Origin of the sequence: Brachymonas moutaii (nom. illeg.) (assembly GCF_049977365.1) — a bacterium.
Classification (GTDB): Bacteria; Pseudomonadota; Gammaproteobacteria; order Burkholderiales; family Burkholderiaceae_C; genus Brachymonas.
In genome coordinates this window covers 454,946-683,132 of sequence record NZ_JBNGEN010000001.1, presented here as the reverse complement: position 1 = coordinate 683,132, position 228,187 = coordinate 454,946, and the positions used below count along the sequence as shown (strand labels likewise).

200 protein-coding genes, 10 tRNA genes and 1 other RNA gene (2 of these 211 cut by a window edge) are annotated in these 228,187 nt (G+C 62.0%); 109 read left to right on the top strand and 102 right to left on the bottom strand.

Annotated features, from left to right (window positions below):
- From carB to ACP2WS_RS03085, 4 genes are all read left to right on the top strand, one after another.
- Positions 1-2,918 carry the 3' portion of a carbamoyl-phosphate synthase large subunit gene (gene carB, locus ACP2WS_RS03100; RefSeq protein ID WP_374491359.1) on the top strand. The gene continues 340 nt to the left of window position 1, outside the view, so the window shows 2,918 of its 3,258 coding nt (coding positions 341-3,258); its start codon lies beyond the left edge, outside the window; its stop codon occupies positions 2,916-2,918.
- A 163-nt stretch (positions 2,919-3,081) separates the two neighbouring features.
- On the top strand, positions 3,082-3,561 hold the full coding sequence (gene greA, locus ACP2WS_RS03095; protein ID WP_374491357.1) for a transcription elongation factor GreA: 480 nt from the start codon (positions 3,082-3,084) through the stop codon (positions 3,559-3,561).
- A 2-nt stretch (positions 3,562-3,563) separates the two neighbouring features.
- Positions 3,564-3,992: a DUF4149 domain-containing protein gene (locus tag ACP2WS_RS03090; protein WP_426459455.1), complete on the top strand. Its 429-nt coding sequence runs from the start codon at positions 3,564-3,566 to the stop codon at positions 3,990-3,992.
- Positions 3,993-3,997: 5 nt separating this feature from the next.
- Positions 3,998-4,903 (top strand): Kdo hydroxylase family protein, encoded by a 906-nt coding sequence (locus ACP2WS_RS03085; protein ID WP_426459453.1) that lies wholly within the window; start codon positions 3,998-4,000, stop codon positions 4,901-4,903.
- A gap of 90 nt (positions 4,904-4,993) precedes the next feature.
- Here the strand turns inward: ACP2WS_RS03085 and ACP2WS_RS03080 are convergent, their stop codons facing one another.
- Positions 4,994-5,749, bottom strand: a complete 756-nt coding sequence (locus tag ACP2WS_RS03080) for a glycosyltransferase (RefSeq protein ID WP_426459452.1) — start codon at positions 5,747-5,749, stop codon at positions 4,994-4,996.
- A 2-nt stretch (positions 5,750-5,751) separates the two neighbouring features.
- Positions 5,752-6,225 carry a YhbY family RNA-binding protein gene (locus tag ACP2WS_RS03075; RefSeq protein ID WP_374491350.1) on the bottom strand — a complete coding sequence of 158 codons (474 nt, stop codon included), beginning with the start codon at positions 6,223-6,225 and terminating at the stop codon, positions 5,752-5,754.
- Positions 6,226-6,276: 51 nt separating this feature from the next.
- Here ACP2WS_RS03075 and ACP2WS_RS03070 point away from each other — a divergent pair, with 51 nt between their 5' ends.
- The 4 genes from ACP2WS_RS03070 to glmM all read left to right on the top strand — a co-directional run bounded on the left by ACP2WS_RS03070 (position 6,277) and on the right by glmM (position 11,657).
- Entirely contained in the window at positions 6,277-6,933 is a 657-nt protein-coding gene (locus ACP2WS_RS03070; protein WP_426459451.1) for an RlmE family RNA methyltransferase, read from the top strand.
- A 181-nt stretch (positions 6,934-7,114) separates the two neighbouring features.
- Positions 7,115-9,076: an ATP-dependent zinc metalloprotease FtsH gene (gene ftsH / locus ACP2WS_RS03065; protein WP_374491346.1), complete on the top strand. Its 1,962-nt coding sequence runs from the start codon at positions 7,115-7,117 to the stop codon at positions 9,074-9,076.
- Positions 9,077-9,277: 201 nt separating this feature from the next.
- Positions 9,278-10,201, top strand: coding sequence for a dihydropteroate synthase (gene folP / locus ACP2WS_RS03060; RefSeq protein ID WP_426459449.1), 924 nt, complete (start codon positions 9,278-9,280; stop codon positions 10,199-10,201).
- Positions 10,202-10,298: 97 nt separating this feature from the next.
- On the top strand, positions 10,299-11,657 hold the full coding sequence (gene glmM, locus ACP2WS_RS03055) for a phosphoglucosamine mutase (protein WP_426459447.1): 1,359 nt from the start codon (positions 10,299-10,301) through the stop codon (positions 11,655-11,657).
- Positions 11,658-11,669: 12 nt separating this feature from the next.
- Here glmM and ACP2WS_RS03050 read toward each other — a convergent pair whose 3' ends face one another.
- Together ACP2WS_RS03050 and ACP2WS_RS03045 are read right to left on the bottom strand one after the other, a co-directional pair.
- Positions 11,670-12,251 (bottom strand): NUDIX hydrolase, encoded by a 582-nt coding sequence (locus tag ACP2WS_RS03050; RefSeq protein ID WP_426459445.1) that lies wholly within the window; start codon positions 12,249-12,251, stop codon positions 11,670-11,672.
- A gap of 2 nt (positions 12,252-12,253) precedes the next feature.
- Positions 12,254-12,961 carry a fumarylacetoacetate hydrolase family protein gene (locus ACP2WS_RS03045; protein ID WP_426459443.1) on the bottom strand — a complete coding sequence of 236 codons (708 nt, stop codon included), beginning with the start codon at positions 12,959-12,961 and terminating at the stop codon, positions 12,254-12,256.
- Between the two features lie 103 nt (positions 12,962-13,064).
- Here ACP2WS_RS03045 and pgeF point away from each other — a divergent pair, with 103 nt between their 5' ends.
- The 8 genes from pgeF (at position 13,065) to thiD (ending at position 19,900) form a co-directional block, all read left to right on the top strand.
- Positions 13,065-13,904, top strand: coding sequence for a peptidoglycan editing factor PgeF (gene pgeF, locus ACP2WS_RS03040; protein ID WP_426459442.1), 840 nt, complete (start codon positions 13,065-13,067; stop codon positions 13,902-13,904).
- A 391-nt stretch (positions 13,905-14,295) separates the two neighbouring features.
- Positions 14,296-16,008: a class I poly(R)-hydroxyalkanoic acid synthase gene (gene phaC / locus ACP2WS_RS03035; protein ID WP_426459583.1), complete on the top strand. Its 1,713-nt coding sequence runs from the start codon at positions 14,296-14,298 to the stop codon at positions 16,006-16,008.
- Between the two features lie 166 nt (positions 16,009-16,174).
- The gene (phbB, locus tag ACP2WS_RS03030; RefSeq protein WP_374491334.1) at positions 16,175-16,912 is read left to right on the top strand and encodes an acetoacetyl-CoA reductase; all 738 of its coding nucleotides are present in this window, start codon (positions 16,175-16,177) and stop codon (positions 16,910-16,912) included.
- A 137-nt stretch (positions 16,913-17,049) separates the two neighbouring features.
- On the top strand, positions 17,050-17,235 hold the full coding sequence (locus tag ACP2WS_RS03025; protein WP_374491332.1) for a hypothetical protein: 186 nt from the start codon (positions 17,050-17,052) through the stop codon (positions 17,233-17,235).
- Between the two features lie 16 nt (positions 17,236-17,251).
- A complete protein-coding gene (locus ACP2WS_RS03020) occupies positions 17,252-18,592 on the top strand; it encodes a dicarboxylate/amino acid:cation symporter (protein ID WP_374491329.1) in 1,341 nt (446 codons plus the stop codon).
- Between the two features lie 123 nt (positions 18,593-18,715).
- Positions 18,716-18,791 (top strand) — tRNA-Asn (locus ACP2WS_RS03015).
- A gap of 75 nt (positions 18,792-18,866) precedes the next feature.
- Positions 18,867-18,942, top strand: a tRNA-Asn gene (locus ACP2WS_RS03010).
- Positions 18,943-19,054: 112 nt separating this feature from the next.
- Complete coding sequence (gene thiD / locus ACP2WS_RS03005; protein ID WP_426459439.1) at positions 19,055-19,900, top strand: bifunctional hydroxymethylpyrimidine kinase/phosphomethylpyrimidine kinase; 846 nt, start codon at positions 19,055-19,057, stop codon at positions 19,898-19,900.
- An 89-nt stretch (positions 19,901-19,989) separates the two neighbouring features.
- Here thiD and ACP2WS_RS03000 read toward each other — a convergent pair whose 3' ends face one another.
- The 8 genes from ACP2WS_RS03000 to pilB form a co-directional block, all read right to left on the bottom strand.
- Positions 19,990-20,625 carry a LysE family translocator gene (locus ACP2WS_RS03000; protein ID WP_426459437.1) on the bottom strand — a complete coding sequence of 212 codons (636 nt, stop codon included), beginning with the start codon at positions 20,623-20,625 and terminating at the stop codon, positions 19,990-19,992.
- Between the two features lie 133 nt (positions 20,626-20,758).
- Positions 20,759-22,456, bottom strand: coding sequence for an L-aspartate oxidase (nadB, locus tag ACP2WS_RS02995; protein ID WP_426459435.1), 1,698 nt, complete (start codon positions 22,454-22,456; stop codon positions 20,759-20,761).
- 108 nt (positions 22,457-22,564) lie between these two features.
- Positions 22,565-22,792, bottom strand: a complete 228-nt coding sequence (locus ACP2WS_RS02990) for a DNA gyrase inhibitor YacG (RefSeq protein WP_374491322.1) — start codon at positions 22,790-22,792, stop codon at positions 22,565-22,567.
- Positions 22,793-22,819: 27 nt separating this feature from the next.
- Positions 22,820-23,575 carry a cell division protein ZapD gene (gene zapD / locus ACP2WS_RS02985; RefSeq protein WP_374491320.1) on the bottom strand — a complete coding sequence of 252 codons (756 nt, stop codon included), beginning with the start codon at positions 23,573-23,575 and terminating at the stop codon, positions 22,820-22,822.
- Positions 23,576-23,594: 19 nt separating this feature from the next.
- Positions 23,595-24,260: a dephospho-CoA kinase gene (gene coaE / locus ACP2WS_RS02980; RefSeq protein WP_426459433.1), complete on the bottom strand. Its 666-nt coding sequence runs from the start codon at positions 24,258-24,260 to the stop codon at positions 23,595-23,597.
- A gap of 34 nt (positions 24,261-24,294) precedes the next feature.
- Positions 24,295-25,164, bottom strand: coding sequence for a prepilin peptidase (locus ACP2WS_RS02975; RefSeq protein ID WP_426459432.1), 870 nt, complete (start codon positions 25,162-25,164; stop codon positions 24,295-24,297).
- A 2-nt stretch (positions 25,165-25,166) separates the two neighbouring features.
- Complete coding sequence (locus ACP2WS_RS02970) at positions 25,167-26,447, bottom strand: type II secretion system F family protein (protein WP_374491314.1); 1,281 nt, start codon at positions 26,445-26,447, stop codon at positions 25,167-25,169.
- 48 nt (positions 26,448-26,495) lie between these two features.
- A complete protein-coding gene (pilB, locus tag ACP2WS_RS02965) occupies positions 26,496-28,241 on the bottom strand; it encodes a type IV-A pilus assembly ATPase PilB (protein ID WP_374491312.1) in 1,746 nt (581 codons plus the stop codon).
- A 170-nt stretch (positions 28,242-28,411) separates the two neighbouring features.
- Here pilB and ACP2WS_RS02960 point away from each other — a divergent pair, with 170 nt between their 5' ends.
- On the top strand, positions 28,412-29,158 hold the full coding sequence (locus ACP2WS_RS02960; protein ID WP_426459430.1) for a histidine phosphatase family protein: 747 nt from the start codon (positions 28,412-28,414) through the stop codon (positions 29,156-29,158).
- A gap of 129 nt (positions 29,159-29,287) precedes the next feature.
- Entirely contained in the window at positions 29,288-29,557 is a 270-nt protein-coding gene (locus tag ACP2WS_RS02955) for a YfhL family 4Fe-4S dicluster ferredoxin (protein ID WP_374491655.1), read from the top strand.
- Positions 29,558-29,611: 54 nt separating this feature from the next.
- Here ACP2WS_RS02955 and pth read toward each other — a convergent pair whose 3' ends face one another.
- The 7 genes from pth to ACP2WS_RS02920 all read right to left on the bottom strand — a co-directional run bounded on the left by pth (position 29,612) and on the right by ACP2WS_RS02920 (position 35,590).
- On the bottom strand, positions 29,612-30,184 hold the full coding sequence (gene pth / locus ACP2WS_RS02950) for an aminoacyl-tRNA hydrolase (protein ID WP_426459428.1): 573 nt from the start codon (positions 30,182-30,184) through the stop codon (positions 29,612-29,614).
- A 123-nt stretch (positions 30,185-30,307) separates the two neighbouring features.
- Positions 30,308-30,940, bottom strand: coding sequence for a 50S ribosomal protein L25/general stress protein Ctc (locus ACP2WS_RS02945; RefSeq protein WP_374491306.1), 633 nt, complete (start codon positions 30,938-30,940; stop codon positions 30,308-30,310).
- An 88-nt stretch (positions 30,941-31,028) separates the two neighbouring features.
- On the bottom strand, positions 31,029-32,003 hold the full coding sequence (locus ACP2WS_RS02940; protein WP_374491304.1) for a ribose-phosphate pyrophosphokinase: 975 nt from the start codon (positions 32,001-32,003) through the stop codon (positions 31,029-31,031).
- A 93-nt stretch (positions 32,004-32,096) separates the two neighbouring features.
- Positions 32,097-32,173 (bottom strand) — tRNA-Gln (locus ACP2WS_RS02935).
- A gap of 43 nt (positions 32,174-32,216) precedes the next feature.
- Complete coding sequence (gene ispE / locus ACP2WS_RS02930) at positions 32,217-33,086, bottom strand: 4-(cytidine 5'-diphospho)-2-C-methyl-D-erythritol kinase (RefSeq protein WP_426459426.1); 870 nt, start codon at positions 33,084-33,086, stop codon at positions 32,217-32,219.
- On the bottom strand, positions 33,083-33,634 hold the full coding sequence (locus tag ACP2WS_RS02925) for a lipoprotein insertase outer membrane protein LolB (protein WP_426459425.1): 552 nt from the start codon (positions 33,632-33,634) through the stop codon (positions 33,083-33,085). Before ACP2WS_RS02925 ends, ispE begins: the two co-directional genes overlap by 4 nt.
- A 45-nt stretch (positions 33,635-33,679) precedes the next feature.
- The gene (locus ACP2WS_RS02920) at positions 33,680-35,590 is read right to left on the bottom strand and encodes a tetratricopeptide repeat protein (protein ID WP_426459424.1); all 1,911 of its coding nucleotides are present in this window, start codon (positions 35,588-35,590) and stop codon (positions 33,680-33,682) included.
- Positions 35,591-35,883: 293 nt separating this feature from the next.
- On the opposite strand from ACP2WS_RS02920, the gene mutM reads away from it, so the two are divergent.
- The 3 genes from mutM to mutY all read left to right on the top strand — a co-directional run bounded on the left by mutM (position 35,884) and on the right by mutY (position 39,840).
- Complete coding sequence (mutM, locus tag ACP2WS_RS02915) at positions 35,884-36,708, top strand: bifunctional DNA-formamidopyrimidine glycosylase/DNA-(apurinic or apyrimidinic site) lyase (RefSeq protein ID WP_426459422.1); 825 nt, start codon at positions 35,884-35,886, stop codon at positions 36,706-36,708.
- Positions 36,709-36,773: 65 nt separating this feature from the next.
- The gene (locus tag ACP2WS_RS02910) at positions 36,774-38,699 is read left to right on the top strand and encodes a dynamin family protein (protein WP_426459421.1); all 1,926 of its coding nucleotides are present in this window, start codon (positions 36,774-36,776) and stop codon (positions 38,697-38,699) included.
- Between the two features lie 13 nt (positions 38,700-38,712).
- Entirely contained in the window at positions 38,713-39,840 is a 1,128-nt protein-coding gene (mutY, locus tag ACP2WS_RS02905) for an A/G-specific adenine glycosylase (protein ID WP_426459419.1), read from the top strand.
- A 6-nt stretch (positions 39,841-39,846) separates the two neighbouring features.
- On the opposite strand, the gene rapZ is transcribed toward mutY, so the two are convergent.
- From rapZ to ACP2WS_RS02890, 3 genes are all read right to left on the bottom strand, one after another.
- Positions 39,847-40,701 (bottom strand): RNase adapter RapZ, encoded by an 855-nt coding sequence (rapZ, locus tag ACP2WS_RS02900; RefSeq protein WP_426459582.1) that lies wholly within the window; start codon positions 40,699-40,701, stop codon positions 39,847-39,849.
- A 76-nt stretch (positions 40,702-40,777) separates the two neighbouring features.
- Complete coding sequence (gene recN, locus ACP2WS_RS02895) at positions 40,778-42,514, bottom strand: DNA repair protein RecN (RefSeq protein WP_426459417.1); 1,737 nt, start codon at positions 42,512-42,514, stop codon at positions 40,778-40,780.
- Between the two features lie 2 nt (positions 42,515-42,516).
- Positions 42,517-43,428, bottom strand: coding sequence for an NAD kinase (locus tag ACP2WS_RS02890; RefSeq protein WP_426459415.1), 912 nt, complete (start codon positions 43,426-43,428; stop codon positions 42,517-42,519).
- 30 nt (positions 43,429-43,458) lie between these two features.
- On the opposite strand from ACP2WS_RS02890, the gene hrcA reads away from it, so the two are divergent.
- Positions 43,459-44,475 (top strand): heat-inducible transcriptional repressor HrcA, encoded by a 1,017-nt coding sequence (gene hrcA / locus ACP2WS_RS02885; protein ID WP_426459413.1) that lies wholly within the window; start codon positions 43,459-43,461, stop codon positions 44,473-44,475.
- A 112-nt stretch (positions 44,476-44,587) separates the two neighbouring features.
- Here the strand turns inward: hrcA and ACP2WS_RS02880 are convergent.
- Positions 44,588-44,665, bottom strand: a tRNA-Arg gene (locus ACP2WS_RS02880).
- 123 nt (positions 44,666-44,788) lie between these two features.
- A tRNA-Arg gene (locus ACP2WS_RS02875) sits at positions 44,789-44,866 on the bottom strand.
- A gap of 260 nt (positions 44,867-45,126) precedes the next feature.
- Here ACP2WS_RS02875 and ACP2WS_RS02870 point away from each other — a divergent pair.
- On the top strand, positions 45,127-45,867 hold the full coding sequence (locus ACP2WS_RS02870) for a sulfite exporter TauE/SafE family protein (RefSeq protein ID WP_426459581.1): 741 nt from the start codon (positions 45,127-45,129) through the stop codon (positions 45,865-45,867).
- Between the two features lie 72 nt (positions 45,868-45,939).
- On the opposite strand, the gene ACP2WS_RS02865 is transcribed toward ACP2WS_RS02870, so the two are convergent.
- The 3 genes from ACP2WS_RS02865 to ACP2WS_RS02855 all read right to left on the bottom strand — a co-directional run bounded on the left by ACP2WS_RS02865 (position 45,940) and on the right by ACP2WS_RS02855 (position 48,194).
- A complete protein-coding gene (locus ACP2WS_RS02865; RefSeq protein ID WP_426459411.1) occupies positions 45,940-46,977 on the bottom strand; it encodes a P1 family peptidase in 1,038 nt (345 codons plus the stop codon).
- Positions 46,958-47,599, bottom strand: coding sequence for an energy-coupling factor ABC transporter permease (locus ACP2WS_RS02860; protein ID WP_374491280.1), 642 nt, complete (start codon positions 47,597-47,599; stop codon positions 46,958-46,960). The genes ACP2WS_RS02865 and ACP2WS_RS02860 overlap by 20 nt, the downstream gene beginning before the upstream one ends.
- Before the next feature lie 82 nt (positions 47,600-47,681).
- Positions 47,682-48,194 carry a hemerythrin domain-containing protein gene (locus tag ACP2WS_RS02855; protein ID WP_374491278.1) on the bottom strand — a complete coding sequence of 171 codons (513 nt, stop codon included), beginning with the start codon at positions 48,192-48,194 and terminating at the stop codon, positions 47,682-47,684.
- A gap of 337 nt (positions 48,195-48,531) precedes the next feature.
- Between ACP2WS_RS02855 and ACP2WS_RS02850 the strand changes: the two genes are divergently transcribed.
- Together ACP2WS_RS02850 and ACP2WS_RS02845 are read left to right on the top strand one after the other, a co-directional pair.
- Positions 48,532-49,005: a universal stress protein gene (locus tag ACP2WS_RS02850; protein ID WP_374491276.1), complete on the top strand. Its 474-nt coding sequence runs from the start codon at positions 48,532-48,534 to the stop codon at positions 49,003-49,005.
- Positions 49,006-49,083: 78 nt separating this feature from the next.
- Positions 49,084-49,159 (top strand) — tRNA-Gly (locus ACP2WS_RS02845).
- A gap of 296 nt (positions 49,160-49,455) precedes the next feature.
- Here ACP2WS_RS02845 and ACP2WS_RS02840 read toward each other — a convergent pair.
- Positions 49,456-50,316 (bottom strand): TetR/AcrR family transcriptional regulator, encoded by an 861-nt coding sequence (locus ACP2WS_RS02840; protein ID WP_426459408.1) that lies wholly within the window; start codon positions 50,314-50,316, stop codon positions 49,456-49,458.
- Positions 50,317-50,322: 6 nt separating this feature from the next.
- Here ACP2WS_RS02840 and ACP2WS_RS02835 point away from each other — a divergent pair, with 6 nt between their 5' ends.
- A complete protein-coding gene (locus ACP2WS_RS02835; protein WP_426459406.1) occupies positions 50,323-50,493 on the top strand; it encodes a hypothetical protein in 171 nt (56 codons plus the stop codon).
- Positions 50,494-50,589: 96 nt separating this feature from the next.
- On the opposite strand, the gene queC is transcribed toward ACP2WS_RS02835, so the two are convergent.
- Positions 50,590-51,342 carry a 7-cyano-7-deazaguanine synthase QueC gene (gene queC / locus ACP2WS_RS02830; RefSeq protein WP_426459404.1) on the bottom strand — a complete coding sequence of 251 codons (753 nt, stop codon included), beginning with the start codon at positions 51,340-51,342 and terminating at the stop codon, positions 50,590-50,592.
- 9 nt (positions 51,343-51,351) lie between these two features.
- Positions 51,352-52,269 carry a 5'-nucleotidase gene (locus ACP2WS_RS02825; protein WP_374491270.1) on the bottom strand — a complete coding sequence of 306 codons (918 nt, stop codon included), beginning with the start codon at positions 52,267-52,269 and terminating at the stop codon, positions 51,352-51,354.
- Positions 52,270-52,626: 357 nt separating this feature from the next.
- Between ACP2WS_RS02825 and ACP2WS_RS02820 the strand changes: the two genes are divergently transcribed.
- Positions 52,627-53,190: a hypothetical protein gene (locus tag ACP2WS_RS02820; RefSeq protein ID WP_426459402.1), complete on the top strand. Its 564-nt coding sequence runs from the start codon at positions 52,627-52,629 to the stop codon at positions 53,188-53,190.
- Between the two features lie 42 nt (positions 53,191-53,232).
- On the opposite strand, the gene ACP2WS_RS02815 is transcribed toward ACP2WS_RS02820, so the two are convergent.
- The 8 genes from ACP2WS_RS02815 to ACP2WS_RS02780 all read right to left on the bottom strand — a co-directional run bounded on the left by ACP2WS_RS02815 (position 53,233) and on the right by ACP2WS_RS02780 (position 62,490).
- The gene (locus ACP2WS_RS02815) at positions 53,233-53,916 is read right to left on the bottom strand and encodes a histidine phosphatase family protein (protein ID WP_426459400.1); all 684 of its coding nucleotides are present in this window, start codon (positions 53,914-53,916) and stop codon (positions 53,233-53,235) included.
- Between the two features lie 16 nt (positions 53,917-53,932).
- The gene (locus tag ACP2WS_RS02810; RefSeq protein WP_426459399.1) at positions 53,933-54,784 is read right to left on the bottom strand and encodes an adenosylcobinamide-GDP ribazoletransferase; all 852 of its coding nucleotides are present in this window, start codon (positions 54,782-54,784) and stop codon (positions 53,933-53,935) included.
- A gap of 135 nt (positions 54,785-54,919) precedes the next feature.
- The gene (locus tag ACP2WS_RS02805) at positions 54,920-55,249 is read right to left on the bottom strand and encodes an NGK_0946 family protein (protein ID WP_374491262.1); all 330 of its coding nucleotides are present in this window, start codon (positions 55,247-55,249) and stop codon (positions 54,920-54,922) included.
- 20 nt (positions 55,250-55,269) lie between these two features.
- On the bottom strand, positions 55,270-55,539 hold the full coding sequence (locus tag ACP2WS_RS02800; protein ID WP_374491260.1) for a hypothetical protein: 270 nt from the start codon (positions 55,537-55,539) through the stop codon (positions 55,270-55,272).
- Positions 55,540-55,727: 188 nt separating this feature from the next.
- Positions 55,728-57,311: a threonine ammonia-lyase, biosynthetic gene (gene ilvA, locus ACP2WS_RS02795; protein ID WP_426459396.1), complete on the bottom strand. Its 1,584-nt coding sequence runs from the start codon at positions 57,309-57,311 to the stop codon at positions 55,728-55,730.
- 119 nt (positions 57,312-57,430) lie between these two features.
- On the bottom strand, positions 57,431-60,349 hold the full coding sequence (locus ACP2WS_RS02790; RefSeq protein ID WP_426459393.1) for a valine--tRNA ligase: 2,919 nt from the start codon (positions 60,347-60,349) through the stop codon (positions 57,431-57,433).
- Positions 60,350-60,746: 397 nt separating this feature from the next.
- Complete coding sequence (locus ACP2WS_RS02785) at positions 60,747-61,637, bottom strand: MBL fold metallo-hydrolase (RefSeq protein ID WP_426459391.1); 891 nt, start codon at positions 61,635-61,637, stop codon at positions 60,747-60,749.
- Between the two features lie 22 nt (positions 61,638-61,659).
- Positions 61,660-62,490: a sulfite exporter TauE/SafE family protein gene (locus ACP2WS_RS02780; protein ID WP_426459389.1), complete on the bottom strand. Its 831-nt coding sequence runs from the start codon at positions 62,488-62,490 to the stop codon at positions 61,660-61,662.
- A gap of 265 nt (positions 62,491-62,755) precedes the next feature.
- Between ACP2WS_RS02780 and ACP2WS_RS02775 the strand changes: the two genes are divergently transcribed.
- The 6 genes from ACP2WS_RS02775 to ACP2WS_RS02750 all read left to right on the top strand — a co-directional run bounded on the left by ACP2WS_RS02775 (position 62,756) and on the right by ACP2WS_RS02750 (position 68,569).
- On the top strand, positions 62,756-63,706 hold the full coding sequence (locus ACP2WS_RS02775) for a lactate/malate family dehydrogenase (protein WP_374491248.1): 951 nt from the start codon (positions 62,756-62,758) through the stop codon (positions 63,704-63,706).
- Between the two features lie 84 nt (positions 63,707-63,790).
- Positions 63,791-64,573 (top strand): peroxide stress protein YaaA, encoded by a 783-nt coding sequence (gene yaaA / locus ACP2WS_RS02770; RefSeq protein ID WP_426459386.1) that lies wholly within the window; start codon positions 63,791-63,793, stop codon positions 64,571-64,573.
- A gap of 3 nt (positions 64,574-64,576) precedes the next feature.
- Positions 64,577-65,434 carry an NADPH-dependent 7-cyano-7-deazaguanine reductase QueF gene (gene queF, locus ACP2WS_RS02765; RefSeq protein ID WP_426459384.1) on the top strand — a complete coding sequence of 286 codons (858 nt, stop codon included), beginning with the start codon at positions 64,577-64,579 and terminating at the stop codon, positions 65,432-65,434.
- Positions 65,435-65,661: 227 nt separating this feature from the next.
- The gene (locus ACP2WS_RS02760; protein WP_426459383.1) at positions 65,662-66,810 is read left to right on the top strand and encodes a Re/Si-specific NAD(P)(+) transhydrogenase subunit alpha; all 1,149 of its coding nucleotides are present in this window, start codon (positions 65,662-65,664) and stop codon (positions 66,808-66,810) included.
- A 2-nt stretch (positions 66,811-66,812) separates the two neighbouring features.
- Positions 66,813-67,151, top strand: coding sequence for an NAD(P) transhydrogenase subunit alpha part 2 (locus tag ACP2WS_RS02755; protein WP_374491240.1), 339 nt, complete (start codon positions 66,813-66,815; stop codon positions 67,149-67,151).
- Positions 67,148-68,569, top strand: a complete 1,422-nt coding sequence (locus ACP2WS_RS02750; RefSeq protein ID WP_426459382.1) for an NAD(P)(+) transhydrogenase (Re/Si-specific) subunit beta — start codon at positions 67,148-67,150, stop codon at positions 68,567-68,569. The genes ACP2WS_RS02755 and ACP2WS_RS02750 overlap by 4 nt, the downstream gene beginning before the upstream one ends.
- A gap of 60 nt (positions 68,570-68,629) precedes the next feature.
- On the opposite strand, the gene ACP2WS_RS02745 is transcribed toward ACP2WS_RS02750, so the two are convergent.
- From ACP2WS_RS02745 to ACP2WS_RS02735, 3 genes are all read right to left on the bottom strand, one after another.
- Positions 68,630-69,877, bottom strand: a complete 1,248-nt coding sequence (locus tag ACP2WS_RS02745) for a Y-family DNA polymerase (RefSeq protein WP_426459381.1) — start codon at positions 69,875-69,877, stop codon at positions 68,630-68,632.
- A 91-nt stretch (positions 69,878-69,968) separates the two neighbouring features.
- The gene (locus tag ACP2WS_RS02740) at positions 69,969-70,445 is read right to left on the bottom strand and encodes an SPOR domain-containing protein (RefSeq protein WP_374491235.1); all 477 of its coding nucleotides are present in this window, start codon (positions 70,443-70,445) and stop codon (positions 69,969-69,971) included.
- Positions 70,446-70,619: 174 nt separating this feature from the next.
- Entirely contained in the window at positions 70,620-71,780 is a 1,161-nt protein-coding gene (locus tag ACP2WS_RS02735; RefSeq protein WP_426459380.1) for an alpha-hydroxy acid oxidase, read from the bottom strand.
- A gap of 191 nt (positions 71,781-71,971) precedes the next feature.
- On the opposite strand from ACP2WS_RS02735, the gene dnaX reads away from it, so the two are divergent.
- From dnaX to ACP2WS_RS02660, 15 genes are all read left to right on the top strand, one after another.
- Positions 71,972-74,146 (top strand): DNA polymerase III subunit gamma/tau, encoded by a 2,175-nt coding sequence (gene dnaX, locus ACP2WS_RS02730; protein ID WP_426459379.1) that lies wholly within the window; start codon positions 71,972-71,974, stop codon positions 74,144-74,146.
- 78 nt (positions 74,147-74,224) lie between these two features.
- Positions 74,225-74,560, top strand: coding sequence for a YbaB/EbfC family nucleoid-associated protein (locus tag ACP2WS_RS02725; RefSeq protein ID WP_426459378.1), 336 nt, complete (start codon positions 74,225-74,227; stop codon positions 74,558-74,560).
- A gap of 22 nt (positions 74,561-74,582) precedes the next feature.
- The gene (gene recR, locus ACP2WS_RS02720; RefSeq protein ID WP_426459377.1) at positions 74,583-75,173 is read left to right on the top strand and encodes a recombination mediator RecR; all 591 of its coding nucleotides are present in this window, start codon (positions 74,583-74,585) and stop codon (positions 75,171-75,173) included.
- Positions 75,174-75,221: 48 nt separating this feature from the next.
- Complete coding sequence (locus ACP2WS_RS02715) at positions 75,222-75,668, top strand: gamma-butyrobetaine hydroxylase family protein (protein WP_374491226.1); 447 nt, start codon at positions 75,222-75,224, stop codon at positions 75,666-75,668.
- Between the two features lie 49 nt (positions 75,669-75,717).
- Positions 75,718-76,449: a bifunctional demethylmenaquinone methyltransferase/2-methoxy-6-polyprenyl-1,4-benzoquinol methylase UbiE gene (gene ubiE / locus ACP2WS_RS02710; protein ID WP_426459376.1), complete on the top strand. Its 732-nt coding sequence runs from the start codon at positions 75,718-75,720 to the stop codon at positions 76,447-76,449.
- A 385-nt stretch (positions 76,450-76,834) separates the two neighbouring features.
- The gene (locus ACP2WS_RS02705) at positions 76,835-77,824 is read left to right on the top strand and encodes a Tim44 domain-containing protein (RefSeq protein ID WP_426459374.1); all 990 of its coding nucleotides are present in this window, start codon (positions 76,835-76,837) and stop codon (positions 77,822-77,824) included.
- A 90-nt stretch (positions 77,825-77,914) separates the two neighbouring features.
- Positions 77,915-78,487 (top strand): hypothetical protein, encoded by a 573-nt coding sequence (locus ACP2WS_RS02700; protein WP_426459373.1) that lies wholly within the window; start codon positions 77,915-77,917, stop codon positions 78,485-78,487.
- Complete coding sequence (gene ubiB, locus ACP2WS_RS02695; RefSeq protein WP_426459372.1) at positions 78,484-80,052, top strand: ubiquinone biosynthesis regulatory protein kinase UbiB; 1,569 nt, start codon at positions 78,484-78,486, stop codon at positions 80,050-80,052. Before ACP2WS_RS02700 ends, ubiB begins: the two co-directional genes overlap by 4 nt.
- A gap of 245 nt (positions 80,053-80,297) precedes the next feature.
- On the top strand, positions 80,298-81,746 hold the full coding sequence (locus tag ACP2WS_RS02690; RefSeq protein ID WP_374491216.1) for a high affinity choline transporter 1: 1,449 nt from the start codon (positions 80,298-80,300) through the stop codon (positions 81,744-81,746).
- A gap of 347 nt (positions 81,747-82,093) precedes the next feature.
- On the top strand, positions 82,094-82,327 hold the full coding sequence (locus ACP2WS_RS02685) for an FmdB family zinc ribbon protein (RefSeq protein ID WP_374491214.1): 234 nt from the start codon (positions 82,094-82,096) through the stop codon (positions 82,325-82,327).
- 18 nt (positions 82,328-82,345) lie between these two features.
- Positions 82,346-83,041 carry a DUF502 domain-containing protein gene (locus tag ACP2WS_RS02680; RefSeq protein ID WP_426459371.1) on the top strand — a complete coding sequence of 232 codons (696 nt, stop codon included), beginning with the start codon at positions 82,346-82,348 and terminating at the stop codon, positions 83,039-83,041.
- Positions 83,042-83,084: 43 nt separating this feature from the next.
- Complete coding sequence (aspS, locus tag ACP2WS_RS02675; RefSeq protein WP_426459370.1) at positions 83,085-84,887, top strand: aspartate--tRNA ligase; 1,803 nt, start codon at positions 83,085-83,087, stop codon at positions 84,885-84,887.
- A gap of 40 nt (positions 84,888-84,927) precedes the next feature.
- Positions 84,928-85,728: an endonuclease/exonuclease/phosphatase family protein gene (locus tag ACP2WS_RS02670; RefSeq protein WP_426459369.1), complete on the top strand. Its 801-nt coding sequence runs from the start codon at positions 84,928-84,930 to the stop codon at positions 85,726-85,728.
- Positions 85,729-85,858: 130 nt separating this feature from the next.
- Entirely contained in the window at positions 85,859-86,563 is a 705-nt protein-coding gene (gene folE, locus ACP2WS_RS02665) for a GTP cyclohydrolase I (protein WP_426459368.1), read from the top strand.
- A gap of 81 nt (positions 86,564-86,644) precedes the next feature.
- Positions 86,645-87,070: a BLUF domain-containing protein gene (locus ACP2WS_RS02660; protein ID WP_374491204.1), complete on the top strand. Its 426-nt coding sequence runs from the start codon at positions 86,645-86,647 to the stop codon at positions 87,068-87,070.
- Positions 87,071-87,106: 36 nt separating this feature from the next.
- Here the strand turns inward: ACP2WS_RS02660 and ACP2WS_RS02655 are convergent, their stop codons facing one another.
- From ACP2WS_RS02655 to ACP2WS_RS02645, 3 genes are all read right to left on the bottom strand, one after another.
- Positions 87,107-87,847, bottom strand: coding sequence for a hypothetical protein (locus tag ACP2WS_RS02655; protein ID WP_426459367.1), 741 nt, complete (start codon positions 87,845-87,847; stop codon positions 87,107-87,109).
- Entirely contained in the window at positions 87,840-88,217 is a 378-nt protein-coding gene (locus ACP2WS_RS02650; RefSeq protein ID WP_426459366.1) for a hypothetical protein, read from the bottom strand. The genes ACP2WS_RS02655 and ACP2WS_RS02650 overlap by 8 nt, the downstream gene beginning before the upstream one ends.
- A gap of 178 nt (positions 88,218-88,395) precedes the next feature.
- Entirely contained in the window at positions 88,396-88,770 is a 375-nt protein-coding gene (locus tag ACP2WS_RS02645; RefSeq protein WP_374491198.1) for a glycine zipper domain-containing protein, read from the bottom strand.
- Between the two features lie 371 nt (positions 88,771-89,141).
- On the opposite strand from ACP2WS_RS02645, the gene ACP2WS_RS02640 reads away from it, so the two are divergent.
- Positions 89,142-89,795: a thermonuclease family protein gene (locus tag ACP2WS_RS02640; RefSeq protein WP_426459365.1), complete on the top strand. Its 654-nt coding sequence runs from the start codon at positions 89,142-89,144 to the stop codon at positions 89,793-89,795.
- Between the two features lie 60 nt (positions 89,796-89,855).
- Here the strand turns inward: ACP2WS_RS02640 and rho are convergent, their stop codons facing one another.
- Together rho and trxA are read right to left on the bottom strand one after the other, a co-directional pair.
- Positions 89,856-91,118, bottom strand: a complete 1,263-nt coding sequence (gene rho / locus ACP2WS_RS02635; RefSeq protein ID WP_374491195.1) for a transcription termination factor Rho — start codon at positions 91,116-91,118, stop codon at positions 89,856-89,858.
- Positions 91,119-91,481: 363 nt separating this feature from the next.
- Positions 91,482-91,817, bottom strand: coding sequence for a thioredoxin TrxA (gene trxA, locus ACP2WS_RS02630; RefSeq protein WP_374491193.1), 336 nt, complete (start codon positions 91,815-91,817; stop codon positions 91,482-91,484).
- Between the two features lie 132 nt (positions 91,818-91,949).
- On the opposite strand from trxA, the gene ACP2WS_RS02625 reads away from it, so the two are divergent.
- Both ACP2WS_RS02625 and ACP2WS_RS02620 read left to right on the top strand, forming a co-directional pair.
- Entirely contained in the window at positions 91,950-94,769 is a 2,820-nt protein-coding gene (locus tag ACP2WS_RS02625; protein WP_426459364.1) for a PD-(D/E)XK nuclease family protein, read from the top strand.
- Complete coding sequence (locus tag ACP2WS_RS02620) at positions 94,766-98,203, top strand: UvrD-helicase domain-containing protein (protein ID WP_426459363.1); 3,438 nt, start codon at positions 94,766-94,768, stop codon at positions 98,201-98,203. Before ACP2WS_RS02625 ends, ACP2WS_RS02620 begins: the two co-directional genes overlap by 4 nt.
- A 106-nt stretch (positions 98,204-98,309) precedes the next feature.
- On the opposite strand, the gene ffs is transcribed toward ACP2WS_RS02620, so the two are convergent.
- From ffs to lexA, 4 genes are all read right to left on the bottom strand, one after another.
- Positions 98,310-98,406: signal recognition particle sRNA small type (ffs, locus tag ACP2WS_RS02615), an RNA gene on the bottom strand.
- 28 nt (positions 98,407-98,434) lie between these two features.
- Entirely contained in the window at positions 98,435-99,451 is a 1,017-nt protein-coding gene (locus ACP2WS_RS02610; RefSeq protein ID WP_426459362.1) for a D-2-hydroxyacid dehydrogenase family protein, read from the bottom strand.
- Between the two features lie 210 nt (positions 99,452-99,661).
- Positions 99,662-100,141: a hypothetical protein gene (locus ACP2WS_RS02605; RefSeq protein WP_426459360.1), complete on the bottom strand. Its 480-nt coding sequence runs from the start codon at positions 100,139-100,141 to the stop codon at positions 99,662-99,664.
- A 259-nt stretch (positions 100,142-100,400) separates the two neighbouring features.
- On the bottom strand, positions 100,401-101,060 hold the full coding sequence (gene lexA / locus ACP2WS_RS02600; protein ID WP_426459359.1) for a transcriptional repressor LexA: 660 nt from the start codon (positions 101,058-101,060) through the stop codon (positions 100,401-100,403).
- A 115-nt stretch (positions 101,061-101,175) separates the two neighbouring features.
- Between lexA and ACP2WS_RS02595 the strand changes: the two genes are divergently transcribed.
- Positions 101,176-102,213, top strand: coding sequence for an asparaginase domain-containing protein (locus ACP2WS_RS02595; protein ID WP_374491181.1), 1,038 nt, complete (start codon positions 101,176-101,178; stop codon positions 102,211-102,213).
- Between the two features lie 41 nt (positions 102,214-102,254).
- Here the strand turns inward: ACP2WS_RS02595 and ACP2WS_RS02590 are convergent, their stop codons facing one another.
- The 7 genes from ACP2WS_RS02590 to ACP2WS_RS02560 form a co-directional block, all read right to left on the bottom strand.
- Positions 102,255-103,103 (bottom strand): undecaprenyl-diphosphate phosphatase, encoded by an 849-nt coding sequence (locus ACP2WS_RS02590; protein WP_426459358.1) that lies wholly within the window; start codon positions 103,101-103,103, stop codon positions 102,255-102,257.
- A gap of 142 nt (positions 103,104-103,245) precedes the next feature.
- Positions 103,246-103,902 (bottom strand): adenylate kinase, encoded by a 657-nt coding sequence (adk, locus tag ACP2WS_RS02585; RefSeq protein ID WP_374491177.1) that lies wholly within the window; start codon positions 103,900-103,902, stop codon positions 103,246-103,248.
- 512 nt (positions 103,903-104,414) lie between these two features.
- A complete protein-coding gene (locus ACP2WS_RS02580; RefSeq protein ID WP_374491175.1) occupies positions 104,415-104,873 on the bottom strand; it encodes a bacteriohemerythrin in 459 nt (152 codons plus the stop codon).
- Between the two features lie 542 nt (positions 104,874-105,415).
- A complete protein-coding gene (locus ACP2WS_RS02575) occupies positions 105,416-106,912 on the bottom strand; it encodes a malonyl-CoA decarboxylase (protein ID WP_374491173.1) in 1,497 nt (498 codons plus the stop codon).
- 214 nt (positions 106,913-107,126) lie between these two features.
- On the bottom strand, positions 107,127-107,891 hold the full coding sequence (gene trmB, locus ACP2WS_RS02570) for a tRNA (guanosine(46)-N7)-methyltransferase TrmB (protein ID WP_426459357.1): 765 nt from the start codon (positions 107,889-107,891) through the stop codon (positions 107,127-107,129).
- 57 nt (positions 107,892-107,948) lie between these two features.
- Entirely contained in the window at positions 107,949-108,875 is a 927-nt protein-coding gene (gene gluQRS, locus ACP2WS_RS02565; RefSeq protein WP_426459356.1) for a tRNA glutamyl-Q(34) synthetase GluQRS, read from the bottom strand.
- Between the two features lie 65 nt (positions 108,876-108,940).
- Positions 108,941-109,897: a LysR family transcriptional regulator gene (locus tag ACP2WS_RS02560; protein ID WP_426459355.1), complete on the bottom strand. Its 957-nt coding sequence runs from the start codon at positions 109,895-109,897 to the stop codon at positions 108,941-108,943.
- A gap of 163 nt (positions 109,898-110,060) precedes the next feature.
- On the opposite strand from ACP2WS_RS02560, the gene ACP2WS_RS02555 reads away from it, so the two are divergent.
- The 3 genes from ACP2WS_RS02555 to ACP2WS_RS02545 all read left to right on the top strand — a co-directional run bounded on the left by ACP2WS_RS02555 (position 110,061) and on the right by ACP2WS_RS02545 (position 111,942).
- Positions 110,061-110,771: a pirin family protein gene (locus tag ACP2WS_RS02555; protein ID WP_426459353.1), complete on the top strand. Its 711-nt coding sequence runs from the start codon at positions 110,061-110,063 to the stop codon at positions 110,769-110,771.
- Between the two features lie 73 nt (positions 110,772-110,844).
- Positions 110,845-111,294, top strand: a complete 450-nt coding sequence (locus ACP2WS_RS02550) for a DoxX family protein (protein WP_426459351.1) — start codon at positions 110,845-110,847, stop codon at positions 111,292-111,294.
- An 81-nt stretch (positions 111,295-111,375) separates the two neighbouring features.
- On the top strand, positions 111,376-111,942 hold the full coding sequence (locus ACP2WS_RS02545) for a flavodoxin family protein (protein ID WP_374491160.1): 567 nt from the start codon (positions 111,376-111,378) through the stop codon (positions 111,940-111,942).
- Positions 111,943-112,316: 374 nt separating this feature from the next.
- Here the strand turns inward: ACP2WS_RS02545 and ACP2WS_RS02540 are convergent, their stop codons facing one another.
- The 5 genes from ACP2WS_RS02540 to ACP2WS_RS02520 all read right to left on the bottom strand — a co-directional run bounded on the left by ACP2WS_RS02540 (position 112,317) and on the right by ACP2WS_RS02520 (position 115,411).
- The gene (locus ACP2WS_RS02540) at positions 112,317-112,676 is read right to left on the bottom strand and encodes a hypothetical protein (protein WP_426459350.1); all 360 of its coding nucleotides are present in this window, start codon (positions 112,674-112,676) and stop codon (positions 112,317-112,319) included.
- Between the two features lie 180 nt (positions 112,677-112,856).
- The gene (locus tag ACP2WS_RS02535) at positions 112,857-113,213 is read right to left on the bottom strand and encodes a hypothetical protein (protein WP_426459349.1); all 357 of its coding nucleotides are present in this window, start codon (positions 113,211-113,213) and stop codon (positions 112,857-112,859) included.
- A complete protein-coding gene (locus ACP2WS_RS02530) occupies positions 113,210-113,596 on the bottom strand; it encodes a roadblock/LC7 domain-containing protein (protein WP_374491154.1) in 387 nt (128 codons plus the stop codon). Before ACP2WS_RS02530 ends, ACP2WS_RS02535 begins: the two co-directional genes overlap by 4 nt.
- Complete coding sequence (locus ACP2WS_RS02525; RefSeq protein WP_426459348.1) at positions 113,593-114,150, bottom strand: GTP-binding protein; 558 nt, start codon at positions 114,148-114,150, stop codon at positions 113,593-113,595. Before ACP2WS_RS02525 ends, ACP2WS_RS02530 begins: the two co-directional genes overlap by 4 nt.
- A gap of 481 nt (positions 114,151-114,631) precedes the next feature.
- On the bottom strand, positions 114,632-115,411 hold the full coding sequence (locus tag ACP2WS_RS02520; protein WP_426459347.1) for a hypothetical protein: 780 nt from the start codon (positions 115,409-115,411) through the stop codon (positions 114,632-114,634).
- A 325-nt stretch (positions 115,412-115,736) separates the two neighbouring features.
- Between ACP2WS_RS02520 and dnaE the strand changes: the two genes are divergently transcribed.
- Positions 115,737-119,321, top strand: a complete 3,585-nt coding sequence (gene dnaE / locus ACP2WS_RS02515; RefSeq protein ID WP_426459346.1) for a DNA polymerase III subunit alpha — start codon at positions 115,737-115,739, stop codon at positions 119,319-119,321.
- Between the two features lie 150 nt (positions 119,322-119,471).
- Here dnaE and tolA read toward each other — a convergent pair whose 3' ends face one another.
- The 10 genes from tolA to ACP2WS_RS02465 form a co-directional block, all read right to left on the bottom strand.
- A complete protein-coding gene (gene tolA, locus ACP2WS_RS02510; protein WP_426459345.1) occupies positions 119,472-120,791 on the bottom strand; it encodes a cell envelope integrity protein TolA in 1,320 nt (439 codons plus the stop codon).
- A 23-nt stretch (positions 120,792-120,814) separates the two neighbouring features.
- The gene (locus ACP2WS_RS02505) at positions 120,815-121,252 is read right to left on the bottom strand and encodes a biopolymer transporter ExbD (protein ID WP_426459344.1); all 438 of its coding nucleotides are present in this window, start codon (positions 121,250-121,252) and stop codon (positions 120,815-120,817) included.
- Between the two features lie 25 nt (positions 121,253-121,277).
- Positions 121,278-122,015, bottom strand: coding sequence for a protein TolQ (gene tolQ, locus ACP2WS_RS02500; RefSeq protein WP_426459342.1), 738 nt, complete (start codon positions 122,013-122,015; stop codon positions 121,278-121,280).
- A 111-nt stretch (positions 122,016-122,126) separates the two neighbouring features.
- Positions 122,127-122,537, bottom strand: coding sequence for a YbgC/FadM family acyl-CoA thioesterase (locus tag ACP2WS_RS02495; protein WP_426459341.1), 411 nt, complete (start codon positions 122,535-122,537; stop codon positions 122,127-122,129).
- Between the two features lie 32 nt (positions 122,538-122,569).
- Positions 122,570-123,751 (bottom strand): pyridoxal phosphate-dependent aminotransferase, encoded by a 1,182-nt coding sequence (locus ACP2WS_RS02490; RefSeq protein ID WP_426459339.1) that lies wholly within the window; start codon positions 123,749-123,751, stop codon positions 122,570-122,572.
- Between the two features lie 6 nt (positions 123,752-123,757).
- Complete coding sequence (nusB, locus tag ACP2WS_RS02485) at positions 123,758-124,318, bottom strand: transcription antitermination factor NusB (RefSeq protein WP_374491138.1); 561 nt, start codon at positions 124,316-124,318, stop codon at positions 123,758-123,760.
- On the bottom strand, positions 124,315-124,800 hold the full coding sequence (gene ribH, locus ACP2WS_RS02480; protein ID WP_374491136.1) for a 6,7-dimethyl-8-ribityllumazine synthase: 486 nt from the start codon (positions 124,798-124,800) through the stop codon (positions 124,315-124,317). The genes nusB and ribH overlap by 4 nt, the downstream gene beginning before the upstream one ends.
- A gap of 14 nt (positions 124,801-124,814) precedes the next feature.
- Positions 124,815-125,945: a bifunctional 3,4-dihydroxy-2-butanone-4-phosphate synthase/GTP cyclohydrolase II gene (gene ribBA, locus ACP2WS_RS02475; RefSeq protein ID WP_426459337.1), complete on the bottom strand. Its 1,131-nt coding sequence runs from the start codon at positions 125,943-125,945 to the stop codon at positions 124,815-124,817.
- 124 nt (positions 125,946-126,069) lie between these two features.
- Positions 126,070-127,266: a multidrug effflux MFS transporter gene (locus ACP2WS_RS02470; RefSeq protein WP_426459335.1), complete on the bottom strand. Its 1,197-nt coding sequence runs from the start codon at positions 127,264-127,266 to the stop codon at positions 126,070-126,072.
- A gap of 188 nt (positions 127,267-127,454) precedes the next feature.
- Positions 127,455-128,237 (bottom strand): 3-hydroxybutyrate dehydrogenase, encoded by a 783-nt coding sequence (locus ACP2WS_RS02465; protein ID WP_426459334.1) that lies wholly within the window; start codon positions 128,235-128,237, stop codon positions 127,455-127,457.
- 115 nt (positions 128,238-128,352) lie between these two features.
- On the opposite strand from ACP2WS_RS02465, the gene ACP2WS_RS02460 reads away from it, so the two are divergent.
- The 8 genes from ACP2WS_RS02460 (at position 128,353) to rlmD (ending at position 137,858) form a co-directional block, all read left to right on the top strand.
- The gene (locus ACP2WS_RS02460; RefSeq protein ID WP_426459332.1) at positions 128,353-129,300 is read left to right on the top strand and encodes an alpha/beta fold hydrolase; all 948 of its coding nucleotides are present in this window, start codon (positions 128,353-128,355) and stop codon (positions 129,298-129,300) included.
- 54 nt (positions 129,301-129,354) lie between these two features.
- Positions 129,355-131,628: a RelA/SpoT family protein gene (locus ACP2WS_RS02455; protein WP_374491126.1), complete on the top strand. Its 2,274-nt coding sequence runs from the start codon at positions 129,355-129,357 to the stop codon at positions 131,626-131,628.
- Between the two features lie 123 nt (positions 131,629-131,751).
- A tRNA-Val gene (locus tag ACP2WS_RS02450) sits at positions 131,752-131,828 on the top strand.
- A 170-nt stretch (positions 131,829-131,998) separates the two neighbouring features.
- A complete protein-coding gene (locus tag ACP2WS_RS02445; protein WP_426459331.1) occupies positions 131,999-133,141 on the top strand; it encodes a bifunctional nicotinamide-nucleotide adenylyltransferase/Nudix hydroxylase in 1,143 nt (380 codons plus the stop codon).
- Between the two features lie 141 nt (positions 133,142-133,282).
- Entirely contained in the window at positions 133,283-134,068 is a 786-nt protein-coding gene (surE, locus tag ACP2WS_RS02440; protein WP_426459330.1) for a 5'/3'-nucleotidase SurE, read from the top strand.
- A gap of 2 nt (positions 134,069-134,070) precedes the next feature.
- Complete coding sequence (locus tag ACP2WS_RS02435; RefSeq protein ID WP_426459329.1) at positions 134,071-134,967, top strand: protein-L-isoaspartate(D-aspartate) O-methyltransferase; 897 nt, start codon at positions 134,071-134,073, stop codon at positions 134,965-134,967.
- A 220-nt stretch (positions 134,968-135,187) separates the two neighbouring features.
- On the top strand, positions 135,188-136,075 hold the full coding sequence (locus ACP2WS_RS02430) for a peptidoglycan DD-metalloendopeptidase family protein (RefSeq protein WP_426459328.1): 888 nt from the start codon (positions 135,188-135,190) through the stop codon (positions 136,073-136,075).
- 202 nt (positions 136,076-136,277) lie between these two features.
- Complete coding sequence (rlmD, locus tag ACP2WS_RS02425; protein ID WP_426459327.1) at positions 136,278-137,858, top strand: 23S rRNA (uracil(1939)-C(5))-methyltransferase RlmD; 1,581 nt, start codon at positions 136,278-136,280, stop codon at positions 137,856-137,858.
- A 7-nt stretch (positions 137,859-137,865) separates the two neighbouring features.
- On the opposite strand, the gene ACP2WS_RS02420 is transcribed toward rlmD, so the two are convergent.
- The 15 genes from ACP2WS_RS02420 to ACP2WS_RS02350 all read right to left on the bottom strand — a co-directional run bounded on the left by ACP2WS_RS02420 (position 137,866) and on the right by ACP2WS_RS02350 (position 152,476).
- Positions 137,866-138,141, bottom strand: a complete 276-nt coding sequence (locus ACP2WS_RS02420) for a hypothetical protein (protein WP_374491114.1) — start codon at positions 138,139-138,141, stop codon at positions 137,866-137,868.
- A 233-nt stretch (positions 138,142-138,374) separates the two neighbouring features.
- Positions 138,375-139,088, bottom strand: a complete 714-nt coding sequence (locus ACP2WS_RS02415) for a Bax inhibitor-1 family protein (RefSeq protein ID WP_374491112.1) — start codon at positions 139,086-139,088, stop codon at positions 138,375-138,377.
- 209 nt (positions 139,089-139,297) lie between these two features.
- Entirely contained in the window at positions 139,298-139,513 is a 216-nt protein-coding gene (gene hemP, locus ACP2WS_RS02410) for a hemin uptake protein HemP (protein ID WP_426459326.1), read from the bottom strand.
- A complete protein-coding gene (locus ACP2WS_RS02405; protein WP_426459325.1) occupies positions 139,510-139,923 on the bottom strand; it encodes an ExbD/TolR family protein in 414 nt (137 codons plus the stop codon). The genes hemP and ACP2WS_RS02405 overlap by 4 nt, the downstream gene beginning before the upstream one ends.
- Before the next feature lie 55 nt (positions 139,924-139,978).
- A complete protein-coding gene (locus ACP2WS_RS02400; RefSeq protein WP_374491104.1) occupies positions 139,979-140,692 on the bottom strand; it encodes a MotA/TolQ/ExbB proton channel family protein in 714 nt (237 codons plus the stop codon).
- A 56-nt stretch (positions 140,693-140,748) separates the two neighbouring features.
- Positions 140,749-141,504: an energy transducer TonB gene (locus ACP2WS_RS02395; protein WP_426459324.1), complete on the bottom strand. Its 756-nt coding sequence runs from the start codon at positions 141,502-141,504 to the stop codon at positions 140,749-140,751.
- A 111-nt stretch (positions 141,505-141,615) separates the two neighbouring features.
- On the bottom strand, positions 141,616-142,731 hold the full coding sequence (locus ACP2WS_RS02390) for an alpha-hydroxy acid oxidase (protein ID WP_426459322.1): 1,116 nt from the start codon (positions 142,729-142,731) through the stop codon (positions 141,616-141,618).
- A 65-nt stretch (positions 142,732-142,796) separates the two neighbouring features.
- On the bottom strand, positions 142,797-143,474 hold the full coding sequence (locus ACP2WS_RS02385; protein WP_426459321.1) for a Fe2+-dependent dioxygenase: 678 nt from the start codon (positions 143,472-143,474) through the stop codon (positions 142,797-142,799).
- An 83-nt stretch (positions 143,475-143,557) separates the two neighbouring features.
- The gene (locus tag ACP2WS_RS02380) at positions 143,558-145,885 is read right to left on the bottom strand and encodes a TonB-dependent receptor (RefSeq protein ID WP_426459319.1); all 2,328 of its coding nucleotides are present in this window, start codon (positions 145,883-145,885) and stop codon (positions 143,558-143,560) included.
- 291 nt (positions 145,886-146,176) lie between these two features.
- Entirely contained in the window at positions 146,177-147,604 is a 1,428-nt protein-coding gene (locus ACP2WS_RS02375) for a coniferyl aldehyde dehydrogenase (RefSeq protein ID WP_426459318.1), read from the bottom strand.
- A gap of 217 nt (positions 147,605-147,821) precedes the next feature.
- Positions 147,822-148,601 (bottom strand): MBL fold metallo-hydrolase, encoded by a 780-nt coding sequence (locus ACP2WS_RS02370; RefSeq protein WP_426459317.1) that lies wholly within the window; start codon positions 148,599-148,601, stop codon positions 147,822-147,824.
- 179 nt (positions 148,602-148,780) lie between these two features.
- The gene (gene bamC / locus ACP2WS_RS02365) at positions 148,781-149,905 is read right to left on the bottom strand and encodes an outer membrane protein assembly factor BamC (protein WP_426459315.1); all 1,125 of its coding nucleotides are present in this window, start codon (positions 149,903-149,905) and stop codon (positions 148,781-148,783) included.
- A 78-nt stretch (positions 149,906-149,983) separates the two neighbouring features.
- Positions 149,984-150,880 carry a 4-hydroxy-tetrahydrodipicolinate synthase gene (gene dapA, locus ACP2WS_RS02360; RefSeq protein ID WP_374491088.1) on the bottom strand — a complete coding sequence of 299 codons (897 nt, stop codon included), beginning with the start codon at positions 150,878-150,880 and terminating at the stop codon, positions 149,984-149,986.
- A gap of 187 nt (positions 150,881-151,067) precedes the next feature.
- Positions 151,068-151,211 carry a hypothetical protein gene (locus ACP2WS_RS02355; RefSeq protein ID WP_426459314.1) on the bottom strand — a complete coding sequence of 48 codons (144 nt, stop codon included), beginning with the start codon at positions 151,209-151,211 and terminating at the stop codon, positions 151,068-151,070.
- Between the two features lie 11 nt (positions 151,212-151,222).
- Entirely contained in the window at positions 151,223-152,476 is a 1,254-nt protein-coding gene (locus tag ACP2WS_RS02350) for an MFS transporter (protein WP_426459312.1), read from the bottom strand.
- 343 nt (positions 152,477-152,819) lie between these two features.
- Between ACP2WS_RS02350 and ACP2WS_RS02345 the strand changes: the two genes are divergently transcribed.
- The 5 genes from ACP2WS_RS02345 (at position 152,820) to ACP2WS_RS02325 (ending at position 160,184) form a co-directional block, all read left to right on the top strand.
- Positions 152,820-154,790 carry a DNA topoisomerase IV subunit B gene (locus ACP2WS_RS02345; protein ID WP_426459311.1) on the top strand — a complete coding sequence of 657 codons (1,971 nt, stop codon included), beginning with the start codon at positions 152,820-152,822 and terminating at the stop codon, positions 154,788-154,790.
- A 17-nt stretch (positions 154,791-154,807) separates the two neighbouring features.
- Positions 154,808-155,935: a lytic transglycosylase domain-containing protein gene (locus tag ACP2WS_RS02340; RefSeq protein WP_426459310.1), complete on the top strand. Its 1,128-nt coding sequence runs from the start codon at positions 154,808-154,810 to the stop codon at positions 155,933-155,935.
- A gap of 209 nt (positions 155,936-156,144) precedes the next feature.
- On the top strand, positions 156,145-158,493 hold the full coding sequence (gene parC / locus ACP2WS_RS02335; protein WP_426459308.1) for a DNA topoisomerase IV subunit A: 2,349 nt from the start codon (positions 156,145-156,147) through the stop codon (positions 158,491-158,493).
- The gene (locus tag ACP2WS_RS02330; protein ID WP_426459307.1) at positions 158,490-159,362 is read left to right on the top strand and encodes a hypothetical protein; all 873 of its coding nucleotides are present in this window, start codon (positions 158,490-158,492) and stop codon (positions 159,360-159,362) included. The genes parC and ACP2WS_RS02330 overlap by 4 nt, the downstream gene beginning before the upstream one ends.
- Before the next feature lie 63 nt (positions 159,363-159,425).
- The gene (locus tag ACP2WS_RS02325) at positions 159,426-160,184 is read left to right on the top strand and encodes a 16S rRNA pseudouridine(516) synthase (protein ID WP_426459580.1); all 759 of its coding nucleotides are present in this window, start codon (positions 159,426-159,428) and stop codon (positions 160,182-160,184) included.
- Positions 160,185-160,303: 119 nt separating this feature from the next.
- Here ACP2WS_RS02325 and ACP2WS_RS02320 read toward each other — a convergent pair whose 3' ends face one another.
- Positions 160,304-161,563: an MFS transporter gene (locus ACP2WS_RS02320; RefSeq protein WP_374491074.1), complete on the bottom strand. Its 1,260-nt coding sequence runs from the start codon at positions 161,561-161,563 to the stop codon at positions 160,304-160,306.
- A gap of 275 nt (positions 161,564-161,838) precedes the next feature.
- Between ACP2WS_RS02320 and ACP2WS_RS02315 the strand changes: the two genes are divergently transcribed.
- The 3 genes from ACP2WS_RS02315 to ACP2WS_RS02305 all read left to right on the top strand — a co-directional run bounded on the left by ACP2WS_RS02315 (position 161,839) and on the right by ACP2WS_RS02305 (position 165,843).
- Positions 161,839-164,526 carry a bifunctional acetate--CoA ligase family protein/GNAT family N-acetyltransferase gene (locus ACP2WS_RS02315; RefSeq protein WP_426459305.1) on the top strand — a complete coding sequence of 896 codons (2,688 nt, stop codon included), beginning with the start codon at positions 161,839-161,841 and terminating at the stop codon, positions 164,524-164,526.
- 30 nt (positions 164,527-164,556) lie between these two features.
- Positions 164,557-164,632, top strand: a tRNA-Ala gene (locus tag ACP2WS_RS02310).
- A 412-nt stretch (positions 164,633-165,044) separates the two neighbouring features.
- Positions 165,045-165,843 (top strand): IS5 family transposase gene (locus tag ACP2WS_RS02305; RefSeq protein WP_426459304.1). Its coding sequence is split into 2 segments (ribosomal slippage): positions 165,045-165,316 and positions 165,315-165,843, totalling 801 coding nucleotides; the frame shifts between segments, so codons are not numbered across the junction.
- Positions 165,844-165,863: 20 nt separating this feature from the next.
- On the opposite strand, the gene ACP2WS_RS02300 is transcribed toward ACP2WS_RS02305, so the two are convergent.
- Genes ACP2WS_RS02300 through ACP2WS_RS02265 form a run of 8 tightly spaced genes read right to left on the bottom strand, consistent with a single transcriptional unit; the run spans position 165,864 to position 180,231 of the window.
- Complete coding sequence (locus ACP2WS_RS02300) at positions 165,864-166,817, bottom strand: toll/interleukin-1 receptor domain-containing protein (protein ID WP_426459303.1); 954 nt, start codon at positions 166,815-166,817, stop codon at positions 165,864-165,866.
- Entirely contained in the window at positions 166,814-169,648 is a 2,835-nt protein-coding gene (locus ACP2WS_RS02295) for an ATP-binding protein (RefSeq protein WP_426459302.1), read from the bottom strand. Before ACP2WS_RS02295 ends, ACP2WS_RS02300 begins: the two co-directional genes overlap by 4 nt.
- A gap of 10 nt (positions 169,649-169,658) precedes the next feature.
- The gene (locus tag ACP2WS_RS02290; RefSeq protein ID WP_426459301.1) at positions 169,659-170,159 is read right to left on the bottom strand and encodes a hypothetical protein; all 501 of its coding nucleotides are present in this window, start codon (positions 170,157-170,159) and stop codon (positions 169,659-169,661) included.
- Positions 170,156-171,211 (bottom strand): AAA family ATPase, encoded by a 1,056-nt coding sequence (locus tag ACP2WS_RS02285; protein WP_426459300.1) that lies wholly within the window; start codon positions 171,209-171,211, stop codon positions 170,156-170,158. The genes ACP2WS_RS02290 and ACP2WS_RS02285 overlap by 4 nt, the downstream gene beginning before the upstream one ends.
- Positions 171,212-171,215: 4 nt before the next feature.
- Positions 171,216-174,104, bottom strand: coding sequence for a DUF1156 domain-containing protein (locus tag ACP2WS_RS02280; protein WP_426459579.1), 2,889 nt, complete (start codon positions 174,102-174,104; stop codon positions 171,216-171,218).
- 2 nt (positions 174,105-174,106) lie between these two features.
- Positions 174,107-175,780, bottom strand: coding sequence for an AAA family ATPase (locus ACP2WS_RS02275; protein WP_426459299.1), 1,674 nt, complete (start codon positions 175,778-175,780; stop codon positions 174,107-174,109).
- Positions 175,777-179,316 carry a helicase-related protein gene (locus ACP2WS_RS02270; protein WP_426459298.1) on the bottom strand — a complete coding sequence of 1,180 codons (3,540 nt, stop codon included), beginning with the start codon at positions 179,314-179,316 and terminating at the stop codon, positions 175,777-175,779. Before ACP2WS_RS02270 ends, ACP2WS_RS02275 begins: the two co-directional genes overlap by 4 nt.
- A 21-nt stretch (positions 179,317-179,337) precedes the next feature.
- The gene (locus tag ACP2WS_RS02265) at positions 179,338-180,231 is read right to left on the bottom strand and encodes a helix-turn-helix transcriptional regulator (protein WP_426459296.1); all 894 of its coding nucleotides are present in this window, start codon (positions 180,229-180,231) and stop codon (positions 179,338-179,340) included.
- 152 nt (positions 180,232-180,383) lie between these two features.
- Here ACP2WS_RS02265 and ACP2WS_RS02260 point away from each other — a divergent pair, with 152 nt between their 5' ends.
- From ACP2WS_RS02260 to ACP2WS_RS02230, 7 genes are all read left to right on the top strand, one after another.
- A complete protein-coding gene (locus tag ACP2WS_RS02260; RefSeq protein ID WP_426459295.1) occupies positions 180,384-181,844 on the top strand; it encodes a DUF3375 domain-containing protein in 1,461 nt (486 codons plus the stop codon).
- Entirely contained in the window at positions 181,831-182,538 is a 708-nt protein-coding gene (locus ACP2WS_RS02255) for a DUF4194 domain-containing protein (RefSeq protein ID WP_426459294.1), read from the top strand. Before ACP2WS_RS02260 ends, ACP2WS_RS02255 begins: the two co-directional genes overlap by 14 nt.
- Complete coding sequence (locus ACP2WS_RS02250) at positions 182,535-185,909, top strand: ATP-binding protein (RefSeq protein WP_426459293.1); 3,375 nt, start codon at positions 182,535-182,537, stop codon at positions 185,907-185,909. Before ACP2WS_RS02255 ends, ACP2WS_RS02250 begins: the two co-directional genes overlap by 4 nt.
- Complete coding sequence (locus tag ACP2WS_RS02245; RefSeq protein ID WP_426459292.1) at positions 185,893-187,059, top strand: DUF3322 domain-containing protein; 1,167 nt, start codon at positions 185,893-185,895, stop codon at positions 187,057-187,059. Before ACP2WS_RS02250 ends, ACP2WS_RS02245 begins: the two co-directional genes overlap by 17 nt.
- Positions 187,060-187,381: 322 nt before the next feature.
- Positions 187,382-187,909, top strand: coding sequence for a disulfide bond formation protein B (locus ACP2WS_RS02240; protein WP_426459578.1), 528 nt, complete (start codon positions 187,382-187,384; stop codon positions 187,907-187,909).
- 76 nt (positions 187,910-187,985) lie between these two features.
- On the top strand, positions 187,986-190,391 hold the full coding sequence (locus ACP2WS_RS02235; protein ID WP_426459291.1) for a UvrD-helicase domain-containing protein: 2,406 nt from the start codon (positions 187,986-187,988) through the stop codon (positions 190,389-190,391).
- A 51-nt stretch (positions 190,392-190,442) separates the two neighbouring features.
- Positions 190,443-191,273, top strand: coding sequence for a copper resistance protein NlpE (locus tag ACP2WS_RS02230; RefSeq protein ID WP_426459290.1), 831 nt, complete (start codon positions 190,443-190,445; stop codon positions 191,271-191,273).
- A 60-nt stretch (positions 191,274-191,333) separates the two neighbouring features.
- Here ACP2WS_RS02230 and ACP2WS_RS02225 read toward each other — a convergent pair whose 3' ends face one another.
- Positions 191,334-192,401 (bottom strand): quinone-dependent dihydroorotate dehydrogenase, encoded by a 1,068-nt coding sequence (locus ACP2WS_RS02225; protein WP_426459289.1) that lies wholly within the window; start codon positions 192,399-192,401, stop codon positions 191,334-191,336.
- A gap of 103 nt (positions 192,402-192,504) precedes the next feature.
- On the opposite strand from ACP2WS_RS02225, the gene rpiA reads away from it, so the two are divergent.
- Positions 192,505-193,176, top strand: coding sequence for a ribose-5-phosphate isomerase RpiA (gene rpiA / locus ACP2WS_RS02220; RefSeq protein WP_426459288.1), 672 nt, complete (start codon positions 192,505-192,507; stop codon positions 193,174-193,176).
- Positions 193,177-193,711: 535 nt separating this feature from the next.
- Complete coding sequence (gene aceA / locus ACP2WS_RS02215; protein WP_374491060.1) at positions 193,712-195,028, top strand: isocitrate lyase; 1,317 nt, start codon at positions 193,712-193,714, stop codon at positions 195,026-195,028.
- Positions 195,029-195,791: 763 nt separating this feature from the next.
- Here the strand turns inward: aceA and ACP2WS_RS02210 are convergent.
- Complete coding sequence (locus ACP2WS_RS02210) at positions 195,792-196,355, bottom strand: phasin family protein (RefSeq protein WP_426459577.1); 564 nt, start codon at positions 196,353-196,355, stop codon at positions 195,792-195,794.
- A 439-nt stretch (positions 196,356-196,794) separates the two neighbouring features.
- Between ACP2WS_RS02210 and ACP2WS_RS02205 the strand changes: the two genes are divergently transcribed.
- Positions 196,795-197,829: a 2-hydroxyacid dehydrogenase gene (locus ACP2WS_RS02205; RefSeq protein WP_426459287.1), complete on the top strand. Its 1,035-nt coding sequence runs from the start codon at positions 196,795-196,797 to the stop codon at positions 197,827-197,829.
- A complete protein-coding gene (locus ACP2WS_RS02200; protein WP_426459286.1) occupies positions 197,826-199,448 on the top strand; it encodes a DNA recombination protein RmuC in 1,623 nt (540 codons plus the stop codon). Before ACP2WS_RS02205 ends, ACP2WS_RS02200 begins: the two co-directional genes overlap by 4 nt.
- Before the next feature lie 101 nt (positions 199,449-199,549).
- Here the strand turns inward: ACP2WS_RS02200 and ACP2WS_RS02195 are convergent, their stop codons facing one another.
- From ACP2WS_RS02195 to earP, 4 genes are all read right to left on the bottom strand, one after another.
- Positions 199,550-199,762 (bottom strand): hypothetical protein, encoded by a 213-nt coding sequence (locus ACP2WS_RS02195; protein ID WP_426459285.1) that lies wholly within the window; start codon positions 199,760-199,762, stop codon positions 199,550-199,552.
- Between the two features lie 158 nt (positions 199,763-199,920).
- Entirely contained in the window at positions 199,921-200,844 is a 924-nt protein-coding gene (locus ACP2WS_RS02190; RefSeq protein ID WP_426459284.1) for an LOG family protein, read from the bottom strand.
- 220 nt (positions 200,845-201,064) lie between these two features.
- Entirely contained in the window at positions 201,065-201,619 is a 555-nt protein-coding gene (gene efp, locus ACP2WS_RS02185) for an elongation factor P (RefSeq protein ID WP_374491050.1), read from the bottom strand.
- Between the two features lie 156 nt (positions 201,620-201,775).
- Positions 201,776-202,999, bottom strand: a complete 1,224-nt coding sequence (gene earP, locus ACP2WS_RS02180; protein ID WP_426459283.1) for an elongation factor P maturation arginine rhamnosyltransferase EarP — start codon at positions 202,997-202,999, stop codon at positions 201,776-201,778.
- Between the two features lie 124 nt (positions 203,000-203,123).
- Here earP and uvrC point away from each other — a divergent pair, with 124 nt between their 5' ends.
- The 26 genes from uvrC to nuoN all read left to right on the top strand — a co-directional run.
- Positions 203,124-205,133 (top strand): excinuclease ABC subunit UvrC, encoded by a 2,010-nt coding sequence (gene uvrC, locus ACP2WS_RS02175; RefSeq protein WP_426459576.1) that lies wholly within the window; start codon positions 203,124-203,126, stop codon positions 205,131-205,133.
- A 96-nt stretch (positions 205,134-205,229) separates the two neighbouring features.
- Positions 205,230-205,799, top strand: a complete 570-nt coding sequence (gene pgsA, locus ACP2WS_RS02170; RefSeq protein ID WP_374491046.1) for a CDP-diacylglycerol--glycerol-3-phosphate 3-phosphatidyltransferase — start codon at positions 205,230-205,232, stop codon at positions 205,797-205,799.
- 42 nt (positions 205,800-205,841) lie between these two features.
- Positions 205,842-206,957: a tartrate dehydrogenase gene (locus ACP2WS_RS02165; RefSeq protein ID WP_426459282.1), complete on the top strand. Its 1,116-nt coding sequence runs from the start codon at positions 205,842-205,844 to the stop codon at positions 206,955-206,957.
- Between the two features lie 181 nt (positions 206,958-207,138).
- Positions 207,139-207,411 carry an HU family DNA-binding protein gene (locus ACP2WS_RS02160; protein WP_374491042.1) on the top strand — a complete coding sequence of 91 codons (273 nt, stop codon included), beginning with the start codon at positions 207,139-207,141 and terminating at the stop codon, positions 207,409-207,411.
- A gap of 17 nt (positions 207,412-207,428) precedes the next feature.
- A tRNA-Val gene (locus tag ACP2WS_RS02155) sits at positions 207,429-207,504 on the top strand.
- A 175-nt stretch (positions 207,505-207,679) separates the two neighbouring features.
- Positions 207,680-208,723: a tRNA (adenosine(37)-N6)-threonylcarbamoyltransferase complex transferase subunit TsaD gene (gene tsaD / locus ACP2WS_RS02150; protein WP_426459281.1), complete on the top strand. Its 1,044-nt coding sequence runs from the start codon at positions 207,680-207,682 to the stop codon at positions 208,721-208,723.
- A 172-nt stretch (positions 208,724-208,895) separates the two neighbouring features.
- Positions 208,896-209,153 carry a 30S ribosomal protein S15 gene (gene rpsO / locus ACP2WS_RS02145; protein WP_374491038.1) on the top strand — a complete coding sequence of 86 codons (258 nt, stop codon included), beginning with the start codon at positions 208,896-208,898 and terminating at the stop codon, positions 209,151-209,153.
- 173 nt (positions 209,154-209,326) lie between these two features.
- On the top strand, positions 209,327-211,534 hold the full coding sequence (gene pnp / locus ACP2WS_RS02140; protein WP_426459280.1) for a polyribonucleotide nucleotidyltransferase: 2,208 nt from the start codon (positions 209,327-209,329) through the stop codon (positions 211,532-211,534).
- Positions 211,535-211,556: 22 nt separating this feature from the next.
- On the top strand, positions 211,557-212,543 hold the full coding sequence (locus ACP2WS_RS02135; protein ID WP_426459574.1) for an NAD(P)H-quinone oxidoreductase: 987 nt from the start codon (positions 211,557-211,559) through the stop codon (positions 212,541-212,543).
- Between the two features lie 19 nt (positions 212,544-212,562).
- Positions 212,563-213,306: a triose-phosphate isomerase gene (gene tpiA, locus ACP2WS_RS02130; RefSeq protein WP_426459279.1), complete on the top strand. Its 744-nt coding sequence runs from the start codon at positions 212,563-212,565 to the stop codon at positions 213,304-213,306.
- Between the two features lie 63 nt (positions 213,307-213,369).
- Positions 213,370-213,813: a preprotein translocase subunit SecG gene (gene secG, locus ACP2WS_RS02125; protein ID WP_426459278.1), complete on the top strand. Its 444-nt coding sequence runs from the start codon at positions 213,370-213,372 to the stop codon at positions 213,811-213,813.
- 120 nt (positions 213,814-213,933) lie between these two features.
- Positions 213,934-214,018: transfer RNA gene (locus tag ACP2WS_RS02120), tRNA-Leu, on the top strand.
- Positions 214,019-214,057: 39 nt separating this feature from the next.
- The gene (locus ACP2WS_RS02115; RefSeq protein ID WP_374491030.1) at positions 214,058-214,417 is read left to right on the top strand and encodes an NADH-quinone oxidoreductase subunit A; all 360 of its coding nucleotides are present in this window, start codon (positions 214,058-214,060) and stop codon (positions 214,415-214,417) included.
- Between the two features lie 67 nt (positions 214,418-214,484).
- Complete coding sequence (locus tag ACP2WS_RS02110; protein WP_374491028.1) at positions 214,485-214,967, top strand: NuoB/complex I 20 kDa subunit family protein; 483 nt, start codon at positions 214,485-214,487, stop codon at positions 214,965-214,967.
- Positions 214,968-214,977: 10 nt separating this feature from the next.
- Positions 214,978-215,589, top strand: a complete 612-nt coding sequence (locus ACP2WS_RS02105) for an NADH-quinone oxidoreductase subunit C (RefSeq protein WP_426459277.1) — start codon at positions 214,978-214,980, stop codon at positions 215,587-215,589.
- Positions 215,590-215,607: 18 nt separating this feature from the next.
- Positions 215,608-216,861, top strand: coding sequence for an NADH-quinone oxidoreductase subunit D (locus ACP2WS_RS02100; RefSeq protein ID WP_374491024.1), 1,254 nt, complete (start codon positions 215,608-215,610; stop codon positions 216,859-216,861).
- Complete coding sequence (locus tag ACP2WS_RS02095) at positions 216,858-217,346, top strand: NADH-quinone oxidoreductase subunit NuoE family protein (protein ID WP_426459276.1); 489 nt, start codon at positions 216,858-216,860, stop codon at positions 217,344-217,346. The genes ACP2WS_RS02100 and ACP2WS_RS02095 overlap by 4 nt, the downstream gene beginning before the upstream one ends.
- Positions 217,346-218,698: an NADH-quinone oxidoreductase subunit NuoF gene (gene nuoF / locus ACP2WS_RS02090; RefSeq protein ID WP_374491020.1), complete on the top strand. Its 1,353-nt coding sequence runs from the start codon at positions 217,346-217,348 to the stop codon at positions 218,696-218,698. The genes ACP2WS_RS02095 and nuoF overlap by 1 nt, the downstream gene beginning before the upstream one ends.
- Before the next feature lie 13 nt (positions 218,699-218,711).
- The gene (nuoG, locus tag ACP2WS_RS02085) at positions 218,712-220,847 is read left to right on the top strand and encodes an NADH-quinone oxidoreductase subunit NuoG (RefSeq protein ID WP_426459275.1); all 2,136 of its coding nucleotides are present in this window, start codon (positions 218,712-218,714) and stop codon (positions 220,845-220,847) included.
- A complete protein-coding gene (gene nuoH, locus ACP2WS_RS02080) occupies positions 220,844-221,920 on the top strand; it encodes an NADH-quinone oxidoreductase subunit NuoH (protein ID WP_374491016.1) in 1,077 nt (358 codons plus the stop codon). Before nuoG ends, nuoH begins: the two co-directional genes overlap by 4 nt.
- Before the next feature lie 13 nt (positions 221,921-221,933).
- Complete coding sequence (gene nuoI, locus ACP2WS_RS02075; RefSeq protein ID WP_374491014.1) at positions 221,934-222,452, top strand: NADH-quinone oxidoreductase subunit NuoI; 519 nt, start codon at positions 221,934-221,936, stop codon at positions 222,450-222,452.
- 27 nt (positions 222,453-222,479) lie between these two features.
- Positions 222,480-223,145, top strand: a complete 666-nt coding sequence (locus ACP2WS_RS02070) for an NADH-quinone oxidoreductase subunit J (RefSeq protein ID WP_426459273.1) — start codon at positions 222,480-222,482, stop codon at positions 223,143-223,145.
- Positions 223,142-223,453 carry an NADH-quinone oxidoreductase subunit NuoK gene (gene nuoK, locus ACP2WS_RS02065; RefSeq protein WP_374491010.1) on the top strand — a complete coding sequence of 104 codons (312 nt, stop codon included), beginning with the start codon at positions 223,142-223,144 and terminating at the stop codon, positions 223,451-223,453. Before ACP2WS_RS02070 ends, nuoK begins: the two co-directional genes overlap by 4 nt.
- Before the next feature lie 5 nt (positions 223,454-223,458).
- Positions 223,459-225,474, top strand: coding sequence for an NADH-quinone oxidoreductase subunit L (gene nuoL / locus ACP2WS_RS02060; RefSeq protein WP_426459272.1), 2,016 nt, complete (start codon positions 223,459-223,461; stop codon positions 225,472-225,474).
- A 14-nt stretch (positions 225,475-225,488) separates the two neighbouring features.
- A complete protein-coding gene (locus ACP2WS_RS02055; protein WP_426459271.1) occupies positions 225,489-226,964 on the top strand; it encodes an NADH-quinone oxidoreductase subunit M in 1,476 nt (491 codons plus the stop codon).
- 11 nt (positions 226,965-226,975) lie between these two features.
- Positions 226,976-228,187, top strand: partial view of an NADH-quinone oxidoreductase subunit NuoN gene (gene nuoN, locus ACP2WS_RS02050; protein WP_374491004.1) — the 5' portion only. 285 nt of this gene lie beyond the right edge of the window; the window shows 1,212 of its 1,497 coding nt (coding positions 1-1,212); it begins with the start codon at positions 226,976-226,978; its stop codon lies off the right edge, out of view.

Sequence of the window (228,187 nt, the reverse complement as noted above, 5' to 3'; positions counted from 1 at the left end):
AGCTCATCGGCGCTACCCCCGAAGCCATCGACAAGGCCGAAGACCGTCTCAAGTTCAAGGAAGCCATGACCCGCATCGGGCTCGGCTCCGCGCGTTCCGGCATTGCCTACAACCTGCAGCAGGCCTGGGAGGTGCAGCAGAAGGTCGGTTTCCCGGTCGTGATCCGTCCCAGCTTCACCCTGGGCGGCACCGGTGGCGGCATCGCCTACAACGCCGAGGAGTTCGAGACCATCTGCAAGCGCGGTCTGGAAGCCTCTCCCACCAGCGAGCTGCTGATCGAGGAATCGCTCGTGGGCTGGAAAGAGTTCGAGATGGAAGTCGTCCGTGACAAGAAGGACAACTGCATCATCGTCTGCTCGATCGAGAACCTCGACCCCATGGGCGTGCACACCGGTGACAGCATCACCGTGGCACCCGCACAGACCCTCACCGACAAGGAATACCAGATCATGCGCGACGCATCGCTGGCCGTCCTGCGCGAGATCGGTGTGGACACGGGCGGTTCCAACGTGCAGTTCTCGATCAATCCCCAGGATGGGCGCATGATCGTGATCGAGATGAATCCGCGTGTATCGCGTTCGTCTGCACTCGCCTCCAAGGCCACCGGCTTCCCGATCGCCAAGATCGCTGCCAAGCTGGCCGTAGGCTACACGCTCGACGAGCTGCGCAACGAGATCACAGGCGGCGCCACCCCCGCGAGTTTCGAGCCCTCCATCGACTACGTCGTCACCAAGATTCCCCGGTTCGCCTTCGAGAAATTCCCTGCAGCCGACCGGCACCTCACCACCCAGATGAAGTCCGTGGGTGAGGTGATGGCCATCGGACGCACCTTCCAGGAATCCTTCCAGAAGGCTCTGCGCGGCCTGGAAGTCGGTGTCGATGGCATGAACGAAAAGACCAAGGACCGGGAAACGCTGGAGCGCGAGCTCGGCGAGCCCGGCCCCGAACGGATCTGGTACGTGGGCGATGCCTTTGCCGCCGGCTGGAGCCTCGATGAAGTGCACCAGTTCACCCGCATCGACAAGTGGTTCCTGGTGCAGATCGAGGAAATCGTCAAGATCGAGCTGGCCATCGACCGGCTGTGCGACGAAAAGGGGCGTGACGCCCTGGCGAGCGTTGATGCAGCCACCATGCGCATGCTCAAGCAGAAGGGCTTCTCCGATCGCCGTCTTGCCAAGCTCTTCCACACGACGGAGCAGGAGCTGCGCGGCTATCGCCAGGGGCTGGATGTGCATCCCGTGTACAAGCGCGTGGATACCTGTGCGGCCGAATTCGCCACCACCACCGCCTACATGTATTCCACCTATGACGAGGAATGCGAGGCAGCCCCCAGCGACAAGAAGAAAATCATGGTGCTCGGCGGTGGTCCCAACCGCATCGGGCAGGGCATCGAGTTCGACTACTGCTGCGTGCATGCCGCACTGGCCATGCGCGAAGATGGCTTCGAAACCATCATGGTCAACTGCAACCCCGAAACCGTCTCCACCGACTTCGACACCTCCGACCGTCTGTACTTCGAACCCCTCACGCTGGAGGATGTGCTGGAGATCGTGGCGGTCGAGAAGCCCACGGGCGTGATCGTGCAGTACGGCGGCCAGACACCGCTCAAGCTGGCGCTTGGGCTGGAAAAGGCTGGAGTGCCCATCATCGGTACCAGTCCCGACAGCATTGATGCCGCCGAGGATCGCGAGCGCTTCCAGCACCTGCTGCAGAAGCTCGACCTGCGCCAGCCGCCCAACGCCACGGCACGGACCGAGGCAGAAGCCCTCGACAAGGCCATTGAGCTGGGATATCCCCTCGTGGTGCGCCCCAGCTATGTGCTAGGTGGCCGTGCCATGGAGATCGTGCACGAGCAGCGCGACCTCGAACGCTACATGCGCGAGGCCGTCAAGGTCAGCAACGATTCGCCCGTGCTCCTCGACCGCTTCCTGTCCGACGCCATCGAGTGCGACGTGGACTGCATCCGCGACACCGTGGGGCGCACCTTCATCGGTGGCGTGATGGAGCACATCGAGCAGGCCGGGGTGCACAGCGGCGATTCCGCCTGCTCGCTGCCTCCCTACTACCTGAGCAAGGACACCGTGGCCGAGATCAAGCGCCAGACGCGCGAGATGGCCCATGCCCTCAACGTGGTCGGCCTCATGAACGTCCAGTTCGCCATTCAGGAAAAGGTGATCGACGGCGTCAAGAAGGACGTGATCTATGTGCTGGAAGTCAACCCTCGTGCCAGCCGTACCGTGCCCTTCGTCAGCAAGGCCACCGGCGTGCAGATGGCCAAGGTGGCAGCGCGCTGCATGGCTGGAGACACCCTGGATCAGCAGGGCATCGGTGCCGAGGTCGATCCGCCGTACTTCAGTGTCAAGGAAGCCGTCTTCCCCTTTGTCAAGTTCCCGGGCGTGGACACCATTCTCGGCCCCGAGATGAAGTCCACCGGCGAGGTCATGGGCGTCGGCAAGACCTTTGGCGAGGCCTATCTCAAGGCCCAGCTGGGCGCAGGCGAGCATCTGCCGACGTCCGGCAAGGTGTTCCTCACCGTGAAGAACAGCGACAAGCCCACGGCCATCGCCATCGCACGCAAGCTGGCAGCCATGGGCTTCGAGCTCATCGCCACCCGAGGGACGGCCCAGGCCATCCGCGATGCCGGCATCACCTGCGCCACCGTCAACAAGGTGACCGAAGGGCGTCCGCATATCGTCGACATGATCAAGAACAACGAGATCGCCATGGTCATCAATACCGTGGAGGAACGTCGCAATGCGATTGCCGACAGCCGTACCATCCGCACCAGCTCCCTGCAGGCACGGGTCACGACCTTCACGACCATCGCGGGTGCCGAGGCCGTGGTGGAAGGCATGCAGTACATCGACCACCTCGGTGTGATCTCGGTTCAGGAAATGCACCGCATGCTGCACGCTTGACGCAAGCGGCAGATGGTTCATAATTCCTGAACATGCCGCCGGGCTCAGTGCCCGGCGGTTTCGCTTTTTTGGACAGCTTCCCATCCGGTTGGAGACCACGGGATCAGGGAGGCTTTTTTCTCGCTTCATCTTTTCTTGGACGTCGCACGTCCCTCTTTTCCCCATGAGCACGACCATTCCCCTCACCATCAAGGGCGCTGAAAAACTCAAGGCCGAGCTGCATCGCCTCAAGACCAAGGACCGCCCGGATGTCATCGCCGCGATCGCCGAAGCACGTTCGCACGGAGACCTGAGCGAAAACGCCGAATACGATGCCGCCAAGGACCGTCAGGGTTTCATCGAGGGGCGCATCAAGGAAATCGAGGGCAAGCTTGCAGCCGCCAAGGTCATCGATCCCTCCACGCTCGATGCCGGTGGCAAGGTGGTGTTCGGCGCCACCATCGAACTGGAAGAAGAAGAGACGGGCGACAAGGTGCGCTATCAGATCGTGGGCGAGGACGAGGCTGACATCAAACAGGGCCTGCTCAACGTCGGCAGCCCCATCGCCCGTGCCCTGATCGGCAAGGAAGAGGGCGACAGTGTGGAAGTGCAGGCTCCCGGTGGCGTGCGCTATTACGAAATCGTCTCGGTCATGTACCTGTGAGCATGCGCGGCACGTCCCTGGTGGAGCGCTTCTCCTGGTTCGTTGCGGGCTTCTGGTGGAGCAGCCTGGCGGTAACGGGGTTCATCGTCGTGCCCCAGCTGTTCGCCCATCTGCCCACCTCTCTCATGGCAGGCAACATGGCGGCACGCCTGTTCGCCATCCAGACAGGGATTTCCGTACTCTGCGCGCTCTGGCTGCTGATGCTGACCAGGGCGCACACCCCCGGCCGGGCTGCTGCGGTGGCCTGTCAGTCGCTGGTGTGGATACTGGGTGGCATGCTGCTGTCTCTCGTGTCCCAGTTTGTGGTGTCGCCCCATATCGTCGCACGGGACCATCTGGCCCTGTGGCACAGTATCGGCAGCACCATGTATCTCGTGCAATGGCTGTGTGCCGGCATCGTCTGCTGGCGTCTCAGTGCACCTCAGGAGTGATCCACATGCCCGACAATTCCGCTTCTTCCATCGTTGAACTGCCGCTCGATGACTGGTCGGCTGCGCACAGCGATCCTCAATGGACTGCGGCACTCGAAGCCGGCAAGGTTCTGTTCTTTCCCCATCTGGCCTTCCATGTCGACGCATCCGAGCAGGCTCTGTTTCGGCCTGATATTCTCTCTCCCAAGTCGCGCAACATCAGCCTGGATGCCGAGGGGCACCTCAAGGGAGCACAGGGGCCCGAGGCCGACCAGCAGGCTCTGGCGGCCATGGTGGGGCGTTTTCGCCATCAGGCCAGGCAGCTGGTGGATACCCTGCTGCCCGAATATGCGCAGTTCCTCCGCATCGCTCCCACCAGTTTCCGGCCAAGGCAGGTCGAGACCCGTGCGCAGTCCTGGAGGGCCGACGACCAGCGCATGCATGTCGATGCCTTCCCCTCCCGCCCCAACTATGGCGAACGCATTCTGCGCATCTTTGCCAATGTCAATCCCGCCGGGGTGCCGCGCGTATGGCGCGTCGGAGAATCGTTCGAGACGGTGGCGCGCCAATTCTGGCCACGGCTCACTCCCTATCGCCTCTGGCAGGCACGCGTGCTCAATGCCCTGCACGTCACCAAGTCGCTGCGCAGCGAGTACGACCACCTGATGCTGCAGATGCACGATGCCATGAAGCGCGATCTGGACTACCAGAAATCCGGAACCCAGGTCACCATTCCTTTTCCTGCAGGCAGCGTATGGGTGTGCTTTTCAGACCAGGCCACGCATGCGGTGATGTCCGGGCAGTACATGATGGAACAGACCATGTATCTGCCGCCGGGCCGGGAATGTGATCCTGCCAGCAGTCCTCTGGCCATCCTCACTCGCATGATGGGGCGCCCTCTGCAGGGCGTGGGAGCTGGCGTGGCCCGCTGAGGCAGGGGCAGTAGCGAGCGCTGTGCACGCCGCTGTCTTTTGCTCCTCTTTCCGGCTCTTGTGGAGAGCCGGAACCACGAGGGGCCTGTGCTACTCGGTCCAGTTCTCCTGAATCCAGGGGGCGGGTTCAATGTGCCTGAAACGGCGGTTGCGCTTGCCCGCAGCAGCATCGGGAGGATTGCATTCGCCGTGGAAGATGATGATCCGTGCATGCGCAGGCACGATCGGGGCCTTCCAGTAGTTGGCAGGCCAGGCGGGAATGCAGCTGTACTTGAAGCTCGGACACCATTCCCTGGGCCAGTAGTGCAGCTTGCCCTGACGATGCAGAAACTTGGACAGGAAGCTTTGCTCGTTGCGGTAGTGCTTCTGCACCTCGTCCATGTGCGTGCGGAAATACTCCAGCACATCGGCATGTGCGCCGATCCGGAAGCGGTACACCGAGGAGTTACCGGTGATGCGATAGGACGGCAGGGCCTTGGGATAGTCCCGGATGATATAGAAATCGCCGGGCAACTCGAAAAAGGCATCTAGACTGCCGACGATCACCACATCCAGATCGAGGAACAGCCCCGTTCCCTGCAGACCATGCAGATCGGCGCTGAAGGTGGTGAGCTTTTTCCAGGCACCATCCCGCTGTCCAGGTTTGAGATGCAGGTTGAGGGGAGGAATCGGGAGGCAGCGCACCTCGGGGCGGATGCCTTTCCCGTTGTCCGTCAGGCACACGAACGAGAAGTCTCCGCTCAGGTGGCGCCGCACCATGGCATAGAGCCGATTGACATATTCGGGGCCATACTTGGTGCCCCATTTCATGCACAGGATGACGCGCTGATCCATTGCAGCAGCCATGGTCAGTCTGCCTGGCGCTTCTTGGGAGACACCTGGCGGGATTTTGCCCGCTTGATCTTGCCGCCGGATGTGAGGCGTTCGTTGCCCAGCACGCGCAGAGTACGTACCTCGGGACGCTGACCGCCACGCTTGCTGTACTTCAGCACCTTGACATTCTTGGGGCCGGGTTTGCGGTTGTCATCGTGCACATGCTCCTTGGCGGGCATGGGGCGCCACAGGACGAGCAGCTTGCCGATGTGCTGGATCGGCGCCGCATTCAGCGTGTCTGCCAGTTCCTGGAACATCTGCTCGCGCGCGGCACGGTCGTCGCCGAGCACGCGCACCTTGATCAGGCCATGGGCGTTGAGTGCGGCATCCGTTTCCTTGATGACGGCCTCGGTCAGGCCATCATTGCCGATCATGACAACGGGTGAAAGGTGGTGAGCTTCAGCGCGATGCGCCTTGCGCTCCAGGGGAGTCAATACAATCTGAGGCATGGCGGTATTATCCCCAAAAGCACACGATCGCGCGGAGCCGGTTCTCTATTTATGAAAGTCAAAACCAAAAGCAAGAAGGTCAACAAGGCATGGCTCAACGACCACGTCAATGATCCCTACGTCAAGCTCGCCCAGCGGGAAGGCTATCGCGCACGCGCAGCCTACAAGCTCAAGGAGATCGACGAGGCCCTGCATCTGATCCATCCGGGAGATCTCGTGGTGGATCTGGGCTCGGCTCCGGGTGCATGGAGCCAGTACGTGCGGCGCAGGCTTTCGCCCGAAGGAGCGGCTGTGGGGGCCCTGAACGGCCGCATCGTCGCGCTCGACATGCTTCCCATGCAGCCCATCGAGGGAGTCGAGTTCCTGCAGGGTGATTTCCGGGAAGAGGAAGTGCTCACTGCACTGGAGCGCACCCTGCAAGGGCGCAGGGCCGATGTGGTGGTGTCCGACATGGCGCCCAATCTCTCTGGAGTGGAGTCGGCCGATGCGGCACGGGTGGCCCATCTCATCGAACTGGCCATCGAGTTTTCCCAGGCCCATCTCAAGCCGGAAGGCGTCCTCGTGACCAAGGTGTTTCATGGCAGTGGATACAGCCAGCTGGTCAAGCTCTTCAAGCAGCATTTCGAGGTGGTCAAACCCATCAAGCCCAAGGCCTCGCGCGACCGGTCGAGCGAGACCTTTCTGGTGGGGCTGCGCCTCAAGTCCTAGCCACTGCAGGGGCAATGGGCATCCCTCCTGAGACAGGGTTGTCGGTTTTCTGTTCTTTTCCGTTCCGCTGCAGGGGAATACGGGATACGTCTGCGCCTTGAAAGTCCTAAAATGACGCGCATATGGCATGAATAATGCTCTGCGCTGATGGTGTGGACGGTTTTGCGAACTGGAGTGTGGTTTGAACAAACAATGGTTTTCCAAGATAGCTGTGTGGATGGTGGTGGCCCTCGTGCTCTTCACCGTCTTCAAGCAGTTCGACGTGCGCGGTCCCGCTGGGGCGAGCACGGTGGGCTACTCCGACTTCATCTCGGACGTCCACAATCGCAAGATCAAGAGCGCCACCATCCAGGAAGGATCGGGCGGCTCGACCGACATCGTGGCTGTCACCACCGATGACCGCCGGGTGCGCACCACGGCCACGTATCTCGATCGTGGGCTGGTGGGAGACTTGCTCAATTACGGCGTCAAGTTCGACGTGAAGCAGAAAGAGGAAGGCTCCCTCCTGGGCAGCCTGCTCATCAGCTGGGGCCCCATGCTGCTCCTCATCGGTGTCTGGATCTATTTCATGCGTCAGATGCAGGGTGGAGGCAAGGGAGGCGCGTTCAGCTTCGGCAAGTCCAAGGCACGCATGCTGGACGAGAACAACAACACCGTGACCTTTGCCGACGTGGCCGGGTGCGACGAGGCCAAGGAAGAAGTCAAGGAAGTCGTGGACTTCCTCAAGGATCCCCAGAAATTCCAGAAGCTTGGTGGACGCATTCCGCGCGGGCTGCTCCTGGTTGGACCTCCGGGAACAGGCAAGACGCTGCTGGCCAAGTCGATCGCGGGCGAGGCCAAGGTGCCCTTCTTCAGCATCTCCGGTTCGGACTTCGTGGAAATGTTCGTGGGCGTAGGTGCGGCCCGGGTGCGTGACATGTTCGAGAACGCCAAGAAAAACGCTCCCTGCATCATCTTCATCGATGAGATCGATGCTGTGGGCCGCCAGCGTGGTGCAGGTCTGGGCGGTGGCAACGATGAGCGCGAACAGACCCTCAACCAGATGCTGGTCGAGATGGATGGCTTCGAAACCAATCTCGGCGTCATTGTCGTGGCAGCCACCAACCGACCGGACATCCTGGATGCAGCCCTGCTGCGTCCCGGGCGCTTCGACCGGCAGGTCTATGTCACATTGCCTGATATCCGGGGCCGTGAGCAGATTCTGAGCGTGCACATGCGCAAGATCCCCGTGGGGCAGGATGTCGATCCCGCCATCATTGCACGAGGCACGCCGGGCATGAGTGGTGCCGATCTGGCCAATCTGTGCAACGAGGCTGCCCTGATGGCGGCACGTCGCAATGCGCGCGTGGTCGAGATGCAGGATTTCGAAAAGGCCAAGGACAAGATCATCATGGGCCCCGAGCGCAAGACCATGGTCATGCCCGAGGAAGAACGTCGCAACACGGCCTATCACGAATCTGGCCATGCGCTCATCGGGCGCCTGCTGCCCAAGTGTGATCCTGTGCACAAGGTCACCATCATTCCGCGGGGTCGTGCCCTCGGGGTGACCATGAGCCTGCCGGAGCAGGACCGCTACAGCTATGACCGCGAATACATGCTCAACCAGATCAGCATGCTGTTCGGTGGACGCATTGCCGAAGAGGTCTTCATGCACCAGATGACCACGGGAGCCAGCAATGATTTCGAGCGTGCCACCCAGCTGGCACGCGACATGGTCATGCGGTATGGCATGAGCGAGAAACTGGGCCCCATGGTGTATGCGGAAAACGAAGGCGAAGTTTTCCTGGGACGCAGCGTCACCAAGACCACGCACATGAGCGAAGAGACCATGCGGCTGGTGGACGAGGAGGTCCGGCGCATCATCGACGAGCAGTACGATCTCGCACGCAGGTTGATCGAGGAGCACAGCGACAAGATGCATGCCATGGCCAAGGCCTTGCTGGAATGGGAAACCATCGACAGCGAGCAGCTCGATGCCATCATGGAAGGACGTGAGCCGAAACCTGCCAAGGACTGGGCCCCTCGGGTGCCGCCACGTGATGGAGGCTCCAGCAGCAGCGGTGGTTCTGCTCCTGCATTGCCATCCACTCCTGCGGCCGAGGCCAAGCCCACGCCGACACCTCATCCCACCCTGCGGCAATGAGATCGGGGGCTCGTGCCCCCTGCGTGAAAAAGGAGCCTGTCATGGCTCCTTTTTCATATGTGTGCCCGACTGCCGCTGATGGTTGCCATCCGCGCCATGTGCGTGAATAGCCATGCGGTTCCCTGCGAGGCAGCCTATTTACAATAGGCAGATTGCGCTCGTGTCATCGGGTTTTCTTTTTTCTCTTTCCCTGGCTTCAACATGGCTTCCCTCAGCATCTGGCAGGCCGGTGCCTTCCGCCTGGATCTGCGCGTTCCGCGCATCATGGGCATCGTCAATGTCACGCCCGACTCCTTTTCGGATGGGGGGCATCATGCCGATACCGTCAGTGCGCTCCGCCACGCCGAAAGGCTGGTGCATGAGGGTGCTGCCATTCTCGATATCGGTGGGGAGTCCACGCGCCCCGGTGCAGAACCTGTGCCTCTGGAGCTGGAGCTGGAGCGGGTGCTGCCCGTGGTGCGTCATGCCGTGGAGCTCAAGGTCCCGATTTCGGTCGATACCTATAAGCCCGAAGTCATGCAGGCAGCGCTTGATCTCGGCGCCAGCATCATCAACGACATCTGGGCTCTGCGCTGGCGCATGGGGCCGGATGGGCTGGATGGAGAGCAGGTAGTGGCCCGACACGGGAGCTGTGGCGTATGCCTCATGCACATGCATCGCGATCCCCTGACGATGCAGATGGAACCCATGCAGGGCTCGGCTGCGGAGGTGGTGCACGAAGTGGGGCGCTTTTTGCAGCAGCGCACCCATGTGCTGCAGAGTCTCGGCGTTGCACGGGAGCGCATTGCGCTGGATCCTGGCATAGGATTCGGCAAGACGGTGCCACAGAATTTTTCCCTGCTGGCCTACCAGCCGCTGCTGGAGATCACCGGACAGCCGCTGCTGGCGGGGTGGTCGCGCAAATCCAGCCTGGGAGCTGTGCTGGAAGCACTTCCTCCGGGGATCACGGATGTGGACTATCGCAGCGACCTGCTGTCGCATGAACGCAGTCTGGCCAGCGTGACTGCCGCCGTGCTGGCAGTCGATCGGGGGGCGCGCGTGGTGCGTGTGCACGACGTGGCAGCAACCCGGCAGGCCCTGGCCGTATGGCAGGCGATGCACGCCGTGGCGGCACCGCTTTCCTGATTTCTGTGCTTTCTGGAGCTGCGGAAGGCAGAGGCGTATTCCGCGACTTCGGGCAGGACAGCATCGTTTTTTCATCACTGGCAATTACGGCATACACATGGCAGGCACACGCACATATTTCGGTACGGATGGCATTCGAGGCACGGTGGGACAGGCGCCGCTGACGCCTGATTTTGTGTTGCGTCTGGCCAATGCGGTAGGGCGCGTCTTGCGGCAGGAGGCCGGGACTTCTGCCACGCCTCCCAAGGTCCTGATAGGCAAGGACACGCGCATTTCCGGTTACATGCTCGAAAGTGCGCTGGAGTCCGGCTTCAATTCGGCGGGAGTGGATGTGATGCTGCTGGGACCTGTTCCCACGCCGGCCGTGGCCTATCTGACCCGCGCACAGCGTGCTTCACTTGGGGTGGTGATCAGCGCAAGCCACAATCCCTACGAAGACAATGGCATCAAGTTCTTCAGCAAGCAAGGAGCCAAGCTGCCCGATGCGTGGGAGGAAGCTGTCGAACGAGAGCTGGAGCAGCCTCTGGTCTGCGTGCCTTCGGGACGGCTGGGCAAGGCGATGCGCCTCGACGATGCAGCAGGGCGCTACATCGAATTCTGCAAGAGCACCTTTGCCCATGACCTCACCCTGTCCGGGCTGAAGATCGTGGTGGATGCCGCCAATGGGGCTGCGTATCAGATCGCACCCAAGGTCTTTCACGAGCTTGGGGCTGATGTGGTGCCCATCGGTTGTCATCCGGATGGGCTCAACATCAATGCGGGAGTCGGTGCCACCCATCCCGAGACCCTCATGGCCGCCGTGCGGGAGCATGGAGCCGATTACGGCATTGCCCTCGACGGGGATGCCGACCGGCTGCAGATGGTGGATGCCCAGGGCAGGCTCTTCAACGGAGATGAGCTGGTCTATCTGCTGGCCATCGACCGTCTGGCCCAATCGCATGCCGTACCCGGTGTGGTGGGGACGCTCATGACCAACATGGCCATCGAGAAAGCCCTGCAGCACAAGGGTATCGAACTGGTGCGGGCCAAGGTGGGAGACCGCTATGTGCTTGAGGAGCTGCTCCAGAAGGGCTGGCTGATCGGCGGAGAGAGTTCAGGACACATCCTCGTGCTGGACCGCCATTCCACGGGGGACGGCATCATCAGCGCCCTGCAGGTGCTGCAGGCAGTGGCACGCAGCGGCAGAACACTGGCCGATCTTCTGGAAGGGGTGACGCTCTATCCCCAGACCATGATCAATGTCCGCATGGCGCCTGGGACACCCTGGCAGGAAGACACTGGTCTGCAGAAGGCAATTGCCGATGCCCGCGAGGAGCTCGGTTCCGAAGGGCGTGTACTCATCCGAGCCAGCGGCACCGAACCCGTGCTGCGCGTCATGGTCGAAGCCAGAAGCGCCGAGCAGGCCCACGCCTGCGCCCAGGCCATTGCAGCACGTGTGCCGGTGCAGGCCACGTAAGCCGATTTCTGCTCAGGTGGGTGTGTCCTCGGTCATGAAATCGTGCACGTGGACACCGAAATGTCCCTTGGCGCGGTCGGCGAGGAAGGTCCTGAGCATGTGCTCGACCGTACGGAACGACAGTTCATCCCACGGAATCTCTTCTTCGGAAAACAGCCGTGCTTCCATGGTCTCGTGTCCGGGATCGAAGCGGTCATGGCGCAGGGTGCACAGGTAGAACATGTGCACTTGCCCCACTTCAGGGACATTCATGACGCCGAACAAAGGTCCCATATCGAATTCGGCCCCGGATTCCTCCATGGTTTCCCGGGCTGCGCCCTGCGAAGTGGTTTCATGGAGCTCCATGAATCCCGCAGGCAGCGTCCATTTGCCCCGGCGAGGCTCGATGTTGCGTTTGCACAGCAGGATGCGGTCCTGCCATACCGGCAGGGTTCCCACCACGACCAAGGGATTGATGTAATGAATGGTGCCGCAGGAGGGACATACTGCACGCTTGCGGTTGTCGCCCTCGGGCTCCCTCAGTTCGGTGGCGTGGCCGCAGTAGCGGCAGAAGTGCACGGCGGTGCGGGGTGGCTGGTGAATGGGGGTGAACACGATCAGAAAACCTCGACCTGCAGCGGTGGAAGTCCATCCACATGCCCTTCGAGCCTGTCGCCAGGCACTACTGCACCGACGCCCTTGGGAGTCCCGGTGAAGATCAGGTCGCCAGGCTGCAGGGTCCATGCCTTGCTCAGGTGCTCGATGGTTTCTGCGATGTTCCAGATGAGTTGACCGATATGGCCTTGCTGCCGCAGCTCGCCGTTGACCTTGAGCCAGATATCGGCGGATTCGATGGGGATGCTCATCTCTGCGGCGGGGACGATGGCAGACAGGGGGGCAGAGGCGTCGAACCCCTTGCCGATGGACCATGGACGGCCCTGTTTTTTCATATCGTTCTGCAGATCCCGACGTGTCATGTCGAGCCCTACGGCGTACCCGAAGATATGGCGATGCGCCTCGGCGGCCGGAATGTCTCGGCCTCCGCTCCCGATGGCCACCACCAGTTCGATTTCATGGTGAAAGTCATGGGTCAGGCTGGGATAGGGCAGACGGATGGATTGTTCTGGTGCAGCTGCCACCACCGCATCGGCAGGCTTCATGAAGAAAAAGGGAGCCTCGCGGCCGGTGAAGCCCATCTCCTTCGCGTGATCTTCGTAGTTCCGCCCTACGCAGTAGATGCGGTGCACGGGGTAGACCTGAGAGGAGCCCACTATGGGAATCACAGGCACAGGCAGCGTCGGAAACACGGTCGATACGGAAGACATGGCAAAACCTTCACACAAGGATGCAAACGATGGGAATTTAACACGTCGCACAGAGGAGAGTGGCTTGCCACGAGACAAGGGTTTCTGCATTACAGTGCCATGCATGAATTCCGATTCCTCTCCCTTTCTGTTGCCGGACTGGCCTGCTCCGCCCTGGGTACGGGCGCTGTGCACTACGCGTGCAGGAGGATGTTCGCACCCCCCCTATGAGGGCCTCAATCTGGGGCTGCACGTAGGGGATAAGCCAGCCGATGTGCGTGCCAATCGGCGGGCCTTGGCACGGGCCATGGGGGCGGAACCGGTTTTTGTCGAGCAGGTTCACGGCACTGGAGTTCAGGAACTGCATGCGGCCGATGCAGGAGCAGAGTGTGCCTATCGAGTCGATGCCACCTATACCTCTGCCATGGGAGTGGGATGCGCGATGATGGTTGCAGACTGTCTGCCCGTCCTGCTGGCACACCGCAGTCTGCCCCTCGTGGGGGCTGCGCATGCGGGGTGGCGAGGGCTGGCCGGAGGGGTGGTGGAGCACTTGCTCGATGCCATGCGCAGCCAGGCGCACACCCACTGGCCCGAATGCGCAACAGAGGCCTTGGATGCAGGCTGGATGGCCTGGCTGGGGCCCTGCATCGGTCCGGAATCGTTCGAGGTGGGCGATGAGGTGCGTCAGGCCTTCCTGAAAACCAGTCCCGGAGCGGTGGAGCATTTCCGTCCCGGTGCCGTGGAAGGGAAATGGTGGGGCGATCTGGCGGGGCTGGCGCGGCAGCGGCTGCGGCGGCAGGGGATCGATGCGGTGCATGGCAACGACAGCTCCGAATGCTGGTCCACGACCGCACACCCAGAGCGCTGGTATTCCTACCGCCGGCAGAATCCCACCGGACGATTCGCAGCCCTCGTCTGGCTTGATGCACAGGCCTGGGATGCAGCGCACCCGCAGGCGGTCTGAAATTCGCAAGATCCTTGTCGATCGTGCGTGGCGGAGGTGTGTACGCTCACTCACGAGCAGGCTGGACTCGGTACAAATGCGCATGTCTGGCCTGTCGTCAAAATGGCATCATGGTGTGGCATAGTGGAACAGATCCGGTTTCCAGAAAGTGTGCAGCAGCCATTCCTGTGAGATTTCTGCCTTGATCGCCTCCCGACGGTTCTCCCGAACCGTTGAGTGTTTTGCCGGTGAGTTGCACATTCTCCAGAGCGCGGTTGCACACAAGTCTTCTGTAAGCCTCCTGTGTTGTGATGACACAGACCCATGATTCGCCTGTCATAACGGAGAAACGAGGAGCATCGCAGTGACGACAACACCCAACGGCAACCCCTGGCAAGCCTTTGTCCAGCCCATGCAGGACATGTGGCAGCAGACCCTGAACCAGTTCACCCAGGCCATGCCTTCCCAGCAGGGTGCTCCCATGCTGGATCAGGCCATGCGGCAGTTTGCAGAATTCATCCCCTCAATGCCCGATGCCAAGCCCGTCACTTTCGATGCCGAGCGTCTGCAGGGGCTTCAGCAGCAATATCTGCAGGAGATCTATGCCCTGTGGCTGCAGGGCATGGTGCCTCCCGTGATCACGGGGGACCGCCGATTTTCCAGCGCCGAATGGCAGAAACAGCCTTCGGCAGGATTCGCTGCAGCCCTGCACCTGACCAACACCCGGCTGCTGATGGGGCTGGTCGATGCCATGCAGTGCGACGCCAAGACCAGAGGGCGTGTCGAGTTTGCTGTGGAGCAGTGGGCGGCAGCCACGGCACCCAGCAATTTCCTGGCCTTCAACCCCGATGCGCAGAAAAAAGCCATCGAGACAGGAGGCGAGAGCATTGCCAAGGGGATGCAGAACATTCTGCACGACCTGCGTCAGGGCTATGTGTCCATGACGGATGAGAGCAAGTTCCACGTGGGAGTCAATCTCTGCACCTCCGAGGGAGCCGTGGTGTTCGAAAACGAGTTTTTTCAGCTCATCGAATACAAGCCCTCCACAGAGAAAGTGCATGAACGCCCCTTCCTCTTCGTGCCGCCCTGCATCAACAAGTTCTACATCCTGGACCTGCAGCCGGACAATTCCATGGTGCGCTATGTAGTGGATCAGGGACACCACACCTTCATGGTGAGCTGGCGCAATCCCGACATGAGCATGGCTCAGGCCACCTGGGATGACTATGTGGAAAAGGGCGTGCTCAAGGCCATTGACACGGTGCTGGCTCTCACCGGAACCAGCAACCTGAACGTGCTTGGTTTCTGTGTCGGCGGAACCCTGCTCACCACGGCACTGGCTGTGCTTGCGGCACGGCAGCAGGGCAACCGGGTGCACAGTGTGACGTTGCTGACTACGTTGATCGACTTCACGCACACAGGGGTACTCGATATTTTCATCGACGAGGGATTCGTGCGCATGCGCGAACTCCAGTTCCAGAATGGGGGACTGATGCCCGCCAACGAGCTGGCCACTACGTTCAGTTTTCTCCGCCCCAACGATCTGGTCTGGAATTACGTAGTGGGCAATTACCTCAAGGGCGAAACACCTCCGCCCTTTGACCTGCTTTACTGGAATTGCGATTCCACCAGTCTGCCGGGACCCATGTACGCCTGGTACCTGCGCAACACCTACCTGGAAAACCGGCTCATCCAGCCCGGTGCCGCCACAGTGTGCGGGGAGAAGGTGGATCTGCGCAAGATCAAGCAGCCTGTCTACATCTATGGTTCGCGCGAAGACCACATCGTCCCCATTGAAGGAGCTTATGCATCGACGCAGGTGCTTCCCGGCAAGAAGCGCTTCGTCATGGGGGCCTCGGGCCATATCGCCGGGGTCATCAATCCACCCCACAAGAAGAAGCGCAGCTACTGGACCCTGGATTCCACCACCTTCCCTGCAGACAGTGCACAGTGGATCGCCGAAGCCGAAGAACATCCGGGAAGCTGGTGGCCGGACTGGTCCGAATGGCTGGCCGGTCATGGCGGACGCATGAAGGCAGCTCCCGAGAGCTATGGCTCCGAGACCTATCCCGTGATCGAACCTGCGCCGGGGAGTTATGTCAAGACCCGGGTCCCCATGATTTGATGCGGGGGCATTTTCATTCGATCCCTAAAAACAGGAGAACGCCAAGGAGTTGTTTTTCGACCGGGGCAGGGCGGGCAAAGCTCATAGATGGTGATCCGTCTGCCTGTCGCCTGCCCCACCACACCGGCGCTGCCGGTGCATGACTATATCCAATGAGGAGACAAACATGAGCAAGAAAGTGGCATACGTAACTGGAGGCATGGGGGGCATAGGCACCGCCATTTGCCAGCGCCTGAACCGGGACGGCTTCACCGTCGTTGTGGGATGCGGCCCTACCCGTGACTATCAATCCTGGCTGGATCAGCAGAAGGAGCAGGGATATACCTTCCATGCCTCGGTGGGCAATGTGGCTGACTGGGATTCCACCGTTCATGCCTTTGCCAAGGCCAAGGACGAGCATGGCCCGATCGATGTGCTGGTCAACAATGCGGGCATCACCCGTGACCGCATGTTCATGAAGATGTCTCCCGAAGACTGGCGTGCGGTGATCGAGACCAATCTCAACTCCATGTTCAATGTGACCAAGCAGGTCGTTGGCGACATGGCTGAAAGAGGCTGGGGACGCATCATCAACATTTCTTCCGTCAATGGAGCCAAGGGCCAGGCCGGGCAGACCAACTATTCTGCTGCCAAGGCTGGCATGCACGGCTTCAGCATGGCTCTGGCACAGGAACTGGCCGGCAAGGGCGTGACCGTCAATACCGTCAGTCCCGGTTACATTGCCACCGACATGGTCAAGGCCATCCGGGAAGAGGTGCTGGCCAAGATCGTGGCGACGATTCCCGTCAAGCGCCTCGGCGAACCCACCGAGATTGCTTCCATCGTGGCCTGGCTTGCGGGAGAGGAGTCTGGCTTCACCACAGGCGCTGAATTTTCCTGCAATGGGGGATTGCACATGAGCTGACACCCCGCAGGGGCAAGCTCCCGATCCTGCTTCGGCAGGATTTTTTGTTTCAGCGGTGCATTTACTGCGTTGCAACAACGGTCACAGCTTGTTGTCGACGTGCATAATGGCGCCGACAACCGTGCCTGTGCCGCACGATGAAGCAATCGGACCTCGACGACTCGTTCCTGAGCCTGTTGACGATGCCAGAAAAAGGCTGTCTGGGTGGAAACACATTCCGTTCCGACGCCTGTTCAGGGGATCGTGAGCAGGCTCTCGCGCATCTGTCGCACAGACAAGAGGTGCAGGTCGGCACAGCACTGCATGCATTGAAACTTCCATGAAAAAGGACAGAAAGTCATGTTGACCGCAGAAGAACTGGAGCAGAGGACGCATGCCGTCCGAAAGGTGAAGTGGTACAAGATCCTGTACGTGCAGGTGATCATCGCCATCCTGATCGGTATTGCGCTGGGGTATTTCTACCCGCAGGCGGGCGAGGCCATGAAGCCGTTCGGGGATGCCTTCATCAAGCTCGTCAAGATGATCATTGCACCCGTCATCTTCCTGACGGTCGTCACCGGCATCTCCGGCATGAGCAACATGCGCACCGTGGGGCGCGTGGCTGGCAAGGCCATGATCTATTTCCTGACCTTCTCCACACTGGCGCTGGTCATCGGTCTGGTGGTGGCCAATACCCTGCAGCCGGGAGCGGGGCTCAACATCGATCCCAAGACACTGGATGCATCCAAGGTCGCCACCTACGTGGCCAAGGCACATCAGTCCAGCATCGTGGGCTTCCTGATGAACATCATTCCCAACACCGTGGTCAGCCCGCTGGTGGAAGGGGATATCCTGCAGGTGCTGTTCATTGCCATCCTGTTCGGCATTTCGCTGGCACTGGTCGGAGAGCGTGGCAAACCGATCTACCACCTCTTCAATGACCTGTCGGTTCCGGTGTTCAAGCTGGTGGCCATTCTGATGAAGGCAGCTCCCGTGGGGGCCTTTGGCGCCATGGCCTTCACGATCGGCAAATATGGCATTGGTTCGGTCAAGAACCTGGCCTTTCTGGTCGTGACCTTCTATTTCACGTCCATTCTGTTCGTGGTGATTGTGCTTGGCCTGGTGGGCCGCTACAACGGGTTCTCGATCTTCAAGCTGGTGCGCTACATCAAGGATGAACTGCTGCTCGTGCTCGGAACCAGTTCCTCGGAAGCGGCGCTGCCGAACCTCATGCACAAGATGGAAAAGGCTGGCTGCTCCAAGCCCGTGGTCGGGCTGGTCGTGCCCACCGGATATTCCTTCAACCTGGATGGCACGAACATTTACATGACGTTGGCGGCCCTGTTCATCGCACAGGCCCTCAATATCCATCTCACGCTCGAACATCAGCTCCTGCTCCTCGTGGTGGCGATGATCAGCTCCAAGGGGGCGGCAGGGGTGACCGGGGCTGGCTTCATCACCCTGGCGGCCACGCTTGCCGTAGTGCCGGAACTGCCGGTAGCCGGCATGGTGCTCATTCTGGGGGTCGACCGCTTCATGTCGGAATGCCGGGCACTGACCAATTTCGTCGGCAATGCCTGCGCCACCATCGTGGTGGCGCGCTGGGAAAAACAGCTCGATGCCGATCAGCTGCATCGCATGCTCGACAATCCCCAGCTGGTCGAAGAACCGATGCTGACCGGACCGCGTGCAGACGACTGAGGGCGCTGCCTTGGCGGCTCCCTGCATCTCTACAGAGAAAATGCATGGGAGCTGCGGCGAGGTGAAAAAAACGGCTTTGCCTTGATAAGAGGGCAAGATTGCCGCTATAATTTCTAGCTCGATTCCTCAATAGCTCAGTTGGTAGAGCGCCGGACTGTTAATCCGTAGGTCCCTGGTTCGAGCCCAGGTTGAGGAGCCAAGGTTGCTTGGCTTCGTGATCATATGAAGCCATGATGCAGAATCAAGCCTGTCTCCAAGACAAGGCACATGTTATTCCTCAATAGCTCAGTTGGTAGAGCGCCGGACTGTTAATCCGTAGGTCCCTGGTTCGAGCCCAGGTTGAGGAGCCATTTCAAGCCCCCAGGTCCTTCCGGCCCGGGGGCTTTTGTTTTGTGCCGTGCCCACAAAAGTTTCGGGAATGTGGCGCATGGCTTCGGCTGTATCAGGTCAGGGGAGGTGGTTATGCAGGTGTCGGAACGTGCCTTTCGCTATGTCCGTGTGTTGAGTATTGCGGGGTCTGACAGCGGAGGGGGGGCAGGTATTCAGGCGGATCTCAAGACACTTTCTGCGCTGGGAGTGTTCGGCATGACGGCGATCACGGCGGTGACGGCTCAGAATACCCGCGGTGTGACGGCGATCGAAGGAATCTCTCCCGAGGTGGTTCGAGCGCAGGTGGAAGCTGTGGTGACGGACATCGGGGTGGATGCGGTCAAGATCGGGATGCTGCATGACCGTGCCATCATGCGCATTGTGGCGGAGGAGCTTCATCGGTTCAGGCTCGTGCCTGTGGTGCTCGATCCCGTCATGGTGGCCAGCAGTGGCGCTGCGCTGATGGCGCCCGAGGCGCGTTCGTATATGGTGCGTGAGCTTTTTCCGCTGGTCACACTGGTCACTCCCAATCTGGATGAAGCAGGATTGCTCGTGGGGCGCTCTCTGCAGTCGGTGGAGGATATGTGTATGGCCGCCCGCGAGCTGCAAGCCATGGGAGCCCGTGCCGTGCTGCTCAAGGGGGGGCATCTGCAGGGCGATCACGTGGTGGATGTGTGGTGCGATGAAAGCGGCCGCTGCATCCAGATGTCGGATCCCCGCATCGATACCGCCAATACCCATGGAACGGGATGTACGCTGTCTTCTGCCATTGCGGGCTATCTGGCGCTTGGGCTGGAGATGGGGGATGCCCTGCACGAAGCCAGACTCTATGTCCGGCGCGCACTGCAGGCCGGGGCTCTTGTGCAGACGGGGTCAGCAGACAATGGCCCACTCAATCATGGCTTTGCTCCGACGGCCACACGTCTGCAGCGGCGGTAGGCTGCAGACAGGGCTGTCATGCGAGAACGTGGGGCAGGATTTCTTGCCTTGCCACATTGATGCATGGATGCGTTGCGGCGCTGTTGATTTCAGCGAGTGGTCAGCGCGAGTTTGAGCGCCAGTCCAGCCAGAACGGCGCCGGCTCCACGCTGGAGCCAAGAATGCAGGCGGGGGGATGTCTGCAGTTTCCTTCCCAAGGAGCCGGCAAGCAGGGCCAGAGAGGAGAAGGTGATTCCAGCCGCCACGATGAACAGTCCGCCGAGGGCCAGGGTCTGCAGAGCCAGATGCCCTTGGGCTGGCGAGCAGAACTGGGGCAGAAAAGCCAGAAAGAACAGTACCACCTTGGGATTGGTGAGATTCATCACCAATCCACGTCGCCACGCCTGCAAGGGCGTGAGTCTTGGTGTGCTGTCGAGAGCGGTGCCATTTCCGGAAAGTGCAGGGGTATTCCAGGCGCCCCAGGCCAGGTAGAGCAGGTAGGCAGCACCCACGAACTTGAGGGCCGTGAACGCCAGAGGAGATGCCGCAAAGAGAGCTGCAACTCCCAGGGCCACGGCTGCGGTATGCACGACCAATCCAGAGCACAGCCCCAGTACCACCCAGAGTCCGGCACGGGGTCCTCGCAGTGCCGACAGTGTCAGTACAAAGAGGTTGTCGGGACCTGGAGCGAGCGCAAGCAGCACTGACAGCCCGAAAAAGCTGAAAACGACCTGTTGGCTGAGCATGAGGGGGCTGAGGTGGGACCGGTGAAGGAATATGGCGCAGAAAGGAGCGCAGGTGGCGGTTCCTGTTCGGCATCCGGCATGCAAACGGTGAGGTGCACCGCGGTGGCTCCTGATGCAGGCAAAGAGCTCAGCATCAGGCCTTTTTGTTCTTTCTGGCGCTCTTGCGGTGCAGATTCTTGAAGAGGATGGTCGGGAAACTGGCAGGCAGCAGTTCCGGATAGTCGCGGATGTAGTGCAGCCCTCGGCTTTCATGGCGGTTCAGTGCGCTCTTGACGATGAGATCGGCACAGTCGACCAGATTGCGCAGCTCCAGCAGGTCTCGGCTGACCTTGAAGTTGGCGTAGTAGTCGTCAATCTCATCCTTGAGCAGCTTGATGCGATGCTGTGCGCGTTCGAGCCGACGTGTGGTGCGGACAATGCCCACGTAGTTCCACATCATGAGGCGGAGCTCATCCCAGTTGTGGGCAATGACAACCTGTTCATCGGCATCCTCGACCTGGCTTTCATCCCACTGGGGCAGGGGCAGGGGGCTGGAGGCAGGCATCTGCATGATGGCCTCGGCGCAGCTCTTGCCCAGCACTACGCATTCGAGAAGCGAGTTGCTTGCCAGGCGATTGGCGCCATGCAGGCCTGTGTAGGTGGTTTCGCCGACAGCGTAGAGATGGTGCAGGTCCGTGTGCCCCTGCAGGTCGGTCACCACACCGCCGCAGGTGTAGTGGGCTGCCGGCACGACGGGGATCGGGTCCTTGGTGATGTCGATGCCGAGTTCCAGACAGCGATGGTAGATGGTGGGGAAGTGTTCCTTGAGAAACTCGGCTCCCAGGTGCGTGGCATCGAGCCAGACATAGTCAAGGCCATGCTTTTTCAGTTCGAAATCGATGGCACGTGCCACGATGTCACGAGGAGCCAGTTCCGCGCGCGGATCATGCTCGGGCATGAATCGTTGCGCATGGATGTTGCCGTCGGCATCCTTGAGGGGAAGCTTGAGCAGCCCCCCCTCGCCGCGCAGGGCCTCGGTGATCAGGAAGCTGCGTTCCTGTGGGTGGTACAGGCAGGTGGGGTGAAACTGGATGAACTCCATGTTGCCGATGCGACAGCCTGCCCGCCAGGCCATGGCGATGCCATCTCCGGTCGATGTTTCGGGATTGGTGGTGTAGCGGTAGACCTTGCCCACGCCGCCGCTCGCCAGCACGACTGCGCGTGCGGGCATGGTCAGTACCTTGCCTGCGTCGATGTCGAGAACATAGACACCATGGCAGCTCTTGATCGGCGATGCGCCCGCTTCACCGAGGTGCTTGTCGGTGATGAGATCGATGGCCATCCAGCGTTCGTGGAGCGTGATGTTGGGGTGCTGGCGTACCTTGGCCAGCAAGGCCTGGTGGATGGCGCGTCCCGTGGCATCGGCTGCATGGGCAATGCGGCGAACGGCATGGCCGCCTTCCCGGGTGAGATGGAGTCCCAGCGGCCCCTGCTCGTCGTGTGTGAAGGGCACCCCCTGCTCGACCAGCCAGGCGAGTGCATCAGCGCTGTTTTCGGCGATGAAGCGCGCGGTATCCTCATCCACGATCCCGGCACCCGCTTCCTGGGTGTCATGGATGTGACTCTCCACACTGTCATCAGGACCGACGACGCCCACGATACCTCCTTGCGCCCAGGCGGTGGCGGCTTCCTCGACCTTGCGTTTGGCCAGCATGACGACAGGAACAGAGCGCGCCAGATGCAGGGCAACGGCCAGGCCTCCCAGACCTGCGCCCACAATGACGACAGGAAGGCCTTGCGAGGAGGCAGAAGGCGAGATGGAGGCGGAAGAAGGGGAGGAAGTATCGGACATGATGGGCAACGATGGAGAGGAGGCGACAGGAGCCTCGTCAGAAAAGAAAAAGCTGCCGGATGAGGTGGTCAGGGGCAGTCAGACAGGAGAATCGGCGCAAAAGGCACATCAGGGTGCCATTCCGGGATCGTCCGTGGCTTCCGACGACGTGGGGTGGACACGGTAATCCTCATTGGCCCAGGCGCCCAGGTCGATCTGCTTGCAGCGCTTGCTGCAGAAGGGACGATAGGGATTGGAGGGCGCATAGAGGCTGGGGCCTCCGCACTGTGGGCAGGTGACGGTGCGTCCTGTGGGTGCATCATGCGCTGCAGCACAGGGAGATTCAGACGAAGACATGATCGGCTATGACTGGCGAGAAACTGCTCACGCGCACAACGTGAGCTGGAAATCGGTATCCTCCGGACTGGCCAGAGGTTCAGCCGTGCCATTGTGCGCCATGATGCGCACGGAAAGCACCAGCCGGTTGGCACTGATTTCGGGAAAGAGGTGCGCATCTGCGTGCAGGCGCACGCGCAGGAACTGGAAGGGTTTGCCTTGAGGCAGGTTCTGCTGGAATATGCCCTTGATCGCAGTGACTCTCTGGCTGTAGCCGGTTCCGCGCATCAGCGACAGCAGCAGCTTGACGCTTTCGGCAAGCGGCAGAAGCTGTGCAATCCATTCCTGCAGATTCTGCTGGCGTTCCAGCGGAGGAAAATGCTGCCAGGCAAAATAGTCGGGGAGATCGAATTCACAGGTACCTCCCGGTATGCTCAGACGGCTCCGGATGGCGGTGAGCCAATCGTTTTCGGACAGGGCCTGTCCCAGTTTGCCATTGAGACGCTGCAGGTCGGCATAGCAGTTCTCGACGCTCTGCACGGTCTGTTCGAGCATGCTCTCCGCCACTGCGGGGTTGCCCCTGTAGGCATTGAGCTGCTGCTTTTGACGATCGAGGTCACGCAGCGTATCGGACTTCAGGTCAGACCGTGTCGCCACGTCGAGCAGTTCGAAAAGGGTGGTCAATGCCAAGTGATGGTCGAGCGCCGATTCCCGTTCAGAGAGTTCCCTGAATCGATCGAACAGACGCTCCAATCGCAGGTAAGTGCGAATGCGCTCATGGAGGGGGTATTCGTACACAATCACGCGGCGATTCCTTTGCCGCTCATGATAAGGCCGAATGCAGTCCGAAATGGCGTGCGAGGAGATGGGCTTGTGCCTTGAGTTCCCTGAGACCGATGCCCTGCCCGTTGCGCACCAGGGTGTCGGCTACACGTCGTCGTTGTGTTCTGCTGGCCTGCTGACGGATGATCGCCTCGACGGTGTCGCGTGGAAGGCCATTACGGGCCATGACGCGCGCAATCTGGGTGGGTTCGTCACAGTCAACCACCACGACATGGTCGAAGCGTCTGCGCCAGTGTCCATGCTCGGCAAGCAGGGGAATGTCATAGAGGACCACACGGGCGCCGCCGCGCATGGCCGTCTGGGCCTGTCTGCCCATTTCCTGTTGCACCAGGGGGTGGATGATGGCTTCAAGACGCAGGCGGGCCTGAGGTTCTCGGAATACCAGATCGCGCATGGCATCCCGGTTCAAGGCCTGCTCGGGAGTCACAAATGAAGGTCCGAATTCTGCGCGGATGGCTGGGATGGCACTTCCACCGGGAGCAGTGGCTGCGCGTGAGATCCCATCGGCATCGATCACAACCGCTCCTGCTTCCTTCAGGAGCTGGCCGACCGTGCTCTTGCCACTGCCGATGCCTCCGGTAAGGCCCACATGCCACACAGGAGGTGCGGCATGGATAGGGGCGGCGTGGAGGTGGGGGTCGGACATGGCTGCCGGAGGTGAAGGATGAGCGAGCAGCTGCTCAGGGAGCGAGTCCAATCAGCAGCAGGATGCGTGGGGCTCCCCACAGCCACACGGCATAGCCTCCGAGAGCGAGAAAGGGGCCGAACGGCACATAGCCTCCTTCCCGCAGCCGACTGTTGATCTTGAGCGCAATGCCTATGACAGCCCCCACGACCGATGCCAGCAGAATGATGGGAATCAAGGCCTGTGCGCCCAGCCAGGCCCCCAGTGCCGCAAAGAGCTTGAAATCGCCGAACCCCATGCCTTCCTTGCCTGTGGCCAGCTTGAAGCCCCAATACACGAGCCACAGGGAGACATAGCCCAGTGCTGCACCCCATACGGCAGCCTGCAGGGAGATGCCAGTCCAGCCCATGGCACTTGCGAGCAATCCTCCCCACAGCAAAGGCAGGGTGATGTCGTCTGGCAGATAGGTGGTGTCCCAGTCGATCAAGGTCAGGCACAGCAGGGCCGCCGCAAAAGCGAACCACACCAGAGTCGATATCTGAAGGCCATAGCGCGCGAAACACAGCCATGCCAATACCGCTGTGGCAATCTCGACCAATGGATAGCGCACGCTGATGAGCGCGTGGCAGGACGAGCATTTGCCGCGCAGGACGATCCAGCTCAGCACCGGGATGTTCTCGTACCAGCGGATCACGTGCCCACAGCTCTGGCAGCGGGACGCTGGAACCATGAGGTTGAATCGTTCGGGGGCAGAAAGCTCCTCAGGGGAACGGCCCTCCTGCTGGGCTGCATATTCCGCATGCTCCTGTGCCCATCCCGCTTCCATCATCTTGGGAAGGCGATAGATCACCACGTTGAGGAAGCTGCCGATCAACAGTCCGAAGAGGGCGGCAAGGCTTCCATAAAGCCAGGATTCATCGGGCATCATCACACCACCTGTCCCAGCTTGAAGATCGGCAGATACATGGCCACGACGATCCCGCCGATCACGGTTCCCAGCACCACAATGATGATGGGCTCCATGAGGCTGGAGATGCCGGCCACCATGTCATCGACCTCGGCTTCGTAGAAGTCGGCAGCCTTGCCCAGCATCTGGTCGATGGAGCCGGACTCTTCGCCAATGGTGGTCATCTGCAACACCATCACGGGAAAGAGCTTCTGCGAAGTCATGGCAAAGGACAGGCTGGTGCCCTGTGCCACATCCTGCTGGATGCGCTTGGTGGCATCGGCGAATACGCTGTTGCCGGCTGAGCCAGCCACCGAATCGAGCGACTCGACCAGGGGAACGCCTGCAGCAAACATGGTGGACATGGTGCGGGTCCAGCGGGCAATGATGGATTTCTCGATCAGAGGCCCGAAGATGGGCATGCGCAGCAGCAGACGGTCCATGAACTTCTGCATTTTCTCGTTGCGTCTCCATGCCTGCATGAAGAAATAGATTCCTCCGCCCAGTACGCCGAAGATCAGCCACCAGAACTTGACGAAGAACTCGCTCATGGAGATCACCATGAGTGTCGGTGCCGGGAGATCCGCGCCAAAAGAGGTGAAGACCTGCTTGAATGACGGAATGACGAAGATCATGATGATGGTTACCACCACGAAGGCCACCACCAGCACCGCGATGGGATACATGAGAGCGGATTTGATCTTGGACTTGATCCCTTCCGTCTTCTCCATGTAGGTGGCCAGACGATCCAGCAGGCCTTCGAGAATACCCGCCTGTTCGCCAGCCTCGACCAGGTTGCAGTAAAGCGCGTCGAAATACATCGGGTATTTGCGGAAGGCCTGGTTCAGCGCTGTCCCGGTTTCGACATCTGCCCGGATGGCGTTGAGCAGCTTGGTCATGTTGGGGTTTTCGCTGCCCCGGCTCACAATGTCGAAGGACTGCAGCAGGGGAACGCCTGCCTTCATCATCGTGGCCAGCTGCCGCGTGAACAGGGCAATGTCCTTGGGCTTGATCTTCTTGCCGGAACGCGCCTTGCGCTTTTTCATCTTCAGGATGCGCATGCCCTGACGTTGCAGGGTACTGCGCACCACTGCCTCGCTGGCGGCACGCATTTCTCCGCGTACGGGTTTGCCCTGGCGGTCGAGTCCTTCCCAGTCGAAAACGAAAGTCTTTACTTCTGCCGGTTTCTTGCCGGGGCGTGCACCCGAGCTGCCTGCCCTGCGTGATGCTCGACCATCGGATTTGGGTGCTGCTGTTGCCATGGGGCTCCCTGAATGTCGTGTTGTTTATGTCTGGATCGGAAATGAAAATCAGTCGTTGGTGACGGCCATCACCTCGTCGAGCGACGTGATGCCCTGCATGACTTTTTGCAGGGCTGATTGTCGCAGGGAGCGCACGCCTTCCTTTTCGGCTTGCTTGGCAATTTCGAGGGCACTGCCGTCCGCGAGGATGATTTTCTCGATCTCTTCGCTGATCGGCATCACCTGATAGATGCCTACCCGTCCCTTGTAGCCGTTGTTGCAGGCATCACAGCCTACCGCCTGATAGGGCTTCCAGTCGCCTTCGAGCTGGTCCTCGGTGAAGCCAGCTTCCAGCAGGTTCTTGCGTGGAAGCTCGATCGGCTGCTTGCACTTCATGCACAGCCGCCGTGCCAGACGCTGTGCGGTGATCAGAATCACACTGGAGGCGATGTTGAATGGCGCAACACCCATGTTGCGCAGCCGGGTCAGGGTGGTGGGGGCGTCATTGGTGTGCAGGGTGGACAGAACCAAGTGGCCAGTCTGAGCCGCCTTGATGGCAATGTCGGCCGTTTCGAGGTCACGGATTTCACCCACCATGATGATGTCCGGATCCTGGCGCAGGAAGGATTTAAGGGCCACTGAAAAAGTCAGGCCAGCCTTTTCGTTGACGTTGACCTGATTGACCCCCGGCATGTTGATTTCGGAAGGGTCTTCCGCCGTAGCGATGTTCACACCTGGTTGATTGAGCAGGTTGAGGCAGGTATAGAGGGACACGGTCTTGCCTGAACCCGTGGGGCCTGTCACCAGAATCATGCCGTAGGGGCGCTTGATGGCATGCAGCAGACGCCCCTTTTCGGTGGCGTCGTATCCCAGTGCATCAATGCCCATCTTGGCACTGTTGGGGTCCAGAATACGGATCACTACCTTTTCGCCGAACAGGGTGGGCAGGGTGCTCACCCGGAAATCGATCACTTTCTGGGGGCCGAAGCGGATCTTCATCCGGCCGTCCTGGGGAATGCGCTTCTCGGAGATGTCGAGCTTGGCCATCACCTTGATCCGGGAAGACAGTCGATCCTTGATCGCCGGCGGCGGAGAAGACACTTCCTGCAGTTCCCCGTCGATGCGGAAACGCACACGGTAGGTGTGTTCGTAGGGCTCAAAGTGCAGGTCGGATGCACGCATGTTCACGGCATCGAGCAGCATCTTGTGGAAGAACTTGACCACCGGCGCGTCATCGACGTCCACCGTACTGATTTCGTCCTTGTTGCCATCGGCGGCTTCTTCTTCGCTGATGTCATCGAAGTTGAAGTCGGTGCCCTGTACCAGCTGATTGAGATTGTCCGATACCGACTGCATCATCTCCGTCAGCATGGCGACGAGGGCGGGGTATTCCACCACGATCCAGTCCACGGGGAATTCGCTGGCGAACTTGGTTTTCTTGATGGTGACCAGATCGGTGGGATCGGGTGTGGCGACCAGAATCCTGCCGTTTCTCTTGGCAAGAGGCAGAATCTTGCATTCCGCACACAGCTTGTTGTCGAGCAGATCCATGCGCAGCTTGGATTTGTCGACGGAACGAATGTCGAGCAGGGGAAGCGCAAAGGTCTGCGCCAGAATGTAGGCCGTATCTGCCGCCGAAATGTGGTTGGCGGCAATCAGCTCTGCCAGAAAGGGGGTCTTGTTCTGTCGTGCGCGCTCTGCCAGTTCCTCTGCCGTGGATTCCTCCAGTCTGCCCCGCTGGATCAGGACGCGGGCAATACCCGGCAGGGCACTGGCCGGCATCGACTCCTTGAGGGTGGATTCTGAAACGGACATAGGGTCTCGGAAGAGGGAACGAGGGGGAGTGGGTTGCAGTCATGCGAAGAAGGAGGCCGCCATGGCCCCCTGGTTCTTGCATGAAAGGATCGGTCCCTAGTCTAGCGGGTTCACAGGCGAGATGCCCTCATGATGTAGGATTTCTGTGTTAACAATCTGACAAATGTGCCATGACCACCGATTGCCATTCTTCCTTGCAGCTGGAAATTCTGTTGATCCGTCATGGAGAAACGGATGCCAATCGCGCATTGCGATTTCAGGGGCATTCCGACGTGCCGCTCAATGTGAACGGCAAGGAGCAGGCACGGCTGCTGGGGCGCGCGTTGGATGCACAGGGAGCCTGGGCGCGGACGGTAGCGGTCTACAGCAGTGACCTGCAGCGTGCCAGGGAGACAGCCAGACTGGCTGTACAAGGACATGGCTCGTGGCGTGTGCAGCCTTGTGCAGAGCTTCGGGAGCAATGCTTCGGAGTCTTCGAGGGATTGACTTTCGCAGAAGCAGTCGAGCAGCATGCAGCAGAGGCCAGGCAGTGGAGGAAATTCGATCCTGACTATGTGCCCCCCGGAGGGGAGAGTACACGGCAATTCCATGGACGGATCATGCAAGAGCTGATGCGCATTGTCCGCTTGCATGCCGGGATGCGACCCCAGTCCTTGTCATCGGGGAATGACATTCCCGTACAGGTGCCGGCCATCATGCTCATTGTCCATGGGGGCGTCGTCGACATCGTATGGCGAGAACTGCAGGGACTTGCGCTGTCAGGGCCCCGTGTATCGCTGATTCCCAATGTGGGCATCAATCATGTCGGCTGGGATGGCCGGAAATTGTGCGCCGGAGAATGGGCTGATGCACGCCATGTGGAGACACTTGCGACACAAGCCCTCTATGATCCGCAGAAATGGGCCCTGAACGAATAGGGGCAGCCATGACAGCAACTGCAGAGCTTGCGATAATTCAGTCCTGTTCTGAATACTGCAGTGCACATGAATAGGCAGGAGCATGATCCTGGCATGCGCCTTGCACACCACGTGGGGATGGATCTGTCGATGGCATTGATGATTACGGATGAATGCATCAATTGTGATGTCTGTGAGCCGGAGTGTCCGAATTCCGCAATTCATCTCGGTGAAGAAATCTATGAGATAGATCCGGATCGCTGTACCGAATGCGTGGGGCATTTCGATGAGCCCCAATGCGTGCAGGTCTGCCCTGTTGCCTGCATTCCCCTGAACCCTGCCCGCATGGAAACCCACGAACAGCTGCTCCTGAAATACCAGCGGCTGCAGGCCGAGGCAGAGGTTTCTCCCCATCCCTGAGCTGAGCGCAAGGCAATTCGGGGAAATGCCTGCAGGAGCTGCTCAGGACGGAACTCAGTCACGGGTGTAGATGATCTTTGTCGCCTTGTCGTTTTCGCCGGCAATCAGATCGGGAATGCCCTTGAAACTATGCGAAATGGCCTGATCCACCGCGATGCGGTCATCGAGAGGAGGTTTCCTGAGTACCCAGTGCACCACTTCCGACTTCACGCCGGGGTGTCCAATGCCTATGCGCAGGCGCCAGTAGTCAGGCGTACCCAGCTGTGCGTGGATGTCTCGAAGACCATTGTGTCCGGCATGTCCGCCGCCATGCTTGAGCTTGATCTGTCCTGGCGAGAGGTCCAGCTCGTCATGCACGACCAGAACGTGGTCAGCAGGAATCTTGTAGAAACGGCACAGTGCTCCCACGGCTTGGCCTGAGCGGTTCATGAAGGTCTGTGGCTTCATCAACCAGATCTGGTGCCCCTGCACAGTGCCACGTCCAACATGCGCGAAGAAGCTCTTCTCGGGTTGCAGGCGGATATTCCAGGCGTCGCACGCCTCGTCAATCCACCAGAAGCCGGCATTGTGACGGGTTTCTTCATATTCGGGGCCTGGGTTGCCGAGACCTACGATGAGCTGAATCATGTGACTATCCAGAAAAATGCGGAATGTCTGCGAAAGCACGGTGTGCCCGCAGGGCATGCAGATACATGGCCACGAAAAAGAGCCACCCGGAGGTGGCTCTCACATCTTGGCAGCGGCCGGGGATTATTCGGCAGCAGGAGCAGCAGGTGCTGCATCGGCGGCTGGAGCGGCTGCTTCTGCTTCGTCTTCTGCGTTGGCCTTGGGGGCGGTGGCAGTCACGAGCACCAGGTCTTCATCGCCATGGAGGACGGCGGTCACGCCGTTCGGCAGGGTGATGGAGCTGAGGTGGATGGATTCACCCACGGCCAGCTTGCTCAGATCCACGGCGATGAACTCGGGCAGGTCGGCGGGCAGGCAGCTGATTTCCAGCTCAGTGGTGACGTGGTTGATCAGGCACTGTGCTTCCTTGATGGCGGGCGATTCCTCGACACCGGTGAAGTGCAGCGGCACCTTGATGTGCAGCTTCTGCGTGGCGGACACGCGCTGGAAATCCACATGCAGCACGAGCTGCTTGTAGGGGTGATACTGCACATCGCGCAGCAGCACGCGGCTGGTCTGGTCTCCGACCTGAAGCTCCAGCAGGGAAGCGTGGAAGGCTTCCTTCTTGAGAGCGTGCCACAGGGCATTGTGATCCAGCTCGATCATCTGGGGGGCAGCTTCGCCACCATAGACGATACCGGGGGTTTTGCCAGCATTGCGCAGGCGGCGGCTCGCACCCGTACCTTGCTTGGCGCGCTCAAAAGCGACGACTTTCATGGATTTTCTCCGAGAGTGGGTATGGCCGCGACCAGCGCATACCCGGTTTTATGAAGGCCCTGCACCGTCAGAGGACAGGGCCGATGGTTCAGAAAGAGCGCAGCTCTTCCTGGAACATGCTCATGACCGATTCGCCGGTGGCGATGCGGTGAATGGCTTCCGCGATGAGGGGCGCCACGGAAAGCTGACGAATCTTGGTGCAGCTCTGTGCAATGGGCGACAGCGGAATGGTGTTGGTGACAACCACTTCATCGAGTGCAGCGCCCTTGGAGATGCGCTCGATGGCAGGACCGCTGAAGACCGGATGCGTACAGTACGCATAGACGTGGTTGGCACCGCGTTCCTTGAGGACTTCGGCTGCCTTGACCAGGGTGCCAGCGGTGTCGATCATGTCGTCCATGACGATGCAATTGCGGCCTTCGATGTCACCGATGATGTTCATGACTTCGCTGACATTGGCCTTGGGACGACGCTTGTCGATGATGGCAAGGTCGCATCCCAGCTGCTTGGCCAGGGCACGCGCCCGCACCACGCCGCCCACATCGGGCGAAACCACGATCAGGTTGTCGTAGTTCTTCTGTTTCAGATCGCCGAGCAGGACCGGCGAGGCATAGATGTTGTCCACCGGGATGTCGAAGAAGCCCTGGATCTGGTCTGCATGCAGATCCATGGTGAGCACCCGATGCACCCCTACGGTCTGCAGCAGGTTGGCAACCACCTTGGCAGAGATCGGCACGCGGGTCGATCGTGGACGACGATCCTGACGGGCATAGCCGAAATAGGGGATGACAGCCTGAATGCGCTCGGCCGAGGCACGCTTGAGTGCATCGACCATGATGAGCAGCTCCATCAGGTTTTCGTTGGTGGGCGCGCAGGTGGGCTGGACGAGATAGACGTCGCGGCCGCGGACGTTCTGCTTGACTTCGACGGTCACTTCGCCGTCGGAGAAACGTCCTACCTGAATGTCGCCGAGAGTAGAGCCCAGGGATTTGGCAATTTCTTCGGCAAGGCTGGGGTTGGCGTTGCCGGTGAAGACCAGAAAATCGGAATCAGAATTGTGCATGACAGTCCCGGCTGTGCATGAGATCACCGCGATCTGAGAATGAGATGGGTGACAGCAGGAATGCGAAAAGGAATGAATGACGAAACGGCAGGATGGCAGGGGAGGAAGGATTCGAACCCTCGCATGCCGGAATCAAAATCCGGTGCCTTAACCAACTTGGCTACTCCCCTACACGGACCAGCTGCTAGAAGCAACCAGCCGTATCGCGTTTCGTTAAGCCGTGCATTGTAGCAGAGGATGGACGGCTAGATTGCTGCAGATTCTGATTTTCCAGTTTTTTTGAGGAACCCGCTGTAGGGCGGCAGGCGCATCAAAACCTTGCGGCAACCATGCAAACACTGCGCTCCCTGAACCTGTCATGCGCGGCTGCAGACCGAGGTCTGCGAGACAATCCAGTGCAGCTTGAATCTCGGGACACAGTGCGCTGGCTACAGGTTGCAGGTCGTTGTGTCCGTAAGTATACGGAGAAGTGCTTGCAACGAAGTCCTGAAGTGTAGCAGGAATTGTGTTTCGAACAAGGTCAGGTGCAGAAAAAATTTTGCCCGTGGGGGCGCCGCTTTCTGGTTTGATGACCAGGAAGCGTGCAGGAGGGAGTGCAATGGGGGTGAGACGCTCCCCTATGCCTTCCACCCATGCGTCATGTCCCAGAATGAAAAAAGGGACATCCGCTCCCAGTTGCAGCGCAAGAGTGAGTAGCTGCTGTGTATCCAGTTTCAGGTTCCAGAGGGTGTTGAGTGCGATGAGGGTGGTGGCGGCGTCAGAGGAACCGCCTCCCATGCCTGCTTCCGATGGAATGGATTTATGCAGGACGATGTCGGCTCCCATGGAGCAGCCGGTGGCCTGCTGGAGCGTATGTGCAGCCCGCACGCAGAGGTCATCGGCCGGGAGTGGAGAGGTGGTGCCGGTATCACGGCGCGTGATGGTGGCATCCTTGCGCAGGGTGAAATCGAGGGTGTCCTGCCAGTCGATGCGCATGAAGACGGACTGCAGGGTGTGATAGCCGTCTGGTCTGCGCCCGGTGACATGCAGGAACAGGTTGAGCTTGGCAGGAGCGGAAAGGCCGACGAGGGAACGGGAGCTCATGGGGTGGGTTGTGCCTGGTCGAGGATGACATGCAGGTGGGTGGTGGGCAGGGGCTGCTGGCGAAGAGCGGACAGGCGCCCCTCTCGTGCACGGCTGAGATCGGGGATCCAGCCCTGCACGGGGGTGGATTGACCATGGAGCCAGTCGAACAGGGCAGCAATGGGGATGTTTGTTCCTGTCATGTCTGTCACGAGCGTGTCGAGGCTGGCATAGGAGCGGGTGTGACCGCCCTGTTCGAGCAGGGCCTGCTGGGCTGTCCAGCTGATGCGCCCGACGGTGTTGCCGAGCGGGGAGGTCAGGCTGAGGGAGCCCTGTTCGGGTGTGCCCTGGAGCTCGAAGCCTGCAATGAAGGATTGGGGGGGATCCTGGTCGACTTTCAGTGCGATGCGTCCATGCCAGTGATTGGCCGCGGACAGGACCTCAGAGGCGTTTCCGGCATGGGGCAAGGAGGGGCGTGAAACTGCACAGCCGCTCAGGGCGAGTGCAACCAGACTGACGGCGCAGAGCAGTCGTCCGGCTCGATGGTGAGGGGAAAGCATGGTGGACATGGCGAGAGAAATCGACTGTGCTGCCGGGAGCAGGAAACCCTGCATTCAGGGGATTCTGTGTCCGGTCAGGCGCTCGATGGTTTCAAGCAGGATGGCATTGTGCGCATCCATCTTGAGGCCTTCGCTCCAGATGGCGCGTGCAGCATCGGGTTTGCCAAGACGCCAGAGCACTTCTCCGAGGTGGGCCGCGATTTCAGGCTGGGGTTCGGCCAGAAAAGCCTTGTCGAGCCATTGACGTGCTTCTTCCAGATGGCCCAGTCGATACTGGGCCCAGCCCATGCTGTCGAGAATGGCGCCGTTTTCGGGATCGAGCCTGAGGGCCTTGGCGATGAGATCATGGCCTTCCTGCACGCGCAGATTGCGCTGTACCAGAGAGTAGCCGAGGGCGTTGTAGGCTGCAGCCGATTCGGGTTTGAGTGCGATGACGCGGCGCAGGTCTGCTTCTGCGGTCGGGAGCCGATTCTGAGCCTCGCGGATCATGCCACGGGCATAGAGCAGCTCGGGATTGTCGGGGTCACTCGACAAGGCTTGGTCGAGTGTCTGCTCGGCCTGGGCATACTGCTTGGTTTTTTCCTGGATCTGGGAGATGAACAGGGCACGCAGGGCGCTGTCTGCTGCCGTCTTGTGGGGCAGTTCCTGAGCAAGCTGCAGAGCGGGTCCGTATTTCTGCTGTCTCGACAGGGCTTCGGCGCGCTGGATCATGGCCGCTGTGCGTGCACGCGGAGAGGGAATGCGTGCGATCCATTGGGCTGCAGCGGTGGAGTCGTTGCGCATGTCGGCAATCTCGGCAAGCAGCAGGTAGGCCTGGATGTCGCTTTCGGCCAGGGTGAGGCTTTGGGACAGGCGTGTGGGAGCAGGGCCCTCGGATTCGATGAGCGCAGACTCCATTGGTTTGCGGACTTGCAGGTATTTCTGCAGCGCCGCATCTGCAGCATTCCAGTGCTGGAGCTGGAATTGCAGGGCTCCCTGCAGCAGCCATACGGTGGGGTCATCAGGGTGCAGGGAGATCAGACGGTCCAGTTGGGTGACGGCGTCGTTGTAGCGACGCTGTTCCACCAGGACCTTGGCGTAGCTGATGCGCAGATCGGGGCTGGCATCGGGGCGTGCCACTTCATGCCGGATCATGTTTTCCGCTGCAGTGGCCACCTTTGGCATGGAAATGCGGCTGTTGCGCATCAGATCCAGCGCGACGAGGGAGGGGAGTTCGCGGTTGGGAACGGCGGCTCCGAGAGAGCCGCCATATACCGGGGCGGTCACCGCCTGCTGCAGGGTGGACAGGCATTCTGGATACTGACGCGCGGCCAGCTGCATGCGTGCCAGTGCGAGATTGCTTACAAAGGCAGTCTGCGCAACGCGCTGGTGCGGCTGGAGAATGGGGGCTACGATGTCCAGCGCACGCGCGGGATTCCTGGCCTGGGAGTAGAGCAGGGGCAGGGCATGAATCAGCTCCTGTCGCTTGTCTTCGGAGGCAAGCGTGAGGGCAGTCTGGAGAGGGGCTGCCGTGTCTTCCAGTCGGCCCATGAGCAGATAGATCTGCATGCGGTAGCTTTCGGCCTCGAAGTCGCTGGGGGCGGCAGCCTTCCATTCGGCCACGGTCCGGAGTGCGATATCGGGCGCACGGGCCTGCAGGGCCATGTCGGTGGCACGCGCATACAGACGGGTGTCGCCGGTACGCCGGGCGGCATCCATCAGGTAGGCGTAGGCATGCGCCGGCTGACGGTGCTGCGCATTGAGTTCCCCCACCAGTACGTCATAGGCGGCCGTGGAATTGGCGATGATGGCCTGGGTGGTGGCATCCAGCACCAGGGGGGGGCGTTCTGCTGCGGGCTTGGCTGTGCGGGCGTGTCGGTGGGGGGCAGAAGGAGCGTGTACCGGTGTGGCGTGCAGGGAAGGCGGGGCGCACAGCAAGGCGGCTGTGAGGGACAGCCCAAGGGAGAGGGAGGAACGAAGAGACATGGGCAAAAAGACAAGAGTGCGCGGAGGTCAAAAGCGGCGCGCTGGCTGTGTCCCATAATAAGGGAAGTTGATTGCGCTGACGGGGCCTCGGGCATGTGGGGTGTAAGAAGCTGTTCCTTTCCTCTTGAGGGAGGGCTGCACGGCACCAGTTGGGAGGGCAACGCGGCAGAAAGCATCCAGGCATGTACTCGTCTGGGGACATGGGCCTGCAGCGGAAGTGCGGAAATGGCGACTGGGGGCTGCATTCCCGGTATCCCGTTTCCTGTCATGCACGTTCAGAAAGGGATCGCCGTATGCCGGAATTGCCGGAAGTCGAGGTGACGCGTCGCAGTTTGCTGGGGCATCTGCCGGGGAGCAGGATATTGGCTGTGCGCATGGGCAAGCCGCTGCGCTGGCCGCTGGGCGTGGCTCCCGAGGGGCTGGTGGAGCGCCAGGTGCAGGATGTGCGCCGGCGGGGAAAGTACCTGCTGCTCGATCTGGATCAGGGCGTGCTGGTGGTGCATCTGGGCATGTCGGGGCGACTGCGCATGGATGATCGCGCAGACATGCCTCCATGGGGACCTCATGATCATTTTGAACTCGATACTACGCAGGGAGTGCTGAGGCTCAATGATCCCCGCCGTTTTGGCGCCGTGGTATATGCCGAAAGCGCGCAAGCCCCTGTGGTGCAGAAGCTGCTGGGGCATCTGGGCATGGAGCCGCTGGGTGATGCGTGTACACCCGAAAGCCTGGGGAATGCCCTGGGACAGCGACGGGCCGCCATCAAGCAGGTGCTGCTCTCGGGAGATGTAGTGGTCGGGGTGGGCAACATCTATGCCTCGGAGGCTTTGTTCAGAGCCCGTATTCATCCAGAGCAGCATGCGGATCGGCTGACAAGGCCCCAGGTCCGACGTCTATGGGAAGCCATCCGTGACGTGCTGCAGCATGCCATTGAGGCAGGGGGGTCTACGCTGCGGGATTTTGCGAGTCCGGAGGGCAGGAATGGGCACTTCCAGCTGGAGGCCATGGTGTATGGACGGGAGGGTGAGCCCTGTCGTGTGTGCGGTACACCCATTCGCATGGTGAGGCAGGGGCAGCGCTCCACCTACTTCTGTGCGCTATGTCAGCGCCGAAGATGAAGAAAAATTATGTTACGTTTTCTGTATGATTCCACGAAATCCCCCTATTTCTATGGATTGACTTCATGCTAAGCGACAAGATCGAAGGACATACCGAGTGGCGCAAGGAAATCGATCGACGGCTTGATCAGCTGCTGCGCTGGCTGGAGGCACACGAACTGTCGACGGCTGAGGCCCAGGCCCAGCTCATGCGCCTGCAGCAGCAGAACCGCAGCGACAAGCTGATGGTGGCTTTCGTGGCGGAATTCTCGCGCGGCAAGTCGGAGTTGATCAACGCCATCTTTTTTGCCGGATACGGCAAGCGCATCATGCCGGCTCGTGCCGGGCGCACGACCATGTGCCCGACGGAGCTGGGATATGACGGAACGGGCAGGGCCTGCTTGCGGCTGCTTCCCATCCACACCCGGCTCGAAGCCAAGCCCCTCCTGGAGTGGCGGCTGACTCCCGAAGAGTGGACGCAGGTTGATCTGGATGTGCATGATCCAGACCAGCTCATCGAGTCTCTGCACAAGGTGGCAGACACCATTCAGGTGACTGTGGAGGAGGCGCGTGCGCTGGGTTTCTGGAGCGATGGGGCCAAGGACAATCCCATGCAGGCGGCAGATGGCAGCGTGGAGGTGCCCAAGTGGCGCCATGCACTCATCAATTTCGATCATCCGCTGCTTCGGCAGGGTCTGGTGATTCTGGATACGCCAGGGCTCAATGCAATCGGGGCGGAACCCGAACTCACGATGAGCCTGATTCCCCAGGCGCAGACAGTGGTGTTCATCCTGGGGGCGGACACGGGCGTCACGGCATCCGATCTGGATATCTGGCGCGAGTATCTGGCGGGAGAAGGGGGCGATGATGCCTCGCGCTTTGTGGTGCTCAACAAAATCGACACGCTGTGGGATGACACGCTCAGTTCGGATTCGCAGGTGGACGAGCAGATCGAGGCACAGCGCCGGCAGTCTGCGCAGATTCTCGGAGTCCGGGAAGACCGCGTGATGACCGTCTCCGCCAAGAAGGGGCTGCAGGCCAAGGTGTCGGGAGATGCAGACATGCTGGCCCGCAGCCGCCTGCCGGAGCTGGAACAGGTGCTCGGCGAGCGCATCGTGCATCAGCGCCAGGCCATTCTGCAGGCCCGCATGGCGGCGGGAATGAGGGCCATCGAGCGTCAGCAGGAGCAGGTCTTTGCCATGCAGCGTCAGGAGCTCGATGACCAGGTGGCAGAGCTCCATGGCCTGATGGGCAAGACCGAGGCTGCCATTGACCATCAGCGCAAGCGCATTGCGGGCGAGCAGGAAGGCTTTGACATGTCGGTGGGCAGGGCCCACGCGCTGCGCGCCGTGCACCGCAAGATTCTTCAGGAAATCTTCGATCTGCTGGGCAGCAACCAGCTGCTCAAGGACATGGGGGGACTGAGGAGCGCTCTGCAGGAGTCGGGGTTCATCAAGCTCGGGGTACGCAAGGCCTACGCCACGACTTTCGAGCAGCTGAAGGCACGGGTGATGGAGGCCGATGCCAAGGCCCATGACATGCACGGGCTGTTCCAGAACATGTTCAAGCAGCTGAATACAGAATTTGCCTTCACGCTGCAGGCCGATCCGCCGCCCCGCATGGACGATTATCTGCGCCAGCTCGCAGAGATCGAGACTGGGCATGCGCACTACCTGGGAATGGGCAATCTCCTGAAGCTGTCACAGCCCGAATTCGTGGATCGGCTGCTGAGGGCACTGGTGTCGCGTCTGCGGATCGTGTTCGAGAAGGCCATGAACGACATTGAGCAGTGGAGCCGATCGGTGGCCAGTCAGATCGATACGCAGCTGCGCGAGCGCCGCCGCAGCTTCAAGCGTCGCATGAAGACGCTGGAGCGGGCAGAGTCTGCGTCCAGCGATCTCGATGGACGGATTCAGGAAATTCAGGATGCGCTGGCGGCCAATCACGCCGCAGAAGCGGAACTGCGCCGGATGATCGAAGAGCTGGCGACATTCCCAGTCCCCGCAGCCTGACGACGCACTGCACATGGAGATATCCGACAGCCAGGGAGCGAACGAGCACGCGGAGGTGGAAGTTCTCTTTGCGCCCAGGCTCATCGAGTGGCAGCGGCGCTGCGGGCGACATGGGCTGCCCTGGCAGGGGGGGCATGATCCGTATCGGATATGGCTCTCCGAGATCATGCTGCAGCAGACGCAGGTCACGACGGTTCTGGGGTACTACGGGCGGTTTCTCCAGGCATTTCCGGATGTGCAGGCGTTGGCACGTGCCCATGAGGATGAGGTCATGGCGCTCTGGAGCGGGTTGGGCTACTACAGCCGCGCCCGCAATCTGCATCGCTGCGCCCAGGACATCGTGGCGCACCATGGCGGATGCTTTCCCCGTTCGGCGGCTGAGTTGCAGCAGCTGCCGGGCATAGGCCCCTCGACGGCAGCAGCCATTGCGGCTTTTGCGTTCGGGGAGCGGGTATCGATTCTGGATGCCAATGTCCAGCGGGTGCTCTGCAGGGTGCTGGGGATGGCAGATGATCTCTCGCAGGTGGCCGCGCTGCGTCGCCTGGCCGGGCGGGCAGCGGCACTGCTTCCGGCAGCTCCCGTCTGTCCAGCCGACATGCAGGCCTATACCCAGGGGCTGATGGATCTGGGGGCGATGATCTGCACTCCCAGGAATCCTGTCTGCACCCAGTGTCCCATGGAGTCTTGCTGTGTGGCCCATGCATTGCACTGCGAGACCGCATATCCGGTGCGTTCGCGTCGCCTGCGCCGTACAGCGGAGACGTGGTGGCTGCTGGTGGCAGAATCGGCAGCCGGCATATGGCTGGAAAAACGTCCGTCCACAGGCATCTGGGCGGGGCTGTACTGTGTGCCGGTATTTGCTGCGGAGCAGGACGCACGCGAGTACGCCAGGGCCCAATGGGGAGTGGCAGCCGAAGGAGCGCTGGAGGCATTTCCTTCTTTCAGGCATGTGCTGACCCACAAGGATTTGTATCTGCAGCCGTTGTGCCTGCAGGTGGATGCTTCTGCCGCGTCAGGGCCATCGGATGCGGAAAGACAGGCCGGCTGGCGCTCGGATTGGCAGTCCCTGGGGCTGCCAGCGCCGGTGCGCAAATGGCTGCAGGAAAGAGAACATCTGGTTCTCTGGACAGAGAGCCGGTAGGATTGATCAGAAATCCTGATCCCTGTGGCGGCGCAGGCAGGTCCACTCGCTGCAGAAATCCTGATAAAGCCGTTCGACGAGATAGACCGAACGGTGCTGTCCTCCGGTGCAGCCTATGGCCACGGTGACGTAGCTGCGGTGGTTTTCCGCCAGTGCAGGCAGCCAGCGCTGCATGAAGTCCCGGATGTTGGCGTGCATGATGCCGACTTCAGGCTGTGCTTCCAGGTAGTCGATGACTGGGGCATCACGGCCCGTCAGCGGGCGCAGCGCCGGCTCGTAATACGGGTTGGGCAGCATGCGCACATCGAACACGAAATCCGCGTCGGTCGGAGTGCCACGCTTGAATCCGAAGGATTCGAACACGAGCGTGATGTGGCTTTGCGGCAGCGCCATGAGGGCACGGATGTGGCTGCGCAGCTGGGCTGCGTGGGTCATTGTGGTGTCGATCACATGGGCGTGGCTGCGGAAATCTGCCAGCAGCTCGCGCTCCAGTGCAACGGCATCGCGCAGATCCTGATCCTGGTTCTTGCCTGCGATGCGTGTGAGGGGGTGCTTGCGACGCGTCTCCGAAAAACGGCGCATGAGCGTGGCGTCACTGGCGTCCAGAAAAAGCACCGATACCTCGACCCCACTGCGCTTCAGGGTGTTGATCTGCAGCGGAATGAGGGGGAGGGAATTGGCACTGCGGGCATCCACGGCAATGGCCACGAGGCGGCTCTGGTGCTGGCGCTCCACTTCAATGAACGGCAGCAGCAGCTCGGGCGGCAGGTTGTCGACGCAGTAAAAACCGGAATCCTCCATGGCATGCAGCGCCACCGACTTGCCGGAGCCCGACATGCCGCTGATGATCACCAGCCGCATGGGGAGGGCCTCTGGAGAGGGAGAGGGGCTGGCCGGAAGCGAGGAGGGGAGGGGAGAAAGGGGGGGCATGATCGGCTCAGGAAGGGCGTGTCCGGGAAGACGCGCTGCGGCCACGGGGGGTGAAAAGTTCGGTCTGTACCGATTCGTCCCCAGTGGCCTGTCCGGTTTTCAGCATTTCTCGGGCATGGGCCAATGGGGTGGCTGCACCGGGCTCGCCGCCCAGCATGCGGGCCAGTTCGGCAGCACGGCCGGCATCGTCGAGCGGTTCGGTATGACTGACTGTGGCGTGGTCCTGGGGATCGATGGCCTTGGATACACGCAGGTGGTGATGGGCAGAAGCTGCTACCTGTGGCAGGTGAGTGACGGCCAGTACCTGGCGATCCTGTCCCAGCTGGCGCATCATGCGGCCCACGGTGTGGGCCACGATGCCACCCACGCCCGCGTCGACCTCGTCAAAGATCAGGGTGGGTGCCTGTCCCAGCTTGCTGGTAGTGACGGCAATGGCCAACGAGATGCGGGAGAGTTCGCCGCCCGAGGCCACCTTGGCAATGGGGCGAGGACTGCTGCCGCTGTGTCCTGATACCAGAAAATCGATGGTGTCCGTGCCAGTGGCAGAGGGAGGAGCTGGGAGGAAAGAGACTTCGAATCTCCCCCCCTCCATGCCGAGTTCCTGCATGGCGGCCGTGATGGCGACAGCGAGCTGGGCGCCGGCCTTGCGGCGGAGCTGGCTGATGTGCTCGGCTTCCTGGAGATAGGCTTCCCGCGCCTGCGTCACCCGGGTTTCGAGGGCCGCCACATCGATGTCGTCTTCGAGAGCTTGCAGCGCCTGCTTCCAGTCGTGCCAGGTTGAAGGCAGCGATTCCGGTGCGAGACGCAGCCTGCGTGCCAAGCTCAGCCAGCTTCCGAGGCGCTGATCGAGCTGGGCCAGCTGCTCCGGATCCCATTCGACGCGATCGAGATAGCCGCCCAAGCCACGCAGCGTTTCCTGCAACTGGGTCTGGCTGGATTCGAGCAGCTCGATCCATTCCTGGAAACGGGGTTCGATCGAGGCATGGTCGGCCAGAGTCTGGGCCGCGCGGCGCAGGCCATGCTGTACGCCGACTTCCTCGGCGTCGAGGAGGTCGATGGCCTGCCGTGCACTTTCAAGGAGCTGCTGGGCATGCGACAGGCGCTGGTGTTCTGCATTGAGCGTGTCCCATTCGCCTGGCTGGGGGGCAAGCCTGTCGAGCTCGGCCACCTGCCACTGCAGTCGCTCGCGTTCTTCCTCGCGGCGTGCCAGACCGGATTGGGCTGCTTCGAGCTGTGCCTGGAGTGCATGCCATTGTGCCCAGGGAACCTGCAGGGCCTCAGCCGGAATGCGGCCATAGGCGTCGAGCAGCAGGCGGATCGAGGCCGGGTGCATCAGGGACTGCCAGGCATGCTGGCCATGGATATCGACCAGCAAACTGCCCAGCTCGCGCAGCTGGGTCGCCGTGGCAGGGATGCCGTTGATCCAGGCGCGGCTCTTGCCCTGGCTGTCGATGCTGCGCCTGAGCAGCAGGCCCGACTCGGAATCAGGCTCGATGCCATAGGCATCGAGGAGTGGGAGCACAGGTGCGATGGTGTCGAACTGGGCAGTGATGTCTGCGCGGGTACAGCCTTCGCGCACGGCATGTGCATCGGCGCGTGCTCCCATGACGAGCTGCAGAGCGTCGATCAGAATGGACTTGCCTGCCCCGGTCTCGCCTGTGAGCACGGTAAACCCGTCGGCAAGATCCAGGTCCAGCGTCTGCACAATCACAAAATCGCGAAGTGTGATGCGCCGCAGGGCCATGGTCAGTTGCCTCCTTTGTTCCAGTGCAGTTTTTCCCGCAGGGTGTCGAAATAATTCCAGCCGATGGGGTGCAGAAACCGGGCCTGCAGCTCTGAGCGCTGCACCACCACCCGATCTCCGGGCTGCAGGGCAGAAAGCGACTGGGTATCGAAGGTGGCACTGGCCTTGCGTCCTGCCACCAGTTCCAGCGTCACCTTGCAGGAATCCGAGAGCACGATGGGGCGGTTCGACAGGGTATGCGGGGCTATCGGCACGAGCACCCAGCCCGGAATGGAGGGATGCATCAGCGGCCCTCCGGCCGACAGTGCGTAGGCCGTGGAGCCAGTGGAGGTGGCGATGATGAGACCATCCGCACGCTGGTTGCAGACGAAATTGCCATCTACTTCGATGCGAAGTTCCACCATGCCCGAGGTACTCCCCCGGTTGATGACCACGTCGTTGAAGGCGAGGGCGTCATACACGCAGCTGTTGCCCCGCATCACGTGGCTGTGGATCATGGCGCGGGGATCCTCGGTATAGGCTCCCTGCAGCATGGGCGGCAGCGTGTCGCTCACCCGGTCGATCGGAATGTCGGTGATGAAGCCCAGACGCCCCTGGTTGATGCCGATGAGCGGTACCTGGGCAGGGGCCAGTTCACGGGCAGCACTCAGCATGGTGCCGTCTCCACCCACCACTACAGCCAGATCGCACTGCTGGCCGATCTCCACCATCTCCAGGGTGGGGAACAGCCGATCCAGTCCGGTGATCTCGGCGGAGCGCGATTCGATGGCCACCTGGCATCTCTGCTCCTTCAGGCAGGTAGCGACGCTCATCAGGATGTTGGCGGGTGTCCCCTCGGTCTGTGAAGCCTGCGGCGCCGGGTAGTTGCGCAGGTACTTTCCTATCAGCCCCACATGTTGAAATCTTGGTTTCATGTGCGCATTAGATCATTAAAATGTGACGCCATGCTTGATGACCGCGCCAAGTTGCTGCTCCGGACCCTGGTGGACCGTTACATTGCCGACGGGCAGCCCGTAGGGTCGCGTGCGCTTTCGCAGATGCCCGGACTGGAGCTGTCTTCGGCAACCATCCGCAACATCATGGCGGACCTGGAAGATCTGGGGCTTCTGGCGAGTCCTCATACCTCGGCAGGCCGCATTCCCACTGCGCGTGGCTACCGCATGGTGGTCGATGCCATGCTCACCGCCGAACCGGCTGGTCTGTCCAGGCAGATTCCCGCCAGCCTCACGCTCGAACCCGAGCAACCCAAGCAGGTTGTTGCCAAGGCAGCCCATATGCTCTCGGATCTGTCGCAGTTCGTGGGGGTCGTGGTCAGTCCCCGCCGTGGATCGGCCTTTCGGCACATTGATTTTTTGCGCCTGTCCGAGCGGCGTGTGCTGGTCATTCTGGTGTCGCCAGGCGGAGACGTGCAGAACCGTGTCCTTTTCACCGAGACCGATTTCGACCAGCCCCGACTGACTGAAGCCGCCAGCCATCTCAATAAGCACTACAGCGGCATGGACATGGAACAGGTGCGGGCCAGTCTGCGCGGAGAGGTCGAGCACCTTCAGGGTGAAATAGCTGCACTCATGGAGGCGGCCATTCAGGCCAGCGCCGAAGAGCTGCAGGATCACGGACAGGACGTGGTGATTGTGGGAGAGCGCAACCTGCTTTCCGTCACGGATTTTTCCTCCGACATGACCCAGCTGCGTCGTGCCTTCGAGCTGTTCGAGCAGAAGACACAGCTCATGCGGCTGCTCGACGAGTCGATCCAGGCGGCAGGGGTGCATATCTATATCGGGGGCGAAAGTGGCTCGCTGCCAGTGGAGGAGCTGTCCGTGGTCAGCGCGCCCTACCATGTGGGAGGGCAGGTGGTCGGCACTCTGGGGGTGATTGGCCCCGTGCGCATGCCCTATCGCCGCATGGTCGATATCGTCGACATCACTTCCAAGCTGGTGAGTGGTGCCCTCAGCCCGCGCTGATTTTTTCCGCTGAGGACGAAAACGGAGGCGAGGCTGCCTCCGTGCGGCGCAGAAACAGGGATAAAGAAGATAAAGAAAAAGGCCTGCACAGAAAGTGCAGGCCTTTTCAATATGGTGCGGCTGGCAGGATTCGAACCCACGACCCCTTGGTTCGTAGCCAAGTACTCTAATCCAACTGAGCTACAGCCGCTGAAGGCATTCATTGTAGCATGACTTTTTGATGGTTATAAGGAGTTTGCAGGAGAGATGTGTCGATGCAGACGATTCCACGCAAAGAAAAAGGCCTGCACAGAAAGTGCAGGCCTTTTCAAGGTGGTGCGGCTGGCAGGATTCGAACCCACGACCCCTTGGTTCGTAGCCAAGTACTCTAATCCAACTGAGCTACAGCCGCTGAAGCATTGAATTATAGCAGCATTTTGAGGCCTGTGGCCTGCCGATGATTCTGTGCTTCAAGAAAGTTGCGTCATGGGGGGCAACAGGACTCCTTTTATGCCGCCTTTCCGCACCTCTCATGAAAGAGGCGGTGAGAAGTCTGTGGAGGCCCTGCGTGTGCGCAGTCGTTCCGGTATCCCTAGAATGGCGTGCAATTCGCAGAGGGAGTGCGTCCTTGAGGGGCGTGATGGGCCTGGCGCGGGAGAGGAATGACGAATGATCTATGCATTGATTTTCATGGCCGGCATGTGGGCGGGCCTCCAGAACGCATTGGCTGGAGGGGGGTCGTTCATTACCCTGCCTACGCTGATCCTGTCTGGCATGTCGCCGCTCGCTGCCAACATCACCTCCACGGTAGCCCTGTTTCCCGGGCAGGTGACTTCAGGCTGGGCAGGGCGGCGCCACGTGACAGGGGCTGGGAAGCTGGGGTTCAGGGCGCTGTTCGTCATCAGTCTGCTGGGAGGGGCCTTCGGGGGGCTGCTGCTGCTCAAGACTCCTTCCTCGATCTTTGCACGTCTCGTGCCATGGCTGGTGCTGTTTGCCACCGTGATGTTTGCCTGGGGCAGCTTTCGTCGCAGGCCGATCGAGGCTTCTGCCGCTCTGGGGCCGGTGGCGGCAGGGATGGTGCAGTTTCTCATCGCCATCTATGGGGGATATTTTGGTGGTGGCATAGGCTTTCTCATGATGGCGGCGCTCACCATGGCCGGCTTGCCGACGCGCAATGCCGGGGCAACCAAGAATGCCCTTGCCGGAGTGATGAACGCATCGGCTGTGGCTCTGTTTGTCTTTTCCCCGGATCTGCACTGGCGTGAGGCCGTGTGCCTGGGAAGTGGAGCCATTCTCGGAGGCTTGCTTGGAGCCTGGGCATTGCACCGTGTCAACGAGCGTCTTCTGCGCATGGCCATTGTCACCATCGGGCTGGGTCTGACGGTGGGGCTCTTTCTGCGGCCCATCCATTGACCCTTGACGGAACCGATTTGGGAAAGGCTCCAGTGTGCTGTGCTTGGGATCCGATCCGATCAGGTCTGAGGGCTATTTCTGCGGGCGGGGGCGGGCAGCCAACGCTGCTTCGGCTGCGCTGGGCCAAAATGAATCGTCTGTCCGCAGGGACTGTGCGCTGCAGATGGCGGAATGTACGGCCATGGACACCACTGTGCTGGCCATGGCTGCCAGTGTCAGTGCATCCGGCGGTGGCGTGTCCACGACATCGGCCTGCCCTGTAGCCAGGGCGAAGAGGGTATCGCCATCCAGCAGGGTATGCACTGGTGTGATGCAGCGGGCCAGACCATCGTGCCCGGCCACGGTCAGGCGCTGGAGCAGTTCGCGGCTGAGCCGGGCATCGGTGGCGATGACGCCGATGGTGGTGTTGGTGCCAGGCAGCACCGTGGCCGGTGACTGGCCCTGCACCAGACTGGCCATCGAATCTCGCAGTTCAAGGCTGTCCGGCGTTTTGCGGCTGCCGGCCAGGAGGTGGCCATTTGCAGCATCACGCACATCGCCGACGGCGTTGCAGGCCACGAGTGCCCCGACCGTGATGCCGTGCAAGGTGAGGCTGGCGGAGCCTATGCCCCCTTTCATGGCACAGTCGTTTCCGAAAAGCTTGCCCACTGTGGCGCCGGTTCCCGCACCGACATTGCCCTGTGCAAGGGGCTTCTGGGATGCCGCAGTGCAGGCCGCATAGCCATCCTGCGCGGTGGGGCGGATACGGGCATTCCCTGTCGGAAGATCGAACAGCACGGCAGCCGACACCAGGGGCAGGTGGCCGAAGCCGGTTTCCATGCCCAGCCCGTGCTCTTCCATCCAGGCCACGACTCCCGTGGCGGTGTCCAGTCCCCATGCACTGCCACCGCTCAGCACTACGGCGTGGATGCGTTGTACGAGATTGCCGGATCTGAGCAGATCGGTTTCGCGCGTGCCTGGTGCAGCGCCGCGCACGTCCACTGCGGCCACCGCTCCTTGCGGCACCATCACGACGCTGCAGCCAGTGGGCCGATCGGAGCGGGTGTGATGTCCGGCGATCACGCCCCGCACATCCGTGATGCAGCCGGATTCAGGCGGAAGGGGGATCATGGGGATGATGAAAATACAGCCCATCCGACCAGGTGGCCAGCCATTCCGGGCGGAAGGCCACAAAAATGGCGGTCAGCATGCCTGTCATGAAACCATCCCCCCAGGCAATGAGCCAGTGGGCAATGGTGGTGAGACTTGGATCGACGTGGGGCAAGGACATGCCGGCCCATTCATGCAGCACACTGGAAGCGAACACGCAGGCTACTGTGCCAAAGAAGCCGCGACCGAGGATGTACACGAACAGGTGCGTGCCGATGAATCTGCGGATGAGGGCCCCCAGCAGCATGGCCAAGGTGGCAGGGAGGATGCCCAGCCAGAAAGCGTTTTCCATGATCAGCTGGGGTGGGGCATGACCTATCCATGCCGAAAGCACGGCGATCAGGCAGAAGGCAGGCACTGCCAAGGGCCAGCCAAGCATGAGAAGCACCATGCACGAGCCGGTCAGCTGCAGCTGAAGCGGCATGGTGTGCAGCCGGGGGAGTGCCCACAGCCATGGGGTAATGACCAGGCTCCCTAGAAAGGGGTTCAGCAGCTCTGTATCACGCAGCAGACGCCACGGCTGCATCGACAGTGCGATGCCAAGGGCGAGCAGAACCGGCAACCATTCCCAGGAAGTATCCATGGCGCGGATCATACCCTTCTCGTGCCAGAGGAATAGAGAAGAAACTCCGCGAAAGAATGTTTTCCTGGCTCCGGATGCGTGCTCAGGCAGTGACAGGGGGCTGGGTGGCCTGATCCTGGGAGTCTTCGGAGCAGGTGTCTCCGCCACAGCCGTGGATCACGTCGTGAGGAAGCATTTCGGGATGTGTCATGGCACCCGTGACAGGGTCGTAGCCCACCCGCCGCAGATGCAGGGCCAGGGCTGCATCCATGGTGTCTGCATGCTGGGGAAACCAGTTTGCCAGTTCGGTTGCCATCTGTCGTACCACCTTGAGATGGCCCTTGCGGCCATATTCGAGGCCTTCGCGCATCACGCCCAGCACCGCGCCATGGTGGGTGGTGTGGCAGTTGCTGGCAGCAAACCGGGTGGCCAGCATCCACCGGTTTTCGTTGTCGAAATGCACATCCGTGTGATCGATGAGGTGCTGCCATTCTTCCAGCAGGTGGGCATCGTCGGCAGCCTCGACGCGTGCGAGCAGGTCGACAAATTCGACATGGGTCTGATCCATGGCGTCCACGCCGAGCACGAAATCCTCATTCCACTCCAGTTTGCTCATGATTGCCTCTGCCTTGATGACTCGATGATCCCTGCGCGCGTGTCGGCGCACAGGCGCATGCAGTGTATAGCCACATGCGCTGCATACCTTGACCTGAATCAGGCACTGTCTGCGTGGCTTATCAATCCGCATGGCGCAGAGTACACTTTCCCTGCATTGCATTCGGTGTCCCTCGGAGTGGCGAGGCGTGGTCATCCAGACCCGCAGCAGCTTCGGGGCAGGGTTGGCATCCGGCCTTCATTGAGCTGATGAAGACGGAGCGTCGCAGAGAGGCGGACGGGTAGCAGCCTCCAGGGATGACCGGCACCATTCACCATTCTTTTGAGGAAGACGAATCATGTTCAAACATATCCTTCTGCCGGTTGACGGTTCCCGTACCTCCACGCTTGCCGTGGAAAAGACTTCCGATCTGGCCAAGGCGCTGGGCTCCAAGGTCACGGCAGTGTATGTGCTCGATCCCTATCCCTTTGCCAGCGCCGGCCCGGATTTCGCCTTTGGGCAGGCCCAGTACATGAGCGCCATCACCAAGGAAGCAACCGAAGTGCTCGATCAGGTGAAAGCCATGTTCGCCGCCAAGGGGCTGGCCGTAGATGTCATGACGGTAGATGCCTATGCGGTGTGGAAGGGCATCATCGACCAGGCCCAGAAGCTGGGTGCCGATCTGATCGTGATGGGGTCTCATGGCCGTCATGGCGTCGAGAAGCTCATGCTTGGCAGCGTGGCACAGCGTGTAGTGTCGCATGCGCCCATGTCGGTGCTGGTGGTGCACCAGGATGCAGCCCAGGCAGGCGCGACCCAGACAGCGGGCTAAACGGCGCTGTTCTGCAAAAAATGCAGATCTTTTGACGAGCGTGCCGAAACTGCGCTATACTTCATGCTTCAGCACAGCGCGGGAATAGCTCAGTTGGTAGAGCGCAACCTTGCCAAGGTTGAGGTCGCGAGTTCGAGTCTCGTTTCCCGCTCCATATGTGAATGTGCAGATTGCAGTACACAATCTGCACATTGTTGAAAAAAGGGCTTCGGCCCTTTTTTTCGTTTTAACGGTGGCTTTTCAAAGCACATGCATGTTGTGGCATGCAACATGTGATGCAGCATTCCCCATGGCCATCTTGGTGCCGAGGGGGATGGGCACTGAAGACGCGCCGTGAGCCTGTGGCGCATGGCATGCGCATCCGGCCGAATCCTGTACAGGAATCAAGCGGCCGAGCATGCTGGAACTTCTGCCTTTTCTTTGTGCCGGAGAAACGGCACCCGCCGCCCCTCAGGAATGCACGGAATTTACGGTGACGGACGAAGACTCGCATGGTGGACGGAACAGCATGCGCAGCTGCGATTCGCACAGCGTGCCGCCATCGATCGGATGCTCGGGGTCAAGGATGCCATTGTGGATCATGCCGATCCACAGCGGTCCAGCGAGCAGATGGGGATGCTGTGCCAAGGTGTCATCACCGATTTCGCCGCGTTGGAAGGCCCTTTGCGCATGGTGACGGATGTGCGCCAGGAAGGGGGCATGGACTTCCCTTCGATAGGCTTCGATCAGGAAGGGAAACTTGACCCCTTCCGCCAGAATCAGATGGGCCACCGAAGCGCGTCCAGTCATTTCCATGGTGCGCATGGCAGGCAGCAGGGTGCGCCGGAAATGGTCGACCACGAGTTCTTTCTCGCGAATCGGCTGCTTCTCGACTTCGCTGAGCGGGCCCTTGACCACCTGCTCGATCAAGCCGAGAAACAGCGCTTCCTTGTTTTCGAAACAGGTGTAGAGCGTCCCTTTGGCCAGGCCCGCGTGTTGGGCGATATGGCCCATGGTGGCCGCCGCATGACCCTGCTGCATGAACTCGGCCAATGCCGCCTCGATGATCTGTGCGCGGGTTTTGGCCGTCTTGGCGGGGCTGAGGCTCCGGATAGGTGGTTTCTGTGTGCGGGCATGCCACGGGGATCGATCTGGCAATCGGTGCCGTGGGATGGTCTGAGCCGTTGCTCGGGGCTGTTCGGGATGTTCGCAGGGACTCTGCTCATTGGTGCCTGTCTGGGAATCGGCCACATTGCGAGTCTGATGGTCATTGCGCGCGATTTTCGGCATTGCATGAGCGCGGTGACTGGCATATATACCGCTGCGCTCCATGTGGGCATGCTGCTCACCGGCGCGCTGGCGGCACCGCTTGCGCTGCTGGTAGGGTGGCGATTTGCCCTGGCCAGCAGGGCATGGCTGGCCTTGCTGCTGGCAGCGTTGTCGCTGGTGCTGGTCGTGACTGGGGGCGTGCTCTCACGCTCGCGGGCATCGGCTGTGAGCGTGCAATGAGTCAGGTTTTCACCGTCATGCGCGGGCCGTGTCTGGTGCTCCTGCGGGGCTCTCCAAGGGCGCTGCAGCATGGCGGCTTCAGGAGGAACTTGTGTGTCAGTGGGACTGCTGGGCTGCGAGATAGGTTTCGTAGCCCCGGGCGCGCAGCTGGCAGGCAGGACAGCTGCCGCAGCCGTATCCCCAGGCGTGACGATGGGAGCGGTCGCCCATGTAGCAGGTATGGGAGTGTTCGATGATGAGGTCGACCAGCCGGGAGCCCCCCTCGGGGATGCCACTGGCGTCGCCGAGGCGATGTGCGAGTTCCCAGGTTTCTGCCTTGTCGATCCACATCAGGGGGGTGTCGATGAGCAGGCGGCGATCCATGCCCAGTGACAGGGCGATCTGCATGGCCTTGATGGTGTCGTCCCGGCAGTCCGGGTATCCCGAAAAATCCGTTTCACACACGCCTGTGATCAGCACGTCGATGCCTCGACGGTAGGCCAGAGCGGCGGCCAGGGTGAGAAACACGAGATTGCGTCCAGGCACGAAAGTATTCGGCAGCCCGTTGGCTTCCATGGCAAATGCCATGTCGCGAGTGAGCGAAGTATCACTGATCTGGCCGAGGATGTTCACGTCGAGCATGTGATCCTCTCCCAGTCGGCCTGACCAGGAAGGAAACTGTGCGCGCAGGGCATCGAGGACGTGGAGCCGGGCATCGAGTTCGACACGGTGCCGCTGGCCGTAGTCGAAGCCTACGGTTTCCACGTGGGCATGGCGCTGCAGGGCCCAGGCCAGGCAGGTGGTGGAATCCTGCCCTCCGGAGAACAGCACCAGGGCGCGGCGGGATGTGAGATGGGAATGGAGGTTCATGCGGAGAGATCAGGAAAGATGTTCGTGGCTGACGCCGAACGTGACCAGGCCCGAAGGGACATGCTCGGACGCGTTGCGGACGTGGCCGGTCTGGTCGTCGAAGAAGAAATCCGGTTCGAATTCGCGCAGGAAGGGCCCCTTGGCCAGTCCGCCGAGGAACATGGCCTCGTCGATGGAGATGTGCCAGTTCATCAGGGTGCGGATGGCGCGTTCGTGTGCGGGAGCGCTGCGTGCCGTGACCAGGGCGGTGCGCAGACGCATCGGTGTGTCGCCCTGTTCGGAGGCAGTCTGCAGACTGTGCAGCGCTTCCAGAAACGGCTTGAAGGGGCCGGGCGGGAGGGGGCTGGATGCATGGGCGACCTCGTGGGCCTGGAAGGCGGGCAGCCCATTTTGCTGATAGATGCGTTCGGCCTCGTCGCCGAACAGCACGGCATCACCGTCGAAGGCGATCCGGACCGTATCGGGATGCTGGTCGCTGGCCTGTGGCGCCGAGGTGGCGACGCGGGCGGCGGGAAATCCCAGGGCCAGCGCTTCCCGCACGTCGGCATCATTGGCCGAGAGAAAGAGATGGGCGCCCAGCGGACGCAGATAACGGAAGGGATCGTCCCCCTGCGTGAATACGCCCCGCTGGATGGAGTGGAGTCCGTGCGCAGTGGCGGAGCGGAAGACTCTCATGCCGCTGACAGGATCGTTGCGCGAGAGCAGGACGACCTCGACTCGCTGGTGGTCGGAGGTGTTGAAACCGAGCAGCTTGCGCACCAGGGAGAATGCGACTCCGGGGGCTGCAGGATCATCGATGTGCGCGAGCTGGGCATGCATGTAGGCGCGGGTGTCACCGGCTTCGAACAGTCGGTTTTCGGCCTCGAAATCGAACAGGGCACGCGAGGAAATGGCGACGACAAGCTTGCCGTCCAGAGATGCGGGCATGCGGCAGGAATGGTGAGGTGAATCGGGACGATGATAGCCCAATCGTTCACGGGCTGATGCGACGGTGACAGGAAAGGACGCGGGGCAGAAAACCGGACGGATGGCGAGGCTGAGACTCACATGCGGGCCCTAAACGCCGCATAATCGCAGGCAGTGTCGCGCAGGAGGCGTGGGAATGCTGCCTTCTGGAGGCTCCCAGAAGGTTGATTTTCCAGCTGTGCCGCGACTGGAGGGGCAGCCCTGTTGCGCAGGGGAATCCGGAACAGGATTCCGCGCGAGATGCCGAGCCTTCGGGAAAATTCCCGGACCGGTGGGCGAAGTGGCGGCCCTGCATGCATTTTCTGGAATTCACCCTCTATGCCCAACAGCCTGAACGTGGAAAAACTGCTCAAGAAATGGACTGTCCCTCTGGTGGCAGGGCTGGCGGCCGTCGCTCTGATCGGCGGCATCTACTTCGGCTGGCGGATGAAGTCCACGCAGCCTGCGTCGGACATGGAAGCGGCGGGGGATGCCTCGGCCGCTTCGGTCAGCAATCTGGACATTCAGGAGCAGACACAGCTGCTCACCCGCAAACCTGCCCTCCAGGGCTCTCCTGTGCAGCCGACCCAGCTGGCCGGCAGCGGTGCCGTGGCCGGAGGTGGTGGCGGGCACAGTGGCCATCCGGGCGAGATCATGGCGCCGGGGGGAGTCCAGCTGGGCCATGATGTGGCACCCGTTGCTCCCCGAGCAGACAGCGGTACGGGACGTCAGCCGGACGCCACGCTTTCCAAGACAGCGCCAGCGGATGCGGTGCCCGTGGATTCGGCAGCAGATCTCACTGCGCCTGCCCAGGCAGCCAATCCGGCCAAGACGCGCAGAGCCGGGGCGGGTACTACCGGCAATGGAGCGCAGGCGGGAGGGGACGCCTTCAACGGGCAGTGACGGCACGCACACACTGGTCGCCGCTGACGAACAGGTTCCGCTCTACTCCCTGGCGTTCATGAGGGGATTCGACGGAACAATGGGAGCCATGAGCCGGTAGCCTCCAGGAGAGGCGGCCTCCAGGCCTGCCCATTGTGCTGCGGTGAGCGTGCCGCGGAGCGGATCGAATCCGGTCTGCCACAACAGGGCTGTGGCACGCATGACACCTGCATGGGTGATCCAGATGGTGGGTATCCGGCAGCGCTGGTGTGCCATGGCCAGCTCGGAAACGCGGGAGATCAGCTCGCGCACGGTTTCGCCCTTGCCTCCAAGGCGAAAATCCATGAAGGAGGCCATCCAGAGCGCCCATTCTTGCGGTGTGATGTCGGACCAGGGACGGTTTTCCCATGTGCCGAAATGGATTTCCGCGAGACGTGTATCGCAGGAGCAGGTCACAGGGATGCCCAGCGGCTGCAGTCGTGTCGCCAGTGCCTCCTGAAGCTGTAGACAGCGGCCGAGCGGAGATGCCACCAGCCGGAGCGGTGCGTGCCAGACATCCGGCTGGGCGCTGCGATGATCCAGCACGGCCTGCACCATGGCAAGGGCGGCTTCCTCGGTGTGGCCGGGATCGGCTTCGACATTGTGCTGGCCGTAGCAGATTCCCGGTGCAATGCAGGGGCGTGCATGGCGCAGCAGCCACAATGGGCTTGAAAGGGGCAAAGGCCCAGTCTGCTGGTGCATGGACATGTCGGTCTGGCAGGGCTCAGAGCTGGCCCATGGCCCGGAGCACGGCCGTGAGTGCGGCGGCCAGGAAAACCATGTCGCAGACCTGCTGGGTGGCCCCGAGACAATCCCCGGTGTAGCCGCCGAGCCGCTTGCGGAACCATCCGTACATGGCCCATGCAGCCACTGCGGACGCCAGCGTGGCCACGCCCAGGATGGCTACCAGCCAGGCGCCCTGGGGCAGCCAGTAGCACAGGGCCAGCGGCAGGCACCACAGCGCAGCCGACCACAGGGAGACCGCATGCATCTCGCCCATGGCCTGCACGGTCTTGGAGCTGTCATCCGTGCGGGCATAGGGCAGCAGGCGGATGAGCAGCAGGGGAAAGAAGCGCGAGATGACGTGGGAGCCGACGATCACGCAGACGGCAAGAAAGGGCTGCACGATGCCCATGCACGCCAGCAGGAGCACGCGCAGCGCCAGGCTGGCGATGAGAGCCAGCACACCGTAGCTCCCCACGCGCGAATCCTTCATGATGGCAAGCGCACGGGCGGGGCTGGCTGCACCGCCGAGCGCATCGGCCACATCGGCCAGCCCGTCCTCGTGCAGGGCACCTGTGACGAAGATGCTGCACAGAACGGCTGCCAGCGATGCCAGCAGCATGAGCAGCGAGGGAGCGGCCATGGTCAGGACCGGGGCACCCCACAGATGCAGGGTGAGCAGGAAACAGCCTGCGGAGAGTGCCCCCGTGATCCAGCCGATGGCCGGGAAATGGCACAGCGATGCCTGCATGAGCGCCGGGGTATACCCCGCCCATGTGACCAGTGCGCCTGGAAGTGGAATGCGGGTGAAAAACTGCAGGGCCAGCACCAGTTGGCGTGCCAGAAGGTTCATGGGAGGACATCCGTGATGAAGGGCGGGAGCTGCCTTTCCTTGGGGAGGAGGAAACCCCCTTACCTCCGGAATCCTAAAACAAAAAAAGGGCTGCCGATGAAGGCAGCCCCTGGGCTCTGCGGTGGAAAGTGCGGATCAGAAGCCCCAGCGCAGGTTGCGAACGGTACCGATCACGCCGTTGGTGGTCATCAGGCCGTTGTTGACCGTGGCCAGGGTGCCGTTGATCTCGTCACGCTTGGCCTGGCGCTTCTGGGCTTCGAGGGCCAGCTCCTCGGAAGTATTCTGGCGCTGGCGACGGTGCTGGCGGAGCTCGGCGACGGAGAGCTGCGCGGATTCCTTGTTGCGCCCCTGCTTGATGGCGGCGGAATCGTCGCCCATGGCGTAGTCGCCCACCGAACCGCCGGTGGCACAGCCCGTCAGCACCGTGGACAGCAGCACTGCGGAGATCGGGATGAGTTTTTTCATGAGAAGGAGTCTCCAGTCAATTAACGAATCAGGTACACAGGCGCCACATAGACGGGCGCCACATCTCCACGGGCGCGATGGATGGCGTCGGCCGCGTCCATCATCTCTTCGCGTCGCTCCTTGCGCAGTTCGGCACGCTCGGTGCGTTCGGACTGCTGGATGCGGGCACTGTCGGCATTCATGGCGGCCTGGTCCACCGGGGGAAGGTGACGGTCTCCGTAGGAAATGCCGGTGCATCCGCTGACCAATGCGGCGCATGCCGTCACGAGGAGGACTTTGTCGAGAACCATCTGTCGCTGCTCCAATGGGGGTATGTGAGAACATCGATGCATACGAGAGAACGAAAAAATACGTTTCACCGCTTACCGATGTATACATTCTAGCGACAGAAGGATGTTTTGAATACCTAGGATCGTATGTTTGTGCTGAAGACTCCTAAAGTTCTCATTGATGTGGCGGTGACGCCGCAGTGTAAGCCTTACAGGAACATGCGGTAGACCGGGCTGTCGGTTTCCTCGACGTAGGGATAGTCGAGCGTGTCGAGAAAAGCCTGGAAATCGGCGGCATCACGGGCGGGAACCTGGATCCCGACGAGGACCTGGCTGGAGTCGGCACCCTGATTGCGGTAATGGAAAAGACTGATGTTCCAGTCGGGATTCATCAGATGCAGGAACTTCATCAGGGCCCCGGGACGTTCCGGGAAGAAGAAGCGCAGCAGCCGCTCGTCGGTGGCCACGTCGCTGAGGCCGCCGATCATGTAGCGGATGTGGCTCTTGGCGAGCTCGTCGTGTGTGAGGTCGAGCGTGCTGAAGCCTTGCTTGATGAATTTCTGGGCAATCTTTTCGCTTTCACCATGACCGTGGGTGCTCAGACCGACGAAGACGTGGGCCTTTTCGCTGCTGCGCATGCGGTAGTTGAATTCGGTGACGTTGCGCGGGGCGCCGCCCATGTTGGCGATGAGCTCGCACAGCCGGCGGAAGCTGCCGCGCTCCTCGGGGATGGTGACGGCAAACAGGCCTTCGTGTTCCTCGCCCATTTCGGCGCGTTCGGCCACGAAGCGCAGGCGGTCGAAGTTCATGTTGGCGCCGCAGAGAACGGCGGCAAAGGTCTGGCCCTTGCACTTGTGGGTGGCCACATACTGCTTGATGGCGGCCACGCCCATGGCGCCGGCCGGTTCGACGATGCTGCGCGTGTCGACGAAGATGTCCTTGAGTGCGGCACAGACGGCATCGGTGTTGACGACGACGTAGTCGTCAAGAAGCTCGCGGCAGAGCCGGAAGGTTTCTTCGCCCACGAGCTTGACGGCGGTACCGTCCGAGAAGAGGCCGACATCATGCAGGGTGACGCGGTGGGCTGCCTGCACGGATTGGAGCATGGCGTCGGAGTCGTTCATCTGCACGCCGATGACCTTGATGCCGGGGCGCACGGCCTTGATGTAGCTGGCGATGCCGGCCGCCAGGCCGCCACCGCCGATGGCGACGAACACGGCGTCGAGGTTGCGGTGGGGCAGTCCCTGGAGCTGCTGGAGCATTTCCATGGCGATGGTGCCCTGCCCGGCGATGACGTCGGGGTCATCAAAGGGGTGGATGAAGGTGAGGCCTTCTTCCTGCTGCAGCTTGACGGACTGGTCATAGGCATCGCTGTAGCTTTCGCCGGCGAGCACGACTTCGCCGCCCAGCGCCTTGACGGCATCGATCTTGAGCTGCGGGGTGGTGGTCGGCATGACGATGACGGCGCGGGTGCCGAGCTTGCGCGCACCCAGTGCAACGCCCTGGGCATGGTTGCCGGCGGAGGCGCAGATGACCCCCTTCTTGAGCTGTTCGGGCGAGAGCTGAGCCATCTTGTTGTAGGCGCCGCGCAGCTTGAAGCTGAAGACAGGCTGCTGGTCCTCGCGCTTGAGCAGCACGGTGTTGCCCAGGCGGCGGCTCAGGTTCCGGGCGTGGTCGAGGGGGGTCTCGTGGGCCACGTCGTAGACGCGGGCGTTGAGGATCTTCCTGAGGTAGCCGTCTACGGTGAGGGGGGCGAGCGCGGAGGAGGTGGAGGGGGAGGCCATGGTGTCCATGTGATCGGTTCGGAAGATGCAAGAAATGAAAAAAAACGGCGCAACCGTCGAGAAAGGGTCCGTCTTCCCGTCAGGAAACGGACAGTATCTCTCAGGCTACGCCGTGCAGGGCGGTGGCGTCAACCCAGACGGGCCAATTGCTCGCGGATCTTGGTGAGGGTGGCGCCGAAGTCGGCGACGCGCTGACGTTCCTGTTCGATGACGGCGGCCGGGGCCTTGGCGACGAAGTTCTGGTTGGAGAGCTTGCCGTTGGCCTTGGCGATTTCGGTTTCGAGGCGGGTGGCTTCCTTGCCCAGGCGGGCGCGTTCGGCATCGCGGTCGATTTCCATGAAGAGGGCGAGGCGGACTTCGCCCACGACGGCCACGGGAGCGGCCTGGGCTGCGGTCTGCCAGGTGGCTTCATCGTCGAAGACGCGGACTTCGCCCAGCTTGGCCAGGGCCTTGAGCACCGGGGCCGTCTGCGCGAGGAAGGCTGCGCTGTCGGGGCCGGCAGCCAGGGCATAGAGCGGCAGACGCTGGGCGGGAGAGACGCCCATCTCGCCGCGCAGGTTGCGACAGGCGTCGACCATGTGCTTGAGCTGGGTGACGTGGGCCTCGGCGGATTCGTCGATTTTCTCGGGGTTGCTGACAGGGTAGGCCGCCACGCTCACGGAATCTCCCGTCCGGCCGGCGAGGGGGGCCACCTTCTGCCAGAGTTCCTCGGTGATGAAGGGAATGACGGGGTGGGCGAGGCGCAGCAGGGTTTCCAGCGTGCGGATCAGGGTATGGCGGGTGCCGCGCTGGCAGGCTTCGTCACCGGTCTGGATCTGGACCTTGGCGATTTCCAGGTACCAGTCGCAGAACTCGTTCCAGATGAAGTCATAGAGGGCGTTGGCCACGTTGTCGAGACGGTATTCGGCAAAGCCACGGGCGACTTCGGCTTCCACGCGCTGGAGGCGGCTGACGATCCAGCGGTCGGCAGGGGTGAAGGTCTTGAAGGTCCGGTCGCAGACTTTTTCGGCTCCGCTCGGGTGCACGAGGCCGCAGTCGTGGCCTTCGCAGTTCATGAGGACGAAGCGGGTGGCGTTCCAGAGCTTGTTGCAGAAGTTGCGGTAGCCCTCGCAGCGCTTGCTGTCGAAGTTGATGCTGCGTCCGAGGCTGGCCAGTGCGGCAAAGGTAAAGCGCAGGGCGTCGGCACCGTAGGCGGGAATGCCCTCGGGGAATTCCTTTTCGGTGGCCTTGCGGACCTGGGGAGCGGTTTCGGGCTTGCGCAGGCCGCGGGTGCGCTTGTCGAGCAGGGGGGCGAGTTCGATGCCGTCGATGAGGTCGACCGGGTCGAGCACGTTGCCTTCGGACTTGCTCATCTTCTTGCCCTGTGCGTCGCGCACGAGCCCATGGATGTAGACATGCCGGAAGGGGACGCGGCCGGTGAAGTGGGTGGTCATCATGATCATCCGGGCGACCCAGAAGAAGATGATGTCGTAGCCGGTGACGAGCACCGTGCTGGGCAGGTAGAGGTCATAGTCCTTGAGGGGGTCTTGCTGGGACAGTGCGTCGGGCCAGCCCAGGCTGCTGAAGGGCACCAGAGCGGAGGAGTACCAGGTGTCGAGCACGTCGGGGTCGCGCGTGAGGGTGCGGCCGGGAGCCTGTGCCTGCGCATCGGCCTCGGTGCGGGCGACGTAGACCTGGCCTTCCTCGTCGTACCAGGCGGGAATCTGGTGCCCCCACCAGAGCTGGCGGCTGATGCACCAGTCCTGGATGTTGTTCATCCACTGGTTGTAGGTGTTGATCCAGTTTTCGGGCACGAAGCGGACGGCGCCGCCCTGCACGGCATCGATGGCCTTCTGGGCGATGCTCTTGCCGGTGGCGTCTCCCTTGCCGACCGTGTTCATGGCCACGAACCACTGGTCGGTGAGCATGGGCTCGACCACGGCACCGGTGCGGGCGCAGCGCGGCACCATGAGCTTGTGCTTCTGGGTCTGCACGAGCACGCCCAGGGCTTCCAGATCGCGCAGCACCGCCTTGCGTGCCACGTAGCGGTCCATGCCGCGATAGGCTTCGGGGGCGTTGTCGTTGACGGTGGCATCGAGTGCGAGGATGCTGATCATGGGCAGCTGGTGGCGCTGGCCCACGGCATAGTCGTTGGTGTCATGGGCCGGGGTGACCTTGACCACGCCGGTGCCGAAGGTGCGGTCGACATAGGCGTCGGCGATGACGGGGATGTCGCGTCCCACGAGCGGCAGGCGCACGGTCTTGCCGATGAGGGCGCTGTAGCGTTCGTCCTCGGGGTGGACCATGACGGCCACGTCACCCAGCATGGTTTCGGGGCGCGTGGTGGCGACGGTGAGGCTGCCGCTGCCATCGGAAAGCGGGTAGGCGATGTGCCACAGGAACCCGTCTTCCTCCTCGCTTTCCACTTCCAGGTCGGACACGGCCGACTTGAGTACGGGGTCCCAGTTCACGAGGCGCTTGCCGCGGTAGATCAGGCCCTGTTCGTACAGACGCACGAAGGTGTCGACGACCACGCGGCTGAGTTTGTCGTCCATGGTGAAGTATTCGCGGCTCCAGTCCACGCTGTCGCCCATGCGGCGCATCTGGGTGGTGATGGTGCTGCCGCTTTCCTCTTTCCATTCCCAGACCTTGGAGATGAAGTTCTTGCGGGCTTCCGTGGGGGTGGGGCCCATGTCGTGGCGGCTCGTGCCCGCGCTCTGGAGCTGGCGTTCCACCACGATCTGGGTGGCGATGCCCGCGTGGTCGGTACCGGGAATCCAGACCGTGTTGAAGCCGCGCATGCGGTGGTAGCGCGTGAGGCTGTCCATGATGGTCTGGTTGAAGGCGTGCCCCATGTGCAGCGTGCCGGTGACATTGGGCGGCGGGAGCTGGATGGCGAAGTTCTCCTGGCGGGCGGCGGCATCGGCATCGGGGCGGCCGGTGCCGCGGAAACCTGCATGGCCATAGCCGCGACGCTCCCATTCGGGGCCCCATTGGGCCTCGATGGCGGCGGGTTCGAAGGATTTGGTCAGTGCGGCCAGCGCAGGTTGTTGCAGGGCTTCGGTCATGATGAATCGGATGGAATGGAGAGAGGCGTGCGACGAACCCGTCCTGCTGCCAAGGCAGGCCGACGGGCAATGAATTCCAGGGGACGGCAGTTCGGGATGGGGGCGGCGCAGGGTGTCATCTGCATATGCAGGACACCCCCTGTGCCGATGCGGCTGCAGGGGCATTGAACCCGCCATCACAGGCAATTGCCCGGGCGTGCCAGAGCGCCAGGGGGCATGTGCCAGGACTGGCTTCCGCACGGAAACTGTGTCGTGAAGGAACGATTTTAAGACGTGGGAGCAGCGGATGCATCTCCCGGCCGTCTTGTTCGGCCTCGCGAACCCCGTGCCTCAGGCCGTCTGCAGTGGGCGCCCGGGTGTGCAGGCGGGGTGAGGCGGACGGGAATCCCGCAGGGCGTCACAGCACGTTCAGAGGGATCTTGAGGTAGCGGGTGCCGTTGGATTCAGCGGCCGGAAGGTGGCCCGCGCGGATGTTGACCTGCACGGCCGGCAGGATGAGCTGGGGCATGTCCAGCGTGGCGTCGCGGGTCTGGCGCATGGACACGAAGGCCTCCAGGGCGATGCCGTCATGCACGTGGATGTTGTATCGGCGGTGTTCGCCCACCGTGTTCTCGCAGTAGGCGGCGGGGTTGGCTGCCACTCCCTCGGCATAGTTGTGACAGAGCATGATGCGCGTATCGGCAGGCAGGGACAGCAGGCGACGCACCGAGTGGTACATGTCCTGCGCGCTGCCGCCCGGGAAGTCGCAGCGTGCCGTGCCGGCATCGGGCGCGAAGAGCGTGTCGCCGACGAACACCAGATCGGCCTGTCCGGTCGGCGTGTGTACGCGATAGGCCATGTCGGCCGGGGTGTGTCCCGGGACATGCAGGGCCTCGATCTGGAGCGTTCCCAGGGCGATGCGGTCCCCATCGGACATCAGTTGCCCGAACTGGCTGCCGTCGCAGGCCAGCTCCGGCAGGTGAAAGATGCCGGCAAACGTGCGCTGGACGGTGGTGATCGGCTGGCCGATGACCACGGTACCCCCCACCTGCTCGTGCAGCCATGCCGCGCTGGTGAGGTGATCGGCATGGGCGTGTGTCTCGATGATCCACTGCACATCGAGCTCAAGGCCACGTACATGGTCGACGATGCGCTGGGCACTGTGGGTGCCGGTGCGCCCGGCCTTGGGATCATAGTCGAGCACCGGGTCGATGATGGCGCAGGCACTGCCCGGACCGGTATGCAGCACGTAGCTGAAGGTGCTTGAAAAGCTGTCGAAGAAGGGGGTAACGACGACTTGAGGGGCCATGCTTGTCTCCTTGTGGGGGCGATCAGGCCGCCATGGGCAGCCACTGGGGGGCAAAGGTGCGCATCAGCAGCAGCACGGTGGCCAGCAGCACCAGGGCGGCAAAGCCGCGCTTGAGCAGGGTGTGCGGGATGCGGTGGGCCACCATGCGGCTGGCGAGCATGCCCACGGCCGTGGCGGCGATGAAATACCATCCCTCGGGGGGAATGGAGGTCGAGCCATGCAGCGTGCCCTGCAGGACCGTGGTGCCGGACACCAGCGCAATGACCGCCAGCGACGTCAGCACGATGCCGTGGTGGGTGAGATTGGTATAGCGCTGCAGCATGGGCACGATGAAGAATCCGCCTCCCACGCCCAGCATGCCGGTGAACAGCCCCGTCACCGCGCCGATGCTTCCGAGCGTGAGAAAGCAGGCGGGCGTCCAGCAGAAGCGCCCGGTTTCAGGGTCGAGGCGGCAGGGGGCATCGACGGTGTGGGCCTGGGCAGCATGCCGCGCCAGCGTGCTGCGCCATGTTCGCCATGCCACGAACAGCATGATGGCGCTGAAGAGCAGGGCGAGCAGTTCGGGGGACACCTGGTGCGCCAGCCACAGCCCCACAGGCGCGGTCAAGGCACCCAGCAGCACCATGTAGAAGGCTGCCTTGTAGCGCACCAGCCCTCTGCGCAGCCCATCGGCTGCACTCAGGGCGCTGCCGAGAGAGACGGCCACCAGGGCGACCGGCTTGGCGCTGACCATGCCCAGTCCTGAGCCGAGCACCAGAGCCGGTATGGCCAGAATGCCGCCTCCGGCGCCGGTCAGTCCCATGACGGCCCCGATGCCGAGCCCGAGAAGGATGCTGGTGAGATGCAGCGTCATGTGCGTGCCCGCAGGAAAAGGAGAGAGGATTGGAAAGAGAAAAGCGAGGAAACGATGCGCATGGCAATCATTATATTAATAAATATATTGTATGGTGTATCGGAACCTTACGGTCTGTTTCCGGGGAGTGTCCTGCAGGCTTGCGGCGGCGGCCGCGGACTGGAATGCTTGTTGCTACCATCCCCGCGTGGGGCCGGAGCATGCACAGTACCCGTGCATGGTGCACGGACTGGCTGATCCGGCCCCGCAATGGAGTACATGACCAATGAAAATCTCTGTGATCGGAGCGGGGGCCGTCGGTGTGGCGGTCTGCAGCTACATCCTTACCATGGGTGAGTGCCGCGAGCTGGTGCTGGTGGACAAGAACCGTGACCGCAGCGAAGGCGAACAACTCGATTTCAGCCATACCAGTGCGCTGGCCTTCTCGAAGAACACGCACATCGTGGCAGGCGACTATGCCGATGCGGCTGGCAGTGATGTCGTGATCATCACGGCAGGCGCGCAGATCAAGGTGGGGCAGGACCGCCAGGAGCTCGCGCAGATCAACTCGGGCATCTGCGTGGAGATCGCGCGGGAGCTCGAACACTATGCGCCAGACGCCATCCTCATCATCGTGACCAACCCGTGCGACGTGCTGGCGCACTTCATCGTCAGCAACACCGGCTATCCGCCGGATCGCGTCATCAGTGCGGGCTGCGTGATCGACACGGCGCGGCTCATGAAGATCCTGGGCGACCGTGTGGGACTCGATCCCAAGAACGTCTTCGGCATGGTCATGGGCGAGCATGGCATGAGTGCCACGATTCCCTGGAGCATTGCCAACATCGCCGGCCTGTCGATCGACGACTACTGTGTGGCCCATGGCATGCCTCCGTTCGACAAGGCGGCCCTGCTGGAGGATGTCAAGCAGGCCGGCATCGAGATCTTCCGGCGCAAGTTCAACACCAACCACGGCATCGCCGCAAGCGTGTTCCGCATCATCCGGGCCATCACCATCAACGAGCATTCCGTGCTGCCGGTGGGCACCCAGCTCAATGGCGAGTACGGCCTGAACAACGTGGTGCTCAGTGTGCCCTGTGTCGTCAATGCACAGGGCATCGAGCGGGTGCTGCGCTACCCCCTGCTGCCCGACGAGCTGGCACAATTGGCCCATTCCGCAGACCTGCTGCGCAAGGTGATCGACCAGGTGAAGGTCGAGACGGGGCTCGACGGCTGATGGCCGGGGAGTCTTGATGCCCGGAACACCGGGCGCCGGGTGGGCAGGCCTCTTGCGGAGCGTCCTGCCCATTTGCCTTCTGCCATGCTTTTCGTTGTATCTCCTGCCAAGTCTCTGGATTACGAGACACCTCTTGCCACTTCCGCCCACAGCGCGCCCATGTTCATGGATCAGGCGGCAGAACTGGTGCAGGTGCTGCGCGACCAGTCCCCGCAACAGCTCGCCGAGCTCATGCACATCAGCGACAAGCTCGCCACCCTCAATGTGGCACGCTATGCCGTCTGGAGCGAACAGGCGACCCCCGACAATGCCCGCCCGGCCGTGCTGGCGTTCAATGGCGATGTGTACGAGGGCCTGGATGCCCGCAGCCTGGACGGCGCACAGCTCGACTGGCTGCAGCAGCACCTCTGCATCCTGAGCGGCCTCTACGGCGTGCTGCGCCCGCTCGATCTGCTCGAACCTTACCGCCTCGAAATGGGCACGCGCCTTGCCAATCCGCGTGGCCGCGATCTCTACCAGTTCTGGGGCGATCGCATCGCACGCTACCTGCGTGAGCGCCTGGCGCAGGAACCCGAAGCGGGGCGCGTGCTGGTCAATCTGGCCTCGCAGGAGTATTTCCGCTCGGTGGACCTGCAGGCCCTGAAGACGCGCGTGGTGGAGTGCGTGTTCGAGGACTTCAAGGGCGGACGCTACAAGATCATCAGCTTCCACGCCAAGCGGGCGCGCGGGCTCATGGTGCGCCATGCCGTGGAACACCGCGTCGCCTCGGTCGAAGGGCTCCGGAGCTTTGACCGCGAAGGCTATGCCTATGACGCGCCGGCGTCGGGGCCGGATCGCCTGGTGTTCCGTCGCCGGCTGGAGGATTGAGCCATGGAAATCCGTCATACCCCCGAACAGTCCGAACTCGGCAAGCGCTCGGCCTATGCCGACGCCTATGATCCCGGCCTGCTGTTTCCCCTGCCACGCGAGCCCAAGCGGATCGAGATCGGGCTCACGGGGCGCATGCCCTTCATCGGGGCCGATCTGTGGACCGGCTACGAGCTGAGCTGGCTCAATCTGCGCGGCAAGCCGCAGGTGGCCATTCTGCAGGTGCACATTCCCTGCGAGACCCCGCACATCATCGAGAGCAAGTCGTTCAAGCTCTACCTCAACAGTTTCAACAACAGCGTCTTTGTCGATGCCGAAGCAGTGCGCACGCGCATCTTCGCGGATGTGAACGAAGCCGTCTGGCGCGGCGCGCCTACCATGGACGCCAGCATCGGCGTACGCCTCGTCACTCCCGAGCAGTTCGATCAGCAGGAGCTGCATGAGCTCTCCGGCCTGAGTCTCGACCGCCTGGACTGCGAGTGCACCGACTACCTGCCTGCCCCGCACCTGCTCGTCACCCGGCCCGAAGAGGGCATGGTCACCGAGACTCTCACGAGTCATCTGCTCAAGAGCAACTGCCTGGTGACAGGCCAGCCGGACTGGGCCAGCGTGCAGATTGCCTACAGCGGCTCCCAGATCAGCCACGAGGGACTGCTGCGCTATCTGGTGAGCTTTCGCAACCACCACGAGTTCCATGAGCAGTGCGTGGAGCGCATCTTCACCGACATCTGGCGGCGCTGCGAGCCGGTTCGGCTGTCTGTCTATGCGCGCTATACCCGCCGTGGGGGGCTCGACATCAACCCCTGGCGCAGCAGCCATCCGCAGGCCATGCCCTCCCTTGCACGCACCGCGCGGCAGTGACCCAGCCGGCACGGTGCCGGTGAGGGCTGTGGGGCGTATCGGGATTTTCCCCGGGAGCTGCGGCCGCTGCACGATGGGACCGGGACAATCTCTGCTAGAGTTACAAATATGTACATCTCCCTCCCGGGGTGATGGCGGGTTGCTGTGCGCCGTGGGGCGGCAGTTGCCGTCACCATCGTCATGACGGGAGGGCTGGAGGCCAAGTCCTCCCAGACTGAGGAGCAAGCGTGCGCATTGGAATTCCTCTGGAAACCCTGGTCGGCGAGACCCGTGTGGCCGCCACCCCCGAGACGGTCAAGAAGTATGTGGCGGCCGGGCACGAGGTCTGCGTGCAGGCCGGTGCCGGCCTGGCTGCGGGCATCCCCGATGCCGCCTATCGCGAAGCGGGGGCTGCCCTGATGGACGCAGCCTCTGCCCTGTCGGCCGATCTGGTGCTCAAGGTGCGGCGCCCAGCAGCCGAGGAGCTGGCCGCCATGCGCAGGGGAGCTGCCCTGGTGGGCATGCTCGATCCCTTCGACCGCGCGGGGCTGGAACAGCTGGCAGGAGCGGGGCTGACAGCCTTTGCCCTGGAAGCCGCTCCGCGCACCACCCGTGCCCAGAACATGGACGTGCTCTCCAGCCAGGCCAACATCGCGGGCTACAAGTCCGTGCTGGTGGCGGCCGAGCACTATCCGCGCTTCTTCCCCATGCTCATGACGGCGGCCGGTACCGTCAAGGCGGCGCGTGTGGTCGTGCTCGGGGTGGGCGTGGCGGGGCTGCAGGCCATTGCCACAGCCAAGCGCCTGGGGGCCGTGATCGAGGCAAGCGACGTGCGCCCCAGCGTGCGGGAACAGGTCGAATCGCTGGGAGCGCGCTTCATCGATGTGCCCTACGAGACCGACGAGGAGCGCGAGGCTGCCGAAGGCGCAGGAGGCTACGCCCGTCCCATGCCCCAGAGCTGGCTCGATCGCCAGAAGGTCGAGGTGGCCCGGCGGGTGGCACAGGCCGATGTGGTGATCACCACGGCGCTCATTCCCGGCCGGGCAGCGCCCACGCTGGTGACCGAGGACATGGTGGCATCCATGAAGCTGGGGTCGGTCATCGTGGACATGGCCGCAGGCAAGGGGCCTGCTGGCATCGACGGCAACTGCGTGCTGACCGAGGCCGGTCGCGTGGTGCAGGCCCACGGGGTCACCCTCGTTGGCGAAACCAACCTGCCCGCCCGCGTGGCGGCGGATGCCAGTGCACTCTATGCGCGCAATGTCTTCAACTTCCTGCGGCTGGTGCTTCCGGCCAGCGGGGAAACACCTGCCCAGGCGGGCCTGAAGATCGATCTCGAAGACGACATCGTGGCAGCCTGCCTGATGACCCAGGACGGCCAGATCCGGAGGAAATGACCATGGACACCCTCTCTCCCACCATCACCAATCTGATCATCTTCGTGCTTGCCATCTACGTGGGCTACCACGTGGTATGGAACGTGACGCCAGCCCTGCACACCCCGCTCATGGCGGTCACCAATGCCATCTCGGCCATCGTGATCGTGGGTGCCATGATCGCGGCCGCCGTGCCCTCCGGCATCTTCCCCAAGTTCATGGGGGTGGTGGCAGTGGCGCTGGCTGCCGTGAACGTGTTCGGCGGTTTTCTGGTCACCCGGCGCATGCTGGAGATGTTCCGCAAGAAGGACCGTCCCGCAGCCGCCGCAAAGCCCGAAGCCACCGGGGAGGACCACGCATGAGCCTCAATCTTGCAACCCTCCTGTATCTTGTGGCGAGCGTCTGCTTCATCCAGGCGCTCAAGGGGCTGAGCCATCCGCGCACGGCCATCCGGGGCAATCTGTTCGGCATGGTGGGCATGGGCATCGCCATCGTGACCACCTGTGCCCTCATCGTGCGGCTGGCGCACAGTCCCTGGCAGCTGGGCTGGGTGGTGCTCGGCCTGCTGGTGGGCGGCTCGGTCGGCACGGTGATGGCACGGCGCGTCGAGATGACCAGGATGCCCGAGCTCGTGGCTTTCATGCACAGCATGATCGGCCTGGCGGCCGTGTGCATTGCCTCGGCCACGGTGGCCGAGCCGCATGCATTCGGGGTGGCGCAGGGGGTGGATCTCATTCCCATGGGTAACCGCATCGAGCTGGCTCTGGGCTCGCTCATCGGGGCCATCACGTTCTCCGGTTCGGTGATCGCCTTCGGCAAGCTCTCGGGCAAGTACAAGTACCGTGTGTTCCAGGGAGCCCCGGTCACATTTCCGAACCAGCAATGGGTGAATCTGGGGCTGGCTGTGGCCACCCTGTTCTTCCTGCTGCTGTTTGCCGTCACGCAGAGCGTGATTGCCTTCACGCTCGTCACCCTGTTCGGCTTTGCGCTGGGTGTGCTGCTCATCATTCCGATCGGGGGGGCAGACATGCCGGTGGTGGTGTCGATGCTCAACAGCTATTCGGGCTGGGCAGCGGCGGGCATCGGGTTCTCGCTCGACAATCCCATGCTCATCATTGCAGGGTCGCTGGTGGGCAGCTCGGGGGCGATCCTGAGCTACATCATGTGCAAGGCCATGAACCGTTCCTTCGTGTCGGTGATTCTCGGCGGGTTCGGCGGCACCGCCGAGTCGTCAGCAGCGGGCGATGCCCCGCAGCGCAGTGTCAAGTCGGGCAGCCCCGAAGATGCGGCCTACGTGCTGTCCACTGCGAGCAGTGTCATCATCGTGCCGGGCTATGGCCTTGCCGTGGCGCGCGCCCAGACCGCGGTGGCCGATCTGGCCAAGAAGCTCACCTCCATGGGCGTGAGCGTCAAGTTCGCCATTCACCCTGTGGCGGGGCGCATGCCGGGGCACATGAACGTGCTCCTCGCGGAGGCCGAGGTGCCTTACGACGAAGTGTTCGAGATGGATGACATCAACGGCGAGTTCGCGCAGACCGACGTGGCCCTCATCCTGGGCGCCAACGACGTGGTCAACCCTGCTGCCCTGCAAAAGGGAAGCTCCATCTATGGCATGCCCATTCTCGACGCCTACAAGGCCCGTACCGTGATCGTCAACAAGCGTTCCATGGCCACCGGCTACGCAGGGCTGGACAACGAGCTCTTCTACATGGACAAGACCATGATGGTCTTTGGCGATGCCAAGAAGGTGATCGACACCATGCTCAAGGCACTGGAGTAGTGGAGGGAGGAGCGGATTGAGCGCGGTCGCAGGTGGCTCCATCCGTCCGCCAGGGCGGGATCAGAGGGAGGATTCCTCGAAGAGATCGCGCGTGTGGCAGACGTTTTGCTCGGCGTTGGCTGCGTCGGCTTCCTGGGCAGGCAGCAGGTGTCCCACCCGCACCCCCAGCAGCCGGAAGGGGCGGCTCAGGTCCACGCGCTTGAGACAGCGCCCCGCCATGCGGCGGATTTCCTGGGCGCTGTCGGTGTAGTGCGTCAGGGTCTGGTCACGGGTGGCGATGCGGAAGTCGGGGTAGCGCAGCTTGATGCCGATGGTGCGGCCCTTGTAGCCCTTGCGGTTCAGGTCGGCGGCCACCCGTTCGCACAGTGAGGTGAAGATGCGGCCCAGTTCCGCCTTGTCGCGCACGGCATGCAGGTCGCGGGCAAAGGTGGTTTCCCGACTCACCGATACCGGCTCGCTGTGCATCACCAGCGGGCGGGAATCGCGTCCCCAGGCCGCTTCATGCAGCCATGCGCCGTAGCTGGTTCCGAAGTGTTCCACCAGCCACTGGCGTTGCCGGGCCGCGATGTCTCCCAGGGTGGCAATGCCCAGTGCCGCCAGCCGTGCATCGGACTTGGGCCCGATGCCATTGAGCTTGCGACAGGGCAGGGGCCAGACCCGCGTCGGCAGGTCATCGGGCTGCAGAATGGTGATGCCGTTGGGCTTGTCGAACTCGCTCGCCAGCTTGGCGAGCAGCTTGTTGGGGGCCACCCCGATGGAGCAGGTCAGCCCCGTGGCTTCCAGAATGCCGCGCTGGATGCGCTGGGCCAGTACGCGTCCGCCGTCCTCGGTTCCGCCTGGTGCAGCACCGAAGTCGATGTAGACCTCGTCGATGCCGCGGTCTTCCATGACAGGAGCCAGCGAGGTGATGACCGACTTGAATCGCCGGGAGTAGTCGCGGTACCGGTCGAAGCTCACCGGCAGCAGGATGGCATCGGGACACAGCCGGGCCGCCTTCATGAGACCCATGGCCGATCCCACGCCGAAGCTGCGGGCCGGATAGGTGGCTGTCGTGATCACGCCCCGGCCCACGTAATCCCGCAGCTGGGCAAAGGCCGTTGTAGGAATGGCTTCGGGCTGGTTCCGGTAGCGTGCCTGCAGAGCCAGATCGGCGTCGGTGCCGCGCCCGCCTATGACGACCGGCAGTCCCCGAAGCTGCGGATAGCGCAGCAGCTCCACCGAGGCAAAGAACGCATCCATGTCGAGATGGGCAATGCGTCGTTGCCCGGGGGCTGCGGGGAGCGGGGACGGCAGGGAGGAGTCGCTCATGGTGCCGGTCTGCCGCACGGATGCGCCGCTGCCGTGGGCGCCACGGGGAGGCACGAAGAATCGAGGATCCGACGGATCCGGCGGATCGGGCTCACGGAGCGGCGTTGATGGCCTCCATGGAGGCATGGCTGCGCAGGGTGGCGCGGGCATCGAGGCGCTCGCGTTCGCTGGCAAACGGTCCCACCAGCACGCGGAAATGTGCGCCATGCGGAGCCACGCTCACCTTGGCCGACAGGCTGGGCACCTTGTTGCGCAGGGCATCGGCGGCACGATCGGCATTGGCCTGGCTGGAAAAGGCGCCGGTCTGCAGGAACATGCCGTTCAGGGGAGCGGCGTTCCGTGCATCCAGGGCTTCGGGAGCCACCGGGCTCGTGGTGGCACCCGCTTCCCCATTGCCTTCGCTGCGGATGCTCGCATCGACCACGGGGGTGCCCGCCGATGCAGCGCCGTCGGCGGCCGGCAGGTTGATGGTGGTGCACCCCGAAGCCAGTGCAGCCAGAGCGGCCAGAGTCAGGCCAGCCGACAGAGAGAGTCGAAGACGGGAAACGGAGAAGGGAAACAACGCCATGATGGAGGACTTTCCTGAAGGAAGAGGGGAGGTTCGGAATGGAGAGCCGGGGCACGGGCACACACCCGCAGGCCGCGCGGCTGGGTGGCGCTATTGTGCCGCGCGGGCGTCCGGTGCGCCACACCTGGCGCACGTACACGGCGCCTTGGGCTGCAGACGCGGAGAGGAACGGCTTCAGGGCAGCGGGTAGCTGCCGGGCAGCAGAATGTCCCGGGTCACCTGTTCGAGCTGCGTGTGGCCGCAGAAGGCCATGCTGATGTCGAGCTCGTTGTGGATGATGTCGAGCGCCTTGGTCACCCCGGCTTCCCCCATGGCGCCGAGCCCATACAGGAAGGGGCGCCCGATGTAGACCCCCCGTGCTCCCAGGGCACGGGCCTTGAGCACATCCTGCCCGCTGCGGATGCCCCCGTCCATGTGCACCTCGATGCGGTCACCCACGGCGTCGACGATGGAGGGCAGGGCGCTGATGGAGCTGCGCGCGCCATCGAGCTGGCGTCCTCCGTGGTTGCTCACGATCAGGGCATCGGCTCCGCTGTCCGCTGCCAGCCGGGCGTCTTCCACATCCAGGATGCCCTTGAGAATCAGCTTGCCGCCCCAGTAGCTGCGGATTTCTTCCACGTCCTTCCAGTTGAGGGTGGGATCGAACTGCTCGGCTGTCCACGCGGACAGCGACGAGACATCCTTCACGTTGCTGGCATGGCCCACGATGTTGCGGAAGGTGCGGCGGTTCGTGCCGAGCATGCCCATGCACCAGCGTGGCTTGGTAGCCAGATTGAGAAGGTTGGCCAGAGTGGGTTTGGGCGGGGTGGACAGCCCGTTCTTGATGTCCTTGTGGCGCTGGCCCAGCACCTGCAGGTCGAGCGTCAGCACGAGCGCGGAACAGTTCGCGGCCCGTGCGCGGTCGATCAGGTCGCGCATGAATCCGCGATCCCGCATCACGTACAGCTGGAACCAGAACGGATGTCCGTTCGTGCCCTCTGCCACATCCTCGATCGAGCAGATGCTCATGGTCGAGAGGGTGTAGGGCACCCCGAACTTCATGGCGGCCCGTGCGGCCAGGATCTCGCCGTCCGCATGCTGCATGCCCGTGAGTCCGGTAGGGGCCAGGGCCACGGGCATGGCCACCTTCTGGCCCAGCATGGTGGTGGCCGTGGAGCGGTTCTCCATGTTGACGGCCACGCGCTGGCGGAACTGAATGGGCCGGAAGTCCGCCTCATTGGCGCGATAGGTGCCCTCGGTCCATGAGCCGGCATCCACGTAGTCATAGAACATGCGGGGAACGCGCCGGCGCGCGAGCACGCGCAGGTCTTCGATGCAGGTGATGATGTCGGACATGGAATATTCCTGAAGGAAGGGGATCGCGGGCCTGTGCTCCGATCCGGCATGAAAAGCTTCCGATCGTAACGCCGCAGACCCCGTGCGGCACATCCTTCTCTCTTCTGGATGGCGGCGCGAGCAGCCCGCTGCCGGTCATGTGTGCGCAGGTCGGGCACGGTCCATGCGGCCAGCCTAGTAGAATGGCGCGCATGTCCTATCTGGTGCTCGCCCGCAAATACCGTCCCAAGACATTCTCCGAAATGGTGGGGCAGGAGCACGTCGTGCAGGCGCTCACCAATGCCCTCACGACGCAGCGCCTGCACCATGCCTACATGTTCACCGGCACGCGCGGGGTGGGCAAGACCACGGTGTCCCGGATTCTGGCCAAGTCGCTCAACTGCACGGGGCCGGACGGGCAGGGCGGCATCACCGCCACTCCCTGTGGCGTGTGCCAGTCCTGCCGCGAGATCGATGCCGGCCGCTTCGTCGACTACATCGAGCTCGATGCCGCCAGCAACCGCGGCGTCGACGAGGTGCAGGGCCTCCTCGAACAGGCCATCTACAAGCCGGTGCAGGGGCGCTTCAAGGTCTTCATGATCGACGAAGTGCACATGCTCACCAACACCGCCTTCAACGCCATGCTCAAGACGCTGGAGGAACCGCCCGAATACCTCAAGTTCGTGCTGGCCACCACCGATCCGCAGAAGGTGCCCGTCACGGTGCTGAGCCGCTGTCTGCAGTTCAATCTGCGCCCCATGGCGCCAGAGACCGTGCTGGCCCACCTCCAGAAGGTGCTTGCCGCCGAGCAAGTGCCCGCAGATGCAGGCGCCCTGCATCTGCTCGCGCGGGCGGCGCGGGGTTCCATGCGGGATGCCCTGTCGCTCACCGACCAGGCCATCGCCTTCAGCGCCGGTCAGGGGCATGAAGGCCTGCAGCTCGATGCCGTTCGGCAGATGCTGGGCAGCGTGGATTCCAGCTATGTCTTCCAGCTTCTCGGTGCGCTGGCCGATGGCCAGGCTGCCCAGGTGCTCGGGGTGATCGATGCCCTGCGCATGCACGGCCTGTCGGCTGCCCATACCCTGGAAGACATGGCCCGCGTGCTGCAGCGCATGGCGGTCTGGCAGATGGCCCCCGGTGCACAGGCCGATCCCGACAATCCCGACGAGATCGAGATCCAGCGTCTGGCAGGCCACATGCCTGTCGATGAAACCCAGCTTCTCTACAGCATCTGCCTGCACGGTCGGCAGGAGCTAGGTCTGGCGCCCGACGAATATGCCGCCCTGGTCATGGTGTTGCTGCGCCTGCTCGCCTTCAAGCAGCCGGCCGATACGCCCCCTGCCGCCGTGCTTCCCACGGCGGCCCCGCAGGCTGAAAAAAAAACTCTGAACCGGCCTGAGTCCAGTCCTCCTGCATCTGTTCCTGCACCTTCGCTGGCACCAATCCCGCCGACAGCCGGTGCCGAGCCCATCGATCTGCCCGTGGAGACACCTGTGCTTTCGCCCAAGGCACCCGAGGCTCCCCGGGTTTCTGTGCAGCCGTCGGCAGTGTCGTCTGCATCTCTGGCCACGCCTGTCTCCCCGGTAGCCTCCACCGTGCGCAGACAGGCGGCCGCCGCAGTGCAAGCCCCTGTATCCGTTCCTCCCTGGGAGGATCTGCCCCCCGAGGCACAGGCCGATGAGGCAGTACCCACTGCTGCCGCAGTGCCTGCTGATCCCTCTGCGCAGCCTTCTGCCGCGCAGTTACCTTCCCTTAGCGTGTCTGCGCGTTCTTCTGCACCGGAGGTGTCGGATGCCGCAGAGCCCAGTCTGGCCTTGCCCGTGGTCGAAATGCCGCCTCCCCGCATGCAGCCCGCTGCAACACGCGAAGTCTGCAGCGCACCGCCGCCTTCCGCATCGAGCGCACCGGAAGCATCTGCCCCCGCTGCACGTCGGGTGTTGCCCACCGAACTGGGCGACGTCTGGCACAGCGTGGCAGGCCAGGTACTTGAGGAAGGACTGCTGACCGGCATTGCCCGCGAGCTGCTCCTCCAGTCCCAGCTCATGGCGCAGGCCACAGAGGACGGCGGGGCTGACGTATGGAGCATCCGCGTCGAAAGCGAGACCCTGCAGCATGAGGCCAGCCGCAAGCGTCTCGAGCAGGCCCTGTCCCAGCTGGGGCACATCGTGCAGGTGCGCATCGAGCTGGGACGCGTGGTCGACACTCCTGCGCTGCGCCTGGCCGAAGCCCGGCGGCGTGAACGGCAGGAAGCAGAAGCCATTTTCCGCGCCCATCCCTTCGTACAGGCTATGATGCGCGACTTCGGAGCCCAGCCCGACATGGCCAGCATCGGCTACGCGCCTGATGCTCCGCCAGCCGCCAAGGGTACGGCCCCCGACCGACATTGACCGCGAGGCACCCCACGCCTTGCGTGCTGCCCGCTCCATTTCCCATTTTCCGCATCCATTTCCACAAGGAAGCACACCATGTTCAACAAAGGACAACTCGCCGGCCTGATGAAGCAGGCCCAGGCCATGCAGGACAACCTCAAGAAGGCCCAGGAAGAGCTGGGCAACATCGAGGTGACAGCCGAATCCGGCGCCGGACTCGTCAAGGTCACCATGACCTGCAAGCACGATGTCAAGCGTGTCGAGATCGATCCTACCCTGCTGGCCGACGACAAGGACATGCTGGAGGATCTGGTGGCGGCTGCCTTCAACGCGGCCGTGCGCAAGGCCGAGGAAGTCTCCAACGAGAAGATGTCCAAGGTCATGCCCACAGGCATGCCGGGCCTGCCCGGCGGCATGAAGTTCCCGTTCTGATCCCTGCTGACCGGGCAATACCGTGGCCGAAACGCATGCCCTGCAGGCGCTCATCGAAGCACTCCGGCGCCTGCCGGGAGTAGGAGCCAAGTCGGCCTCGCGCATGGCCTATCACCTGCTCCAGCATGACAGGGCAGGGGCCGAGCAGCTCTCGCAGGCACTGCACCTTGCTGCCCGCAACGTGCATCACTGCAGACTCTGCCACACCTTCACCGAGGACGACGTGTGCGCCACCTGCCTGGATCCTGCACGCGACCGCAGCAAGCTGTGCGTGGTGGAAACCCCGGCCGACCAGTCCGCCATCGAGCGCACGCTGGCTTATCGTGGACTCTACTTCGTGCTCATGGGCAAGCTCAGCCCGCTCGACGGCATTGGCCCCCAGGAGATCGGCATCGACCAGCTGCTCGAACGTGCCACCGAGCCGGAGGTCAGGGAAGTGATCCTGGCCACCAATTTCACGGCAGAAGGCGAGGCCACCGCCCATGTGCTCGGCGAGCTGCTGCGCGCGCGCGGCCTGCGCGTCACCCGGCTGGCGCGTGGTGTGCCGGTGGGCAGCGAGCTCGAATATGTCGACCTCGGCACCATTGCGCATGCGTTGCATGACCGGCACTGACTGCGCGGTTGTTCCGTTCCGTTTCGTTTTTTTCTTGCGAGTCCCATCATGGCCGGACTGACACCCACCACCCCCAAGCCCATCGACATCACGCTCCATGGGCGTTCACGCCAGCTGGAGGTGCGTTTCGACGATGGCGTCACCTTCGTCCTGCCCTTCGAGCTCATGCGCGTCTACTCCCCCTCGGCTGAAGTCAAGGGACACGGCGAAGGGCAGGAGGTCCTGCAGACAGGCAAGCGCCTCGTGGACATCGTGGATCTGGCGCCCGTGGGGCACTATGCCATTCAGCCCACCTTCAGCGACGGCCACGACAGCGGCATCTATTCCTGGGACTATCTCTACTGGCTCGGCACCGAACAGTCCCGCCTGTGGACAGAGTACGAGGCCCGTCTGGCTGCGGCAGGCGCTTCGCGCGATCCGGCTCCCGAACCCGAAGCTCCCGCGCAGCCTGCTCGCTCCGGCGGATGTGGATCGGGCCACTGCGGCGCCCACTGAGCGGGCCAGCCGCTAGAATGCTCGCTTGACAGTGACAAGGATTGCAGCCATGAGCCAGACCCACTTTGGATTCGAAACCGTAGACGAAAAGGAAAAGGCATCGCGCGTGCGGGCCGTCTTCGACTCGGTCGCGCCCAAGTACGATGTCATGAACGACCTCATGTCCGGAGGACTGCACCGCCTGTGGAAGGCCTATGCCGTCATGGTGGCCCACCTCAAGGAAGGCGACCGCGCCCTCGACATCGCGGGCGGCACTGGAGACCTGGCACTGGCTTTTTCCAGAAAGGTCGGCAAGACCGGGCAGGTGGTGCACACTGACATCAACTTCGCCATGCTCAGTGCGGGCCGTGACCGCCTGCTCGACAAGGGTGTGGTGCTGCCGACTGTCGTGTGCGATGCAGAGAAGCTGCCCTTTCCAGATAGCTACTTCGATCTGGTGAGCGTGGCCTTCGGCCTGCGCAACATGACGCACAAGGACCTGGCCCTCAAGGAAATGAACCGTGTGCTCAGACCCGGCGGCAAGCTGCTGGTGCTGGAGTTCTCGCGCGTGGCCAAACCCCTCGAAAAAATCTACGACTGGTACAGCTTCAATATCCTGCCGCGCATGGGGCAGCTGGTGGCTGGCGATGCCGAGAGCTACCGCTATCTGGCCGAATCCATCCGCATGCATCCCGGGCAGGAAGAGCTCAAGCGCATGATGAAAGACGCCGGTTTCGGCCATGTCGACTACCACAACCTCACTCTGGGGGTCGTGGCCCTGCACGTCGGCATCAAGTGCTGATGTCGGTCCCGGGTGCCTATGCAGTCCGGGCATTCTGGTGTCCTGTGGCGGTTGCAGGGGCTGTCATGGCCCACTGCCCGATCATCGGTGATCGATCGGCTTCCGATGCGGTGCATGGCCCTGGGGATGCGGGGCATCTGTTTCCGGCACTTTGGTCTCATTCCGCCTTCACTCCCTTAAGCCCGCCTTAAGCAAGGCCTTGCCGCACCTGCACTAGACTGTTTTCCTGACTGCCGTCATTGAATCTGCGCGGCGTGCCTCCATCTGTCTTGCATATGACATCGTGCTGTCGCGTCATGCGGCAGTGCTGCCCGGAGCGCCTTTCGGGCAGTGTGGCAGTGTCATAGACGTTTCTGTCCTTCTTTGTTGTTCTCCAGGAGACCCCATGTCCAAACGACCCGTGCTGTCCATTCTGCTTGCCCTGGCACTGGCCGCTACCAGCTTCCATGTCGATGCCAAGCGCCTGGGAGGGGGCAAATCCTTCGGTCGCCAGTCCACCCATGTGACCCAGCGCAATGCCGCCAATCCTGTCGGTGGAACCGGCACGGCAGCCGGCATGCAGCAGAATGCCGCCGCCCGCCCCGGTACGGCCAATCCTGCCACCCCCACACCTGCACCGCGCAAGCCCTGGGCGGGCATTCTCGGCGGTCTGGCTGCGGGGCTGGGCCTTGCCTGGCTCGCGCACAGCCTCGGGCTGGGAGCCGGTTTCGGCAACATTCTGCTCATGGTCCTGCTCGTGGCTGGCGGGCTGATGCTGTGGAAAATGTTCCGCAGCCGTGGCACTGCTCCGTCGGCCCGTGCTCCCTTTGGCACTCCCACACCGGTTCCGGCAGGTGGGGGGTACGATGCACGCACCCCTGGCAATGACACGGCGGCCCGTTCCTGGGAGTCTCAGGGTGCTGCCTTCACACCTGCGCCGGCAGCACCTGCAGCTGCTGCCACTGGTGGCAGCATGATCGGCTCTGCACTCTCTGGCTCCCAGAGCTGGGGTGTTCCGGAAGGCTTCGACGTGGAAGGCTTCCTGTCGGCAGCCAAGCGCAACTTCCTGACCCTGCAGCATGCCTGGGACCGTGGCGATCTCACCAGCCTCCGGGCCATGATGACCGACGAGATGCTGGCCGACATCAAGCAGCAGCTTGCAGACCGCGACAGCGAGTCCCACGGGACCCCCAACACCACCGAAGTTCCCACGCTCGAAGCCAAGCTGCTCGGCATCGAGGAAACCCCCACCGATTACCTTGCCAGCGTGGAGTTTTCCGGCATGGTGCGCGAAGATCCCGCCGCTGCGCCCCATCCCTTCCGTGAAGTCTGGAACATGAGCAAACCCAGGCAGGGTGGCGGCTGGCTGGTGGCTGGCGTGCAGGCACTGCAATGATGCCATTCCCCGGAAACGGGGTTCTGTCCTGAAATAGGGGAAAATAGGGAGACTATGGAAACACAGTCTCCCTTTTCTCTTCTGGGCCGCGTGTCCGGCACCGCCTCCCAACTCCTGAGCAAGCTGGCTCCTCCCGACTGGCTCGTGCATGAAATGCAGCGTCGCCTCGTGCTGCTGCTCAACCATGTGGTCATGCAGGAGCCCGAGGCGCAGGCTCGTCTCGTGCGGCAGAAGGGGCGGGTCATGCTGGCGCAGTGGCGTGCCTTCACCCTGCGTCTGCAGATCACTCCCGCAGGCATGTTCGATCTGGCCGAGTCCGCGCAGACGCCCGATCTCACCATCACCATCGACGAACCCTCTCCCTGGATCGTGGCCCGCACGGCCATGCAGGGCGGCAAGCCTGCCGTGCGCATCGAGGGCGATGTGCAGCTGGCGGCCGAAGTCAACTGGCTGGCCGATCATCTGCGCTGGGATGTCGAGGAAGACCTGGCCCGCATCATGGGCGACGTGCCGGCCCACACCCTTGCCCAGGGCGCGCGCTCCATCGCGGCGGCCCTGCGGGCTTTCGTGGGGCGCGTGGAGGCCAAGGTCTCAGGCCGGGCACCCGGCCATGCGGATGCCCAAGGGCATGAAAATGAAGGTTCCGAAGGCCAGCGTCCATGAAGTTTCTGCGTGGCATCTACATCGTCTGGATCTTCTTCCGGTACGGTCTCGACGAGGTGGTGCTGACGTCCTCCTCGCACCGGGGATTTCGGCTCACCGCGCGCATCGTCACCTTTGGCCGCCGCTTTCGCCAGCCGCGTGGGGTCAGACTGCGCGAGGCGCTCGAGCGCCTGGGGCCCATCTTCGTCAAGTTCGGGCAGGTTCTGTCCACGCGACGGGATCTGCTGCCGCCCGACGTAGCCGAGGAGCTGGCACTGCTGCAGGACCGGGTGCCTCCATTTTCGAGCGAGGTGGCCGTAGCCACCATCGAGCGCGCGCTGCGCAAGCCAGTGGATGTGCTGTTCACCGAGTTCGACCGCCAGCCTGTGGCCAGTGCCTCCATCGCCCAGGTGCACTTCGCCCGCATGCGGGACCGGCAGGGCATCGAGCGCGATGTCGCCGTCAAGGTGCTGCGCCCGGGCATGCTTTCCATCATCGAGAAGGACCTCAGCCTCATGCGCATGATGGCGGGCTGGGTCGAACGTCTCAGTGCGGATGGCCGCAGGCTCAAGCCCCGCGAGGTGGTGGCCGAATTCGACCGCTATCTCCATGACGAGCTCGACCTCATGCGCGAAGCCGCCAATGCGGCCCAGCTGCGCCGCAACATGGAAGGGCTCGATCTGGTGCTCATTCCCGAGATGTACTGGGACTACTGCGCCACCGAGGTTCTGGTCATGCAGCGCATGACCGGCATTCCGATCAGTCAGGTCGAACGCCTGCGCGAGCAGGGCGTGGACATTCCCCGACTGGCGCGCGACGGCATCACCATCTTCTTCACCCAGGTGTTCCGCGACGGCTTCTTCCACGCCGACATGCATCCCGGCAACATTCTGGTGAGTGTCGACCCCGATACCTTTGGCCGCTACATCTCGCTGGACTTCGGCATCGTCGGCACACTCACCGAGTTCGACAAGGAATATCTGGCCCAGAACTTCACCGCCTTCTTCCGTCGCGACTACAAGCGGGTGGCGGAGCTGCACATCGAATCCGGCTGGGTCCCTGCCGAAACGCGGGTAGAGGAGCTGGAAGCTTCGGTGCGGGCTGTCTGCGAACCGTATTTCGACCGTCCCCTCAAGGAAATCTCTCTCGGCATGGTGCTCATGCGCCTGTTCCAGATGTCGCGTCGCTTTCATGTCGAGATCCAGCCCCAGCTCACGCTGCTGCAGAAAACCCTGCTCAACGTCGAAGGCCTGGGACGGGATCTCGACCCCGATCTCGACCTCTGGAGTACCGCCAAGCCTTTCCTCGAAAAATGGATGCTCGATCAGATGGGCCCCAAGCGTCTCCTGAACGAGCTGCGCGATGAAGCCCCCCATCTCATCCGCCTCCTGCCCGAGATGCCGCGGCTCCTGCACCAGTACCTGACCCAGCAGGTACACACACAGAAGGCCCAGGACCGCGAGCTGGTGCGCCTGCTTGCCGAACAGCGGCGCACCAATCGGCTGCTGCAGTCCGTGCTCTACGGGGCCATCGGCTTCTTTCTGGGCATGGTCGTCATGCAGCTGGTCCTGCATCTTCGAGGCTGAGGACGCGGCGCCAGAGACGCCCGCTGCGCACCTTCTGCACGGGGGCAGCCGAAAAGCGCGCTGTCGCAGTGGGTGTGGTGTGGCGCATAAGCCGCAGCCATGGCTGCGTCAGGCCACTGCCGAAGAGCGGTGCGCGGTGGAGGCCCGATGCAGCGGTCTGCACCCCCGATAATGGCGGCGCAATTCATGCGCCGCTCATCTTTTTCTGAACGGATTCCTGGCCTTCTTTCTCTGCGGAGACGCCCGTGCTGCTCGTCCTGGTCCTTCTCTATCTGCTGGTCACCATCGGCATCGGCCTCCTGGCCGCACGGCGCGTGAAGAACACCGCCGATTTCGCGGTCGCGGGGCGCCATCTGCCCCTGATGATGATCGTCACGCTCACCTTCGCCACCTGGTTCGGCTCCGAGCTGGTGCTGGGCATCCCGGCGCGCTTCATGAAGGATGGACTCGGCGGGATCGTGGAAGATCCCTTCGGCGCCGGTACCTGCCTGATCCTGGTGGGGCTGTTCATTGCCGGGCGTCTCTACCGCATGGATCTGCTCACCATCAGCGACTACTACCGCACGCGCTACGGCAGCTTCGTCGAGGTGTTCTGCTCGGTCATCATCATGGTCAGCTATCTGGGATGGGTGTCGGCACAGGTCACCGCGCTGGGCGTCGTCTTCAATCTGCTCACCCATGGTGCCATCTCCATCCCGTGGGGCATGGTGATGGGGGTCATCTCCATTCTGGCCTACACCCTGCTGGGGGGCATGTGGTCGGTTGCCGTGACCGATTTCATCCAGATGATCGTCCTGATCGTCGGGCTGCTGGTGCTGGCGTTCTTTGCGGCCGACATGGCCGGCGGCACGGCACCGGTTCTTGATCTGGCGCGGCACCGCGACCTGTTCCGATTCTGGCCCGAGCCCACCTGGCATGATGGCCTCGTCTTCTTTGCCTCGGCCATCACCATGATGCTGGGTTCCATCCCGCAGCAGGACGTGTTCCAGCGCGTCATGTCCGCCCGCACGGTGCGGGCAGCCATCTTCGGCCCCGTCATCGGCGGCATGATGTACATCGCCTTTGCGGCCGTGCCCATTTTCCTCGTGGCCACGGCCCTGATCATCATGCCGACCGAGACCGCTGCCCTCATCAAGGACGACCCCCAGAAGGTGCTGCCCACGCTCGTGATGGAGAAGATGCCCTTCGTGATGCAGGTGATCTTCTTCGGGGCGCTGCTGTCGGCCATCAAGTCCTGTGCCTCTGCCACCTTGCTTGCCCCCACCACCACCTTTGTGGAGAACATCCTGCGCCACTTCGTGCGCATGGACGACCGCCGCACACTGCTGGCCATGCGCCTGGCCGTGCTGGTGTTTGCAGCCATTGTGCTGGCCTACGCGATCCTGATGCAGGGCACTTCCATCTACGAGATGGTCTCGGGGGCCTATCAGGCTCCGCTGGTGGGTGCCTTCGTGCCGCTGGTCTGCGGCCTGTACTGGTCGCGCGCCACCACACAGGGCGGCATCTGGTCGGTGGTGCTGGGAGTGACGGTCTGGCTGCTGTTCATGTTCGTTCCGGGCTGGAACGGCATCTTCCCACAACAGCTTGCCGGTCTGCTGGCCTCACTGTTCGGCATGGTCGCCGGATCCCTGCTCCCGCAATGGATCCGCCCCGTCCACGGCCATGTACCCGTCTTCGAAGGGTCCGATGCCTGAAAATCAGAAGGGGCTGCATCGCCCCCGAGTATGGCCTCCCCAAAGGAAGGCCATGAGATATTCCCCTCATCACCTGCTTCCCGAAATCTGCCAGATCGCGTGATCGGGAACCTGTGACGTACCTTCCGAACCCAGTGCAGCCCTTGCACAGCTTGGACAGTCTTTCCTGTTCGCCGTGGCGGCTTGCCTGCTGTGTCTTCTCTCTCGTGCCGGCGCGATCTCCCACTGTGGCTGGCTGTCGTGTGGGGCGTGCACGTGCTCTGCGCACTGGCGGCGCCCTATAATTCAGCATCGGCGCGTGCAATGTGGTCACGGGCCTTTTCGTGTTGACAGTCTTCGATTTCTTCATGCCTATCTATTCCTATCGCTGTGAAGCATGTGGCCATGCTTTCACCAAGCTGCAAAAAATGAGCGATCCGCCCGTGCTTACCTGCCCTGTGTGTGGCAAGGATGCGGTCAAGAAACAGGTCACCGCAGCCGGCTTCCGCCTCAAGGGAAGCGGGTGGTACGAGACCGATTTCCGCGGAGGGGGCAGCGGCAGTGCCGGTTCCCATTCCGGCCCCGCGTCCAGCGACTCCTGAGCGCAGGCGGTCGTCTTCATGTTCAAGAATCGGCTCCAGCAATACTTCATTGCCGGCCTGCTGGTCTGGCTGCCTCTGGTCATCACCGTATGGGTGCTGATGTGGCTCATGGGGGTGCTCGACGGCATCTTCGGCGGCATCCTGGCGGCCGTCGTCACGGTGGTGCCGCCGCTGAGCGGGCTGATCCAGCGGATTTCCCACATTCCCGGTATCGGGGTGGTGGCTCTCGGGGTGCTGATCTTCGTGACCGGCGTGCTGGCTGCCAACATCGTGGGGCAGTGGTGGCTGCGCCAGTGGGATCGCATTCTGGTGCGGATTCCGGTGGTGCGCTCGATCTACAGCAGCGTCAAGCAGGTGTCCGACACGCTGTTCTCCGGGAGCGGCAAGGCCTTTTCCAAGGCGCTCCTGGTGCAATATCCCCGCAGAGGGTGCTGGACGGTGGCTTTTCTCACGGGGGCTCCGGCAGGTGAAGTCGAGCGCCAGCTCGTCGACAGCCATGTGAGCGTGTATGTGCCCACCACGCCCAACCCCACTTCCGGTTTCTTTCTCATCATGCGCCGCGACGAAGTCATCGAACTCGACATGACGGTCGACGAGGCGCTCAAGTACATCATTTCCATGGGGGTGGTGGTGCCGCACGAACATGTGCTGCCAGCTTCATCCCATGGTGCAGTGGGGGCGGACCATGCGGCGCCTCCACGCTCCCCCCATTAACCCAACAGACTTGTCAAGAGACAAGCGACAAAGGACCAACGAAATGGCAATGCGTACTCATTACTGCGGACAGGTCACCGAGGCCCAGCTGGGGCAGACCGTCACCCTGTGTGGCTGGGTCAACCGCCGGCGCGATCACGGCGGCGTGATCTTCATTGACCTGCGCGACCGCGACGGGTATGTGCAGGTGGTCTGCGATCCCGATCGTCCCGAAATGTTCAAGGAGGCCGAGGATCTGCGCAACGAGTTCTGCGTGCAGGTTCAGGGGCTGGTGCGTGCCCGTCCCGAAGGAACCACCAACGAGAACCTGACCACCGGCAAGATCGAGGTACTGTGCCACGAGCTGCACGTGCTCAATCCCTCGGTGACCCCGCCATTCCAGCTCGATGACGACAACCTCAGCGAGACCACACGCCTGACCCACCGGGTGCTTGACCTGCGCCGCCCCTACATGCAGCGCAACCTGATGCTGCGCTACAAGGTGAGCATGGAGGTGCGCAAGTTCCTCGATGCGCACGGCTTCATCGACATCGAGACCCCGATGCTGACCAAGAGCACTCCTGAAGGCGCACGGGATTATCTGGTTCCCAGCCGCGTGCACGACGGGCACTTCTACGCGCTTCCGCAGTCCCCCCAGCTGTTCAAGCAGCTGCTCATGGTGGCCGGGTTCGACCGCTACTACCAGATCACCAAGTGCTTCCGTGACGAGGACCTGCGCGCGGACCGCCAGCCCGAATTCACCCAGATCGATATCGAGACCTCCTTCCTGGGCGAGGACGAGATCCGCGCCATGTTCCAGGAAATGATCACCACCGTGTTCCGCAACGCGATGGATGTGGATCTGGGCGAGTTCCCGGTCATGCAGTACGCGGATGCCATGTATCTGTACGGCTCCGACAAGCCCGACCTGCGTGTGAAGCTTCAGTTCACCGAGCTCACCGACGCCATGAAGGACGTGGACTTCAAGGTCTTCTCCACGCCAGCCACCACGCCGGGTGGCCGGGTCGTGGCCCTGCGCGTGCCCCAGGGTGGGCACATGAGCCGCGGCGAGATCGACGGGTACACCGAGTTCGTCAAGATCTACGGCGCCAAGGGGCTGGCCTGGATCAAGGTCAACGACAAGTCCAAGGGCCGCGAAGGGCTGCAGTCGCCCATCGTCAAGAATCTGCACGATGCCGCACTGGCTACCATTCTGGAGCGCACCGGTGCCGAGGATGGCGACCTGATCTTCTTCGGTGCCGACAAGGCCAAGATCGTCAACGACTCCATCGGGGCCCTGCGCCTGAAGGTCGGTCACAGCGAGTTCGGCAAGAGCCACGGCCTCTTCGAGGATCGCTGGGCACCGCTGTGGGTGGTCGATTTCCCCATGTTCGAATACGACGAAGGGGAGGGGCGCTGGAACGCCATGCACCATCCGTTCACTTCGCCCAAGGATGGCCATGAGGACTTCATGGACACCGATCCCGGCAAGTGCATCGCCAAGGCCTACGACATGGTGCTCAACGGCTGGGAGCTGGGAGGCGGCTCCATCCGTATCCACCGTGCCGAGGTGCAGAGCAAGGTCTTCGGCGCGCTCAAGATCACGCCCGAGGATGCACAGCTCAAGTTCGGCTTCCTGCTCGATGCCCTGCAGTACGGCGCGCCGCCCCACGGGGGTCTGGCTTTTGGCCTCGACCGCCTCATCACCCTGATGACCAAGGCCGAGTCCATTCGCGACGTAATTGCCTTCCCCAAGACCCAGCGAGCGCAGGATCTGCTCACGCAGGCTCCCAGCCTGGTCGACGAGAAGCAGCTGCGCGAACTGCACATCCGCCTGCGCAATCCGCTGGTGGTCGACAAGGCCTGACCGGGTCTCTTTTGCACGCTTCCTGCGCAAGGCCTGCCCCATGCATCCGCACGAGACGCCTTCCCTGCCCCTGACTACCCCCGAACCCCTGCGGGTGGTGACCTACAACATCCACAAGGGGGTGCAGGGCATGGGGCCGGCCAAGCGGCTGGAAATTCACAACCTCCAGCGCGCCATCGATGCGCTCGGGGCCGATGTGGTATGCCTGCAGGAAGTGCGCAAGATGAACCGCAAGGGGGAGCTGCGCTTCGTGAACTGGCCACGGCAGTCGCAGGCCGATTTTCTGGCGCCCGAGGGCTACCAGGCGGTCTATGAGACCAACGCCATCACCAAGCATGGCGAGCATGGCAACGCGCTGCTGACCCCATGGCCCGTGCTCTGCACCCTGCACGAAGACATGTCCGATCACCGCTTCGAGCAGCGGGGCCTGCTGTATTCGGCGCTGAACTATGCCGGACACACGGTGCACGTCATCGTGGTGCATCTGGGGCTGGTGGCAGGAAGCCGCGTGCGTCAGGTGCAGCAGCTTGCGCGCTTCATCGACCGCCAGATTCCCGGACATGAGCCGCTGCTGGTGGCCGGGGATTTCAATGACTGGGGGGCCAAGCTGCTGCCCCTCATGGCCACCTTCGGGCTGTCGAGCGGACTGGGCATGGCCACCTGCCGCACTTACCCTTCGCGCCTGCCCATGGCCCAGCTCGACCATATCTATGCCCGCGGTCTGCGACGCACGCGACAGTATGTGCCCCAGGCCGGTACGCTGATGGGGCGAACTGGACTCAACTCCTGGGCCCGTCTGTCGGACCATCTGCCGCTCATTGCCGAATTCGAGTTGCCCTGACCTGGTCGCCACCGGGGCATTCCCGGCGCCCAGAGGGCACGGGGGAAAATCCATGGGCGTGCGTACCGAAGGGAGATAGGGTGGGGTGGTATGCTCGACCGCATGCTCTTTTTTTGCTGATGCTTATTCCATGACGACGAAGCCCCCTCATGAAGAAGGCACCCCCGTATCGGTCAAGATTCGGGAACGCCTCCAGGCTGCACGCCACCGTTTCCACGCCAACGACAACATTGCCGAGTTCATCGAGCCGGGCGAGCTCGATCTGCTGCTCGATGAGGTGGAGCACAAACTCCAGGGTGTACTCGACAGCATGGTGATCGACACCGAGCATGACCACAACACCAGCCGCACGGCGCGCCGCGTGGCCAAGATGTATCTTCGGGAAGTGTTCGGGGGGCGCTATGTGAAACCGCCCGTGCTCACCGAGTTTCCCAATGCGGAACACCTCAACGAGCTGATGATCGTCGGCCCCATCACGGTGCGCAGTGCCTGCTCCCACCACCTGGTGCCTGTGATCGGCAAGCTCTGGATCGGCATCATGCCCAATGAGCATACCAACGTGATCGGTCTGTCCAAGTACGCACGCCTGGCCGAGTGGATCATGAACCGTCCGCAGATCCAGGAAGAAGCCGTGGTGCAGCTCGCCAACATGATTCAGGAGCGCACCCATCCCGACGGGCTGGCCATCGTCATGCAGGCTACGCACTACTGCATGGCCTGGCGGGGGGTCAAGGATATGGACAGTCGCATGATCAATTCGGTCATGCGCGGGGTGTTCCTCAAGGATCCCTCGCTGCGACGCGAGTTCCTGGCCCTCATTCCCCAGAAGGATTGACCCTCGCTGCCATGCCATGCGCTGCTGAAGCGTAGGCATGGCCGTCTCTTTCCCGAAGCCGATTTTTCACGGGAGCGCATCATGCTCGTCAGCCTGCTTTTTGTCAGCCGTGCCACCGAGGCCGGTCTCCATGACCTCGAAAACATCCTGCATCAATCGCGTGCCTACAATGCCGAGCATGGCATCACCGGGGCGCTGTGCTACAGCAAGAACATCTTCATGCAGGTGCTTGAAGGCAGCCGGACGGACGTGAACCACCTGTACGGACGCATTCTGCAGGATCAGGTGCACCACGAGGATGTGCAGCTGCTGCACTATTCGGAGATCACCGAGCGCAGCTACAGCGGCTGGACCATGGGGCGCGTGGATATTTCACGGCTCAACATGTCCATCGTCCTCAAATACTCGGAGCGGCCTGAATTCAATCCCTATCTCACCTCGGGCGAGATGTCGATGGCCATGTTCCGCGAGCTGATCGCCACAGCCAACATTGCCGGGCGCGGCTGAACTGAGGCCAGCCAGGCATGTGCGGGCCAGGATCGCTCAGTCCTTGCGGGGGGCTGTCCGCAGGGTAGCGAGCAGGCTGTCGAGCGCCAGCTGCGTGAGGCTGCGCAGATCCCAGCCACTGAGCTCACGCCGCACGCTGTTGCGCACCATGCGCTGGGTGGAGTTCCAGCGCCAGGGGCGTGCCAGCACGATCAGGGCCCCGGCTGCCGCCGAGAGGGCGAGCAACTGATAGGGTCTGCGGCGTGCGTATTGCTGGAGCACAGGCTCACCCACTTCGAGCACCATGTGCATGGGATGGCGGCGCCACCAGGCACCCAGAACCCGCTGCCCGAGCGACAGCCAGATCGACAGCGACTGCAGGCCCTTGCTGCGGCGCTTCGGGCGGGAGCCGGCGCTCGACGCCGCATGGAAGGGCGCGGAGGCGCTGTCCCGGGACGCCGAGGCGGAAGACGACAGGAAGGCATCGACATCCGCAGCTTCATCGCTGCCGTAATGGCTGGTGTCTGCAGCTCCGGCTGCATTGTCCCGACGTGCGCTGCGGGACGCGGGGGGCGGATTCTGGGCAGCAGGCCGGCGGTTGCGTGTGCCATCTGCACCATCGGAGGCAGCGGCGTGCGGGTCGGCTGGCTGGCGGGCAGCCAGTTCGAGCTCCTGAAGCTTGAGCAGGGCTGCGATCTCGGCGTCGGGCGTTGCGGCATGGGCCGGATCGAGGTTGCGCTGCAGGGCGTAGCGCGACAGGATGAGGCGCTGGCGCGGGGTGAGGAGGGCGTCACTCATGGGATTCTCCTGCCGAACGCAGCATGTGCAGGTCGGTCAGCAGCTGCTGCTTGATCTCGCCGATTTCAGGGCGCAGGATGGGCCGACGTGCCATGCTCATGGCCACGAGGGCAATGAGCAGCATCGCGCCCGGCACGGCCAACAGAACCCAGTGGAACTGTTGCTGCACGAGCCCGATCATCAGGGCCACCCCTGTGAAGACCAGAAAGAGAGACAGGGCAATCACGGCCGCAATCCATCCGATGAGGGTGCGGACCAGATGGCGCATGGCGCCGCGTGCCTCGTCCTGCACCAGATCTCCATAGTTGGCAATGTGGGTGATGACCAGATCGGGCCGCTGTATCAGGATCTTGAGAAGGGGATGGATCATGAGGCGAGGCAGGAGATGCGGAGGGGATGGCAATGCCCCCACGCATGGGGGGGGTGGCATCAACGATACCACCATCTGCCCTCCCGGAAGAGGCGATGGGAGAACAAGGCGTGCCCCCATGCAAAAGGCCTCTACCGGTGCATGCAGCTGGTAGAGGCCGTCAGGAAGAAAGAAGGGATCAGCGGTCGCGGTTGCGCAGCAGCATGATCAGAGCGGCCGTGGCTGCGCCCACACCGGCTGCGATGGCGATGGACTTGAGAGGCTGGTCTTCGACATAAGCGCTGGTGGCATCACCGGCACGGCGCAGACCGCGCTTGGAACGATCCAGGGTGTCGCTCGCCTTGTCGAGGCCGTTGCGAGCCAATTCCTGGGCACGCTCGGTCCACTGGTCGATGGTTTCGCCTGCACGCGCACGGGCTGCATTGAGGCGGGCACTGGCCTGGCTCAGGGCTTCGCTGGCGGCGCGCAGCGTCTTGTCGGCAGCTTCGTGAGAAGAAGCGGCAGCAGTGTCGAGAGCTTCGCTGGCGGTGTTTTGCAGATCGTTCGGGGTCATGGACTTGCTCCTGAAGTGAAAGAGTGGATATTGTTGACATGCAGGGTAGCCGTTGGAATTTCAAGCTCCCTTTCCTGCAGTGTATAGGCAAAGCAGGGGAACGAACGGTTCCATTCGGTACGGGTTTGCATCTGGCCGCAACGCGAGGTAACAGGGAGGGGAGAGGCTAGTCGTACTGCCATGCGCACAGGCCGGAGCTGGTGCAGCCCGATGGCTCGGATGGAGGATGCTGTATCGGGAAGGCAGACCTGTTCCGGTACGATGGGCGGTTTGGGCGAAGCCGGGCCGAGGGGGCTCAGCCTGCATGAAGGCCACCTGCCTGCACCGGATGTGCGGGATCGGTGGAATGCGCCCTGAGAGGGAGTGGAACTGTGCAATGCAAGGACAGCGTGGTGTCGACCGCCACAGGGGATGACGATCGCGGCAGGGGAATGGGCGGAAGCGGTCGGCACATCGGGGGGATGGCCGCAGGGCTGTTGCTGTCCCTGACGGTGCAGGCCCAGCAGATGTCCCCCTGGCAGGGGCAGGTGGTGCGGGTGGTGGATGGCGATACCGTATGGGTGGCGCCTGCTGCGACCGCGTCGACGGCGGCGGCGATGGAGGGCCAGGGAAGCGATCGACGATCGTGGAGACGCCGCCAGGACGTGGAGAAGATCCGCATCGAGGGCATGGATGCACCCGAGCGCTGCCAGACCTGGGGGGAACAGTCCGGCCGGGTGCTGGAGACACTGCTGGGATCAGGGACGGTGCGTGTCGAACCGGTGGCACGCGACCGCTATGGCCGCCTTCTGGCGCGGCTGTGGCGCGGTCGGCTCGATGTGGGGCAGGAAATGGTGCGGCAGGGAGCCGCCTGGTCCTATCGGCAAGGCTGGGACCGCAAGGGGCCGTATGCGCGGGAAGAAGCGGCGGCCCGTGCGCAGGGCATGGGCCTGTTCGCACAGCAGCTGGCAGCCGAGTATCCGGGGGATTTTCGGCGGCGGCATGGATCGTGTCCCCGCTCGGTGTACCGTCGCGGACGGTGGTGAGCGTGCCGGGGTCCGCTCGGGTAGCCCGCAGCCACCAGGGGCGGCGGGCCGGAGCGGGACTCAGCCGCCCTTGCGCATCATGTCGAAGAATTCGCCGTTGTTCTTGGTGGCTTTCATGCTCTTGAGCACCAGCTCCATGGCCTCGACTTCGTCCATGTTGTACATGAACTGGCGCAGGATGCGGGTCTTTTGCAGCACTTCGGGGGGCAGCAGCAGCTCTTCGCGGCGGGTGCCGCTGCGGTTGAGCTGGATGGCGGGGAACACGCGCTTCTCGTAGAGGCGGCGGTCGAGATGGATTTCGCTGTTGCCGGTGCCCTTGAATTCCTCGAAGATTACTTCATCCATGCGGCTGCCGGTGTCGATCAGGGCCGTGGCGATGATGGTGAGCGAGCCGCCTTCCTCGATGTTGCGGGCCGCACCGAAGAAGCGCTTGGGGCGATGCAGGGCGTTGGCGTCGACGCCGCCGGAGAGCACCTTGCCGGAGGAAGGCACTACGTTGTTGTAGGCGCGGGCCAGACGGGTGATGGAGTCGAGCAGGATGACCACGTCCTTCTTGAGCTCGACTAGCCGCTTGGCCCGTTCGATCACCATTTCGGCCACGTGCACATGGCGGGTGGCAGGCTCGTCGAAGGTGGAGGCGATGATCTCGCCCCTGACCGAGCGCTGCATCTCGGTCACTTCCTCGGGGCGCTCGTCGACGAGCAGGACCATGAGGTGCACGTCGGGGTAGTTGGATGTGATGCTGTGGGCGATGTGCTGCATCATGACGGTCTTGCCGCTCTTGGGCGGTGCGACCAGCAGGGCCCGCTGGCCCTTGCCGATGGGGGCAATGATGTCGATGACGCGGCCGGTGATGTTTTCCTCGCCCTTGATGTCGCGTTCGAGCTTCATCTGTTCCTTGGGGAACAGCGGGGTCAGGTTCTCGAACATGACCTTGTGCTTGTTGGCTTCGGGCGGCAGGCCGTTGATCTTGTCGAGCTTGTTGAGCGCGAAGTAGCGTTCGCCGTCCTTGGGGGTACGGACTTCGCCTTCGATCATGTCGCCGGTGTGGAGGTTGAATCGGCGCACCTGGCTCGGGCTGATGTAGATGTCGTCGGTGCTGGCCGTGTAGCTGCTGTCGGGATTGCGCAGGAAGCCGAAGCCGTCGGGCAGGACTTCGAGCACGCCGTCGGCGAACACCTGTTCGCCCATCTTGGCGCGTTTCTTGATGATGGCGGACATCAGCTCCTGCTTGCGCATGCGGCCGGTGTTTTCGATTTCGAGATCTTCCGCTTGTTTCAGGACTTCGGACACATGGAGTGCCTTGAGTTCATTCAGATGCATGGTGGGAATGGATTCTGCAGGGAGATGAGAGGGAGATGCTCTGCCCGGCTGGCATACAGGCATGGCTGTGGCGTGAAAATGGCCAGGCAGGAGCGGGAAAATTCAGGGGAGGGACACCGGAGGCGGTCTATGGCGGCCGGGATGGCTGCCTGCGCACGATGCATGTCGCGAGAGGGACATGTCTGCGGTGTTCAGATGGGACGAATTATAGACACTTATGCAGAACCTGTGGGGCTGCACAATCGCAAGGAAACGTGACGGAAGGGGCAGGCCGCCCGGGCTGCAGGGCATGAAAAAGGCACCTGTCCCGCGCCAGCCCGAGGGTGCGGGGAACAGGTGCCCTGAAGGCGGAGGCAGGGACGATCAGGCGGTGAGTGCCTGGTCGATGAAGGCTGCCAGCTGGGCCTTGCCGACTGCGCCGACCTTGGTGGCAGCGAGCTGGCCGTTCTTGAAGACCATCAGGGTGGGGATGCCGCGGATGCCGAACTGGGCGGGCACTGCACGGTTCTCGTCGACGTTCATCTTGGTGATCTGGAGCTTGCCTTCATAGGAGGGGGCGAGCTCGTCGAGCACGGGGGCGATCATCTTGCAGGGGCCGCACCATTCGGCCCAGAAGTCGACCAGCACCGGGGTGGTGGACTTGAGGACATCGGCTTCGAAGGAGGCGTCGGAGATGTGTTTGATGAGTTCGCTGGCCATGAGATAACTTCCTTGTATTCGTAATGACTGTCAGGAGCTTCTGTGCGCGGGAGCAGCCCCGCAGGGGCGGCCGTCCATGCCAGAATTCGGGTTTATTGTGACAGAAAGCGATACCCGATGCAGGCCCGACCCTTGTCGAATGATGGTGTATGGCTCTGGGGACACCTCCTGGAGCAGGTGGAGGAATTCCTGCGGGACCGGGGGGCCGACCCGAGTCGGAGCGTGGTTCTGCTGCCCTATGCCCAGCTGATGCCGGTGGCACGTGCGCAGTGGGCGGCACGGCATGCCCGCGGCATGATGCCGCGCTTCGAAACCACTTTCAACTGGACATCCCAGTGGGGGGCGTTCGTGCCCCAGGGCTGGGACATGCGCTTCGATGCGGCGCAGGATCTGCTGACGGCACGCAGCCTGCTGGCACAGGGCGGCCTGGAAGGACAGACCTACTGGCTGGCCGGACGCCTGCGCGAGGCGGCTCTGCAGCTGGCCGCCGTGGCGAGCGCTGTGCCGCCGGACGAGCGGCTGCTCTGGCAGCAGGAGCGGAGGGCCCAGCTGGATGCGGAGCAGCAGGTGGAGGCTCTGCGCATGGAGCAGCTGGTGGCTGCTCTGTCCGTGACCTGGGCCGGGCTGTCTGCCTATGCGACCGATGTGCTGTTTGGCGCCATTGCTGCAGGGGAGGTGGATGCCCTGATCGTGTGGCGGGGGTTCCAGGAAGATCCCCTGGCGACGGCCTTGGCAGCGGCCTGCGAGGCCCGATGTCCCGGCAGCAGTTTCGTGCTGGAGATGGGGGGACTGGTCACGGCACGGGCTTTGGGGGCTGGCGCCAGAGGGGCTTCGGAGGGGCGTCCCGTGCAGTTGCATGTGGCTGCCGATCTGGAAGATGAGGCAGGCCGGGCTGCGGCCTGTGTGCAGGCCGAGGTGGAGCGGGATGCCGGGCTCGTGGCGCTGGTCGACAGTGACCGTGCTCTCACACGGCGCATTCGTGCCGCGCTGGAGGGCCAGGGGCTCACGGTGCGGGACGAGACGGGCTGGAAGCTCTCGACGACGCTCGCGGCCAGTCAGGTGATGGCGCTGTTGCGGGCGTGTGCGCCACGAGCCGACAGCGATGTCGTGCTGGAGTGGCTCAAGCTGGCGCAGGGAGTGCAAGTCACAGGCACCCCTGCACAGGACGATGCACCCATGGTGCCGCAGGGGATTCCCCCATCGGCTGTACAGACGGTGGAAGCCCATCTGCGGCGTCATGGCTGGGCCCAATGGCCGGCTCGGGGCTGGTGGCAGCAGTGGCAGGATCCGCTGGCGCCCTGGGTGCTACAGGTGCAGCAGGAGCGGGAGTCTCTTCAGGCGGCGCGTCCTCTGGCGGCATGGCTGGCTGATACCTGGAGCGTGCTCGAAGCCACGGGCGCAGGGGCTTGGCTGCAGGGTGATCCGGCCGGGGAGGAAGTGCTGGCTGCCCTGCATCTGAATGCCGAGGTGGGGGATCTGGAGATGGGCGAGGCGGCGGAGCGCTGGAGTCTGGCGGAATGGACCGACTGGGTGGGCGAAGTGCTGGAAGGCGGCACTTTCAAGCCGCCGTATCCCCTGCGTGAGCAGGTGGTGATTGCCCCGATGAGCCAGCTGCTCGCACGGGGCTTTGCTGCAGTGGTGGTTCCGGGGTGTGATGCCGTGCGGCTGCCTGCCTCTCCTGAATTGCCGGGGAGCTGGACGGCAGCACAGCGGGCACTCCTGGGGCTGCCCGACCGTGCTGCGGCCCAGGCCGCCGTGCGGGCCGCCTGGCACGAGGCACTGGGCACGCCGGGTGTGCATCTGCTGCGCAGCCAGGGGGACGGCAGCGGGCAGTCCCTGCTGCCGAGTCCTCTGTGGCAGGAGGTGGTCTGGATGGCATCGCCAGCGGGGCAGGCCCAGGAGGAGGCAATGCGGGAAGCGCAGGACGCAGGGGGCGTGACCGAGGGGCTGTCCTCTGCCGGGCAGGACGCAGTCCCTCGCGCAGTGGAGTGGGCTCTGGATCCGCGCCTGCTGCGCCGCGTGTCGGTGCAGGCGGGGCACATGCCGCGACCGCAGGGGCGGAATCTGCCGCTGCGTGAGCTCTCTGCCACGGCCTACGACACGCTGCGCCATTGCCCCTACCAGTTCTGGGCACGCAGTCTGCTGGGGCTGAGGGAGGTGCCGGAGCTCACCGGAGAAGTGGCCAAGCGGGACTTCGGGGTGTGGCTGCACCGGCTGCTGCAGGAGTTCCATGAGCGACTGGCGGAGCAGCCCGCAGGGGATGCCCTGGAGGCAGAGAAGAACCGTGCACGCTGGGAATCTCTGCTGGATGAGGCGGCCGAGCGTGCACAGAAAGAGCTGCTCCTCGATGATGCGGCATTTCTGCCCTTCCGCATGGCGTGGCCATCGGTGCGGCAGGCATATCTGGACTGGATGGAGCAGGACCATGCGACCGTGGGCGCCACATTCGAGCGCGGCGAGGTACAGCGGCGTCTGTCTCTGCACGATGCCCTGGCAGCCTGCGGTCTTGATGCCTCGACCGTGCCGGAACTTGCTGCGCTGTGGCTGGTGGGCACCCTGGACCGCATTGACTGTCTGCCTGCTGTGCGGAGCGGCTCTCAGGGGGAGGCCACCCATCGGTTGATCGACTACAAGACGGAAAGCGCCATGGCCACGCGGCAGCGCATCGGCGAGCCTGCGGAGGATACGCAGCTGGCTTTCTATGCGGCCCTGATGGCGCCCGAAGCCGTGCGCGTCGGCTATCTCAACGTGCCCGAGCGCGGCAAGGCCGAGCTGCATGAACACGAGGATGTCGTTGCCCTGCGCGACCAGCTGCTGCAGGGCATTGCGCAGGACATGGGCCGCATTGCCCGTGGAGCGCCCCTGCGTGCGCTGGGACGAGGGGTGCGCTGTGACTACTGCAGCGTGCGTGGCCTGTGCCGCAAGGATTTTTGGGAAGAGTCAGACACATGAATGCATCGAGAACCCCTCTGCCGGACACGCCTGTTTCCGCGCACGGGCATCCACCGGCCTATGCCGTTGATGGGCACACCGTCCCGCCCGAGCACTTCTATGCCGTGGCCTGCGACCCGGCGCGGCACGTGGCCGTAGAGGCCTGCGCAGGCGCCGGCAAGACCTGGATGCTGGTGAGCCGCATTCTGCGCGCATTGCTCGCCGGAGCCGAGCCGCAGCAAATTCTGGCCATCACTTTCACCAAGAAGGCGGCGGCCGAAATGCAGCAGCGGCTCTCCGAGTGGCTGGAGACGTTTGCCGCCCTGCCTGTGGAGGCGCTCGTGCCCGAGCTGGAGCTGCGCGGCCTGTCGGCACGGCAGGCGCAGGAGCAGGCGCCGCATCTGCAGACGCTCTACATTCGCCTCATCCGGCAGGGGCGGGCGGTGCAGATCCGGACCTTTCACGCCTGGTTTGCAGCCCTCCTGCGGGTGGCTCCGCTGCAGGTGCTTCAGGAGCTGGGCCTGCCGAGCCACTACACGCTGCTGGAGGATGATGCCCCGGCCGTTGCAGAGACCTGGCAGCCTTTCCATGCCGCCTTGCTCCAGGACCCCGAGGCGCTGTGCGACTACCAGGAGCTGGTGGCCCTGCACGGGCGCAGCCAGATCCACAAGGCGCTGGAGGCTGCGCTGTCCAAGCGCACGGAGTTCATGCTGGCCGATGCGCAGGGAGTCGTGGCGGCATCGGTTCCCCATTTTTCGGAACGGGTACCGGAGCTGAAGTCCTACCGCCATCCGTCCGAAGCCCTGGCGACGGAGGCGGCACGGCAGCGCTGGAGCCTGCGGGCCCAGGCCCTCGGCCAGGAGCAAAGTGCCAAGACACCCGTCAAGGCCGCCCAGATGGTGGTCGATGCCTTTGCGCTCGATGATGCCGACGCCGGGGAACGCTTCCGGATGCTGCGCAAGACGTTCTTTGTGGCCAGCGAAGACCGACTGACCCGGAATCTGCAGAAATACCAGGAGGCAGTGGAAGCCGAGCAGGAGCTGCTGCTGCTGTGCGAGGCCATGCAGCAGCATCAGGCCTGGGAATACCAGCAGCGCATGATGCGGCTGACGCGGGTGCTGCTGCGTGTGTATGGCGAAGTCAAGCATGCACAGGGCTGGGTGGACATGGCCGACGTGGAGCGGGCCGCAGGAGTGCTGCTGCAGGACGAGGTGCTCAGCGGCTGGATGCAGGAGCGGCTCGATGCGCAGGTGCGCCATCTGCTGATCGATGAGTTCCAGGACACCAACCCGATGCAGTGGCAGGCCCTGCATGCCTGGCTGTCTGGCTATGGCGGTGCCGCCACGGCGCCAAGCGTCTTCATTGTGGGAGACCCCAAGCAAAGCATCTACCGCTTCCGGCGCGCGGAGCCGCAGGTCTTTCGGGCCGCCAAGGACTTTGTCCACGAGGGGCTGGGTGGTGCCCTGCTGAGCTGCGACCATACGCGGCGCAACAGCCAGACCGTGATGGCCACGGTCAATGCGGTCATGCAGGGGCTGCAGCGTGAAGGCGCCTACGCGGATTTCCGTGTCCATACCACCGCTTCGGCCGTGGCGGGAGCGGTAGGCGCCCTGCCGGCAGTGGAGCGCCCTTCCGCTGCCGAGGATCAGGGGAACTCCGAGACCGAGGTGCTCTGGCGCGACAGCCTGGAGCAGCCCCGCGAAACGGAGGACGAGGCACTGGCCCAGAAGGAATGCCGGCAGCTGGCCGCCTGGGTGCACAGGCGCATCGTGCAGGACCATCTGGCCCCGGGCGAGGTGATGATCCTGTCGCGCCGCAACGCCCGCCTGCAGGACATGCGCGTGGCCCTGGCCGAACGGGGCATCGCCTCGGAAATCGCCAGCAAGCAAATGCTCGCCCATACCCCGGAAGTGCTCGATGTGCTGGCGCTCGTGGATGCCCTGGTCTCCCCGCGACACGACATCCATCTCGCGCGTGCGCTCAAGTCGCCACTCTTCGGGCTCGATGATGCCCGGCTTTCTGAACTTGTCGCACAGACCCGGCCGGCCCAGCCCGGGAGTGGCGTCGATATCCAGGATGCAGGAGCTTCCGGTATGCAGGCGGGCGGGCGGGCGCGGCTGTCTTCATGGCTGGACTGGATCCTGGCTCAGGAGCAGCATGCTGCAAGCTCCTGGGCACCCCTGGCCCGTACCCTGAGGCGCTGGCAGGGGTGGCTCTCGCAGCGGCCGCCTCATGATGCGCTCGATGCCATCTTCCGCGACGGAGACCTTGTGGCACGCTTCGTGGCGGCTGCCCCGGCGTCGCGCCGTCAGGCCGTGCGCGAACATCTGCAGGCCTTGCCTGCGCATGCGCTCCAGCTCTTCGGGGGACGTTTCCCCAGTGCCTATGGCTGGGTCCATGCCATGCGCCAAAGCGTGCTCGACCAGACACCGGCCACTTCCCAGGGGCAGTCCGTCCGGCTGCTGACCGTGCATGGCGCCAAGGGGTTGGAGGCCAATCTCGTGGTGCTGCTGGACAGCGATGCCGGAAAGACCCGCAGCCAGACCATGGAAGTGCTGGTGCAATGGCCGGGGCAGGACCCCCATCCCCGCGCCTTCGTGTTCCTGGAAAGCGAGAAGTCTCCCCCACCCTCGGTACGCTGCCTGCTTGAGCAGGAACAGGCCGAGGCACTCCGCGAAGAACTCAATGCACTGTACGTGGCCATGACCCGTGCACGCCACGAGCTGCTGCTGTCTGCCGTGGTGCCGCGCCAGCCTTACGAGCGAAGCTGGTGGCGGTTGCTGCATCAGTACGATGCAGAAGAACGGCTCCAGCCGGAAACGCAGCCCCTGCAGGACGAGGCGGCGCTCCTTCCTGCGTCTGCGGCACAGGACACAGCAGGGATGACGGGACAGTCCGAGGTGACCCTGCCCGTACCGCGCCCCCTGCCGGCAACCCTGCGACAGGACCCGATGACCCAGGCCATGCTCGATGCCCAGCAGTCCCCGGAGCTGCGGCTGCAGTCCCGCATGGGACAGGCCATGCACAAGGTGCTGGAGTGGCAGCGCCCTGGCACGGCAACCGCTGATGGCACCGCGCTGGCACGCATTCTGCAGCGCGACTACCAGCTTTCGCTCGGGCAGGCCGAGGAGGTGCTGCAGCGGGCACACCGCATTCTCTCGGGTGAGGGTGCCTGGGCATGGGGCGAGACGATCGAATGGCAGGCCAACGAAGTCGATCTCTGCGAGGAGGGGCAGCTCTACCGCATCGACCGGCTCGTGCGCACCCGCGCCAGAGACAGTGCACCTGCCACCTGGTGGGTGATCGATTACAAGAGTGCCTCGCAGCCAGAAACCTCGCAGTCCCTGCAGGAGCAACTCCAGCAGTACCGCAGGATGGTGCAGTCCCTGTATCCCGATGCCCCGGTGCGGGCGGCATTTTTCACGGCGGAGGGGCGCATGCAGGAAGTGGCATGACCAAGGAACGCCCGTGCCCCGGAAGTCGCTCCGCAAGGGAGCCAGCTCCAGGGAGGGCCAGAAACGCACAAGGCATCCGCTGGGGATGCCTTGTGGAAAGAAAGAGGGTGACGAGCCTTGACCCCGGCACTGGCTACACAGTTAGGGCTGCTTGGTTCCCCACCTGACCCGGTTGGCCGCTTCACCATGCGGGAAGGCCCGTCACTGTCTATTGTAGTCGATTGTGCCCCTTCAGCCTCGGCGAGTGGTCATCCGCAGCACTTCGGGGTTGACCAGATTCACCGGATTCCCGGCGATGAAGCCCAGCACGCTGTCGAATGCGGTGTTGAAATACAGCTCGTAGCTTTCTTCTTCCACATAGCCGATGTGCGGAGTGCACAGGCAGTTTTCCATGCGCAGCAGCGGCTGTCCGGGCAGCACAGGTTCGCTTTCGTAGACATCCACGGCAGCCATGCCGGGGCGTCCCCGGTTGAGGGCTGCGGTCAGGGCATTGGGCTCGATCAGTTCTGCACGGGCCGTGTTGACCAGAGTGGCCGTGGGCTTCATGCGCAGCAGATCCTCCAGCGTCACCGCTCCCGTGGTGGAGGCTGAGAGCCGCAGATGCAGCGACAGGACGTCGCTTTCGGCAAAGAACTGCTCCTTGCTTAGCGCAGGGGTGTAGCCCAGCGCCACGGCCCGCTGCCGCGCATCGTCACTGCCCCACACCAGCACCTTCATGCCAAAGGCATGGCCATAGCCGGCCACCAGCTGACCCACCTTGCCCAGACCCCAGATGCCGAGCGTCTTGCCGCGCAGCACCGAACCGATGCCGAAGTTCGGAGGCATGGAGGCCGCCTTCAGCCCCGACTGCTGCCACACCCCGTGACGCAGATTCGCCATGTACTGAGGCAGGCGACGGCTGGCGGCCAGCACCAGGGCCCAGGTCAGTTCTGCAGTCGAATACGGCGAGCCCGTGCCGGCTGCCACGGCAATGCCGCGTTCCGTGCAGGCAGCCACATCCACATGGTCGCCGATGCGACCCGTCTGCACGATGAGCTTGAGCCGGGGCAGCTTGTCGAGCAGGGCGCGGTGCATGGGGGTACGTTCCCGGATTAGGATCACGATGTCGGCGTCCTTGAGGCGCACGGACAGCTGACCGATGCCCTTGACGGAATTGGTATACACCTTGGCATTGAGCGCGTCGAGCCGACCTGCACAAGGCAGCTTGCGCACGGCGTCCTGATAGTCATCCAGAATCACGATGTTCATCCGGTCGATTGTGCATGAAGCCTTCTCGTTTCCGGGGGCAGAACGGGGACTTTGGTGAGATCGTGTAACGCATCCAGCAGACCTGCAGAGGATGCGTCTTGCCGGAGCGACAGAAGCAGCTGGAGCGCTGTCACATCCGGCGGCTGACGAGGCATGGCAGCCTTGAGGGCACAGGTGCAGTTCCCTGTGCCCAAGGGCTTTGCGCTGCGCTCACGCCATGCCGGAGCAGAGGGCTTCCTGGGCTGCCAGCCTTTCGAGTTCGGCACAGACATCGGCCAGACGACCGCTGAGTACGAGCCGTCCGCGTGCCATCCAGCGGCGTACATGCGGTGGCGTGTACGAGGAAGAGGGCAGATCTGCCGGGCAGCTGCAGAGCTGCACCGTCGCCGGTGAAGGGGCAGCCAGATTCGTCCCCTTGTCGGCCTGCACTGGGGCAGCACCATGCGCCAGCCGTGCATGGGCTGCATGGACAGAGGCGGAAAAGCCCAGGCCTTGTGCGACCCAGGACGTGGCAGAACGCTTGGACACCTGCGGCTCGGAAGATGCGGGCAGATCGGCGCGCAAAATGGCCATGGGCGAGACCGAGGGGCGCGTGCCGAGCCGCTGCAGCCGGATGGACAGGGCACGGGCATAGTCGCGGCTTTCGCCACGGGAATCGACGAGTGCAGTCAGCGGGAAATGCAGAAACATGATGTTCTCCTCTGTACAAGAGGTGCCAATATTTCTCTGCTCTGCAGGGGAGCCTGAAAGACAGGAAGTAGGCACCGGATCGGGGACCGACGGGATGCACAGGCAGGATTGGGAACATGCAGGACGATCGACTCCAGGGTTGTCCTTCGCGCCGCAGGGGCGCAACCAGCCAACGCCCGCCACCTGGAGGGACATCCGGAAATGAAACGACAGGGAAACGGGGGCACGGTCTGCCCCGAGGCCGTGCCTGCTGCGTGCGCTACATGAGCACGCTGTTGCGGATCAGTCCGACCGCAAGGCCTTCGATGGCAAAGGGTTCGCCGGGATGGACCACGATGGTGGGGTAGTCCGGGTTCTCCGGATGCAGTTCGATATGGTCGGACAGCCGTTCGTAGCGCTTGACGGTGACTTCGTCGCCCACGCGGGCCACCACGATCTGTCCGTTGCGCACGTTCTGGGTGGCCTGCACGGCCAGCAGATCCCCATCGAGAATGCCGATGTCGCGCATGGACATGCCACGCACCTTGAGCAGATAGTCGGGCCGCGAGGCAAACAGCGAGGGCGCCACATGGTAGGTGGTGTCCACATGTTCCTGCGCCAGCAGGGGAGAGCCGGCCGCCACGCGCCCGATGAGAGGCAGGGCCAGCTGGGAGAATTCGTCGAAGGTGGCCTGCAGTGCAGAACGCTCTGCCATAGCCGTCTGCTTGAGGCGGATGCCCCGGGATGTGCCGCTGACGAGCTCGATGACTCCCTTGCGCGCGAGTGCCTGCAGGTGCTCCTCGGCCGCATTGGCCGACTTGAATCCCAGCTCGGCAGCGATTTCGGCCCGGGTGGGCGGCGCGCCGGTATGGACAATGGCGTGCTGGATCAGCTCCAGGATCTGCTGCTGCCGGGCGGTGAGCTTGACGGTGTTGTTCATGATTACACTGGCTCCTTCAAAGGACGGCGCGGGATGCGGGGCGGATACTGTTTGCATATCCAGTGACTGTATTTTTAACCAGCTTTTTGGGCTTGGCAAGCAGAGGGCGGAAAAAATGGCAACGATTGGGGTATTGGCAACAGGCGGCACCATCGCGGGAGAAGCCAGCCGGCCGGATGACGGGGTGGGCTACCGTGCCGGCCAGCGGCCGGTGACCGAGTTGCTGCGCATACCCGGCATCGAGGAAGTGCTTGATGGCGATACCCTGCAGACAGAGCAGATCGCCCAGCTCGACAGCAAGGACATGGATTACGGCACGTGGCAGGCGCTGGCCATGGCCTGCGTGCGCTGGCTGGAGAGGCCTGACGTACGGGCTGTGGTCATCACCCACGGCACGGATACGCTTGAGGAAACCGCCTACTTTCTGTGGCGCGTGCTGGGGTGCGCTCCCGGGGCGGCCGTCTGGCGCCACAAGCCCGTGGTTCTGGCCTGTGCCATGCGCCCTGCCACGGCCCGTTCACCGGACGGGCCCCAGAATCTGGCCGATGCCCTGAGTGTGGCGCGGGATCCGCAGGCACAGGGCGTGCTGGCTGTCTGTGCCGGCAAGGTATTCGATGCCCGTGATGTGCAGAAGGTCGAACCCTATCGGCTCGATGCATTCTCGGGAGGGGATGCAGGCTGTGTGGCCTATGTGGAGGAGGGCCGGCTGCGCTGGCTGCGCGCCCCACGCCCGCTGGCTGAAAGACTCCCCCTCGACCCGCAGTCGGTGGCAGGGCTGTGGCAGTGCCTGCAGCAGACGCCGCCGCGTGCATGGCCCTGGGTGGAGCTGCTGGGCAGCCATGCAGGGCAGACCGGCCGCGCGCTGCATGCACTGGTGGCAGCAGGGGTTGAGGGGGTGGTGGTGGTGGGCACGGGCAATGCCACCGTGCATCGCGCTCTGGAAGAAGTGGTCCGTGGAGCAGCAGCAAGGCAGGACACGCCCGTGATCTGGCGCACCACGCGCTGCATGCAGGGGCGGGCCGTTTCAGCCACCGTCCGGGGAGACGTGCGTGCCAGCGAGGAATCCATTCCGCTGTGTCCCGACGCCCTGCCTCCCCTCAAGGCCCGCATCGCTCTGCTGCTGGAGCTGATGGGGCGGCGCAGCGAGGTGTGAGAGCGCCGCTTTCGCAGCGATGGACGATGCAGGGTGCCGGATCAGCCTGCAACCCAGACCACGCCGGAAAACGCCAGACAGTACAGCCCGAACAGATGCCAGCGCCCGTGCTCCAGCCAGCCAGAGAGCCAGCGCAGGGCCAGCAGGCCGGCCAGAAAGCTGAGGACCATGCCCACCAGACCCGGCATCAGCAGGTGACTCAGGCCACCTGCACTCGATGACAAGGCATGGGCGTGCACCAGCCGATAGCCTTCCTTGACGATGACCGCAGGTGTGAGAATCACTGCCAGGGCGAAGCTGAAGGCTTCTGCTACCGGGCGCGACACGCCCAGTGCCATGCTGGTGGAAATGGTGGCACCCGATCGGGAGAAGCCGCGAAACGGCAGACACAGGCCCTGTACCGCACCGGTCCACAGGGCCGCGCGCGTGGTCATCGGCTGGCCATGCTGCGTGGCCCGACGCTGGAGTCCGGAACTCACCAGAATCAGAATGCCTGCAGCGGCCAGGGCCGAGGCAATGATGATCCGGTTGCCGAAGAGCTGCTCGATCTCGAAGGAAGGTGCTCCGGCCATGAACACGTGCTTGATGATCTCCAGCAGGGTCAGGCCCACCACGCCGGTGGCAGCCGTGGCAAGCAGAAGCTGCCAGGCATTGCGCTTGAACGCCTCGGCGGACGAGAAATAGGCTTCCTGCCAGTGCCGCCAGAAATACACGATGACAGCGAACATGGTGCCCGTGTGAAGCATGACCAAGAGCATGGTCATTTCGGGGGCGGTGGGGTCAAGTCCCAGCCATTTTTCGGCCATGACGACATGGGCCGAGCTGGAGACAGGCAGCAGCTCGGCCAGTCCCTGGACCAGAGCCAGGATGAAAATGTGCAGGAGATTCATGGAAAGTGAGAGAGGGGAAAAGAGAAAAACTCTGGGAATTCATCGCCCCTGGTCCCTTTGACCGCTCCTGAAAAGCGAAAAGCCCGGCAGGGCCGGGCTCGGAAGACAGGGGTGCGGGGGGCGATGCGCGAAGGATGATAGCTCAGCCTTCGAGTGCCTGAAGCACCCGGGCGGTGATTTCATCGACCGCGCCGATGCCGCTGATGGAATGGTACCTGGGCGCCTGTTCCGGCTCCTCGACAGCCCATTGACTGTAGTAGTCGACCAGCGGACGGGTCTGCTGGCTGTACACGTCGAGGCGCTTGCGCACGGTTTCTTCCTTGTCGTCGTCGCGCTGCACCAGAGGCTCGCCGGTCACGTCGTCGACCCCTTCGACCTTGGGCGGGTTGAAGGTGACGTGGTAGGTGCGTCCGCTGGCCGGATGGCTGCGGCGACCGCTCATGCGCTCGATGATGGCCTCGAAGGGAACATCGATTTCCAGCACGTGGTCGAGCTTGACGCCGGCATCCTTGAGTGCCTGGGCCTGCGGGATGGTGCGCGGAAAACCGTCGAAGAGGAAGCCATTGGCACAGTCTTCCTGGGCGATGCGATCCTTGACGAGGTTGATGATCAGGTCGTCGCTCACGAGCTGACCGGCATCCATGACCTTCTTGGCTTCCTGTCCCAGCGGGGTGCCTGCCTTGACAGCGGCGCGCAGCATGTCGCCCGTGGAAATTTGCGGAATGCCGTACTTCTGCGTGATGAACTGGGCCTGGGTGCCCTTTCCGGCGCCGGGAGCGCCAAGAAGAATCAACTTCATGAAAAATCCTTTGAACTGAAGACTAAAAACGGAAACCGGAGCTCATCGGCGGAGGGCAGGCGGGTGTCGCAGCAAGGACGGATGCTGCCTGTATTGCCGGGCATGTTCGGAGGCCAGTGCGCTGCCAGATCCCAGAGGGAGCCGGGCTGTAGACCATAGCCGCCAAGAATACCACGCTGGTTACAGTCTGCGCTGACTCTGCGCTTGCGGAAAAATTGCGCGTTTTCCCTAGGATGAAGAGGCGTTCCTGCAGGTTCCAGCGGGTGTTGCAAAGCCTGTTCGATGGGGGACTGCGGTGCGCACCCTGTGGGCAGCAGGGCGCACCGCTGTGGGACAGCGCGGGTGTGCTGAAGCTCAGCTCCATACTGCTGCACCAGCTGAAAACGAGGCGCCCCTTCGGGAGGGGCGCCAGGAACGCGGCAGCAGCCAGTCATACGGAGTGCTGCCTTGTCTCGATCGGTGACGGGAGCCGGAACCATGCGACCTGGTCGCGGCAGACCCGAGCAGAAGCATCAGCCTCCGAAGAAGCGGGAGATCCAGCCCTTGCGCTTGGCCTGTTCCTGATGGGAGTTGCGCTCGGTCATGGCCTTGACGGCAGGGACGTAGTGGTGGTCTTCCTTGAGGATGTGGTTGATGAGCCAGCGCGAGAGCAGGGCATGCAGTTCGGCGCCGACGTCTTCCCCATCCTTGAAGCGCTGGGCCAGACCAGCCACGCGCTGCACGAACATCTCGTGCACGCGCTTGTGGGCGTTGAGGAATTCGTAGCCAGCGTCCTGCATCATGACTTCCTCGAAGCCGAAATGCGAGAGGGTGTAGTCGATCACGTTGTCGATCACTTCGGCCATGGCTTCGCGGTCGTTGCGCATCTTGGCATCGTAGAGATCGTTGATGTATTCGACGATGCGGCGGTGCTGGTCGTCGATCACATCAATGCCGGTGTCGAGTTCGGGTGTCCATTCGATACGGGCCATGCCGTTTGCTCCCTGTGGTTGAGTGTGTGCAAAGGTTGCGGCATATGGGCATGCCGCACTGAAGCAGTGAATCAAAAATGTGGAAAGATTGAATCAGGATCACTTCCTGCGATTTTTGATACGCATCAAGTGAGTGTGAGTTTATAGGTTTTTTTGTAATCCATATATTTTAATAAAAATTAAAATAATGGTCGATCCATAACATTCTGAATTAATGCCTGTTTATTATCGCGGGTGAATGACAAAGGAGTGCCCCAGCGTCTGTCTGGCTCTGTAGAGAGCATTCCTTGCCAGCTCTGCAGGAGCAGATCGAACGGGCAAAAAGTGCAGGGCGTTGACGGCATGCCAGGTTCATGTGGAGTGAACCTGCGGAGTGCCGGACGCCACGGGCCGACGCCATCGAATTTCCCGGTTTTCGGGAGCCATCGAATGGGAAAGTGATTTTGTCGGGAATGCATCGGCTTTCTCATCCCCATGGTGTGCGGCCGATGGGCCGGGACGGATTTCCTCACCGTCCCGGGAAAATGCCGTGATTCAAGCCATCACAGGGCAGCCAGGGCACCCACTTCGCGCGAGGTGGCGACCTTACCTTGGGCCAGTCTTTCGCGATTGCGGTCCAGACGATCGAGGTTGTAGAGGTAATTGACCATCAGACCGTAGGACTGTTTCTCTCCCTTGGGCGAAGGGTCGGCGTCCCAGTGGATGTGCTCGACACGCGCACCGTTGCCCAGGTGAAAGCGGGCCACGGCATCGAGTGGACGCCCGTCCTTGCCGATGCCGGTGAGGTACATGGCGGCAGCCTTGCGCAGGAGCTGCTGGAGCATGTCTTCCTCATCGCGGGAGGCGTGCAGGGTCAGCAGGGCAGGCCACTGATCCTGCCAGGTATCGGCAGGAAGCTCGGGGTGCTGCTTGCGCAGCTGTTGCAGGGTCTTGGGCGTCAGGGATTGGGCCACATGCGCAGCGTTGCGGTCGAGCCACTTGCGCAGGCCTGGAATGGGGGAAAGGGTGGAGAAGCGCCTGATCTGGGGCAGCTCGTGCTGCAGGGCTTCCACGACGCGCTTGATGAGCGAATCGCCAAACCCCACACCACGCAGCCCGGTCTGGGTGTTGCTGATGGAGTAGAAGATGGCGGTGTTGGCCTTCTGCAGGTCGACGGGGCCTGCATGGATGTCGAGCAGCGGCACCATGCTGTCGGAAATGGCACGTGTGAGGGCCACCTCGACAAAGATGAGGGGCTCGTCGGGCAGGCGGGGGTGAAAGAAGGCAAAGCAGCGCCGGTCCCTGTCGAGGCGGTTCTTGGCATCCTCCCAGCTCACGATGTCGTGCACGGCCTCGTAGCGGATGAGTTTCTCGATGAGCGAGGCGGGAGAGTCCCAGCTGATGGTGCGCAGTTCCAGAAAACCGATGTCGAACCAGCTGGTGAACAGGGCTTCGAGCTCGGCGTCGAGCGGCACAAGGGTCGGTTCGCGCCGGAGTGCAGCCAGCACCTCGGTGCGCAGGTCGAGCAGGAAGCGCATGCCATCCCGGGAGGCCGCTATGCGCTGGAGCAGCCGGGTGCGGGGGGAATGAAAGGCTTTGCGCAGACGGATTTCGGCCTGTGCTTCCTCGGGGGTGCCGAGGGCGGCATCGTAGGCTTCTCTGGCCTGGCGGACCTGTTGGGGGTCGGGGGCGAATTGCTCGGTCATCAGCCGCCAGGCATCTGCACGTGCTTCGGGACTGGCCTGATGGTACCAGGAGACAAAGGGGTCCGCCTTGCGGACGCCCTCGACTTCGCTGACCCGTGTGTCGACGATGGCCTGCAGATCGGTCAGTACCTTGCGCAGGCTGCGCGGGGTGAGCGCTTCGGGGTCTTGCCGCAGGTAGCTGTCGAGACGCTCCTGTGTGGAGCGGGAAGGCACGGTAGTGTCCGGGACGGAAGGATCGAGCCGACGCGCATTGACGAGCCCTGCCATGCCGATCGAGGACAGTGCCGATGGGAGCAGACGTTCGAGCTGCTTGCCGAGGGATGTGCCGGAAGGACGGTCGGTGGTGGGGGCCATGAGGTGCTCTCCTTGTGTCTGACGGGCCGAGGACGGTGCCGGAACCCTGGGCACGGTGTCTCGCGGGGATACACCGCACGGTTTTTATAGCCTACTCCGATTTCCTCAATCTGACAGGGGGCGGGGCGAAGGCTGCAGACGGAAGTGCACAGGACACGGAAGCGCAGCAGGAGGCTTCATGGCGGTGGACAGGGCCCCGGTGTGTCCTGCAGGATCAGGAGGGTCGCCGGTGGAACACCAGATCCCATACCCCGTGGCCCAGCCGCAGACCGCGCTTCTCGAACTTGGTCAGCGGGCGGTAGTGCGGCTTGTCGGCGTAGCCATCGGGATGGGGGCTGGCATTGGCAAGCAGGGGCTCTGCAGAGAGGACTTCGAGCATCTGCTCGGCGTAGGGTTGCCAGTCGGTGGCGCAGTGCAGGTAGCCACCGGGGGCGAGCCGTTGCGCGAGCTTGTGCACGAGCGGTGGCTGGATGAGCCGGCGCTTGTGGTGGCGGGTCTTGTGCCACGGATCCGGAAAGAAGATGTGCACGCCGTGCAGGCTGCCGGGGGGCAGCATGTGGTCGAGGACTTCGACGGCGTCGTGCGGGCAGATCCGGATATTGGTGAGGTTCTGTTCTCCGATGCGCTTGAGCAGGGCACCGATGCCGGGCTCGTGGACCTCGCAGCACAGGAAGTTGATGTCGGGCAGCGTGCCGGCGATGTGTGCGGTGGCTTCACCCATGCCGAATCCGATTTCGAGTACCAGGGGGGCCGACCGACCGAAGGCAGCCGGTGCATCGAAGGGGGTAGGGGCATAGGGCACCAGATAGGTCTCTCCCCACTGGGCATAGGCCTTGGCCTGCCCGGTGGTGACACGTCCAGCGCGTCGCACGAAGGTGCGGATGGCACGCGGATGGGCCACATCGGCAGGAGCGGCCCCCGCTGCAGGAGAAGAGGAGGAGGGGACCTGGGAGTCGGGAGAGGTCTGGCTGTCGGACATGGCGAGGATGCGGAGTGGGAGGGAACGCGCGAGGGCACGCGCCGCCGATCGGGGCGATCAGCGATTGTAGCGAGCGGCCCATGCCTGCACCCAGGTGGCCTGGGCATCGGGCAGGGCGGTGCCTTCGGGGACGGGTGGCAGGCCGAGGCACTGGGCAGCCTGCTGCAGGTTGTGCAGCATCTGCCGGGCATCGCCTTCGGGCAGGGGCTGGGCCTGGTTCTGCTTGGAGAGTTTTTCGCCGTTGGCTCCGAGCACGAGCGGCGTGTGCAGATAGCGGGGGCGAGGGAACCCGAGCGCCTGCTGGAGCACGATCTGCCGGGCCGTATTGTCCGCGAGGTCTTCTCCTCGGACCACATCCGTGATGCCTTGTGCGGCATCATCTGCCACGACGGCGAGCTGATAGGCCCACAGACCATCCGCACGGCGCAGTACGAAGTCGCCCACGGCGGTTTGCACGCACTGGCTCTGTGGACCCAGCCGACGGTCCGTCCAGCAGGTGGCAGGAAGGGAGACCGAAGGTGTGTCGGGACGTGTTTGCTGCACGGCTGCGACATGCAGTCGCCAGGCGCGGGCCGGGCGACCATGCAGTCCTGCAGGCGGTCGACAGGTTCCGGGATAGACGAGCTCCGCGCCCCGCTGCGGAGCCTGGCCGAGCGCGATCAGCCGTGTCAGGATGTCCTTGCGCGAGCAGGCACAGGGGTAGACCCATTTCCGGGCCACCAGCCTGTCGAGTGCAGCCTGATAGGCATCTCCCCTATGGGACTGCACCCAGGGCTCGGCATCGGGAATCAGATGGTGGCGGACGAGCTGGCGCAGGATTTCGGCATGCGCGGCGGGACTGCAGCGTGGGGTGTCCACGTCCTCGATGCGGACCAGCCAGCGTCCGCCATGCGCGCGCGCATCGAGCCAGCTGGCCAGGGCCGCCACCAATGAGCCCGCATGCAGGGATCCGGTGGGGGAGGGGGCAAAGCGACCGATGTACATGGCATTGGAAAGTGTACGGTACGCGCAGTCCTGCGCGAAGGAGCAGGGGAGCCTGGCCTTGGGGCTCAGAGCGGGGCGTGACGCCCCATCAGCAGGGCCTCGCGCGTCACGGCACTGTCGAGCTGCTGCAGCCACCAGCGCAGCGCCCGCCCTGGTTCGCCATGGGGATCGTGCCAGGCATAGTGGCTGGTGAAATGGGTGCTGCGCAGCGGCTGGGCGAGCGTTTTGCGCACCAGCCTGCCGGTCTGCAGGTAGGGCATGGCCATGGTGTTGGGCACATGCCCCACGCCGATGCCGCGAATCTGGGCCGCGATCTTGGTGGCCATGTCCGGCACGGTGAGGACATCCTGTCCACTCAGCAGTCCCACGCTGCGGCCGCTGCCGCGCTGGACGCTGTCGGCCACCGCCACGGTCCGGTAGGGCAGCAGGTCCTCGGGGGTCAGGGGCCGATCGACGGCGGCCAGCGGGTGGTGGGGAGCCACGGCATAGATGAATTCGATGGCTCCGAGCGGGCGATGAAGAATGTGCGGCGTGTTCCAGTCCGCATCCAGCAGCACCCCCAGGGCCAGATCGGCCTGGCCGCTGGTGAGGGCTTCGAGCGTGCCCGTCATGACCTCCTCCCGAATCTTGAGGCGCGTGGGAGCCCCCAGTGTGTAGAACGACTCGCAGAGCTCCAGCACCGTGGGCATGTCTAGCAGGTTCTCGATCACGACAGTGAGCTGGGGTTCCCATCCCGTGGCCACGCGCTGCACGCGGTGGGCAATGGTGTCCATGTCCGCGAGGATGCGTGATCCTTCGCGGATGAGCTCCAGGGCCGCCGGGGTGGGATGGGCCTGCCGGCGGCTGCGGTCGAAGAGAAGCACGTCCAGCGCATCCTCCATCGCACGGATGCGGTAGGTGAGCGCGCTCGGCACCAGCCCCAGCTCACGGGCGGCCGCTGCAAAACTGCCCAGGCGGGCCGCCGTCTGCAGCATGTGCAGATTGGTGGGGGTGATGATGTCGCGGATGGCGGTCTTGGACATGTCTGTTCGAATTTATTGAATGAAAAATACGATTTTGATGTATTTCTGGGGAAACCTGGGCCGATACAGTTGTCCTCAACGAAACAGCTTATGCCGCTTCTGCTTCCTGTCACTCCCCCTTCCGGGATGGCAGGACGCCACCAGGACTCCAGGACACTTCACCATGATCATCATCCGACGCGCTGCGCAGCGAGGCCATGCCCACCATGGCTGGCTCGATACCCGGCATGTCTTTTCGTTTGCCGACTACTACGACCCCGAGTGGATGGGGTGGGGCAATCTGCGCGTCATCAACGAAGACCGCATCGCTCCCCGCACCGGTTTTGGGCGCCACGGTCACCGCGACATGGAAATCCTGAGCTATGTGCTCGAAGGAGCCCTGTCACACCAGGACAGCATGGGCAACGGCACCACCATCGTTCCCGGACAGATCCAGCGCATGACGGCAGGCACGGGGGTGCTGCACAGCGAGCAGAACGCAGATGCAGCGGCCACCACACATTTTCTGCAGATCTGGCTGCTGCCCGATGCCTTGGGCCTGACGCCCGGCTACGCCCAGCAGGAAACAGGCATTGCCGCTGATTCCGGCCACCTGCGTCTGCTGGCTGCCCCCGCCGCGCAGGCCCCTGCTGGAGTGCTCCCCCTGCACGCAGATGCCCGCCTGTATGCGGGCCTTCTGGATGCCGATGCCCAGGCACAGGTTTCGCTCGCACAAGGTCGCAAGGCCTGTGTGTTCGTGGCCTGCGGGCAGATCGAGATCGATGGCCAACCTCTGCAGGCGGGAGATACCGCCCTGCTGGAGCAGGAACCGGAGGTCCTCCTCTCCCATGGCCATCAGGCCGAAGTGCTCGTGTTCGATCTGGCTGCGCAATAGGCAGACCTGAGCGATACCCACCTCCATTTTTTCGTTTTCTTTTTATCTTGCCCTTCACTTTCAGGAAAATTTCATGTCTTCTACCCTGACCCCTTCCGCTTCCTCTTCTGGCAATGCCTCTGCTGCGCTGGCCCTGGCGGGTCGCCTGCTCATGGCCTATCTGTTCCTTCCCGCCGGCATCAGCAAGGTGCTCGGTTTTGCCGGCACCGTCGGCTACATTGCCTCCGCTGGTCTTCCGGTACCGCAGCTGGCAGCCCTGGTGGCGCTGGTGGTGGAAATCGGCGGCGGCCTTGCCCTGATCCTGGGCTATCGCGTGCGCATCGCAGCCATCGTGCTGGCGTTCTTCACCCTCGTGGCCAGCTACTTCTTCCACGCCTATTGGGCCGCCCCTGAGGCTGCCAAGATGGTGACCACCCTGCTGTTCAACAAGAACATCGCCGTGGCAGGTGGGCTGCTGATCCTGGCAGGCATGGGAGCCGGTGCCTGGAGCCTGGACGCCCGCCGCAGCACTACCACCCGTTGATTTTTTCCGCGCATGCAGGGTCTTTGGCCCTGCATGCATCATGTGCCATCGTTCTTTTGTGTTTTTTTCGAGGAGCTCACCATGTCGAATGTTCGTACTGTCGTCGTTTATCACTCCGGCTACGGCCACACCCAGCGTCTGGCCCAGGCCGTGGCCCAGGGAGCCGAAGCCGAACTGATCGCCATCGACGCCGAAGGCAATCTGCCCGAAGGCGCATGGGACACTCTGGCTGCTGCCGATGCCATCATCTTCGGCACGCCGACCTACATGGGCGGCCCCAGCTGGCAGTTCAAGAAGTTCGCAGATGCCACCTCCAAGGCCTGGTTCACCCGTCAGTGGCAGGACAAGGTGTTTGGTGGCTTCACCAACAGCGCCAGCCTCAATGGCGACAAGCAAAGCACTCTGTCCTACCTCACCACGCTGGCTTGCCAGCATGGCGGCCTGTGGGTCAGCCTGGGTCTGCTGCCGGCCAACACCAAGGCCGCATCCCGCAACGACATCAACAACCTCGGTGGCTCTGTCGGTCTGCTCGGCCAGACTCCCTCGGATGCCAGCGTGACCGAAATGCTGCAGGGTGACCTGGATACCGCCGCAGCCTACGGCAAGCGCATCACGGAAATGGCAGCCCGTCTGTCCAAGCAGGCCTGATGTGAACCGGTTGCTGTTTTGCGTATAAAACCGAGGTTTTAAGCAACACATCGGCAACTGGTCAAGACGGTTATCTGGCTTCTCAGGAAATCATTTCCTGAGAAGCTTTTTTATGGCCTGCATATTGCAAACAATAGCATGCATTTTATTCTGCAATGTAAAAAGGGTGCTGTCTGGAGCTATCTGAAAATCGCACCAGGAGAGAAAAAGCCTCCATGGCGGCGCAGATTCAGAATCTGCATACATCTTCTGTATGTGCTGGAAAAGATAAAGAAAAACCCATCTGTTTCCGGATGGGTTTTGTCTGGTGGGCCTTCAGAGACCCTGCCGCAGCACCCACACTGTGGATGCCTGCATCTGCGTGAGGAATGTCCTCAGAACATCATTTCCTTGTCCGCATCCTGCGTCTTGCGGCGGGCCATGGCCAGGTTGGCACGCGCACGGTCCATCACCAGATAGATGAAGACGCCTTCCTGACGGGCAGACGGACGGATGATGTGGTACTGCTTGCCCAGAGAGATGAGGATATCCTCGATCACGTCGTTGAGCCCCAGCGCGCGCATGGTCTTGATCTTGGCACGCACCACTTCCGTGTTGCCTGCGGCTGCAATTTCCATGTCGATGCCGGAACCTGCGGATCCGAGCATCATGCCGCTGGCGGAATCGACAACGGCTGCGCACATTGCGCCATCCAGGCTCATGAGTTCGTCCAGCGTCTGCTTGATGGTGGCCATTTTTGTTACCCCATTAAAGTGAAGGAAAAACAGGTTTTGTTTGCATTCCATGCAGCTACGTAACCTGTTTGATTTTTCTGCATGGCTATTTTACAAAAATTAATGCAGTGTCCAAATTCATCGCACGAAGAATTAAATATTATTTTATTGTTCGAGGTCAAAAAATACAGACAAGACCGCTCAGCCCATCAGCGCTGCGATCTGGGTGACTTCTTCCTGCCATGCCTTCCAGTCGATCTGCATGCGGTGGGTGATCGTGACTATGATCATGGTCGTGCCGCAGGGCGCCAGCGTGAGCATGCCATGTGCATGGATCATGGCGCAGGTCTGCAGGGGGCCCAGCTTGTCGAAATGGTTCTGCAGCCGCGTGTAGAGCCGCCAGTAGTCGGTGGCGGTTTCCACCAGCGGCTCCATGTGCTCGTGGCCGCCGCTCATGAAGAGCACCATGCCGGTTTCCGGATCTGCAAGGGCACAGGCCGAGATGCCGGGCAGCGCGGCAAGGGCATCCAGATGGGAGTGAATTTCAGGCGTGTTCATGATGCGGAAAGAGTGTCGGCTGTCTGGCGGGCAGCGTACATGATATGGGCGAGCATGCTCTGCTCCGAGGCCAGCAGATGCAGAACGAGCGGGACATCGGCCCGTGGAATGGCATAGAGAATGGCGCGGCCCTGCGCAGCCTCGATGGTGGCGCTGACGTAGTTGCCCAGCCCTGCCTCGCGGGCCACGGCTTCGCCCAGGGCACATACCGAGCTGGCCATGGCAGCCATGCGGGCCGCATCGATGGTGGCATGGCTGGCCTGGGCCACCTCGAAGCCGTCCACCGTGGCAACGACGGCAGCCTGCAAGCCGTCGACCGATTGCAGCAGCCGGTGCACCTCTTGCTGGGCAGCAGCCGTGATGTGGGCGGGAAGCGTAGTCATGGGGTGGAATCTCCTGGAAGGACAATATCGAGAGCGGATTCGTTCTGGGCGATGAGCGTGTCGAGGAGCAGCAGCACGTCCTGCTTGCGCCGCACATCCACGGGAAGAACGGGAAACACCAGCCCGCGCTGCGCCATCTCGTCGACATAGGCTTCGAGGTTGGGCAGGGGGTGCGATTCGGTGCGTCCTACACCCACCGTGCAGGGGAGCATGCGCAGGTCGTCAGAAAATCCGTCGAGGTAGATGCGGAAATCCTGCACCGGGTCCGGGCGCGAGTTGTCGATCAGGATGATGAGGCCGAAGGCATTCTGGGCCAGGATTTTCCACATGAAGTCGAAACGTTCCTGGCCTGGGGTGCCGAACAGGCGCATGCGGTTGCCATCGGCCAGCGACACAAGGCCGAAATCGAGGCCTACGGTCGTGCGCGCCTTGGCTACGCTGGTGTCGGTATTGGCCACATCGGTGACCACGGGAGCGATGTCGCTGATGGCGGCAATGGCAGTCGTCTTGCCAGCGCCCATGGTGCCTGTGAACAGGATCTTGAGTTCGCTCATGACGGATGAAGAACAGGGGAGAGAGTGGATGATCTCCATGGCAGCACACAGCTCAGTTCAGTTCAGCTGCCCTGCGCAGAGCGGCCGCATGCATGGGGAAAGATGAAAAGGGGAACAGGAGACAGGCAGAAAGGGCATGCAGGACAAGCGCATGCCCTCTGAAAGGCTGCTTCCTGTGAAAATGCAGGCGTGCAGCAATCCGGTGTAGCCGGATGGCCGGTGCGGTGGCCATCCCAGTGATGCTGACCATGATCCTCCCGTGGATCGACTTGCAGCGACAGATACAGGGCGTGCGGCATCATGCACAAACACCTGTGTTCCATCTGTTCTTGTGGTGTGAATGTCGGATCAGTCTATCACGGGGTCATTCATTTTTCGTGCGCCACGACAGGTTTGCGCAGGGGAAACAACTGGACACCACCCCTGCCTCCGGGAAGGCAGGGAGGCCAGACCATTTTTCCCTGCGCGACCTGAAGGAAGCTCAGAGTCCCAGGTGACGGCGCAGATTCTGGAAGAATCCCAGCGCGGCTGCCGGCTTGGAGGCCTGAGGAGCAGTGCTGTCTTGCCGGGTTTGGATGGGCGTAAAGGATGCATTGGCTGCAGCCATGACAGCATGGGGATGAGAAACTGCCGTGGCGGATGCGATATCGTGGTGGGCTCTGGGGCGAACTTCCAGCAGCTTGGCAGTCTGCAGCTCGTGTACGAAGTCGTCACAGGTTTTCATGCTTTCGCCGCTGACCACGGAGAGCTTGGCAATGCTCATCGAGCGCTTGGACAGCAGGGCAGACAGGCGGATGCGAGTGGCATCACCCCGCAGGAATACCGTGGAAGGCCAGCGAGTGAGCCGGATATCGGAATGCCCCAGCCCCGCAACGATGGGGGCAGAGCGTTGAGGTGGCTCTCCATTGCCGGCGGATGGCTTCTCCACATAGCCTGGGGTCTTGCGTGCCAGCCAGTCCAGCAGGCATTCAGCCCGGATGGGGCGAGGCATGATGTCGTGGGCCATGTCCAGCGGACTGTGAGGCTGTCCGATGCACAGGCGTGCGCCCGCCTGGGCGATGGCATTCATTCCTTCCATGGACAGGGTGGTCACCTCCACATGTTCTCCCAGCAGGACAGCTGCCAGAGGAGCTTCATCCACACTATTCACCCAGCGCCATTGACGGACGTAGGGGTTGGAGGAAAGCTTCAGGATGGTTTGGATGAGCGTGGCTTCCGCATGGGTCAGGCCGATGCAGCTGATGGTGAGCGACCGGGTCATGGTGTCAGTTCCTTAAGAGATATGCCGAAACTGCTGGCGAGCCAATCTGCGTTCATCGTGTAACGAAGATTCATGAAGATAATTATTCATTAATTTAATTTTTTGGACAACGTGCAACTGTCTTTGTCGGCGCAATGATGAATGGAAAATTTCGTTTTCTGGTGGTCGGCTTGGAGGAGACTGTGACAGTTTCCACATCTGTGTCATTTATGTGACGTGGCTCCCTGTGGAGGATGCGATCGCTCTTCCTGCAGAAAGAGACCTGCGGTCGGTTACCCGTCTGGCTCGGAGGCAGCGGGACGCCCGGCCACCTACAATGACCGACATGTTTGTGCACCTCCGTCTTCATTCCGAGTTTTCCGTGGTCGATGGCACCGTGCGTGTCGACAAGGCTGTTGCTGCAGCCGCGCGGGATGGTCAGCCTGCCCTGGCGCTGACCGATCTCAACAACATGTTCGGAGCACTCAAGCTCTACAAGACCGCGCAGAAGAAAGGGGTGCAACCGATTCTGGGCGCCGAGGTGATGGTCGAGGGACTGGTGCCACCCGCCAAGGATCGTCCGCTGCCGCGCATGATCCTGCTGGTGCAGAGTCATGAGGGCTATCTGCATCTGTGCGAGCTGCTGACGCGGGGCTGGCAGGCCATCGGCTCCAAGCCGCAGGCCACCATGAAATGGGAGTGGATGCGGGAGCTGTCTGGCGGGCTGATTCTGCTGTCTGGCGCACAGGCGGGGCCGCTTGGACTGCCGCTTCTGGCGGGAGACATGGAGCAGGCGCATGCGCTGGCGCTGCAGTGCGAGGAGGTCTTTCCCAACCGTTTCTATCTGGAATTGCAGCGTGCAGGACGGGGGACGGACGAGTCTCATGTGGTGGCTGCCGTGCGGCTGGCGCAGCGCATGCAGCTGCCGGTGGTGGCCACCCATCCGATCCAGTTCATGACGGCGGCGGAGTTCGAGGCCCACGAGGCAAGGGTCTGCATTGCAGAAGGGGAGATTCTGGGAGACCAGCGGCGCCAGCGTCGATTCACGCACCAGCAGTACTTCCACACCACGGCGGAGATGGAGGCCCTGTTCGCCGACATTCCTTCCGCGATTGCCAACACGGTCGAGATTGCGCGACGCTGTGCCATCACGCTCACGCTCGGCAAGCCTCAGCTGCCCAACTATCCGATTCCCGACGGGCTGTCGATGGAGGAGTATTTCCGCAAGCTCTCCCACGAGGGGCTGGAGGCACGGCTCGCCCACCTGTATCCCGACGAGGCCCGGCGCAACGAGGAGCGCCCCCACTACGAGGAGCGTCTGGAGTTCGAGCTGGGCACCATTTTGCAGATGGGGTTCCCGGGCTACTTCCTGATCGTGCAGGACTTCATCAACTGGGCCAAGAACAATGGCTGTCCGGTGGGGCCGGGGCGGGGGTCAGGAGCCGGTTCGCTGGTGGCTTACGCGCTGCGCATCACGGATCTCGACCCGCTGACGTACAACCTGCTGTTCGAACGGTTCCTGAATCCGGAACGGGTGTCGATGCCTGACTTCGACATCGACTTCTGCCAGACCAACCGCGACCGTGTGATCGACTATGTGAAGGATCGCTACGGGCGCGATGCCGTGAGCCAGATTGCCACGTTCGGTTCCATGGCCGCGCGGGCCGCCATCCGGGATGTGGGGCGGGTGCTGGACCTGAGCTATACCTTCTGCGACGGCATCAGCAAGCTCGTGCCGAACAAGCCGGGCATGCATGTGACGCTGCAGTACCCGCCAGCCGAAAAGAAAGAGGGCGACAAAAACAACTACGCCATCGAGATGGAGCCTCAGCTTGCCGAGCGCATCTCGCACGACGACGAGGTGCGGACGCTCATCGAGATGGCGCAGCAGCTCGAAGGGCTGACCCGCAACATCGGCATGCATGCGGGGGGGGTGCTGATCGCTCCGGGCAAGCTGACCGATTTCTGCCCGCTCTACCAGCAGCCAGGCAGCGAATCGGCCGTGAGCCAGTACGACAAGGAGGACGTGGAAGCCGTCGGTCTGGTGAAGTTCGACTTCTTGGGGCTGGCCACGCTCACCATCATGGAGCTGGCCCGGGAATTCATCTGTGGGCGCCACAAGGGGCAGGAGCATTTCGACTTCGACCAGATTCCGCTCGATGACAGGGCCACTTACCGGCTGTTTCAGGAGGGCAATACCGAGGCGGTGTTCCAGTTCGAAAGCCGGGGCATGCAGTCGATGCTCCGGGACGCGCGTCCGACGCGGCTGGAGGATCTGATCGCCCTGAATGCGCTCTATCGTCCAGGCCCCATGGATCTGATTCCGAGCTTCATTGCCCGCAAGCATGGCCGCGAGGAGGTGATCTATCCCCATCCGCTGCTCGAGAAGGTGCTGGCCGAGACCTACGGCATCATGGTCTATCAGGAGCAGGTCATGCAGAGCGCCCAGGTGCTGGGTGGCTACAGCCTCGGGGGTGCCGACCTGCTGCGCCGGGCCATGGGCAAGAAGAAGCTTGAGGAGATGGTCAAGCACCGGGAAATCTTCCGTGCCGGTGCGGCCAAGAAGGGCATCAGCCAGGAGAATGCCGACGAGGTCTTCGACCTGATGGAGAAGTTCGCAGGCTACGGCTTCAACAAGTCGCACGCGGCGGCCTATTCGCTGCTGGCGTATCAGACGGGCTGGCTCAAGGTGCATTACACCGCCGAGTTCTTCTGCGCCAACATGACCATCGAAATGGACGACACCGACAAGCTCAAGGTGCTGTACGAGGACGCGGTCAAGATGGGGCTCACCTGCGAGCTGCCCGATGTCAACCGCAGTGCCTACCGGTTCGAGCCGGTGTCGGATCAGGTCATCCGCTATGGGCTGGGGGCGATCAAGGGCACCGGCGAGAATGCCATCAAGGCACTGACCGAGGCGCGCGAAGAAGGGGGGGCCTTCACCAGCCTGTTCGACTTCTGCAACCGTGTCGACCGTACCCGCATCAACAAGCGCACGGTCGAGGCCCTCATCAAGGCAGGTGCCTTCGATGCGCTCGATCGCAACCGGGCACAGCTCATGGCCAACATCGATCTGGCGTTTGAGTACGCGGCCAGCCAGGCAGCCAATGCCAACCAGGTGGGGCTGTTCGACATGCTGGATGGTCCAGGGAGCAGCACGGACGAGCCTCCCATGGTTCCAGCCACGCCCTGGGGCATCAAGGAGCGCCTTGTGCAGGAGAAGACCGCCATTGGGTTCTTTCTCTCGGGGCACCTGTTCGACGAGAACGAGGACGAGGTGCGGCGTTTTGCGCGGCTGCGCATCGCCGATCTGACGGACAGCCGCGATCCGGTGCTGGTGGCCGGCATTGTCGGTGATTTCCGTGTCATCAATGGCCGCAGCGGCAAGCTCGCGCTGTTCAAGCTCGACGACAAGTCGGGCGTCATCGATGCGAGTGCAGATGAGTCCGTATGGTCCGCCAGTCCAGGTCTGCTGGTCGATGATGCGCTGGTGGTGGCGCAGGCTGTGCCACGCTTCGACAAGTTCAGCGGTGGCATTCGTCTCACGGTGCAGCAGGCCTGGAGCCTGCCGGCGGCACGCTGCCGGTTCGGCAAGTACCTGCTGGCCGATGTGGGCTTGCTGGCCCCTGGACAGGTGGGGCCCGATGTGGCCCGTGTGCTGCAGGAACATCCGCCCGAGAAGGAGGTGCTGGAGACTGGGGACGAGATCGTGCGCGGGCTGGCGGTGCGGCTGAAGATCCGCATTCGCCCTGAAGAAGGGGAACAGGCGGACAGGGCAGGGCAGAGCGGGGCAGAGACGTCGTCCCCCACCCGTCCGGTACAGGGGCTGCTGGCGCTGGGACCAGCCTCGCGCTTCTACCCGAGCGATGCCGCCATGGCGCGGTGGCAGGCCCTGCTGTCGCAGGGGTCTGCACGCATCATGTACGAGTGAGCATCGCGGCGATCGATCTGATCGCACGGGCATGACGGGCAGGCATGAGCGAGCCGTCGAGGGCCGCTCGTGCAGGGGCGCGCATGACAGGCGCGAGGCAGTGCCCAGACGTGCGAGCCATGCCGCTCCTGCCGGCGTGGCCGCGCAGCCTCAATGCCGCTTGAAGGTGATGGTGAACGGCACCTGGGGCACCTGACCATCGACATCGGCAGGCAGGGTCCCTGTGCGTTCCAGCGCATTGAGCACGGCCTGATCCCAGTCGGGATCGGTGCTGGGCTTGACGACACGGCTGAAGAGAATGTGCCCATCCGCTCCGGCCCTGACGCGCACCACCGTCACCGGCGCTCCGTCATTGCCTCCATGGAAGCGGATGTTGGGGTAGACCCTGTTGCGAACCCGTGCTGCATAGCTGGCAGAGAATCCGCCACGTGAGGTGGCATCCTTGCCTGTTCCCTTCTGTCCCTTGCCTCCAGCGCCGGTTCCGCGGGCATGCGCGTCTCCTCCCGATCCGCCCAGGCTGGTGCCTGCAGCCATGCGTGCCATGCGGGCGATTTCGGACTGGCGGCCTGCCTCTGCCCGTGCCTTTTCACGGGCGATGCGGGCTGCAGCCATCTTCTCGGCCTTGGCCTTCTGAGCTGCTGCCGCTGCAGCGGCACGCGCCTGACTGCGTGCGGCAGAGGCTGCTTCAGCCCTGGCTTGTGCCTTGGCCTGAGCGGCAGCCGTTGCACGGGCCTTGCGGGCCTCGGCCGCGCGGGCGGCAGCTTCCTGCTGCCGTGCCTTTTTCAGTTGAGCGGCATGGGCCTGGCGTTCCGCTTCAGCCTGCGCAGCCTGAGCCTGCCGGCGGGCCTGTTCGGCGGCATGCGCCTCCTGTTTCTGCTGGAGCAGATGGCGCTGGCGGCGCAGAGCCACATCCGCTTCCTGTTGCTGTGCTGCCTGCCGTGCCTCGGCCATGGCCTGCAGGTGGCGCTGCCGGGCCTGGGCGGCTTCCTCGGTCTTGCGGGCGCGCTCCTTCTCGCGTGCCTCGGTCTGTTGTCGGGCCTCTTCTTGTGCCTGCTGTGCTTCGGCCTGCTGCCGTGCGGCTTCGCGGGCCTGTTCCCTTGCCTGTCTGGCTGCAGCCAGCTGCGCTGCATGCGCAGCGGCGCGGGCCTGCTGTGCTTCCGCCGCGTGGCGCGCATCGGCGACATCGGCCTCTGTGGGAGCTGCTGCAGCTGTTGTCGGGGCAGCAGTCGCTTCTGGGGCAGACTGGCCACCACCTGTTCCGGACTGGCCTTCCTCCGAAGGCGTGGAGTCCCAGACTTCAGCCACCACGGCTTCTCCTGCGGGCGTGTCCACAGCCCAGTGCGTGGCCCACGCCAGCAGTCCGAGCAGCCCCAGATGGATCAGCAGCGCCACGAGCCAGGCAGCGGGCCGGAAGGGTTCCCGGGGCGGAAGCAGCCCTTCGTGGGAGGAGAGATCAGGGGTATGTGACACGGGAAGCGTGCGTGGGAATAGGGCTATTTCTTGGGGGTGCTCAATACGCCCAAGGCAATATGCGGTGCGCCGGCGTGCTGCAGGTCTTCATAGGCCTGCATGACATCCTTGTATTGGAGCTGGGCCGAGGCATTTATCAGCACTGTGACATCCTTGCGCCCATGCAGCATGCGCTGCAGAGTGGAAGGCATGGAGTTCTTGTCGACGCTCTGGGGTTGATTGTGAGTTTGTGTCTGGTCTTCAAGCAGTCGACTGCCATCGGGCTTGACGGTCAACACGATGACCTGCGATTTCTGCGTGCTGGATTTGCCCACCTTGGGCAGATCGATCTTGCCCGGACGCAGCATGGGTGCCGTGACCATGAAGATGATGAGCAGCACCAGCATGACGTCGATGAACGGCACCATGTTGATTTCGTTGATGGGACGGCGGCGACTGCTTCGGGAGACCACTGCAGGCATGACTTTCTCCTCTCCGATGGGGCACTCAGCGGGTGGCAGCGAAGGCGGTGGTGTCGGCCGACGCGGGTGGCGCCTGCACTGCAGGCCGGCTGGCCGCGTTGCGCTGCAGGATGTTGGAGAACTCGTCGATGAAGCTTTCCTCTGCCACGGTGATGCGCTCGATGTCGCGGGCGAAGAAGTTGTAAGCCACCACGGCCGGAATGGCGGCGAACAGGCCCACAGCGGTGGTCACCAGCGATTCGGCAATTCCGGGGGCCACGGTCGCAAGCGACACCTGCTCCATGCCCGCAAGGCCGGTGAAGGCGTGCATGATGCCCCATACCGTGCCGAACAGGCCCACATAGGGTGAGATGGAGCCGACCGATGCCAGAAAGGACAGCTTGCTCTCTGCCATGTCTGTCTCGCGTTGGAAGCTTGCCCGCATGGCACGGCGGGCACCGTCCACGAGCTGCAGCGGATCGCCGGCCTGTCGTTCGCGGAGTTTCAGGAATTCGCGCATGCCACTGGCAAAGATGCGCTCGGTAGGGCCCGCCGAGCGGGCATTGCGGCTGGCTGCATCGTAGAGTTCATTGAGACTCGCTCCCGACCAGAAATGCTGCTCGAAGAGTGCATTGAGCCCTCTGGTGCGCCGAAGCGCTCCCATCTTGGCGGCAATGACGGCCCAGCTCGTGACCGAGATGACGAGCAGCAGAGCCAGCACTGCCTTGACGATCCAGCTGGCGTGCAGCACCAGCTGCACGAGATTCATGTCCGGGGAGTTCATGGGAAGAGCCTGAGAGAAACGGGAGAAGATAAAGAGAACGCAGAAGACGGGCGCACAGGGTGCACCTGTACCCTGTCGACAGTCACGGGCTTGCAGCTCGCTCGCAGCGGCTCACTGGCTGTGGCGCTGCAGCAGGGCGTGGAGACCGGCAGGCATCCGTGCCGGCTGCAGATGCTCGCTGTCCACCCAGCCCAGACGAATGGTGCCTTCGGCCAGCAGGGGGCCTTCGGCATGGCCGAGTCGGGCTGTCTGCACGATGACGGCCGAAGCGCGGCCGACCTGCATCGGGTGGGCCGAGACCCAGAGCAGGTCGTCCAGCCGGGACGGACGGTGATAGCACATGTCGGTGGCGCTCACGATGAACATGCCTCCTGTTTCCGCGCGCAGCCGATGCTGCTCCACGCCGAGCGCGCGCAGCCATTCGGTGCGTGCGCGCTCGAAGAACTTGAGGTAGTTAGCATAGAAGACGATGCCCCCGGCATCCGTGTCTTCCCAGTAAACACGCACCTGAAAATGAAACATGATGTTGCAGTGCAGCAGGTCGGCGAAAGAGGTCAGGCCAGCCGCTGCAGTCGGGCAATGGCTTCCTGCAGCTGGGCAAGCGAGTTGGCCGTGGAGAAGCGCACGAACCGGGAGGTGTCTGCCGTGCCGAAGTCGCGACCGGGTGTGACCACCACGCGGGCCCGTTCCATGAGGGCAAAGGTGGCGTCCCAGCTGTTGTCCACTCCCAGGCGGGGCAGCCAGCTGCCGATGTCAGCCCAGGCATAGAAGGCACCATCGGGCCGGACCGGCACGTGCATGCCGAGGGCGTCGAGCTGCGGTACGAACCAGTCACGTCGGGCACGGAATTCGGCGCGGCGCTCTTCGTAGATGCGCAGGCTCTCGGGCTCGAAGCAGGCCAGTGCGGCATGCTGGGCCACGGTGCTCGGGCAGATGAAGAGATGCTGGCTCAGCAGTTCCACCGTCTGCGCGAGTGCCGGTGGCAGCACCACCCAGCCCAGGCGCCAGCCGGTCATGTTGAAGTACTTGCTGAAGCTGTTGATGCTGATGATGTCGTCGCCCAGCTCCAGGGCACTGTGTCCGTAGGCATCGTCATAGCTCAGGCCGAGATAGATCTCGTCGACGATGGTGAAGCCGCCGCGTGCACGCACCACGTCCACAATGGACTTGAGGGCGGCCGGCGCGATGGAGGTTCCCGTAGGGTTGGAAGGGCTGGCCAGCAGCACGCCGCGCGTGGCGGCTGTCCAGTGGGCCTCGACCTGTGCGGCGTTGAGCTGGAAGCGGTCTTCGGCCGATGCGGGAATGAGGCGCGGCGTGCCTTCTGCCGCACTCACGAAATGTCGGTTGCACGGATAGCTGGGATCCGGCATCAGCACTTCGTCACCCTGCTCGATGAGGGCCATGCACACCAGCTGCAGGGCAGCCGAGGCACCGGCCGTCACCACGATGCGGGCCGGGTCGATGGAGAGACCGAAGCGCTCGGCGTACCAGCCGCTGATGCGCTCACGCAGGGCCGGCAGGCCGTTGGCTGCGGTGTACTGGGTGTTGCCGTCGCGGATGCAGCGCTCGGCTGCCTGGGCCACCAGGGGCGGAGCCGTGAAGTCGGGCTCGCCGATGTTGAGGTAGAGCAGGGGATCTGCATGGCTGCCGGAACGCTGTTGGAGCTCCTGTGCGGCCTTGCAGATTTCCATGACATAGAACGGCTCGATGCGCCGTGCGCGGTCTGCGATATGCATGGCAGGTCAGCTCCGTTGGCGGTCGGCTTCGACCTCCAGTGCGCGCAGCTCGGGAGCCACGGCGTTGAGAACGCCGTTGACGTATTTGTGCCCGTCCGTACCACCGAAGGCCTTGGCCAGCTCGATGCACTCGTTGATCACGACGCGCCAGGGCACATCCGGGAAATGCTGGAATTCGTATACGCCGATCCACATGCAGGCATGTTCGACCGGGGAGATTTCCTTCCAGCCCCGATCGAGATGGGGGGCAATTTGGGCATCGAGCGCCTCGGCTTCCTGCACGCATCCGTGGAAGACGGCATCGAAATGCGCGGCGTCGCCCTTGTGGAATCCAGTGAGTTCACGGGTGAACTGGTCGATGGCGGCAGCGTCGTTGTGCCCCACCAGATACTGGTAGAGCGCCTGCAGGATGAATTCGCGCGCGCGGCTGCGTCCGGTCTTGCCGGTGTGCTTGCGAGGAGCAGGGGGCTCGGCAGGGGCCGGCGCATGGTCGGCCTGCACGCTGTGGGCCAGGGCCTGCTCGGGGGTCAGCTCGGAGGCGGGAGAGGTGCGGGAGGAGGAATTCATGCCACTTTCACCATGCTGCGCATCAGAAGGGCCATTTCGACAGCCACGCGGGCGGCATCGGTGCCTTTTTCGATCTGGCGGTCCTTGGCCTGCTTGAGGTTCTCGACGGTGAGGATGGCGTTTGCCACCGGCAGACCGTGGTCCAGCGCCACGCGCGTCACGCCTGCTCCGGATTCGTTGGCCACCAGCTCGAAGTGGTAGGTCTCGCCGCGGATGATGCAGCCGAGGGCGATGAGGGCATCGTAGTCGGAGCGGTCGGCCAGACCCTGCAGGGCCAGGGGCACTTCCAGTGCACCGGGTACCTGCACGAGGGTGACGTTCTTGGCCTTCACGCCGAGCTTCATGAGTTCGGCCAGGCAGGATTCGGCCAGTGCGTTGGTGATGTCTTCGTTGAAGCGTGCCTGCACGATGCCGATGCGGAGCTTCTTGCCGTCGAGCTGGCTGGTGAGGCTGGCGATGTCGCCCTGGTTTGCGTTTTTCATGGGAAAGGAGTCCTTCAGGATTTCTGGGGGGGAGCCGCAGTGAAGCCGACGACTTCCAGGTCGTAGCCAGCCATGCTGGGCATGCGGCGCGGTGTGCCGAGAATGTTGAGCTTGCGCACGCCGCATTCACGCAGGATCTGGGCCCCGATGCCGTAGCTGCGCAGATCGAAGCTCTTGCCCGGGGCATGGGAAGCCTGGGCCGTGCCATCGAACTGGGCCAGCAGCTGGGCAGCGGATTCGCCGCAGTTCAGCAGCACCACCACGCCGCGCTGCTGTTCGTGGATGTAGCGCAGGCTGTCTTCCAGGCTCCAGCTGTGCATCTTGCGGCCGACTTCGAGGGCGTCGAGCACGGACAGTGGCTCGTGCACGCGGGTGGGAACGGGATCGGAAGGCTCCCAGCTGCCCTTCACCAGCGCCAGATGCAGGTTGTGGCCATGCATGTCCTGGTAGGCATGGGCGGTGAATTCGCCCTGGGCCGTCAGCATGCGGCGGGTGGCCACCTTGCGGATCAGCGACTCGTGCTTGCTGCGGTATTCGATGAGCGAGGCAATGGTGCCGATGCGCAGACCATGCTCGGCAGCGAAGAGCTGCAGGTCGGGCAGGCGTGCCATGGTGCCGTCCTCGTTCATGACTTCGCAGATCACGGCGGCAGGCGTGCACCCCGCCATGGCAGCGAGGTCACAGCCCGCCTCGGTATGGCCGGCACGCATGAGCACGCCGCCATCGACGGCCTGCAGCGGAAAGACGTGGCCAGGCTGCACCAGGTCCGAGGGCTTGGCGTTTGCCGCGACGGCAGCCTGCACGGTGCGGGCGCGGTCGGCTGCCGAGATGCCTGTAGTGACGCCCTCGGCTGCCTCGATGGACACCGTGAAGGCCGTGCCGTGCGGTGCCCCGTTGCGAGAGGTCATGGGGGCCAGTCCCAGATGGTGGCAGCGCTCGCGGGTGAGAGTGAGACAGATGAGGCCACGGCCGTAGCGGGCCATGAAGTTGATGGCCTCCGCACTGACGTGGTCGGCCGCAATGATGAGGTCACCTTCGTTCTCGCGGTCTTCCTCGTCGACCAGGATCACCATCTTTCCGGCCCGGAGGTCGGCCACGATGTCTTCGATGGGGGATACGGGAGCAGGTACGGGAGCGCTAGCCATGGAGGGATGAGCCTTGATTCGAAAAATAGTTCGTATTATCGCGCAAGGGCGCGTGGGGAGGGGAGGCGGGGATGTCCATGCCGCACCAGGCACGGGCGGCCGTGCGCATCCGGTGCGGCGCCCGTCAGGTTTGCCGACGTCGCAGGGCGGCAAAGGTGAGGTAGCAGCACAGGCTGGCCGTGCCGGCCCCGACCATGCCCCAGGCCAGCTTGATGCTGCTGTCGAACAGCAGTGGCACCACAAACCCCGCCATGCTGGCAAAGACCACCATCTGCACGAAGGACTGCAGCGAAGACGCCAGGCCCTGGTTGCGCGGGAAGTAGTCCATGGCAGTCATGGTGACGGCCGGGGTCAAGAAGGACAGCCCGAACGAATAGATCAGCAGAGGCAGCACGGCCCAGGGCACCGTGGCATGGGGAGCGGCCAGAAGGTTGTATGCGAGATTGAAGGAGCCTGCGAGCGCCATGATGCCAAAGGCCATCACGACCATGCGCGGACGCGAGATGCGGTGGGCGAGGCGGCTGGCAATGGCAGACCCGCCGATCAAGCCGGTCACGAGGGGGATGAACATCCAGCCAAAGGCCGTTTCGGGCAGGTGGAGGATGTCCATGATGAAGTGGGACGCCGATCCGATGTAGAGCGAGAAGCCTGCAAACGACAGTGCCAGCACGACCACCAGCAGCATGAACCGCAGGTGCAGCGTGCATTCCACATACTGACGCACGATCACGGAAGGCAGGAAGGGCTGGCGCTGTTCGGGAGGAAGGGTTTCGGGCAGCCCCTTCCAGCACAGGGCAAACATGAGGGCACCGAACAGGGTGGCGAACCAGAAGACCGAGCGCCATCCGAGATGGACCTGCAGCCAGCCGCCCAGGATGGGGGCGATGGCCGGTGCGAGTCCGAACACCATGGTCATGTGCGACATCATGCGCTGGGCCTCGGCGCCCCGGTACAGATCCCGCACGATGGCGCGCCCCACCACGGCTCCCCCGCCCGCGCCCAGGCCCTGCAGTACCCGGAAGACGAGCAGACTTTCGATGCCGGTGCTCAGTGCTCCGCCGAGCGATCCTGCGATGTACAGCACCAGCGACACCAGAATGACGCGGCGACGTCCGAAGGCATCGGCGAGCGTGCCATAAAAAAGCATCATGCCCGCAAAGGCATAGAGAAACAGACTCAGCGTCTGCTGCATCAGCACATCCGTGGTGTGCAGATCGGCACGGATGGCGGCAAACGAGGGCAGATAGCTGTCGATGGCCAGAGGCCCCACCATGGTGAGGGCCGAGAGCATCAGCAGGTAGCGGAAATAGGGAGACAGCAAGGCGATGGAAGGGAAAGTGGGAACGGCTCAGAGGGCCAAAGACTTCGGGCCATCCATGACACAAGTCGCATGGATGGCCCGATGGGGCCGGGCAGAATGTCTGCGGCCGGGATCTGCTCCTTCAGGGGGCAGGGAGCGCCGACCTTACCATGGATCGGAAGCGCCTGTCCTGCAGGGGGAGGATGGCATCACTGTGCGACCCAGCCTCCGTCCATGTTCCAGGCCACGCCGCGCACATTGTTGCCCGCAGGCGAGCAGAAGAACACAGCCAGTTGCCCCAGTTCATCGGGAGTGGTGAATTCGAGCGAGGGCTCTTTCTCGCGCAGCAGCTCCACCTTGGCCTGTTCCACCGGGATGTGCTCGGCGGCGGCGCGGGCATCGATCTGTTTCTGCACCAGCGGAGTCAGTACCCATCCGGGGCAGATGGCGTTGCAGGTGACGCCGGAGGTGGCGTTTTCGAGCGCCGTGACCTTGGTCAGGCCCACGATGCCGTGCTTGGCAGCGACGTAGGCAGACTTCTGTGCCGAGGCGACCAGGCCGTGTGCAGAGGCCACATTGATGATGCGGCCCCAGTTGACCTGCTGCATGGCAGGCAGTGCGAGGCGCGTGGTGTGGAAGGCGCTCGTGAGGTTGATGGCGAGAATGGCATTCCACTTCTCGACCGGAAAGTCCTCGATCCGGGCCACATGCTGGATGCCTGCATTGTTGACCAGGATGTCCACGCGGCCGAAAGTCTGGGCCGCAAAGGCCATCATGTCCTCGATCTCGGTGGGCTTGCTCATGTCTGCGCCATGGTAGGCCGTGGAGATGCCGTATGCCGCCCCAGCCTGTCGCACCTCGTCTTCGGGGCCGGCGTGGTCGCCGAAGCCGTTGAGCACCACATTGGCACCCTGTGCCGCCAGGGCCTTGGCGATGCCGAGCCCGATTCCGCTCGTGGAGCCGGTCACCAGCGCTGTCTTGCCTTTCAACATCATGAATCTCCTTGGTGAATTCAGGTAGGATGAAATGAGGATGCGGGCCGAAGGGGCTTTCTCGGAAGCCGGGCCTGCATGGTGCAAGATCAGGTCTTTCCGTCCGGGACACATCATGAGTCAACCAGTACTCGAGCACATTGTATGCACCCTCGGTGACCATGCCGTACGCATGGGGTACTGGCAATGGGGGGAACCCGCAGCAGGGCATGTGGTGCTGTGCGTGCATGGCCTGACCCGCCAGGGGCGCGACTTCGATGCCCTTGCGAGCGAGCTGATCGAGCAGGCCCACCGGCGGGGACTGCCCCCGCTGCGCATCGTGTGCCCCGATGTGCCGGGACGTGGGCAGAGCGCATGGCTGCCCGATCCTGCGCTCTACCAGATTCCGGTCTATGTGCAGGGCATGGTGCAGCTGCTGACCCGGCTCGCGCAGCAGGCTCCCGTCGACACCCTGGACTGGGTGGGAACCAGCATGGGAGGATTGATCGGCATGGGGCTGGCCTCGCTCCAGGGCAGCGCCGCATGGCCGGCCGGGGTGCCTTCCCTGGCGCATCTGGTGCTCAACGACGTGGGCCCGCAGATCACCCATGCCTCGGTGGCCCGCATAGGGGCCTATGCGGGGGATACCGGGCATTACGCATCGGAGGCCGAGGCGCTGCAGGCCCTTCAGGAGCGCTTCGCGGCATTTGGCCCTCACACGCCGGAGGAGTGGGCACGGCTGAACCGGCCCATGCTCCGTCCCCATCCTGCCGGGGGGCTGCGTCTGCACTATGATCCGGCCCTGGCCGATGCCTTTCGCGAGGTGCCTCGCGAGGCCTTCGATGCGGGCACCCAGGTGCTGTGGAAGCTCTACGATGCCCTCTCCACTCCCACGCTCGTGATCCGGGGTGCGGAGTCCGACCTCCTGACCCCGGAAGCCGCACACGCCATGCAGATGCGCGGCCCCCATGCGCACGTGGTCGAGATTGCCGGGGCCGGGCATGCGCCTGCCCTCGACCATGCCGCAGAGATGCAGCCGATTGCCGACTTCCTGCTCGGGAGTTCCGGTGTTTCCCGTGTCTGACTGACTGACGGGCGCAGGCGGGGGCTTCCCAGGCCTGCTTCCGGTGTGATTCCCATGATTGCCTCTTCCTCTCTGTCCGATTCTTCAGCCTCTCCCGAGGATGTGGCCCACATCGTGCATGCCACTGCCGGCAGCCTGCCGGAGCCGGCCGATGTGCTGACCCAGGCCCGCCAGTTCGCCAGTCCTCTTCTGGCCAGCGTGCAGCTCGGAACGGGCGAAAACGCCCTGGTGCATGCCGATGGCGTAGCACGCATCCTGGAGCAGATGGGAGGGGCCCCCTCCCTGCAGGCAGCCGCCTATCTGGTCTATGCGTCCGAGCATCTGAGCCGGCCGCAGGAAATGATCACCCAGGTCTTTGGCGAAAGCTATGCGCACCTGGCCTTGCAGGCCACCCGGCTCATGCATCTGCAGCAGCACCAGCGCAACCAGCCCGGAGCCACCACCCCCCAGGAGCAGGCCGAGCAGATCGAGGCCGTGCGCAAGATGCTGCTGGCCTTCTCGCGCGACCTGCGCGTGATCCTGCTGCGTCTGGCCTCGCGGCTGCAGACCCTCCGGCACTATGCGGCGGTCAAGGAAGTGGCGCCCTATGCGCTGGCCTACGAATCCCTGCATGTGCTGGCGCCGCTGGCCAACCGGCTGGGCATCTGGCAGATCAAGTGGGAGATGGAAGACCTCTCCTTCCGCTTTCTGGAGCCCGATACCTATCGGCAGGTCGCGCGCTGGCTCGACGAGAAGCGCGTCGAGCGCGAGCAGCGCGCGGCCCGGTTGCGCGAGACGGTGCATGCCGGCCTGCTGGCGCAGGGCATCAGCGCCAACGTGCAGGCGCGGCCCAAGCACATCTACAGCATCGTCAAGAAAATGCGCGGCAAGGGGCTCGACTTCAGCCATGTCTATGACGTGATGGCGCTGCGCATCATCGTGCCGACGGTCGAAGACTGCTATGAGGCACTCAGCTGGGTGCATACGCGCTTCGAGGCCATCCCTTCCGAATTCGACGACTACATCGTCAAGCCCAAGGCCAACGGCTATCAGTCGCTGCACACCGTGGTGCGCGAACACGAGCAAGGTCAGCCCGAGCGCCCGCTCGAAATCCAGATTCGTACCCAGGCCATGCACGAGCATGCCGAAAGCGGGGTGGCTGCCCACTGGGCCTACAAGGAAGCCGGGACCAAGGGCTATGCCGGACACACCGCCAACAGTGCCTACGACGCCAAGATTGCCGTGCTGCGGCAGCTGCTGGCATGGGAGCGGGATTTTTCTGCCACCGGCAACGAGGATGCAGCCCCCGACGCGGCCCAGCTCGCTGCCGTGCTCGAAGACAAGATCTATGTGCTCACCCCCGAAGCGGCCGTGATCGAGCTGCCGGCAGGCGCCACGCCCGTGGATTTTGCCTACAGCGTGCACACCAGCCTCGGGCATCGGTGCCGGGGCGCGCGCGTGGATGGGGCGATGGTGCCGCTCAATACCCCTTTGCGCAACGGCCAGACCGTCGAGATCATTGCCGCCAAGGAGGGGGGACCCTCGCTCGACTGGCTCAGTTCCGATCAGAAATACATCGTCAGCAACCGTGCGCGGGCCAAGGTGCGTGCCTGGTTCAATGCCCGTGCCCAGCAGGAAACCATCGAGAAGGGCCGCGATGCCGTCGAGAAACTCCTGCAGCGCGAAGGCCGCACGGCCGTCAAGCTCGACGAACTGGCAGCCCAGCTCGGATTCGATGGTGCCGATGCCCTGTTCGAGGTGGTCGGCAAGGATGAATTCTCGCTGCGCAACATCGAGGCCGTGCTCAAGCCCCAGGCGCCCCCGCTGACGCAGGATGAATTCCTGCTGCAGAAGCAGTCGCAGCTCCAGGAGCGGCATGCCCACCGCAGCGGTCCCAAGGGGGGCGTGCTGGTGGTGGGCATGGGCTCGCTCATGACCCAGCTCGCCAAGTGCTGCAAGCCAGCCCCTCCCGATGCCATCGGGGGCTTTGTCACCCGGGGCAAGGGCGTGAGCGTGCACCGGCTCGACTGTCCCAACTACCGCAGCATGGTGCGCGACAACCCCGAGCGCGCCATCGAGGTGCAGTGGCAGGCCGAGGAGGGGCGGGAGGGTGTCGGGCACTATCCCGTCGATGTGCTGGTGCAGGCCCATGACCGGCCGGGTCTGCTGCGCGACATCAGTGAGCTCTTCGCGCGCGAGAAGATGCCCATGATCGGGCTCAAGAACGACATCGTGCGCGAAGTCACGCACATGACCCTGACCGTGCAGGTCAGCGACACGCATCGCCTGCGCAAGACCCTGGCCGAGCTGGCCGGCATGGACGGGGTGCGCAGTGCCCGGCGGCGCTGAACGCCCGTTCTGCCATGGGACTCTGATGCAGTCCAGAAAGAGGAAAGTGCAATTTGTCTGAAGTTTTGGATGCGCGGTGCGAAAATTGTGCAAACCCTGCTATACTACGCAGCTTCTGACGACAGGCGCGTAGCTCAGCTGGTTAGAGCACCACCTTGACATGGTGGGGGTCGTTGGTTCGAGTCCAATCGCGCCTACCAATTGCAAGCCCGCTGGTACACAGGTACCAGCGGGCTTTTTGCATGGGGTGTTGCCAGGTGCCCATTGCTGCAGGACGAGGCGCTGTCGATGCCGCAGGGGGCGCAGGGGGCAAGGGCAGTGGTGGCTCCATGCACGGATGTCGGCCGTCCTCCATGGGACAATGTGCCGCATGTCTGCCTCATCTTCCCTTGCGCATTCTTTCGCCGATTCGCTTGCCGGCAGCACGCCCGTGTCGCGGCGCTATCGCTATGCCGTGGTGATCGGACGCTTTCAGCCGGTGCATGAGGGCCATCGAGCCCTGTTGCAGGCCTGCCTGGACTGTGCGGATCAGGTCGTGGTGGTGATCGGGTCCGATCGGCAGCCCCGCAGCTTCAAGAATCCCTTCACGGTGGCGGAACGCTCGGCCATGGTGCGGGGCTGTCTGGAGGAAGGCGAGCGCCATCGGGTGCGCGCAGTCGGGGTGGTGGATGATCCCTACGACGACCAGGTCTGGATCGACGAGGTGCGGCAGGCTGCGGAGGCAGCCATCCGCGCCGATGGCGGACATCCCGACGGGATGCCCGTGGCTTTGGTGGGGCATGTCAAGGACGACAGCAGCTATTACCTGCACCTTTTCCCAGGCTGGGACTTCGTGCCCTTTGCCAACGTGGAGGGTATCAATGCCACCGATGTGCGCATGTGCTACTTCGGCCGTGCGCCCGAGGATGCGGCGCGCCAGCAGCGGATGGCCGCAACCATGCTGCCTGCTTCGACCGTGGCTTTCCTGCAGACGTTCCGTGCCACGCAGGCATGGGAACAGCTGGCGGACGAGCGGGAATATCTGCTGGACTACCGGCGCCGCTTCCGCTATGCCGAAGCGGGCTTCGCGCCCATCTTCTGTACCGTGGATGCCGTGGTGGTGCAGCGCGGCCATGTGCTGCTGGTGCAGCGCGGACGGGTGCCGGGGCAGGGCAACTGGGCCTTGCCAGGAGGTTTTCTCGAAGCGGACGAGCGGCTGCTGGACGGCGCACTGCGAGAGCTGCGCGAGGAGACAGCCCTTGCCGTGCCCGATGCCCAGCTGCGCGCCAGTCTGTGGGCTCGGCGGGTGTTCGATGCGCCGGACCGCAGCCAGCGGGGACGGGTTCTGAGTCATGCCCATGCATTTGGGCTCCCCGATTCCCATCCGCTGGCACCTCTGCCTGCCGTGCAGGGGCGCGATGATGCCGCGCAGGCCGCCTGGTGGCCGGTGGAGCAGCTTGAGGAGCTGCGCGATCGCCTGTTCGAGGACCACTATTTCATTCTGAAGTACTTCCTGACGCTGAAGCAGCCGTAGCGTCAGCCACACCGTACTCGGCAGAACGCTGCATCGGGGTTTCCCCGCGACAGGGAGAGCACCGCGGCAGGCACTGTCGGTGCCAGACCCACTACAATTGGTTGCAAGTGCCGCCCCGCGGCAGGGAGACGGAACAGGACCATGAAGATTCTCATCAGCAACGACGACGGGTACCAGGCGCCAGGCATTGTGGCACTGCACGATGCACTGCACACCATTGCCGACGTGGAGGTCGTTGCCCCCGAGAACAACAACAGTGCCAAGTCCAATGCCCTCACCGTCACGGCTCCCCTGTACGTGCAGCGGGCGGCGAACGGCTTCCGCTATATCAATGGCACCCCGGCAGACTGCGTGCACATTGCCCTGACCGGGCTCCTCGACGAGCTGCCCGATCTGGTGGTTTCGGGCATCAACAACGGTGCCAACATGGGCGATGACACCATCTATTCGGGCACCGTGGCAGCGGCCATGGAGGGCTATCTCTTCGGCGTCCCTGCCATTGCCTTCTCGCAGGTGGAGCGGGGCTGGGAACATGTCGAGGATGCCGCGCGGGTAGCCCGCGAACTGGTGCAGCGGCTTGGCGCTTCGCTCGCATCACGGCCTGCGGGCAGTTCGCCCTGGCTGCTCAACGTGAACATTCCCAACCGGCCCTATGCCGACCTTCAGCCCCTGCGCGTGTGCCGGCTGGGGCGGCGCCATTCTGCCGAGCCCGTGATCCGGCAGCAGAATCCGCGCGGCGAAACCATGTTCTGGATCGGCAATGCAGGTCCCGTCAAGGACAACGGCGAAGGCACCGACTTCCATGCCACGGGCGAGGGACACGTGTCCCTCACGCCGCTCAAGATCGATCTGTGCGATCACCATGCGCTCGGCTACTGGGCGCAGGCATTCACGGCCCAGGGGGGCGGCGGCATGGGCCCCGTGTGACCATGGCGCGGCCCACCTTTCCCGCGCGCAACCAGTGGAGCGAGGCCTCGTCGTCCGACACGGGGCCGGGCCGGGCTCCTGCACCTCCCCGGCCACGGGTGCCGCCGGGAACCGGCACGCTGGTGCCGACGGTTCCTGTGGGATCGGGCGCGGCTGTGCCCGTGCCGGCGCAGGCAGTGCCGCGCGCGCATGTGATGCCCGTCAACACACCGACCACGGTCGGCAACGCCGGTGCAGCCAATGCGGCGGCCCTCCGGGCCCGCATGGTTCAGCAGCTGGAGGCGCAGGGGCTGCACGATGCACGGGTGGCTGCAGCCCTGATGGCAGTGGAGCGCCACTGCTTTGTCGACAGTGCGCTTCTGGCACAGGCCTATCTCGACACCAGCCTGCCCATAGGCCTGCAGCAGACGATCTCCAAGCCCAGTGTGGTGGCACGCATGGTGGAGCTGTTGCTCTCGAGTCCGGCCATGCAGCAGCAGCCTCCCGATGCCAGGCTCGGCCGGGTGCTCGAAATCGGGACGGGATGCGGCTACCAGGCCAGCGTGCTCAGCGAGGTGGTGCAGGAGGTCTACAGCATCGAGCGACTCAAGGGACTGCACGAAAAGGCACGCGACAATCTGCGGCCGTTCCGCATTCCCAACATCCATCTGCTGCTGGGTGATGGCATGCTGGGCTATGCGCCTGGCGCACCCTATGCGGGCATCATCGCCGCGGCGGGAGGGGCCGCCATTCCACAGGCATGGGTAGACCAGCTGGCGGTAGGGGGGCGCATCGTGGCCCCCATGGCCACGGGGCCGCAGAGTCAGGTGCTCGTGGTGCTCGACCGGACAGCGCACGGTTTGCAACAAACTGTGCTCGAACCCGTGCTTTTTGTTCCCTTAAAATCCGGCATGGCCTGACGTTCGGGACGCGATGGCGTTTCCTGTCGGCCCGATCCATTTGCCGAGACGGAGGCAGCTTCCTGCAGGAAGCCGATCTGTCCGCAGCACTGGCAGATGGCCGTGCGAGGCTCCATGCCATCCCGTTGCGCTGCCGGAGGCAGTCGTGCCATGGCTCCGCAGTCCGGTGGAGTCTGTTTCGGGAGTCTGGCCATTTCGAATCCAGCAAGAAGGACTTTGCATGCGTTTCATTGCTCGCGTTGGCACTCTGCGCCAATGCACCCGCACCGCGTGGTGTCTGGGCCTGGCGGCCCTGCTCGCGGCCTGTGGTTCCACTCCCCGCGCCCCGGTCCAGGACCGTTCCACCGGCATGTTCTCCACCACTCCGCGCGTCGACCCGGCCACGCTGCCTGGGCATGAGTTCGCCGGTCGGCCCGGGTACTACACCGTTCAGCAGGGCGACACCATCCGCAGCGTCGCTCGCGCCAATGGGCTGGACTGGCGTGACATCACACGCTGGAACAGCCAGTGGGTGCCCAATCCAGACCAGATCGAGGTCGGCCAGGTGCTGCGCGTGGTCCCACCGCCCGGCATGGCGGCCCATGGGCCGGCTCCGGTGGTCAGGCACCGTGCGCCTGCAGCCACGACAGCGGCAGCCCCGGCTGTGCGCCATGCACGTGCGCATGAGGCGCCCGCTGTCACACCGGCCCCCGCAGCGCCTGCGGTGCAGGGGCATGCCTCTGGTGCCAGTGCGGCAGGCATCAGCCTGGCCTGGCCTACGCGGGGAGGGGCCATCCTCTCGTCCTTCGACGGGGATCGCAACAAGGGCATCAGCATCGGCGGGCGCGAGGGGGATCCCATCATGGCGGCTGCCGACGGCAAGGTGATGTATGCCGGTTCAGGCCTGCGCGGCTATGGCAACCTCATCATCCTCAAGCACAACAACACCTTCCTGACCGTGTACGCCCACAACAGCAAGCTGCTGGTGCGCGAGAACCAGACCGTGCGCAAGGGCCAGACGATTGCCGAGATGGGGCGCAGCGACAGCGACCGCGTCAAGCTGCACTTCGAGCTGCGTCGCAACGGCACCTCGGTCAATCCGCTGACCTATCTGCCTTCCCGGCCCTGACCTGGCCGGCGACGGCGCCTCCCTGTCTCGGCCACTTGCCGAACGGCGCGTGCCGAAAGCAGGAGCAGTCCATCGGCTGATTGCCCCGTCCCCTGTCCAGGAGGGCAGGGGACGGTTTCGTCGCTGCGGGGCAGCGTTTTCTGCGTGCGCTCGGTTCGATCGGGGCGGCGTTTAGTGTTTCTCTTTTCTTTTCCAGACCATCATGAGTGACCTTCCGATTGCACCGCCCGTCGAGGATGCCCCCCAGACCGATACCGACGAAGGGGGCACGACGGACCGGCTGGGCGAACTGCTGCCGTACTTCGGCGAACGTCCGCCGCATGCCCAGCCCGACTGGCTGCTGGTGCATGCCATGGATCTGGATGCGCAGGGGGTGTCGCGCCGCGCCGACGGCAAGGTGATCTTCATCGACGGGGCGCTGCCCTACGAATGGGTGAGTGCCAACACCTACCGCCGCAAGAACAACTGGGAGGCGGCCACGCTCACCGCCGTGCATCGCGAGTCGTCGCAGCGCGTGCGACCTGCCTGCCCGCACTTCGGCCTGCATGCCGGCGCCTGTGGCGGATGCAAGATGCAGCATCTGCATCCCGATGCCCAGGTGGCCATGAAGCAGCGCGTGCTCGAGGACAACCTCTGGCACCTTGGCAAGTGCCGTGCGGGCATCATGCTCAGTCCCATCCATGGGCCAGACTGGGGCTATCGCTGGCGTGCACGCCTGTCGGTGCGGCATGTGATCAAGAAGGGCGAGGTGCTGATCGGCTTCCATGAGCGCAAGAGCCGCTACATTGCCGACATGCGCAGCTGCGCCATTCTGCCGCCACATGTCAGTGCGCTGCTGCTGCCCCTGCGTGCGCTCGTGGCCGGCATGGAGGCGCGTGACACCTGCCCGCAGATCGAGCTGGCCTGTGGCGATGGCGTGACTGCACTGGTGCTCCGCCACCTGGAGCCCCTGAGCGAGGCCGATCTGGCGCGCCTCCATGCCTTTGCGCGGGAGCACGCCGATGCCGGAGTGCAGTGGTGGCTGCAGCCCAAGGGCCCCGACACCGTGCACTGCATCAGCCCCGATACGCCCACCCTGAGTTACAGCCTGCCCGAATTCGGCATCACGATGCCTTTCCGCCCGACGGACTTCACGCAGGTCAATCCGCACATCAACCGCGTGCTGGTCAGCCGGGCCCTGCAATGGCTGGATGTGCAGCGCCACGAACGCATCATTGACTGGTTCTGTGGGCTGGGCAACTTCACCCTGCCGATCGCCACCCGGGCCCGCGAGGTGCTGGGCATCGAAGGCAGCGAGGCCCTGGTGCAGCGCTCGCGCGAGAACCATGCGGCCAACCAGCCAAACGCCCATGGACACGCGCTGGCACCCACACGCTTCGTGGCACGCAACCTGTTCGAGATGACCCCGGCCATGCTGGTGGCAGATGGCGCTTCGGACAAGTGGCTCGTCGATCCGCCGCGTGAAGGCGCCTTTGCGCTGGTCAAGGCTCTGGCGGACATTCACCAGCAGCGTCTGGGACGGGAAGTCGAGGGCGAGAGCAGCTATGTGGCACCTGCCGAGTGGCAGCCTCCGCAGCGCATCGTGTATGTGAGCTGCAATCCCGCCACCCTGGCACGCGACGCAGGGCTGCTTGTGCACCAGGCGGGCTATGTGTTGCGCGCGGCCGGGGTGGTGAACATGTTTCCGCACACGGCGCATGTGGAAAGCATGGCGGTGTTCGAACGGGCTGATGCCTCGCAGTCCCGTATTCCGCAGGCCACCGAATCCGTGGCCGGGGCCTGACGTCTGCTCAGTGCGAGGACAGGCCGTCGGTGGTCTGGATGCTCCCGTTGCGGGAGGTCTCCCGGCGGCCCACGCTCAGGTCGACCGTGCCATAGAGCTGTACTCCGGAGGCGCTCGATCCGGCTATGCCCAGGTTGCTGCCGTTGCCTGCAGGGGAACCCAGGGCCGCATTTTCCTGGAGTGCGGAAGAGCCTGCACAGCCTGCCAGCAGCAGCATGGTCGCAGCGGCAAGCGTGGCTGCAGAAAGTCGATATCGGGAGGGGACGGTAGTGGGCGTGGACATGCAGGCTCCGGAAAAATGCACCAGGAATCAAAGGCATCAGCCTAACCGCGTCCTGCGTGACTGCAGGGGGAACAGGGCAGGCAAGCTGTGACGATTGGTGACGAAGCGTTCATGGCTGGTGACCTGGGCATGCGATGTGCGGGCATGAAAAAACCGCCTCCCGTGCAGGAGGCGGTGTGTCAGAGGGAGAGACAGCCGGTGCACCTGCCATGCCGGTTGTGCACCGGGGCTGCTCAGTCACGGTCGCTGGTGAGGCCCAGAATGACCAGCAGGCTCTGGAACACGTTGTAGATGTCCAGATAGAGCGCCAGGGTGGCGGAGATGTAGTTGGTTTCACCGCCGTCGATGATGCGCTTGAGGTCGTAGAGCATGTACAGGCTGAAGATGCCCACGCACAGGGTGGAGAGGGCCAGCATCATGGCGCTCGATCCGAGAAACAGGTTGATGAGGCCTCCGAACAGGACCACCAGTGCTCCCACGAACAGCCATTGCCCCATGCCCGACAGGTCGCGCTTGACGACGGAGGACAGCACGGCCATGACGGCGAAGACGCCGCCCGTACCGGCAAAGGCGGTCATGATCAGGCGTGCCCCGTTGGCGCGGCCGAGCACGGCGGACAGCAGAGGGGCGAGCATCAGGCCCATGAAGAAGGTGAAGCCCAGGAGCACCAGCACACCGGTACCGGACTGCTTGGTGCGCTCGATGGCGTACATGAAGCCGAAGGCGCCGATCAGGAACACGGCCATGCCGAGGCCTCCCGACAGCAGCGCCATGGCGCCACTGGCCACCCCGATCCATGCGCCCAGCACGGTGGGAACCATGCTGATGGCAAGCAGCAGATAGGTGTTGCGCAGCACGCGCTGGCGGGTCGCCATGTCGGGTGCATAGGCAGATCGCCCCCAGTCGCTGCTGGCGGGGACGCCGGAAGAATTGAAACGGTTTTCCATGGAATTCCTTTGGGAAAGACGGGAGCGGGGAGAAACGGAGGCAACGCGCAGGCAGAAGATACGCGACAGGTCCATGCATTTCCGCTGTTTCCGTGACGACATGGACGGATTGATTATAGAGGCGCCCCCTGAATCGCTCGCAAGGACATGTAACACCCATCCCGATGCCCGGCCACTCCGGGGCTGCAGAGGAATGCAGGACCGGCAGGCTATTTGGTGAGAATGAGCTTGCCCTGTCGGGTGGACTGCAGGCGATAGGTTTCGCCCTGGTGGACGATGGTGACCGAACGCTTCCCCTGAAGCAGGGCTTCGCTGGCGATGCACCGGTCGGTGGGGGCAACGGTCACCGGCACGGCGGCAGCCGGAGAGGTGGAAGAGGCAGGAGACGATGCCGGTGCGGCATCAGGGCGTGCAGGGCAGGTCATCGGGCAGGCTCCGTGACGAATCCGACCGACGTCATGCCGGCCTCGCGCGCGGCGGCCAGGGCCTGGGCGACGGGTTCGTAGCGGGTGGCCCGGTCGGCGCGCAGTTCGATGGGGGGCTGGGGGCTGCGGTGTGCGGCCTCTGTGAGGCGGGTGCGCAGCTCCTGAGGCGATACGCGCGCATCGTTCCAGAAGGTCTGGCCGGAGGCGTCGATGGTGAGCCGAATGGCGTCTGGCTGCGGTGCGGCAGGAGCGGACTGAGCCTGCGGCAGTTCGACCCGGGTGGAGTTCTGGATCAACGGCATGGCAAGGATGAAGACGATGAGCAGCACGAGCATGACGTCGACCAGGGGCGTCATGTTGATTTCCGTCATCAAGGTGTCGTCGGTGGGGTCGGAAAGGGGGATGGACATGGTGGCGGAACGGCAAAAGTAGACAGAGGAAAGGCAAGAGGCATGCGTGCGGCGGTCAGGCCACGCGGGCGCCCGTGACGAGGCAGGCATGCAGGTCGTGCGAGAAGCGGGCCAGGCTGGAGCTGACGTGCTTGTTGGCGCGAACCAGGGTGTTGTAGCCGAGGACGGCGGGAATGGCGACGGCGAGGCCCAGAGCCGTCATGACGAGAGCTTCCCCGATGGGGCCGGCAACGCGGTCGATGCTGACGGCGCCGCTGCCGCCGAGGCCCATGAGGGCGTGGTAGATGCCCCAGACTGTCCCGAACAGGCCGATGAAGGGCGCCGTGGAGCCGATGGAGGCGAGCACCGAGAGCCCGGCCTGCAGCCGTGCCACGAGACTGTCCATGCTGTGGCGCAGACACAGGCTGATCCAGTCACTTACGGGCAGGGTGTCGTGCAGTTCGGTGGATTCGGCCTGCAGGCGGTGGTGGGCGCGTGCGTCCAGCCCTGCCTGAGCCAGGGCACGGAAGGGGGTTTCGGATTCTCCGAGCAGCTGCATGCCGGCAGCCATGTCGGGACTGTGCCAGAACTGTTCGGTCCTGCGTGCCAGGCGATGACAGCGCCAGGCTTCCCAGGCCTTGCCGACCATGATGATCCAGGTCAGCAGCGACATGAGCAGCAGGACGAGCGCGACGCCCCTGGTGATGGCATCGGCCTGCAGCCAGAAGTGGGTCAGGTCGAAGGAGCTGGCGGCAAGGGACGGGGTGGAAGAGGAGGCTGGGGTGGTCATGGGAAGGGTCTGGGAACAGAAAGAAGAGAGGGAAGAAGCGGCCCGCCGGGCTGGCATCAGTCGAGGCGGAAGGCGATGGGGACGTCATAGTCCATGGCGGTGGCTACGCCATGGCGCTTGCCGGGCACGAAGCGCCAGCGCTGCACGGTGTCTTGGGCGGATTCATCGAGTGCGGGATAGCCGCTGGAGCGCTGTATGCGCACCTGCTGGGCGGTGCCGTCGGCTCCTACCCGTACGCGCAGCACCACGGTGCCGGATTCGCGCAGGCGCTTGCTGGCGAGGGGGTAGGGCGGACGTGGGTTGCGCAGATAACTGGCCTGGCTGGAAGGAAGTTCCAGCGAGGGCGTCGTGGAATCTGCGCTCTGTGCGGCTCCTTGCCGTGCTCCTTCTGTCTGCGTATGCGTGTGGGTCGAATCCGTGGCTGAAGCGCGGGACGCATGCGCGGGAGCAGAGTCCTGGGTGCGGGATGTGGGGCCTTCTGCGGGCGCTGTGACGTGTGCGCGTTCCGGAGTGCGGGCAGAGGCCCTGGGCACTGCGGTGGGCCTGGACACAGAGGGGCGCTGCGGGGATGGAGTCGACGTCCGGGAGGGGGCCGCTGCCTGTGGGTGTGGAGCTGGCGGTTCAGCGGGGCGTGCGGGTGTGGCTGCCTGCATGGCGACGGGGCTGCGTTCGATCCAGCGTGCCTGAAGCAGGTCCGAGGTGGGCAGGGGCTGGGGTCGCTGCGGCTGGGACGCAGGGGATGCGATCCACAGCAGGCTCCCATGGATCAGCACGACTGCGGGTGCAATGAACAGATAACGACGATCGGGCATGAGAGAAAAGAGGGCAAGGCCAGAAGCACGGAGCGGTGGAATAGATATCTGGGAGCGATGTATAAATTATAAATGAGAATCAATATCAATTAAGAGAAGAGGGGTTCAGGCCTATTCCAGGTGTTCCGGACCGATGGCATCGACAGTGGCGCAGCCGCACAGGGCCATGCAGGCTTCGAGTTCGTCACGCAGGGTGCGCAGCATGTGAGCCACGCCGCGCGCTCCGGCATTGGCAAGAGCGAACACCTGGGGACGCCCGATGAGCACGGCATTGGCTCCCAGCGCCAGCGCCTTGAACACATCGGTGCCACGGCGGATGCCGCCATCGACCAGCAGCGGGAAGTCCGCTCCGACGGCGGCCCGGACCTGCGGCAGCAGGCGGGAGGTGGGAGGCATGGTGTCGAGAGTGCGGCCGCCATGGTTGCTCACGATGAGGCCGTGTATGCCGAGATCCTGGGCACGGCGGGCGTCTTCGGGGTGGGTGACGCCCTTGAGCCACAGGGGCAGGGAGGTCTGTTTCTGGAGCCATTCCACATCGGCCCAGGTCGGGGCATGGGCGGTCACGCCCTGGCACAGCCCGGCCTCGGCATGCGAAGCGGGCCAGGGACGGTTGGGCAGATCGGCCAGATGGGGTGGTTGCTTCTGGGGAGGGAGTACGAATCCGGTTCGGCGTTCTGCATCGCGCACCCCCTGGACCGGGGCATCCACCGTGAGCACGAGGGCTGCACATCCTGCCTGTTCGGCGCGGTGGATGAGTGCCAGGGTGTCGTCGCGATGGGGCTGTGCATACAGCTGGAACCATGGGGGCAGGCCGCCGGAGTCGTGCAGGCAGGCTGCCAGGGGTTCGATGGGGGTGCTGGAGAGGGTGCTCACGACCATGCCGACGCCCATGGCGGCTGCCGCGCAGGCGCTTGCCAGTTCGCCGTCGGGGTGGGCAAGCTGCTGATGGGCCACCGGAGCCAGCAGCAGCGGGGCGTGCAGGGTGGCGCCCTGCAGCAGGGTACGGGTGTGCCCGCCCGTCAGCGACTGCAGCACGCGCGGCCGCAGCGTCAGGCTGCGCCAGCCCTGGCGGTTGGCGGCATGGGTCAGGCCATCTGCCGCAGTGCCCGCAAAATAGGCATGTGCAGCGGCGCCCAGCATGTGCGCGGCATGGCGCTCGTGGTCGTCCAGGGTGATGATGCCGGGGGGAAGAGGAGAGATGGAAGGGGGATTCCAGGAGATATGCACGGCGCAGGCGAAGATGGGTGATGACAGGGCAGCCAGGAGCAGGTGACAACAGGGCGAAGGATTGCCTATGTCTCTGCCCACATGCGCAGCAGGTTGTGGTAGGTGCCGGTGAGCTGGGTGGTATCGGCACTGTCGCCATGCTGGCTGCGCAGCCGGGTGAGCGCCAGGTCGAATTCATGCAGCAGACGGCGCCGGGCATCGTCTCTCACCATGCTCTCGATCCAGAAAAAGCAGGCCAGCCGTTCGCCCCGTGTGACCGGCAGCACCTGATGCAGGCTGCTGGAAGGGTAGAGCACTGCGCTGCCGGCGGGCAGCTTGATGCGGTGCTCGCCGAAGGTGTCGGCAATCTGCAGTTCGCCACCGTCGTAGGTGTCCGGCTCGTTGAGAAAGAGGGTGCAGGACACGTCGGAGCGTACCCGCACACCCTGCGGGCCCTGGAGCACGGCGTTGTCGTAGTGAGGGCCGTAGTGGTCGCCCACGCCATGCCGATTCACCCGTGGGGGAAACACCCGACGGGGCAGCACGGCACCCAGAAAAACCGGGTGTCTCTGCAGGGCGTCGGCCACCTGCTGCCGGATGTGCTGCAGGGCGGCACTGTCGGCCGGCAGCTGGCTGTTGTGCTTGACGGTGCGGGCCAGGGCCCCTGCCGTGTGGCTGCCAGCATCCCACGAGGCATCCCGCAGGTGCGTCTGGATGATGGCAAGCTGGGCAGGGGAGAGCAGGGCGTCGAGTGTCAGGATCATGGCGTGCGTGTGCCTGGAGGCAGAAAAATGCAGCGATCTGTGCGCTTGACCGGCCGGGGCCTTGGGGGCCCCGGCCCGCGCGTTCAGAACCGGTAGGTGGCGGTCAGGCTGTAGGTGCGGCCGGCACCGGCGATGTAGTGCCCGCGGTAGAGCTCCGCCGCATACAGCTTGTTGGTGGCATTGAGCAGGTTGGCGCGGAAGCTGAGGTGGCTGTTGTGCCGGTATTCGGCCATCAGGTCATAGGTGGCATAGCCCGGTACCCGGATGCTGCTCAGTACCGGAGTCTGCGAGCTGCGGAAGTTCACCCCGGCTCCCACGCGCCACTGGGGGTGGACCTGGTAGGTGGTCCATACCGTGCCACTGTGGCGGGGCGTCAGCCCCGGGCGCTCCCCTACGCGCTCGCCGGGCTGGTTCTGGCTGCAGGAACCCGTGGCCGGGCAGGCAGCAGCCTTGTCCACCTTGGCGACAGGCAGATACATGTAGGAGCCATAGACCTCCCACTGGGGCGTGATGCGGCCGCTGAGGTCGATTTCCAGTCCGGCTGCATGGCGCTGGCCGCTCAGGTTGGCCACGGGAAGGTCGGGGTCGGTGTTGCGCTCGTTGTATTTGGTGGAGTGGAACAGGGCGATCCGGCCGCCGAGCTGGCGGTCGGTGGATTCGAACTTGGCTCCGAGCTCGATGTTGCGGCTTTTCTCGGGCGGGACGGAAGCGGTGGAGGCGCTCAGCGAATAGGCATCGCCCGAGGTGTTGAAGGACGTGCCATACGACAGATAGTAGGTCTGGTTGGCGGTGGGCTGGTAGAGCAGCCCGGCGCGCTGGCTCCACTCGGACACCTTCATGCGGTACGAGCTCGTGGCACCGGACAGGCTGTAGGTGTCGTAGTCACCGTGCAGCCAGTCGTAGCGCAGGCCCCCCACCACTTTCCAGGCCGGTGCGATCTGCACCACATCCTGCACATAGGCTCCCAGCCCTGTCGAACGGTAGTGTCCGGAGCGATACAGGGTGCGTGCGGCTTCATCGACCCATGCGCCATCGTCGGGACTGCCGACCGTGGTGGAGGGCTTGGTGCCTGTGCTGGTGGGGGTGTAGCTGTCCTTGGTTTCGCGCGAAAAGTCCACACCGGCCGTGATCGTATGCTCCAGTCCGCCCCACTGGAACTGGCCGGTGTAGTCACTCTGGAGCTGCAGGGTGTCCACGTCCTGGATCTTGTACTTGGGCGAACGGGTCAGCACCGTGTCGGCCGAAAGCGTGGCGTCGGTCACTCCGCTGGCGAGCCGCATCGCACTGGCCCGTACATCGCGCGAGAAACGGCCGGCACGCAGGCGGGTGACGATCTCTCCGCCCGTGTCGAATCGGTGGGTATGCGACAGTCCTGCCAGCGTCGCGCGACTGTGGTTGTAGTCGCTTGCCATGGCATAGTTGGCATCCGGCGAGACCGGGAGCAGCTGCCGCTCGGACGAGGAGGAGGCAGCCCCCGCCGGCGTGAGGTAGGGCACGCCGTAATTGATGCCGTTCTGGTTGTCGAGGTGGTAGAGGCTCACCAGAAATTCATCGCGCATGCCGATACCCCAGGCATAGGAGGCGGCCAGCCCCTTGCGCTCCTCGCGCGCGCCGATGCCGTTGCTTGCCGCATGGTCGGAAAGGGCATTGATGCGCAGGGCCTGGGTATCGCCTGTCTGGATGTTGAAGTCGCCGGTGAGACGCAGGCGCTGTCCATTGCCCACCGTGGCCGACACCTCGTAGTCGTTGAGCGGACGCGGGGTCTTGCTCACCTGGTTGACGGCCCCGCCCGTGGAACCGCGGCCGAACAGCATGGAGGCCGAGCCGCGCAGAACCTCCACCTGGTCGAGATTGAAGGTGTCGCGGTCGTAGAAGGCGGGATCGCGCATGCCGTCCAGAAACAGGTCTCCGCTGGCAGCCAGGGAGAACCCCCGCAGGCGGATGTCCTCTTCGCCCGTTTCGCCGGCCTGGAAGGTGACGCCAGCCGTTTCCTGAAGCGCTTCCTTGACCGTGGCGATGCGGCGGTCGTCCATCAGCTTCTCGGTCACCACGGTCACCGATTGCGGAATGTCCTTGAGGGCCTGCTTGCCCTTGCCGATGCGTGCGGTGGTGGCATGGATGGTGTCTTTGCCCTCGGGTTCGGGGGCCTTCTCGCGCACTTCGACCGTGGGCAGGGTGCCGTCGACCGATTCGGTTCGCACATCCTGAGCCCATGCGGCCGTGCCCAGAGTTCCCAGCAGCAAAGCGGCACCGAGGGGCATCACGGGCAGCCCGGTGCTGCCGCCAGCTGCTGCACCGGAAGCGGAGGAGGCGCTCCTCCCGGCAGACAGAGAAAAGGTCGACGGGGCAGCAGCAGGGGGGACGACGGCAGAGGAGCGGGATGTGCGGCGGGAACGGGCAGAAAAAGTCATGGAATCAGAACAAGGCAATGGCGGAGAAATCGCTGGCTATGTCTGTCCATGGGCATCCTGCCGGGAACGTCTGCCGTGCGGCAGATGCATCCCGATGCTTGCGGCAGTGTGGCTGGCTGTGCAAGGGACGATGCGATCTGAAATCGACACCGTCTTGCAGGCCATTATAGGGTATAAATAAAAATCATTCTCATTTGTGTGGTGCGTGCAGCACACCTTTTCCTGCATGGGGCATGGAGCGGAAGCACGTTCTTCGCAGAAGCAACGCGGCAGACGTGGGCAAAAGCCGAACTATCCCCAGCGGCGCAGCCACTGCATGAGCCGCTCGAACCGTGTGCCGTAGGGCGGCGTGAGCCAGCGTGTGCCGCTCCAGCGCGATTGGGTGAACACGGGCTTTTCCTTGCTGAAGGCGCGGAATCCCCACTCTCCGTGATAGGCGCCCATGCCGCTTGCCCCCACGCCGCCAAAGGGCTGCGACTCCTGGGTGAGGTGGTAGAGGCAATCGTTGATCGTCACTCCTCCGGCCAGGGTGGATTCCAGAATCTTGTCCTGGGTCGTGCGATCCTGCCCGAACCAGTACAGGGCCAGCGGGTGGTCGCCCTGACGCACGCGGTCAATGGCCTGGTCCACGTTGTCGTAGATGAGCACAGGGAGAATGGGGCCGAAGATTTCTTCCTGCATCACGCGCATCTCTGGCTGAGCGTCCAGCACCAGACAGGGGGCGAGCTTGCGCATGCCGCTGTCGGTCTCGCCAATGGGCACCACCCTCGCACCCCGATCGTGGGCATCCTGCAGCAGATCAACCAGGCGGGTGAAATGGCGGGCGCTGATGATGCTGGTGTAGTCGGGATTGTCTCCCAGCGTGGGATAGAGCGCGTGCACTGCCGCCGTGTAGGCCTCGACAAAGGCCTCGTGCTGGCTGCGGTGTACCAGCACGTAGTCGGGCGCCACGCAGGTCTGTCCGGCATTGAGCAGCTTGCCCACGGCGATGCGGTGCGCGGCATGGGCCATGTCGGCCGTGGTATCGATGATGGCCGGGGACTTCCCTCCCAGCTCCAGCGTCACGGGCGTGAGGTGGGAAGCGGCCGCCTCGGCCACGGCATGCCCCACGGCGGTGGAGCCGGTGAACAGCAGATGGTCAAAGGGCAGCTGCGTGAAGGCCTTGCCGATCTCGGCATCTCCCGGCACCACCACCAGCTCGCTCGTGGCAAAGAACTTGGCCACGGCCTGCTGCAGGGCCTCGGAAAACCGGGGGGTCAGCTCGGACGGCTTGATCATCACCCGGTTGCCTGCGGCCAGCGCGGCCAGCGCGGGCGACAGCGCCAGCTGCAGGGGATAGTTCCAGGGCGATACCACACCCACCACCCCCAGGGGCTGGCGCATGAGGTGGTTGCTGGCAGGCCAGTAACTCAGGGCCGTGGGCATGCGGCGGGGCTTCATCCAGCGTGCCAGCTTGCGGCGGGTATGCCGGATTTCCAGCTGCACGACCAGCAGCTCGGCCATGCGCGTTTCCTGTGCACTGCGATAGCCGAAGTCATCGGAAATGGTCTGGATGAACACATCGGAGTGCTGATCCAGCATGCGCTGCAGGCGGTCGAGCAGGTCGAGTCGTGCTGCCAGATCAGGGTACGGACGTGCGTGGTGCGCCTCCTGCTGCTGTGCGAGCAGCTGCTGCAGATATTCGAAATGGCTGTGAGAGAGGGCAGGGGACTCTTGCATGTCGGGTGACAGGGCGGAAAAGGGGCGATGGACGCGAAGGAATTTTTCAAGTGTAAGCGTCGGCCACGCATCGCGTCATGCCCGAAACGATTCGAGCTGTGACAAGGTGTGGGCGGGTTCTGCCATGCAGAGGCGGCCTGCCGCAGGAAGAGCGGTGGGGCACCGCAGTGGGGGCGCTGGCCTGAATCGTTTCGCAGCGAAGCAGTGCGGCAGTGCGTCAGACGGACAGCCAGTCGCTGCCGTGTGCGGCATCGGCCAGCATGATGTCGTCGACTGTGCGCCCGAGGGCCTCGGCCAGTGCGGCGGAGGCCAGATCAGGGCGGTTGTTGCGTTCGCTCAGGTGGCCGGCGAGCACCTGGCCCAGCCGGGCATGCTGCAGCAGGCGCGCCAGTCCGGCCGAGGCGGCGTTGCTCAGGTGCCCGAAGTCGCCTGCCACCCGGGCCTTGAGAAAGGGCGGGTAGCGGGAGGCTGCCAGCAGGTCGGGATCGTGATTGGCTTCGATCAGCAATGCATCGCATCCCTGCAGCATCTCCACCACATGCGCGCTGGCATGGCCTAGATCCGTCACGATGCCGAGCAGACGGTCTCCGTCGGTGCAGCGCAGCTGGAGCGGCTCGCGCGCGTCATGCGGCACGGTGAAGGGAGTGCACTCCAGTGCTCCCACGCACAGAGGGGAGCCATCGCGCGCCATGTGCAGCAGCTCTCCGAGTTCGGGCTGTCCGATGCCCACATGGGTGCCCCGACTCATCCACAGGGGAATGCCGTGGCGCTGGGCAAAGGCTACGCCGCAGCCAATGTGGTCGCTGTGCTCATGGGTGATGAACAGGGCGTCGATCTGTTCGGGCTCCACGCCGGCCTGCTGCAGGCGCAGCGTGAGCTTGCGCTGCGACATACCGCAATCGATGAGCAGATGGCTGGTGCGCAGGCCCTCGCGGGCTTCCACCAGAGTGGCATTGCCGGCACTGCCGCTGCCGAGGCTCTTGAATCGGATGGACACGGGAAGAGAAAAACCGAAACGAAAAATGAAAACAAAGCACAGGAGGTGCTGCTGCCCCCCCCTCTGACGTCTGGAGTCAGGGGCCTGAAGCGCCACAGCCTCCTGCGTCTCCGTGTGCGGAGCATGCCAGGAGGCTGTGCGGAGTCCCAGCCCGTCAGGCGGGCAGCAGCAACAGAGGCTTACATCTGGCGCAGATCGTCAGCCAGCACCTGCAGGATGTGGTTGCCGTCGCGCGCAGGAGCCGCATTGCCCTGGGCATCGTAGACACGCACCATGACGCGGCCCCCCTGGGGCTGTACGCGGACCTGGTAATGCACGGACTGGGTTTCGGGCGCCTTCTTGAACAGGCGGGTCAGGACGCCGGGCTTCTTGGCGTCGGGTGCCACCAGCGGCACGTAGCGGACATCGTAGACACCTGCCTTCTGGTCACGGTCTTCCACGCTGAATCCGGTACGGTCGAGCGAGAGGCCGACACGGCGCCAAGCGCGTTCGAAGTCTTCCGACAGCACCAGTGCATCGCCTTCGATGGCGACACCGCTGGCCGCAGCAGGGGAGGCCGACGGGGCTGTCGCCGCCTTGGCAGGGACATGCGGATTGGCCTGGACCATGGCAGCTGCACGCTCCTTGGACACGCCGAGCGCGACCATCAGGCGGCGCAGGAATTCGTCTTCCAGCTCGGGGTTGACCGGGCGCGGCTGCCAGCGGGTGGCCGACTTGTCGTTGTTGCTGTAGACCTCTTCCATGCCACGGTGGCTGATGAAGATGTCCGTGCCGCCCTGGGCATTGCGTTCGAGCCGCGTCCGGAAGCGGTCGAGCTCGCCGGTGGAGTAGAGCGCATCGAACATCTTGCCGAGCGTGGAACGGATGATGTCCTGGGGCAGCTTGGCGCGGTTTTCGGCCCAGTCGGTTTCCATGATGCCCAGCCGCTGGTTGTCGGTGGTCAGCACGAAGCCGTTGTTTTCCCAGAAGGTGCGTACCGCATTCCAGATCTGGGCGGGAGGCCGGTTGACGGAGAGCCAGCGCTGGTTGCCGTCGCGCTTGATCTGCACGTCGCCCACGGCATTGACGGCCGTTTCAGGCTGGGCCTGCCCGGCGGTCTGGTCCTTCTGGTAGGCCGCAGCCGAAGTGGCTTCGCCGGGGATGCTGAAGTGTCCGTCGCTGGAGAGCTTGGTCAGGTCGGGCGGCACTTCGAGTGCATTGCCGCGCTGCGCGGACTTGTAGTCCACTTCAGTGGTCGTGGTGGTGGAGCACGCGGCGAGCGCGAGGGCCGTACCCAGCACGGACAGTTTGAACAGGGTTTTCACGTCGGGAGGTTCCTTGGTTATGCCAGTAGAGATCGGACGCAACGGGAATGGCAGTCGGAAAGAAGGGAAGAGGGCGGATCAGAGCAGGCCGGAAGCCTTGAGCGCGGCTTCGACGATGGGCTGATGCGCCAGAGTCAGCTGGGTCATGGGCAGGCGCAGTTCGGGGCCGCACAGACCCAGGCGGGCAGCTGCCCACTTCACGGGAATCGGGTTGGCCTCAATGAACAGGTGCTTGTGCAGGGGCATGAGCTGGAACTGGATGCGCATGGCGGTGTCGCGGTCGCCGGCGATGGCGGCAGCACACAGCTCGTGCATGAGCCTGGGTGCCAGGTTGGCAGTGACGCTGATGTTGCCCTGTCCGCCGCAGAGCATCAGGGCAACGGCGGTGGGATCGTCTCCGGAATACACGGCAAAGCCTTCGGGCACATCGCGGATGAGCCATTGCGCACGGCCGATGTCGCCCGTGGCTTCCTTGACACCGACCACGCCGGGGATCTCGGCCAGGCGCAGCACGGTGTCGTGCTCCATGTTGGCCATGGTGCGGCCGGGCACGTTGTAGAGGATCATGGGCAGATCGCCGACGGCCTCGGCAATGGCCTTGAAATGCTGGAACTGGCCTTCCTGGGTGGGCTTGTTGTAGTAGGGCACGACCTGCAGCTGGCAGTCGGCTCCCACGGCCTGCGCGCGGCGGGCGAGCTCGATGGCCTCGGAGGTGGAGTTGGCACCGCAGCCGGCCATGATGGGCACGTGACGGTCGGGATGCTGGCGCACCTGTTCGACAGCCACGCGGATGATCTCGACATGCTCGTCGACATTGACCGTGGGCGATTCGCCCGTGGTGCCCACCACGCTGATGCAGTCGGTGCCCTGTTCCACATGCCAGTCCACCAGCTTGCGCAGCGTGTCGTAATCGACACTGCCGTCGGCATGGAAGGGGGTAATCAGCGCAACAATGCTGCCTGTGATCGGTTGCATGAAGAAAATTCCTGTGAGTGGATCCGTGCGTCCTGCTCTGGATCGGCACCATCGCGAATGGTTCCCGCCGCTGCGAGCATCCGGCGCAAAACTATCATTGTATCCAGCATGGTGCCACAGTCCCAGAGGAAAAACCGCGGCGGCAGAGGCCGATCGGTTACGGCTCGTTTCCGGCTTCCGTTTGCAGTTATCGGCCGTTGGGAAGAACGGTGCAGCTCCACACGAAGTCGCTCATGGTGACCATGAAATCCGGCCTCAGATAAAGCATGAACACGGCCAGAAGCACTCCCACGGCAAGCAGGCGCAGGGCCAGGCGGGTCCATCGGGACATGACGGCACGCCTCAGGCTGCGGGCTGCACGCGGGGCGCGCGCACGAGCGGAGCCTCCCGGATGGGCAGGTTCACCAGTGCGGCCAGCACACCGAGCGCAATGGAGATCAGCCACACGATCTGGTAGCTGCCGGTGCGGTCGTAGAGTTCGCCTCCCAGCCATACGCCCAGAAAGGAACCGATCTGGTGGCTGAAGAAAGCCATGCCTCCCAGCATGGACAGATGCTCCACCCCGAAGATCTGGGCCACCAGCGCGTTGGTGGGGGGAACGGTCGACAGCCACAGGAACCCGATCACGGCCGCGAACACGTATACGCTGGCCGCCGACAGCGGCACCAGCAGGAAGATGGTGATCGCCACCGCCCGCGAGAAATAGATGCACGCGAGGATATGCCGCTTGGCCATGCGCTGGCCCAGCGAGCCGGAGAGATAGGTGCCGAACACGTTGAACAGGCCGATCAGGGCGAGCGCATAGCTCGCCACCTGGGGCGGCAGCCCGTGGTCACGCAGGTAGCTGGGCATGTGCACCCCAATGAACACGACCTGGAAGCCACACACAAAGTATCCCGCCATGAGCAGCAGGAAGCCTGGCGTGCGGAAGGCCTCGGCCAGTGCCTGGCCGGCGGTCTGCGCGCGTGCAGCGACTGCTCCGGAACGCAGCCGTGGCTCGTGCAGGCCCAGAGCAAGTGGAGCCATCAGCAGCGCGGCCGCGCCGAGCCAGAAGAGGGAGGCCTGCCAGCCGAGCCGGTCGATCATCCAGCCTTCGACGGGAACCATGAGAAACTGCCCGAAAGAGCCTGCCGCTGCCGTGATGCCCATGGCCCAGGAGCGGGTTTCGGCCGTGACGTTGCGGCCAATCACGCCATAGACCACCGCATAGGTGGTGGCCGACTGCGCCGTGCCGAGCAGCACACCGGCTGTGAGAGAAAGCATGGCGGGAGTGTCCGACCATGCCATGCCTGCCAGGCCGGCGGCATACAGCACAGCGCCCCCTGCAAGCACGCGGAAGGCGCCGAAACGGTCCGCCAGCATGCCGGCGAAGATGCCCGTCACGCCCCAGGAGATGTTCTGGATGGCCAGGGCGAGCGAAAAGTCTGCGCGCGTCCAGCCGTGCGCCTGGGTCATGGGCTGGAGCCACAGGCCGAAACCGTGCCGGATGCCCATCGACAGTGTCACGATGAGGGCGCTGCAGGCCAGCAGCTGCACCAGCGGCAGGGCAGGGCGAGGCGAGGGAGAGGCTGAGACAAGAGGAGTCGGCGAGGTCATAAGCAGGGGCAGATGGCCTGTGCCCCCATCGGATCGTGGGCCGCCGGCACAGGAAAGGAAAAAACGGAAGGATGCAGAAACTCCTGCAGCCAGGGCAGAGCATACCGCGAGGAAGGCGCGGCCATCACCCGTGACCGGCTGGACTGCCATGCCGGCTCGTGAGGCGCGCATCTCGGCTGCACATCGAGGGGCTTGTGGGGGACGTTGAAGCGACTTGGCATAATGACTGTAAAAATGTACAGTATCCATCCGCCCTCTTCGCCTGCCGCAAGGGGTGGAAGCATGGCGAGCGCGCAGGCGCCGTTGCGGCAGCGTCCCAGGGCCGCCCCTTAGAATTCATTCCATGGCCACCAAGAAATCCGACACTGCTTATTCCGAAAGTTCCATCCGGGTCCTCAAGGGACTGGAGCCCGTGCGCCAGCGTCCCGGCATGTACACGCGCACCGACACCCCGCTGCACATCGTGCAGGAGGTGATCGACAACGCAGCAGACGAGGCGCTGGCCGGCTTTGGCCGCAAGATCAAGGTCACGCTGCACGAGGATGGCTCGGTGACCGTGGAGGACGACGGGCGCGGTATTCCTTTCGGCATGCATCCCGAGGAACATGCGCCGGTGCTGGAGCTGGTCTTTACCCGGCTGCACGCGGGCGGCAAGTTCGACAAGGGCAAGGGCGGGGCCTACAGCTTCAGCGGGGGGTTGCACGGGGTCGGGGTGAGTGTGACCAATGCCCTGTCGACCCGCATGGAGGTGACCAGCTTCCGGGAGGGCCAGGTGGCTCATCTGGTGTTCGCGGGGGGAGAGGTCGCCGAGCCCCTGACTCTGCGCGAGGCCGCCGCCGGCGACCGTCGGCAGGGCACCACTGTTCGAATCTGGCCCGATGCCCGCTACTTCGAAAGCGCAGCCCTGCCCTGGAGCGAACTGGTGCATCTGCTGCGCAGCAAGGCGGTGCTCATGGCGGGCGTCTCGGTCTGGCTCACCCAGGAAAAGACCCGCGAGACTCTGCATTGGCAGTACAAGGGAGGGCTGCGGGACTATCTGCTGCAGAGCCTGCCGGCCGATCCAGTGGTGCCGGCCTTCGAGGGCGAGCAGTACGCTGAGGGCAGCGAGCAGTTTGCCGATGGCGAAGGCGTGGCCTGGTGCGTGGCCTTTACCGAAGAGGGAGCCCCGCTGCGCGAAAGCTATGTCAACCTCATCCCCACGCCGGCGGGCGGCACCCACGACAGTGGACTGCGCGAGGGGCTCTTTCAGGCCATGAAGAGTTTCATCGAGCTCCACGCCTTGCTGCCCAAGGGAGTCAAGCTCATGCCCGAGGACGTGTTTGCACGCGCGAGCTATGTGCTCAGCGCCAAGGTGCTCGATCCGCAGTTTCAGGGTCAGATCAAGGAAAAACTCAATTCGCGCGATGCGCTCAAGCTGGTGGCAGGATTCGTGCGGCCGGCCTTCGAACTCTGGCTCAACGAGCATCTCGACGATGGCCGACGGCTCGCCGAAATGGTGATCCGCACAGCCCAGAGCCGCCAGCGTGCGAGCCAGAAGGTCGAGAAGCGCCGAGGCAGCGGGGTGGCAGTGCTCCCCGGCAAGCTCACCGATTGCGAGAGCCGCGACATTGTCCGCAACGAGGTGTTTCTGGTCGAAGGGGACAGCGCCGGCGGCAGCGCCAAGATGGGGCGGGACAAGGAGACCCAGGCCATTCTGCCTCTGCGTGGCAAGGTGCTCAATACCTGGGAGGTGGAGCGCGACCTGCTGTTTCGCAACGCCGAAATCCACGACATCGCCGTGGCGCTGGGCGTGGACCCGCACGGTCCGGAGGACACGCCCGACCTGTCGGGACTGCGGTACGGCAAAGTCTGCATTCTCAGCGATGCCGATGTGGACGGCTCCCACATCCAGGTACTATTGCTGACACTTTTTTTCCGGCATTTCCCTAAGCTCATCGAAGCCGGGCATGTCTATGTATCGCGTCCGCCGTTGTTCCGCGTGGATGCCCCGGCGCGCGGCAAGCGCCCGGCAGCCAAGCACTATGCCCTCGACGAGGTCGAGCTGCAGTCCATTCTCGACAAGCTCCGCAAGGAAGGGGTGGCCGAGGGCAAGTGGGGCATCAGCCGCTTCAAGGGCCTCGGCGAAATGACCGCCGAGCAGCTTTGGGAGACCACCCTCAATCCCGACACCCGCCGCCTGATGTGTGTGCGGCTGGGTGATCTCGGCTGGACCGGGACCCAGGCCTGCATGATGCAGCTCATGGGCAAGGGCGAGGCGGCCGCACGACGCGAACTCATGGAGCTGCACGGCGATGCCGTGGAGCTCGACATCTGAGACAACGAGGCATGACGATGCGAAGAATCTTTCCCCTGCTGCTGTGGACCGGTCTGGGCCTCATGCCCTGGGCGGCGCACGCCGATGTCTGGGGGTATGTGGATGCCGAGGGCATGTCGCACTTTGCCGATCGCAAGGTCGACAGCCGCTACCAGCTGTATTTCAAGAGCGAGCATTTCCGCTTCGATGCCCAGAAGGCGCTGGCGGCAGGGCGGGGCGAGGGACGCATGCGCGTGGCAACCCGCAGTGGCGGCACGGTCCGCGGCAGCACGCTCCTGAGCGGCAATGGCCTGGCCTTCAATCCGCAGGCCGATGCTGCAGCGGGAGTCAAGGCACGCCGGCTCACCGCACTCATCAACCAGTCCTCTGCCTACCGCGCAGTCGCCCATCACATGGCCCGCGAGGCCCGGCGCAATGCGGTGGATGTGGATCTGCTCAAGTCGGTGATTGCAGCCGAGTCGGGCTTCAACCGGCAGGCGGTGTCCGGAGCCGGAGCCGTGGGGCTGATGCAGATCATGCCGGCCACGGCCCGCGATCTGGGCGTACAGGCTGATGCAGCGGGCAGCGTGGAGCACAAGCTCACCGATCCTGCGCTGAACGTGCGCCTCGGGGCGCGCTATCTGCGCCAGCTGCTCGACCGTTTTCATGGGCGGGTCGATCTGGCGGTGGCGGCCTACAACGCGGGGCATGGTGCCGTGTCGCGTGCGGGCAATGCCGTGCCGCGCTATGCGGAAACGCAGAACTATGTGCGTACCGTCATGGCCCTGTATCAGACCTTCCGCCCCGGAGCGGAAGGCATGGGGGTGCCCATGGCCAGCGTGGCACCGATTCCTCTCGGCCGGCTGGCCGGGCGTGGGCGTGTGAACATGACGCTGGCTTCGGCGCGGAGTGGAAAAGCTCCCTCTGCACGGGCCATGCGGCTCGAAGCCGCTGCGCTCGAATCGGCCCAGCGTTCCCTCACGGCAGAAGCCACCGGCACCGAAGCACCGAGTGCCATGGACCAGATTGCCGGCCAGGTGGCTGCCGCTGACAGGATGCCGCAGGCGCCGATGCAGCTTGGTGCCGATGTGGTGGTCAGGAGCGGTGCGCCCAGCGCGCATGCCACTCCCGACAGTGCAGCGGGAAGCAATGTGCCCAATCCCTGAGTGCATGAAGAGCATGAAGAGGCTGAGCAGAGGGCCACTGATGCCGGGAGGCCCTCGTGATGGCGAGGCATCGCGATGCTTGGGCCTTTTGCCTTCTGTCTCCTGTCTTGCCTTCCGTTTTTTCTTCGCTTCCTGCATCCTGTTGGGGGTTGCAGGGGCTGGCCGGTGGAGTTCACTGGCCGTTTTTCTGATTTCCAGCGAGTTCTGACATGGATACCGTGAGTGTGGTTTCCGGGCCGGCCGAGCACGGCGACAACCCGAATCTGGCCCAGTATGCGCAGCGTGCGTATCTGGAATATGCCCTGTCCGTGGTCAAGGGGCGGGCCCTGCCGGATGTGTGCGATGGACAGAAACCCGTGCAGCGGCGCATTCTGTACGCGATGGACCGCATGGGCCTCTCCTTTGGCGGCTCGAACGGTGCCACAGGGGCCAAGCCGGTCAAGAGTGCGCGCGTGGTGGGGGATGTGCTCGGGCGTTTCCATCCCCACGGCGATCAGGCGGCCTACGATGCGCTCGTGCGCATGGCGCAGGACTTCAGCCAGCGCTATCCGCTCATCGACGGACAGGGCAACTTCGGCAGCCGTGATGGCGACGGCGCAGCGGCCATGCGCTATACCGAGGCACGCCTGTCCCGCATCGCGACGCTGCTGCTCGACGAGATCGGACAGGGCACTGTCGATTTCGTGCCCAACTATGACGGCAGCACCGAGGAACCGGCTCAGCTTCCAGCCCGTCTGCCCTTTGTGCTGCTCAATGGAGCCAGCGGCATTGCGGTGGGCATGGCCACCGAAATTCCCAGCCACAACCTGCGGGAGGTGGCCGATGCCTGCGTGGCGCTGATCAAGCAGCCTTCCCTGTCGGACGAGGAGCTGTGGGCCCTGGTGCCCGGACCGGACTATCCGGGAGGCGGACAGATCATCAGCAGCGCCACCGAGATTGCGGAAGCCTACCGAAGCGGGCGGGGCAGCCTCAAGGTGCGTGCCCGCTGGAAGATCGAGGATCTGGCCCGCGGCCAGTGGCAACTCGTGGTGCAGGAGCTCCCTCCGGGCGTCAGCACCCAGAAGGTGCTGGAAGAAATCGAGGAGCTCACCAACCCCAAGGTGCGCGCTGGCAAGAAGGCCTTGTCGCAGGAACAGCTGCAGCTCAAGGCCAGCCTGCTGGCCGTGCTTGACGGCGTGCGTGACGAATCCAGCAAGGACGCACCAGTGCGGCTGGTGTTCGAGCCCAAGAGCCGCACCGTGAGCCAGCAGGATCTCACCACGGCGCTGCTGGCCCACACGAGCCTCGAAACCACGGCGCCCGTCAATCTCACCAGTGTGGGGCTCGATGGTCGGCCGGTGCAGAAATCGCTGCGGGCCATGATCGAGGAGTGGATCGATTTCCGCAGGACCACGGTGACGCGGCGTACCCGGCATCGGCTCGACAAGGTGCTCGACCGCATCCACATTCTGGAAGGGCGGCAGACCGTGCTGCTGCACATCGACGAGGTCATCGCCATCATCCGCCAGAGCGACGAGCCGGGGCCGGCGCTCATGGAGCGCTTTCACCTGACCGAGCGACAGGCCGAGGACATTCTCGAAATCCGTCTGCGGCAGCTCGCGCGGCTGGAGGCACTGCGCATCGAGCAGGAGCTCTCCGACCTGCGCGGCGAACAGGCCAGGCTCGAAGATGTGCTCCACAGCCCGACCTCGCTGCGGCGGCTCATGGTGCGGGAGATCGAGGCCGATGCCAAGCAGTTCGGCGATGCGCGCCGCACCCTCATCCAGGCCGAGAAGCGGGCCGTGGTCGAAGTCCGGGTGGTCGACGAACCGGTGACGGTGGTGCTCAGCGAAAAGGGCTGGGTGCGTGCCCGCACGGGCCATGGGCACGATCCGGCAGGGTTTGCCTTCAAGCAGGGCGACGGGCTGCAGACCACCATCGAGTGCCGCACCGTCGATACGCTGATCGCCCTGGGCAGCAATGGCCGGGTGTACAGCGTGCCCGTGGCCAGCCTGCCCGGGGCGCGTGGCGATGGGCAGCCCGTGACCACGCTCATCGAACTGGAGGCGGGGACCCATCTGCTGCATTACGTGGCAGGCCCTGACTCCCAGCAGGTGCTGCTGTCAGGCAGCGGGGGATATGGCTTCTGGGCCACCATCGGCGACATGACATCGCGTCTGCGTGCAGGCAAGGCTTTTGTCACCTGCAACGAAGGCGAAACGCCCTGTGCTCCCAGCGTGATCGATGGCGACCATGGCAGTACGCCTCTGGCTCCGGCCACCGATGTTGCCTGCGCCAGTGCAGGTGGTCGTCTGCTCACTTTCCCGCTCTCCGAGCTGCGTCACCAGCCCAAGGGCGGACGCGGGCTGATGCTCATGGGCCTCGAATCCGACGACACACTCATCGGTGCAGCCGCCTATGCCCGCTCCATCCGGGTGCAGGGCACAGGCAGGGGGGGCAAGCCACGCGAGGAGGTACTGGAGCTGCGCAGTCTGCGCAATGCGGCCGGAACCCGGGGACGCAAGGGCAAGGAAGCCGACTGGAGCTTCCGGCCGCAACGCATCGAGCGCGTGCAATGAGTCTGCAACCGAGTCCGCACCGGCCCATGCATGCCCTGCGCTCCCTGAAGCGAAAGGGGGCGCTCTCTGGCTGGATGGGGCGTGCATGTCGTCGGTTCGTCGTGGCAGGCATGGCAGCGGGGCTGCTTTCCGGGCTGGGAGCTTCCTCTGCCTGGGCTGCGCGCCATGGGCATGAGGCAGGCGCACGGTCTGGAGCCCGCATGGGGCATGTGGCCGAGCAGGTCTACGTGGTATCGCAGGATGCCCAGGGCCTGCGCGCCTCCGACCTCACGCCCGAGTTTCTGGACCGTCTGGAACAGTACACGGTGGCCCAGATTCAGCAGTCATTGCCCTCGGCGTCCCCTCTTGCCCAGGCATCCGGCAGGCACACAGGGCGGTCGCGCCATGGCCGTTCGTCCGCTGCCCCGCGACATGATCCGGCCGATCAGCACCTGACCTCGCGCGCGGCTCTGGTCGATACCCCTCACGGACGGCTGATCGTGATCCGGGTCGCGGGGCCTGGTGCGGCAGAGCAGCTGTGGATCGAGGGGCTCCGTGGCAAACGCTTCGTGCGGCTCGCCTGTGTGCGGACGCAGCAGGGGGCGGCCATCGATCTGCGCAAGGGACTGTGTGCCCAGCGTATGCGCGAGGTCTTTTCGGTCGCGCGGATGACCGATCCCACGCGCGAGGCCCCCTCTGCACATGCCGGACATACCGCGTCGGATCCTGCGTCGGCTCCCGCATCCGGGGGAGCTTCGGCAGCTTCTGGCATCCCGGAACCTCAATCCGCTCCTGTCGGTTCTGCCGCTCCTGCGGCGGTTTCCCTTCCTTTCTTCTCCCCCGTGCCCTTTGGGCAGGAGCGAGCCCCTTCCATCCTGCGTACCCCCTGAGGGGGCATTTCTGCATTTGATTGGTTTTGCACCATGGCTGTTTCCACTTCCCGCATTCCCGTGATGTCGCTGGCCGACATGCTGTATTCCCAGGGCTTCGGTACCCGGCGCGTGTGTGCCGGTCTGGTCCAGCAGGGGCTGGTTCGGCTGGAGGGGGTACCGGAGCCCGTGACCGATGCCCTCCATGCGGTCGAGGCACGCGAGGGACTGGGCTTCACCGTGCAGGGGCAGCCCTGGGAGTACCACGCCCAGGCCTATGTGCTCCTCCACAAGCCTGCAGGCACCGAATGTTCGCAGAAGCCCTCGGCCTGGCCCAGCATCTACACTCTGCTTCCCGCTCCTTTGCGGCAGCGTCCGCAGAAGGGGGCGGTGCAGGGAGTGCAGGCCATCGGGCGTCTCGATCAGGACACCACGGGCATGCTCCTGCTGACCGATGACGGCAAGCTCATCCACCAGATGGCCTCTCCCCGGCGCCATGTGCCCAAGGTGTACGAAGTCACCTGCAGGCATCCGGTCGATTCGGCCCAGATCCAGAAGCTGCTGGCCGGAGTCGTGCTCGACGACGATCCCAAGCCCGTGCGCGCCGCCGCCTGCGAGCAGACCGAGGACCACGCCCTGCGGCTCACGCTCACCGAGGGCAAGTATCACCAGGTCAAGCGCATGGTGGCTGCGGTGGGCAACCGGGTAGAAGCGCTGCACCGCAGCCGCATCGGTGCGCTGGAGCTGCCTGCCGATCTGGCGCCGGGCCAGTGGCGCTGGCTGACCCCTGCCGAGCTCGAAGCTGCGCGCCAGACCGCTCCTGCTGCCACACCCGCGGCATGAATCGTGTCACGCCGATCGGTCCATGGAGCCGGGCGAAGGAAGCCGGCAGCTTCTGCCGGTGCTCCTCTCCTGCGGAGCCTGCCTGGGAGTAGAGCCAGGCGACGAATCTGCAACCGGTGTTACTGCTGGTGCCGTGCCGGTGCACGGCAGGCAGCCGCTGCCCAGGGGAGGGCGAGCAGGGCCAGAGTGGCAAATCCGGCACCGGTCCAGAAGGTGGCGGGAGCCCCAAAGTGCTGCCACAGGGCGCCGGCCAGTGTGCTCGCCACCAGCAGGGCAGCTCCGCTCACGAGGTTGAACAGTCCGAATCCCGTGCCCAGCAGAGCGGGCGGAGCCGTGTCCGCCACCATCTTCGACAGCAGCCCCTGCGTCAGTGCCATGTGCAGCCCCCACAGGGCAGCACCCACCCACAGCAGCGTGCGCCCGGGGGCCAGTGCCAGCACCACATCGGCCAGCACCAGCGTGACCAGACCGGCACCCAGCAGCAGACTGGATGCGCACCGGTCTGCCGCCGCACCGGCGGGATAGGCACAGCCGGCATACATCACGTTCATGATGACCATGACCACCGGAACCTCTGCCTCCGGCAGTCCCATGCCCTGTGCGCGCAGCACCAGAAACGCCTCGCTGAAGCGCGCCAGTGTGAAGATCGCTCCCAGCAGCACCACCATCCAGAAGGCCAGGGGCAGCTGCGCGATGCTGCTGCGTCGCAGAGGAATGCCCGCACTCCGGTGCGGGCGCGTTTCGGCAGCCGGCTCGCGCACGCCCACCACCAGCAGCGCCACGGCCAGCAGCGCCGGCAGCACGGCCCACCACATGGCCGTGCGCACATCGTGGGTCCACCACATCAGCAGCCCCATGGCCGCCAGCGGACCCAGCAGGGCGCCCAGCGAATCCAGTGCCTGCCGCAGGCCGTAGGCAGCCCCCCGCTCCTCGGGAGCCGTCATGTCGGCCACCAGGGCATCCCGCGGAGCCCCGCGAATGCCTTTGCCGATGCGGTCCACGAATCGGGCGGTGAACACCAGCCCAATGCTGTGCGTGAGGGCAAAGACCGGCTTGCTCAGTGCAGCCAGTCCATAGCCGAACACCATCAGTCCCTTGCGCCGCCCGAAATAATCGCTCAGTGCCCCCGAAAACACCTTCATCACGGCCGCCGTGGCCTCCGCCACGCCCTCGATCACCCCTACCGTCACCATGGAGGCCCCCAGCGTCCCCACCATGAACATCGGCAGCAGCGCATGGATCAGCTCGGAAGACACATCCATGAACATCGACGCCATGCCCATGGCCCAGATGCCCACGGGCAGCCGGCGCAGCACGGCTCCCGTACGACGGGAAGTCACGGCATCTGCGGAACCATCGGAGCAGGTATCGTCGGTCATGGCGGGAGACAGAGAGAAAGAAAGAGAAGGAAAAGAGAAAAGCAGCACACTGACGTACCGGTACACGCATGAGGCACGCACCGCTGCACTGTCTGCTCCACTGACCAGTATGCCCCAGCGTGGCAGCGTCGGCCATGGCCTGCCGACCCGGGCGCGGAAGCGGGAGGGCCCCATGCGCTTGTCCGCCTTGCGGCCATCCCGGATAATCGGCTCAGGTTCAGGGGCATGTCCGTCCCGGTTCTGCACGTCCCGATTTCCCTGCTGGAAGGCCCTGTATGGATCAGCATTTTCTGACCCCCCTGTTCGCACCGTCTTCTATCGCCGTGTTTGCCGGCAACGCCGAGCTTCGCGCCAGCGATCCCGGCTACCGTGACGCTGCCTTTCTCTTCGATGCCCTCACGGCCCAGCAGTACAGCGGCAAGTTCACCTTTCTCGACGTCGATACCACCGAGGGGCGTCTCGCCGACCTCATCAGCACCGGTGCTGACCTGGCCATCGTGGCCCTGCCGCCCGAACGGGTCGAAGCCGCCCTCGAAGTGGCAGGCCGCATCCGCTGCCGCGCTGCCCTGGTCATTTCCACCGGCATCAGCGCCGAGCAGGCGCAGCAGCTCCATGCCGTGGCCCATCGGCATGACATGCTCCTGATGGGGCCCAACAGCCGCGGCTTTCAGCGTCCGCACATGGGGCTCAATGCCAGCATCGTGGGGCCCCTTGCCGAAAAAGGCGCGCTCGCGCTCGTTTCGCAGTCGGGCGCGCTCACGGCCGCGCTGCTCGACTGGGCCCGTCCCAATCGCGTGGGATTTTCCACCGTCATCTCGCTGGGGCCGCACACGGCAGTCGACATGGCGCAGGCGCTCGACTTCCTCGCCTCTGATCCCCAAACCCACAGCATCGTCATCTATCTGGAGGGTATTTCCAACGCGCGCCGCTTCATGAGCGCCCTGCGTGCAGCCGCCATCTCCAAGCCGGTCGTGGTGCTCAAGGCGGGCCGCCGTCGCGCAGGCAACGAGGCCGCACGCACCCACTCGGCCGCCATCGTCGGCAGCGACGAGGTGTTCGATGCCGCGTTGCGGCGCGGGGGGGCCGTGCGCATCCGTTCCTTCACTGAGCTGTTCTCCGCCGTGCAGTGCCTTGCATCGCGCTATCGGCCCGTGGGCAACCACCTGGCCATCATCACCAATGGCGGCGGTCCCGGCGTGCTGGCCGCCGATCGTGCCAATGATCTCGGCATCGAAGTCGGACGCCTCTCCGAGCCGGGGGCCAACGCCCTGCGCGACAGGCTCCTGCCCCAGGCCTCCCTGGTGGATCTCATCGACCTCTCCGAGGACGCCACCCCCGCCCATTACCTCGCCGCCGTCGAGGCAGCCTCCAAGGAGCCCGGCATCGATGGTGTGCTCACCATCCATGTTCCCAAGGTCGGCTCCGACCTCGATGCCGTGGCGCAGGCCATTGCCGATGCGCGCCCCCATCTCAGCAAGCCCCTCATCAGCTGCATCATGGGCGACGAATCGGTGCATGAGGCCCGCGCCATCCTCAGCCAGACCAGCATCCCCATCTTCCGCAGCCCCGAGGCCGCAGTGGGTGCCTTCAGCAACATCGCCTCTTACTATCACAACCAGAAGCTGCTCCAGCAGACACCGCCCCCCCTTACCCATCTCGCCAAGCCTGATGTCGAGGGGGCGCGTCTGCTCATCGAGGGCATTCTGGCCGACCGCCGCACGGTCCTCACGGAGATGGAATCCAAGTCCGTGCTCTCGGCGTTCCATATTCCCGTCACCCAGACCATCCTTGCGCGCACCCCGGCCGAGGCCATGATGCTTGCTGCCCAGCTCGGGTTTCCCGTCGCGCTCAAGATCGACTCGCCCGACATCTCTCACAAGTCCGATGTCAACGGTGTGGCCCTCAACGTCATGAACGCCGTGAGCGTGCGCGACATCTTCGAGGACATGATGGCCACCGTCAAACGCCGCATGCCCGAGGCGCGCATCAACGGCATCACCGTCCAGCGCATGGCACGCCACACCCGGGGCCGCGAGCTGTACATCGGCGTCGTCACCGACGAGGCCTTCGGTCCCGTCGTCGCGTTCGGTGCCGGAGGTGTGCGCATCGAGCTCTATCGCGATCGAGCCATGGAGCTGCCGCCACTCAACCAGTTCCTTGCCCGCCAGCTCATCGACCGTTCGCGCGTATCCAGAACGCTCGACGAATGGCGCGGTGCCCGCCCGATCAACCGCGAGGCCCTGGAGCAGATCCTCCTGCGCGTCTCCGAAATGGTCTGCGAGCTGCCGCAGCTCCGCGAGCTCGACATCAACCCCATCATCGTGGACGAGCAGGGCGCCGTGGCCGTCGACGCCCGTCTGATCGTGGGCAACACCACCCTTTCCACGCGCCCCTATCAGCAGCTCTCCATCCTGCCGTACCCGGCGCGCTTCGAGCAGACCTGGCCGCTGCCCGGAGGCAACCACTACACCATCCGCCCCATCCACCCCGACGATGCCGACATGCTGCAGCAGCTCGTGCGCAGCCTCAGCCCCGAGAGCCGCTACAACCGTTTCGTTTCGGCCCTCACCGAGCTGTCGCCCGGCATGCTCTCCAAGTTCGCCCTCATCGACTACGACCGCGAAATGGCCCTGGTCGCCGTCATGACCGAACGCCACCCCACCGACGACGGCCACATCACCGAAACCCAGCGCGTCGTCGGTGTCTCTCGCTACGTCACCAATCCCGACAGCAGCAGCTGCGAATTCTCCCTCGTCGTCGCTGACGACATGGCCGGCAAAGGCGTCGGTTCACGCCTCATGCGCTGCATCATGGACGTCGCCCGCGAAAAGGGCCTGAGCGAAATCATGGGCCTTGTCCTCACCCACAACACCAACATGCTCAAGCTCATGCGGGCTCTGGGCTTCATCATCAAGCCCTACCCTGAAGACCCCGATTTCCGCCTCGTGAGCTATCAGCTCTGAACGGATGTACACTACATCGACCCACCCAAAGGGGAAGTAGCTCAGCTGGGAGAGCGTCGCGTTCGCAATGCGAAGGTCGGGAGTTCGATCCTCCTCTTCTCCACCATTATTCAGCGCCCAACCGTACTCGGTTGGGCGTTTTCATTTGCGGATTCCGCACACCACGCGGGCTGCCGGGCCGTTCTGCGTGTGCCGCCAGGCGTCGGGCAGAGTGCCTTACTGCGCCCGCTTCGCTCCTGTTATGTCCCATCTTCTCTCGAAACTTGCGCCAACTTCTTCGTGTACGCAGGCAGTCTTCTATATTAAGCACTTGTACGTGTGTCGCCTGGAATCGTTGTCTCGCGGGTTTGCATGAGCGAAATAGAACGGCAAATACGGGAAGCGTGCTGAACCGTTCCAGGTTTCGCGGCGTAATGCGGCAATCCGGATCTGATCGGCTTCGGACGATTCGCTCATGGTGTGCTGTGTTTCTTAGAACGTGTTCACGATCCGATAGCAGATTCAGAGAGAATCGATGGATGCGCACGAAGACCTACCCCAGCGACATCAGCCGCGCCCAGTTTGCCCACATCCTGCCCTTGCTGGAAACTGCCCGTCGCAAGACCAAGCCCAGGACGGTGGATCTGTACGAGGTGTTTTGCGCCGTGCTGTACCTGCTGCGCACGGGCTGCCAGTGGCGAGCGCTGCCCAGCGACTTTCCCAAGTGGCGCACGGTGCATTCGTACTTCGCCAAGTGGAGCGAGGTGGACAGGGATGGGGTGAGCCTGCTCGAGCAGGCATTAAAAAAATCAGGTTGGCGCGGCCCGCAAGAGACTGGGGCGCAGCGCCTCAAGCAAGTTCTTGATCTGCGACGCGCAGAGCGTGAAGAACACGGACACAGCGGGCTGCAAGGGCTATGACGCGGGCAAGAAGGTCTCGGGGATCAAACGCCACCTGGCGGTGGATACCCAGGGGTTGCCGCATGCTGTAACGGTGACGACGGCGGATGTGACGGATCGCCAAGGAGCCCTGCAGGCCTTCAAGCGGTGCAAGACAGGGCTGCAGCAAGTCAAAAGCGTGCTCGCCGATGGGGGCTACACGGGAGAGCCTTTTGCGCTGGGGGTGCGTCAGACGCTGGGTGAACAGGTGACAGTGCAAATTGCCAAGCGCAGCGAACTGCACAGCTTCAGGGTCATGCCCAAGCGCTGGGTGGTGGAGCGCAGCTTTGCGTGGCTGGAGAAGAACCGCAGGCTCTCGAAGAACCATGAGCGATGGCTCAACACCAGCTTGCAGTTCGTTCACTTGGCGTTCCTGGCTCTTTTGCTCAGAAGATTGTGAACACGTTCTTACACATCAGTTTATTCCGCTTGCTGGACCGCCCGACGCAGCGACGCAGAAACCCACCACACATGGGACTGACCGTCCAAGTACTTGGACACCTTGATGTGATTGTGGCTTTCCAGCAGGTTCAGCACGAAATCGACGAAGACGCGGGGCTTGCCGACCCGCGTTGCCAGTTCCTCGTTCTGGCGGATATCCTCGTTGACCAGTAGCGCGGCAATCCGGCCAACCACATCCTGGTAGCCTTCCACATACGCCTTCGCAAACTGCAGAAAGCCGTAGTCCGTCAGAACGACATGCGACAGCGGCGCGCCGAGAACGCGCCCGATCTTGATGTAGTTGTGCTGTTCGAGAATATCCAGCGAGTCGAGCAGTTCCTGCTGCGGCACATCTTGAAGCTCGGGTTCGGCGTGCAGCCGCTTCCAATCCACAAAAACCGCATTTTCGTCAATCTGCACTTTCGCAATGATGCGCAAGGCCAAGTCATCAACCCGCGTCAGATCGGAGATCAAGGGCGCAGGCCCAGAGAACCGGGCTGGCGGCTGGTCGATAGTCGGCTTGTCGTCCACGTCGAAGATCGCCGACAGGACGCGCTGAAAACTCTGGTCGTAGTAGGCGAGATCATCGACCTTCTGCCAGAGGGTGGATCGCAGGCTTTCTGGCACTTCGCAATCGTCGATGACGACGGGGATCAGCCGCGTTCCACGACTGATCCTATTGACCACCGAGGTGTTCAGTTCCTCTCGAACCCAAGGCTTCTGGACGCTGACCTTGGACAATACGATGATGACGGCCTGTGCGTCCTTCAACCCTTTCTCGAAAATCTTGTCCACCAGACTGTCGCCCGGTTTCATTTCCCACTGGTCAAGCCACGCATCGACGCCGTTCTCGCGCAAGCGCCGCGCGAACTCTACGACGAAGCGCTCCTTGTCCTCGCTGGCGTGACTGACGAAGACCTTGGGCGCGCTCATTCGCCTGCCTCGAATTCCGCGCTCTTGAACTTCAGCACGTTGCAGTTCTCCTTCACCGCACGCTGAAGGCTATCGTCGAAGCCAGTCGGTGATTCTGCCTGGATTTCGATGGTGATCTTGACCTTCACGCCGGTGCGTGAAGTGAATTGCAGAACAACCTCGTCAACAAGATCGGCGAACTGCTTCTTGGCCTGAATGGCATCGAGTTCGATGCTGCCGTAGAACTGTTTCTGGAGCGGCAGCGGGGCTGAGCTGCGGCTTTCAGCGTAGGTCTGTTTGGCTGCGTCTTCGACCCTTGGTGGGGGCGTGCCGCTGCCAGTGGCTCCCGATGCTGTTTCTATCGGTTTGGGGCGCGCAGCCTCTTCTGCAGCGCGCTGTGCCTCGGCATACCCTGCGGCAGTCACTGGCTCGATCAGCAGCAGAGACGAGTCGAGGAACAGGGATGTGCGCTTGCCAAAGGCGAAGCCGACATAGCGGTCATCCTCTTTGCCCTGTGCGAAGCCGAAGAATTCACGGCTCTCTGCACCTGCATCCATCGTCTGCTTGAAGACTGTGTCGTCCTTCAGGCGAGGCAGGTAAAGCTGCTGGCAGCTTTGCTGCCACACATTGAGCGCGCTGGTATCTTTGATGTCATCCTTCCAGAACCAGTTCTTCAGCACAGTGGCCAGATGGATCGGGGCCCATTCGGTGATCAGAAGTTCGTTCTCTTTCAGCACGCGTTCGATTTCCTGGGATAAATTCTGTGCGCTCGGGTTGAGCTGAAAGTGTTCCCACTGAATCTCGGATAGCCCCTTGCCGGGGCGAGCTTCCTGCATCGGCGCGATCATCCACTTGTAGGTCTCGCGGATCATCCGGCGCAGCGCCTCGTTGGCATCCTCCAGGCTCTTGCTGGCCTGTCGCGCCTGGAACTGGTCGAGGTTGAGCTTCATCTCCTTGATGTCGCTCACAATGGACTGCCAGGCCAGGGTGGAGCGCACTTGATCTTTCAGTCGGCTCACACTGTCGTAGTCGGCTGCCAGGAAGATCAGTCGGTTCTGCTTGAAGCGTGGTTGGTCGCCACGGTTCTTCAGAATCTTGGTGGCGCACTCAATGGCGAGGCTCTGGCCGCTGCGGCTGAAGGCGGCATCGGGCGGCAGCACCACAAGGCGCAACTGCCAGTCATCCGGCACATCGCCGCTGGTCGTGAAGATATGAATGCCGCCGAAGACGCCGCTGGCAAAGGTCTTATGCACGCGGTCACGGATGGCGGGGAACACATCTTCCTTGTCCTGGAAGCGGCGCTTGCGTTCTTCCATTTCGCGGCGCAAGTTGGGGCGCGTATCGAACCAGAAACGGTTGTTGCCGCTGTTCAGATAGTGCAGGCGGTCGCTCAAGCGGCGCAGTGCGTCCTTGTAGATGCCGACCTGCTGGCCCGGCTGTGCCACGCCCAGCGCCACGCGCTCCAGCTCGATGCCCCGCACCATCTGGTTTGCGGTGCTCGGTGCACTGCCCAAGAAGATCGCGCGGGCCGAACGACGGCAAGCCTGCACGCTGCCAAGGCGGGTGTCGCGATTCTCGATGTCGGTGGTCTCGGCGCGCTCGCCGTCCACGTCACGCTCCACTACTGGGTCCCAGCCTTGCGGCAGGTAGTAGATCACCTCGTTGCGGGTGTCAGCGTCCTGTAGCGGGAAGCTGCCGGGCATGATCAGTGGGTCTTTGTCGTTGTCCTTCCACAGGCGGTGGATAACCTTGGCCATCAATTTCAGCACGCCACGGGTGCGCTGAAAGTTGTCGAGCGACGACCAGTCCTCGTACAGTCGGTCGAACACCTCGGGGTGAATCGGGTAGGCGAGCATAAGCCGTTCGAAGTAGCGGCTCTCCTGCGTTTCGCGCGGGAAGTCCTCGCTATTGGCCGTGTAGTAATCGGCGAACGCACGGCATACCGATTCGGCCGCCAGCTTGTCATTGATGCTGGTGAACAGGCGGCGGCGCACGATCTCGAAAGCCTCCTCGGTGCCCACCGGCTTCCATAGTGCCTGAACGCGGCCGAAGTAGTGCGCCAGCGCGGCCAGTGCTTTTACGCCACGTTGGCTGCCCGCCTCTTTGTCCGATTCTGGCAATGAGGCCAATAGGACGGCCGTAGGCACGGCTTTGAGTGCCTCGGTCAGCGCCTGCACAAAGCTGAGGTTGGAATCGAAGCTGCCGCCGGTCAGCGCCTTGCCTTCTTCGAACTGGCGCACATAAGCCACCAACTCGTCGATCAAGATCACGCATGGCGCGTAACGATCGAGCAGTGCTTCCAGCACAGCCTTGCCAGGTGACGTCCCCGAAGCATCCGCATCGGCCACCAGAGCATAGCCCTCAGCCTTGCCCAACTGCCACGCCAGATCGCCCCACAGTGTGCGAATGGCCTGTCCATCACGCACCACAGGCTGGTTCGGCGATGACTTGATGCCGTCCAGCACGGCGATGCGCGCGCGCGGTAACTCCGTCACGCCAGCGGAATCCAGAATGGCCGGTACACCTGGCATATCACTGGCCAGTGCCTCGCCCTTGGCGAGGTGGTACACAGCCAGCATGGTGTGCGTCTTGCCGCCGCCGAAAGCGGTTTGCAGTTGAATGACCGGGTCACCGCCCTTGCCAGACAGACGCTTGACCACGGAGTCCAACAGCAGGCGCATCCCCTCGGTGATGAAGGTACGCTGGAAAAACAGCGTCGGGTTCTGGTACTCGGCCGTTGCCGTACCCTCATGAACCCGAGACAGATCGGCCGCAAATTCGGCTTGTTGGAATGTGCCCTTCAGGACATCTTCATGCGGGACGGCAACTTCACGCCAGGGTTTTAGACTCATCGTGATTTCCTCAGGAAACTGTCCAGTTCAATGTATGCATTTGGTTCATGGATACGACTTTGGGGTGTGCATCCACAGCGTGTAGCAATTGGCGAAGTTTTTGCTTGATATCTGCCAAATCAACCACCTGTCGGTGTTTCTTGGGCTGTTCGATATGGGCAATTACATGCAATGACTTGCACTTAATAATTTCAGAGGCCAACCGCTTTTCCATAAGGTTGGTGGCATGAAGCTTCGCAGGCAACATGGCTGCCAGTGTGTGCAAAACTTTATTGGCAATGACCTCGGGCAATTGCGATGGCTTTTCAGTTTCTGGATGGCAGTAGTCTTTCACTTCGATCAGAAAGGCACTCTTCGATGGATCTAAGGCCACGACATCTACTGCTTTAATTCCCTTCCACTTTTTGGTGAGCTGGTTACGGTAGAAGGACCACTCGTCGTATTTACTGGCTTGCCATTTTTCCGGAAACGTGAATATGAGACCGTCGATATTTATTTGTGGCATGTTCATGCTCCCGATTCCAAATATCGATCCGACTGCTGCAGGCTTTCTTCGAGAGCAGTAATGTCGCCAATGTCGTCGAGGCTGACACCCTGCAGAACCGATACTCCATCTTCTTCGGGTTGCAGTCCAAAGTAACGCACACTCAATTTCTTTCTATCCGCCTCAGCCAGAATAATTTCTAGCTCACGTAACAAAAACAGGCTGTGGGTGGCAATAAATATCTGAATACCGGAGGCACTCAGATCCACAATGGTGCGTGCAACCTGCTTGATCAGGCGAGGGTTGAGGTTGGCTTCTGGTTCATCCCAGAACAAATAGCCTCGATCAAGCAACGCTCCGGTGGCAACCAGACGTGCAAGCATGCCCAACTTCCGCAAACCTTCCGCAACAAGAGGCATCTCCATTCGGCCACCAGCAGTTCGCAGATAGAATCGCCCATTTTTGTCCAGCTCGATGCGGCCATGCATCGCTTCTTCAAGCGGCACAAGCAGCTCTCTGATAAGCGTATCAGTCGGCCCTCGCGGCAACAAATCACCGAGCAAGATGCAGGTGTCGAACCAGGTTTCTTCAAATTCCAGATAGTGCCTTTGATACACCGAAGCAAAGTTTGGAAAGATCGTCAGTAACTCCCGGGTAGGCAGATAAGTAGGTGCACTATCCACCCACTTTGAGGGCAGTCGCTTGATGCTGACTTCGGATTTGCTGTTCGTGGCAAATCCAAAATCGATATTCAAATCAGAATCATCGAAAGCCAGTTGCACATCACAGCGTTCCCGCCCCTGTTTGCGACGCGCCAGCCGACCAAGTGACTCGGGGCGAAAAACATTGACAAGTTTGTCTGCCAAACGGGTCTGCAATACGCTTTTGGTTGGAACTGTCGAATTGGGTTTGTTTCCCTCCTGCCAACTTGTAGCCATAACCGAATAGGCCAGTTTCAGTAAATGGGTTTTGCCTGCACCGTTTTCTCCGACGATGACATTCAACTGCTTTCCAAACTTCAAGTCAGCTTCCGAAATCACCGTGAAATTTTGAATCCTTAGCCGCTTAAGCATGGTCATCTCCTCAAATATCCAGTTGCGTCTGCGAGTCTTTGATGCCCGCATCCGCCGATGCTTGTTCAATGCCCGACCACGCCGTCACCAGCTCGTTGTAGGCACGCGCTTCTTCAGCCCAGCCCTTGCGTTCGCACAGGGTGTAGAGCCGGTAGGCCAGTGCGCGCATCGGCTCGCCTTGAGCAGGCATGCGTGCGAGCAAGGCCCCAGCCGCGGATTCGCCATCCTGATTCAGCGCGCGGATCAAGTGGTGCAGCGCTTCCCACACCGACACTCGATTGTCGGTCTCAGGAGACCAGTCGCGCGGCAGCTCGGCCCATTTGAGCAGGCGCAGGTTCCCGCTGCCGCTCTCCGCCACACCACCATCGACCAGTCCGCCCACGCTGGTGCCCTTGGCGCGCGCCAGCACATCGGCCTCACCGTATTTGCCGCTGGCCCAGCCGGTGCCTTCAAACCAGGCGAGGCAGAACTGGGTGTCATGGTCGAAATCGTCTTCGGCCAGAAAACGGTTGATAAGCTGCAAGGCGGTTTTGACGCGCATGGGAGTGCCATCGGCCTCCAGCACCGCGGCGTACTGGCTGAAGATGGCCATGCCGGGGCCGATGATGGCTTGCGACAAGTCCACGGGCGCGACGGGTGAATTGACGCCACCGCGTGTCATGTCCAGCAAGGCCTCGGGCAATGTGGCGTTGAGCTCGCGCAGGAACTCGCGGCGGCTAATCGTAAGGGCGTCGGCGGCACGTTTTCGGCAGACGAGGACTATGCTAGAGGCCAGCGCGTTCGTGCCAAGACCAACCGACCGGTTAGCTCTCTCCGTCCGCATAGGCCATGTCCCAGTAATGGCAAAGCCAGCTTGCAAAACAGCATCCAAGAAGGTTTCCCAGCCAGTGCTGGATGTCCCTATTTCTGCCTTGCTCTCGCTCTGCTTGAAGGCATAGTAAATGGTGACTGGAACCGCCGGATGCGCCAGCTCGGCGAGGTTGTGCATAGCGCGCGTCATGCCACCGAGGAAGAAAGCCTCAGCCTCGTTCTTGCCTCCGTGCCGGTAGGGTGTGGCGACCAGTTCTTCCGCTTTGGGAACAGCGAGCGTTGCATAGAGCCTCGTGAACACAGTTCGCAACGTTCTTCGCATCCAGACATAAAAGTAATCGGAGAGATCCGCGTAACCAATGTTGTCGTAATACGGCGGATCGGTCGAAACGACCTTTCTGGTGCTTATGCTTTGTGATTGGGCATCATGTTGTTGAACATTGCCATTTGCCACAGGTCGAAATTCACGTACAACCCGAACAACCCAATCGAGTGCCGTCTGTTCCCAGTTTCCTGTGCCATCCGAGAACGGGTTGCCTTCAGCGAAGTCCCAGACCATCGGGATTGCTTGTTTCGTAAATGCATGCGCAATGAAGCCACCAGATGACTCCCATGTGGCGTTCGCGGTCCAGTAGTCAGCGGCGCGTCCAAGGGTAAGACCCAAATACACTCCCACCGCCTGCGCATAAGCCATAGCCCCTGTGCCACCTGCGTCCAAACTCATGCCGTCGTCGGCAGTGCCCGCTGCCAGCGCGTCCTGCCGGCATTTTTCGATGGCCTCGGCCACCAGATCGGAAAACGTGGTCAGCGCGACCAGTTGGCGGGGGGTGAAGAGGTCACCGTAGGTTTTCAGACCATACAACGGCGGCGAGAACCAGCGCGGGTTCTCGGGCATTGCCGCGTCAGGTTTCCAAGCAGGCTGTGCCTGCCGCGCAATCGCTTCGTGTTCTGTAGTGGGCGTTAAGTAAACCCGACCGCGCGCTCCTTCCGCCACAATGGCTATCAACCGCTCGCCCATGCGTCCGGCATTCGCTTCGGTGTAGATGTGCTTGGGCTCAATCGGTGTGTTTGATACCAGACATTGAAAGTTCGCCCCACGCGTCAACTTGGTTCCGTGCTTCGCACTTTCCGGTGGCGTCCCCGTGCGCACCTCAAAACGGTAACCATCTCCTTCAACCACAGGCTGCACATAGGCCTGCTTGCCTGGCTTGCTGGAGAGAACGAAGGTCGATGCCAGCGGCACATCCACCTGGCTGAAGGCGGGGTTGGGGCTCTTGACCGTGCGCGCCCACAGCCAGGCTATGACGGTGAGCTTCTGGCCAAGCAGAGGCTTCAGATCAGGGCGCTCAGCAACCATAGCTGCTGTGACTTCGATCTGCGGGTACAGATGGCCAATGCGCTGTTGCGCCTGCTTGCGCATCCATGCGCCATAGCGCCGCACGTCTTCAGCCAAGCCGCGCGCACCGCTCCAGTCTTCGCTCAGCTTGCCCTGCTTATCACCCGCCAGCCTCGGACCCACCGGCGCGCGTCCGGCGAACTTCGGGGGTATTTCGATCATGGCCTTGTTGATCGTCACCGCCACGGGGTTCAGGTCGCTGGCATAGCTTTCCAGACCCAAACGCTGCGCTTCCAGGGGCAGCGCACCGCCACCGGCAAAGGGGTCGTGAAATCCGGGCAGCCTGTCGGGGTTGAACAGTTCGGCGGCCTGCGGATGTGCCTTGTTCAGTTCGCAGGTCTCGCGCCAACTGCGCACAATCTCGGCACGGGCGCGGGCCAGCACTTCTTCGTTATTGGTGTTCTCCCACTTCACCAGGTCTTCGATGATCTTGAACAGGCGCTCGCGCTCGATCTGAGCCTTCTCTTTGTTCACCCCATACTTGAAGCCGCCGCCTTGCTGGTAGCCGGGGTCGTTGACCATCTGCGCAAAGATCACCGCCCGCGCCGCAGCCAGCGGGCGACGCGCCCACCAGAGGTGCAGCGTGCTCGGGTGGCCGTGACGAATCGACTTCTCGCGGGCAGCAGCAGCATTGATAGCGTCGAGCGGCAGGGCGACTTCGATGAGTTTTTTTGGGTTTTTTATCTGAGCCATCATTAATTCTGCTTTCTCAAGGGGGCCAACACGGCTGCAGCCAGTTCTTCATACACAGCCATTCCCGGCTTGATCAACGGAGCAAGATGCTCTATCGAAAAAGCTTCTGCTGAATTGCCACAGCCAGTCAAGCCAAGCAGTTTCTTGATCTCGATATACAGACTATCCGTGATTGCCTTTACATCATCGCTCGGTTTTCCGCGAGCCGGCAGTTTTTGCAACTGATCCTGCTTTTCCTGTTTTATTTTTTCAATGGTGTCAGGTTTGCCGTGGAGCTCACAAAGTTTTCCCAGAACTTCGTCATCCCAAAGAAAACTCTCTATATCACGCCTGGAAAGAACATAGGTGGCTTCTTGCCGCAGTTCTTCTATTTCTGTTTCATTGCAGTCATCCTTGTCGCGGACTTTCCAGGTCTTCATTCCCGGTGCCAGCTTGGTCAGCAGGTAGTTAAATGCCCTCCCGTCATGCTGCACCTCGTTGCTACCGCCCAAAGGCACAAATTCAACTTCCGTGTGCAATGGTCCAAATATTTTCTGATACACGGCTACATCAAAACTGGGCTTCTTTCCTGGCTGCCCGATCTTTTTACCTTCGCAGAAAACGACGTATTTTGGTACGACCAATTCGGCCAAGTCATCCAGCGCGGTATGAAACATCTGCTTCCAAAACCGACGGTCCGGCTGAATCGGCTGTAATTTTACTGGCAGATCGAATTTCTGATCGTGAAAGTCGATGAAGGCGACCTGCCCTGGATTAGCAGAATTAAGTTCCGCCGCTTTACGCGCCATACCTATGGAGTGGGTGGAGAGCCAAAGCTGGCAGTTATCAGGAATCAGGTCGAACATGACTTCGAGCAGCTTGGCCTGCAAGCGCGTGTGCATATGAAGTTCGGGTTCGTCGATGCAGAAGATGGTGTCATCGAACTTCTTGCGCTTGACAATGAAGTCCAGCAGAAGATCGAATGCAGCCTTCTCCCCTCCGGACAGGTTTTTGTAGTGGAAGTTCGAAGCGACACCTTTGGTGAAGCGAAAGGTTCCGTCCTCTAACGGGTTGCCCGGCCCCTCGAGCAGAAGGCCATCAAAGACCCGCAGCATGGCCTGCCGGACTTCACCAATCAGCTCATCGGTGATCTGGCCAGCCGTTTTATCCCTTTGATTTTGGTCATACAAGATTTCCAGACTCATTCCCACCAGTCGCTGGTAGTTATCTTGAACACGAGATTCTGACAGAATCAACATGGAGGCTCGGCTGGAGTCATTTAAAATATCATCAAGTCTATGCAAACTATTAGCCGTGAAGTCTGGTGAGTGTCTATAGGCTGAGCGTATATAGAAGGCCTTTTTGCAAGCTTCCTGGTTGTGCCGAATATTCTCTGCGATTCCGAAAAATTTAGGATTTATATTGTTCCATGTCTCTTGCGCAAAATTCCTGTTGTGCATTGCTTGCTGTTTGTCTGGCGTCTTTTTTTCGACGGGACGAGTGTAATAGTCTCTATCATAATTCCAATCCTGCCTTGCAGAAACCTTCATCCAGTAATTGAAGGCTTCAAAAAGCGAGGTTTTACCACTTCCGTTTGGCCCTGTGAGCAGAACCAGCTTGGCTATTTGTGGAATATTGGAAATCTCAAGATCAGTAAAGCGCTTGAAATCCTTAATATTGATTTTTTCCAGTCTCACAGTGATTCCTCCGAAGAAACAGCCTTGGCCAACAACTTATCCAAATCCAGGTTGATGCTGGTCACAGCCCAATCAGGCTCCTGAGTAAAAGGATTTTTCACGTAAAACGGTCCTTCGTGCTTGTCGCCATCCACCAGAACCATGGCCAGGATGAACTTGTCGGCCTGGTTCAGTCCGTAGAGAATTTCATTGCGGGTCACGGTAATCGTGTTTTGTCCCTTGGCGCGGCCCTTGACCTCGATGTGGCGCGAGGCAGGCAATTTGCCATCGACAGCTTTCGGCAGGCTGGTCACGTCCCAGCCGCATTTCTGGGACGAGACATCGATGACTTCGTGACCAAGGGCGCGTTCGGCGTTCATCACGGCGTTCATTGCCACCTTTTCTACTCGGGCTCGTGCGGCGGCATCTGCTGTCCATCCCGTCTGCCCCTTGCGCTGTGCCAGCAGCCCAGCAGGGATCACGAGTGCGCCGCCGACCACCACCGGCGTGGCCGAGATGACGTGGCGCATGGCAAGCAGTTCTTTTTCGCGTGACTCACGGCGTGCCGTCAGGTCGTCAATGGTGCGGCGGACGTTTTCCAGGGGGAGGCGCACATCCTTGCCTGCGGCGATGTCGTCCTGCAGCTTGATGTAGCGATCCGACCAGTAGTTGATCTCCTTGACCAAGCGTTCGTGGACGGCGGCCAAGGTTTTGTCCACGCTGAGCTCGCGCCGGGTGCGCACTTCGTTGAAGTGCTCTGGTACGAGGTGGGTAGAGGCGTGGGCAAGTGCTTGCTGCTCAAGGTTCTGTGTGATCCAAGGTGCGCCCAGCACGTCTTCGATCAGAGCCAGGTCCGCGTGGGCAATGGGCTCCAGGTCGAGGTAAGGCGCCCAGCCTGCGTTGATTGCACGGCCTTTTGAATCGATCTCGACAAACTGCATCCTGCGGGACACGATGTGGGCCGAGTCAGCACCTTCCTTCACGCAGTGGTCGATGATGAACATGACTTTCGGTGTGAGTCCCATGTCGCTGGAGTCGACCAGCACCGTGCCCTGTTTGAGTTTGTTGCGATGCTGCTCCATCACCAGGTCGATAACCGACTGCATCAGCGGGTGGCCGGGGTGCATCAGGCTGGCCATAGGAGCACCTACGCGGTCGGCGAGGCGCACGTACTGCTTTTCAAAGCACACACGTTCGTATTTGCGCAGCACAGGGTCGAGATTGCGACGATCTCGCCCTGTGATATGGCGGTCGTGCTCCCGAATGTTGGCTGGGACGTGAGTGATTTCGTAGCGCCCATGCTCTCGTGGACGCAGTTCGCCGCCGAGCTGCTGGAAGGCTTGATTGAAGAAGGAACGGATGAAATAGGGCTGGAGCTTGCGAGCCTCGGCCTTTTCCATTTCTTCCTTGACGGCGAATAGGCGACGTTCGTCCATCACTTCTTCGCACAGGGCATTGCGTTTGATGATGGTTTCAAGGTGCAGGGTGTCGAGCGCGCCCTCTACCTTGCGATGCAGGCGGGCACGAACCTCGGGATCGGCGCCGTAGCGAATGGCTTCGATCAGCAGGTCTTTGAGGCTCTTGTCCTCGAACACTTCCCCAAGGACGTCGAATACGCGGCCTCCCAGTGCAGCGCGCTCAATTTCCAGCTTCTCGAACAGGCGCTGGAATACGTCGCCCTCACGGGTCTCGTTGGCCACCATGTTCCATAGGTGGCAGACCTCTGTCTGACCGATGCGGTGGATACGGCCGAAACGTTGCTCCAGGCGGTTGGGGTTCCAGGGTAGGTCGTAGTTGACCATGAGGTTGGCGTTCTGCAGGTTCACGCCTTCACCTGCCGCGTCAGTGGCAATGAGCACACGCACGGCCGGATCGTTGCGGAACAACTCCTGCACCTTGCGGCGCTCTTCGCGTTTGACGCCACCGTGGATCATCACCACCGACTCTTCATTGCCGATGAGCCCACGGATCTTCACCGCAAGGTAGTTCAGCGTGTCACGATGCTCGGTGAAGATGATGAGCTTGCGCTGGCGCCCTTCCGCGTCGCGCATCTCGGGCGTGTTTTGCAGCAGCTTGGACAGTTCGTCCCATTTGCGATCTTGGCCGGAGTGAACGACCTGCCGCGCTTGTTCTTCCAGCCCATGAAGGATGATGATTTCGGCCTCAAGCTCCTGGATCGTCTGTGCTGCAGTGGCCTGATCGACAACGCCTTCTTCGAAGTTTTCGTAGTCCTCGGGCGAGAGCGCATCGTCGGATTCCCAGATGTCTTCGGGGACGTTGCAGCCATTCATATTATGGTCGTTCAAGGTCGCGGCCAAGGACTGGCCGCGCTGGCGCAGTTTTTCGTCTTCAACACGGCGTGTGAGCTTGTGGCGACGGCGTCTGAGCGATTGGTAAATGGCTTCCGGGCTGGAAGCCAGACGCCGCTGCAGGGATGTAAGGGCGAATCCCACTGTGCCCTTGCGCTGTCCATCGAGCTGGTCGGCGCGGTTCATTTCTTCCTTCACGTAGTCTGTGACGGCGGCGTAGAGCGCTGCTTCGATGTCCGAGAGTTTGTAGTTGGTGGTGTAGGCGCGGCGCTCGGGGAAGAGGTGCGTGCCATCAAAACGCAGCATGTCTTCCTTAACCATGCGTCGCATCAAGTCCGCGACGTCGACCTTGTGCGCGCCGTCGCGGAACCTACCATAGAAACGGTCGGAGTCCAGCAGGGACATGAACAACTGGAAGTCTTCTTCCTTGCCGTTGTGCGGCGTGGCGGTCATCAGCAGGAAGTGGCGGGTGATCGAACCCAGCAGCTCGCCGAGTTGGAAGCGCTTGGTTTTGTTGACTTTGTTGCCGAAGTAGTTGGCCGAGAGCTTGTGCGCTTCATCAACCACTACCAAGTCCCAGTGGGAGAGGCGCAGTTTTTCTTGCAGGTCTTCGTTGCGGGCAAGCTGGTCGACACGGGCGACCATCAGGTCGATGTCGTTGAAAGGGTTGCCACTGCGGGATTGCTCGACCTGTTCGCGTGAAAACAGCGTGAAGGACAGGCCGAACTTCTCGAACATTTCGTCCTGCCACTGTTCGACCAGACTGCCGGGGGCCACGATCAGAACGCGCTTGGCATCGGCCCGCATCAACAACTCGCGAATGAACAGCCCGGCCATGATGGTCTTGCCTGCACCCGGGTCGTCTGCCAGTACGTAGCGCAGAGGTTGGCGCGGCAGCATCGACTCGTAGACCGCCGTGATCTGGTGTGGCAGCGGTTCGACGTTGGATGTGTGAACGGCCATCATCGGATCGAACAGGTGCGCCAGATTGATCCGCCACGCTTCGGCAGCGAGTTTGAAATCCTCGCCCGGTGCATCGAATGCCCAGGGGCGACCTGCTTCGGCTAGCGAGAGCTTTGCTTCGTCGGTACAGAACAGCATCTGCTCGCAGAATTGCCCGTCGGATTTCTTGTAATAGACGGTGAGGGCGTTGTCGCCCACGGGCTCCGTGGCGACGATGCGCACCACCTGCCCGGGCTCAAGCCCGGAGATGGCAGCGTTTTTTTTGATGTCTTCAAGTTTGAGCATGTGTCCTCCCCAGTCGAGCGCTTAGGCTTTTCCCTTGGGTTCGTACCCCGGAGCGAGTACAAGATTGGTGACGCCGTAAAGCGCTTGCCGGTTCCGCAGCCACAAGTGGAACTCAGCTCCTTTGAGACTGTGGTCTTCGGTGCAGTCGACGTTCCACCGACGAAGCAGGTAACCAGCCATTGCCGCACGCGCACGAATCTTGAGCACCCCACCCGTCATGCCGTACTCGGCCTCGATGGTGTCGGGGTGCTGTATGTTGGCAGGATGTGGCACGAGTTCGAGTTCGGTGATGCGATTCCATTGAATATCTTGGTCAGGCTTCTCGTGGTCAGCTACGTGACTTGAGAGGATTCGAGCGTCGTCGAGACGACCCAAGACAAAATCACGGAACTCGCCGCTGCGCCTATCAAAGGCTCTTACATGCCAACGAAGGCCGCTGTCAGCCAACCCGAACGGAACGATCTCGCGAGTCGTCAGCCCACTAGACAACGCGTGGTAAGACACCTCAACGGCGGCGCCTTGGTATATGGCGCGTGTCAGAACTGACAGCAACTCCAGGTCGAGCGCATTTGGAAGGCTGCTACCTTCGTGTGCTACCAACCCTTTCCAGCGAATCGGCTCGCCGTCCCCATAGCCTTGGGACAGCCAGGTAAGAACCCGCTCAACAGAGAAATCAAACAAGGGACGGAACCAGGAGGCACGGATGTAGACCTTGCCCTTGGTGTCGTACTCCACGTTGCCCGGCGCCAGCTCCTTGTACTGAGCAATGTCGCGCGTAGCTGCTGCAACATGGATACCGAAGCGGGCCACCAAATCATGCCGACGGATCTCTCCAAAGAATCGAACACGGAGCTCAATGAACGCAAGTCGGTTGCGCTGGGGCTGGGTGAGATCTGAAATCTGTTCACTAGGCATGCTGACTGATCTGTGTTGTTTGTTGATTGGTTATGTTGCACTCAGTATATGCGTTGCACTAGAATTATCTCATAGAATTATTTTTATTTTGTGTGCGTCGTATTATGATTACCATGTTGGCTCGGTATTGAAAATTTAACGGCAGGAGCACAATGAAAGCAGATAAAGCTATCGCGACCTATCGACGCATGCGGGCGCAGCCGCTGTGGCGTTTGCTTGCTTCGACTACCGGACCTACCGTCATTGGCTTGCTTCAATCGCATCTGTATGAGAGCGAGCGAAGTCTTCCTGCCTCTGTTTTTCATGAACGCATTGCAAGGGATCTGGAAGAGCTGCGCGTCCGAGGCGAAGATTTTCCCCAAACGGCACAGGCGTATGTCGCCAGCTGGCTCGCTGATGGGTTCCTGGAGCGACGCTTCCCGGCGGGCGCTCCGGAAGAAGAATATGAACTCTCCACGGCGGCCGTCGAAGCCATTCGGTTTGTCTCTGGCCTGGCGCAACCGCATTCAGCAGCGACCGAAAGTCGCCTGACGCTCGTTATTGAGGCCTTGTCCCGTCTTGCCGAAGACACAGACACCGACAAGTTCCGTCGAATCGACCGGCTCATGGCCGAGCAAGCCCGCATCGACAAGGAGATTGACGCCATACAGAAGGGGCAGATGCGGGTGCTGCCCCAGACAACGGCGCTCGAGCGCACGCGGGAGATCATTACGCTGGCCGATGATCTAGCCGGTGATTTCCGCCGAGTCCGCGATCAGTTCGACCGGCTCAATCGCGATCTTCGTGAACGCATCATGGACAATGATGGCAATCGTGGAGATGTGCTGGATTCGCTGTTCGCCGGAATCGACTTGATTTCAGAGAGCGACGCCGGAAGGACTTTTTCGGCTTTCTGGCGATTGCTTACGGACCCAGAACAGGCGGCCACGCTTGATCAGGCGCTGGATGGTGTCATGTCGCGGGAGTTCGTAGAGCAGCTTGAAGCCAAGGAGCGACGATTTCTGCTGCGGCTGATGCGAACTCTTCTTGAGCAGGGTGGCATGGTTCACGAGGTGCTTCAGAACTTCGCGCGCAGCCTGAAGCACTTCGTCCAGAGTCGTGAATACCTCGAACAACGCAGACTCAATCACCTGCTGAAAGACGCTCAGCGCGCAGCACTGAGCCTGAAAGAGGAAGTCAGGGCCACTGACACCCTCCAGTACACGCTGGAGCTTACGAGCAGTCGGTTGCACTCCTCGTCACAATGGGTGCTGCACGACCCATCGCTGCAAGCATTGCCCGGGCAGATGGCAGAGGGGGACGCGCCATCCATCGACCTGGAGTCTGTGAGCGAACTGGTCGCACAGTCTGAGATTGACTTCCGAACCTTGAAGGCCAACGTGTTGGCGGTCTTGGAACAGTGCTCCCAGGCATCGATTGCCGACGTGCTGGAACAGTTCCCAGCTGTACAGGGGCTGGGCAGCGTCGTCGGCTTGCTGGCGTTGGGCAGTCGGCATGGATTCAAGGCCGACTGCAGTGAAACCGTAGGCTGGTTTGGAGGCAACGACGAGCGTCGTAGTGCCCGAATTCCAAAGATTTTCTTTTTGAGGGAGCGGGCTAATGAACTGGTCTGAGAACGACGAATCGGCAGTGCAAGCCGAAGCACAGGCTCCAGATGCTGCTCAGGCACCAGCCAACACCCTGTTCGTGGGCGACAGCGGCGAGTTGGCATTGGATGCCCGGCGCGCCTTGGTGCAACTGCTGGCAGGGCCGTCGCTCGATGGACGTCGGCATCCAAAACTCTGGCCGATCTTGGTGCGAGACGAAGCGGTGATACGCTGTCGGCTTGCCGACCTGTTTCTCGAACTGGTTATTGACCGAGATGTACAAGTCGCCTTCACGCGTCAGGCAGATACCGGCGACCTGGAAGTGCCTATTCTGCTGCGTCGCGTCCAGCTGACTTTCATTGACTCTATTCTGCTGCTGCACCTTCGCCAGCGATTGACACAGGCGGACTCTCAAGGAGACCGTGCCGTGGTGTCGACAGATGAGATCATGGAGTTTCTCTCCCTCTATGAGCGCGCCGCCAATACCGACCGCGCGGGATTTGTAAAAAGGGTTCACGCCTCCATCGAGAAGATCAAGAAGCACAGCATCCTGCAGAAAATTCGCTCGAGCGAAAATCGCTTTGAAATTTCGCCGACGCTGAAGCTCCTCTTCTCAGCAGAGGAAATACAAGCGCTGACGCACCTGTATCAGCGCATGGCGGCTGGAGAGATACCAGCGCAACTGATTCAGACTGATGCTGATGAGGAGGCCGACCAATGACCTCGGAACCCCAAACCGCCTCCTTGTTTGCCCGCGAGCAGTTCCGGATGACCCGCCTGCAGGTTTACAACTGGGGCACTTTCTCCGGCCTGCACGAAGTGCAGATCAGCGAGCGAGGCTTTCTGTTTGTCGGACGATCCGGCGCTGGGAAGTCGACGCTTCTCGATGCATTTTCGGCGTTGCTGACACCACCTCGATGGATCGATTTCAACGCGGCTGCGCGCGAGGCGGACCGCAGTGGCCGTGACCGCAACCTCGTCACCTACATACGTGGCGCGTGGGCTGAACAGAAGGATGGGGAGTCGGGAGAGATCGCGACACGCTACCTGCGCGCGGGGACGACCTGGTCTGCCTTGGCGCTGACCTACCAAAATGCGTTGGGTCAGTCTGTGGTGCTGGTTCAGGTGTTCTGGCTGCGGGGCAATGCGAATGGCAGCACCGACGTCAAACGCCACTACCTTGTCATGGAGCGGGCCTTTGACCTGCGCGAACTGGAGGACTTCGGCCAATCCAACTTCGACATACGAAAGCTCAAACAGTCTTTCCCCGAGGCGTTTGCCCGCGACGAATTTCGTCCCTATTGCGAACGGTTCTGTCGTCTGCTCGGCATCGAGAGCGAAATGGCGCTGCGTTTGCTGCACAAAACCCAGTCGGCCAAGAACCTCGGCGACCTCAATACCTTCCTGCGCGACTTCATGCTCGACAAGCCCGAGACTTTCGAGGTGGCGGATCGCTTAGTCAACGAGTTTGGAGAGCTCAATGCGGCCCACCAGGCGGTCGTCACGGCTCGCGAGCAGGTTCAAACGCTCGCGCCAGCGCGGGAGCAGCATCAGCGCAGGGACTCATTGATGCTGCAGCGCAATGGACTGGATGAGCTTCGGCTGGGGGTTGATGGCTACCGTGAGACTCGCCGTATTGAGCTCCTCAAAGAGCACGTGGCATCCCTGGAGGTGCAAGCCAACGGTTCCGAAGGTGAAGTGGGGCGACGTCAAAGCACGCTGGATAACCACGCCGCAATCTTGCGCGATCTGGAGCGACAGCACCGTGAAGCAGGCGGTGATCAGATCGAGCAATGGGAAGCCGAGAAATCGGGGCTGGAGAGCCAGCGCACGGATCGCCTGCGCAAACGCGGTCAGGCCGAAGATGCGTGCAAGAAGCTGGGCTGGAGCCTTCCTGATTTGCCTCAAGCCTTCGCTGAGCTGTTGGGCAACGCACGGCAGGAGGTTGAAAACTGGGAGCAGCGCAGCAACGATAGCCGCGCCGAGCAGTTTCGCCTGGCAGGTGAAAAAAGGGACGCTGAGGCAGCATTTTCGCAAGCAGTGAAAGAGGTGCAGGCACTCCAGCGCCAGCCATCGAACATTCCGGCGGACATGCTGGAAATGCGCCGAAACATTGCCGCTGCCATCGGGATCTCAGAGTCCGCGCTGCCATTCGTTGGGGAACTCATCGAGGTGAAGTCCGACGAGGCCGAATGGCAGGGGGCCATAGAGCGCGTACTGCACGGATTTGCGCTTTCACTCCTGGTTGACGAACGCCAGTATTCGGCATTGGCCAATCACATCAACACTACCCACCTTGGGCAGCGCTTGATGTATTACCGGACTGGCCGTCCGGAGACGTGGCAGGCCAAGCCTATCGGTGCTAACTCGCTCGTCCTCAAGCTGAACGTCAAGGATGGGACCTACGCTGATTGGCTCCAGGCCGAGTTGCGGCAACGCTTCGATTACGCGTGCGTCGATTCCATTCAGTCGTTCAGGAGCGCAGATCACGCCATTACCCGCGAGGGGCAGGTCAAGCACAGCAAAACTCGCCATGAGAAAGACGACCGCAGAAGTGTCGGCGACCGGCGAAACTGGGTGCTCGGATTCGATAACCGGGAGAAGCTCGGGCTCTTTCAAGCTCAGGCACAGGAGCTGGCTGACACCATTTCACGCCTCGGCGGGGAGATCGAAAAACTCTCCGATCAAGACAAGAATCGTGCGACCCGAGCGATGCAGTGCCAAACCTTGGTGAATCTCCAGTGGCAGGAAATAGATGTGCTTCCATTGCTGGATCGCATCTCCACCATTGAACAGCAGATCCGCGAAGCGCGCGAGGGGAACACCACCCTGCTGCAAATCAGTGAGCAGATCGAGAAGCAAAAGAAACTCGTCGATGATGCTGACAAGGATCTTCGCCAGGCAACGCGTGCGCACGACTCGATTGTTGACCAGATCAAGAACAGCACCCAGAAACTGGAATCCCTCTTGCAGGACGCGTCTATCGTTCCATTGACGCCCCATCAGGTTTCAGGTCTCGACGAGCGCTTCGCCAAGCAGTCAGATGCAGTCCAGCTCGACAACCTCGACAAGGTGACAACTTCTGTAGAACGCGCACTCAATGCGGAGATCGAAGAGGTCAACCGCGGGATTGGTGCCTGCGAGAAAGAAATAGAAGCACGCTTTGCCGATTTCAAACGACAGTGGCCAATGGATGCTGGCGATATGGACACGAGCCTCGCCAGTGCACCTGATTATTTCGCCAAGTTGGTCCGACTGGAAACGGATGGCCTTCCGGCCTATGAGCAGCAATTCTTCGAATTGCTGCAGAACCAAAGTCACCAGAATCTGGCTGCGCTTTCCACCTACCTGAATGATGCGCGTAAGGCGATCCTGGAGCGGATGGAGCTGGTCAACGACAGTCTTGGCCAGGTACCCTTCAACCAGAGCGCCAATCAACGCACCTATCTTCACATTGACGCCAGTGACCGGCAGCTGGTCGACGTCAAGGAATTCAAGCAGGAGATCCAGCAGGCACTGAGCCATGCGTGGATGGAGAATCGCGAGTATGTCACAGCACGGTTCTTGGCACTGCGACGACTTGTTGATCGACTTGCCAGTCAGGATCCTGAGCAGAAACGCTGGCGCGAGACTGTGCTCGACGTTCGACAGCACGTTGAGTTCATTGGGCGGGAGATCGATGAAAGCGGTGTTGAGGTCGAGATCTACCGCAGTGGAGCAGGCAAGTCTGGTGGTCAACGGCAGAAGCTGGCTACCACCTGCCTGGCTGCAGCCCTGCGATATCAACTGGGCGGAAACGACCATGGCGTGCCGATGTATGCGCCCGTCGTGCTAGATGAAGCCTTCGATAAGGCAGATAACGAGTTCACCGCTTTGGCGATGAACATCTTTACCAATTTCGGATTCCAGATGGTGGTCGCCACCCCGCTGAAGTCCGTCATGACCCTGGAGCCCTTCATCGGTGGCGCCTGCTTCGTGGATATCAGCGATCGGCGCGTGTCCAGCGTCTTATTGATCGAGTACGACGGTGATCGCCAGAGGTTGAAGTTGCCAGAGCATGCACGAGAGGAGGTCAGTGTTGAAGCTTCCTGAAGATGTTCGGTATTTTCTGGCCCGTCGTTTCCAAAGCAAGCACCGCGAGTGGTTGATTGGTGATGCGGGCGAGGATCAATGGCCGCTGGAAGTTCCGCTCGGCATACCGACGGAACAGGCTGCGCTGAGGCAGGTGGACGGCGTTCGTGCTTGGGTGAGCGCATGGCAAGGTTGGGAAGGAGTCGGCTCCTTGTCCTGGCGTGAGCGCCGGTGGAAAGCGCTTGGCGTTCAGCGACTGCCGGAGAAGCTGGCGTTGCGCTGCCCAGAGGATGTTGCCATGTGGATTGGTGAGTCCGCACGATGGGAGTGTGCTCAATCTCGCTACCAGACGCTCACCGCTCGCTGGCCGGTACTGGCGCAGCAGTTGCCGAGGTACTTTGATGTCCTGGCGGACTACGGCGATGCTGATTTTCGTCGGCTTGCAGAGATGCTGGATTGGATAGCGAACCATCCGCAATCCGACCTCTATCCTCGTCAGCTGCCGGTGTCCGGGCTGGACAGCAAATGGCTCGATGGACGCAAAGGGCTGCTGACGGATCTGGTAGCCGCAATACAAGAGGACTCTTCCAGCGACCTGGATTTCTACCAGCGCTGCGGACTGAAAGCACCTCCAATCCTTGTGCGAATGCGGGTGCTGGATCAGGCGTTGCGAGCCAGGGTCGGTGGCATGGGTGATATCACTGCACCAGTGGAAGACCTGGCGGGTCTCAATTTGCCGGTCTCACATGTGTTTATTGTCGAGAACCTTCAAACGGGACTGGCAATGTCCGACATGCCGGGCGCTGTCGTGTTCATGCGTCTGGGTTATAACGTCGACGTGTTGGCCCGTTTCCCTTGGCTTGCCCGCGCGAAGTGCATCTATTGGGGTGATTTGGACACCCATGGATTTGCTATCCTGAGTCGTGCACGTTCATACATTCCAGCGTTGGAATCCGTGCTCATGGACGAAGATACCTTGCTGCAACACAAGGCGCTGTGGGTGGATGAATCGGCGCAGCATCCGGCACCGGAACTGACGCTACTGATGGAGCAAGAGCAGCAACTTTATCAGGATCTCAAACAGCAGCGCTGGGAGCAAAACGTTCGCTTGGAGCAGGAGCGGATCAACTGGACTATCGCATGGAGCGTGTTGATGCGGACATTGGCCTAACACAGGCCGTTGAAAATTCTCTGCTGGATGGCTCAGAGGCAGCTACGATCTGAAGTTCACGGGCACCTGCAGAAATCTGGCGGGAAAGTGAGCGCAGCAGCGGGAACTTGTGAAACGGAGTGAGTGAGTCTTCGTTGCGTCTTGCTCCTGTGCTGGTCACGTTGTTTTCGTGGAATTGGTGTTGCGAGAGAGCGCTATACTCCCACACCAATTTCCCAGAAACCAACCGCATCCGGTTGGTTTTTTTCTCCCGCTTCCCAGCGGAGACGCAGGGTGGGAGCATTTCTCGCAAGCGCCACCCTGTGTCCATGAGAGGTTCATGATGCGTGCCCTGATTTCCCTGTTCTTTGCCAGCCCACGCCGCACTCTGGGCTGGATGGCTGTGGCCATTGTGGGGATGCTGTCGTTCGGGCTGTATCTGCAGTACCACGTGGGCCTCACGCCCTGTCCGATGTGCATCGTGCAGCGCTATCTCTATATCCTGATCTTCCTGGTGGCACTGGGGGGTGTCTTTTCACGTCGCTGCGGGGTGCAGGCGGCGGTTCTGACGCTGGTGCTCGTGCTGGCCGGCAGTGGCGTCTTCGTGGCCGCGCGGCAGACCTGGCTGCAGTGGCATCCGCCCGCTTTCTACAGCTGCGGCCGCGACTTCTACGGCCTGATCGAGCAGATGCCCCTGAGCCAGGCATTGCCCAAGATCTTCGCGGGCAGCGGGGATTGCACGGCGATTGACTGGACCTTTCTGGGCGGCAGCATCGCCAACTGGTCGCTGCTGGCTTACACCCTGATGGCCCTGGTGGCGCTGGGCTGGCTGTGGCGGCTCTGGATGCGCCGGAGCATGTGCCGGGCCTGAAGCCGGACGACCTCTGTGCATGAGCGGGACGCTGTCGTGCCCGGCAGGGGGCACAAGCGCTCCCTACAATACGCGCATGGCTTCCCTTTTCGACGACGATTTCTTTGCCCCCGCTCCTGCCGCAGCAGCAGTGGACCCTGCGCATGATCCCCTGCTGCGCGGACTCAATCCGGAGCAGCTCCGGGCGGTGACGCTGCCTGACGAGCATGCCCTGATTCTGGCCGGTGCAGGCTCCGGCAAGACGCGCGTGCTCACCACGCGCATTGCCTGGCTGCTGCAGCAGAACCGGGTGTCTCCCGGTGGACTCATGGCAGTCACCTTCACCAACAAGGCGGCGCGCGAAATGACCGCACGCCTCACGGCCATGCTGCCCCTCAATGTGCACGGCATGTGGATCGGCACCTTCCATGGCCTGTGCAACCGTTTTTTGCGTGCGCACTACAAAGTGGCCCAGCTGCCGCAGGGCTTTCAGATCCTGGACACGCAGGACCAGCTGTCGGCCATCAAGCGGCTCTACAAGCAGTTCGACATCAATGACGAACAGTTTCCGGCCAAGCAGATGCAGTGGTTCATCGGGGGCTGCAAGGAAGAGGGCATGCGTGCAGCCGATGTGCCCCAGCGCGATGCCGAGAGCCGCAAGAAGGCAGAGATCTATGCCCTCTACGAGGCCCAGTGCCAGCGCGAGGGGGTGGTGGATTTCGGTGAACTGATGCTGCGCAGCTACGAAATTCTGCGGGACTACCCGCTGGTGCGCACGCATTACCAGCGCCGGTTTCGCCATATCCTCGTCGACGAGTTCCAGGACACCAACCGCCTGCAGTATCTGTGGCTCAAGATGTTCGTGCCCGAGGCGGGCAGCGGCATTGCCCCCAATGCGATCTTTGCCGTGGGGGACGATGACCAGAGCATCTATGCCTTCCGCGGCGCCCGCGTGGGCAACATGAACGACTTCGTGCGCGAGCTGCATGTCCGGCACCAGATCAAGCTCGAACAGAACTACCGCAGCTTCAGCAACATTCTCGACAGCGCCAATGCGCTCATCAGCCACAACACACGTCGTCTGGGCAAGAACCTGCGCACCGATGCTGGAGCGGGGGATCCCGTGCGTGTGGTCGAACTGCCCAGCGACATGGCCGAGGCGCACTGGATGGTCGAGGAAATACGCCAGCTTGTCGGCGAGGGGCGGCCGCGCAGGGAAATCGCGGTGCTCTATCGCAGCAACGCGCAGAGCCGGGTCATCGAGTCGACGCTGTTCAACGCCGGCATTCCCTATCGGGTCTATGGAGGGCTGAGGTTCTTCGAGCGTGCCGAGATCAAGCATGCGCTGGCCTATCTGCGCCTGCTGGACAATCCGCGCGACGACACCAGCTTCCTGCGCGTGGTGAATTTCCCTCCACGAGGGATAGGCGCTCGCACGCTGGAGCATCTGCAGGATGCCGCCCGCGCCTCTCAGGCGCCGCTGCATGATGCCGTGTCGCAGGTTCCCGGCAAGGCGGGAGCCAATCTGTCCTCGTTCGTGGCCAAGATCGATGCCCTGCGGGAGCAGGCCGACACCCTCACGCTCAAGGAGATCGTCGAAAACGTGCTGGAGCACAGCGGTCTGCTCGAACATTACCGCAGCGAGCGCGACGGTGCCGACCGGGTCGAGAACCTGCAGGAGCTGGTCAATGCAGCCGAAAGCTTCGTCAGCCAGGAAGGCTTTGGACGCGATCGGGCGGGCATGGAGCAGGTCGATGCCGGCGTGCCGGGCACGGAACCCGGAGCCTTGCCGAACGGGGAGCCAGAAGACGCACTGGGCGACGGTGAGACCCTGTCCCCGCTGGCGGCCTTTCTCACCCATGCAGCCCTCGAATCGGGCGACAACCAGGCCCAGGCAGGGCAGGATGCCGTGCAGCTCATGACCGTGCATGCTGCCAAGGGGCTGGAGTTCGACGTCGTGTTCATCAGCGGACTGGAAGAAGGTCTCTTCCCGCACGACAACGCCCTCAACGATGCCGATGGCCTGGAAGAAGAGCGTCGTCTCATGTATGTGGCCATCACCCGTGCGCGCCAGCGTCTGTACCTGAGCCACGCCCAGACCCGGCTGCTGCACGGCCAGACGCGCTACAACATCCGCAGCCGTTTCTTCGACGAGTTGCCGGAGGAATGCCTCAAGTGGATCACGCCCCGGCGCTCAGGCTTTTCCGAGGCGCTCCATGCTCCCGAATCGGCCTGGGATGGCGAGCACTGGAACCGTGATGTGCGACAGGCTGTGGGGTGGAAAGGAACATCCACGGCCACCGCCGACGTACCCCGCAAGCAGCAGGAAGGCGGCCATGGCCTGCGCAAGGGCATGCGCGTCTTCCACACCAAGTTCGGTGAAGGCACCGTGCTCATGCTCGAAGGGCAGGGCGCCGATGCCAAGGCGCAGATCCAGTTTCCGCGGCATGGCGTCAAATGGCTGGCTCTGGGCATTGCCAAGCTCACTCCCGTGGAATCCTGAGCCGACCGCCTCAGCCAGACACACGTGTACACGATGCCACAATTGCTATCCATGACACGGCCACCGATGCGCGTGGCCCCTTCCCCTTCTGGAGCCGATGGGCGCGTGCCGCCCGTGCAGGAGATCATCATGTTCGAACCTCAGGAAATGCCGTTGTTCCCCAGAGCGCTGCGGGGAACCATGCAGGTGGCCTTGGCGCTGGTCGGCGCTGGCCTGACGGGCTGTGCCACCGTGTCGCTCGATTCCCCCGACTGGGACTCCCAGCGGCCGCCGGTGGTCAATCGCTCTCCCGTGCCTGCCCCGGCGCAGGCAGCACCGGCTGCAGCAGGCAAGTCGCTCCAGACCCAGCTCGAGGATGCGGGGGTGATCGTCACCCCGGTCAGCCCCTCGGCTCTCGACCAGGTCCCCGCGCAGGCACCTGTCCCAGCCGTTCCGACAGCATCGGCTCCCGGGGTGCCGGCCTCGGCAGCGCCTGTCCCGGATAGGACCACTCCGGACGCATCCCAGGTCCAGGCACCACAAGATGTGCCCTCCTCTTCGGGGACGGTCCCGCCGCCAGTGCGGGCCGTGGACTGGGAGGGCAACTACTACGGGCTCCTTCCCTGTGCCGACTGCGAAGGCATCCGCGCCATCCTGACCCTGCGGCCCGATGCCAGCTATATTCTCAGCCTCACCTACGAAGGGCGCAACGATCTGCCTCTCATGATGCGCGGCCATTTCACCTGGGATACGCAGGACAGCCGGATCGAGCTGGATGACCAGGGCGACCATCGCCGCTATGTCATCGGCAATGGCGAGGCGCGCATGCTCAACCGCGACGGCACTCCCATCACCGGCGTGCTGGCCAACCGCTACGTGCTCAAGAAACGCGCGGACGACTGAGCAGCCAGGGCAAGGAGGCCGGGCAGGGGCAGTGGGACCTTTTCGTCCATGCCCCCGTCTTCACCGGGCTGCGCGCAGTGCTGCTGCCACCTCGTGCACCAGCTCAGGTCCCCGGTAGATCAGCCCGCTGTAGAGCTGCACCACATCGGCGCCCGCGCGGCACTTGTCCACGGCATCCTGTCCGCTCAGGATGCCACCTACGCCGATGATGGCAAACCCTTCGCCCAAGGCCGCACGCAGGGAGGCAATCACGTGATTGCTCTTGTCGCGCACCGGCGCACCGCTCAGGCCACCGGTTTCGGTCGCATGGGCGAGCCCCTCCACTCCTTCACGACCGATGGTGGTGTTGGTGGCAATCACCCCCAGCCGGCCATGCGGCTTGCCATCGCTGCCCATGCCATGGCGCCGGAGGGTGGTGGCGATGCAATCGATCTGGGCATCGTCCAGATCCGGGGCAATCTTGACAAAGAGCGGAACCTGCCGGCCATGCTGTGCTGCCAGAGCGTCGCGCCGCCGCATGAGGGGATCGAGCAGGGCGTCCAGCGCCTCGTCGCTTTGCAGTGCGCGCAGGTTCTTGGTGTTGGGACTGCTGATGTTGACCGTCACATAGTCGGCCCACGGATAAACCCCTTCGAGTCCCTTCAGATAATCGCTGGCTGCCTCCTCGATCGGGGTGGTGGCATTCTTGCCGATGTTCAGCCCCAGCAGGCTGCGCGCATGGGCCGGCCTGCTCGCCTGCACGTTGCGGATGAAGGCCTCAAGCCCGTCATTGTTGAACCCGAAGCGGTTGATGATGGCCTGTGCCTCGGGCAAGCGGAACAGACGTGGCTTGGGATTGCCGGGCTGGGGGCGTGGCGTGACCGTCCCCACTTCCACGAAGCCGAAGCCCATGGCTTCCCAGGCGCCGATGCAGCGCGCATTCTTGTCCAGTCCTGCTGCCAGACCGACCCGGTTGGGAAATCGCAGCCCGCACAGCGTCACGGGATCTTCGACGAAGGGCTGGGAAATCAGATGTTTCAGGGGGCCATGCTGCAGCCGTACCAGCGTGCCGAGCAGGGAGTCATGGGCGGCCTCCGCATCCATGCGAAAGAGAACCGCCCGGGGCAGGGCGTAGGGAATGAGTGCCATGAAGTCGTCGGATAATCGTGAGGGAAATGGTGCAGCGTGCCGCAGCGGCGTGCCGCCATGGTTGATTGTCCCAAATTCCTCCCCTCCCTTTCTGCAGAAATCCATGACACAAGACGAACTCAAGACCCTTGTCGGGCAGGCAGCCCTCTCCTACGTCACCCCCGACACCATCGTGGGGGTGGGCACCGGCTCCACCGTCAACAAGTTCATCGATGCGCTCGCCACCATCCGGACCCGCATCAGGGGAGCCGTGAGCAGCTCGGTCGCCTCCACCGCCCGTCTTGAGGCACTCGGCATCCCGGTGTTTGCCGCCTCGGCCGTCGACATGCTCGACGTGTACATTGACGGAGCCGACGAGATCGACCATCAGGGCTACATGATCAAGGGCGGCGGTGCTGCACTCACGCGCGAGAAAATCGTTGCGGCCCAGAGCCGGCGTTTCGTGTGCATTGCCGACGCCAGCAAGTATGTGCCCGTGCTGGGTGGCTTTCCCCTGCCGGTCGAAATCATTCCCATGGCCAGTGGCCGCCTCATTCGCCAGTTTGCCGCCATGGGAGGAGCAGCCACCCTCCGCGAAAAAGACGGTGCGCCGCTGGTCACCGACAACGGCCAGCACATTCTCGATGTCCGAGGCCTGCGCATTGCCGATCCACTCGCCTTCGAGTCCGAAGTCAATCAGTGGCCGGGTGTGGTGACCGTGGGGGTGTTCGCCCACCAGAAAGCCCAGGTCTGCCTTCTGGGGACCGAGCAGGGCGTGCAGACCCTGACCTTCTGATTTGCATTCCTGTCTGTTGACATGGCCTGGCTTGGCCATGGCCGGCATGGCAGCAGGTGCAGCCGTTTTGTCCTGTGCAGTCCGTTCTCTGTGGACGAGGCTGCGCAGCAGCAGATATGCGCGGCCCGTGCACCCCCTGCATGCGCATGGCAAGGGGTATGCGGGGGTGGCATACCGTTGGCTGCAGGGGCAGACCGGAGGAGTTTTTATTTCAGGAAAACTGATTTCATATAGCGACATTTCCGGATATTCTCGGAAGAGAGTTTTTCCCATGATGCGGCAAGATATCCCTTTATGCGGAAAAACGTGTATAACATATTGATTTCATTGAGTCAAAAATAACTCTTATATAAGACATAAGACATGTGCATGGTCTTATAGAAGACTTATGATGACGCCATGCCGACGCACACCGCAAGGAGCATCGGCGCACAGAGTGCCCCAGGCACCGACAGCGAGACAACGTGGCCCTTTGGGGTGCCATGCGACCGAGTGAGTGCAGATACCGTTTTCATTTTTCCTTCTGGAGAGAACCATGACTCAACAAACCCGTGAACAGCAAATCGCCGCCCTCGAAAAAGACTGGGCCGAGAATCCTCGCTGGAAACTCGTCAAGCGTGGCTACAGCGCCGCCGACGTGGTGCGCCTGCGCGGCAGCCTGCAACCCGAGTACACGCTGGCCAAGCGCGGCGCCGAAAAGCTGTGGGATCTGGTGCAGGGCACGTCCAAGAAGGGCTATGTCAATGCCTTTGGCGCCATCACGGCAGGTCAGGCCATGCAGCAGGCCAAGGCAGGTCTCGAAGCTGTCTACCTCTCCGGCTGGCAAGTGGCCGCTGACGGCAATACCAGCGAAACCATGTACCCCGACCAGTCGCTGTACGCCTACAACTCCGTGCCGACCATGGTGCGCCGCATCAACAACACCTTCCAGCGCGCCGACGAAATCCAGTGGAGCCGTGGCGTCAACCCCGGTGATGACAACTTCATCGACTATTTCCTGCCGATCGTGGCAGACGGCGAAGCCGGTTTCGGCGGCGTGCTCAACGCCTACGAACTGATGAAGAACATGATCATGGCAGGTGCTGCCGGCGTCCACTTCGAGGACCAGCTTGCCGCCGTGAAGAAGTGTGGCCACATGGGCGGCAAGGTGCTCGTGCCCACCCGTGAAGCCATCGAGAAGCTGACCGCTGCCCGTTTCGCTGCCGACGTCATGGGCGTGCCCACCATCGTGCTGGCTCGTACCGATGCAGAAGCTGCCAACCTGATCACCAGCGACTTCGACGACAACGACAAGCCCTTCCTGACTGGCGAACGTACCCAGGAAGGTTTCTACCGCGTCAAGAACGGTCTGGAACAGGCCATCAGCCGCGGGGTGGCCTATGCCCCCTACGCCGACCTCGTGTGGTGCGAAACCGGTACCCCCGACCTGGGCTTTGCCCGTGAATTCGCCCAGGCCGTGCTGCAGGCGAACCCCGGCAAGCTGCTGTCCTACAACTGCTCGCCGAGCTTCAACTGGAAGAAGAACCTGGACGAGAAGACCATTGCCAAGTTCCAGGACGAGCTCTCCGCCATGGGCTACAAGTTCCAGTTCATCACGCTGGCCGGCATCCATATCAACTGGTACAACACCTTCCAGTTCGCGCATGCCTATGCCGGCGGCGAAGGCATGAAGCACTACGTCGACATGGTGCAGGAGCCTGAATTCAAGGCCCGCGAAGAAGGCTACACCTTCGTGTCGCACCAGCAGGAAGTCGGCGCAGGCTACTTCGATGACGTGACCACGGTCATCCAGGGTGGTTCTTCCAGCGTGAAGGCCCTCTCCGGCTCCACCGAGGAAGCCCAGTTCCACTGATCGGTGGAATGGCAGGCAGTCGGGCCGCAGCAGCCCGACTGCCTGCCTCAGAGACAGCAGACAACAGGAGACATTTGAACCACGGCCATGAGCCGTGGTTTTTTTATGGTGTGCCAAGCAGGGCGATGGGTTTGCCATCCATCGAGCATCCCGGGAAGAAGACGCCGCATGCAGTCTTTCCCTGGGCGGTCTCCAAAGTTCAGTTCCTGGCGATACGTGTCTGGCATGCAGGATAGGTATGTCGCAGCCCATGAGCCGGACTGCCGGACCGACGCATTTCTTTTCCTGCTTCTGGGGGCACATGCACAGTGACTGAGCCTATGCCTGCCGTCTCCTTTGCCAGATGGATGAATGGTTCCCATACAGGCAAGCGACAGGCCGAGACGACTGACTGAAGTCAGCGGAGTGGCGAAGGGTATGGGAAAACCGTCATGATGCATCCACCGTCTGGAGCATTGCGCATGAGAAACGATGTCGGGCAGCAGCTGGCCAGTGAAACAGAAGATGCACAGAGCAGGGCGCCTATGGACTCAGAGTCTCATAGGGTCAAACCGATTGCAGATTGCCGATCGGTTGCATGACGTGCCTTGGAAAAAAGGACATACGCACACACGGCGCATAAAAAAGGCCCCGCATGCGCGGGGCCAATTGCATCTGCTAATTCCGGCCTTGCACCGGTTAACGAGACACAAGGAGACAACCGGTCAGGGCAAGAGATCTGTCCACGACAGCCTCTTGTCCCTTGTAAAAATCAGTCCGTCGATCAGCGGGCAACCGGCTTCTTGGCGGCTGCGGTAGCGGACTTGGTGGCGTTCAGAGCCGTGTTGGTCACTGCATTGAAGTTGGCTTCGGCCACGTCGGAAGCCTGCTTGACAGCCTTCTGGACGGATTCGAAAGCGGTATTGGCAGCAGACACCACGTTCTTCATCATGGCCACGCCAGCTTCGGAACCAGCCGGAGCGTTCTTGCTCAGGTTTTCCACGACTTCGGTGACCTTTTTCTGGGCTTCGTTGGCCTGGGATTCGAACACCTTGCCGAACTCAGTGGCAGTGCCAGAGGTCAGGTCATACAGCTGGCGGCTGTAGGCGGCGGTCTTTTCGGCGAGCGGCTGGAACATGCTGGCTTGCAGGGCGAGCAGCTCCTGGGCATCCTTCACGCCCATGGCGGCTTCGGTGGTCTTGGCTGCGTCGGCCAGGGTGGACTTGGCGACGGACATGTTCAGGTCAACCAGCTTCTCGACACTTTCGAAAGCCTTGGTGGTCAGGCCGAACAGGGTTTCGAGATTGGCTTTGTTGGCGGCGGCAATTTGTTCAGCGGTCAGCATGATAGTTCCTCCAGTGGATATACAGGTGCAACTGCGAATTGCTTTTCACGGTGTCACCACCGCCCATCCCATGCGTCGCAGATATCGCTGGTATGGTGTGTTGCAATGATTTTGCTGCACCGCAACATGGCTTTTAGTATACGGCCAAATTGAAGAAACACCAAATCGGCATTGTGCGGCGCAGCAGAATTCATCGAGTCAATTGAAACAAATTGAAACGGCGTTCAAACAGGCCTGCGCAACCTTCTGGCACGCCCATGAAAGCAGGCTGCTTCCGACCGGGCGGCACGCGCAGGCACTGCCCTTGGTGCAGCCGAACTGTCCTGAGCGAAGCCCTCTGTGTCTGCATACCTGGACACCATGTCATTCGGGAGGGACATGGGCACAGAGCCGTGCAGTCGCTATGCTGCAGGACAGACAGTGGAACAAGGAATACCAACCCATGCCAGAAGCTCTTTCTCCTTCCCGGAGCCGACCGACTCAGCCTCCGGTACTGCTGGTGACACGTGCCATTTTTCCGCAGATTCTCGACAGGTTGCACCAGGTGTTCGAAGTGCGGGCGAACCAGGCAGATGATGCGTGGTCTCCCGAGGAACTACGCGCGCGGGCACGCGATTGCGATGCCCTCATGACGACACCTGCCGAACAGGTGGATGCGGCCCTGCTGGCAGCCTGTCCGCGCCTGCGCATGTGTGCGAATGTGGCGGTGGGATTCAATAATTTCGATGTGCAGGCCATGACGGCGCAGGGGGTGCTGGCTACGAATACGCCTGGAGTGCTCACAGAAAGCACGGCAGATTTCGCCTTTGCTCTTCTCATGGCCACGGCAAGACGGATCACGGAGTCCGAACAGTATCTGCGCGAAGGACGTTGGCAGCGCTGGCGCTACGACATCCTGCTGGGGCAGGATGTCCATGGGGCCACCCTGGGCATCTTGGGAATGGGGCGCATTGGACAGGCGGTTGCGCGCCGGGCGGCGCTGGGATTCGGCATGCCCGTGCTCTATCACAACCGGCGTCGCCTGCCAGAAGCCGAGGAGCGAGCCTGCAAGGCCCGATTCGTGGAGTTCGACGCGCTGCTGCAGGCTGCGGACTTCCTCCTGCTGGCGCTGCCGCTGACTCCCGAAAACCGGCATATCATCGGAGCCCGCGAGCTGCGCCGCATGCAGCCTCATGCCATGCTCATCAATATTGCCCGTGGGGGCATCGTGGATGACGCTGCCCTGGCAGAGGCTTTGCGCACGGGGGCGATTGCTGGAGCCGGGCTGGATGTTTTCGAAAATGAACCGCACGTGCATCCGGACTTGCTGGCACAGCACAACGTGGTGCTCACGCCGCACGCAGCCAGTGCCACCCGTGCCACCCGCTTGGCCATGGCACGGCTGGCTGCAGACAATCTGATGACTTTTTTCACCAGGGGGCATGCGCTCACGGCGCTCAATCCCGAGGCACTTGAGACTCCCTTTCATAGAACATGACTGCCACTATCCTGCTGAGTGTAGGCCTGCTGTGCCTGCTGATCCTCAATCTTGTCCTGACCTATCTGCTGTGGCAGCGCAAATTCGACGAACGCGGTCTGCTGCAGGTAATTCAAAGTGGCAACGAGCGTCTCGAGCGTGAGCTCCGGCGCGAGCTGGCCGAGACCGCCAGAGACAACCGTCAGGAGCAGGTGCATACCCTGGGACAGTTCCAGTCTGCGCTCGTCCAGCACGGAGCCGAGGCGGCACGGGGACAGGCACAGCAACTCGATGCCTTTGCGCAGCAGCTGACCCAGATGCAGCGTATCGTGCATGACACCCTGAATCAGCAGCTGGGGGCACTTTATGAGGGGAATGTCCAGCGCATGAATGAGGTGCGCGGCACGCTCGAACATCAGCTGGGCCAGCTGCTGGCCAGCAACTCCGAGCAGATTGGTCAGATGCGGGCGCTGGTGGGCAATACGCTGCAGCAGACACTGCAGGCCAGACTGCAGGAAAGTGCAGAGCTGATGCAGCGCCAGCTTCTGGGCGTGCAGGCGGGCCTCGGTGCGATGCAGAAACAGGTGTCCGATACGCTTGCACGGCAGCTGGAGGCACTGACCGAAGCCAACGCACGCCGCCTGCAGGAAATGCGCCTCACGCTGGAAACGCAGATGACCCAGCTGCAGCAGAGCAATGCCGGCAAGCTCGATGAGATGCGGCAAACGGTGGACGAGAAGCTGCATGCCACGCTGCAGCAGCGGCTGGGAGAGAGTTTCCGGCAAGTGGCCGAACGTCTCGAAATGGTCTACAAGGGGCTGGGCGAGATGCAGACTTTGGCACAGGGGGTGGGCGATCTCAAGCATCTCCTCACCAATGTCAAGACCCGCGGGATGTTTGGCGAAGCGCAGCTCGGGGCCCTGCTCGAACAGGTGTTTTCGCCCGAGCAGTATGCTGCGCAGGTACAGGTGCATCCCGGCAGCCGGCAGGCGGTCGACTTTGCCATTCGACTGCCCGGCAAAAAGGAAGATGGCACGCCCCTGTGGCTGCCCATCGATGCCAAGTTTCCCAATGAGGACTACGAGCGGCTCCTGCAGGCACAGCAGCAGGCAGATCCCGAGGCGGCTGATGCCGCTGCGCGCCAGCTTGAGGCCCGCGTGCGTACCGAAGCACGTTCCATTGCCGAGCGTTACATCGATCCTCCCCACACCACCGATTTCGCGATTCTGTTCCTGCCCACGGAAGGGCTTTATGCCGAAGTGTTGCGCCGAGCCGGTCTCATCGAGGGGTTGCAGCGCGACTTCCATGTCACTCTGGCAGGTCCGACAACTCTACTGGCCATGCTCAACTCACTGCAGATGGGATTCCGAACCCTGGCGCTCGAAAAGCGCAGCAGCGAGGTATGGCAGGTTCTGGGGGCGGTCAAAACCGAATTCGGCAAGTTCGGCGATGTCCTGGGGCGCATCCGCAAGCAGACTCAGGTCGTCATGAATACCCTCGATCAGGCGGAAGTCCGGAACCGGGCCATGCAGCGCGCCCTGCGCAGCGCAGAGGCCCTTCCAGACGAACAGACCCAGCACGTGCTGGGTCTGGAGGGTGGGCAGGGAGCGTCTGCCCCAGAGGAGGAGGAAGCGGCATAGCCATCCTCGGGGCGTGTGATGCGCCCACATCATGAATGGGCCGCTCGAGTTGGAGCGGGACAGGGCAGAGGAGGCGGTGCGTGACCTCTGGCGGGTACCGATCAGCGTTCGATGGAGCGTCCGTCCTGCTGATGTCCCGGAGGAACGAATCCTCCCTCGGGAGTACAGTTGCCCTTGCGTTCCTGTCCGGGCGGGCAGTGGCTGTGCTGACCGACGGCGCGGCCGCGGTCATGCGGCATGTCGGGATCGAGCACCACACAGCCTCCGAGCAGAGTGGCCGTTAGGGGAAGACACAGCAGATACCAGCGTTTCATGAGAAGGCTCCTTGGAAAAGGGGAACAAAGAAGGAAAGAGAAGACCGGGGTTTCCTCTTCGTATGCTCCTATTGTGCCTTCGTCCGCAGGTGCAGAAACCATCCCAGGAAAATCCCCGCAGGCACTCGAGCGTTCTGCCGAACGCCCTGCAGAGGGTGTCATCTGAACAGATCACACAGTCCCGAAGGGGCATGTCCCCCTCCGCACGCAGGCTGGTAGAAGTCACGGATGGCCTGCCAGGCATCTTCCGGGCTGTCCACATAGCTGAGCATGTCCAGGTCGCCTGGAGCGATCATTCCTTCCTCCACCAGCAGGTCGAGATCGAGCAGGCGTTTCCAGTAAGCGGAACCGTACATGACGATCGGCACGCGGTTCCTGATCTTGTGCGTCTGCACAAGGGTGATGACTTCGAACAGCTCGTCGAGCGTGCCGAATCCTCCTGGAAAGACCACCAGCGCCTTGGCCCGGATCATGAAGTGCATCTTCCGCATGGCGAAGTAATGGAAGGTGAAATTCAGCGCAGGCGTGATGTAGGGATTGGGGTGTTGTTCATGAGGCAGGGTGATGTTGAAGCCCAGCGTGGGTTCTCCTGCCTCGAAGGCGCCGCGGTTGGCCGCTTCCATGATGCCTGGGCCTCCTCCCGTGCAGACATACAGATGGGCATGGCGTGGTCGCCCCTGGCTATGGGTGGCCACCAGATGGGCAAACCGGCGCGCTGCCTCGTACTGGGTAGCCCCCCGTCGCATCCGAGCCTGCTCGGCCGCCGCAAGTGGATGTCCCTGCTCGGCAGCCGTCTGGATGGTGTGTTCCACGGTTTCGGATGAACGCACACGCGCACTGCCATAGACGACGATGGTGTGGTCTATCTCCTGCCGCTGCAGTTCCAGCTCCGGTTTGAGCATTTCGAGCTGAAGCCGAATGTGCCGGGTTTCGGAACGGAGCAGGAACTCGGGATCGTCGAATGCGATGCGACTCGCCTTGGGAGGCAGCGAGATCCCCGCGCTGTCGAGCACCCGCATTTCCTCCCATGCATGGGCCATGCGATGCTGCTCCAGCGTGCTGTCGTTGTCGTGCAGATCCATGATGCAGAACGTTTTCCTTGTAGGGTGAAGAAGGGAGGGGGACGGCACTGGCAGGCACCTCCGGGAATCCGGGAGTCTCCTCCATGACGGCGCGAACCGGCGCGGGTCTTTGCAGTTCCAATGAAAAAAGGCTTCCTGAGAAGCCTTTTCATCCTGGGCACAGCCTTTGCAGGCCATGCAGTCGATTGCTGCGAGCGCTGTCGCAGCCGCGACCTGCACCTTACACGCGCTTGCGATACTCGGCGGTGCGGGTGTCGATTTCGATGCGGTCACCCTGAGCCACAAAGATCGGCACGCCGATCTCGAACCCGGTGGCAATCTTGGCCGGCTTGAGCACCTTGCCCGAAGTGTCGCCCTTGACGGCGGGTTCGGTCCAGGTGATCTCGCGCACGACGCTGGTGGGCAGTTCCACGGAGATGGCCTTGCCATCATAGAACACCACTTCTGCGGGCATGCCTTCTTCGAGGTAGTTCAGGGCGTCGCCCATGTTTTCGGCCTCGACTTCATACTGGTTGTATTCGCTGTCCATCCAGACATACATCGGGTCGGCGAAGTAGCTGTACGTGCATTCCTTCTTGTCGAGGATCACGTTGTCGATCTTGTCATCGGCCTTGAACACGACTTCGGTACCGAAGTTGTTGAGCAGGCTCTTGAGCTTCATGCGCACGGTGGAGGAACCGCGGCCGCCACGGGCGTATTCGGTTTTCAGAACGACCATCGGGTCCTTGCCGTGCATGATGACGTTGCCGGCGCGAATTTCTTGGGCGATTTTCATGGTGATGTGAAAGGTTGGTGCCGCTCGAAGAAGCTCGAACGCTCTGGCGGCGATGCAAGGGCGCGGTCCGGAAAAAGAACACCGGACATGGCGCAGTCTGGAAAAAGAAAAGGCGAGGCCTTTTTGACAGCCTGCCATTCTATCCAGAATTGCGCCTCAGGCCAAGCCGCGGAGGCTGGCGTTCGGGGGCACGGACAGTGCGGCGGAGGGTGCAGGAGGCAGTGCACCCACTTCCTGCAGCAGCTGCGTTGCAAGATCTTTCTGTTCAAGCAGGCGCTTCCTGGCGGCAAGCACGCAGTCACGCCATCTCTGCAGACGCGCAGGGGTCAGGGAGGGAAGGGGGCCTGTCTGGAGTCCATTCCAGATGGCATGGAACTCCCGCAGATCATCGGGAGCATCGAGCCAATCCAGAAAGGCCTGCAGCTTGGCATGATGGGCGCGATCCTCCTGGGCATAGATGTGCCAGACGAAAGGATGGCCAGCCCACAGGGCACGTACCAGCGAATCCTCTCCACGCACGCAGTTGAAGTCACAGGTCCACAGCAGGGCATCGAACTGTCGCTGGGACATCCACGGCAGCAGCGCGATGGAGCAGGCACCGTAGGCAAGGGTCTGCAGGGGCTCAGGATTCTTGTCTGCCAGAAGGGGCCAGATACAGCTCTGGACTGCCGTGCGTGCGCGACCTGCCGTGACCAGCAGCCGGCAGGGCATTGCAGAGAGCTGCTCCAGCCAGGATGCGAGCGGCGGAGGCTCGTAGCAGAACAGGCTGACGGTGAGGCTGCCGGACGGCATGGGGGGCAGGGCGGGCAGAAAGGACAGGTGGCTGCGTTCGGCTGCCGGGTCTCTTGCCAGGAGGTTCGTTTCTCGCAGCAGCCCCCCGGTATCGGGTGTGAAACCGGGATAAAAGAAGCGCTTGTGCAATCCGGCAGCCGGCCCTTGCATGACGGGCGACTCCAGCCGATGAAAGCGCGAGGCGTAGCTTTCGGCCGTCAGGTATTCCAGGTTGATCCAGTGGCCGGCAGCCAGACCCTGCGCTGCCCGGAGGTGCTGCGCCTCGGCCCACCAACTCTCCACTCCCGTACCCAGTGCACAACCGAATGCTTCCACCAGCACATCGCCTGCATCTGCCACCGGGAGCGGCAAGGCTGAGGATTCCGCAGTCCAGCGGCACACGTCGATTCCGTGCGCTACCACGGGGGCCATCCAGTGCAGGTCTTCCGGATGGTCAACCCACAGGCGCACGCGCTGACCACGTTCTGCCAGATCGGCGCACAGGCGCCAGCACACGCCCAGGTCACCGTGGTTGTCGATGACGTTGCAGAATATGTCCCAGCGCAGGCGCAGGGGTGAAACAATCGAAGAAGGGGCTGGCGCTGTCATGGCGACCTATTGTGCTTGATTCCTCTGCAGCAGACAGCCTTCTAGAATGGGCGGCATGGTCACGCCTTCTGCACAACAGCCCTCTCAGCCATCGCCTACAGATCCCGGCGATGTTCCCGCACCAGTGGCATCCGTGCATCCACCGGAACTGCTGGCGCAGGTAGCCGCTCTGCCGTTGCTGCCCGGGGTGTATCGCTATTTCGATGCGGCAGGCCAGGTGCTGTATGTGGGCAAGGCCGTGAATCTGAAGCGGCGGGTGTCGAGCTATTTCCAGAAGGATCATGGCGGCACGCGCATCGGCTTCATGGTCAGCAAGATCGCTCGGCTGGAGGTGACGGTGGTGCGCTCGGAGGCTGAGGCACTGATCCTTGAAAACAACCTCATCAAGACACTCAAGCCCAAATACAACATCCTTTTCCGGGATGACAAGAGCTACCCCTACCTCAAGCTCACCGGTTCGGGGCAGACGGCCCGGTCACATTCGGCATCCGAAGGGCATCCACGGGCCACGGATTTCTCACGCATGGTGTATTACCGTGGTGCCACCGATCGCCGACACCGCTATTTCGGTCCGTATCCCAATTCCTGGGCTGTCAAGGAAACCATCCAGTTGCTGCAGAAGGTCTTTCGTCTGCGCACCTGCGAGGATTCCGTCTTCGGCAATCGCGTGCGCCCCTGTTTGCTCTATCAGATCAAGCGGTGCAGCGGTCCCTGTGTCGGCCTGATCGACGAGGAAACCTATGCCCGCGATGTGGCCCATGCCATCGAGTTTCTCGAAGGGGCCACCGATACCCTGCTGCAACAGTTGCAGGAGCGCATGCAGGCCCATTCTGCACGTCTGGAATTCGAGCAGGCAGGCGAGCTGCGCGATCAGATCGCCGCTCTGAGCAATGTTCTCCATCAGCAAGCGGTCGAGGACACACGGTCGGACAAGGATGCCGACATCCTGGCCGTCAGGGTGCAGGGCGGCAAGGCCTGTGTCAATCTGGCCATGGTGCGCGGAGGGCGTCATCTGGGCGACCATGCCTACTTTCCCTCGCAGCTCGACGATGCGGCACGGGTGCATCAGCCCGAACACGCCGCTGAGGGTGACGGGGATCGGGCGCAAGAGGACGCCCCGTCGCTGGAACAGCTCATTCTCGAGGCCTTCGTGGCCCAGCACTATCTGGGAACCGATATCCCACCCCTCCTGCTCACCAGTGTTCCCCTGGACAAGGGGCTGGCGGCAGCCTTGCAGAAGGAGGCCGGGCATCGCATCCAGCTGGTGCATCAGCCTCGTGAGCATCGGCGCGTATGGCTGCAGATGGCCGAACAGAATGCAGCCCTCCAGTTGACCAGACTCCTGGCCGAGGAAGGATCGCAGCAGGCGCGCACCCGGGCTCTGGTCGAAGCGCTTGAGCTTGACATCGACGACATGGACAGCCTGCACATCGAATGCTTTGACATTTCCCACACGGCAGGAGAGGCCACACAGGCCTCGTGCGTGGTCTTTGCGCAGCATGCCATGCAGCCAGCACAGTACCGCCGCTACACCATTCGGGACATCACCCCGGGCGACGACTATGCCGCCATGCGCCAGGTCCTTCAGCGCCGCTATGGAAAAATGGCGGAGCAGGGGCACGACACCGCGCTCTCCGTCACGCCGGACACCTCCGGGGCAGAGTCTGCAGGGAGTACGGCACCGCGCTGGCCTGACATCGTGCTCATCGATGGGGGCAAGGGACAGGTCTCGGTCGCACGTGAAGTGTTCAGCGAACTGGGCATCAGCCTTTCCCGCATTGTCGGGGTCGAAAAGGGGGAGGGGCGCAAGGTAGGACTCGAAGAACTGGTGTTCGCGGATGGGCGCGAGAAAATCTGGCTGGGCCGTGATTCCGCTGCGCTGATGCTCGTGGCGCAGATTCGTGACGAGGCGCACCGATTTGCCATTACCGGCATGCGCGCCAAGCGTGCGCGCGTGCGCACGGGAGCCAGCCGTCTCGAAGATATTCCAGGCGTGGGGCCCAAGCGTCGTGCGCGGCTCCTGCAGCGTTTCGGCGGAGTGGCCGGCGTCTCGCGTGCCTCCGAGGAGGATCTGGCTACCGTCGAAGGCATCTCACACGAGCTGGCGGGGCAGATCTATCGCGCATTGCACTGAGCTTCCGGGAGGGCCGCTGCGCGTCCCTTGCAAACCATGCCACAATACCCGACGAACATGCTCCGGATCGGAGCCGTTTCGTTTCAGTGATCTGCCATGTTTTTCACCATACCCACCATCCTCACCTGGACGCGGATCGCGGCCATACCGCTGCTGATGGGTGTCTTCTATCTGCCGATGGCACCGCATCTGCAGAATTTGGCGGCTGCGCTTCTTTTTGTGCTCTTTGCCATTACGGACTGGCTCGATGGGTTTCTGGCGCGTCGCCTGAACCAGACATCGGCGTTCGGCGCTTTCCTTGATCCAGTGGCCGACAAGTTTCTTGTCTGTGCCAGCATCCTCATGCTCGTGCATCTGCAGCGCGCCGATGTGTTTGCGGCCTTGATCATCATCGGCCGCGAAATCGCCATCACCGCCCTGCGCGAATGGATGGCACAGATCGGGGCCTCGCGCAGTGTGGCCGTGCACATGATCGGCAAGCTCAAGACCACGGTCCAGATGATCGCCATCCCTCTGCTCCTTTATGACGGACGTCTGCTTGGCGGAATGATCGATACCCATGCATGGGGAACCTGGCTGCTCTGGGTAGCTGTGGTGCTCACCGTCTGGTCCATGGTCTACTACATGCGCCGTGCAGTTCCCGAAATTCGTGCCCGTGCACATTGACCAGGACAGATCTGCAGCCTGTCCACTGGAGCCCGTGACGCCATGAACCCCCAACGCATTGCCGTCATTGCCGGAGATGGCATCGGCCAGGAAGTCATGCCCCAGGGGCTTCGAATTCTCAGAACGGCAGCAGCGCACCTGAGGGTATCCCTGCAGTTCGATACCTTCGACTTCGCCTGCTGGCCTTATTACGAGCGTCATGGCTGCATGCTGCCTCCTGACTGGAAGCAGCAGCTCTCTGGCTACGATGCGCTGTATTTCGGTGCGGTCGGATGGCCCGACAAAATTCCGGACCACATCTCGCTCTGGGAATCACTGCTTCTTTTCCGACGTGAATTCGACCAGTACATCAATCTGCGTCCAGCACGTCTCATGCCAGGCATTACGGCTCCCGTTGTGCGTCGCGATGGTACGCCGCGACAGCCCGGCGAGATCGACATGCTGATCGTGCGCGAAAACACCGAGGGCGAGTATTCGGCAATCGGTGGGCGCATGTTCGAGGGCACCGAGCGCGAGATGGTCATGCAGGAAACGGTCATGACCCGCGTGGGCGTCGATCGCGTGCTGCGATTTGCTTTCGAGCTGGCACAGTCACGCCCCCGTCGGCATCTCACCAGTGCCACCAAGTCCAATGGCATCGCTATCACCATGCCCTATTGGGATGAGCGTGTGGCAGCCATGGCGGGACAGTATCCGGACGTCGTCGTCGACAAGTTCCATATTGACATCCTGACAGCCCATTTCGTCCAGCGCCCCGAGTTCTTCGATGTCGTGGTGGCCAGCAACCTGTTCGGTGACATCCTGAGCGATCTGGGGCCGGCCTGTACGGGCACTATCGGCATCGCTCCGAGTGCCAACCTCAATCCTACGCGTCGCTACCCTTCGCTCTTCGAGCCCGTGCACGGTTCTGCGCCCGACATCGCCGGCAGAGGAGTGGCCAATCCCATTGGACAGATATGGGCTGGCGCCATGATGCTCGATTTCCTGGGGCATCGCCCCGCTCACGATGCCATTCTGCGAGCCATCGATGCGGTTCTGAAGGCGCGGCAACCAGGCTGTCTGACCCCGGATCTGGGCGGAACGGGGACCACGGAAAGTCTTGGCACCGCCATCGACCAGGCGCTGACGCACATCCTGTGCACTTCCGGTCGGACATAGCATCTCTCGCAACCTCTGCCGGGCGCCCATGCGATTGCTTTTACAATAGCTCTCCCATTCAGGAGCCGGCCTCTGATCGGCGCTGGCTGAACCCCTGCGCAGCAGGGCGCAAGCCTCCCGTGTTTTGACGGTATAGTATCTCCCTGTCAGAAAAAACGTTTACCAAATCTGGGGAATCGTCGTGAACAAAGCAGAACTGATTGAGCATATCGCCAAGGAGGCCGACCTGTCCAAGGCCACCGCCACGCGTGCGCTGGATGCCACACTGGAGGCAGTTCGCATTACCCTCAAAAAGGGGGGCGCCGTGTCTCTGGTGGGATTTGGCACCTTTGCGGTGGGCAAGCGCGCCGCACGCACAGGAAGAAACCCGCGCACCGGGGCTCAGATCAACATAAAGGCTGCTAGAATTCCCAGATTCCGCCCAGGCAAGGGTCTCAAAGACGCCCTTAACTGAGCCAGGATCACACAAGTGGGTGTTTAGCTCAGTTGGTAGAGCGGCGCCCTTACAAGGCGTAGGTCGGCGGTTCGACCCCGTCAACACCCACCACTTCATGGTCTGCGTCAAAGCCCGTACCCTTGGTTCGGGCTTTTTCGTTTTCGGTGCGCATGGAGTGCGCGGACCATGATCGCATGGCCATGGTGCGGTCGTCATCCTCTCGGCAGGACCGTGCAGGAAGCGGCACAATGACACCTTGATTCCTCCTCTTCGAAAGCATTCTTCCATGTTGGTTCTCGGCATCGAATCTTCCTGTGATGAAACTGGAGTGGCACTGGTCCAGACGCAGGCAGGTGCAGACATTCCCTGCCTCCTTGCCCATGCCCTTCACAGTCAGATCGACATGCACCGTGCCTATGGGGGAGTGGTTCCCGAGCTCGCCAGCCGCGACCACATCCGCCGAGTCGTGCCTCTCGTGAGGAAGGTCATGGCAGCTGCAGGCCAGACACTGGAATCCGTGGACGTGGTTGCCTATACCCAGGGACCGGGGCTGGCAGGGGCGCTTCTTGTGGGTGCAGGAGCCGCCTGCAGTCTTGCGGCAGCCCTCGATCGGCCTGTATGGGGTGTTCATCATCTCGAAGGCCATCTGCTCTCTCCCTTCCTCAGTGCAGATCCTCCAGAATTTCCATTCGTGGCTCTGCTGGTTTCCGGGGGGCATACCCAGCTGATGCATGTCGAGGGAGTAGGGTGTTACACCTTGCTCGGCGAAACCATTGACGATGCAGCGGGCGAGGCATTCGACAAGTCTGCCAAACTGCTGGGGCTTCCCTATCCAGGAGGGCCTGAACTGGGCCGATTGGCGGAGTCGGGCGATCCATCGGCCGTTGCCTTGCCTCGGCCGCTCCTGCACAGTGGCGATCTCGATTTTTCCTTTGCTGGACTCAAGACGGCCGTTCTGACCCAGGTCCGCAGGCATGCTCCTCTGTCCTCTCGGATGCGTGCAGACATCGCGGCCAGCACGCAGGCCGCCATCGTGGAAGTGTTGACGAAAAAGGCCATGGCCGCGCTTGCCCGCACGGGTATGAATCGCCTGGTCGTGGCGGGCGGAGTCGGTGCCAATGCCAGCCTGCGGGCGCAGCTTGGGGCTGCCTGCGCCGCCAAGGGAGTGCGCGTGCACTATCCCGAGCTGCATCTGTGTACCGATAATGGGGCCATGATCGCGCTGGCGGCCGCCATGCGGCTGCAGCGGGGATTGGCGCAGCCTGCAAAAAACTATGCCTTCGACGTGCGTCCCCGCTGGGGGCTGGACATGGCGCCTGTTCTGTCGTGATCCAGGGAAGGTGCAGGGGCCATAGCCACCGCGGTGCACCGTTCTTGTTCTCCCTGTGTGGATCAGCTATACTCGCAAAGCTTTTGCATGCTTGCCATGCGGCACGTGCGCAAAAGTACACGCGTGGGCAATCCGGCCCATAGCGCAAGTCTGATGATTCCAAGGAAATTCCATGGTCGACAAAATCGCCGTTATCACCGATAACGCTCGCAGTGCCAACGATACTGGCAGTCCCGAAGTGCAAGTGGCCCTGCTGACCGCACGCATCAATGAACTGACGCCTCACTTCAAGCAGCATACCAAGGACCATCATGGTCGTCGCGGTCTTCTGCGCATGGTGAGCCGCCGTCGCAAGCTCCTCGACTACCTCAAGTCCAAGGATGCCGACCGCTATCTGGCACTCATCGCCAAACTGGGTCTGCGCAAGTAAGCGCAATCCGGCAAGAGACGCCTGAGAGATGTCCATCCCTCAGGCGTTTTGTTTTTTCAGGGGTTCTTTGTCAGCTCGAAGCTGTGTCATTCCATGGATGCATCGACAACCGATCGGCATCGATGGAATGGCATCGTGTGCTGCAGGGTGCTCCTTTCTTTCAGGAGAAAACCATGTCCATCTTCAATAAAGTCACCAAAACTTTCCAGTGGGGGCAACATACCGTCACCCTCGAGACCGGTGAAATTGCCCGTCAGGCCAGCGGGGCCGTGCTGGTCAACATCGATGACACCGTCGTGCTCGCCACGGTGGTTGGCTCCAAGAACGCCAAGCCGGGTCAGGATTTCTTTCCCCTGACCGTCGACTACATCGAAAAGACCTATGCGGCAGGCAAGATTCCGGGCAGCTTTTTCAAGCGCGAAGCCAAGCCCAGCGAACTCGAAACGCTCACGAGCCGTCTCATCGACCGCCCGATCCGTCCGCTGTTTCCCGAGGGTTTTTACAACGAAGTGCATGTGGTGGTCCACACGGTGTCTCTCAATCCTGAAGTGGATGCCGACATCGCAGCCCTGATCGGAGTGAGTGCAGCGCTCGCCATCTCCGGCATTCCCTTCAACGGCCCCATCGGTGCAGCGCGCGTTGGTTACATCAACGGCGAATATGTGCTCAACCCTGGACAGACGCAGCGCAAGAACAGCAAGCTCGACCTCGTGGTGGCAGGCACCGAAACCGCCGTGCTGATGGTGGAATCCGAGGCGCAGCAACTTTCCGAAGATGTCATGCTGGGTGCTGTCGTGTTCGGGCATGAGCAAGGCAAGATCGCTATCAATGCCATCCATGAACTCGTGCGCGAAGCCGGCAAGCCCATGTGGGACTGGCAGCCCGAAGCCAAGGACGAGGCATTCATTGCAAAGGTCAATGCCCTGGCTTCCGACAAGGTGCATGCGGCTTACCAGATCCGCAGCAAGCAGGCACGAACCCAGGCTCTGCGTGAAGCCTATGCGGCCGTCAAGGCAGACCTGACAGCCGAAGGCGTGGCCTTCGACGAGGTCAAGGTCGACAACCTGCTGTTCGAGCTGGAAGCCCGCATCGTGCGCGGCCAGATCCTGGCCGGTGAGCCCCGCATCGATGGCCGCGACACACGTACCGTGCGCCCCATCGAAATCCGCAGCAGCGTGCTGCCGCGCACCCATGGCTCCGCCCTGTTTACCCGTGGTGAAACCCAGGCACTGGTCGTGACCACACTCGGCACCGAGCGTGATGCACAGCGCATCGATGCCCTGGCAGGCGAATACGAAGACCGCTTTCTCTTCCACTACAACATGCCTCCCTTCGCCACGGGCGAAGTGGGGCGCATGGGCAGCACCAAGCGCCGCGAAATCGGTCATGGCCGTCTGGCCAAGCGCGCCCTGCTGGCATGTCTGCCCAGCAAGGACGAGTTTCCCTACACCATCCGCGTGGTGTCGGAAATCACCGAATCCAACGGGTCTTCCTCCATGGCGTCCGTGTGCGGTGGTTGTCTGAGCCTGCTGGATGCAGGGGTTCCCATGAAGGCACACGTGGCAGGCATCGCCATGGGGCTGATCAAGGAAGACAACCGCTTTGCCGTCCTGACCGATATCCTGGGCGATGAAGATCACCTGGGTGACATGGACTTCAAGGTAGCTGGTACCACCGATGGTGTCACGGCTCTGCAGATGGACATCAAGATCCAGGGCATCACCAAGGAAATCATGCAGGTGGCACTGGCCCAGGCCAAGGAAGCGCGCATGCACATCCTGGGCAAGATGCAGGCTGCCATGGGGGAGGCACGTTCCGAAGTGTCCGAATTTGCGCCTCGTCTGTACACCCTCAAGATCAATCCTGAAAAGATTCGTGACGTCATCGGCAAGGGTGGAGCAACCATTCGCCAGCTGACCGAAGAAACCGGAACCCAGATCGACATTGCGGAAGATGGCACCATCACCATCGCCAGCACCGACACCGCCCGAGCCGAAGAGGCCAAGCGTCGCATCGAGCAGATCACTGCCGAAGTCGAGGTGGGCAAGGTCTACGAAGGTCCTGTGGTCAAGATCCTGGATTTCGGTGCGCTGGTCAATGTACTGCCTGGCAAGGATGGCCTGCTCCATATCAGCCAGATCGCGCATGAGCGCGTGGAAAAGGTCAGCGACTATCTGCACGAAGGGCAGGTGGTGCGTGTCAAGGCGCTCGAAACCGACGACAAGGGGCGCATCAAGCTGTCCATGAAAGCGCTTCTGGAGCGTCCCGAGGGCAGCGGTCGTTCCGAACGCGGAGATCGCGGAGACCGTTTCGATCGTGGCAACGGCAACGGTGGGGCTCGCCATGCAGGCGAGCAGCAGCCTCAGCAACCCCAATCCTGATGCAATCGGAGCACACGCCATGATGAAGGCCATTGCCATTCGTGAATACGGTGCTCCTGATGTGTTGCAACCCGTGGACCTTCCCATCCCCGTCCCCGGGGAAGGGGAGGTGCTCATTCGGGTGGCGGCATCTGGCGTGAACCGTCCCGATGTGTTGCAGCGCAAAGGGCGTTATCCCGTCCCTCCAGGGGCTTCCGATCTGCCGGGTCTGGAAGTCGCAGGCGAGATCGTGGCAGGCGACGAGGCTGCCATGCAATCGGCTGAGATAGCCATGGGAGATCGGGTGTGTGCCCTGGTGGCTGGAGGTGGGTACGCGCAATACTGCGTGGCCCCTGCGGCTCAGTGCCTGCCCGTGCCGAAAGGGCTGGACATGATCCAGGCGGCGAGTCTTCCGGAAACCTTCTTCACCGTTTGGAGCAATGTCTTCGATCGTGGCCATCTTGAGGCGGGGGAGACACTGCTCGTTCAGGGAGGCACCAGCGGTATTGGTGTCACAGCCATCCAGATGGCCAAGGCGATGGGCGCGCAAGTCATTGCGACTGCCGGCAGTGACGACAAATGCCATGCCTGCCTGGAATTGGGTGCCGACGCAGCCATCAATTACAAGACACAGGATTTTTCTCAGGAAGTCCGTACCTTGACTCAAGGAGCGGGTGTCGATGTGATTCTGGACATGGTGGCTGGAGCCTATGTGGCTCGCGAAGTCGACTGTCTGGCAGAAGACGGCCGTCTGGTCATCATCGCCATTCAGGGAGGAACGCAGGCTGATTTCAATGCAGCCAAGGTGCTCATGCGCCGCCTCACCATCACGGGCTCCACGCTCAGGCCGCGCTCGGTGGAATTCAAGCGTGCCATTGCACATCGTCTGCGAGAAACGGTGTGGCCGCTCATCGAATGCGGTGCCATCAAGCCGACGGTGTTTGCCACTTTCCCTGCTGCAGAGGCTGCAGCGGCACATGCCCTCATGGAATCAAACCGACATATCGGAAAAATCGTATTGACGTGGTAACAAGAGAGAACACAGCGACATGAAAAAACTCATTGCCGGCAATTGGAAGATGAACGGGAGCCTTTCGGCCAACGAACAGCTGGTTCGTGAACTGTGCGCAGGAGTGGGCAATCCTTCCTGTGACGTGGCCATCTGCGTGCCATCTCCATATCTGTCTCAGGTGCAGGGGCTTCTCGGGGGGCAGTCTGTCATCGCGCTGGGAGCTCAGAATGTTTCGTCACATGAATCAGGGGCCTATACCGGTGATGTCTCAGCTGCCATGCTTCGAGACTTCGGGGTGCGCTACGCCATCGTGGGGCACAGCGAGCGCCGTCAGCATCAGGCTGAAACCGATACCCATGTCGCCATCAAGGCGCAGCGAGCCCTCACTGCCGGCATCACTCCGATCGTCTGTGTGGGTGAAAGCCTGGCAGAGAAGGAAGAGGGCATGACCGACTTCGTCGTCAAGCGCCAGCTGTCTGCCGTCATTCATCTCCTGGGACGTTGCATCAGTGAGGTCGTCGTGGCCTACGAGCCCATCTGGGCCATAGGCACAGGCAAGACTGCGACTCCCGAGCAAGCGCAGAAGGTGCATGCCATCCTTCGTGCCCAGCTGCGTGCAGCGACTGACCGGGCTGACCGCATCCACCTTCTGTATGGTGGCAGCATGAATCCTGCCAATGCAGCAGAACTCCTGGCACAGCCAGACATCGACGGTGGTCTGATCGGCGGGGCTTCACTCAAGTCGGCAGATTTTCTCGCGATTGTGCGTGCCGCAGAGTAAAATTTGCTTTATCAATCGGCCCTCGCGCGCAGCGCAGGGCCTTGTTCATTTCCAGATTCTTCTATGCATTTCCTTCTCAACATCCTGTTGGTGATCCAGATCCTTTCCGCATTGGCGATGATCGGTCTCATTCTCATGCAGCACGGCAAAGGTGCAGACATGGGAGCCGCGTTTGGAAGTGGCGCATCCGGGAGCCTGTTCGGCGCCAGCGGTAGTGCCAACTTTCTGTCCCGATCCACGGCGGTCTTGGCGACAATCTTCTTTGTGGTCACTCTTGTGCTGGCCTATTTTGGTAATTTGCGAGGCGGTGCAGCTGGCGGGAGTGTGCTCAGTGGCCTGCCCGCCGCGGCACAGTCCGCATCTGCTCCGGTACCCGCTCCTGCGGCATCGCAGGTCCAGCCAGGCAGTCTCGTACCGGGAATGAGTCCCGCTTCCGCCGAAAAAGCGGACGCTTCTTTGGTACAATCACGCACCAGCAGCAAGCCTGCTGCGTCAGCCTCGCGCTGATTGCCGCACATGCAGATGTGATGTAAAAAAATCACATCAAGACTCAAAAAAGTCAAATATGCGGTTATACTTTATGGCTGATCCAGATAAGCCATAAAGTTTTCACTCTGGTGCAAACTTGCCGTCGTGGTGGAATTGGTAGACACGCTATCTTGAGGGGGTAGTGGCGAAAGCTGTGCGAGTTCGAGTCTCGCCGACGGCACCAGGATTCAATATTGGCTTCACGCCAGAATGGCTGTGCAAAATGGATCTCTCTCAATATCTCCCGGTACTTCTTTTTATCGTCGTTGGCCTTGTTGCAGGGGGCGTGACGTTGGGGCTGGGATCTGCATTGGGTCCGCATCGACCCGATCCTGCAAAAAACTCTCCATACGAGTGCGGTTTTGAGGCATTCGAAGATGCGCGCATGAAATTCGATGTGCGTTACTATCTGGTTGCCATCCTATTCATTCTTTTTGATCTTGAGGTTGCGTTCCTCTTTCCGTGGGCTGCTGCGCTCAAGGAATTGGGTCCGACGGCATTCTGGGCGGCTATGGTGTTCCTGGGGATCTTGCTTGTGGGCTTCGTCTACGAGTGGAAAAAGGGTGCTCTCAACTGGGAATGACGAAAGCCTGTGGCGTGCTCTCGTGTCGAGGCGTGAGAAGTGGGCCGCAAGTTTTTAGGAGACTTGCATGTCGCTAGAAGGTGTTTTCAAAGAAGGGTTCATTACCACCAGCTATGACGCGGTGGCGAACTGGGCCAAGACTGGATCGATTTGGCCGATGACCTTTGGTCTTGCGTGTTGTGCGGTGGAAATGATGCATGCTGCCGCTGCACGCTATGACATCGCTCGATTTGGCTCCGAGGTGTTTCGTGCCTCTCCGCGCCAATCCGATTTGATGATCGTGGCCGGTACTCTGTGCAACAAAATGGCACCCGCCTTGCGCAAGGTGTATGACCAGATGGCTGAACCGCGCTGGGTTCTTTCCATGGGTTCCTGTGCCAATGGCGGTGGGTACTATCACTACAGTTATTCTGTGGTGCGTGGTTGTGATCGTGTGGTTCCTGTGGATGTGTACGTTCCAGGGTGTCCTCCTACGGCGGAGGCGTTGATCTACGGTATTCTTCAGTTGCAGCAGAAGATCCGTCGCACCAACACAATTGCTCGTGTCTGAAGGGGGGATCATGGCCGATTATGCAGTCGATATCGAAGCTCTGGCTGGTGTGCTCAAGAAGACGTTGGCGTCTTCTGCAGTCGAGTCTTTTCATCAGGAGCATGGGGAGCTGACGATCGAGGTCAATGCCTCGCATTATCTTGAGGTGTGCCGCGTATTGCGTGACACACAGGGTCTTCAGTTCGAGATTCTGGTTGATCTGTGTGGGGTTGACTACTCTGAATATCGTCAGGAAGTGCGGGAATCTCGTCGGTTCTGCGTGGTACTTCATCTGCTTTCCATCAGTCTCAATCAGCGTCTTCGTGTCAAGGTCTATGCGCAGGATGATGCGATGCCCCTTGTTTCTTCTGTGGTGGATGTCTGGAGCGCTGCCAATTGGTTCGAGCGCGAGGCGTTCGACCTTTTTGGTATTGTTTTTGAGGGGCATCCGGATTTGCGGCGCATCCTGACGGATTATGGATTCATCGGTCATCCTTTCCGTAAGGATTTCCCGCTTTCTGGATATGTGGAAATGCGGTATGACCCTGAGCAGAAGCGCGTTGTCTACCAACCTGTTTCCATTGAGCCTCGTGAAATCACGCCTCGCATCATCCGTGAGGACAACTACGGCGGCCTCCATTGAGGTGTGAGGGGAGCTAGTATGGCTGAGATTAAGAATTACACGTTGAATTTCGGACCGCAGCACCCGGCGGCACATGGTGTGTTGCGTCTGGTGCTGGAGCTGGATGGGGAAGTGGTGCAGCGTGCAGATCCGCATATCGGTCTTCTGCATCGTGCCACCGAAAAGCTTGCCGAAAACAAGACCTTTCTGCAAACCCTCCCCTACATGGATCGTCTCGATTACGTTTCCATGATGTGCAATGAACACGCTTATTGTCTTGCGGTAGAGAAGTTGCTTGGAGTTGAGGTGCCCCTCAGGGCTCAGTACATCCGGGTGATGTTCTCCGAGATCACCAGACTGCTCAACCATTTGATGTGGCTCGGTTCGCACGGCAATGATTGTGGCAGTTCGACAATTCTCATCTATACCTTCCGGGAACGCGAAGACCTGCTTGATATGTATGAAGCAGTATCGGGCGCGCGCATGCATGCCGCATATTTTCGCCCAGGTGGGGTGTATCGTGATTTGCCGGACAGTATGTCCAAGCTTGCGCCCAGCAAGGTACGGAGCAATCAGGCACTGCAGAAATTCAATGCCGCCCGTGAAGGGAGCCTGCTTGATTTCATCGAGGATTTCACCGCCCGTTTCCCCAAGTGCGTGGATGAGTATGAGACTCTGCTGACCGACAATCGCATTTGGAAGCAGCGTACTGTGGGTATTGGTGTTGTGAGTGCCGAGCGTGCCATGAATCTGGGCATGACAGGGCCCATGCTTCGTGGATCCGGTGTGGCATGGGATCTGCGCAAGAAACAGCCGTATGACGCCTATGCACAGGTGGATTTCGATATTCCAGTTGGTGTGACGGGGGATAGCTATGACCGGTATCTGGTCCGTGTGCAGGAAATGCGTGAGTCCAATCGCATCATCAAGCAGTGCGTGGATTGGCTGCGTGCTCATCCTGGCCCTGTGATTACTGAAAATCACAAGATCGCTCCTCCGTCGCGAACCGACATGAAGAGCAATATGGAGGATCTGATCCATCACTTCAAGCTCTTCTCCGAAGGGTTCCATGTTCCCGAGGGCGAAGCCTACGCCGCAGTGGAGCATCCAAAGGGTGAATTCGGAATCTATCTGGTGAGTGATGGTGCCAACAAGCCCTATCGCATGAAAATCCGTCCGCCGGGATATGTTCATCTTTCCGCTTTTGATGAGCTTACGCGTGGGCATATGCTGGCAGATGCCGTGGCCATCATCGGTACGTTGGATATCGTGTTTGGAGAAATTGATAGATGATTTCCGAAACTATCAAGAATCGCTTTGCCCAGGAAGTGAGCAAGTATCCGCCGGACCAAAAGCAATCTGCAGTCATGGGGTGTCTTGCCATCGTCCAGCAGGAATTGGGTCACGTGTCTCCGGAAAGCGAGGCCGAAGTGGCCTCTTATTTGGACATGCCTTGCATGGCGGTTCATGAGGTCACGACGTTCTACAACATGTACAACCAGCGTCCTGTTGGTAAGTACAAGCTTAATGTGTGTACCAATCTTCCGTGTCAGCTGCGAGATGGGGGCAAGGCACTCAAGCACCTTGAGGACACGCTGGGCATCAAGGATGGAGAAACCACTCCCGATGGAATGTTCACCCTGCAGCATTGCGAATGTCTGGGTGCCTGTGCGGATGCACCGGTAATGCTGGTCAATGATCGCTCCATGTGCAGCTTCATGTCTGCCGAACGGCTTTCGGCACTGGTGGAAGAACTCAAGCAGTCGGAGGCCAAGTAATGTCGGTGCAAGAAGTACTGTCTCGATTTGCCGCCTCCGGTGCGGATACCTGTTTCCATGGACGTCATATTGATCCTCAGATCTATAAGGATCTGGATGGTCGGAACTGGCATCTGCAGGATTACATTCAGCGCGGCGGATATCAGGCCCTGCGCAAGGTATTGGGCATGGACGGCGGCGAAGGAATGACTCAAGATCAGGTGATTTCCACCGTCAAAGAGTCTTCGCTGCGCGGACGTGGTGGTGCCGGTTTTCCCACTGGACTGAAGTGGAGTTTCATGCCACGTCAGTTTCCTGGGCAGAAATACCTCGTGTGCAATTCCGATGAAGGTGAGCCAGGTACCTGCAAGGATCGCGATATCCTCATGTACAACCCGCACATCGTGATCGAAGGCATGGCGATTGCTGCTTTTGCGATGGGGATCGGAGTAGGGTACAACTATATCCACGGGGAAATTTTTCAGGTTTACGATCGTTTCGAGGAAGCTCTTCGTGAGGCACGCGAAGCAGGCTATTTGGGACAGAATATCCTGGGCAGTACCTTCAACTTCCAGCTGCATGCCCATCATGGATTTGGTGCCTACATCTGCGGAGAGGAAACGGCCCTGCTGGAATCCCTGGAAGGCAAAAAGGGGCAGCCGCGATTCAAGCCGCCTTTCCCAGCCAGTTTTGGTTTGTACGGGAAGCCCACTACCATCAACAATACTGAGACATTTGCAGCTGTACCGTGGATCATCCGTCACGGTGGTCAAGCTTATCTGGAGTGTGGCAAGCCCAATAATGGCGGTACCAAGATCTACTCCGTTTCGGGTGATGTCAATCTGCCGGGGAACTATGAGGTTCCTATGGGAACCCCCTTTTCGAAACTGCTCGATCTTGCAGGTGGGGTACGTACAGGGCGCAAGCTCAAGGCTGTCATTCCTGGTGGGTCTTCCGCGCCCGTGTTGCCGGCTGATGTGATCATGGATTGCACCATGGACTATGACTCCATTTCCAAGGCCGGATCGATGCTGGGATCGGGCGCTGTGATCGTGATGGATGACAGCCGGTGCATGGTCAAATCGCTGCAGCGGCTCTCCTACTTCTATATGCACGAATCCTGTGGGCAGTGCACGCCATGTCGTGAGGGAACTGGTTGGCTGTGGCGCGTCGTGGACCGTATTGAAAACGGTCTGGGTCGTCAGGAAGATCTGGAATTGCTGGACTCTGTCGCCTCCAATATTCAGGGGCGGACGATCTGTGCGCTGGGGGATGCGGCGGCTATGCCTGTGCGTGGAATGCTTAAGCATTTCCGTGATGAATTCGCATATCACGTGGAACATAAGCACTGCATGGTGCCGACCTATATTTGACGAGTGAATATCCATGGTTGAAATTGAACTCGATGGTAAAAAGGTAGAAGTCAAAGAAGGCAGCATGGTCATGCATGCGGCTGAACAGGCAGGTACCTATATTCCGCATTTCTGTTATCACAAGAAGCTGAGCATCGCTGCCAACTGCCGTATGTGTCTGGTGGATGTGGAGAAGATGCCCAAGGCAGTTCCGGCATGCGCCACACCAGTAGCACAAGGCATGATTGTTCGCACCAAGAGCGACAAAGCCATCAAGGCTCAGAAGGCTGTGATGGAGTTTCTCTTGATCAACCATCCCTTGGATTGCCCAATTTGCGACCAGGGGGGCGAATGTCAGCTGCAGGATCTGGCGGTTGGATACGGTGGCAATGGCTCTCGTTATCAAGAGGAAAAGCGTGTCGTTCGAGCCAAGGATGTGGGGCCTTTGATTTCCATGGCGGAAATGAGCCGCTGCATTCAGTGCACGCGATGTGTGCGGTTTGGCCAGGAAATTGCGGGTCAGATGGAACTCGGCATGAGTCATCGTGGCGAGCATTCTGAGATCGAGACTTTCGTGGGCGCCACGGTGGATTCCGAACTCTCAGGCAATATGATCGACATCTGTCCTGTCGGTGCACTTACCAGCAAGCCCTTTCGGTATCACGCAAGGACATGGGAGCTGGGACGCCGTCGTTCGGTCAGCCCGCATGATTCTACGGGGGCAAATCTGATCATTCAGGTCAAGAATAATCAGGTCATGCGCGTAGTTCCCTTCGAAAATGAAGCAGTGAATGAATGCTGGATTGCCGATCGTGATCGTTTCAGCTATGAATCCTTGAATTCTTCGGAACGCCTCACTTCGCCCATGATCAAGCAAGGAGGCGAATGGCATGAGGTGGATTGGCAGACTGCGCTTGAATACGTAGCCAATGGAATGAAACACATTCAAGAGGAGCATACAGGGCGTGGTCTGGGGGCACTCTTGAGTCCTCACAGCACTCTGGAAGAGCTCGCTCTCGCGACACGTCTTTTGCGTCAGATGGGAAGCGATAACATCGACACCCGATTGCGTTGTGCGGATTTTTCTGATCAGCATGGCAAGATTCGCTGGCTGGGTATGCCTATCGCTGCGCTCAACGGTCTGGATCGGGTATTGGTTGTAGGCAGCCATCTTCGCAAGGACCATCCCTTGCTGGCACAGCGGATTCGTCAGGCGGCCCGTCATGGTGCACAGATCATGGCGTTGAACGAGGAGCGTTTCGACTGGGCCATGCCTATGCATGCGAGCCTGGAAGCTCCTGCCGTTCAATGGACATTGGCCTTGGCTGGTATTGCTGCTGCCGTGGCTTCGGAGCGCGGCATCCAACCACCTGTGGAAGCAGAATTTGGGCTGGAAGCCACAGATATTGCTCGTGCCCTTCTCAATGGGGCGAACAAGGCTGTTCTTCTCGGGAATGCCGCAGTTCATCATGAACAGGCCTCTGCGCTGCACGCACTCGCGCAATGGATTGCGAAGGAAACAGGCGCAACGCTAGGTTTCCTTGGAGAAGCGGCCAATACGGTGGGTGCCCAACTGGTACGAGCCCAGCCTGTGGCCGACGGGCTGAACGCAGCAGAAATGCTGCAGGGAAAAGTGAAGGGGCTTCTGCTTCTTCACACAGAGCCTGAATTCGACAGTGTCTTGGGAGCTCGGGCAGCGCAACAGCTCGAAAACGTCGACATGGTTGTCACCATGAGCCCTTTCAAGTCCAACATGGCTTTCAGCGATGTGCTGTTGCCAGTGAGCCCATTTACCGAAACCTCTGGTAGTTTTGTAAATACCGAAGGGCGTGTGCAGGGATTCCATGCTGTCGTCAAACCGGCAGGTGAAACGCGTCCTGCTTGGAAAGTCTTGCGCGTACTTGGCAACATGCTGGATCTTTCAGGATTTGACATGGAGTCGAGCCACGCTGTACTGACATCCATCGACGGCGTGCGAGATGACCATGAAGGAGTTGTGGATCATTTGCTGGACAATGCCACTGATGCAACCATCACCGTGAATCAGGCGCAGGCAGCTCCAGTGGTGGCATCCATTTATCAGCTTGACGGGATCGTGCGCCGTGCACCTTCACTGCAGGCAACGGCAGATGCGCGTGCTGCTCGGCAGCATCAAGGAGGCAACGTATGATCGATGCCATTTTTTCGGCTGGACAAGGGTTGGTGCAGGCCAACTGGTGGATGACGCTCGCATGGCCAGTGCTGTGGGCACTGATCAAGATTGTTGTAGTGGTGTTGCCATTGCTGATCTGCGTGGCTTATCTCACTTACTGGGAGCGTCGTCTTCTGGGGTTTATGCAGGTTCGTCTTGGACCCAATCGGGTGGGCCCTGCAGGGTTGTTTCAGCCATTCGCGGATGCGCTCAAGCTGCTCACCAAGGAAGTACTGCGACCCGATCGCGCAAATACAGCCATCTACTACCTGGGCCCGATCATTGCCTTCATGCCCGCACTGGCGGCTTGGGTAGTGGTTCCCTTCGGTCCTGAGATGGCATTGTCCAACATCAATGCGGGCCTGCTGCTGCTGATGGCCATCACTTCTGTCGAAGTCTATGGCGTCATCATGGCTGGCTGGGCTTCCAATTCCAAGTATCCTTTCCTGGGGGCGCTGCGAGCATCTGCACAGATGGTGTCTTATGAGATAGCCATGGGATTCTGTTTGCTCATTGTGCTAATGATCAGTGGGAGCATGAACCTCAGTGACATCGTCATGTCTCAATCGAAAGGTATTTTTGCTGACAAGGGCGTGAATCTGCTTTCATGGAACTGGCTGCCCTTGCTTCCAGTCTTCTTGGTGTATCTGATTTCAGGCGTGGCAGAAACCAATCGACATCCGTTCGATGTGGTCGAAGGCGAGGCAGAAATTGTGGCTGGTCACATGGTGGAGTATTCGGGCATGGGATTTGCCATTTTCTTCCTGGGTGAATATGCCAACATGCTCCTCTTTTCCAGCTTGGCGGCAGTTATGTTCCTGGGAGGCTGGCTTCCACCCTTCCAGTTTCTCGGGTTCATTCCTGGGTGGATATGGCTGGGGCTGAAAATTTTTGTTGTGGTGAGCATGTTCATCTGGATCCGGGCAACGTTCCCTCGCTATCGCTACGATCAGATCATGCGATTGGGCTGGAAGGTTTTCATTCCTGTCACGCTGGTGTGGCTGGTGCTCATCGGTCTGTGGATGCAATCTGCATGGAACGTCTGGAAATGAGCGGGGGAGTGAAATGTCTGCAGTCATGAACAAGTCGCAATCAGGCTTTTCCATCAAGGATTTTCTACACAGTTTCATGCTTGTGGAACTGTTCAAGGGTATGGCCTTGACAGGTCGATATGCCCTCAAGGGAAAGTTCACTATTCAGTACCCAGAAGAAAAAACTCCTCTGAGTCCTCGCTTCCGGGGATTGCATGCGCTTCGTCGTTATGAAAATGGGGAAGAACGCTGCATTGCCTGCAAGCTGTGCGAAGCCGTGTGTCCTGCCATGGCCATCACCATTGAATCTGCGCAGCGCGAGGATGGCTCGCGACGTACGACACGGTACGACATTGATTTGACGAAATGCATTTTCTGCGGATTCTGTGAGGAAAGCTGTCCCGTCGATTCGATCGTAGAGACAAATATCTTCGAATATCACGGGGAAAAACGAGGTGATCTTTATTTCACCAAGGAAATGCTCCTTGCCGTTGGTGACAAGTACGAAACTCAGATTGCTGCCAACAAGGCAGCGGATGCACCCTATCGGTGATCAATCATACATTGGAATCGAATAATCATGGATGTCACCTCTGTGCTTTTCTACGTGTTTGCCGCGGTGCTGCTTTTTGCTGCATTTCGCGTCATCACGGTCCGCAATCCCGTATATGCCGCTCTTTATCTGGTTCTGGCCTTTTTCCAGGCGTCAGGAATCTGGATGCTGCTTCAGGCGGAGTTTCTCTCCATCACACTCGTTGTCGTGTACGTTGGGGCCGTTATGGTTCTATTCCTCTTCGTCGTCATGATGCTCGATATCAATGTCGATGCCTTGAGAAGCAAGTTCTGGACACATTTCCCCTTTGCTGCACTGGTGGGAGTGATCATTATTGCGGAGATGGCGGCTGTTCTCTTGGGCAACTTCCATGAAACTGTGCCGAACCCGATGCGAGGCGCGGATGGCATGCCGCTTCCGCCTGGAGCATCGAATACCAAAGAGCTGGGGAGGCTGTTGTTTACCCAATATCTCTTGCCCGTGGAAGGGGCTGCTGTTCTGTTGCTTGTTGCGATGGTGGCTGCCATTGCCCTCACGCTTCGCAAACGCAAGGATAGCAAGTATCAGTCGCCAGCAGAACAGGTGCGTGTGCGTGCCTCGGATCGCGTGCGCATTCTGAAAATGGATGTGACTCTGCCTGCACCTTCTCATGCCAAGCAGTCTGATGCAGTCGTCGAGGAGAAAAAAGCATGACATTGACAGTGGGACATTACCTGACGGTAGGCGGCATTCTGTTCGCCCTGTCTGTGGTTGGCATCTTCCTGAATCGCAAGAATCTGATTGTGCTGTTGATGGCTATTGAACTGATGTTGCTTGCTGTAAACATCAACTTCGTGACTTTCTCCCATTTTTGGGGGGATCTCAGTGGGCAAATCTTTGTATTCTTCATACTGACAGTGGCTGCGGCAGAGTCGGCCATTGGCCTTGCCATCTTGATACTTGTTTTCCGCAATGACAAACAGCACATCAGCGCAGACGTGCTCAATTCACTGAAGGGGTGATAATCATGAATTCCAGCCTTTCTTTGAATATGCTGCTTATCGTGCCGTTGGCCCCTTTGGTCATGTCGATTCTGGTCGGGGTTTTCGGAACGGCGTTGGGAGGCAATATACTTGGGCGTAAGGCATCCCAAATCCTTGCTATTTCTGGGGTTTTTATCTCCTTTGTTGTGTCTGTTCTGGTATTCAAACAGACGCTGGCAGGAGCTACCTTCAATCAGACCATCTACGAATGGATGAACATTGGTGGTCTGAAGATGGAGGTGGGTTTCATGGTCGACAACCTCACGGCCATGATGATGTGTGTGGTGACATTCGTGTCCCTGATGGTGCACATCTACACAGTGGGTTACATGGAGGATGACGACGGCTATGATCGTTTCTTTTCCTACATTTCCCTGTTTACCTTCTCTATGCTCATGCTGGTCATGAGCAACAATTTTCTGCAGCTGTTCTTTGGCTGGGAAGCGGTAGGCTTGGTGTCCTATCTGCTGATCGGATTCTGGTTCAAGAGGCCGACGGCAATTTTCGCCAATCTCAAGGCTTTTTTGGTAAACCGTGTAGGAGATTTTGGATTCATTCTCGGTATCGGTCTGATCTTGGCTTACACAGGTACATTCAACTACACTGAATTTTTTGCCAAGGTCAATACTTTGGCAGTTCAGACATATCCAGGCATTGGATGGAATGTGGCGACCATGGCTGCCATTTGTCTTTTCATCGGTGCAATGGGAAAGTCGGCACAGTTCCCTTTGCACATCTGGCTGCCGGATTCCATGGAAGGCCCCACTCCCATTTCGGCACTGATCCACGCAGCCACCATGGTGACGGCAGGTATTTTCATGGTGACGCGCATGTCGCCTCTTTATGAGTTGAGTGATACAGCCCTCAACTTTGTATTGGTCATTGGCGCCATTACCGCCTTCTTCATGGGACTTCTGGGAATTATCCAGAACGATATCAAGCGCGTGGTGGCGTATTCAACTCTGTCGCAGTTGGGGTACATGACCATGGCATTGGGTGTTTCAGCCTATCCGGTGGCAGTGTTTCATCTGATGACGCATGCCTTCTTCAAAGCGCTTCTTTTCTTGGGCGCTGGCTCGGTAATCATGGGTGTCCATCACAACCAGGATATGCGCTGGATGGGAGGACTGCGCAAATACATGCCTATCACTTGGATCACTTCTCTGATTGGTTCACTTGCATTGATCGGGACTCCGTTCTTTGCTGGCTTCTATTCGAAGGAAAGCATCATCGAGGCAGTACACATGAGCACTTTGCCTGCCGCAGGTATTGCCTACTGGGCGGCACTTCTGAGTGTATTCGTGACAGCGCTCTACAGTTTTCGGATGTATTTCCTGGTTTTTCATGGGCCGGAACGGTATGACCTCAATCCAGAGGCTCATCATGGGCATGATGCGCATGCTCATGGGCATTCTTCCAAGCCGCATGAGTCGCCATGGGTGGTCACGTTGCCTCTGATTTTGCTGGCGATTCCTTCTGTCGTTGTGGGCTATGTCGCAATTCAGCCTCTTCTGTTCGGACATTTCTTCGATGGCATCGCGCAGATCAATCTGCATCAGCACCCTGTCATGGAGCATCTCGGGGAAGAGTTCCATGGTGCCTGGGCCATGGGCATCCATGCAGTGACCACCATTCCTTTCTGGCTCACAGTGGCAGGGGTGGGAGTCGCGTATTACCTCTATATTTTCAACAATGCGATGGCAGCGCGTCTCAAGACCCTGTTCTCGCCCTTTGTCACCATTCTGGAAAACAAGTACTACCTTGACTGGATCAACGAGAACATCATTGCGCGCGGTGCCCGCCTGCTTGGTACTGGATTCTGGAAGGTGGGGGACCAGACCTTGATCGATGGATTGGTGGTCAATGGTTCCTGGAAAGTGGTGGGAGGCATTGCTGCTGTGGTGCGCAAGCTCCAGACCGGTTATGTCTATCACTATGCGCTCCTCATGATCATGGGCGTGCTGGCTCTGATGACCTGGTTCGTCTGGCTTGGCAAATAAGGAGAAAGAACAAAATGGGATTGTTAAGCCTATCGATCTGGATGCCCATCGTCATCGGCTCCATCCTGCTCGCGTTCGGCGCCGATCGCTACAAGAGCATGGTGCGTTGGCTGGCGCTCTTGGGGTCTCTGGCCAGTTTAGCGGTCACTGTTCCGCTCTATACAGGATTCCGCCTGCACACTGCAGCCATGCAGTTCGTGGAAAACAATCCATGGATTCCACGCTTCAACATCAATTACCACCTTGGGGTGGATGGCATTTCGCTGTGGTTCGTACTGTTGACGGCTTTCATTACCGTGATTGTCGTGATTGCCGGCTGGAAGGTCATTACCAGCCGTGTCAATCAGTACATGGGCGCTTTTCTCATCCTGAGTGGATTGATGATCGGTGTCTTTGCATCACTGGATGCCATGTTGTTCTATGTGTTCTTCGAGGCTACCCTGATCCCGATGTATCTCATCATCGGAATTTGGGGTGGGCCGAACCGCATCTACGCAGCCTTCAAGTTTTTTCTCTATACCCTGGCAGGCTCGCTTCTGATGCTGGTTGCACTGGTGTATCTGTTCAATGTTTCCGGCGGCAGCTTTGATATTCAGCTCTGGCAGAGCATGCCGCTGGGGGCACGTGCCCAGACTCTGCTTTTCTTTGCTTTCTTTGCTGCTTTTGCCGTGAAGGTGCCCATGTGGCCTGTGCATACTTGGTTGCCCGATGTGCACGTCGAAGCTCCTACCGGAGGCTCCGTGGTGCTGGCAGCCATCATGCTCAAGCTGGGTGCCTATGGCTTTCTGCGTTTTTCGCTGCCCATCGCACCTGATGCAGCGCACCAATGGGCGTGGCTCATGATTGCCTTCTCACTGGTGGCAGTGATCTATGTGGGCCTGGTGGCCATGGTGCAGCGCGACATGAAGAAGCTGGTTGCCTATTCTTCCGTGGCGCACATGGGGTTCGTGACATTGGGCTTCTTCATATTCAATGATCTGGGTATCGCAGGGGGCATCGTGCAGATGATTTCTCACGGTTTGGTATCTGCTGCTATGTTTCTGTGCATTGGGGTGCTTTACGATCGTGTGCATTCCCGTGAAATCGCAGCCTATGGCGGCGTGATCAATACCATGCCGAAATTTGCCGCCTTCGCGCTGCTGTTTTCCATGGCCAACTGCGGTTTGCCGGCAACCTCGGGGTTTGTGGGTGAATGGATGGTGATTCTGGCTGCTACGCAGGCTGGTTTCTGGCTCGGGGTTATGGCAGCATCTGCCTTGGTGCTCGGTGCAGCCTATTCGCTCTGGATGTACAAGCGTGTGTATCTGGGCCCTGTCGCAAATGACAATGTGCGCAAGTTGATGGATATCACTCCTCGGGAATTCTTGATGCTGACGCTGCTGGCAGTAGGGGTGTTGTGGATGGGGCTCGATCCCAAGCCGGTCACTGATGTCATGGATGCGTCGGTCGCTCAGCTGCTGCAGCATGTCGCACAATCCAAATTGCAATAAGAGAACGCACCATGATTGATAACCTGAGCTGGGTCGCCATTTTCCCGGAGTTGATTCTGCTGGTCATGGCCTGTGCCATCACGCTGGCAGATCTCTCGGTCCATAGCACCAAGCGGACATTCACTTATGTATTCACGTTGCTGACACTCTTCGTGGTGGCTGTATCACAAGGGTTGTATGCGCTGAATGGGTTCACGATCTATGGCTTCGGCAACATGATCGTCAGCGATCCCATGGGAAATTGGCTCAAATGCTTTGCTGCACTGGCCATGATGGTTACCATGATCTATGGCCGTCCCTATTCGGTGGCGCGAGATATGCTGTCGCGTGGCGGGGAGCTGTTCACTCTCAGTCTGTTCAGTCTGCTCGGCATCTTCATGATGATTTCCGGCAATCATTTTCTTGTGATCTATCTGGGCCTCGAACTCTTGACTCTTTCCAGCTATGCGTTGGTTGCTCTGCGCCGTGATCACAAGCAGTCTACGGAAGCAGGCATGAAGTACTTTGTGCTGGGTGCATTGGCTTCCGGTTTCATGCTTTACGGCATGTCGATGATCTATGGCGCAACTGGAACCCTGCAGATCAATCAGATTCAGCAGATCGTTGCAACCGGTATGGCCAAATGGCAGATTCTGATGCTTGGACTGGTGTTTCTGGTGTCAGGGCTGGCTTTCAAGCTGGGGGCTGCTCCATTCCATGCGTGGCTGCCTGATGTGTATGAAGGGGCTCCGACCTCTGTGACGCTGATTGTGGCAAGTGCGCCCAAACTGGCGGCGTTTGCCATCATGGTGCGCCTCCTGGTAGAAGGATTGATGCCGCTGGCTGTTCAATGGCAGCAGATGATGGCCGTGTTGGCCATTGCATCTCTGTTGATCGGTAACCTTGCAGCCATCATGCAGACCAATCTCAAGCGCATGCTTGCATATTCCACCATTTCGCAGGTGGGATTCGTGCTGTTGGCTTTCGTCTCTGGATACAGCAATGGAAATTTCAATCTCGTCGTCGATGCCTATTCGGCTGGCATGTTCTATATCGTCACCTACGTCCTGACCACCCTGGTCAACTTTGGTGTGATCATGCTCCTGTCGTATGAGGGGTTCGAGTGCGAGAACATTCAGGATCTTTCCGGACTGAATCAATCTCGCCCGCTGTACGCAGGTGTGATGGCTGTGAGTCTCCTGTCCTTGGCTGGTGTGCCTCCGATGGTAGGGTTCTATGCCAAG

What these genes read in the sequence shown, in the direction of transcription:
- ACP2WS_RS02280 (WP_426459579.1), bottom strand. Translation starts at nt 174,104, where the DNA reads ATGGCTCAGATAAAAAACCCAAAAAAACTCATCGAAGTCGCCCTGCCG.
- ACP2WS_RS02055 (WP_426459271.1), top strand. Translation starts at nt 225,489, where the DNA reads ATGGGATTGTTAAGCCTATCGATCTGGATGCCCATCGTCATCGGCTCC.
- ACP2WS_RS02655 (WP_426459367.1), bottom strand. Translation starts at nt 87,847, where the DNA reads ATGAGTGACGCCCTCCTCACCCCGCGCCAGCGCCTCATCCTGTCGCGC.
- ACP2WS_RS02680 (WP_426459371.1), top strand. Translation starts at nt 82,346, where the DNA reads ATGTTCAAGAATCGGCTCCAGCAATACTTCATTGCCGGCCTGCTGGTC.
- ACP2WS_RS02575 (WP_374491173.1), bottom strand. Translation starts at nt 106,912, where the DNA reads ATGGCCCCCACCACCGACCGTCCTTCCGGCACATCCCTCGGCAAGCAG.
- trmB (WP_426459357.1), bottom strand. Translation starts at nt 107,891, where the DNA reads ATGTCCGACAGCCAGACCTCTCCCGACTCCCAGGTCCCCTCCTCCTCT.
- ACP2WS_RS02860 (WP_374491280.1), bottom strand. Translation starts at nt 47,599, where the DNA reads ATGGATACTTCCTGGGAATGGTTGCCGGTTCTGCTCGCCCTTGGCATC.
- ACP2WS_RS02530 (WP_374491154.1), bottom strand. Translation starts at nt 113,596, where the DNA reads ATGACTACGCTTCCCGCCCACATCACGGCTGCTGCCCAGCAAGAGGTG.
- ACP2WS_RS02610 (WP_426459362.1), bottom strand. Translation starts at nt 99,451, where the DNA reads ATGAACATCGTGATTCTGGATGACTATCAGGACGCCGTGCGCAAGCTG.
- ACP2WS_RS02505 (WP_426459344.1), bottom strand. Translation starts at nt 121,252, where the DNA reads ATGCCTGCAGTGGTCTCCCGAAGCAGTCGCCGCCGTCCCATCAACGAA.
- ACP2WS_RS02920 (WP_426459424.1), bottom strand. Translation starts at nt 35,590, where the DNA reads ATGTCTCTTCGTTCCTCCCTCTCCCTTGGGCTGTCCCTCACAGCCGCC.
- ACP2WS_RS02460 (WP_426459332.1), top strand. Translation starts at nt 128,353, where the DNA reads ATGAGTCAACCAGTACTCGAGCACATTGTATGCACCCTCGGTGACCAT.
- adk (WP_374491177.1), bottom strand. Translation starts at nt 103,902, where the DNA reads ATGAAGTTGATTCTTCTTGGCGCTCCCGGCGCCGGAAAGGGCACCCAG.
- surE (WP_426459330.1), top strand. Translation starts at nt 133,283, where the DNA reads ATGAAGATTCTCATCAGCAACGACGACGGGTACCAGGCGCCAGGCATT.
- ACP2WS_RS02750 (WP_426459382.1), top strand. Translation starts at nt 67,148, where the DNA reads ATGAGCCTCAATCTTGCAACCCTCCTGTATCTTGTGGCGAGCGTCTGC.
- ACP2WS_RS02520 (WP_426459347.1), bottom strand. Translation starts at nt 115,411, where the DNA reads ATGACCCGGTCGCTCACCATCAGCTGCATCGGCCTGACCCATGCGGAA.
- ubiE (WP_426459376.1), top strand. Translation starts at nt 75,718, where the DNA reads ATGAGCCAGACCCACTTTGGATTCGAAACCGTAGACGAAAAGGAAAAG.
- ACP2WS_RS02940 (WP_374491304.1), bottom strand. Translation starts at nt 32,003, where the DNA reads ATGCACAATTCTGATTCCGATTTTCTGGTCTTCACCGGCAACGCCAAC.
- ACP2WS_RS02560 (WP_426459355.1), bottom strand. Translation starts at nt 109,897, where the DNA reads ATGTCCAAGACCGCCATCCGCGACATCATCACCCCCACCAATCTGCAC.
- ACP2WS_RS02455 (WP_374491126.1), top strand. Translation starts at nt 129,355, where the DNA reads ATGATTGCCTCTTCCTCTCTGTCCGATTCTTCAGCCTCTCCCGAGGAT.
- pth (WP_426459428.1), bottom strand. Translation starts at nt 30,184, where the DNA reads ATGATTCAGCTCATCGTAGGTCTCGGCAACCCAGGCCCCGAATATGAA.
- ACP2WS_RS02780 (WP_426459389.1), bottom strand. Translation starts at nt 62,490, where the DNA reads ATGACGCTGCATCTCACCAGCATCCTTCTCGGGCTCGGCATCGGGGCC.
- ACP2WS_RS02800 (WP_374491260.1), bottom strand. Translation starts at nt 55,539, where the DNA reads ATGGTTCTCGACAAAGTCCTCCTCGTGACGGCATGCGCCGCATTGGTC.
- dnaX (WP_426459379.1), top strand. Translation starts at nt 71,972, where the DNA reads ATGTCCTATCTGGTGCTCGCCCGCAAATACCGTCCCAAGACATTCTCC.
- ACP2WS_RS02850 (WP_374491276.1), top strand. Translation starts at nt 48,532, where the DNA reads ATGTTCAAACATATCCTTCTGCCGGTTGACGGTTCCCGTACCTCCACG.
- thiD (WP_426459439.1), top strand. Translation starts at nt 19,055, where the DNA reads ATGCAGGTGTCGGAACGTGCCTTTCGCTATGTCCGTGTGTTGAGTATT.
- ACP2WS_RS02400 (WP_374491104.1), bottom strand. Translation starts at nt 140,692, where the DNA reads ATGACCACCCCAGCCTCCTCTTCCACCCCGTCCCTTGCCGCCAGCTCC.
- ACP2WS_RS02580 (WP_374491175.1), bottom strand. Translation starts at nt 104,873, where the DNA reads ATGGCCCGTATCGAATGGACACCCGAACTCGACACCGGCATTGATGTG.
- ACP2WS_RS02435 (WP_426459329.1), top strand. Translation starts at nt 134,071, where the DNA reads ATGGCGCGGCCCACCTTTCCCGCGCGCAACCAGTGGAGCGAGGCCTCG.
- ACP2WS_RS02685 (WP_374491214.1), top strand. Translation starts at nt 82,094, where the DNA reads ATGCCTATCTATTCCTATCGCTGTGAAGCATGTGGCCATGCTTTCACC.
- hrcA (WP_426459413.1), top strand. Translation starts at nt 43,459, where the DNA reads ATGCTTGATGACCGCGCCAAGTTGCTGCTCCGGACCCTGGTGGACCGT.
- lexA (WP_426459359.1), bottom strand. Translation starts at nt 101,060, where the DNA reads ATGAACAACACCGTCAAGCTCACCGCCCGGCAGCAGCAGATCCTGGAG.
- ACP2WS_RS02095 (WP_426459276.1), top strand. Translation starts at nt 216,858, where the DNA reads ATGATTTCCGAAACTATCAAGAATCGCTTTGCCCAGGAAGTGAGCAAG.
- ACP2WS_RS02495 (WP_426459341.1), bottom strand. Translation starts at nt 122,537, where the DNA reads ATGTTTCATTTTCAGGTGCGTGTTTACTGGGAAGACACGGATGCCGGG.
- ACP2WS_RS03000 (WP_426459437.1), bottom strand. Translation starts at nt 20,625, where the DNA reads ATGCTCAGCCAACAGGTCGTTTTCAGCTTTTTCGGGCTGTCAGTGCTG.
- ACP2WS_RS03080 (WP_426459452.1), bottom strand. Translation starts at nt 5,749, where the DNA reads ATGGCTGCTGCAATGGATCAGCGCGTCATCCTGTGCATGAAATGGGGC.
- phaC (WP_426459583.1), top strand. Translation starts at nt 14,296, where the DNA reads ATGCAGGACATGTGGCAGCAGACCCTGAACCAGTTCACCCAGGCCATG.
- ACP2WS_RS02110 (WP_374491028.1), top strand. Translation starts at nt 214,485, where the DNA reads ATGTCGCTAGAAGGTGTTTTCAAAGAAGGGTTCATTACCACCAGCTAT.
- ACP2WS_RS02265 (WP_426459296.1), bottom strand. Translation starts at nt 180,231, where the DNA reads ATGCCTAGTGAACAGATTTCAGATCTCACCCAGCCCCAGCGCAACCGA.
- coaE (WP_426459433.1), bottom strand. Translation starts at nt 24,260, where the DNA reads ATGTCCGACCCCCACCTCCACGCCGCCCCTATCCATGCCGCACCTCCT.
- ACP2WS_RS02890 (WP_426459415.1), bottom strand. Translation starts at nt 43,428, where the DNA reads ATGAAACCAAGATTTCAACATGTGGGGCTGATAGGAAAGTACCTGCGC.
- nuoI (WP_374491014.1), top strand. Translation starts at nt 221,934, where the DNA reads ATGTCTGCAGTCATGAACAAGTCGCAATCAGGCTTTTCCATCAAGGAT.
- ACP2WS_RS02250 (WP_426459293.1), top strand. Translation starts at nt 182,535, where the DNA reads ATGACCTCGGAACCCCAAACCGCCTCCTTGTTTGCCCGCGAGCAGTTC.
- trxA (WP_374491193.1), bottom strand. Translation starts at nt 91,817, where the DNA reads ATGGCCAGCGAACTCATCAAACACATCTCCGACGCCTCCTTCGAAGCC.
- ACP2WS_RS02590 (WP_426459358.1), bottom strand. Translation starts at nt 103,103, where the DNA reads ATGAATCTCCTGCACATTTTCATCCTGGCTCTGGTCCAGGGACTGGCC.
- ACP2WS_RS02340 (WP_426459310.1), top strand. Translation starts at nt 154,808, where the DNA reads ATGCGAAGAATCTTTCCCCTGCTGCTGTGGACCGGTCTGGGCCTCATG.
- dapA (WP_374491088.1), bottom strand. Translation starts at nt 150,880, where the DNA reads ATGCAACCGATCACAGGCAGCATTGTTGCGCTGATTACCCCCTTCCAT.
- ACP2WS_RS02650 (WP_426459366.1), bottom strand. Translation starts at nt 88,217, where the DNA reads ATGATCCATCCCCTTCTCAAGATCCTGATACAGCGGCCCGATCTGGTC.
- ACP2WS_RS02755 (WP_374491240.1), top strand. Translation starts at nt 66,813, where the DNA reads ATGGACACCCTCTCTCCCACCATCACCAATCTGATCATCTTCGTGCTT.
- ACP2WS_RS02840 (WP_426459408.1), bottom strand. Translation starts at nt 50,316, where the DNA reads ATGGAGCGCAGCGGTATATATGCCAGTCACCGCGCTCATGCAATGCCG.
- ACP2WS_RS02385 (WP_426459321.1), bottom strand. Translation starts at nt 143,474, where the DNA reads ATGATCCTGACACTCGACGCCCTGCTCTCCCCTGCCCAGCTTGCCATC.
- rpsO (WP_374491038.1), top strand. Translation starts at nt 208,896, where the DNA reads ATGGTCGACAAAATCGCCGTTATCACCGATAACGCTCGCAGTGCCAAC.
- ACP2WS_RS03090 (WP_426459455.1), top strand. Translation starts at nt 3,564, where the DNA reads ATGCGCGGCACGTCCCTGGTGGAGCGCTTCTCCTGGTTCGTTGCGGGC.
- tsaD (WP_426459281.1), top strand. Translation starts at nt 207,680, where the DNA reads ATGTTGGTTCTCGGCATCGAATCTTCCTGTGATGAAACTGGAGTGGCA.
- ACP2WS_RS02660 (WP_374491204.1), top strand. Translation starts at nt 86,645, where the DNA reads ATGCTCGTCAGCCTGCTTTTTGTCAGCCGTGCCACCGAGGCCGGTCTC.
- rlmD (WP_426459327.1), top strand. Translation starts at nt 136,278, where the DNA reads ATGAGTGACCTTCCGATTGCACCGCCCGTCGAGGATGCCCCCCAGACC.
- nuoF (WP_374491020.1), top strand. Translation starts at nt 217,346, where the DNA reads ATGTCGGTGCAAGAAGTACTGTCTCGATTTGCCGCCTCCGGTGCGGAT.
- ACP2WS_RS02415 (WP_374491112.1), bottom strand. Translation starts at nt 139,088, where the DNA reads ATGGAAAACCGTTTCAATTCTTCCGGCGTCCCCGCCAGCAGCGACTGG.
- ACP2WS_RS02855 (WP_374491278.1), bottom strand. Translation starts at nt 48,194, where the DNA reads ATGAGCAAACTGGAGTGGAATGAGGATTTCGTGCTCGGCGTGGACGCC.
- ACP2WS_RS02490 (WP_426459339.1), bottom strand. Translation starts at nt 123,751, where the DNA reads ATGCATATCGCAGACCGCGCACGGCGCATCGAGCCGTTCTATGTCATG.
- nusB (WP_374491138.1), bottom strand. Translation starts at nt 124,318, where the DNA reads ATGAATTCCTCCTCCCGCACCTCTCCCGCCTCCGAGCTGACCCCCGAG.
- ACP2WS_RS02670 (WP_426459369.1), top strand. Translation starts at nt 84,928, where the DNA reads ATGCATCCGCACGAGACGCCTTCCCTGCCCCTGACTACCCCCGAACCC.
- mutM (WP_426459422.1), top strand. Translation starts at nt 35,884, where the DNA reads ATGCCGGAATTGCCGGAAGTCGAGGTGACGCGTCGCAGTTTGCTGGGG.
- ACP2WS_RS03020 (WP_374491329.1), top strand. Translation starts at nt 17,252, where the DNA reads ATGTTGACCGCAGAAGAACTGGAGCAGAGGACGCATGCCGTCCGAAAG.
- ACP2WS_RS02270 (WP_426459298.1), bottom strand. Translation starts at nt 179,316, where the DNA reads ATGCTCAAACTTGAAGACATCAAAAAAAACGCTGCCATCTCCGGGCTT.
- ACP2WS_RS02605 (WP_426459360.1), bottom strand. Translation starts at nt 100,141, where the DNA reads ATGTTTCTGCATTTCCCGCTGACTGCACTCGTCGATTCCCGTGGCGAA.
- ACP2WS_RS02255 (WP_426459294.1), top strand. Translation starts at nt 181,831, where the DNA reads ATGAACTGGTCTGAGAACGACGAATCGGCAGTGCAAGCCGAAGCACAG.
- ACP2WS_RS02955 (WP_374491655.1), top strand. Translation starts at nt 29,288, where the DNA reads ATGGCATTGATGATTACGGATGAATGCATCAATTGTGATGTCTGTGAG.
- nuoL (WP_426459272.1), top strand. Translation starts at nt 223,459, where the DNA reads ATGAATTCCAGCCTTTCTTTGAATATGCTGCTTATCGTGCCGTTGGCC.
- pilB (WP_374491312.1), bottom strand. Translation starts at nt 28,241, where the DNA reads ATGTCCGTTTCAGAATCCACCCTCAAGGAGTCGATGCCGGCCAGTGCC.
- ACP2WS_RS02825 (WP_374491270.1), bottom strand. Translation starts at nt 52,269, where the DNA reads ATGCCCGCATCTCTGGACGGCAAGCTTGTCGTCGCCATTTCCTCGCGT.
- mutY (WP_426459419.1), top strand. Translation starts at nt 38,713, where the DNA reads ATGGAGATATCCGACAGCCAGGGAGCGAACGAGCACGCGGAGGTGGAA.
- ACP2WS_RS02350 (WP_426459312.1), bottom strand. Translation starts at nt 152,476, where the DNA reads ATGACCTCGCCGACTCCTCTTGTCTCAGCCTCTCCCTCGCCTCGCCCT.
- ACP2WS_RS02740 (WP_374491235.1), bottom strand. Translation starts at nt 70,445, where the DNA reads ATGGCGTTGTTTCCCTTCTCCGTTTCCCGTCTTCGACTCTCTCTGTCG.
- ACP2WS_RS02330 (WP_426459307.1), top strand. Translation starts at nt 158,490, where the DNA reads ATGAGTCTGCAACCGAGTCCGCACCGGCCCATGCATGCCCTGCGCTCC.
- ACP2WS_RS02525 (WP_426459348.1), bottom strand. Translation starts at nt 114,150, where the DNA reads ATGAGCGAACTCAAGATCCTGTTCACAGGCACCATGGGCGCTGGCAAG.
- ribH (WP_374491136.1), bottom strand. Translation starts at nt 124,800, where the DNA reads ATGAAAAACGCAAACCAGGGCGACATCGCCAGCCTCACCAGCCAGCTC.
- ACP2WS_RS03045 (WP_426459443.1), bottom strand. Translation starts at nt 12,961, where the DNA reads ATGTCTTCCGTATCGACCGTGTTTCCGACGCTGCCTGTGCCTGTGATT.
- ispE (WP_426459426.1), bottom strand. Translation starts at nt 33,086, where the DNA reads ATGAGCTCCCGTTCCCTCGTCGGCCTTTCCGCTCCTGCCAAGCTCAAC.
- folE (WP_426459368.1), top strand. Translation starts at nt 85,859, where the DNA reads ATGACGACGAAGCCCCCTCATGAAGAAGGCACCCCCGTATCGGTCAAG.
- ACP2WS_RS02260 (WP_426459295.1), top strand. Translation starts at nt 180,384, where the DNA reads ATGAAAGCAGATAAAGCTATCGCGACCTATCGACGCATGCGGGCGCAG.
- ACP2WS_RS02165 (WP_426459282.1), top strand. Translation starts at nt 205,842, where the DNA reads ATGAACCCCCAACGCATTGCCGTCATTGCCGGAGATGGCATCGGCCAG.
- ACP2WS_RS02790 (WP_426459393.1), bottom strand. Translation starts at nt 60,349, where the DNA reads ATGACCGAAGCCCTGCAACAACCTGCGCTGGCCGCACTGACCAAATCC.
- ACP2WS_RS02225 (WP_426459289.1), bottom strand. Translation starts at nt 192,401, where the DNA reads ATGGCACTCATTCCCTACGCCCTGCCCCGGGCGGTTCTCTTTCGCATG.
- ACP2WS_RS02550 (WP_426459351.1), top strand. Translation starts at nt 110,845, where the DNA reads ATGTCTTCTACCCTGACCCCTTCCGCTTCCTCTTCTGGCAATGCCTCT.
- ACP2WS_RS02240 (WP_426459578.1), top strand. Translation starts at nt 187,382, where the DNA reads ATGCGTGCCCTGATTTCCCTGTTCTTTGCCAGCCCACGCCGCACTCTG.
- ACP2WS_RS02960 (WP_426459430.1), top strand. Translation starts at nt 28,412, where the DNA reads ATGACCACCGATTGCCATTCTTCCTTGCAGCTGGAAATTCTGTTGATC.
- ACP2WS_RS02345 (WP_426459311.1), top strand. Translation starts at nt 152,820, where the DNA reads ATGGCCACCAAGAAATCCGACACTGCTTATTCCGAAAGTTCCATCCGG.
- parC (WP_426459308.1), top strand. Translation starts at nt 156,145, where the DNA reads ATGGATACCGTGAGTGTGGTTTCCGGGCCGGCCGAGCACGGCGACAAC.
- queF (WP_426459384.1), top strand. Translation starts at nt 64,577, where the DNA reads ATGGAAATCCGTCATACCCCCGAACAGTCCGAACTCGGCAAGCGCTCG.
- ACP2WS_RS02705 (WP_426459374.1), top strand. Translation starts at nt 76,835, where the DNA reads ATGTCCAAACGACCCGTGCTGTCCATTCTGCTTGCCCTGGCACTGGCC.
- ACP2WS_RS03070 (WP_426459451.1), top strand. Translation starts at nt 6,277, where the DNA reads ATGAAAGTCAAAACCAAAAGCAAGAAGGTCAACAAGGCATGGCTCAAC.
- ACP2WS_RS02775 (WP_374491248.1), top strand. Translation starts at nt 62,756, where the DNA reads ATGAAAATCTCTGTGATCGGAGCGGGGGCCGTCGGTGTGGCGGTCTGC.
- ACP2WS_RS02100 (WP_374491024.1), top strand. Translation starts at nt 215,608, where the DNA reads ATGGCTGAGATTAAGAATTACACGTTGAATTTCGGACCGCAGCACCCG.
- ubiB (WP_426459372.1), top strand. Translation starts at nt 78,484, where the DNA reads ATGAAGTTTCTGCGTGGCATCTACATCGTCTGGATCTTCTTCCGGTAC.
- glmM (WP_426459447.1), top strand. Translation starts at nt 10,299, where the DNA reads ATGGCAGGCACACGCACATATTTCGGTACGGATGGCATTCGAGGCACG.
- ilvA (WP_426459396.1), bottom strand. Translation starts at nt 57,311, where the DNA reads ATGGACACCATGGCCTCCCCCTCCACCTCCTCCGCGCTCGCCCCCCTC.
- ACP2WS_RS02190 (WP_426459284.1), bottom strand. Translation starts at nt 200,844, where the DNA reads ATGGATCTGCACGACAACGACAGCACGCTGGAGCAGCATCGCATGGCC.
- aspS (WP_426459370.1), top strand. Translation starts at nt 83,085, where the DNA reads ATGGCAATGCGTACTCATTACTGCGGACAGGTCACCGAGGCCCAGCTG.
- secG (WP_426459278.1), top strand. Translation starts at nt 213,370, where the DNA reads ATGCATTTCCTTCTCAACATCCTGTTGGTGATCCAGATCCTTTCCGCA.
- ACP2WS_RS02070 (WP_426459273.1), top strand. Translation starts at nt 222,480, where the DNA reads ATGGATGTCACCTCTGTGCTTTTCTACGTGTTTGCCGCGGTGCTGCTT.
- ACP2WS_RS02300 (WP_426459303.1), bottom strand. Translation starts at nt 166,817, where the DNA reads ATGAGCGCGCCCAAGGTCTTCGTCAGTCACGCCAGCGAGGACAAGGAG.
- ACP2WS_RS02925 (WP_426459425.1), bottom strand. Translation starts at nt 33,634, where the DNA reads ATGTCCACCATGCTTTCCCCTCACCATCGAGCCGGACGACTGCTCTGC.
- ACP2WS_RS03025 (WP_374491332.1), top strand. Translation starts at nt 17,050, where the DNA reads ATGAAGCAATCGGACCTCGACGACTCGTTCCTGAGCCTGTTGACGATG.
- yaaA (WP_426459386.1), top strand. Translation starts at nt 63,791, where the DNA reads ATGCTTTTCGTTGTATCTCCTGCCAAGTCTCTGGATTACGAGACACCT.
- ACP2WS_RS02295 (WP_426459302.1), bottom strand. Translation starts at nt 169,648, where the DNA reads ATGAGTCTAAAACCCTGGCGTGAAGTTGCCGTCCCGCATGAAGATGTC.
- ACP2WS_RS02395 (WP_426459324.1), bottom strand. Translation starts at nt 141,504, where the DNA reads ATGCCCGATCGTCGTTATCTGTTCATTGCACCCGCAGTCGTGCTGATC.
- dnaE (WP_426459346.1), top strand. Translation starts at nt 115,737, where the DNA reads ATGTTTGTGCACCTCCGTCTTCATTCCGAGTTTTCCGTGGTCGATGGC.
- nuoH (WP_374491016.1), top strand. Translation starts at nt 220,844, where the DNA reads ATGATCGATGCCATTTTTTCGGCTGGACAAGGGTTGGTGCAGGCCAAC.
- recN (WP_426459417.1), bottom strand. Translation starts at nt 42,514, where the DNA reads ATGGCCCTGCGGCGCATCACACTTCGCGATTTTGTGATTGTGCAGACG.
- ACP2WS_RS02135 (WP_426459574.1), top strand. Translation starts at nt 211,557, where the DNA reads ATGAAGGCCATTGCCATTCGTGAATACGGTGCTCCTGATGTGTTGCAA.
- ACP2WS_RS02735 (WP_426459380.1), bottom strand. Translation starts at nt 71,780, where the DNA reads ATGTCCGACATCATCACCTGCATCGAAGACCTGCGCGTGCTCGCGCGC.
- tolQ (WP_426459342.1), bottom strand. Translation starts at nt 122,015, where the DNA reads ATGAACTCCCCGGACATGAATCTCGTGCAGCTGGTGCTGCACGCCAGC.
- ACP2WS_RS02910 (WP_426459421.1), top strand. Translation starts at nt 36,774, where the DNA reads ATGCTAAGCGACAAGATCGAAGGACATACCGAGTGGCGCAAGGAAATC.
- ACP2WS_RS02535 (WP_426459349.1), bottom strand. Translation starts at nt 113,213, where the DNA reads ATGAACACGCCTGAAATTCACTCCCATCTGGATGCCCTTGCCGCGCTG.
- ACP2WS_RS02420 (WP_374491114.1), bottom strand. Translation starts at nt 138,141, where the DNA reads ATGTCCACGCCCACTACCGTCCCCTCCCGATATCGACTTTCTGCAGCC.
- ACP2WS_RS02545 (WP_374491160.1), top strand. Translation starts at nt 111,376, where the DNA reads ATGTCGAATGTTCGTACTGTCGTCGTTTATCACTCCGGCTACGGCCAC.
- ACP2WS_RS02105 (WP_426459277.1), top strand. Translation starts at nt 214,978, where the DNA reads ATGGCCGATTATGCAGTCGATATCGAAGCTCTGGCTGGTGTGCTCAAG.
- gluQRS (WP_426459356.1), bottom strand. Translation starts at nt 108,875, where the DNA reads ATGTACATCGGTCGCTTTGCCCCCTCCCCCACCGGATCCCTGCATGCG.
- nuoG (WP_426459275.1), top strand. Translation starts at nt 218,712, where the DNA reads ATGGTTGAAATTGAACTCGATGGTAAAAAGGTAGAAGTCAAAGAAGGC.
- ACP2WS_RS02945 (WP_374491306.1), bottom strand. Translation starts at nt 30,940, where the DNA reads ATGAAAGTCGTCGCTTTTGAGCGCGCCAAGCAAGGTACGGGTGCGAGC.
- ACP2WS_RS03075 (WP_374491350.1), bottom strand. Translation starts at nt 6,225, where the DNA reads ATGCCTCAGATTGTATTGACTCCCCTGGAGCGCAAGGCGCATCGCGCT.
- rpiA (WP_426459288.1), top strand. Translation starts at nt 192,505, where the DNA reads ATGACACAAGACGAACTCAAGACCCTTGTCGGGCAGGCAGCCCTCTCC.
- ACP2WS_RS02785 (WP_426459391.1), bottom strand. Translation starts at nt 61,637, where the DNA reads ATGGCCCCTCAAGTCGTCGTTACCCCCTTCTTCGACAGCTTTTCAAGC.
- ACP2WS_RS02355 (WP_426459314.1), bottom strand. Translation starts at nt 151,211, where the DNA reads ATGTCCCGATGGACCCGCCTGGCCCTGCGCCTGCTTGCCGTGGGAGTG.
- ACP2WS_RS02375 (WP_426459318.1), bottom strand. Translation starts at nt 147,604, where the DNA reads ATGCAAGAGTCCCCTGCCCTCTCTCACAGCCATTTCGAATATCTGCAG.
- ACP2WS_RS02325 (WP_426459580.1), top strand. Translation starts at nt 159,426, where the DNA reads ATGTCGCTGGCCGACATGCTGTATTCCCAGGGCTTCGGTACCCGGCGC.
- ACP2WS_RS02745 (WP_426459381.1), bottom strand. Translation starts at nt 69,877, where the DNA reads ATGAGCGACTCCTCCCTGCCGTCCCCGCTCCCCGCAGCCCCCGGGCAA.
- ACP2WS_RS02820 (WP_426459402.1), top strand. Translation starts at nt 52,627, where the DNA reads ATGCCCAACAGCCTGAACGTGGAAAAACTGCTCAAGAAATGGACTGTC.
- ACP2WS_RS03085 (WP_426459453.1), top strand. Translation starts at nt 3,998, where the DNA reads ATGCCCGACAATTCCGCTTCTTCCATCGTTGAACTGCCGCTCGATGAC.
- earP (WP_426459283.1), bottom strand. Translation starts at nt 202,999, where the DNA reads ATGACAGCGCCAGCCCCTTCTTCGATTGTTTCACCCCTGCGCCTGCGC.
- nadB (WP_426459435.1), bottom strand. Translation starts at nt 22,456, where the DNA reads ATGTCCGATACTTCCTCCCCTTCTTCCGCCTCCATCTCGCCTTCTGCC.
- ACP2WS_RS02555 (WP_426459353.1), top strand. Translation starts at nt 110,061, where the DNA reads ATGATCATCATCCGACGCGCTGCGCAGCGAGGCCATGCCCACCATGGC.
- greA (WP_374491357.1), top strand. Translation starts at nt 3,082, where the DNA reads ATGAGCACGACCATTCCCCTCACCATCAAGGGCGCTGAAAAACTCAAG.
- tpiA (WP_426459279.1), top strand. Translation starts at nt 212,563, where the DNA reads ATGAAAAAACTCATTGCCGGCAATTGGAAGATGAACGGGAGCCTTTCG.
- pgsA (WP_374491046.1), top strand. Translation starts at nt 205,230, where the DNA reads ATGTTTTTCACCATACCCACCATCCTCACCTGGACGCGGATCGCGGCC.
- phbB (WP_374491334.1), top strand. Translation starts at nt 16,175, where the DNA reads ATGAGCAAGAAAGTGGCATACGTAACTGGAGGCATGGGGGGCATAGGC.
- hemP (WP_426459326.1), bottom strand. Translation starts at nt 139,513, where the DNA reads ATGACCTGCCCTGCACGCCCTGATGCCGCACCGGCATCGTCTCCTGCC.
- ACP2WS_RS02315 (WP_426459305.1), top strand. Translation starts at nt 161,839, where the DNA reads ATGGATCAGCATTTTCTGACCCCCCTGTTCGCACCGTCTTCTATCGCC.
- nuoK (WP_374491010.1), top strand. Translation starts at nt 223,142, where the DNA reads ATGACATTGACAGTGGGACATTACCTGACGGTAGGCGGCATTCTGTTC.
- ACP2WS_RS02620 (WP_426459363.1), top strand. Translation starts at nt 94,766, where the DNA reads ATGAATGCATCGAGAACCCCTCTGCCGGACACGCCTGTTTCCGCGCAC.
- pgeF (WP_426459442.1), top strand. Translation starts at nt 13,065, where the DNA reads ATGAATTCCGATTCCTCTCCCTTTCTGTTGCCGGACTGGCCTGCTCCG.
- ACP2WS_RS02230 (WP_426459290.1), top strand. Translation starts at nt 190,443, where the DNA reads ATGACACGGCCACCGATGCGCGTGGCCCCTTCCCCTTCTGGAGCCGAT.
- queC (WP_426459404.1), bottom strand. Translation starts at nt 51,342, where the DNA reads ATGAACCTCCATTCCCATCTCACATCCCGCCGCGCCCTGGTGCTGTTC.
- ACP2WS_RS02115 (WP_374491030.1), top strand. Translation starts at nt 214,058, where the DNA reads ATGGATCTCTCTCAATATCTCCCGGTACTTCTTTTTATCGTCGTTGGC.
- rapZ (WP_426459582.1), bottom strand. Translation starts at nt 40,701, where the DNA reads ATGCGGCTGGTGATCATCAGCGGCATGTCGGGCTCCGGCAAGTCGGTG.
- ACP2WS_RS02815 (WP_426459400.1), bottom strand. Translation starts at nt 53,916, where the DNA reads ATGTCCATGCACCAGCAGACTGGGCCTTTGCCCCTTTCAAGCCCATTG.
- ACP2WS_RS02645 (WP_374491198.1), bottom strand. Translation starts at nt 88,770, where the DNA reads ATGACCCCGAACGATCTGCAAAACACCGCCAGCGAAGCTCTCGACACT.
- ACP2WS_RS02380 (WP_426459319.1), bottom strand. Translation starts at nt 145,885, where the DNA reads ATGACTTTTTCTGCCCGTTCCCGCCGCACATCCCGCTCCTCTGCCGTC.
- ACP2WS_RS02285 (WP_426459300.1), bottom strand. Translation starts at nt 171,211, where the DNA reads ATGACCATGCTTAAGCGGCTAAGGATTCAAAATTTCACGGTGATTTCG.
- ACP2WS_RS02805 (WP_374491262.1), bottom strand. Translation starts at nt 55,249, where the DNA reads ATGAAAAAACTCATCCCGATCTCCGCAGTGCTGCTGTCCACGGTGCTG.
- ACP2WS_RS02810 (WP_426459399.1), bottom strand. Translation starts at nt 54,784, where the DNA reads ATGAACCTTCTGGCACGCCAACTGGTGCTGGCCCTGCAGTTTTTCACC.
- ACP2WS_RS02970 (WP_374491314.1), bottom strand. Translation starts at nt 26,447, where the DNA reads ATGGCAACAGCAGCACCCAAATCCGATGGTCGAGCATCACGCAGGGCA.
- ACP2WS_RS02235 (WP_426459291.1), top strand. Translation starts at nt 187,986, where the DNA reads ATGGCTTCCCTTTTCGACGACGATTTCTTTGCCCCCGCTCCTGCCGCA.
- ACP2WS_RS02405 (WP_426459325.1), bottom strand. Translation starts at nt 139,923, where the DNA reads ATGTCCATCCCCCTTTCCGACCCCACCGACGACACCTTGATGACGGAA.
- ACP2WS_RS02595 (WP_374491181.1), top strand. Translation starts at nt 101,176, where the DNA reads ATGGCAACGATTGGGGTATTGGCAACAGGCGGCACCATCGCGGGAGAA.
- ACP2WS_RS02290 (WP_426459301.1), bottom strand. Translation starts at nt 170,159, where the DNA reads ATGAACATGCCACAAATAAATATCGACGGTCTCATATTCACGTTTCCG.
- rho (WP_374491195.1), bottom strand. Translation starts at nt 91,118, where the DNA reads ATGCATCTGAATGAACTCAAGGCACTCCATGTGTCCGAAGTCCTGAAA.
- ACP2WS_RS02200 (WP_426459286.1), top strand. Translation starts at nt 197,826, where the DNA reads ATGACTGCCACTATCCTGCTGAGTGTAGGCCTGCTGTGCCTGCTGATC.
- aceA (WP_374491060.1), top strand. Translation starts at nt 193,712, where the DNA reads ATGACTCAACAAACCCGTGAACAGCAAATCGCCGCCCTCGAAAAAGAC.
- ACP2WS_RS02725 (WP_426459378.1), top strand. Translation starts at nt 74,225, where the DNA reads ATGTTCAACAAAGGACAACTCGCCGGCCTGATGAAGCAGGCCCAGGCC.
- ACP2WS_RS02715 (WP_374491226.1), top strand. Translation starts at nt 75,222, where the DNA reads ATGGCCGGACTGACACCCACCACCCCCAAGCCCATCGACATCACGCTC.
- ACP2WS_RS02205 (WP_426459287.1), top strand. Translation starts at nt 196,795, where the DNA reads ATGCCAGAAGCTCTTTCTCCTTCCCGGAGCCGACCGACTCAGCCTCCG.
- ACP2WS_RS02990 (WP_374491322.1), bottom strand. Translation starts at nt 22,792, where the DNA reads ATGTCTTCGTCTGAATCTCCCTGTGCTGCAGCGCATGATGCACCCACA.
- ACP2WS_RS02465 (WP_426459334.1), bottom strand. Translation starts at nt 128,237, where the DNA reads ATGTTGAAAGGCAAGACAGCGCTGGTGACCGGCTCCACGAGCGGAATC.
- ACP2WS_RS02195 (WP_426459285.1), bottom strand. Translation starts at nt 199,762, where the DNA reads ATGAAACGCTGGTATCTGCTGTGTCTTCCCCTAACGGCCACTCTGCTC.
- folP (WP_426459449.1), top strand. Translation starts at nt 9,278, where the DNA reads ATGGCTTCCCTCAGCATCTGGCAGGCCGGTGCCTTCCGCCTGGATCTG.
- ACP2WS_RS02320 (WP_374491074.1), bottom strand. Translation starts at nt 161,563, where the DNA reads ATGACCGACGATACCTGCTCCGATGGTTCCGCAGATGCCGTGACTTCC.
- efp (WP_374491050.1), bottom strand. Translation starts at nt 201,619, where the DNA reads ATGAAAATCGCCCAAGAAATTCGCGCCGGCAACGTCATCATGCACGGC.
- ACP2WS_RS02975 (WP_426459432.1), bottom strand. Translation starts at nt 25,164, where the DNA reads ATGCCCGATGAATCCTGGCTTTATGGAAGCCTTGCCGCCCTCTTCGGA.
- ACP2WS_RS02430 (WP_426459328.1), top strand. Translation starts at nt 135,188, where the DNA reads ATGCGTTTCATTGCTCGCGTTGGCACTCTGCGCCAATGCACCCGCACC.
- pnp (WP_426459280.1), top strand. Translation starts at nt 209,327, where the DNA reads ATGTCCATCTTCAATAAAGTCACCAAAACTTTCCAGTGGGGGCAACAT.
- ribBA (WP_426459337.1), bottom strand. Translation starts at nt 125,945, where the DNA reads ATGGCTAGCGCTCCCGTACCTGCTCCCGTATCCCCCATCGAAGACATC.
- ACP2WS_RS02445 (WP_426459331.1), top strand. Translation starts at nt 131,999, where the DNA reads ATGTCTGCCTCATCTTCCCTTGCGCATTCTTTCGCCGATTCGCTTGCC.
- ACP2WS_RS02835 (WP_426459406.1), top strand. Translation starts at nt 50,323, where the DNA reads ATGCTGCTCACCGGCGCGCTGGCGGCACCGCTTGCGCTGCTGGTAGGG.
- ACP2WS_RS02540 (WP_426459350.1), bottom strand. Translation starts at nt 112,676, where the DNA reads ATGGCCACCATCAAGCAGACGCTGGACGAACTCATGAGCCTGGATGGC.
- ACP2WS_RS02865 (WP_426459411.1), bottom strand. Translation starts at nt 46,977, where the DNA reads ATGATCCCCCTTCCGCCTGAATCCGGCTGCATCACGGATGTGCGGGGC.